The 230,686-nt window shown below is 72.0% G+C and carries 194 protein-coding genes, 1 tRNA gene, 1 pseudogene and 2 riboswitches (1 of these 198 only partly in view); of the genes and pseudogenes, 90 read left to right on the top strand and 106 right to left on the bottom strand.

Annotated elements, in window-relative coordinates:
* Window positions 1-30 precede the first annotated feature (30 nt).
* Together DVA86_RS18230 and DVA86_RS18225 are read right to left on the bottom strand one after the other, a co-directional pair.
* A complete protein-coding gene (locus DVA86_RS18230; RefSeq protein ID WP_208879697.1) occupies window positions 31-351 on the bottom strand; it encodes a DMT family transporter in 321 nt (106 codons plus the stop codon).
* Window positions 352-382: 31 nt separating this feature from the next.
* Window positions 383-448, bottom strand: a riboswitch (guanidine-III (ykkC-III) riboswitch).
* Window positions 449-510: 62 nt separating this feature from the next.
* Window positions 511-2,868 carry a transglycosylase domain-containing protein gene (locus DVA86_RS18225; protein WP_208879695.1) on the bottom strand — a complete coding sequence of 786 codons (2,358 nt, stop codon included), beginning with the start codon at window positions 2,866-2,868 and terminating at the stop codon, window positions 511-513.
* Between the two features lie 263 nt (window positions 2,869-3,131).
* Between DVA86_RS18225 and DVA86_RS18220 the strand changes: the two genes are divergently transcribed.
* Genes DVA86_RS18220 through DVA86_RS18210 form a run of 3 tightly spaced genes read left to right on the top strand, consistent with a single transcriptional unit; the run spans window position 3,132 to window position 5,833 of the window.
* Window positions 3,132-3,944: an ABC transporter permease gene (locus tag DVA86_RS18220; RefSeq protein ID WP_208879693.1), complete on the top strand. Its 813-nt coding sequence runs from the start codon at window positions 3,132-3,134 to the stop codon at window positions 3,942-3,944.
* Window positions 3,945-3,987: 43 nt separating this feature from the next.
* Entirely contained in the window at window positions 3,988-4,752 is a 765-nt protein-coding gene (locus DVA86_RS18215) for an ABC transporter permease (RefSeq protein WP_208884851.1), read from the top strand.
* Between the two features lie 16 nt (window positions 4,753-4,768).
* The gene (locus tag DVA86_RS18210; protein WP_208879691.1) at window positions 4,769-5,833 is read left to right on the top strand and encodes an ABC transporter ATP-binding protein; all 1,065 of its coding nucleotides are present in this window, start codon (window positions 4,769-4,771) and stop codon (window positions 5,831-5,833) included.
* Between the two features lie 29 nt (window positions 5,834-5,862).
* Here the strand turns inward: DVA86_RS18210 and DVA86_RS18205 are convergent, their stop codons facing one another.
* Entirely contained in the window at window positions 5,863-7,173 is a 1,311-nt protein-coding gene (locus DVA86_RS18205; RefSeq protein WP_245996751.1) for an SGNH/GDSL hydrolase family protein, read from the bottom strand.
* Between the two features lie 173 nt (window positions 7,174-7,346).
* On the opposite strand from DVA86_RS18205, the gene DVA86_RS18200 reads away from it, so the two are divergent.
* The 4 genes from DVA86_RS18200 (at window position 7,347) to DVA86_RS18185 (ending at window position 11,347) form a co-directional block, all read left to right on the top strand.
* A complete protein-coding gene (locus tag DVA86_RS18200; RefSeq protein WP_208879689.1) occupies window positions 7,347-8,819 on the top strand; it encodes a DUF445 domain-containing protein in 1,473 nt (490 codons plus the stop codon).
* Between the two features lie 161 nt (window positions 8,820-8,980).
* Window positions 8,981-9,382, top strand: coding sequence for a DUF6412 domain-containing protein (locus DVA86_RS18195; RefSeq protein ID WP_245996745.1), 402 nt, complete (start codon window positions 8,981-8,983; stop codon window positions 9,380-9,382).
* A gap of 204 nt (window positions 9,383-9,586) precedes the next feature.
* Window positions 9,587-10,372 carry a YidC/Oxa1 family membrane protein insertase gene (locus tag DVA86_RS18190; RefSeq protein ID WP_208879688.1) on the top strand — a complete coding sequence of 262 codons (786 nt, stop codon included), beginning with the start codon at window positions 9,587-9,589 and terminating at the stop codon, window positions 10,370-10,372.
* Window positions 10,373-10,489: 117 nt separating this feature from the next.
* Entirely contained in the window at window positions 10,490-11,347 is an 858-nt protein-coding gene (locus DVA86_RS18185; RefSeq protein WP_208879686.1) for a fumarylacetoacetate hydrolase family protein, read from the top strand.
* 30 nt (window positions 11,348-11,377) lie between these two features.
* Here the strand turns inward: DVA86_RS18185 and DVA86_RS18180 are convergent, their stop codons facing one another.
* Window positions 11,378-12,457 carry a Gfo/Idh/MocA family oxidoreductase gene (locus DVA86_RS18180; RefSeq protein WP_208879684.1) on the bottom strand — a complete coding sequence of 360 codons (1,080 nt, stop codon included), beginning with the start codon at window positions 12,455-12,457 and terminating at the stop codon, window positions 11,378-11,380.
* Window positions 12,458-12,662: 205 nt separating this feature from the next.
* On the opposite strand from DVA86_RS18180, the gene DVA86_RS18175 reads away from it, so the two are divergent.
* The 4 genes from DVA86_RS18175 to DVA86_RS18160 all read left to right on the top strand — a co-directional run bounded on the left by DVA86_RS18175 (window position 12,663) and on the right by DVA86_RS18160 (window position 16,285).
* Window positions 12,663-13,442, top strand: a complete 780-nt coding sequence (locus DVA86_RS18175) for an HAD-IIA family hydrolase (protein WP_208879682.1) — start codon at window positions 12,663-12,665, stop codon at window positions 13,440-13,442.
* Between the two features lie 123 nt (window positions 13,443-13,565).
* The gene (locus DVA86_RS18170) at window positions 13,566-14,327 is read left to right on the top strand and encodes a hypothetical protein (RefSeq protein WP_208879681.1); all 762 of its coding nucleotides are present in this window, start codon (window positions 13,566-13,568) and stop codon (window positions 14,325-14,327) included.
* A 6-nt stretch (window positions 14,328-14,333) separates the two neighbouring features.
* Complete coding sequence (locus DVA86_RS18165; protein WP_208879679.1) at window positions 14,334-15,092, top strand: class F sortase; 759 nt, start codon at window positions 14,334-14,336, stop codon at window positions 15,090-15,092.
* A gap of 119 nt (window positions 15,093-15,211) precedes the next feature.
* Entirely contained in the window at window positions 15,212-16,285 is a 1,074-nt protein-coding gene (locus DVA86_RS18160; protein WP_208879677.1) for a glycoside hydrolase family 6 protein, read from the top strand.
* 75 nt (window positions 16,286-16,360) lie between these two features.
* Here DVA86_RS18160 and glxA read toward each other — a convergent pair whose 3' ends face one another.
* From glxA to DVA86_RS18145, 3 genes are all read right to left on the bottom strand, one after another.
* Window positions 16,361-18,367 carry a radical copper oxidase GlxA gene (gene glxA / locus DVA86_RS18155; RefSeq protein ID WP_208879675.1) on the bottom strand — a complete coding sequence of 669 codons (2,007 nt, stop codon included), beginning with the start codon at window positions 18,365-18,367 and terminating at the stop codon, window positions 16,361-16,363.
* Window positions 18,364-20,412, bottom strand: a complete 2,049-nt coding sequence (locus DVA86_RS18150; protein WP_208879671.1) for a glycosyltransferase family 2 protein — start codon at window positions 20,410-20,412, stop codon at window positions 18,364-18,366. Before DVA86_RS18150 ends, glxA begins: the two co-directional genes overlap by 4 nt.
* Window positions 20,413-20,773: 361 nt before the next feature.
* Window positions 20,774-22,054: a sensor histidine kinase gene (locus DVA86_RS18145; protein ID WP_208879670.1), complete on the bottom strand. Its 1,281-nt coding sequence runs from the start codon at window positions 22,052-22,054 to the stop codon at window positions 20,774-20,776.
* A 279-nt stretch (window positions 22,055-22,333) separates the two neighbouring features.
* Between DVA86_RS18145 and DVA86_RS18140 the strand changes: the two genes are divergently transcribed.
* From DVA86_RS18140 to DVA86_RS18130, 3 genes are read left to right on the top strand one after another with little or no spacing between them, the layout of a single operon-like run.
* Complete coding sequence (locus DVA86_RS18140; RefSeq protein WP_208879668.1) at window positions 22,334-23,677, top strand: cation:proton antiporter; 1,344 nt, start codon at window positions 22,334-22,336, stop codon at window positions 23,675-23,677.
* Between the two features lie 35 nt (window positions 23,678-23,712).
* Complete coding sequence (locus DVA86_RS18135) at window positions 23,713-24,852, top strand: acyl-CoA dehydrogenase family protein (RefSeq protein WP_208879667.1); 1,140 nt, start codon at window positions 23,713-23,715, stop codon at window positions 24,850-24,852.
* A 17-nt stretch (window positions 24,853-24,869) separates the two neighbouring features.
* Entirely contained in the window at window positions 24,870-26,330 is a 1,461-nt protein-coding gene (locus tag DVA86_RS18130) for an amino acid adenylation domain-containing protein (protein WP_208884846.1), read from the top strand.
* Window positions 26,331-26,390: 60 nt separating this feature from the next.
* On the opposite strand, the gene DVA86_RS18125 is transcribed toward DVA86_RS18130, so the two are convergent.
* On the bottom strand, window positions 26,391-28,019 hold the full coding sequence (locus tag DVA86_RS18125) for an NAD(P)/FAD-dependent oxidoreductase (protein ID WP_245996744.1): 1,629 nt from the start codon (window positions 28,017-28,019) through the stop codon (window positions 26,391-26,393).
* A gap of 242 nt (window positions 28,020-28,261) precedes the next feature.
* On the opposite strand from DVA86_RS18125, the gene DVA86_RS18120 reads away from it, so the two are divergent.
* From DVA86_RS18120 to DVA86_RS18070, 11 genes are all read left to right on the top strand, one after another.
* Window positions 28,262-37,105, top strand: a complete 8,844-nt coding sequence (locus tag DVA86_RS18120) for a type I polyketide synthase (RefSeq protein ID WP_208879664.1) — start codon at window positions 28,262-28,264, stop codon at window positions 37,103-37,105.
* Window positions 37,102-41,454, top strand: coding sequence for a type I polyketide synthase (locus DVA86_RS18115; RefSeq protein ID WP_208879663.1), 4,353 nt, complete (start codon window positions 37,102-37,104; stop codon window positions 41,452-41,454). The genes DVA86_RS18120 and DVA86_RS18115 overlap by 4 nt, the downstream gene beginning before the upstream one ends.
* A gap of 53 nt (window positions 41,455-41,507) precedes the next feature.
* Window positions 41,508-43,238: an NAD(P)/FAD-dependent oxidoreductase gene (locus tag DVA86_RS18110; protein ID WP_245996743.1), complete on the top strand. Its 1,731-nt coding sequence runs from the start codon at window positions 41,508-41,510 to the stop codon at window positions 43,236-43,238.
* 83 nt (window positions 43,239-43,321) lie between these two features.
* Window positions 43,322-44,992, top strand: coding sequence for an NAD(P)/FAD-dependent oxidoreductase (locus DVA86_RS18105; protein ID WP_281279306.1), 1,671 nt, complete (start codon window positions 43,322-43,324; stop codon window positions 44,990-44,992).
* A 75-nt stretch (window positions 44,993-45,067) separates the two neighbouring features.
* Window positions 45,068-45,586, top strand: a complete 519-nt coding sequence (locus DVA86_RS18100) for a flavin reductase family protein (protein WP_245997659.1) — start codon at window positions 45,068-45,070, stop codon at window positions 45,584-45,586.
* 5 nt (window positions 45,587-45,591) lie between these two features.
* Complete coding sequence (locus tag DVA86_RS18095) at window positions 45,592-47,391, top strand: fatty acyl-AMP ligase (RefSeq protein WP_208879660.1); 1,800 nt, start codon at window positions 45,592-45,594, stop codon at window positions 47,389-47,391.
* A complete protein-coding gene (locus tag DVA86_RS18090) occupies window positions 47,388-48,389 on the top strand; it encodes a beta-ketoacyl-ACP synthase III (RefSeq protein ID WP_208879659.1) in 1,002 nt (333 codons plus the stop codon). The genes DVA86_RS18095 and DVA86_RS18090 overlap by 4 nt, the downstream gene beginning before the upstream one ends.
* A gap of 63 nt (window positions 48,390-48,452) precedes the next feature.
* The gene (locus DVA86_RS18085; protein ID WP_208879657.1) at window positions 48,453-50,033 is read left to right on the top strand and encodes an acyl-CoA carboxylase subunit beta; all 1,581 of its coding nucleotides are present in this window, start codon (window positions 48,453-48,455) and stop codon (window positions 50,031-50,033) included.
* Entirely contained in the window at window positions 50,030-50,287 is a 258-nt protein-coding gene (locus DVA86_RS18080; RefSeq protein WP_208879656.1) for an acyl-CoA carboxylase epsilon subunit, read from the top strand. The genes DVA86_RS18085 and DVA86_RS18080 overlap by 4 nt, the downstream gene beginning before the upstream one ends.
* A gap of 87 nt (window positions 50,288-50,374) precedes the next feature.
* Window positions 50,375-51,868 carry an FAD-dependent monooxygenase gene (locus DVA86_RS18075; RefSeq protein WP_208879655.1) on the top strand — a complete coding sequence of 498 codons (1,494 nt, stop codon included), beginning with the start codon at window positions 50,375-50,377 and terminating at the stop codon, window positions 51,866-51,868.
* 85 nt (window positions 51,869-51,953) lie between these two features.
* Window positions 51,954-52,835 carry an SAM-dependent methyltransferase gene (locus DVA86_RS18070; protein ID WP_208879653.1) on the top strand — a complete coding sequence of 294 codons (882 nt, stop codon included), beginning with the start codon at window positions 51,954-51,956 and terminating at the stop codon, window positions 52,833-52,835.
* A gap of 109 nt (window positions 52,836-52,944) precedes the next feature.
* On the opposite strand, the gene DVA86_RS18065 is transcribed toward DVA86_RS18070, so the two are convergent.
* Window positions 52,945-54,282 (bottom strand): AAA family ATPase, encoded by a 1,338-nt coding sequence (locus tag DVA86_RS18065; protein WP_208879651.1) that lies wholly within the window; start codon window positions 54,280-54,282, stop codon window positions 52,945-52,947.
* A gap of 102 nt (window positions 54,283-54,384) precedes the next feature.
* On the opposite strand from DVA86_RS18065, the gene DVA86_RS18060 reads away from it, so the two are divergent.
* Both DVA86_RS18060 and DVA86_RS18055 read left to right on the top strand, forming a co-directional pair.
* Window positions 54,385-55,098: a papain-like cysteine protease family protein gene (locus tag DVA86_RS18060; protein ID WP_245996736.1), complete on the top strand. Its 714-nt coding sequence runs from the start codon at window positions 54,385-54,387 to the stop codon at window positions 55,096-55,098.
* 5 nt (window positions 55,099-55,103) lie between these two features.
* Window positions 55,104-56,096 (top strand): hypothetical protein, encoded by a 993-nt coding sequence (locus DVA86_RS18055; RefSeq protein ID WP_208879650.1) that lies wholly within the window; start codon window positions 55,104-55,106, stop codon window positions 56,094-56,096.
* Window positions 56,097-56,162: 66 nt separating this feature from the next.
* On the opposite strand, the gene DVA86_RS18050 is transcribed toward DVA86_RS18055, so the two are convergent.
* Window positions 56,163-56,237, bottom strand: a tRNA-Val gene (locus tag DVA86_RS18050).
* A 206-nt stretch (window positions 56,238-56,443) separates the two neighbouring features.
* Here DVA86_RS18050 and DVA86_RS18045 point away from each other — a divergent pair.
* The 3 genes from DVA86_RS18045 to DVA86_RS18035 all read left to right on the top strand — a co-directional run bounded on the left by DVA86_RS18045 (window position 56,444) and on the right by DVA86_RS18035 (window position 58,704).
* A complete protein-coding gene (locus tag DVA86_RS18045) occupies window positions 56,444-57,739 on the top strand; it encodes a hypothetical protein (protein ID WP_208884839.1) in 1,296 nt (431 codons plus the stop codon).
* 31 nt (window positions 57,740-57,770) lie between these two features.
* Window positions 57,771-57,992, top strand: a complete 222-nt coding sequence (locus DVA86_RS18040; RefSeq protein WP_208879648.1) for an FmdB family zinc ribbon protein — start codon at window positions 57,771-57,773, stop codon at window positions 57,990-57,992.
* Between the two features lie 97 nt (window positions 57,993-58,089).
* A complete protein-coding gene (locus DVA86_RS18035) occupies window positions 58,090-58,704 on the top strand; it encodes a DUF4383 domain-containing protein (RefSeq protein ID WP_245996734.1) in 615 nt (204 codons plus the stop codon).
* Between the two features lie 9 nt (window positions 58,705-58,713).
* On the opposite strand, the gene DVA86_RS18030 is transcribed toward DVA86_RS18035, so the two are convergent.
* From DVA86_RS18030 to DVA86_RS18020, 3 genes are read right to left on the bottom strand one after another with little or no spacing between them, the layout of a single operon-like run.
* Window positions 58,714-59,535, bottom strand: a complete 822-nt coding sequence (locus DVA86_RS18030; protein ID WP_245996732.1) for an HAD family hydrolase — start codon at window positions 59,533-59,535, stop codon at window positions 58,714-58,716.
* The gene (locus tag DVA86_RS18025) at window positions 59,532-62,183 is read right to left on the bottom strand and encodes a phosphoribosyltransferase (RefSeq protein WP_425470857.1); all 2,652 of its coding nucleotides are present in this window, start codon (window positions 62,181-62,183) and stop codon (window positions 59,532-59,534) included. Before DVA86_RS18025 ends, DVA86_RS18030 begins: the two co-directional genes overlap by 4 nt.
* 23 nt (window positions 62,184-62,206) lie before the next feature.
* Window positions 62,207-63,421: an HpcH/HpaI aldolase/citrate lyase family protein gene (locus tag DVA86_RS18020; protein ID WP_208879646.1), complete on the bottom strand. Its 1,215-nt coding sequence runs from the start codon at window positions 63,419-63,421 to the stop codon at window positions 62,207-62,209.
* A 185-nt stretch (window positions 63,422-63,606) separates the two neighbouring features.
* On the opposite strand from DVA86_RS18020, the gene DVA86_RS18015 reads away from it, so the two are divergent.
* Window positions 63,607-64,617 (top strand): TerD family protein, encoded by a 1,011-nt coding sequence (locus tag DVA86_RS18015; protein WP_208879645.1) that lies wholly within the window; start codon window positions 63,607-63,609, stop codon window positions 64,615-64,617.
* Between the two features lie 82 nt (window positions 64,618-64,699).
* Here the strand turns inward: DVA86_RS18015 and DVA86_RS18010 are convergent, their stop codons facing one another.
* The 6 genes from DVA86_RS18010 to DVA86_RS17985 all read right to left on the bottom strand — a co-directional run bounded on the left by DVA86_RS18010 (window position 64,700) and on the right by DVA86_RS17985 (window position 69,268).
* Window positions 64,700-65,449: a Tellurium resistance gene (locus tag DVA86_RS18010; RefSeq protein ID WP_208879643.1), complete on the bottom strand. Its 750-nt coding sequence runs from the start codon at window positions 65,447-65,449 to the stop codon at window positions 64,700-64,702.
* A 126-nt stretch (window positions 65,450-65,575) separates the two neighbouring features.
* Complete coding sequence (locus tag DVA86_RS18005; protein WP_208879641.1) at window positions 65,576-66,775, bottom strand: DUF475 domain-containing protein; 1,200 nt, start codon at window positions 66,773-66,775, stop codon at window positions 65,576-65,578.
* 39 nt (window positions 66,776-66,814) lie between these two features.
* Entirely contained in the window at window positions 66,815-67,390 is a 576-nt protein-coding gene (locus DVA86_RS18000) for a TerD family protein (protein ID WP_208879640.1), read from the bottom strand.
* A gap of 145 nt (window positions 67,391-67,535) precedes the next feature.
* On the bottom strand, window positions 67,536-68,111 hold the full coding sequence (locus DVA86_RS17995; protein WP_208879639.1) for a TerD family protein: 576 nt from the start codon (window positions 68,109-68,111) through the stop codon (window positions 67,536-67,538).
* A gap of 117 nt (window positions 68,112-68,228) precedes the next feature.
* A complete protein-coding gene (locus DVA86_RS17990) occupies window positions 68,229-68,690 on the bottom strand; it encodes a peroxiredoxin (RefSeq protein WP_208879637.1) in 462 nt (153 codons plus the stop codon).
* Window positions 68,691-68,827: 137 nt separating this feature from the next.
* A complete protein-coding gene (locus DVA86_RS17985; RefSeq protein WP_208879636.1) occupies window positions 68,828-69,268 on the bottom strand; it encodes a DUF3052 domain-containing protein in 441 nt (146 codons plus the stop codon).
* Window positions 69,269-69,589: 321 nt separating this feature from the next.
* On the opposite strand from DVA86_RS17985, the gene aceE reads away from it, so the two are divergent.
* Entirely contained in the window at window positions 69,590-72,322 is a 2,733-nt protein-coding gene (gene aceE, locus DVA86_RS17980) for a pyruvate dehydrogenase (acetyl-transferring), homodimeric type (protein ID WP_208879634.1), read from the top strand.
* A gap of 149 nt (window positions 72,323-72,471) precedes the next feature.
* Here the strand turns inward: aceE and DVA86_RS17975 are convergent, their stop codons facing one another.
* Together DVA86_RS17975 and DVA86_RS17970 are read right to left on the bottom strand one after the other, a co-directional pair.
* Window positions 72,472-72,927 (bottom strand): peptidase inhibitor family I36 protein, encoded by a 456-nt coding sequence (locus tag DVA86_RS17975; protein ID WP_208879632.1) that lies wholly within the window; start codon window positions 72,925-72,927, stop codon window positions 72,472-72,474.
* Between the two features lie 239 nt (window positions 72,928-73,166).
* Complete coding sequence (locus tag DVA86_RS17970) at window positions 73,167-74,780, bottom strand: MFS transporter (RefSeq protein WP_208879630.1); 1,614 nt, start codon at window positions 74,778-74,780, stop codon at window positions 73,167-73,169.
* 109 nt (window positions 74,781-74,889) lie between these two features.
* Here DVA86_RS17970 and DVA86_RS17965 point away from each other — a divergent pair, with 109 nt between their 5' ends.
* The 3 genes from DVA86_RS17965 (at window position 74,890) to DVA86_RS17955 (ending at window position 77,860) form a co-directional block, all read left to right on the top strand.
* A complete protein-coding gene (locus tag DVA86_RS17965) occupies window positions 74,890-75,519 on the top strand; it encodes a TetR/AcrR family transcriptional regulator (RefSeq protein ID WP_245996731.1) in 630 nt (209 codons plus the stop codon).
* Window positions 75,520-75,635: 116 nt separating this feature from the next.
* Window positions 75,636-76,880: an alpha/beta hydrolase gene (locus tag DVA86_RS17960; protein ID WP_425470855.1), complete on the top strand. Its 1,245-nt coding sequence runs from the start codon at window positions 75,636-75,638 to the stop codon at window positions 76,878-76,880.
* A 56-nt stretch (window positions 76,881-76,936) separates the two neighbouring features.
* Window positions 76,937-77,860, top strand: coding sequence for a DUF4429 domain-containing protein (locus DVA86_RS17955; RefSeq protein ID WP_208879628.1), 924 nt, complete (start codon window positions 76,937-76,939; stop codon window positions 77,858-77,860).
* A gap of 85 nt (window positions 77,861-77,945) precedes the next feature.
* Here the strand turns inward: DVA86_RS17955 and DVA86_RS17950 are convergent, their stop codons facing one another.
* On the bottom strand, window positions 77,946-78,758 hold the full coding sequence (locus tag DVA86_RS17950) for a serine hydrolase domain-containing protein (protein ID WP_208879626.1): 813 nt from the start codon (window positions 78,756-78,758) through the stop codon (window positions 77,946-77,948).
* A gap of 79 nt (window positions 78,759-78,837) precedes the next feature.
* On the opposite strand from DVA86_RS17950, the gene DVA86_RS17945 reads away from it, so the two are divergent.
* Both DVA86_RS17945 and DVA86_RS17940 read left to right on the top strand, forming a co-directional pair.
* Window positions 78,838-79,308: a MerR family transcriptional regulator gene (locus tag DVA86_RS17945; RefSeq protein ID WP_208879625.1), complete on the top strand. Its 471-nt coding sequence runs from the start codon at window positions 78,838-78,840 to the stop codon at window positions 79,306-79,308.
* Between the two features lie 6 nt (window positions 79,309-79,314).
* Window positions 79,315-80,331, top strand: coding sequence for an aldo/keto reductase (locus DVA86_RS17940; RefSeq protein WP_208879624.1), 1,017 nt, complete (start codon window positions 79,315-79,317; stop codon window positions 80,329-80,331).
* 27 nt (window positions 80,332-80,358) lie between these two features.
* Here DVA86_RS17940 and DVA86_RS17935 read toward each other — a convergent pair whose 3' ends face one another.
* The 3 genes from DVA86_RS17935 to DVA86_RS17925 all read right to left on the bottom strand — a co-directional run bounded on the left by DVA86_RS17935 (window position 80,359) and on the right by DVA86_RS17925 (window position 83,271).
* On the bottom strand, window positions 80,359-81,051 hold the full coding sequence (locus DVA86_RS17935) for a response regulator (RefSeq protein ID WP_208879622.1): 693 nt from the start codon (window positions 81,049-81,051) through the stop codon (window positions 80,359-80,361).
* Complete coding sequence (locus tag DVA86_RS17930; protein ID WP_208879620.1) at window positions 81,048-82,424, bottom strand: sensor histidine kinase; 1,377 nt, start codon at window positions 82,422-82,424, stop codon at window positions 81,048-81,050. Before DVA86_RS17930 ends, DVA86_RS17935 begins: the two co-directional genes overlap by 4 nt.
* Before the next feature lie 127 nt (window positions 82,425-82,551).
* Window positions 82,552-83,271, bottom strand: coding sequence for a pirin family protein (locus DVA86_RS17925; protein ID WP_208879619.1), 720 nt, complete (start codon window positions 83,269-83,271; stop codon window positions 82,552-82,554).
* Window positions 83,272-83,332: 61 nt separating this feature from the next.
* Here DVA86_RS17925 and DVA86_RS17920 point away from each other — a divergent pair, with 61 nt between their 5' ends.
* From DVA86_RS17920 to DVA86_RS17900, 5 genes are all read left to right on the top strand, one after another.
* Window positions 83,333-84,541: a PucR family transcriptional regulator gene (locus DVA86_RS17920; RefSeq protein ID WP_208879617.1), complete on the top strand. Its 1,209-nt coding sequence runs from the start codon at window positions 83,333-83,335 to the stop codon at window positions 84,539-84,541.
* 100 nt (window positions 84,542-84,641) lie between these two features.
* Window positions 84,642-85,592 (top strand): ACP S-malonyltransferase, encoded by a 951-nt coding sequence (locus tag DVA86_RS17915; RefSeq protein ID WP_208884832.1) that lies wholly within the window; start codon window positions 84,642-84,644, stop codon window positions 85,590-85,592.
* A gap of 20 nt (window positions 85,593-85,612) precedes the next feature.
* Window positions 85,613-86,617: a ketoacyl-ACP synthase III gene (locus DVA86_RS17910; RefSeq protein ID WP_208879615.1), complete on the top strand. Its 1,005-nt coding sequence runs from the start codon at window positions 85,613-85,615 to the stop codon at window positions 86,615-86,617.
* A gap of 101 nt (window positions 86,618-86,718) precedes the next feature.
* Window positions 86,719-86,967: an acyl carrier protein gene (locus DVA86_RS17905; RefSeq protein WP_208879613.1), complete on the top strand. Its 249-nt coding sequence runs from the start codon at window positions 86,719-86,721 to the stop codon at window positions 86,965-86,967.
* Between the two features lie 73 nt (window positions 86,968-87,040).
* Window positions 87,041-88,327, top strand: coding sequence for a beta-ketoacyl-[acyl-carrier-protein] synthase family protein (locus tag DVA86_RS17900; RefSeq protein WP_208879612.1), 1,287 nt, complete (start codon window positions 87,041-87,043; stop codon window positions 88,325-88,327).
* A gap of 87 nt (window positions 88,328-88,414) precedes the next feature.
* On the opposite strand, the gene DVA86_RS17895 is transcribed toward DVA86_RS17900, so the two are convergent.
* Both DVA86_RS17895 and DVA86_RS17890 read right to left on the bottom strand, forming a co-directional pair.
* A complete protein-coding gene (locus DVA86_RS17895) occupies window positions 88,415-89,281 on the bottom strand; it encodes an NAD(P)-dependent oxidoreductase (protein WP_208879611.1) in 867 nt (288 codons plus the stop codon).
* Window positions 89,282-89,333: 52 nt separating this feature from the next.
* Window positions 89,334-89,828, bottom strand: coding sequence for a DUF3145 domain-containing protein (locus DVA86_RS17890; RefSeq protein WP_208879609.1), 495 nt, complete (start codon window positions 89,826-89,828; stop codon window positions 89,334-89,336).
* Window positions 89,829-90,149: 321 nt separating this feature from the next.
* On the opposite strand from DVA86_RS17890, the gene DVA86_RS17885 reads away from it, so the two are divergent.
* The 3 genes from DVA86_RS17885 to DVA86_RS17875 all read left to right on the top strand — a co-directional run bounded on the left by DVA86_RS17885 (window position 90,150) and on the right by DVA86_RS17875 (window position 92,820).
* Complete coding sequence (locus tag DVA86_RS17885; protein ID WP_425470854.1) at window positions 90,150-91,073, top strand: SGNH/GDSL hydrolase family protein; 924 nt, start codon at window positions 90,150-90,152, stop codon at window positions 91,071-91,073.
* A gap of 122 nt (window positions 91,074-91,195) precedes the next feature.
* The gene (locus tag DVA86_RS17880; protein WP_208879607.1) at window positions 91,196-91,969 is read left to right on the top strand and encodes an IclR family transcriptional regulator; all 774 of its coding nucleotides are present in this window, start codon (window positions 91,196-91,198) and stop codon (window positions 91,967-91,969) included.
* Complete coding sequence (locus tag DVA86_RS17875; RefSeq protein ID WP_208879605.1) at window positions 91,966-92,820, top strand: SMP-30/gluconolactonase/LRE family protein; 855 nt, start codon at window positions 91,966-91,968, stop codon at window positions 92,818-92,820. The genes DVA86_RS17880 and DVA86_RS17875 overlap by 4 nt, the downstream gene beginning before the upstream one ends.
* On the opposite strand, the gene DVA86_RS17870 is transcribed toward DVA86_RS17875, so the two are convergent.
* Window positions 92,799-93,317 (bottom strand): MarR family winged helix-turn-helix transcriptional regulator, encoded by a 519-nt coding sequence (locus tag DVA86_RS17870; protein ID WP_208879603.1) that lies wholly within the window; start codon window positions 93,315-93,317, stop codon window positions 92,799-92,801. The two genes, DVA86_RS17875 and DVA86_RS17870, sit on opposite strands and share 22 nt — an antisense overlap.
* Window positions 93,318-93,405: 88 nt before the next feature.
* Here DVA86_RS17870 and DVA86_RS17865 point away from each other — a divergent pair, with 88 nt between their 5' ends.
* Both DVA86_RS17865 and DVA86_RS17860 read left to right on the top strand, forming a co-directional pair.
* Window positions 93,406-94,458, top strand: a complete 1,053-nt coding sequence (locus DVA86_RS17865; protein ID WP_245996730.1) for an NADP-dependent oxidoreductase — start codon at window positions 93,406-93,408, stop codon at window positions 94,456-94,458.
* A 140-nt stretch (window positions 94,459-94,598) separates the two neighbouring features.
* The gene (locus DVA86_RS17860) at window positions 94,599-95,027 is read left to right on the top strand and encodes an organic hydroperoxide resistance protein (protein WP_208879601.1); all 429 of its coding nucleotides are present in this window, start codon (window positions 94,599-94,601) and stop codon (window positions 95,025-95,027) included.
* Window positions 95,028-95,141: 114 nt separating this feature from the next.
* On the opposite strand, the gene mmsB is transcribed toward DVA86_RS17860, so the two are convergent.
* The 8 genes from mmsB to DVA86_RS17820 all read right to left on the bottom strand — a co-directional run bounded on the left by mmsB (window position 95,142) and on the right by DVA86_RS17820 (window position 104,021).
* Entirely contained in the window at window positions 95,142-96,386 is a 1,245-nt protein-coding gene (mmsB, locus tag DVA86_RS17855; protein WP_208879599.1) for a multiple monosaccharide ABC transporter permease, read from the bottom strand.
* Window positions 96,387-96,390: 4 nt separating this feature from the next.
* A complete protein-coding gene (mmsA, locus tag DVA86_RS17850) occupies window positions 96,391-97,926 on the bottom strand; it encodes a multiple monosaccharide ABC transporter ATP-binding protein (RefSeq protein ID WP_208884829.1) in 1,536 nt (511 codons plus the stop codon).
* A 17-nt stretch (window positions 97,927-97,943) separates the two neighbouring features.
* Window positions 97,944-99,065, bottom strand: coding sequence for a multiple monosaccharide ABC transporter substrate-binding protein (chvE, locus tag DVA86_RS17845; protein WP_208879598.1), 1,122 nt, complete (start codon window positions 99,063-99,065; stop codon window positions 97,944-97,946).
* Between the two features lie 5 nt (window positions 99,066-99,070).
* Window positions 99,071-100,045: a hypothetical protein gene (locus DVA86_RS17840; protein ID WP_208879596.1), complete on the bottom strand. Its 975-nt coding sequence runs from the start codon at window positions 100,043-100,045 to the stop codon at window positions 99,071-99,073.
* A 177-nt stretch (window positions 100,046-100,222) separates the two neighbouring features.
* Complete coding sequence (locus DVA86_RS17835) at window positions 100,223-101,242, bottom strand: zinc-dependent alcohol dehydrogenase (protein WP_208879595.1); 1,020 nt, start codon at window positions 101,240-101,242, stop codon at window positions 100,223-100,225.
* Window positions 101,239-102,402 (bottom strand): mandelate racemase/muconate lactonizing enzyme family protein, encoded by a 1,164-nt coding sequence (locus tag DVA86_RS17830; protein WP_208879594.1) that lies wholly within the window; start codon window positions 102,400-102,402, stop codon window positions 101,239-101,241. Before DVA86_RS17830 ends, DVA86_RS17835 begins: the two co-directional genes overlap by 4 nt.
* Before the next feature lie 203 nt (window positions 102,403-102,605).
* Window positions 102,606-103,838 (bottom strand): PucR-like N-terminal domain-containing protein, encoded by a 1,233-nt coding sequence (locus DVA86_RS17825; RefSeq protein WP_208879592.1) that lies wholly within the window; start codon window positions 103,836-103,838, stop codon window positions 102,606-102,608.
* Between the two features lie 3 nt (window positions 103,839-103,841).
* The gene (locus DVA86_RS17820; protein WP_208879590.1) at window positions 103,842-104,021 is read right to left on the bottom strand and encodes a hypothetical protein; all 180 of its coding nucleotides are present in this window, start codon (window positions 104,019-104,021) and stop codon (window positions 103,842-103,844) included.
* A 197-nt stretch (window positions 104,022-104,218) separates the two neighbouring features.
* On the opposite strand from DVA86_RS17820, the gene pgfA reads away from it, so the two are divergent.
* From pgfA to DVA86_RS36110, 7 genes are all read left to right on the top strand, one after another.
* A complete protein-coding gene (gene pgfA, locus DVA86_RS17815) occupies window positions 104,219-105,196 on the top strand; it encodes a cell envelope lipid trafficking protein PgfA (RefSeq protein ID WP_208879589.1) in 978 nt (325 codons plus the stop codon).
* Window positions 105,197-105,379: 183 nt separating this feature from the next.
* Entirely contained in the window at window positions 105,380-106,705 is a 1,326-nt protein-coding gene (locus DVA86_RS17810; RefSeq protein WP_245996729.1) for a glycosyltransferase family 4 protein, read from the top strand.
* Between the two features lie 6 nt (window positions 106,706-106,711).
* Window positions 106,712-107,440, top strand: a complete 729-nt coding sequence (locus tag DVA86_RS17805) for a class I SAM-dependent methyltransferase (RefSeq protein WP_208879588.1) — start codon at window positions 106,712-106,714, stop codon at window positions 107,438-107,440.
* Window positions 107,437-111,942, top strand: coding sequence for an alpha-(1->3)-arabinofuranosyltransferase domain-containing protein (locus DVA86_RS17800; protein WP_208879587.1), 4,506 nt, complete (start codon window positions 107,437-107,439; stop codon window positions 111,940-111,942). Before DVA86_RS17805 ends, DVA86_RS17800 begins: the two co-directional genes overlap by 4 nt.
* Before the next feature lie 81 nt (window positions 111,943-112,023).
* Window positions 112,024-113,331: a condensation protein gene (locus DVA86_RS17795; protein ID WP_208879585.1), complete on the top strand. Its 1,308-nt coding sequence runs from the start codon at window positions 112,024-112,026 to the stop codon at window positions 113,329-113,331.
* Window positions 113,328-114,074 carry a class I SAM-dependent methyltransferase gene (locus DVA86_RS17790; RefSeq protein ID WP_208879584.1) on the top strand — a complete coding sequence of 249 codons (747 nt, stop codon included), beginning with the start codon at window positions 113,328-113,330 and terminating at the stop codon, window positions 114,072-114,074. Before DVA86_RS17795 ends, DVA86_RS17790 begins: the two co-directional genes overlap by 4 nt.
* Window positions 114,074-115,426 carry a DMT family transporter gene (locus tag DVA86_RS36110; protein ID WP_208879583.1) on the top strand — a complete coding sequence of 451 codons (1,353 nt, stop codon included), beginning with the start codon at window positions 114,074-114,076 and terminating at the stop codon, window positions 115,424-115,426. The genes DVA86_RS17790 and DVA86_RS36110 overlap by 1 nt, the downstream gene beginning before the upstream one ends.
* A gap of 81 nt (window positions 115,427-115,507) precedes the next feature.
* Here the strand turns inward: DVA86_RS36110 and DVA86_RS17780 are convergent, their stop codons facing one another.
* Window positions 115,508-116,203, bottom strand: coding sequence for a DNA-3-methyladenine glycosylase (locus tag DVA86_RS17780; RefSeq protein ID WP_208879582.1), 696 nt, complete (start codon window positions 116,201-116,203; stop codon window positions 115,508-115,510).
* 108 nt (window positions 116,204-116,311) lie between these two features.
* On the opposite strand from DVA86_RS17780, the gene DVA86_RS17775 reads away from it, so the two are divergent.
* Window positions 116,312-117,094, top strand: a complete 783-nt coding sequence (locus DVA86_RS17775) for a sporulation protein (protein ID WP_208879581.1) — start codon at window positions 116,312-116,314, stop codon at window positions 117,092-117,094.
* A 125-nt stretch (window positions 117,095-117,219) separates the two neighbouring features.
* On the opposite strand, the gene DVA86_RS17770 is transcribed toward DVA86_RS17775, so the two are convergent.
* Both DVA86_RS17770 and DVA86_RS36285 read right to left on the bottom strand, forming a co-directional pair.
* On the bottom strand, window positions 117,220-117,651 hold the full coding sequence (locus DVA86_RS17770; RefSeq protein ID WP_208879580.1) for a barstar family protein: 432 nt from the start codon (window positions 117,649-117,651) through the stop codon (window positions 117,220-117,222).
* Entirely contained in the window at window positions 117,648-117,806 is a 159-nt protein-coding gene (locus tag DVA86_RS36285; protein ID WP_425470991.1) for a ribonuclease domain-containing protein, read from the bottom strand. The genes DVA86_RS17770 and DVA86_RS36285 overlap by 4 nt, the downstream gene beginning before the upstream one ends.
* Before the next feature lie 123 nt (window positions 117,807-117,929).
* Between DVA86_RS36285 and DVA86_RS17760 the strand changes: the two genes are divergently transcribed.
* Together DVA86_RS17760 and DVA86_RS17755 are read left to right on the top strand one after the other, a co-directional pair.
* The gene (locus DVA86_RS17760) at window positions 117,930-118,469 is read left to right on the top strand and encodes a YbhB/YbcL family Raf kinase inhibitor-like protein (RefSeq protein ID WP_208879579.1); all 540 of its coding nucleotides are present in this window, start codon (window positions 117,930-117,932) and stop codon (window positions 118,467-118,469) included.
* Between the two features lie 411 nt (window positions 118,470-118,880).
* Window positions 118,881-119,450 carry an HNH endonuclease gene (locus tag DVA86_RS17755; RefSeq protein WP_208879578.1) on the top strand — a complete coding sequence of 190 codons (570 nt, stop codon included), beginning with the start codon at window positions 118,881-118,883 and terminating at the stop codon, window positions 119,448-119,450.
* Window positions 119,451-119,526: 76 nt separating this feature from the next.
* Here the strand turns inward: DVA86_RS17755 and DVA86_RS17750 are convergent, their stop codons facing one another.
* The 4 genes from DVA86_RS17750 to DVA86_RS17735 all read right to left on the bottom strand — a co-directional run bounded on the left by DVA86_RS17750 (window position 119,527) and on the right by DVA86_RS17735 (window position 122,735).
* On the bottom strand, window positions 119,527-120,294 hold the full coding sequence (locus DVA86_RS17750) for a sulfite exporter TauE/SafE family protein (protein ID WP_208879577.1): 768 nt from the start codon (window positions 120,292-120,294) through the stop codon (window positions 119,527-119,529).
* 169 nt (window positions 120,295-120,463) lie between these two features.
* Complete coding sequence (locus DVA86_RS17745) at window positions 120,464-121,402, bottom strand: SPFH domain-containing protein (RefSeq protein WP_208879575.1); 939 nt, start codon at window positions 121,400-121,402, stop codon at window positions 120,464-120,466.
* A gap of 97 nt (window positions 121,403-121,499) precedes the next feature.
* Entirely contained in the window at window positions 121,500-121,922 is a 423-nt protein-coding gene (locus DVA86_RS17740) for an NfeD family protein (RefSeq protein WP_208879574.1), read from the bottom strand.
* Window positions 121,923-121,943: 21 nt separating this feature from the next.
* Window positions 121,944-122,735, bottom strand: a complete 792-nt coding sequence (locus DVA86_RS17735; RefSeq protein WP_208879572.1) for an ABC transporter ATP-binding protein — start codon at window positions 122,733-122,735, stop codon at window positions 121,944-121,946.
* A gap of 120 nt (window positions 122,736-122,855) precedes the next feature.
* Between DVA86_RS17735 and DVA86_RS17730 the strand changes: the two genes are divergently transcribed.
* On the top strand, window positions 122,856-123,689 hold the full coding sequence (locus tag DVA86_RS17730) for a hypothetical protein (protein WP_208879571.1): 834 nt from the start codon (window positions 122,856-122,858) through the stop codon (window positions 123,687-123,689).
* Between the two features lie 126 nt (window positions 123,690-123,815).
* On the opposite strand, the gene DVA86_RS17725 is transcribed toward DVA86_RS17730, so the two are convergent.
* The 5 genes from DVA86_RS17725 to DVA86_RS17705 form a co-directional block, all read right to left on the bottom strand.
* Window positions 123,816-124,082: a chaplin gene (locus tag DVA86_RS17725; protein WP_208879570.1), complete on the bottom strand. Its 267-nt coding sequence runs from the start codon at window positions 124,080-124,082 to the stop codon at window positions 123,816-123,818.
* A 218-nt stretch (window positions 124,083-124,300) separates the two neighbouring features.
* Window positions 124,301-124,543, bottom strand: a complete 243-nt coding sequence (locus DVA86_RS17720) for a chaplin (protein ID WP_208884824.1) — start codon at window positions 124,541-124,543, stop codon at window positions 124,301-124,303.
* Between the two features lie 137 nt (window positions 124,544-124,680).
* Window positions 124,681-125,325 (bottom strand): response regulator, encoded by a 645-nt coding sequence (locus DVA86_RS17715; RefSeq protein ID WP_208879568.1) that lies wholly within the window; start codon window positions 125,323-125,325, stop codon window positions 124,681-124,683.
* Window positions 125,318-126,457 carry a GAF domain-containing sensor histidine kinase gene (locus DVA86_RS17710; RefSeq protein ID WP_425470851.1) on the bottom strand — a complete coding sequence of 380 codons (1,140 nt, stop codon included), beginning with the start codon at window positions 126,455-126,457 and terminating at the stop codon, window positions 125,318-125,320. Before DVA86_RS17710 ends, DVA86_RS17715 begins: the two co-directional genes overlap by 8 nt.
* A 294-nt stretch (window positions 126,458-126,751) precedes the next feature.
* Window positions 126,752-129,400, bottom strand: coding sequence for an ABC transporter ATP-binding protein/permease (locus tag DVA86_RS17705; protein WP_208879567.1), 2,649 nt, complete (start codon window positions 129,398-129,400; stop codon window positions 126,752-126,754).
* 320 nt (window positions 129,401-129,720) lie between these two features.
* On the opposite strand from DVA86_RS17705, the gene serB reads away from it, so the two are divergent.
* A complete protein-coding gene (gene serB / locus DVA86_RS17700; protein WP_208879565.1) occupies window positions 129,721-130,944 on the top strand; it encodes a phosphoserine phosphatase SerB in 1,224 nt (407 codons plus the stop codon).
* A 123-nt stretch (window positions 130,945-131,067) separates the two neighbouring features.
* Here the strand turns inward: serB and DVA86_RS17695 are convergent, their stop codons facing one another.
* From DVA86_RS17695 to DVA86_RS17685, 4 genes are all read right to left on the bottom strand, one after another.
* Window positions 131,068-131,586 (bottom strand): SixA phosphatase family protein, encoded by a 519-nt coding sequence (locus tag DVA86_RS17695; protein ID WP_208879564.1) that lies wholly within the window; start codon window positions 131,584-131,586, stop codon window positions 131,068-131,070.
* 288 nt (window positions 131,587-131,874) lie between these two features.
* Complete coding sequence (locus tag DVA86_RS17690; protein ID WP_208879562.1) at window positions 131,875-132,087, bottom strand: hypothetical protein; 213 nt, start codon at window positions 132,085-132,087, stop codon at window positions 131,875-131,877.
* 421 nt (window positions 132,088-132,508) lie between these two features.
* Entirely contained in the window at window positions 132,509-132,625 is a 117-nt protein-coding gene (locus tag DVA86_RS35960; protein ID WP_281279305.1) for an SGM_5486 family transporter-associated protein, read from the bottom strand.
* A 17-nt stretch (window positions 132,626-132,642) separates the two neighbouring features.
* Window positions 132,643-134,055, bottom strand: a complete 1,413-nt coding sequence (locus DVA86_RS17685) for a CynX/NimT family MFS transporter (RefSeq protein ID WP_425470990.1) — start codon at window positions 134,053-134,055, stop codon at window positions 132,643-132,645.
* A gap of 98 nt (window positions 134,056-134,153) precedes the next feature.
* Between DVA86_RS17685 and DVA86_RS17680 the strand changes: the two genes are divergently transcribed.
* Window positions 134,154-134,843: a FadR/GntR family transcriptional regulator gene (locus tag DVA86_RS17680; protein ID WP_208879559.1), complete on the top strand. Its 690-nt coding sequence runs from the start codon at window positions 134,154-134,156 to the stop codon at window positions 134,841-134,843.
* A 36-nt stretch (window positions 134,844-134,879) separates the two neighbouring features.
* On the opposite strand, the gene DVA86_RS17675 is transcribed toward DVA86_RS17680, so the two are convergent.
* From DVA86_RS17675 to DVA86_RS17655, 5 genes are all read right to left on the bottom strand, one after another.
* On the bottom strand, window positions 134,880-135,902 hold the full coding sequence (locus DVA86_RS17675; protein ID WP_208884822.1) for a Gfo/Idh/MocA family protein: 1,023 nt from the start codon (window positions 135,900-135,902) through the stop codon (window positions 134,880-134,882).
* A 79-nt stretch (window positions 135,903-135,981) separates the two neighbouring features.
* Window positions 135,982-136,743: an enoyl-ACP reductase FabI gene (fabI, locus tag DVA86_RS17670; protein ID WP_208879558.1), complete on the bottom strand. Its 762-nt coding sequence runs from the start codon at window positions 136,741-136,743 to the stop codon at window positions 135,982-135,984.
* Window positions 136,744-136,748: 5 nt separating this feature from the next.
* The gene (gene fabG, locus DVA86_RS17665) at window positions 136,749-137,468 is read right to left on the bottom strand and encodes a 3-oxoacyl-[acyl-carrier-protein] reductase (protein WP_208879557.1); all 720 of its coding nucleotides are present in this window, start codon (window positions 137,466-137,468) and stop codon (window positions 136,749-136,751) included.
* 264 nt (window positions 137,469-137,732) lie between these two features.
* The gene (locus DVA86_RS17660) at window positions 137,733-138,254 is read right to left on the bottom strand and encodes a DUF1203 domain-containing protein (RefSeq protein ID WP_208879556.1); all 522 of its coding nucleotides are present in this window, start codon (window positions 138,252-138,254) and stop codon (window positions 137,733-137,735) included.
* A 103-nt stretch (window positions 138,255-138,357) separates the two neighbouring features.
* Window positions 138,358-141,231 (bottom strand): ATP-binding protein, encoded by a 2,874-nt coding sequence (locus DVA86_RS17655; RefSeq protein ID WP_425470989.1) that lies wholly within the window; start codon window positions 141,229-141,231, stop codon window positions 138,358-138,360.
* Window positions 141,232-141,519: 288 nt separating this feature from the next.
* Here DVA86_RS17655 and DVA86_RS17650 point away from each other — a divergent pair, with 288 nt between their 5' ends.
* The 3 genes from DVA86_RS17650 (at window position 141,520) to DVA86_RS17640 (ending at window position 144,473) form a co-directional block, all read left to right on the top strand.
* Window positions 141,520-142,452 carry an MBL fold metallo-hydrolase gene (locus DVA86_RS17650; protein WP_208879553.1) on the top strand — a complete coding sequence of 311 codons (933 nt, stop codon included), beginning with the start codon at window positions 141,520-141,522 and terminating at the stop codon, window positions 142,450-142,452.
* Entirely contained in the window at window positions 142,449-143,954 is a 1,506-nt protein-coding gene (locus DVA86_RS17645) for a carboxylesterase/lipase family protein (protein WP_208879552.1), read from the top strand. Before DVA86_RS17650 ends, DVA86_RS17645 begins: the two co-directional genes overlap by 4 nt.
* Window positions 143,955-144,074: 120 nt before the next feature.
* Window positions 144,075-144,473 carry a PAS domain S-box protein gene (locus DVA86_RS17640; protein WP_222623329.1) on the top strand — a complete coding sequence of 133 codons (399 nt, stop codon included), beginning with the start codon at window positions 144,075-144,077 and terminating at the stop codon, window positions 144,471-144,473.
* A gap of 120 nt (window positions 144,474-144,593) precedes the next feature.
* Here the strand turns inward: DVA86_RS17640 and DVA86_RS17635 are convergent, their stop codons facing one another.
* Together DVA86_RS17635 and DVA86_RS17630 are read right to left on the bottom strand one after the other, a co-directional pair.
* The gene (locus DVA86_RS17635; protein WP_208879550.1) at window positions 144,594-145,085 is read right to left on the bottom strand and encodes an SRPBCC domain-containing protein; all 492 of its coding nucleotides are present in this window, start codon (window positions 145,083-145,085) and stop codon (window positions 144,594-144,596) included.
* A gap of 84 nt (window positions 145,086-145,169) precedes the next feature.
* Entirely contained in the window at window positions 145,170-145,835 is a 666-nt protein-coding gene (locus tag DVA86_RS17630) for a class I SAM-dependent methyltransferase (RefSeq protein WP_208879549.1), read from the bottom strand.
* A 231-nt stretch (window positions 145,836-146,066) separates the two neighbouring features.
* Here DVA86_RS17630 and DVA86_RS17625 point away from each other — a divergent pair, with 231 nt between their 5' ends.
* The 3 genes from DVA86_RS17625 (at window position 146,067) to tyrS (ending at window position 150,638) form a co-directional block, all read left to right on the top strand.
* Window positions 146,067-147,686: a TldD/PmbA family protein gene (locus DVA86_RS17625; RefSeq protein ID WP_208879548.1), complete on the top strand. Its 1,620-nt coding sequence runs from the start codon at window positions 146,067-146,069 to the stop codon at window positions 147,684-147,686.
* Complete coding sequence (locus DVA86_RS17620; protein ID WP_208879546.1) at window positions 147,683-149,065, top strand: metallopeptidase TldD-related protein; 1,383 nt, start codon at window positions 147,683-147,685, stop codon at window positions 149,063-149,065. The genes DVA86_RS17625 and DVA86_RS17620 overlap by 4 nt, the downstream gene beginning before the upstream one ends.
* A gap of 163 nt (window positions 149,066-149,228) precedes the next feature.
* Window positions 149,229-150,638, top strand: coding sequence for a tyrosine--tRNA ligase (gene tyrS / locus DVA86_RS17615; protein ID WP_208879544.1), 1,410 nt, complete (start codon window positions 149,229-149,231; stop codon window positions 150,636-150,638).
* Window positions 150,639-150,754: 116 nt separating this feature from the next.
* Here tyrS and DVA86_RS17610 read toward each other — a convergent pair whose 3' ends face one another.
* Entirely contained in the window at window positions 150,755-151,039 is a 285-nt protein-coding gene (locus DVA86_RS17610; RefSeq protein ID WP_208879542.1) for a GlsB/YeaQ/YmgE family stress response membrane protein, read from the bottom strand.
* A 238-nt stretch (window positions 151,040-151,277) separates the two neighbouring features.
* Between DVA86_RS17610 and DVA86_RS17605 the strand changes: the two genes are divergently transcribed.
* Both DVA86_RS17605 and DVA86_RS17600 read left to right on the top strand, forming a co-directional pair.
* On the top strand, window positions 151,278-151,679 hold the full coding sequence (locus DVA86_RS17605; protein WP_208879541.1) for a DUF3099 domain-containing protein: 402 nt from the start codon (window positions 151,278-151,280) through the stop codon (window positions 151,677-151,679).
* 184 nt (window positions 151,680-151,863) lie between these two features.
* On the top strand, window positions 151,864-152,103 hold the full coding sequence (locus tag DVA86_RS17600) for a hypothetical protein (protein ID WP_208879540.1): 240 nt from the start codon (window positions 151,864-151,866) through the stop codon (window positions 152,101-152,103).
* An 85-nt stretch (window positions 152,104-152,188) separates the two neighbouring features.
* Here DVA86_RS17600 and moaA read toward each other — a convergent pair whose 3' ends face one another.
* The 3 genes from moaA to DVA86_RS17585 form a co-directional block, all read right to left on the bottom strand.
* Window positions 152,189-153,178, bottom strand: coding sequence for a GTP 3',8-cyclase MoaA (gene moaA / locus DVA86_RS17595; RefSeq protein WP_208879539.1), 990 nt, complete (start codon window positions 153,176-153,178; stop codon window positions 152,189-152,191).
* Between the two features lie 194 nt (window positions 153,179-153,372).
* The gene (locus DVA86_RS17590; protein WP_208879537.1) at window positions 153,373-154,998 is read right to left on the bottom strand and encodes a solute symporter family protein; all 1,626 of its coding nucleotides are present in this window, start codon (window positions 154,996-154,998) and stop codon (window positions 153,373-153,375) included.
* A complete protein-coding gene (locus DVA86_RS17585; protein WP_208879536.1) occupies window positions 154,995-155,342 on the bottom strand; it encodes a DUF485 domain-containing protein in 348 nt (115 codons plus the stop codon). The genes DVA86_RS17590 and DVA86_RS17585 overlap by 4 nt, the downstream gene beginning before the upstream one ends.
* A 229-nt stretch (window positions 155,343-155,571) precedes the next feature.
* Between DVA86_RS17585 and DVA86_RS17580 the strand changes: the two genes are divergently transcribed.
* Entirely contained in the window at window positions 155,572-157,128 is a 1,557-nt protein-coding gene (locus DVA86_RS17580) for a S8 family peptidase (RefSeq protein ID WP_208879535.1), read from the top strand.
* Window positions 157,129-157,149: 21 nt separating this feature from the next.
* On the opposite strand, the gene DVA86_RS17575 is transcribed toward DVA86_RS17580, so the two are convergent.
* Window positions 157,150-158,100, bottom strand: coding sequence for a sterol desaturase family protein (locus tag DVA86_RS17575; RefSeq protein ID WP_208879533.1), 951 nt, complete (start codon window positions 158,098-158,100; stop codon window positions 157,150-157,152).
* A 268-nt stretch (window positions 158,101-158,368) separates the two neighbouring features.
* Here DVA86_RS17575 and DVA86_RS17570 point away from each other — a divergent pair, with 268 nt between their 5' ends.
* From DVA86_RS17570 to DVA86_RS17560, 3 genes are all read left to right on the top strand, one after another.
* On the top strand, window positions 158,369-159,361 hold the full coding sequence (locus DVA86_RS17570) for a DEDDh family exonuclease (RefSeq protein WP_208879532.1): 993 nt from the start codon (window positions 158,369-158,371) through the stop codon (window positions 159,359-159,361).
* A gap of 32 nt (window positions 159,362-159,393) precedes the next feature.
* Window positions 159,394-160,323, top strand: coding sequence for an SURF1 family cytochrome oxidase biogenesis protein (locus DVA86_RS17565; protein WP_208879530.1), 930 nt, complete (start codon window positions 159,394-159,396; stop codon window positions 160,321-160,323).
* 73 nt (window positions 160,324-160,396) lie between these two features.
* Window positions 160,397-161,152 carry an SDR family oxidoreductase gene (locus DVA86_RS17560; protein ID WP_208879529.1) on the top strand — a complete coding sequence of 252 codons (756 nt, stop codon included), beginning with the start codon at window positions 160,397-160,399 and terminating at the stop codon, window positions 161,150-161,152.
* A gap of 82 nt (window positions 161,153-161,234) precedes the next feature.
* Here the strand turns inward: DVA86_RS17560 and amaP are convergent, their stop codons facing one another.
* The 5 genes from amaP to DVA86_RS17535 are packed head-to-tail and all read right to left on the bottom strand — an operon-like array spanning window position 161,235 to window position 163,673.
* Window positions 161,235-161,831 carry an alkaline shock response membrane anchor protein AmaP gene (gene amaP / locus DVA86_RS17555; RefSeq protein WP_208879527.1) on the bottom strand — a complete coding sequence of 199 codons (597 nt, stop codon included), beginning with the start codon at window positions 161,829-161,831 and terminating at the stop codon, window positions 161,235-161,237.
* Between the two features lie 10 nt (window positions 161,832-161,841).
* Window positions 161,842-162,465, bottom strand: a complete 624-nt coding sequence (locus tag DVA86_RS17550; RefSeq protein ID WP_208884819.1) for a DUF6286 domain-containing protein — start codon at window positions 162,463-162,465, stop codon at window positions 161,842-161,844.
* Between the two features lie 47 nt (window positions 162,466-162,512).
* Window positions 162,513-162,932: an Asp23/Gls24 family envelope stress response protein gene (locus DVA86_RS17545; RefSeq protein WP_208879525.1), complete on the bottom strand. Its 420-nt coding sequence runs from the start codon at window positions 162,930-162,932 to the stop codon at window positions 162,513-162,515.
* 8 nt (window positions 162,933-162,940) lie between these two features.
* Window positions 162,941-163,144, bottom strand: coding sequence for a hypothetical protein (locus DVA86_RS17540; protein WP_208879524.1), 204 nt, complete (start codon window positions 163,142-163,144; stop codon window positions 162,941-162,943).
* Window positions 163,145-163,175: 31 nt separating this feature from the next.
* Window positions 163,176-163,673: an Asp23/Gls24 family envelope stress response protein gene (locus DVA86_RS17535; protein ID WP_208879522.1), complete on the bottom strand. Its 498-nt coding sequence runs from the start codon at window positions 163,671-163,673 to the stop codon at window positions 163,176-163,178.
* A gap of 207 nt (window positions 163,674-163,880) precedes the next feature.
* On the opposite strand from DVA86_RS17535, the gene DVA86_RS17530 reads away from it, so the two are divergent.
* Entirely contained in the window at window positions 163,881-164,660 is a 780-nt protein-coding gene (locus DVA86_RS17530) for a hypothetical protein (RefSeq protein WP_208879521.1), read from the top strand.
* Window positions 164,661-164,738: 78 nt separating this feature from the next.
* Here DVA86_RS17530 and DVA86_RS17525 read toward each other — a convergent pair whose 3' ends face one another.
* From DVA86_RS17525 to DVA86_RS17515, 3 genes are all read right to left on the bottom strand, one after another.
* Window positions 164,739-165,524, bottom strand: a complete 786-nt coding sequence (locus tag DVA86_RS17525) for an enoyl-CoA hydratase/isomerase family protein (RefSeq protein ID WP_208879520.1) — start codon at window positions 165,522-165,524, stop codon at window positions 164,739-164,741.
* 75 nt (window positions 165,525-165,599) lie between these two features.
* On the bottom strand, window positions 165,600-165,821 hold the full coding sequence (locus tag DVA86_RS17520) for a helix-turn-helix domain-containing protein (RefSeq protein WP_208879518.1): 222 nt from the start codon (window positions 165,819-165,821) through the stop codon (window positions 165,600-165,602).
* 364 nt (window positions 165,822-166,185) lie between these two features.
* Window positions 166,186-167,784 carry an ABC-F family ATP-binding cassette domain-containing protein gene (locus tag DVA86_RS17515; protein WP_208879517.1) on the bottom strand — a complete coding sequence of 533 codons (1,599 nt, stop codon included), beginning with the start codon at window positions 167,782-167,784 and terminating at the stop codon, window positions 166,186-166,188.
* A gap of 223 nt (window positions 167,785-168,007) precedes the next feature.
* Here DVA86_RS17515 and DVA86_RS17510 point away from each other — a divergent pair, with 223 nt between their 5' ends.
* Window positions 168,008-168,409: a VOC family protein gene (locus DVA86_RS17510; protein WP_208879515.1), complete on the top strand. Its 402-nt coding sequence runs from the start codon at window positions 168,008-168,010 to the stop codon at window positions 168,407-168,409.
* Window positions 168,410-168,460: 51 nt separating this feature from the next.
* Here the strand turns inward: DVA86_RS17510 and DVA86_RS17505 are convergent, their stop codons facing one another.
* The 3 genes from DVA86_RS17505 to DVA86_RS17495 form a co-directional block, all read right to left on the bottom strand.
* Window positions 168,461-169,900: a hypothetical protein gene (locus DVA86_RS17505; RefSeq protein WP_208884818.1), complete on the bottom strand. Its 1,440-nt coding sequence runs from the start codon at window positions 169,898-169,900 to the stop codon at window positions 168,461-168,463.
* Window positions 169,901-170,084: 184 nt separating this feature from the next.
* On the bottom strand, window positions 170,085-171,377 hold the full coding sequence (locus DVA86_RS17500) for an alpha/beta hydrolase (RefSeq protein ID WP_208879513.1): 1,293 nt from the start codon (window positions 171,375-171,377) through the stop codon (window positions 170,085-170,087).
* Between the two features lie 175 nt (window positions 171,378-171,552).
* Window positions 171,553-172,203 carry a class II aldolase/adducin family protein gene (locus DVA86_RS17495; protein WP_208879511.1) on the bottom strand — a complete coding sequence of 217 codons (651 nt, stop codon included), beginning with the start codon at window positions 172,201-172,203 and terminating at the stop codon, window positions 171,553-171,555.
* Window positions 172,204-172,386: 183 nt separating this feature from the next.
* Between DVA86_RS17495 and DVA86_RS17490 the strand changes: the two are divergent.
* The 6 genes and pseudogenes from DVA86_RS17490 to DVA86_RS17465 form a co-directional block, all read left to right on the top strand.
* A pseudogene (locus DVA86_RS17490) lies at window positions 172,387-173,583 on the top strand (anion permease); the annotation flags it as partial.
* A gap of 378 nt (window positions 173,584-173,961) precedes the next feature.
* Window positions 173,962-174,174 carry a hypothetical protein gene (locus DVA86_RS17485; protein ID WP_208879508.1) on the top strand — a complete coding sequence of 71 codons (213 nt, stop codon included), beginning with the start codon at window positions 173,962-173,964 and terminating at the stop codon, window positions 174,172-174,174.
* Window positions 174,175-174,350: 176 nt separating this feature from the next.
* Window positions 174,351-174,480, top strand: a riboswitch (cobalamin riboswitch).
* 185 nt (window positions 174,481-174,665) lie between these two features.
* Window positions 174,666-175,778, top strand: a complete 1,113-nt coding sequence (locus DVA86_RS17480; protein WP_208879506.1) for a cobalamin biosynthesis protein — start codon at window positions 174,666-174,668, stop codon at window positions 175,776-175,778.
* Complete coding sequence (locus DVA86_RS17475; RefSeq protein WP_208879504.1) at window positions 175,775-177,424, top strand: cobyric acid synthase; 1,650 nt, start codon at window positions 175,775-175,777, stop codon at window positions 177,422-177,424. Before DVA86_RS17480 ends, DVA86_RS17475 begins: the two co-directional genes overlap by 4 nt.
* Window positions 177,425-177,572: 148 nt before the next feature.
* Window positions 177,573-179,780 (top strand): hypothetical protein, encoded by a 2,208-nt coding sequence (locus DVA86_RS17470; protein ID WP_245996727.1) that lies wholly within the window; start codon window positions 177,573-177,575, stop codon window positions 179,778-179,780.
* A gap of 211 nt (window positions 179,781-179,991) precedes the next feature.
* The gene (locus DVA86_RS17465; RefSeq protein ID WP_222623328.1) at window positions 179,992-181,194 is read left to right on the top strand and encodes an alpha/beta fold hydrolase; all 1,203 of its coding nucleotides are present in this window, start codon (window positions 179,992-179,994) and stop codon (window positions 181,192-181,194) included.
* A gap of 2 nt (window positions 181,195-181,196) precedes the next feature.
* On the opposite strand, the gene DVA86_RS17460 is transcribed toward DVA86_RS17465, so the two are convergent.
* The gene (locus DVA86_RS17460; protein ID WP_208879503.1) at window positions 181,197-181,856 is read right to left on the bottom strand and encodes a TetR/AcrR family transcriptional regulator; all 660 of its coding nucleotides are present in this window, start codon (window positions 181,854-181,856) and stop codon (window positions 181,197-181,199) included.
* A gap of 115 nt (window positions 181,857-181,971) precedes the next feature.
* Between DVA86_RS17460 and DVA86_RS17455 the strand changes: the two genes are divergently transcribed.
* The 3 genes from DVA86_RS17455 to DVA86_RS17445 all read left to right on the top strand — a co-directional run bounded on the left by DVA86_RS17455 (window position 181,972) and on the right by DVA86_RS17445 (window position 184,408).
* Window positions 181,972-182,178: a ferredoxin gene (locus tag DVA86_RS17455; RefSeq protein WP_208879502.1), complete on the top strand. Its 207-nt coding sequence runs from the start codon at window positions 181,972-181,974 to the stop codon at window positions 182,176-182,178.
* Window positions 182,175-183,440 (top strand): cytochrome P450, encoded by a 1,266-nt coding sequence (locus DVA86_RS17450; RefSeq protein WP_208879500.1) that lies wholly within the window; start codon window positions 182,175-182,177, stop codon window positions 183,438-183,440. Before DVA86_RS17455 ends, DVA86_RS17450 begins: the two co-directional genes overlap by 4 nt.
* A 155-nt stretch (window positions 183,441-183,595) precedes the next feature.
* A complete protein-coding gene (locus tag DVA86_RS17445; RefSeq protein ID WP_245996726.1) occupies window positions 183,596-184,408 on the top strand; it encodes a maleylpyruvate isomerase family mycothiol-dependent enzyme in 813 nt (270 codons plus the stop codon).
* A 22-nt stretch (window positions 184,409-184,430) separates the two neighbouring features.
* On the opposite strand, the gene DVA86_RS17440 is transcribed toward DVA86_RS17445, so the two are convergent.
* The 3 genes from DVA86_RS17440 to DVA86_RS17430 all read right to left on the bottom strand — a co-directional run bounded on the left by DVA86_RS17440 (window position 184,431) and on the right by DVA86_RS17430 (window position 188,444).
* A complete protein-coding gene (locus DVA86_RS17440) occupies window positions 184,431-185,987 on the bottom strand; it encodes a serine/threonine-protein kinase (RefSeq protein ID WP_208879499.1) in 1,557 nt (518 codons plus the stop codon).
* A gap of 109 nt (window positions 185,988-186,096) precedes the next feature.
* Window positions 186,097-187,995 (bottom strand): serine/threonine-protein kinase, encoded by a 1,899-nt coding sequence (locus tag DVA86_RS17435; RefSeq protein ID WP_208879498.1) that lies wholly within the window; start codon window positions 187,993-187,995, stop codon window positions 186,097-186,099.
* 29 nt (window positions 187,996-188,024) lie between these two features.
* The gene (locus DVA86_RS17430; protein ID WP_245996725.1) at window positions 188,025-188,444 is read right to left on the bottom strand and encodes a MarR family winged helix-turn-helix transcriptional regulator; all 420 of its coding nucleotides are present in this window, start codon (window positions 188,442-188,444) and stop codon (window positions 188,025-188,027) included.
* 114 nt (window positions 188,445-188,558) lie between these two features.
* Between DVA86_RS17430 and DVA86_RS17425 the strand changes: the two genes are divergently transcribed.
* Window positions 188,559-189,488 carry an alpha/beta hydrolase gene (locus tag DVA86_RS17425; protein WP_208879497.1) on the top strand — a complete coding sequence of 310 codons (930 nt, stop codon included), beginning with the start codon at window positions 188,559-188,561 and terminating at the stop codon, window positions 189,486-189,488.
* A 7-nt stretch (window positions 189,489-189,495) separates the two neighbouring features.
* On the opposite strand, the gene DVA86_RS17420 is transcribed toward DVA86_RS17425, so the two are convergent.
* Complete coding sequence (locus DVA86_RS17420) at window positions 189,496-192,045, bottom strand: outer membrane protein assembly factor BamB family protein (RefSeq protein ID WP_208879495.1); 2,550 nt, start codon at window positions 192,043-192,045, stop codon at window positions 189,496-189,498.
* A 273-nt stretch (window positions 192,046-192,318) separates the two neighbouring features.
* Between DVA86_RS17420 and DVA86_RS17415 the strand changes: the two genes are divergently transcribed.
* Complete coding sequence (locus DVA86_RS17415) at window positions 192,319-192,516, top strand: hypothetical protein (protein ID WP_208879493.1); 198 nt, start codon at window positions 192,319-192,321, stop codon at window positions 192,514-192,516.
* Between the two features lie 189 nt (window positions 192,517-192,705).
* Here DVA86_RS17415 and DVA86_RS17410 read toward each other — a convergent pair whose 3' ends face one another.
* Together DVA86_RS17410 and DVA86_RS17405 are read right to left on the bottom strand one after the other, a co-directional pair.
* Window positions 192,706-192,969 carry a DUF397 domain-containing protein gene (locus DVA86_RS17410; protein WP_208879492.1) on the bottom strand — a complete coding sequence of 88 codons (264 nt, stop codon included), beginning with the start codon at window positions 192,967-192,969 and terminating at the stop codon, window positions 192,706-192,708.
* The gene (locus tag DVA86_RS17405; RefSeq protein WP_208879490.1) at window positions 192,935-193,783 is read right to left on the bottom strand and encodes a helix-turn-helix domain-containing protein; all 849 of its coding nucleotides are present in this window, start codon (window positions 193,781-193,783) and stop codon (window positions 192,935-192,937) included. The genes DVA86_RS17410 and DVA86_RS17405 overlap by 35 nt, the downstream gene beginning before the upstream one ends.
* Before the next feature lie 101 nt (window positions 193,784-193,884).
* Between DVA86_RS17405 and DVA86_RS17400 the strand changes: the two genes are divergently transcribed.
* Window positions 193,885-194,301 (top strand): ATP-binding protein, encoded by a 417-nt coding sequence (locus tag DVA86_RS17400; protein ID WP_208884812.1) that lies wholly within the window; start codon window positions 193,885-193,887, stop codon window positions 194,299-194,301.
* On the opposite strand, the gene DVA86_RS17395 is transcribed toward DVA86_RS17400, so the two are convergent.
* From DVA86_RS17395 to DVA86_RS17385, 3 genes are read right to left on the bottom strand one after another with little or no spacing between them, the layout of a single operon-like run.
* The gene (locus tag DVA86_RS17395; protein ID WP_208879489.1) at window positions 194,285-195,073 is read right to left on the bottom strand and encodes a PIG-L deacetylase family protein; all 789 of its coding nucleotides are present in this window, start codon (window positions 195,071-195,073) and stop codon (window positions 194,285-194,287) included. The two genes, DVA86_RS17400 and DVA86_RS17395, sit on opposite strands and share 17 nt — an antisense overlap.
* A gap of 13 nt (window positions 195,074-195,086) precedes the next feature.
* The gene (locus DVA86_RS17390; RefSeq protein WP_425470847.1) at window positions 195,087-196,124 is read right to left on the bottom strand and encodes a methyltransferase; all 1,038 of its coding nucleotides are present in this window, start codon (window positions 196,122-196,124) and stop codon (window positions 195,087-195,089) included.
* 45 nt (window positions 196,125-196,169) lie between these two features.
* On the bottom strand, window positions 196,170-197,486 hold the full coding sequence (locus tag DVA86_RS17385; protein WP_208879487.1) for a phosphatase PAP2 family protein: 1,317 nt from the start codon (window positions 197,484-197,486) through the stop codon (window positions 196,170-196,172).
* Window positions 197,487-197,752: 266 nt separating this feature from the next.
* On the opposite strand from DVA86_RS17385, the gene DVA86_RS17380 reads away from it, so the two are divergent.
* Window positions 197,753-198,232 carry a DUF6233 domain-containing protein gene (locus DVA86_RS17380; RefSeq protein ID WP_208879486.1) on the top strand — a complete coding sequence of 160 codons (480 nt, stop codon included), beginning with the start codon at window positions 197,753-197,755 and terminating at the stop codon, window positions 198,230-198,232.
* A gap of 140 nt (window positions 198,233-198,372) precedes the next feature.
* Window positions 198,373-199,101, top strand: coding sequence for a class I SAM-dependent methyltransferase (locus DVA86_RS17375; protein ID WP_208879484.1), 729 nt, complete (start codon window positions 198,373-198,375; stop codon window positions 199,099-199,101).
* 8 nt (window positions 199,102-199,109) lie between these two features.
* On the opposite strand, the gene obgE is transcribed toward DVA86_RS17375, so the two are convergent.
* The 17 genes from obgE to DVA86_RS17290 all read right to left on the bottom strand — a co-directional run bounded on the left by obgE (window position 199,110) and on the right by DVA86_RS17290 (window position 224,374).
* Window positions 199,110-200,552: a GTPase ObgE gene (gene obgE / locus DVA86_RS17370; RefSeq protein WP_208879483.1), complete on the bottom strand. Its 1,443-nt coding sequence runs from the start codon at window positions 200,550-200,552 to the stop codon at window positions 199,110-199,112.
* 205 nt (window positions 200,553-200,757) lie between these two features.
* Entirely contained in the window at window positions 200,758-201,015 is a 258-nt protein-coding gene (rpmA, locus tag DVA86_RS17365) for a 50S ribosomal protein L27 (protein ID WP_208879482.1), read from the bottom strand.
* Window positions 201,016-201,029: 14 nt separating this feature from the next.
* Window positions 201,030-201,353: a 50S ribosomal protein L21 gene (rplU, locus tag DVA86_RS17360; protein WP_208879480.1), complete on the bottom strand. Its 324-nt coding sequence runs from the start codon at window positions 201,351-201,353 to the stop codon at window positions 201,030-201,032.
* A gap of 320 nt (window positions 201,354-201,673) precedes the next feature.
* Entirely contained in the window at window positions 201,674-205,915 is a 4,242-nt protein-coding gene (locus DVA86_RS17355) for an Rne/Rng family ribonuclease (protein ID WP_425470846.1), read from the bottom strand.
* A 399-nt stretch (window positions 205,916-206,314) separates the two neighbouring features.
* A complete protein-coding gene (locus DVA86_RS17350; protein ID WP_208879476.1) occupies window positions 206,315-207,088 on the bottom strand; it encodes a TIGR03936 family radical SAM-associated protein in 774 nt (257 codons plus the stop codon).
* Window positions 207,089-207,291: 203 nt separating this feature from the next.
* Entirely contained in the window at window positions 207,292-208,509 is a 1,218-nt protein-coding gene (locus tag DVA86_RS17345; protein ID WP_245996723.1) for a hypothetical protein, read from the bottom strand.
* A gap of 60 nt (window positions 208,510-208,569) precedes the next feature.
* Window positions 208,570-210,495, bottom strand: a complete 1,926-nt coding sequence (locus DVA86_RS17340) for a TIGR03960 family B12-binding radical SAM protein (protein ID WP_208879474.1) — start codon at window positions 210,493-210,495, stop codon at window positions 208,570-208,572.
* A 143-nt stretch (window positions 210,496-210,638) separates the two neighbouring features.
* On the bottom strand, window positions 210,639-212,267 hold the full coding sequence (locus DVA86_RS17335) for a CYTH and CHAD domain-containing protein (protein WP_208879472.1): 1,629 nt from the start codon (window positions 212,265-212,267) through the stop codon (window positions 210,639-210,641).
* A gap of 226 nt (window positions 212,268-212,493) precedes the next feature.
* Window positions 212,494-213,693, bottom strand: a complete 1,200-nt coding sequence (gene rodA, locus DVA86_RS17330) for a rod shape-determining protein RodA (protein ID WP_208879470.1) — start codon at window positions 213,691-213,693, stop codon at window positions 212,494-212,496.
* Window positions 213,690-215,861 (bottom strand): penicillin-binding protein 2, encoded by a 2,172-nt coding sequence (gene mrdA, locus DVA86_RS17325; protein ID WP_208879469.1) that lies wholly within the window; start codon window positions 215,859-215,861, stop codon window positions 213,690-213,692. Before mrdA ends, rodA begins: the two co-directional genes overlap by 4 nt.
* Window positions 215,858-216,574, bottom strand: coding sequence for a rod shape-determining protein MreD (gene mreD / locus DVA86_RS17320; RefSeq protein ID WP_208879468.1), 717 nt, complete (start codon window positions 216,572-216,574; stop codon window positions 215,858-215,860). Before mreD ends, mrdA begins: the two co-directional genes overlap by 4 nt.
* Window positions 216,571-217,581, bottom strand: coding sequence for a rod shape-determining protein MreC (mreC, locus tag DVA86_RS17315; protein WP_208879466.1), 1,011 nt, complete (start codon window positions 217,579-217,581; stop codon window positions 216,571-216,573). Before mreC ends, mreD begins: the two co-directional genes overlap by 4 nt.
* Window positions 217,582-217,731: 150 nt before the next feature.
* The gene (locus DVA86_RS17310) at window positions 217,732-218,751 is read right to left on the bottom strand and encodes a rod shape-determining protein (RefSeq protein WP_208884808.1); all 1,020 of its coding nucleotides are present in this window, start codon (window positions 218,749-218,751) and stop codon (window positions 217,732-217,734) included.
* A 303-nt stretch (window positions 218,752-219,054) separates the two neighbouring features.
* A complete protein-coding gene (gene ndk / locus DVA86_RS17305) occupies window positions 219,055-219,468 on the bottom strand; it encodes a nucleoside-diphosphate kinase (protein ID WP_208879464.1) in 414 nt (137 codons plus the stop codon).
* Between the two features lie 91 nt (window positions 219,469-219,559).
* A complete protein-coding gene (locus DVA86_RS17300; protein ID WP_208879462.1) occupies window positions 219,560-219,913 on the bottom strand; it encodes a DUF4233 domain-containing protein in 354 nt (117 codons plus the stop codon).
* A complete protein-coding gene (gene folC / locus DVA86_RS17295; RefSeq protein ID WP_208879460.1) occupies window positions 219,913-221,463 on the bottom strand; it encodes a bifunctional tetrahydrofolate synthase/dihydrofolate synthase in 1,551 nt (516 codons plus the stop codon). The genes DVA86_RS17300 and folC overlap by 1 nt, the downstream gene beginning before the upstream one ends.
* Window positions 221,464-221,728: 265 nt before the next feature.
* On the bottom strand, window positions 221,729-224,374 hold the full coding sequence (locus DVA86_RS17290; protein WP_208879458.1) for a valine--tRNA ligase: 2,646 nt from the start codon (window positions 224,372-224,374) through the stop codon (window positions 221,729-221,731).
* 129 nt (window positions 224,375-224,503) lie between these two features.
* Between DVA86_RS17290 and DVA86_RS17285 the strand changes: the two genes are divergently transcribed.
* Together DVA86_RS17285 and DVA86_RS17280 are read left to right on the top strand one after the other, a co-directional pair.
* On the top strand, window positions 224,504-225,472 hold the full coding sequence (locus tag DVA86_RS17285) for a hypothetical protein (RefSeq protein WP_208879457.1): 969 nt from the start codon (window positions 224,504-224,506) through the stop codon (window positions 225,470-225,472).
* A 16-nt stretch (window positions 225,473-225,488) separates the two neighbouring features.
* The gene (locus DVA86_RS17280; RefSeq protein ID WP_208879455.1) at window positions 225,489-226,457 is read left to right on the top strand and encodes a hypothetical protein; all 969 of its coding nucleotides are present in this window, start codon (window positions 225,489-225,491) and stop codon (window positions 226,455-226,457) included.
* A 214-nt stretch (window positions 226,458-226,671) separates the two neighbouring features.
* On the opposite strand, the gene clpX is transcribed toward DVA86_RS17280, so the two are convergent.
* From clpX to tig, 4 genes are all read right to left on the bottom strand, one after another.
* Entirely contained in the window at window positions 226,672-227,958 is a 1,287-nt protein-coding gene (clpX, locus tag DVA86_RS17275; protein ID WP_208879453.1) for an ATP-dependent Clp protease ATP-binding subunit ClpX, read from the bottom strand.
* Window positions 227,959-228,120: 162 nt separating this feature from the next.
* Window positions 228,121-228,813 carry an ATP-dependent Clp protease proteolytic subunit gene (locus DVA86_RS17270; RefSeq protein WP_208879450.1) on the bottom strand — a complete coding sequence of 231 codons (693 nt, stop codon included), beginning with the start codon at window positions 228,811-228,813 and terminating at the stop codon, window positions 228,121-228,123.
* 77 nt (window positions 228,814-228,890) lie between these two features.
* Window positions 228,891-229,496: an ATP-dependent Clp protease proteolytic subunit gene (locus DVA86_RS17265; protein WP_208884807.1), complete on the bottom strand. Its 606-nt coding sequence runs from the start codon at window positions 229,494-229,496 to the stop codon at window positions 228,891-228,893.
* A gap of 478 nt (window positions 229,497-229,974) precedes the next feature.
* Window positions 229,975-230,686 carry the final stretch of a trigger factor gene (gene tig, locus DVA86_RS17260; protein WP_208879449.1) on the bottom strand. The gene runs 767 nt beyond the window's last position, so the window shows 712 of its 1,479 coding nt (coding positions 768-1,479); the start codon falls outside the window, past its right edge — the gene reads right to left on this strand; it ends in the stop codon at window positions 229,975-229,977.

Below are 230,686 nucleotides of genomic sequence, written 5' to 3'. Positions count from 1 at the left end.
CGGCGGCCTGGCCGCGGGCCCCGGCGTACGTCAGTGGCCCGAGGTGGCCTTGAGCCCGACCACCGAGACCAGCAGCAGGCACACGAAGAAGATCCGGGCCGCCGTCGCCGGCTCGCCCAGCACGGCCATCCCGATCACCGCCGCGCCTGCCGCGCCGATGCCGACCCACACGCCGTACGCGGTGCCGATGGGCAGCGTACGGGCGGCCTGTGCGAGCAGGAACATGCTGGCGGCGAAGCCGATGACGGTGCCGACGCTCGGCCAGAGACGGGTGAAGCCCTCCGTGAACTTCAGTCCGATCGACCAGCCGACCTCGAGCAGACCGGCGAGTGTGAGCAGAACCCAGGCCATGACGGCACCTCCGTGAATCGGTCTCTTACGGGGTGCGTCGTCTTTGCGTGACCCGGTACGGCGCGTCTCGTCGGGTTCCCTCACACCGTAGCAAATCCGGCGCGCGGCGGGCGTACGTGTGTGCGAGCGGGAGCTCGTACGCCTCCCCTCCCGCCCCGGTCAGCCCGGCCCGCCGCCCGTGCCCTGCGTGGTGCCGCCGTCGGGATCGCCCGTCGTACCGCCGCCCGGATCGCCGGTGGTGCCGCCGTCGGCGCCGCCCGCGCCGCCGGGGTCGCCACCGGTCGTTCCGCCGTCGGTCGTACCGCCCTCGAGGCCGCCCGTCGGCGGGATGCCCGGGCCGCTGGGGTCGTCCGGCGGGCTGGGGTCGTCCGGCGGGCTCGGCTCCTCAGGACCGTCGGTGGGCGGCCCGTCCGTGGGCGGTCCGGTGGGCTGGTCGCCGTCCGGCGGCCCGTCGGTGGGCGGGCCCTCGCTGGACGGCGGCACGGACGGCAGGTCGGTCTCGCCGTCGTCGGTCTCCAGGTCGAAGTCGGTGACGGGTCTGCCGTCGAGCGCGTCGGCCGTGTACGCGCCCCAGATCTCGGCGGGGAAGCCGCCGCCGTTGACGCGGGGGAGGCCGCCGGCGCCGTACAGCGGCTCGTGCCCGCCCTCCGGGTTCTGGCCCATCACGCTGATGACGGTGGCCAGTTCCGGCGTGTAGCCCGCGAACCAGGCCGCCCTGTCCTCCTCCGCCGTGCCCGTCTTGCCCGCCGCCGGGCGGCCGGCGGCCTGGGCGGCGGTGCCGGTGCCGCCCTCGACGACGCTCTGCAGGATCGACGTGGTGGAGTCGGCCGCCTCGCGGTCCACGGCCCGTTTGGCCTCACGGCCGGGCAGCTTGATCACCTCGCCGCCCCGGGTGGCCTTCTTCACCAGGCTGTGGTCGCGGTGCATGCCGTGCCGTACGTACGTGGAGTACGCCTCCGCCATGTCCAGCGTGGAGGCGGTGGAGACGCCGAGTGCGATGGAGCCGTCGGCCGGCATGTTCGGCGTCTCCTTGGGCAGCCCCAGATCGATCGCGGTGTCCTTGACCTCCTGCGGGCCGACGTCCACGCCCATCTGCGCGAAGACCGAGTTCACGGACTTGTCCATGGCCGTGGTCACCGGGATCTGGCCGTAGCTGCGGTCGTCCTCGTTGGCGGGCGCGTAGTCGGTGGGCCGGCCGTCGCTCATGACCTGGCGCTTGTTGGTGCCGTCGTAGACGGTGTCCGCGTGGATCGGCTCGCCGCTCTGGGTGGTGGACTCGTTCTGCACCGCGGAGGTGTAGATGAACGGCTTGAACGTGGAGCCCACCTGGTAGTCGCGGCGGGTGGCGTTGTTCACGTACTGCTTGACGAAGTCCTTGCCGCCGTACATCGCGACGACCTCGCCGGTCTTCGGGTCGATCGAGGTGCCGCCCGCGCGGACGTACTTGTCCACCTTCCGGTCGTCGCTCAGCTGCGACATCAGCTTCTCGTCCACCGCCTTGACCATCGACTCCTGCTTCTTCCGGTCGATGGTGGTGGTGATCCGGAAGCCGCCCGAGGCGAGCCGCCGCTCGTCGACGATGCCGTTGTCGATGAGGTAGTTCTTCACGGCCTCGACGAGGTAACCGCGCTGCCCGGACAGGGCGTTGGGCGGCTTGATCGGGCCGGGCTCGGGGAACTCCATGGCGTCCCGCTTGGACTGGCTGAGCCAGCCCTTCTCGACCATGCCGTCCAGCACGTAGTCCCAGCGGGCGAGGGCGCGCTTCTTGTTCTCCGGGTGCGCGCGGGTGTCGTACGCGCCGGGGGCGTTGACCAGCGCGGCCAGATAGGCGCTCTCGGCGGTGGTGAGGTCCACGGCGGACTTGCCGTAGTACGCGTGCGCCGCGGCCTGGATGCCGTACGCGTTCCGGCCGAAGTAGCTGGTGTTGAGATAGCCGAGCAGGATCTCGTCCTTGCTCACCTCGTTGTCCAGCTTCAGCGCGATGAAGAACTCCTTGGCCTTGCGGGTGAGGGTCTGTTCCTGCGTCAGGTAGTAGTTCTTCACGTACTGCTGGGTGATCGTGGAACCGGACTGCTTGCCGCCGCCGGTGACCATGTTCCAGCCGGCGCGGGCCATGGCCTTGAGGTCCACGGCCGACTCGTTGTAGAAGTTCCGGTCCTCGGCGGCGAGGACGGCGCGCTGGGCTGTCTTGGGGATCTGGGAGAGGGTGACGTTCTCCCGGTTGATCTCGCCGTCGCGGGCGATCTGGGTGCCGTCGGAGTAGAGGTACACGTTGTTCTGTGCCGCCGCCGCCTGGTTCGGCGCCGGGATGTCGACGAGGAGGTAGCCCGCGACCAGGCCGCCCGAGAGCAGGAGCACGATCAGCAGGGCGGAGCCCACGACCATCCGCCAGGTCGGGATCAGCCGCCGCCAGCCGGTACGGCGGCCCGCGCCCGCGCCGCCCGGAGCCGGGGCGTCCAGGCCCGGCTCGGGGCTCTCGGCACGGCCCTGCGCCGTGTCGTTCGGCTCGTCACTCATCTCTGCAGGCACTCCTCGTCCAGGGCCGGGCGATTCGTGTCGTACGCCCCGTAACCCACTGTCGCATCATCCGTGCCGATCACCGGCCAACGGCGGCACCCGAGACCTCCCCGCGCTGCGCTGGGCGGCGTACGGGTCTCACCCGGCCCGGCGAAAAAACCCTTGGCTGCCCGCGCACCCGGTCGTATAGGCTCAAGCGCTTTGGCGTCGCTTCGGTTTCGTACGGAAGTGCTACTCAGTAGACGGGGGAGGAGCGGAAAAGGATGCGTCGCGCGCGGCTCTATTTCACGGTCGCGGGCAGTAGTTTCCGCCGGTACGCGACATACCGCGTCGCCACCGTCGCCGGTGTGTTCACCAACACGGTCTTCGGCTTCATCGTCGCCTACACCTACACCGCCCTGTGGACGGCCCGCCCCCAGCTCGGCGGGTACGACCAGCCGCAGGCGCTGACGTTCGTCTGGACGGGCCAGGCCCTGCTCGCCGCGGTCGCGCTGATCGGCGGCGGCGCCCAGGACGAGATCCAGGACCGGATACGCACCGGCGACGTGTCGATCGACCTGTACCGCCCGGTGGACCTCCAGCTGTGGTGGCTGGCCTCCGAGATCGGCCGGGCGGCGTTCCACCTGCTCGGCCGCGGCATCGTACCGATGGCCGCCGGCGCGCTCGCCTTCGAACTGGCGCTGCCCTCCTCCCCGTTGACCTGGCTGATGTTCCTGGTCTCCACCTGGCTCGCGGTCGTCGTCGGCTTCGGCTTCCGCTACCTGCTGGCGCTGAGCGCGTTCTGGCTGCTGGACGGCAGCGGCCTGAGCACCCTCGGCACGCTGCTCAGCATGTTCTTCTCCGGCATGCTGCTGCCGCTCACCGTCTTCCCCGGCGCGTTCGGCGAGATCGCCCGCCAGCTGCCCTGGGCGGCGATGCTCCAGGTGCCCGCGGACGTCCTGCTGGAGGAACGGCAGGGCCTGGCCGGGCTGGCCGGCGCGCTCGGGTTCCAGGCCGGCTGGGCGCTGGTGCTGCTGCTGGCGGGGCGCGCGCTGCAGTCCGTCGCGACCACGAAGGTGGTGGTGCAGGGTGGTTGAGCGGCTGTGGTGGGGCACGCGGGCGTACGGGTTCATCGTCGCCATGTGGGTGCGCTCGACGATGACGTACCGCACCTCGTTCGTGCTGATGGTGCTGGGGAACTTCGTGACGACCGTGCTCGACTTCCTCGCCATCCTCATCATGTTCACGCACATCGACACGCTCGGCGGCTTCACGCTGCCGGAGGTGGCGTTCCTGTACGGCACGTCGAGCGCCGCGTTCGGGATCGCCGACCTGCTGCTCGGCTCGTTCGACCGGATCGGTACGCGCGTACGCGACGGCACCGTGGACACCCTGCTCGTACGCCCGGTTCCGGTGCTGGCCCAGGTGGCCGCCGACCGCTTCGCGCTGCGCAGGATGGGGCGGCTGCTGCAGGCGCTGCTGATGCTGGGCTGGGCGGTGACCGCGCTGGACATCGACTGGACGCCGGGGCGGCTGCTGCTGGTGCCGGTGATGCTGGTCAGCGGCGCGGCGATCTTCGGGTCGGTGTTCGTGCTGGGCGGCGCGTTCCAGTTCTGGGCGCGGGACGCGGCGGAGGTGCAGAACTCGTTCACGTACGGCGGCACGACCATGCTGCAGTACCCGCCGACGGTCTTCGCGAGCGAACTGCTGCGCGGGGTGACGTTCGTGGTGCCGCTGGCCTTCGTCAACTGGCTGCCCGCGCTCCACGTGCTGGGCCGGGACGACCCGCTGCGGCTGCCGGGCTGGGTGGACTTCGCGTCCCCGGCGGTCGCCGCGCTGTGCTGCGCGGTGGCGGGCCTGGTCTGGCGCGCGGGGCTGCGCGGCTACCAGAGCACGGGAAGCTGAGAGGGAGGGGACAGGGGTGCAGACGAGTTCTGAGGCCTGTATCGAGGCCGACGGTCTCGAGAAGGTGTTCCAGGTGCGCCGCCGGACCGGCGTGCTGCGGCGGGAGCGCCGGGAGGTGCGCGCCGTCGACGGCATCAGCTTCACGGTGCCGCGCGGCGAGATGGTCGGCTTCATCGGCCCCAACGGCGCCGGCAAGTCGACCACCATCAAGATGCTCACCGGCATCCTGACCCCGAGCGGCGGCCGGCTGCGGGTCGCCGGGATCGACCCGCCACGGGAACGTACGCGGCTGGCGCGCCGGATCGGCGTCGTCTTCGGGCAGCGCACCACGCTCTGGTGGGACCTGCCGCTGCGCGACTCGTACGCGCTGGTGCGGCGCATCTACCGGATCCCGGGTGAGCGGTACCGCGCGAACCTCGACCGGTGCATCGAACTCCTCGACCTGGGCGCACTGCTGGACGTGCCCGTACGGCAGCTCTCGCTCGGCCAGCGGATGCGCGCGGACATCGCGGCGGCGCTGCTGCACGACCCGGAGGTGCTGTATCTGGACGAGCCGACGATCGGTCTCGACGTGATCAGCAAGGCGCAGGTGCGGAGCTTCCTCCAGGACCTCAACGCCGAGCAGGGCACCACCGTGCTGCTGACCACCCACGATCTGACCGACATCGAGCAGCTGTGCAAGCGCGTGATCGTCATCGACCACGGGCATCTGATGTACGACGGCGCGCTCGCCGGCCTGCACGAGGTGGGGGAGAGCGAACGCACCCTGGTGGTGGACCTCGAGCGGGAACTGCCGCCCATCGAGGGAGTGCCGGGCGCGCGGACCGTACGTACGGAGGGGCCGCGGCAGTGGCTCGCGTTCGCGGCGGCGGCGAGCGCGGCGCCGATCGTGTCGCGGATCGCGGCGGACTACCCGCTGGTGGACCTGTCGCTGCGGGAGCCGGACATCGAGGACGTGATCGCCAGGATGTACGCGCAGCAAAGGCCGGACGCGGAGGCGGCGGCCGGGACCGGGGCTGAGGCCGGAACCGGGACCGGGACCGGAGCAGGAACCGGGTCCGGGGCCGGGACCGCGGGCTGAGCCCGTACGGCCCTCGTGGTCCCGGAGGGTCAGAGCTTCGCCGCGGTGGAGCTCTTGAGGAGCTTGAGGTCCACGGCCTCCGACATCGCGCGGTAGCCGTTGTCGCTCGGGTGCAGGTGGTCGCCCGAGTCGTACGCCGTCCGCAGCCGTTCGGGGTGCGCCGGGTCGCGGAGGGCGGCGTCGAAGTCGATCACCGCGTCGAAGACCTTGCCGGAGCGTATCTGCTCGTTCACCTGCTGCCGTACGGCGTCCACCCGCGGGTCGTAGCCCCGGTGCCGCCCGAACGGCGTGAGCGTGCCGCCGATCGCCCGTACGCCCTGCGCGTGCGCCTGCCGTACGAGCTCCCTGAGCCCCTGCACGATCCTGTCCGAGTCGAGCACGCGCGGCGTACGGAGCAGGTCGTTGAGGCCCAGCTCGATGATGACGGCCTTCACGCCCGTCTGGGACAGGGCGTCGCGCTTCATACGGCTCAGCCCGCTGGGGTTGTTCAGGGGCGGGCGCTTGCTGCCGCCGGTGAGGATGCGGTTGCCGCTGATGCCGCTGTTGAGCACGCTGTAGCGCGGCGCGTCCCGCTCGGTGCGGAGGCGTTCGGCGAGGAAGTCGGTCCAGCGGCGGTTCGCGCCGGGGCTGGAGGCGACGCCGTCGGTGAGGGAGTCGCCCATGACGACGACGGAGCCCTCGGCCTCGGTGCTCCAGACGTCGACGCCGGTGAGGTAGCGCCAGTACGGCACCTGCTCGGTGTACGCGTTCCCCGCGACGTCCGCGGCCTGGTCACCCTCCGAGGCGTAGCTGGTCTGGCGGGCGTACGAGTGGTGGGTCACGGGGCCGGCCGGCTCCGGCGTGTAGACGCTGACCAGGACGTCGGCCGCGGACGGCACGTTGAGGCGTACGGCGTCGCTGGTCACCTCGCCGCCCGGGGGGATCGTCACGGCGCGCTTCGCGCCGAACGTGAGGGTCCGCATGCTGCCCGCGGCGGCGGTCGGGTTGCTGGGGGCGGCGGCGAGGGCGAGGGTGGCGTGGGAGACCGTGAGCGGGCCGTTGCCGAAGAGGTTCGAGAGGCGGACACGGGCACGGGTGCCGCCGACGGAGGTGTGCACGACGTTCCGGACGGTGGTGTCGGCGCTGCCGGCCCGGCGGGTCTGCGGCTCGGCCCCGGTGGCGGGGGCTGCCCAGGTGCCGACCCAGGTGCCGGACCCGGCCGGGTCCGCGGGGTTGCGGGGCGGCGGCGCCGCGTCCGAACCGTCCTCGCCGCCGCCGACTCCGATGAATATCGCGGTCGAGACCAGCACCACAACGGCCGCCAGTCCGGCCAGCAGGGCATAACCCATGTTCCTGGTCATGCTCGGTGAATCCCCTCGGGCAGACGGAGCCCGGGGCTCCGAGTGATCGGCGTACATGATCCCACGGGTGGGGGAGTCGCCTCGCCCGCGAAGACGCAGGGAACCCGTCGTTCGTTCCCTCCGCAGAGCGGATTGGGACAATGGGGGAAGGGCGGCCCGGACAGGTGGAGCGGATGGAACGGTCAAAAGCCGGTGAAAGCACCGCGGATGAGCGCGGTCATGTGAGCGCGCTCACAAGCGGCTCGGGGCGCCCGGGTGCCGGCACGGACCGTGCTCCGGGCACGGGCACGGGCACGGGCGGGGGCGTTACGGGCAGTACGGGCGGTGGCGGCGGTGCGCGCGGGAGCGGTGGCGGTACGGGCGGGGGTCCGGGCGCCGGGAGCATCGGCGGGTTCACCGCGGCCGACCGGGAGAAGCAGCGCGGCGTGCGCCGTATGAAGGCCATCGCGGCCGGGGCGCTGGTGGCGATGGCGGTGGTGTTCGCGCTCGCCACCTGGGCGCGGAACGAGGGCGCGGGCGGCTGGGCCGGGTACGTGGCGGCGGCGGCCGAGGCCGGGATGGTCGGCGCGCTCGCCGACTGGTTCGCGGTCACGGCGCTGTTCCGGCGGCCGCTGGGGCTGCCGATCCCGCACACGGCGATCATCCCCACGAAGAAGGACCAACTGGGCCGCAGCCTGGGCGACTTCGTCGGCGAGAACTTCCTCTCGGGGCAGGTCGTACGCGACCGGCTGCGCGCCGTGGGCATCGGCAGCAGGCTGGGCGCCTGGCTCGCCGAACCGGACCACGCGGACCGGGTCACGGAGGAGCTCGCCACGGCGCTGCGGGGCGCGTTGACCGTGCTGCGCGACTCCGACGTGCAGGCCGTGGTGGGCGAGGCCATCACGCGCCGGGCGGACGCGCAGGAGATCGCGCCGGGACTCGGCACGATGCTGGAGAAGGTCGTCGCCGACGGCGGGCACCGCCGCGTCGTGGACCTGGTGTGCGTACGGGCCGCCGAATGGCTCGAACTGCACGGCGACTCGGTGATGGAGGCGGTCACGGGCGGCGCGCCCGGCTGGACGCCGCGCTTCGTGGACCGGAAGGTCGGCGAACGCGTCTACCGCGAACTGCTGCGCTTCGTCACCGAGATGCGCGACATGCCGGAGCATCCGGCGCGCGGCGCCGTCGACCGCTTCCTGTCGGACTTCGCCCAGGACCTGCGCGCCGACCCGGCCACGCGGGAGCGCGTGGAGCGGCTGAAGCGCGAGGTCCTCGGGCGCGGCGAGGTGCAGGAACTGATCGCCTCGGCCTGGTCCTCGGTGCGCGCGATGATCGTCGCGGCGGCGGAGGACGAGCGGAGCGAACTGCGCGTACGGGCACGGGCGTCGCTGCTGTCGCTGGGGCGGCGGATGGCCGAGGACGGCCGGCTGCAGGGCAAGGTGGACGGCTGGGTCGAGGGCGCCGCGGAGTACGTGGTGACGACCTACCGGAAGGAGATCACCTCGCTCATCACGGAGACCGTCGCGGGCTGGGACGCGGAGCACACGTCCCGCAAGATCGAGGCGCACATCGGGCGGGACCTGCAGTTCATCCGGATCAACGGCACGGTGGTGGGCGCGCTGGCGGGCCTGACGATCCACGCGGTGGCGCACCTGCTGGGGGCGTGAGGCGCGGGGGCGCGGCGCCGGGGCCGGTGAGCGGCCGGGTGAGCGGCCGGGTGAACGGGCCGGTAAGCGGCCGGGTGAACGGGTCGGGGAACGCGGGGACTTCGGCGGGAACCGGCGCGCGCGGCCGGGCGTTGTCACGGGTGAGAGGGGAGGGCAGCGACATGACCGCAAGGGCCGGGGCCGCGACGACGGCGGCCGTGCGGGCCGCGGCTGCGAGCGCCGCGTCCGGCGCGCGGACCGCGTCCGGGCGTTTCGGTGCCGTGCACGCGGTGCTGACCGGGCTGCTCCTCCTGTGCGCTGAATTCCTCCTCGGGCAGACCGGGTTGGCGGCACCGCTCGCGCTCGCCACGGCGACGGCGGCCACCGCCGCGCTCGCTCTGACCCTCACCGTCTGCGCGCTGACCGCGCGGACCGGGCTGGTGCGTTCCGCGCCGCCCGGACGAATACGCACGGCACTGCGGGACAGGCAGCTCCGTACGGCCTTCATGCCGCAGCGCGACCCCGACGCCGCCGGGCGCCCCAGGCCCCGGGCACCGGGCCGTCCGATCCGGACGGCCGCGTAGGCGCACGCACGCCGCTGCGACACGGACACCCGTACCTCCGGGCCACCGAGCCCGGAGTACCCGAGCCCGGAGGCCCGAGCACCGAGGACCCGAGCCCCGAGGGCACGGGACCGGCAGCGCAGACACCCGTACGTGAGCCCGCGTGGCTCGTCACGCCGCATTCGTATCTGCCGGCACTGACGAGACCCCGTGGAGGGCTCCCGTATGTCTGTCTTCTCCGCTTCCGCTTCCCTTGTGACCTCGCTCGCGGACCTGCTCACCCCCGTGTTCCACTCGTCCGCCACGGCGGCGGCGATCGTCGTGTTCACCGTCCTCGTGCGGTTGGCGCTGCATCCGCTCGCGCGGGCGGCCGCGCGCGGTGAGCGCGTACGGAGCGAACTGGCGCCGCCACTGGCCGAGTTGCGGCAGAAGCACGGCCGGAATCCGGAACGGCTGCAGAGGGAGGCGGCGAAGCTGTACGCGGGGCGCGGGGCCTCGCCGCTGGCCGGCTGTCTCCCGATGCTGCTGCAACTGCCGGTGTTCTTCGTGATGTACCACCTGTTCACGACGGAGGAGGCCCTGCTCGGCGAGTCGCTGCTCGGTGCACAGCTCGGCGACCGGTGGGCGGACGCGCTGAGCGCGGGCGGCCCGTTCGGCGCCGAAGGGCTGGTGTACGGCGGTCTGTTCGCGGTGATCGCGGTGGTCGCGAGCTGGACGTACTGGCGGGCACGCCGGTCGGCGGCGGACGCGCAGCCGGGCGCGGCGGGCGGCGCGGGTGTGGGTGCCTCCGGTGCTCGTGCCGGAACCGGAACGTCCGGTGCGGGCGCGGGTGCTCCGGGGGCCGCGCTGCTCCGGTTCCTGCCGCTGCTGTCGTTCGGCACCCTGGTCACGGCGGCGGTCGTACCGCTCGCGGCCGGGCTCTACCTCGTCACCACGACCACCTGGAGCGCCGTCGAACGGGCGCTGCTCGTGCCCCTGCGCCGTCCCGCGACACGTCGTCCCACAAGGTGAACACGGGGTTGCGCACCTGAACGTGCTCTTGGAGGATCGACCAACTCATCTCGATGGCCGTCCCCATCCCGCCCACCGCACGTCCGACGACGTGCCCACGACCACGGGAGTGTCACCTTGAAGCTGCTGCGAGTCGGAACGACCGGGGCCGAACGCCCCGCGCTGCTGGACGACGCCGGGGTTCTGCGTGACCTCTCCGGGGTGGTGCCGGACATCGACGGAGCGCTGCTCGCGGACGGCGCCGCGCTGGGGCGCGTACGGGACGCGGCGGGCGCCGGCGAACTGCCCGCGCTCGACGCGAACGGCCTGCGGATCGGCCCGCCCGTAGCCCGTGTCGGCAAGGCCGTCTGCATCGGCCTCAACTACCACGACCACGCGCGCGAGACGGGGGCCCCGATCCCCGAGGAGCCGATCATCTTCATGAAGGCCGCGGACACGGTCGTCGGCCCGGACGACACCGTGCTCGTGCCGCGCGGCAGCGAGAAGACGGACTGGGAGGTCGAGCTGGCGGTCGTCATCGGCCGCACCGCGCGCTATCTGGTCACGCACGAGGAGGCGTTGGCGGCGGTCGCCGGGTACGCCGTCGCGCACGACGTCTCGGAGCGGGAGTTCCAGATCGAGCGCGGCGGGCAGTGGGACAAGGGGAAGAACTGCGAGACGTTCAACCCGCTCGGCCCCTGGCTGGTGACGGCCGACGAGGTGCCCGACCCGCAGGCACTCGGCCTGCGGCTGTGGGTCAACGGCGAGCTGAAGCAGAACGGGACCACGGCGGAGCAGATCTTCCCGGTGGCGGAAGTCGTGCGCTATGTCAGCCGGTTCATGACGCTGTACCCGGGCGACATCATCAACACGGGCACCCCGGCGGGCGTGGCCATGGGCTGCCCGGACCCCAAGCCGTACCTGCGTCCGGGCGACGTCGTGGAGCTGGAGATCGACGGCCTGGGCCGCCAGCGCCAGCAGCTGAAGGCGGCCTAGGCGCCAGGGGGCGGTCCACGAAACGCGTCGTCAGGACGACGCGAGGGAGACCGTGCGGCCCTCGGCCGCCGAGGTGCGGGCCGCCTCCAGCACCCGCAGGGCCGCCGCGGCCTCCCGCGCCGTGACGGGCGGCGCCGCGCCGTCGCGCAGCGCGGCGGCGATGCCCGCGTAGTACGCGGGGTAGTCGCCGGGGAGCGTCCGTACGCGCTCGGTCTCGTCGAGCGCGCCCAGCGTGCCCCACGCCGACTCCGGTTCGGCTCCCCACACCGCTTCGCCGTCGCCCGGCCGGGCACCCGCGCGCAGCGCCGCCTCCTGCGGGTCGAGGCCGTGCTTCACGTACGCGGACGAGCTGCCCAGCACCCGGAAGCGCGGCCCGAGTTGGGCGGCGGTCGCGCTCATCCAGAGGTGCGAGCGGACGCCGTTGCGGTGCGTGAGGGCGACGAACGTGTCGTCGTCCGCCGCGGCCCCCGCGCGGCGCACGTCCGCCTCGGCGTACACGGACACCGCCGGGCCGAACAGCGTCAGCGCCTGGTCGACCAGGTGGCTCCCCAGGTCGTACAGCAGCCCGCCCACCTCGGCCGGGTCGCCGGACTCGCGCCAGCCGCCCTTGAGTTGCGGCCGCCACCGCTCGTACCGCGACTCGAAGCGCAGCACCTCGCCGAGTGCGCCGTCGTCGAGGAGGGCGCGCACGGTGCGGAAGTCGTTGTCCCAGCGCCGGTTCTGGAAGACGGAGAGAAGCAGCCCGCGCGCGTCGGCGAGGCCGGCGAGCTCGTCCGCCTCCGCCGCCGTGGCGGCCAGCGGCTTGTCCACGACGACCGGCAGGCCCGCTTCGAGCGCCTGCCGGGCGAGCGGCACGTGCGTACGGTTCGGGGACGCGATCACGACGAGGTCCAGCGCGTCGGCGCGCGCGAACAGTTCGTCCGGGTGCGCCGCCGTACGGACGCCGGGACCGTACGCGGCGCGCACCTCCTGCTGCCGCTCCGGGTTCGAGGTGACGACCGTGCCGAGGGCGAGCCCTTGCGCCGCGGCGATCAGCGGGGCGTGGAAGACGGAGCCTGCCAGGCCGTAGCCGATGAGGCCGACCTGCAGGTCAGTGGTGGCGGCGTGCATGCGGCCAACCCTTACACACGGCACGGGCCGGGAGAGCACCGGTACCGGTGCGCGGGCGGCCCCGGCACGGGCACCACGAGCAGCCGACCGACCGGTTGTCGCGGCGGGGTCCGCGGTTAGGCTGAAAGCGGTAGCCGGCCGGTTCCGGCCTGGCCGGAACCGGTACCGCCGGTCCACCACCACAACACCTGGCAGGAGCCGTCACGTGGCAGAGCGCAAGCCGATCGAGTCCTGGCTCACCGACATGGACGGTGTGCTGATGCACGAGGGCATCCCGGTGCCCGGGGCGGAGGCGTTCATCAAGCGCCTGAAGGAGTCCGGGCGGCCCTTTCTGGTGCTGACCAACAACTCGATCTACACCCCGCGTGACCTGCACGCCCGGCTGGCCAGGATCGGGCTGGAGGTGCCGATCGAGAACATCTGGACGTCCGCGCTGGCCACCGCGCAGTTCCTGGACGACCAGCGGCCCGGCGGCACCTCGTACGTCATCGGCGAGGCGGGCCTGACCACCGCGCTGCACGACATCGGGTACGTGCTGACCGACCACGCCCCGGACTACGTCGTCCTCGGGGAGACCCGTACGTACAGCTTCGAGGCGCTCACCAAGGCGATCCGGCTCATCAACGACGGCGCGCGGTTCATCGCCACCAACCCGGACCAGACCGGGCCCTCCGCCGAGGGCGCGCTGCCCGCCACCGGGTCCGTCGCGGCGCTGATCACCAAGGCGACGGGCCGCGAGCCGTACTTCGTCGGCAAGCCCAACCCGCTGATGATGCGGGCCGGACTCAACGCGATCGGGGCGCACTCGGAGACCAGCGCCATGATCGGGGACCGGATGGACACCGACGTGCTGGCCGGGCTGGAGGCGGGGATGGAGACGTTCCTCGTCCTGACAGGGCTGACGAAGCCGGACGAGATCGACCGGTACCCGTTCCGGCCCTCGACGGTCGTCGACTCGATCGCGGACCTCGTCGACCGGATCTGACGGCCGGGGCCGTTCCGGTCCGCCGCTGCCGTCCCCTGCCTGAATGGAGCAGTACGCGGCCCTCCCGGCGTGCGGGACGGGCCGCGCGGGTGGATGTTCGGGAACAGCGATCCGGAGGTTCCCATGTCCAGGACACCACCCGAGCACGCCCTACGGCGCTCACTCTCCGCCACCGCGCGGCTCGGCGCCGTGCCGGTCGCCGCGGTGCTCGCCGTACTCGTCTCCGCGCCGGTCGCCGCCCCGTACGCTCCCGCCGCCCCCGCGCGGCCCGGTGGCGGCGACGTCGAGGTGACGCCGGGCAAGGCGCGGCCCGGCGAGTGGGTCGATCTGCGGGCCGGCCTCTGCCGCAAGGGGGAGACGGCGCTGGCCGCCTCGGACGCCTTCCAGCGCGATGTCGAACTGGAGCCCGCAGCCGCCGGCGACGTCGCGGGCTCGGCACAGCTCCGGCGGAACGCCGGACCCGGCCGCTACGGGATCACCGTGGACTGCCAGGAGTCCGGCCGTACGGCCGCGGGCAAGGGCGCCGTCACCGTCCTCCGGCGGGAGCAGGCACCGCAGAAGCCCGCCGGACACAACGAGCGGAACGAGAACCCGCGGAACGAGAACCCGCGGAACCAGAACGAGCGGCGCAAGCCGAACGAGCCCGAACCCCCGGCACCCGACCGGCCCGAGGAGCCCGCCGTACACCACCCGCAGGGGCACGCGTCGCCCGTCGCGCCCGTACGCGCCGGAGGCGGCGCCACGGCCGGCGGCCCGGACACCGCCGACGGCCTCGGCGCAAGCGGCACGGCCGGACTGGGCCTGGCGGCCGGCGCCGTGGTGGTGGGCGCGGTGGCGCACGCCGTACGGCGGCGGCGCACGGACCGTACGCCGACCGGACGCTGAGCCCGTATGCCCACGCACGACAGGACGGCACCGCCCCCCGGCGACACGGCACAGCCCGGCCAGGACAGCACGGCGCAGCCCGGCAAGGCGTCCGGCAAGGCGCCGCCCGAGCGCGCCGACCGAGGCCGCTTCCTCACCGGCACCGTCTGGGCGGTGCTGCTGCTCGGCCTGTGGCTGTGGGGCCGCGACCTCACGGAGAGCGGTTCGGGCGGCGCCGCCTTCGGCGACGTCTCCGCCGCCGGCCGCCAACTGGCGGGCGAACGCCCGCTGCCCGCCGCACACGACCCCGTGGACGGCACGGCCCGGCCGGTGCGCATCGACATCGGCGCGCTCGGCGTGCACGCCCGCGTCATCCCCCGCGCCCTGGAGCGGAACGGGGCGGTCGCACCGCCGCCGTACGCCGCTCCCGGTGTGGTCGGCTGGTACGGCGGCGGGCCGACGCCGGGCGCGCGCGGCGCGGCGATCGTCGTCGGGCACGTGGACACGGACCGGAGCCGGGCCGTGTTCTATCCGCTGAGCAGCGTCAAGCGCGGTACCAAGGTGGAGGTGACGCGCGCGGACGGGCTCGTGACGGAGTTCACCGTCGAGTCGACGGACGTGGTCACGCGCGGCCGCTTCGACGCCGCGGAGGTGTACGGGCCGCGCGAGGACGACCGCGCCGAGCTCCGACTCCTCACCTGCGGCGGTACGTTCGACCGCGAGCGGCGCGCGTACACCTCCAATGTCGTCGTATCCGCCTACCTCACAGGGACCCGTAGAGCATGAGCGTGTCAAGAGTCCGGACCGCGCACGGAGTAACAGCTCGTCGACAACTTTTCCGGCCCGTGGTGCGGCTGTGCAACGATGGTCGCGACCGGTCCCTGGTCGTCTCCAAGGGGGAGTGGATGTACGGCACCAACGCCGGCCGCACCAGCGCCGGCCGCGCGCACCGACCCGCACGCGCGCACCGAGCGGCTCGCGCCCGACTCGTCACGAGCGGCGTCCTGGCGGGGGCGATGCTGCTCCTCGCGGGCTGCTCGTCCTCCGACGGCGGCTCGTCCGAAGACGACGGCGCGTCGAAGCAGCCGCCCAAGTCCCAGGCGCCCTACTGGGTCAACCCGAAGGGCAGCGCGGCCCAGCAGGTCACCGCGTACCGGAACAAGGACGACGGCAAGAACGCCGGCCTGATCGAGAAGATCGCCAGCCAGCCGGTCGCCGAGTGGATCGGCGTGGAGGACCCCGAGGGCGAGACGCGCGGGTTCACCGAGGCCGCCGCGAAGGCGGACCGCAGCGCCCTGCTGGTGCTCTACAACCTGCCGCACCGCGACTGCGGGCAGTACTCCGAGGGCGGCGCCGCCGGCGGCGACGACTACCGCGCCTGGCTGGACAAGGTGATCAAGGGCATCGGCGACCGCAAGGCCACGGTCATCGTGGAGCCGGACGCGCTGCCGCACCTGCTCCAGGAGGGCTGCACGCCGCAGCAGTTCCACGAGGAGCGGTACGCGCTGCTCAAGGAGGCCGTCGACAAGCTCAAGGCGCAGCCGAACACCAAGGTCTATCTGGACGCGGGCAACCCGGACTGGGTCCGCGACCCGGGCGGGCTGGTGGAGCCGCTGCAGCGCGCGGGCATCGACAAGGCGGACGGCTTCGCGCTGAACGTCTCCAACTACCAGACGACCGAGTCGAACATCGCGTACGGCAAGAAGCTGTCGCCGATGATCGGCAACAAGCCGTTCGTGATCGACACCAGCCGGAACGGCAACGGCCCGGCCGAGGGCCACGACGAGGAATCCTGGTGCAACCCGCCGGGCCGCGCGCTCGGCGAGGCGCCGACGACCAAGACGGGCGAGGACCTCGTCGACGCGTACCTGTGGATCAAGCGTCCCGGCGAGTCGGACGGCCCGTGCAAGGGCGGCCCGAAGGCGGGCGAGTGGTACCCGGAGTACGCGCTGGAGCTCGCGCGCAACGCCAAGCGGTAGGCCGTACGGCCGCACGCCAAGTGGCCCGGTGCTCCCCTCGGGGAGCACCGGGCCACTTGCGTGAAAGCGGGAGGCCTACGCCCCCGGGGTGACCGGCGGGGACTCCGCCGTCGTCTCGTGGGTCTCCGCCGAGGCGGAGACGGGGACCTTCACCCAGGTGGACTCGGACGGGACGCCGTCGGCGTTGACCGCGTTCACCATGTACCAGCCCGGCGGCACCAGCGACGGGTCCTTCGGCAGGGTGACCCGCAGGCCGTTCGCCGTCTTCTTGAAGTCCAGCGCGATCGAGCGCTGCTCGACGTTGGTGACGTGGGTGAACGCGCCCGGCCGGATCAGCCGCATCTTCTCGACGGACGCCGCGTCCTTGCTCTTGAACTCCACCGAGCCGCCCAGCCGTACGGTCTTGCGCGGCTTTCCGGCGTCCTTCAGCTCGGGCCGCTCGCCGTCCTGGTGCAGATACGGCGGCGTGTAGATCTCGATCCGCTGCTCGAACTCGCCCGGCTTGGTGTTGGCCTTGTCGGAGAACAGCGAGTCGGAGCCGAACGTCATGACCCGGCCGTCGGGCAGCAGCAGCCCGCCGGAGTGGTAGTTGCGGCCCACCAGCGGGTCGGCGACGTCGCGGAACTCCTTCTTCTCCGGGTCGTAGATCGACGCCTTCAGCACGTTGCTGTCGCTGCGGCCCCGATAGTCGTCGGAGCCGTTGGTGGTGAGCACCGTGTCGTCGGGCAGGATCACGCTGGACGGGTAGCGGGCCTTCTCGTACAGGTCGGGGCCGTCCACGAAGCGCGGGTTGTCCTTGGTGAGGTCGGCGATCCGGGTCTTCGCGGTCGACTTGCCGCTCTCGCCGACGCCGCCGCCGCCGAGCACCATGTACTGCTGCTTCTGCGCGGGCGGCAGCAGCACGGACATCGAGGTCTCCAGGATGTCCGGGTCGCTCATGCCGGGCACCTTGCGGAACTCGTTCGTGCTGAGGTCCCATACGCCCGGGACGCGGCCCTTGTCGGCGGGGCCGTAGCCGGCGTTGGAGCCGGTGTAGAACACCTTGCCGTCGCGGGCCAGGAACAGCGCGGGGTAGGTGGGGAAGAAGCGGGTCTTGGGCAGGTACTCCCACTTCTTGGTGTCCGGGTCGTAGATCTCGTTCTTGCCCGGGACGACCTGGCCGATCTCGTCCAGCCCGGAGACCGACAGGACCGAGCCGTCCTCGAGAGTGGTCAGCGTCGGGTACCAGCGGGCCTCGCCCATCGGGTCGACGGTGATGTAGCGCTCGGCGACGGGGTCGAACTCGTAGGCGTCCTTGATGCCCTGGAAGTCCTTCTTGTCGAAGGAGAGCTTCTGCGCGATGCCGTAGATGTTCTTGCGGTCGCCGCCCTTGAGTCCTTCGACGACGTACTGGTCCTGGGTGCCGGTCTGGTGCTGCTTGCCCTTCTTCGGGGACTCGACGTAGACGCGGGCGCTCTTGGGTGTGACGGTGACCTTGCCGGTCGCCGGGTCCGTCTTCTTCTCGGCGCGAGGCACGAGGATGTTGGCGTTGGAGACGAACGTCTTGCCGTTCTCGCGGCCGGTGAAGCGGGTGCCCTTCTTCAGGGTCATCGCCTTGTCCGGGCTCTCGTTGTAGACGATCATCAGGCCGCCGGCCTTGTCGACGTCGCCCTCCAGCGACTCGTAGCGCTGCGTGCCACCCGCCACCAGCAGTTTGCCGTCCGGCAGTTGGGTGTGGCCGGCGCAGAAGAGGTCGGCGGGGGTGGGGATGTTCTTGAACGTGTTCTTCACCGGGTCCCACAGCGTGGTGCGGAACGTGCCGGCGTCGAACTGCTTGGCGTCGTTCCCGGAGCCGGCCACCAGCAGCACCTTGCCGGTCTGCAGGAGGGCCGCGTGGATCGTGTTGATCCGGTACTTCTCCGGGATGTCGACGATCTTCCAATGCCCGTTCTCCGCCTTGTACTCGGGCTGGTTGATCTTGTAGTTGTGGTACTTCTCCGAGGCGAAGTTGTACAGCGCTGGGCCGTTGAAACCCGCCAGCACGAGCACGGCCGCCGCGCCGATCGCCAGGCGACGGGTGCGGCGGCTCGGGCGGTAGTTCATCGTTCACGTCCCCCAAGGGCGATTTGCATTGTCTCGTCGGAAGTGGCGGACCAGCTCGGGCGGGCCGGGCCCGCTGCGCCGGGTGGCGGAGGCCCGCCGGGCGGGGGCCCCTGTCCGTCCTGGTCCTGATCGCTGCTCCGGCCGTCCGGCGGTCCGGTCCGTCCATGTTTGCGCTTTTTGCGCTCCGCGCGGAGGGTGACGCGCCAGCCGATGATGGGCGCCGCGGTGATCAGCAGGGCCAGCGTGGCCCAGGTGAGCATCGCGGGGTGGTCGTGCCCCAGGTAGAACGAGCCGCCCAGCGACCCGCCGAAGATGAGGATGAAGAAGAGGTGCACCCGGAACGTGCCGAAGAACGTGTCCGGGCTGGCCGAGTCGCCCTTCGGGGTGACCACGAACTTGCTCTTGCGGCGCAGGACCGTGTCGAAGAGCGAGCGCGCGTAGATCGGGGCCGAGAGCGCGGACATCAGCATGCCGGCCAGGCCGCCGGAGCCCTCGGGCTCGTGCGGCGAGACGTTGTGCCGCCGGTTCCAGATGTAGAGGCCGATCTGGAGCGCGGAGGCGTTGCCGTAGAGCATCATCCAGATCGTCGGGTCGATCTGCACACCGGACGCCCCGAGGCCCAGGAAGAGGGCGCAGCTGAGGGCGGCCAGTATCCAGTTCAGCGCCGAGATCGGGTAGAAGATCATCAGCATCGTGTAGTTGAACAGCTTGCCCGGACCCAGCGTGAACAGCCCGCGCCAGTACTGCTTGAGTATCGTCTCGTACGTGCCGCGGGACCAGCGGAGCTGCTGCGTGAAAAAGTCCGTCCAGGCGTTCGGGCCCTCGCCGACGGCGAGCACGTCCGGCGTGTAGACCGAACGCCACCGCTTGCCCGTCTCCGGGTTCTTCGCGCGGTGCATCTCGAAGCCGGTGGCCATGTCCTCCGTGATGGAGTCGTACAGCCCGCCGATGCCCTTCAGTGCCTTGATCCGTACGGCGTTGCTGGTGCCGACGAACATCGGCGCCTCATAGGCGTTGCCCGCCCGCTGGATCAGGGCGTGGAAGAGGAACTGCTGGCTCTCGGCGGCCTTGGTGACGAAGTTGTCGTAGTTGCCGTACACCTGCGGGCCGATGACGAAGCCGACGTCCGGGTCGCGGAAGTAGCCCAGCATCCGCTCCAGGTAGTTCGGCAGCGGCACGTGGTCGGTGTCGACGGAGGCGAAGTAGTCGTAGTCGCCGCCGTGCGCGTCGAGCCAGGCGTTGTAGTTGCCGTGCTTGGTCTTGGCGCGGTGCGGGCCCTTGGCCTGGTTCCAGCGGTCCACGCCCTTGCGGCTGAAGTGGCGGACGCCCAGCCGGCGGCAGACCTCCTTCACCTCCGGGTCGTCGCCCTCGTCCAGCAGCCAGACGTGCATCGTCCCGCGGTGCCGGATCTTCACGGCCGCCTCGAGGGTCTTGGTGACCATCTCCAGCGGTTCCTTGCCGGGCACGAACGAGGTCAGGAACGCGACACGGGTGCCCGACTCCGGCACCACGGGGATGGGATCCCGGGCGACGAGGGTGGCATGCGCGTTCGAGAGGACGTTCAGGGTCCGGAACAGCTCGATGAGGCCGATCGCGACGAGCATCACGATGTCGAGCTTCAGTACCAGGTCGGAGACCTCGCCGCCGTCGCGCTCCGTCCAGTGCTGAGGCTGCATCAGCCAGAACAGCAGCCCCGCGGAGAGCAGCGGGGCGAGGCAGAGGAGGAAGGCGGCCCGTATCCGGTGCGGCTCGTCGGCGAGCAGACTGCGGTACTTGACGCGGTACGGCTTGTCCCGGTCGGGCTGCGAGAGCGGGCCGGCGAGCCGGCTGTAGTGCTCGTAGTCGTAGCGGGGCAGGGCCTTGCGCGGCCAGCGCAGGCCGCGCCCGAGGGTCGGGTTGGAGCCGGTGCTGCCGGTGCTGCCGCTGCGGTGGTGGCGCGGCAGGCGCAGCCGGGCGGTCTGGGCCGGGTCGGGCGCGGGCCGCGGCGGCGCGGGGTTCTCGGCAGGCCGCTGTGGCTGCCTGGAGCCGTCGGGTGTCGACGTCATGAAACCTTCCCCCCACACGCGCGTCCGCCGCGCTCGTTGTTCTCGCCCCCGCGTCCGTGGTCCCCCTTGCCACGGGCGCGGCAGAATCCGGCCGCTATCCGCTGAGACTAGGGACGTACATGCTCCGGTTCCATGCCGCACACACTTGTTTGCGGGGGTGGGGAGTGCCGCTGCCCTCGGTCGAGTCTCCTCGGGACCGATGACTCTACGGCAGGCTCCCGTGAGAAGTCGCCCGAGCGCAACAGCGATTTGCCGTTTTTGTCCGCTGTGCTGCCATTTCATGGAGCCAGATGTGACGGAAGTGTCGATGGCCTGTGCAGGCCGGGTGGCTTCCGGATGCCGACTCACATGGCCTGGGCACTCACATGGCCTGGGACTCACCCGGCCGTTGCGGCACAGGCTGCCTGTCGGGCTGCTGCAGCGGCGCCTCGGCGACGAGGGTGAAGCGCTCGTCGTGCATCTCGGTGCTGACCTTGCCCCCGACCGCGCGGAACCGGGCACGCAGGTTCTCTATCCCGCAGCCCTCGGACCGCGGGGCGGGGGTGCGGTTCGTCCCGTACGCCCCGTCGTTGACCATGGTGAGCCGAACGCCCTCGGCCTCGTGCGCCACTCTCACCGCACACATTCGCGCGTTGCTGTGCCGCAGAACGTTGGTCACCCCTTCGCGCAGCGTGGTCGCCAGCAGCGTGTCCATGGCGGATGAGAGAGGGCTGCACGTGGAGATGTCGATATCGAGATCGATGTCGGCGGCGGCCAGTATGGCGGAGGCCGAGGACGCCTCGTTCGCGAGTGACATCTGCCGGTAGTTGCGGGAAACCTGCCGCATGTCCGCGAGAGCCTGCCGGGAGATCTCCATCAGGGAAAGGATCTCCGCGCGGGCCCGCTCGGGATCGCAGGTGATGAGTCTGCTGCTCAGTTCGCCCTTGAGCGTGATCGCCGAAATGCTGTAGCCGAGCAGATCATGCAGATCGCGGGCGAAGCGCAAGCGTTCCTGGTGGACCGAAAGGTGGGTGAGGGACTGGGCCGCGAGCAACTCGTAGGTGAGATCGGTGAGTCGGGTGAGCCCGAATACGACGAGCGCGGTGAGCGCACAGGCGAGCGTCTGGGATCCGGCGAGCACCAGCGGGAGGCCGCAGAAGAGGGAGAAACCCAGCATGCTCGTCATGACGACGCAGTAGAGCGGCCAGGCGAGCGAGGCCGGCAGTACCAGCAGTGTGGAGCCCGCGAACGGCCCCACCATGCTGATCCATTCCGGACCGAACCAGACCAGCGGAACGAGCGCGACCGTTCCCTGGGCCCCCAGCAGCCAGAGCTGCCTGCGGCTGTCCGTGTGCTGCAGGCCCGCCGAGCACTGGAGGGCCTGCAGCGCGAAGACGCCCAGCACGAGGGCGACGCAGGCGGCCTCCGCCCACGGTCGGTGACTTTCGGATCCCACGCGCAGCACGGTGGTCAGGCCGACAAGGCCGATGACCGTCTTGGTGATGCCACGGGACAGGTTGGGGGCCAGGGCTCTGCGTTGCCGGAGGAGTCTCGTGGTGCCGGGGGCGTGGAAGTACGGGTCCGTGCTGGGCGTAGAGGGCTGGACTTGCTTACGGCTGACGTCGGGGCGTTCGTGGCGCGGATTCCACGGACTGCCTGTCATGGCGGGCAAGCTCCTCACTGAAAATCACATGCCTGCTTGGAAATTACCCCTCGCCCAACAGATTAACGACGCCGGCGAACCCTGTCCGGCGATCCCGCCCGCGGTGCACCGCGGGCCACGTCTGCCGGTCAGCGCCGTCCGCGCGTGTACGGCGGGCGACCGGGCGGAACGCTGTCCGGACACCGTATACAGCGTTGCTTGACCGCGACTCAAGCTCCGTTCTCAATGCTCGTCCACGACGCATGAGCCTCTGCTCCGGAAGATTCGTGGAGATCCTGGATGAAGAACGTTGAGCATGCGGAGTGGATTACCATCACGGCTCTCGGCGGAATCGCGTTGGTCCTGGCCCTCGCCGTCCTGTTCACCGCTCTCGCGCGCCGTCTGCGCCAGCCCGCGGTCATCGGCGAAATCATGGCCGGAATCTGCCTCGGCCCGAGCCTTCTCGGTCTCTTCCCGGGCGACCTGCCCGCACGTCTCTTCCCCGGTGAAGTCCGGTCCCATCTCGAATTGGTGGCACAGATCGGACTGCTTCTCTTCATGTTCATCCTCGGGTGGGACTTCGACTATGCGGAGCTTCGCGGTGATCGCCGTACCCTCGGCACCGTTTGGTTCGGTGCCTGGCTGTTCCCCATGGCCCTCGGCGTGCTCCTGGCCTGGCTGCTGTACTTCCACTCCGATATCGCCGGCGGCCGGGAGGGCCCCGGATTCGGGGTGTTCGCGCTGTTCCTCGGTACGGCGCTGGCCATCGCGGCGTTCCCCGTGCTGGGCCGCATCATCACCGAGCGGGGCCTGCAGCACACCAGGACCGGCGCGCTCGCACTGGCGCTGGCCGCTCTCGACGACATCCTGGCGTGGAGTCTGCTGGCCGTCGTCGTGGCCTGGGCGCAGGCGTCCGGCATCGGCTCGTTCCTCGGCACCATGGGCTGGGGCGCGGTCTACGTCGCGGTGATGCTCGTGGTCGTACGGCCCGTGCTCGAGCGGCTGGCCCGCTTCGCGCGGCACGGCGCCCCGTACGCGGCCATGATCGTGGCGGCCGGAGCGCTCGGGTCCGCTCACGTCACCGGGAAGCTGGGCCTGCACGTCATCCTCGGCGCCTTCCTGTTCGGCCTCATCATGCCCCGGCACACGGAACCCGCGGTCCTGCGGACCGCCGCCAGGGAGCCGCTGGAGCGGATCAGCAGGCTGCTGCTGCCGCTCCTGTTCGTGGTGACCGGGCTGTCTCTGGACCTCACGGCGCTGAGCGCCACCGGGGCGGCGTACGCGCTGCTCGTCGTCGTCGTGGCCTGCGCCGGCAAGTTCGGCGGTGTGCTGCTCTCCGCGCGTATGACGGGAATGGGCTGGCACCAGGCCACGACCCTCGGCGTGCTCATGAACACCCGAGGGCTGACCCAGCTGGTGATCCTGAACGCGGGACTCGGCCTCGGCCTCCTCAGCAGCGAACTCTTCACCGTCATGGTCGTCATGGCGCTCTGCACCACCGTGATGACCGCGCCGCTGCTGAGCCTTCTGCTGCGGCGCGGGGCGCCCGCGGAAGCAGGAGGCCCCGCCGGTGCGGAAGAGACCGGGCTCGTGGCCGCCGGTGACGGCCACGCAGACGCCGTGCCCGCCGCCCCGCGGGCGTGACTCGCCCCGTTACCGACGAAACGAGATGAGGAAGCGTGGAGTTCGACTGGACGAGTGAGCAGCGGTCCCGTTACGCCGAGACGCTGGCCTCCGTACGCGAGGTGTTTCCGCCTGACGAGGCGCCCGCCACCGGCCACTACGACCGGAAGCGGTGGCAGCAGCTGGGCGAACGCGGCCTGCTCGGGCTGTCCGTGCCCGTCCCGTACGGCGGCCGCGGGCTGGGCGCGCTGGACACCGCCCGGCTGACGGAGGCGCTCGGCTACGGATGCGCGGAGACGGGGCTGGTGTTCGGCGCCAGCGCCCATCTCTTCGCCTGCGCCATGCCCATCGCGCACTTCGGCACGGAGGACACGCGGAGGCACGTACTGCCCGGCATGTGCGCCGGGCAGCTCGTGGCGGGCAACGCGATGACGGAGGCCGAAGCGGGCTCCGACGTCTCGCGGCTCACGACCACCGCGCAGCGGGTGCCGGGCGGCTGGCGGCTGAACGGCGAGAAGACCTTCGTCAGCAACGGGCCCGCGGCCGACGTGTTCGTCACCTACGCCTGTACGGACGCCAAGGCCGGGCCGTTCGCGAACACCGGCTTCGTCGTGGACCGTTCGGCCGCGGGACTCAGTGTGGGAGAGCCGTTCGGGAAGATGGGCCTGTCGCAGTGCCCGGCGGGCACGGTCCGGTTCGACGACTGCTTCGTCCCGGACGACCGGGTGCTGGGCGAGGAGGGGCAGGGCGGCACGATCTTCCAGCACTCGATGGACTGGGAGCGCACGTGTCTCTTCGCCGGGTATCTCGGCCTTGCCGACCGGCTGATCGAGAAGTGCGTCGCGCACGTGCGCGGCCGGCGCCAGTCCGGCCGCCGGCTGTCCGGATTCCAGGCCGTCTCGCACCGGATCGCGGAGATGAAGCTGCGCACCGAGAGCGCCCGGCTGCTGCTGTACCGCGCCTGCTGGGAGATCGACAGAGGGCTGCCCTCGGCGCTGTCGGTGTCACTGTCGAAGCTCGCGGTCTCCGAGGGCGTCCTGCAGAGCGCCCTGGACGCCGTACGGATCTTCGGCGGGCGCGGTTACCAGAGCGCGGAGGGGATCGAGGCGGCGCTGCGGGACGCCGTTCCGTCCGTGCTGTTCTCCGGAACCTCGGAAATTCAGCGGGAACTCGTCGCAAGGGAGCTCGGGTTGTGAGGCTGCATCAGCTGCTCATGGAAACGGCGCGTGAACACCCCGGCGCCATCGCCGTCCACGGACCGGAAGGCCCCGTCACCTACCGGAAGCTCGACCGCATGGCCGACCGGTACGCGGCGGCGCTGCGGGACAGAGGCGTACGGCCCGGCGACCGGGTGCTGATCTGGAGCCACAAGAGCGTGGCCGCGGTCGCCGTGATGCAGGCCGTGCTCCGGGTCGGCGGCGTGTACGTCCCGGTCACCGGCTCGAACCCCCTCGCGCGGCTCTCCCTCGTCGTCGAGAACGCCGGCCCCGCCCTGGTGGTGGCCGATGAGGAAGCGGTCAAGCAGGCGTACGACGCTGACGACGCCGAGTGGACGAAGCGTCTGGTGAGCTTCGGCGGACTGTGGGACGGAGCGGCGGACTCCGCCCCGCCGGAGCCGCACCGGAGCGCACCGGACGAGCCGGCGTACATCCTCTACACCTCCGGCTCGACCGGGGCGCCGAAGGGCGTGTGCATCAGCCATCGCAACGCCCTCGCGTTCGTCGAATGGGCCGTCGCCGAGCTGGCGATCGGTCCGGCCGACCGGCTGTCCAACCACGCGCCCTTCAACTTCGACCTGTCGGTCTTCGACCTCTACGCCGCCTTCATGACGGGCGCCTCGCTGCACCTCGTGCCGCAGGAACTGGCCTACGCCCCCGTGCAGCTGGTGGAGTTCCTGCGGGAACGCTGCATCACCGTCTGGTACTCGGTGCCGTCGGCGCTGAGCCTCATGCTCCGCGACGGCGGGCTGCTCGACGCGGCACCGGAACCGCTGCGCGCCTGCCTGTTCGCCGGCGAGCCCTTCGCGCTCCAGCATGTCAAGGAACTCCGCCGCGCCTGGCCGGGCGTACGGCTGCTGAACTGGTACGGGCCGACGGAGACCAATGTCTGCACCTCGTACGAAGTCACGGACGCCGACCTGGAACGGGACACTCCGCTGCCTGTCGGCCGCGCCTGCTCGGGCGACACCGTCACGCTCCGGCACACCGACGGGAGCGCCGGCGACGAGGGCGAGGTGGTGGTGACGGGGCCGACCGTGATGCTCGGCTACTGGGGCCGGGAGCCGCAGCAAGGGCCGTACCACACCGGGGATCTCGCCCGGCGCGACGAGGACGGCGACCTGCACTACGTGGGGCGCCGCGACCAGATGGTCAAGATACGGGGCCACCGCGTCGAGCTGGGCGAGGTCGAGACGGCCCTCATGACGCTCGACTCGGTCTTCGAGGCCGCCGTCGTCGTGACCGGTTCCGGACTCGCCGCCCGGCTGCACGCGGTGGTGATTCCCGCGGAGGGGGCACGGCCGTCGCTGCTCGCGGTCAAGCGGCGCTGCGCCGAGCGGCTGCCGACATACATGATCGTGGACAGGCTGTCGGTGCGGGACGATCTTCCCCGGACGCAGAACGGCAAGCTCGACCGGCGAAGGCTGGCGGCGCTCGCCGAGGCCGGCGAGCTGTAGCGGACGGGACGAGCGGTGGCCGGCGCGGAGCCGGCCACGCGCCTGTCCCCGGCCCCGCGACTACTCCTCCCCGTCCGCGGCCGGCGGCTTCGTGGTCATCACGTTCTCCCGCGTGAGCAGCCTGCGGAAGTCGTCCGACGCCTGGAATTTGAGCCAGAACAACATGCGGATGCGCTGCGGCCACGAATAGAGATACACCCGCGTGCGGGCCGACTTGAGAATCTTCAGCGGCGGAATGAACGGCGCCTCGCGCAGCTTGCCGAATATCTGGTCCGCGGCGGTCGCGGGCGTGACACGACCGGTCCGTACGGAATCGATGATCCGCAACGAGTCGCTGATGATGTCGCGGAGCCCGGACGGCGCATCGAACCACATCCCGCCCAGCTCGTATTTCTCCACAGCCGACCAGTCGCGCCCTTCGGACGCCTCGCCCTCCGCCCTTGCCCGGCGCAGCGCGAGATGCGCGATCTGCTGCCACACCAGCCAGATCCGGCAGTACGCATTCCACAGCCGGAAATCAGTGCACGCGGTACGCGCCGCGTGCAGCAAAGCGTCATTCCAGCGCGACAGTTCCTGCTGGAACTCCGCGATACGGGCGAACCTCTCCGGGCTGAAGTCGTCCTCGCGTACCGCTGCCACCAAGGCGGCGGCCAGCGCGCACACGGATTCCATGCCCATCGTGATGTCACGCGCGAGAAACATGTCGTTGCGTACCGCGGAGCGCCCCAGCAGGAACCAGCCCGTACCGTATGTGCGGCCGGCCGTGCGCTGCCACTGCCCTGCCGCCGTCCACGGGCGCACCGGGGTGGCATCCTGGAACTGCCGCTCGATGTCCGGGTAGTTCCGGATCACCTCCGCGAACACCTTGTCCGGGTCATCCGGCAGGTCCGGGAAGGCGTCGGGGGCGAGGCTGAGCGTGACGCTCGTGAGGGGGTTGCCGCTCTCCTCGTGGTTTCCGAAGGCGGCCAGTTGCAGCCAGCCACCGTCGAACAGGTGGTTTACGGTGCCCTGCGACCACGGCGCCATGTGCCGGTAGCGCCGCATGGCCACCAGCTCCTCGAACGGCGTCACATCCCGCATGACCGCGGCGTATACGCGCGAGGTGTGCTTCAGCCGGGGCGTCATGTCGTCCCCGCCGTTGCGGCGGGCCAGCGGTGAACCGGCGCCCACCGCGTCCACGAGGAAGCGGGCGCGGTACGTCGTGCCGCCCGTCACCCGTACCCGCGCGGTGTGGTCGTCTTCGGTCCAGGCGTCCTCGACCTCGGTGGTGTCCGGTGTCGTCAGCGCGCCGTACTTCCGCGCAAGTTCGCGGGCGTAACGGTCCACATCGGGCCGGTACGGGTGCCACTCGCCGTGCTCTCCGGGCACGACGAACTGCACGCACTCGTCTGGGTGCTGGGGTTTTCCCGGACGGTGGTAGAGATACCCGAGGCTCTTGTTGAGTCCGCTGCCGGCGCGTATCCGGTCGGGCAGATGCGGAAACAGTCCGAACGCCGCCGCCTCGGGCACATCGAACCGCCGCGCGAGCAGATTGAACACCTCCGCGGTATACGGGACGGTGGTTTCACCGGCGGGTGCGGAGGAATCTTCCGAAGCACCTGCGAGCAGCACCCGTACGCCCTGCCGGGCGAGTGCCGCGGCCAGCAGGCCTGTTTCCAGATGACTGCCGAGAATGGCCACGTCATACATTTCGGAGGGGTCCGGAATTTCCGCGGCCCCGTGTTCCGCCTGCGGAACGTGCGGTGGAGTATTCATGTGCCGGACCATAGCGGACCGGTTGGCCCCAGTCAGTGCCGCGCACTATCCGTATCCGCCGTCTCCACTCGCCTTCAAGGGCGCTTCGAGTGCCTGCTCACACACTGTGTACAAGCGTCATGCTGCGCGAATTACCGGTCGAAGCGCACACCGTCGTCGGTCGACAAGGAGGAATAATGGTCTCCAGTGACGGAGAGGCCGTCGCCATCGTTGGCGCGGGATGCCGTTACCCCGGCGGTGGTGAAGGCGTTGACGGATTCTGGCAGTTGCTCCGCGATGGCACCGACGTGATTTCCGAGGTGCCCAGGAGCCGCTGGGACCTGGACCGTTACTACGACGCGGACCCGGACGCGCCGGGCGCCATGTACACGCGGTGGGGCGGCTTCCTTCCCGACATCGAGCGGTTCGACGCGGAGTTCTTCGGCATCGCGCCCCGCGAGGCGCGGCAGATGGACCCCCAGCAGCGGCTGCTGCTCGAGGTCGCCTGGGAGGCGCTCGCCGACGCCGGCATCGTGCCCGGCACGCTGGCCGGCAGCCGTACGTCCGTGTTCACCGGCGGCCTCGGCGTGGACTACTTCCTGCGGCACGCCCGGGACGCGGGCATCGGCTTGATCGACCCCTGGTACGCGACCGGCAAGGAGACCAGCTTCGTATCCGGGCGGCTGTCGTACCTGCTGGGAGCGCACGGCCCGAGCCTCTCCCTGAACACGGCCTGCTCCTCCTCGCTCGTCGCCGTCCACCTGGCCCGGCAGTCGCTGCTGACCGGTGAGTCGGACGTCTCGCTCGTCGGCGGGGTCAACCTGCTGCTGTCGCCCGAGCTGACCGTGTTCATGTGCAAGGCCGACGCGATGTCACGGGACGGCCGGTGCAAGGTCTTCGACGCGTCCGCCGACGGCATCGTCCGCAGCGACGGGTGCGCCGTCCTCGTGCTCAAGCGGCTCGGCGACGCGCTCGCCGACGGCGACGACGTGCTCGCCGTGATCCGCGGCTCCGCCGTCAACCACGACGGGCACAGCGCCGGCCTGACCGTGCCCAACGCGCTCGCGCAGCAGAGCCTGCTGCGCGAGGCCCTGGAGCAGGCGGGGACCGCCCCGCACGAGGTGGGCTACGTGGAGGCCCACGGCACGGGCACGCCCCTGGGCGACCCGATCGAGGTCTACGCGCTCGGGGAGGTGCTGGGCAAGGGCCGCCCGGCCGGTGCGCCGCTCGTCGTCGGCTCGGTGAAGACCAATCTCGGTCACACCGACGCGGCCGCGGGGCTGACCGGACTGCTCAAGGCGGCCCTGGTCGTACGGTACGGACTGGTCCCCCCGCACCTGCATCTCACCGAGCCCAACGCGAACATCGACTGGGACGGTGCCGGCATCCGCCCGGCGCCCGCCACGGGCCTGCTGCCCTGGCCCGGAGCCGCCGACCGCGCGCGCGTCGCGGGCGTGAGCGCGTTCGGCCTCAGCGGCTCGAACGCCCACGTGATCGTGGAGTCCTCGCCGGACCCCGAGCCCGTCGCGGCCGGGGAGGGCGCCTGCCCGCCCCGGCAGCTGCTGCTGCCGGTGTCCGCCCGGACCGGCAGTGCCCTGCGCGAGCTCGTACGCGCTCACCGCGACCGGCTGCGCGCACTGGACGGTGACCCGGAGGCGGACCTGCCGCTGTACGCCGCCACCGCGGCGGCCCGGCGTACGCACCACGACGGGGCGCGGTTCGCGGTGACGGGCACCACCGCCGTCGAACTCGCCGACGCGCTCGACGGCGCTCTGGAGGACGGCGGCCTGGCGGGCGACGACGAGGGAGCCGCGGACGGCTCCCGGCGGTCCGTGTGCTTCGTCTTCTCGGGCCAGGGCGGCCAATGGCCGGGCATGGGCCGGGTGCTGTACGAGGACGAGCCCGTCTTCCGGGCGGCGCTGGAGGAGTGCGACGAGCTCGTCCGCGCGGAGGCGGGCTGGTCCGTCCTCGCCGAACTGGAGGCGTCCGAGGACGACTCGAGGCTGGCCGAGACCGAACGCGCCCAGCCCGTCGTCTACGCGGTCCAGGTCGCGCTCGCCGCACTGTGGCGGTCGTGGGGCATCGAGCCGTCGGCCGTGGTCGGGCACAGCATGGGCGAGATCGCGGCGGCCCGCGTCGCCGGGGCGCTCACGCCCGAGGACGCGGTACGGATCATCGTGCGGCGCGGCCGGCTGCTCCAGGCGGCGGCGGGCCGCGGGCTGATGGCCTCGGTGGCGCTGCCCGAGGACGAGGTGTCCGCGCTGGTGGCGCCGTACGGGCAGGCACTGTGCGTGGGCGCCGTCAACGGTCCCCGCTCGACCGTCGTGTCCGGTGACCCGGACGCCGTGGAGGAGTTCGTCACGGGACTGCGCGAGCGTGGCGTCAACTGCACCACGGTGCCCGGCGAGTACGCGTTCCACAGCCCGCAGATGGCACCGTACGGCGCCGAACTCGCCGCGTGCCTCGCCGGCATACGTCCCCGCACCCCCGAAGTGCCGCTGTTCACCACCACGCCGGGCCGGTCAGGGGCGCGCGCGCCGGGCCCGGTGGCGGTCACGGACGCGGAGCACTGGGCGCGGAACGTGACGGAGCCGGTCCGGTTCTCCGACGCCGTCGGACAGCTGCTGGAGGCCGGGCACCGCACGTTCGTGGAGATCGGGCCGCATCCGGTGCTGGCCCTGCCGCTGACCCAGCAGCTGGAGGAGGCGGAACTGGCCGGAGTCGTCGTGCCGTCGCTGCGCCGCGGAGCGGACGACGCCCAGACGACCCGCTCGTCGCTGGGCGTCCTCTACGCGCACGGGTTCGACGTGCGCTGGGACGCCGTCTGCCCGGCACCGAAGGGCGTCAGCAAGGCCCTGCCCCGCTATCCGTGGCAGGGCGAGAGGCTCTGGTTCGAGACGGCCGGGCCGGGGGAGAGGCCCGCCGGACTCGACGGCATAGTCGACGCCGGCGGGGTGACCGGGGAGCTGCGCTTCTTCGACGAGTCGGGACGGCTCGTCGCCCAGGCCGCCGGGCTGCGGCTGTCCAGGGCGGCGGACGGGGTGCCGGCCGTCGCCGACGGGAGCAACGGGGCCGCAGCGACGGCCGCGTACGCCGGTCAGGGCACAGGGATCGGCCAGGCGAACGGCGGCTCACCGAACGGCAGTGCCGGTAACGGCAGTTCACCGAACGGCAGCGCCGGTAACGGCAGCCCCGGTGACTGCGGTCCGGCGACCGCGGCCCCTGCACCCGCACCCGCACCCGCACCCGGCCGCGCGGAGTTGGCCTCCCGTACGGCCGACGCCGTCGCACGCGTGCTGGGCTTCGCCGGCGGGAGCGCGGTGAAGCGCGGCCAGGGCTTCGCCGAACTCGGCATGGACAGCCTCGGGGCCGTGGAACTGGCGAAGACCCTGGAGCGGGCCTTCGGGATCAAGCTGGCCAAGACAGTGGCGTTCGACCACCCCACGGTGGACCAACTCGCCGCGCACCTCGAAAGGTGTCTGCCGGCCGTGCCCGCGCCGGACACCGCGGAGCAGCCGGCTCAGCCGTCGGCGGACCCGCCCGTAGAGGCCGCCGGACAGCCCGCGCGCGGCGGCACGGACCGTGCGGGCTTCGAGCCCATAGCGGTGGTCGGCGTGGGCTGCCGGTTCCCCGGCGGCGTACACGGACCCGGCAGCTACTGGCAGTTGCTGCGCGACGGTGTGGACGCCATCGGTCCGGCGCCCGCGGAGCGGTTCCCCGGCAACGCGGTGTGGCACGGCGGGTTCATCGAGGACGTGGACCGCTTCGACGCGCCGTTCTTCCGGCTCTCGCCGCGCGAGGCGAAGGTCACCGACCCGCAGCAGCGGCTCTTCCTGGAGGTCGCCTGGGAGGCGCTGGAGCACGCCGGCCAGCCGCCGTCCGCGCTGGCGGGAACCCGTACCGGGGTGTTCCTCGGCATGAACTCCACCGACTACGCGCAGATCGTCACCAGCCACCCCGACAACGTCGACGCCTTCTACGGCACCGGCAACTCCTTCACGGCCGCCGCCGGCCGCTTCTCCTACCTGCTGGGGCTGCACGGCCCGAGCCTTGCCGTGGACACCGCCTGCTCCTCGTCGCTGGTGGCAGTGCACCTGGCGGTCGCCAGCCTGCGGTCCGGCGAGAGCGACATCGCCCTCGCCGGCGGCGTCAACCTCATCCTCAGGGACACCATCCACCGCGCGTCCAGCGCCTCGGGAGCGCTCGCGGCCGACGGCCGGTGCAAGACGTTCGACGCCTCCGCCGACGGCTACACCCGCGGCGAGGGCTGCGGCGTGGTCGTGCTCAAGCCCCTGTCGCGTGCCGTGGCCGACGGTGACGACGTGCTGGCCCTGGTGCTCGGCTCCGCGGTCAACCAGGACGGGCCCAGCAGCGGCCTCACCGTTCCGTACGGCCCGGCGCAGGAGGAACTGCTGCGCACCGCCCTGGCCGACTCCCGCGTCGGGCCGGGTGACATCGGCTACGTGGAGGCGCACGGCACGGGCACGCCCCTGGGCGACCCGATCGAACTCCAGGCGCTGGGCAGCGTGCTGGCGGAGCGGGGCGAGGCCGCCTCCTGCCTGGTGGGGTCGGTGAAGACCAACATCGGCCATCTGGAGGCCGCTTCCGGGATAGCCGGAATGATCAAGACCGTACTGGCCCTGCGGCACCGTGAGGTACCGCCGCACCTGCACTTCGACGAGCCGAGCCCTGACATCCCGTGGACGGAGCTGCCCTTCGAGGTGCCCGTACGGCCGACGGAGTGGAAGGCGGACGGCACCCGGAGGGTCGCCGGGGTGAGTGCCTTCGGCTTCAGCGGCACCAACGCACACGTGGTGCTCGCCGAGGCGCCCGAAGGCCCGCCGGCGCCCGGTGAAACGGCGCCCGGTGAACCGGCGGACGAGCGGACCGCCGGGCCGGTGGGAGAGGCGTACGTGCTGCCCGTCTCGGCCGCCACCGGGGCCGCGCTGAAGGACCAGGCCCGCGCCTACCGCGAACTGCTCAACGGGCCCGGCCCCGACGGCTCACCCCTGGACCTGGGAGGGCTCACGTACACCGCCGCGCTGCGCCGCAGCCACCTCGACCACCGGCTCGTGGTGACCGGCGGGGACCGTCACCAACTGGTGGAGCGGCTCGACGACTTCGTGGCGGGACGGGAAGGGCCGGGCCTCGCAAGCGGTCACGCGAGCGGCGGCCGGCGGCGCGGGCCCGTGTTCGTCTTCTCCGGGCACGGCTCCTACTGGCCCGGGGTCGGCAGGCGGCTCGTGACGGCCGAACCCGTGTTCCGCGAGGCGGTCGAGCGCTGCGACGCGGAGCTGAGCGCCCACCTGGACTGGTCCGCGGCGGCCGTGCTGGCCGAAGGGAAGGAGCCCGCGAACGAACTCGACCAGCAGATCCTGCAGTTCGCCCTCCAGTACGCCCTGACGGAACTCTGGCGCGCGCAGGGCCTCGAACCCGCCGCCGTGGTCGGGCACAGCATGGGCGAGGTTTCGGCGGCGCTCTGCGCGGGCGCGCTGGATCTGCCGCAGGCGGCGGCCGTGATGCTGCAGCGCACCCGGCTGCTCGAGGACCTCAAGGGCAAGGGCGGCATGGCCGTTGTCGGGCTGGACGCCGAGCAGACCGAAGCGGAACTGCTGGAGTTCGCGGACCGGCTGTACGTCTCCGTCGTCAACAGCTACCGCTCGACGGTGATTTCCGGCGACTCGGCCGCGCTGGAGGAGTTCGGGAGCCGGATGAAGGCGCGGAACATCTTCTTCCGCGAGGTGGCGGCGGGCGGCCCCGCGCACAGCCCGGCCGTCGAACCGCTGCGCCGGCGGCTGGTCGAGGAACTGGCGCCGCTGGTACCGGCGGCGCCGCGGCTGCCGTTCCACTCCTCGGTCACCGGTGCGGTCCTCGACGTACCGGCGGACGCCGAGTACTGGGGGCGCAACCTGCGGCAGCCCGTACGGTTCGCCGCCGCCGTACGGTCCCTCATCGCCGAGGGCCACGACACCTTCGTCGAACTGTCGCCGCACCCCCTCCAGCTCACCCCCATCGGGCACGAGCTGGAGGCGGCCGGTGTCACGGACGGCGTCCTGGTGCCCTCCCTGCTCCGGGACACGGACCCCGTGCTCGCCGTGACGACCGCCTTCGGGGCGCTGCACGCCGCCGGCTTCCCCGTCGACTGGCACCGGCGGCACCCGGGCGGCGGGCGGCTCACGGCAACGCCCCGGTACGCGTGGCAGCACAAGCGGTACTGGGTCGACCAGGAGGACGGCGCCGCGGAGGCGAGGCCGGCGGGCCGTCACCCCCTGCTCGCCCGCGAGTTCCGCACCGCGGGCGGCGCGTCCCGGCGGGTCGTCGAGGCGGACCTGGACGCGGAACTGGCTCGCGCGCTCGGCGTCGTACCGAACGCCGAAGGGGGCGGTGACCCGGCCTGCGGCGGTCTGAGGCTGCCGTCCGCGGCGTGGCTGGAGATGGCGCTCGCCGCGGTCTCCGACGGGGGCCGCCCGTACGGGCTCCAGGAGGTACGGTTCGCCCGCCCCCACGTCATGGCGCCGGAGACGCGCGGCGTCGCCCAGCTCAGCCTCGCGCCGGAGCCGTGCGGCGCGTTCGGATTCGAGGTGCACGCGCGTGACGGCGCGGCGGACGCGCCGTTCCGCGAGATCGGCTCCGGCCGGGCGACGCCGGTCTCCGCACGTCCGCGCGGCGACGGCCCTCCGCCCGCGGCGGCCGGGCCCGGCGGGGACGGCGCCGCCCCGCACGGCCACGAGGAGGCCGGCGCCGCCGTCGAGGAGTGGGTGGCGGCGATCTCGCCGACGCTCCGTGCGGCCTCCGTACGCCGGGGGCCGGACACCGTCGAGGTGGACGTCGACTGCGGCCCGCCGGGCCTGCGCTGGCGGCTGCGTCCCGACCTGCTGGAGGCCGCGCTGCGGCTGCCGGAGCTGCTCCCGGACGCCACGGGTGCCGCAGAGGGCGCAACGCCCCTGATGCCGGGGCGGATCGGGGCGGTCACGGTGTACGGCGAGCCCGGCGACCGGGTACGGATCACCGCCCGCCGAGCCGCGGACACACCCGGCGACCTGTGCGCGGACGTCTGGCTGTCCGCACCGGACGGCACGCTCCTCGCCGAACTGCGGGGCACGGTTCTGACGCCCGCCCCCGGGCGGGTGCCCGGCGCGGAGGAGCGGCAGCAGGTGGCCGACAGCCTCTACCGGATCATGTGGCAGGAGAGCCCGCGGCCCGTACCGGAGGCCGTGCCGGAGACCGCGCGGGACGGCGAGTCCCGGGCCGGGCAGGGCGGCGGCGCCGACGGCGCGTCGGGGGGCTGGCTGCTGCTGGCCGACCGCGGCGGCGTGGCCGAGGCGCTCGCGGAGGAGCTGCGGGCGCGCGGCGGAACCGTACGGCTGCTCACGGCCGACGACGGTCACTCCCGCGACCGGATCACCGAGGAACTCGCCGCGCTGCACCGGGCGGAGGGCTGCAGGGGCGTGCTCCACCTGACCGCGCTCGACCTGCCGGACGGAACACCCGTGGAGGCCGACCTGGCCGCCACCGCCGCCGTCACCGCCTCCGTACCGGAAGTCGCCGCCGCGACGGCCGCCGCGGGCGGCCCGGTCCGGGTGTGGTACGCCACCCGGGCCGCGACGACCGTGGGGCCGGAGGAGGCGTCGGCGCCGCTGCGGGCGCCCGTGTACCGCATGGCCGGAGTGACGGGAGTGGAGCAGCCGGCCGCATGGGGCGGCGTACTGGACCTGGATCCGTACTCCTCCGGGCCCGGCGAGGACGCCGCCGCGATCCTGGACGAACTGCTCGCCGACGACGGCGAGGACCACGTGGCGCGCCGTGGCGACCGCCGCCTCACCGCCCGTGTCGCCCGCTGCGCCGCTCCGGCGCCGGTCCTGGAGCCGGTGGCGCTGCGCGCCGACCGTACCTACGTGGTGGCGGGCACGGACAGCGAACTCGCCGGCACGGTCGTCGAGTGGCTGACGGCACGCGGCGCGGGACGGGTGGAGGTGGTCGGAGCCCTCGACGGCCCGGCCCTCACCGTCTCGGGCGCCGTGACGCGGACCGTCAAGGATGCCGCGGAGCGCGGCACTCCGGTGGCCGGGGTGGTCTGGCTGGGCGTCGACTGGGACCTGGACCCGCCCGACGCGCCGGCCCCGGACCCCGAGCGGACCGCCGCGTTGCTGGCGGGCCGAGGCCTGGGCGGCTGGCTGCTGCACGACATCTGCGCCCAACAGGGGGTGCGGCTGGACCACTTCCTGATCTTCACCTCCGTCGCCGCCCAGTGGGGCGCGGCCGGAGCGGCGCGGCAGGCGGCCGCCGACGGCCTGCTCGGCGCGCTGGCCGAGCACCGGCGTGCCCTGGGCCTCCCGGTGGCCCACATCGCCTGGGCGCCGTGGGACGGGGTGGGGGAGTTGAGCGAGGAGAGCCGCGCCCTGCTCGTACGGAGCGGGCTGCAGCCGGTCGTTCCGGAGACGGGACTGCTGCTGCTGGACCACGTCACGGCCGGGGCCGACCCGGTGGTGGCCGCCGCGCAGGTGGACTGGAGCCTGCTGCTGCCGCTCTACCAGCAGGCGCGGCCCTGGCCGCTGTTCGCCGGGATGGCCGCGGCGGACGGCGCGGCACAGGGCGACGCCGAGCAACTCCTCGTGCGGCTACGCTCGCTGGACGCCGACGCGCGCGGCCACCTCCTGCTGGAGTGCGTGCTGACGGAGGCGTCGGTCGTACTCGGCATGGACGGTCCGGACGACCTGGAGCCGCAGCAGGGCTTCTTCGAGACCGGCATGAGCTCCGTTACCTCGCTCGAGCTGAAGGTACGGCTGGAACGCCGGTTCGGCTGCGAGCTGCCGGCCACGCTCGCCTTCGAGCAGCCGACCAGTGAAGCCGTGGCCCGCTATCTGGCCGCGGAGGTGCTGGACCTGGCCGACGCAGACGCAGGCGCAGGCACTGACGCAGGCGGTGCGGTCACGGCCCCGGCCACGGCTCCGGGCGCGGACGCCGGGGACGACGAACTCCTCGCACTTCTGGACCGAGAGATCACCGCAGCCAACAACCTGATCGACGGGAGCCCGTCATGACGTCGCCGGTACCCAGCGAGGAGACGCCCGACTACCGGACCAAGCTCGTACAGGCGCTGGGGACGATCTCCAGCCTGCGTGCGGAGCTGGAGAGCCGCAAGGACACGGCGAACGAGCCGATCGCGCTCATCGGAGTCGGCTGCCGCTTCCCGGGCGGTGCGGAGACCCCGGACGGGATGTGGCGGGTCCTGCGGGACGGCATCGACACGGTCGGGCCGTTCCCGGCGGAGCGCTGGGACGCGGCCCCCTACTACGACCCCGATCCGGAGGCCCCGGGCAAGGCGTACGTCCTCGACGGCGGGTTCGTCGGGGATGTGGACTCCTTCGACGCGCAGCTTTTCGGCATCCCGCCCGGCGAGGCACTGGGGATGGATCCGCAGCAGCGGGTGGCGCTCGAAGTGGCGTGGGAGGCACTGGAACGCGCGGGCATCCCGCCGGACTCGCTGGAGGGCAGCAGCACCGGCGTGTACCTGGGCGCCAGCACCAACGACTACGTGCGGATGCGCCAGCAGTTCGGGGCGCGGGAGGCCGTCGACGCGTACCAGCTGATGGGCGAGGCCAGCTTCATCGCGGGCCGCATCTCGTACACCTTCGGCCTGCGGGGCCCGGCCCAGATGCTCGACACCGCCTGCTCCTCCTCCCTGGTGGCGGTGCACCAGGCGTGCCGGTCGCTGCGCGCGGGCGAGACGGACCTGGCGCTGGCGGGCGGCGTGAACCTCATCCTCTCGCCCTTCGGCTACGTGCTGGTCAGCAAGGCGTCCGCGGTCGCACCTGACGGCCGCTGCAAGGCGTTCGACGCGTCCGCCAACGGCTACGGCAGAGGCGAGGGCTGTGGCATCGTCGTCCTCAAGCGGCTGCGGGACGCCGTCGCGGACGGCGACGACATCACGGCCGTCATCCGCGGCTCCGCCCTCAACCACGACGGCCGTGCCAGCGGCATCACGGTGCCCAGCGGAACGGCGCAGCAGGAGGTCATACGGGCGGCGCTGCGGGACGCCCGCATGGAGCCCTCCCGTATCGGCTACATCGAGGCGCACGGCACCGGCACCTCGCTCGGTGACCCCATCGAACTGCGGGCGCTCGACGCGGTGCTCGGCACGGATCGCGAGCCCGGCGACCCCCTGTACGTGGGCTCCGTGAAGACCAACATCGGTCATCTGGAGGCCGCGGCCGGCATCGCGGGCCTGGTCAAGACCGCCCTCGCGCTGCGCGCCGGGGAAATACCGCCCAGCCTGCACTTCCGCGACCCGAATCCGAACGTCGACTGGGACCGGATCGCCCTGCGCGTCCCCACCGCCCGTACGCCCTGGCCCGCCGGCGAGGAGCCGCGCGCCGCCGGCCTCAGCTCCTTCGGAGCCAGCGGAACCAACGCCCACCTGGTGCTGGAGGAGGCGCCGGCGCGGCCGTCCGGCGTGGACCGCACCGCCGAACGCCCTGTCCAGCTGGTGACGTTGACGGCGCGCAGCGAGACCGCGCTGCGCGCGCTGGCGCGGCGCTGGTCGGACCACCTGGACGAGCGGGCCGGAGGGGACGGCGAGCCGGACCTCACCGCCGTCGCGCACACCGCGAACACCCGCCGCAGCCGCCAGCCCAGCCGGACCGCCGTGGTGGCGGCGACCGGTGCCGAACTGGCCGAGCGGCTCGGGCAGGTGGCGGCGGGCGGCGGCCCGCGCGTGCACCGGGCGCTGCCCCGGCACCGGGCGAAGGTCGCGTTCCTCTTCAGCGGTCAGGGCACGCAGTACGCCGGAATGGGACGCGAGCTCTACGACGCGAGGCCGGTCTTCCGTGACGCGCTCGACCGGTGTACGGAGTCGCTGCGGCCGCACCTGGAACGGCCCCTCACCGACGTCCTGTTCGCGTCCGGCGGCGCCGACGGGGAACTGCTGCACCAGACGGCCTACACCCAGCCCGCCCTGTTCGCCGTCGAGTTCGCGCTGTCCGAGCTGTGGCAGTCCTGGGGCGTGCGGCCCGCCGCCGTCATGGGGCACAGCGTCGGCGAGTACGTGGCCGCCTGCGTCGCAGGTGTGCTGGACCCGGAGGACGCGTTGCGGCTGATCGCGGTGCGCTCGCAGCTCATGCAGAGCGTGTCCGAGCCGGGGACGATGATCTCTGTGCCGCTGGACGAGGCGAGCGCGCGGGCGTACCTCGAGGGGCACGCGGAACACGTCTCCGTCGCGGCGGTCAACGGCGTCCGGAACACCGTGCTGTCCGGTGCTTCCGGCGTGGTGGAGGACATCCTCACCCGGCTCGCGGCGGCCGGTGTCGAGGCCAAGCGGCTCAACGTCTCACACGCTTTCCACTCACCGCTGCTCGACCCGGTCCTCGCCGGCCTCGACGAGGCGGCTGCGGACGTACGCTGCCGGCCGCCGCGCGTACCCCTCGTCTCCAACGTCACGGGAGAGCTCGCCGACGACGCCCTGCTCGCGGACGGCGGCTACTGGTCCCGCCACGCGCGGGCGGCCGTACGGTTCCACGACGGCATGCTCAGCCTGCACGAGCTGGGGATCACCGCGTATCTGGAGGTCGGCCCCGGGCGCACACTGCTGGGCCTGGGCTCGGACAGCCTGCCGCAGCCCGAGCTGAACTGGCTCGCCTCGCTGCGCCGCGGCACCGGGGAGGCGGCCCAGACCCTGGACAGCCTCGGCCAGTTGTACGCCCACGGCTGCGCCGTGGACTGGGCACGGGTGGACGGGACGGGGTTCGACGGCCGGCCCGCGCCGTCCGTACAGCCGCTGCCGACGTACCCGTTCCAGCGGAAGACGTTCCTCTTCCCGGTCGCCGCCGGGGAGACCGCCCTGCTCGGGAACCGGCGGGGCCCGGCTGCGGAGGCTGCCGAGCCCGAGCCCGAGCCGGCGCGAGTGTACGAGGAGCTGCGCGGGCTGGAGAAGGAGGAGCGGAACTCCCGGCTCACCGCGTATCTGCGCACCCTGCTCGCCGCGGCGCTGGGCATGGACGAGCAGGAGATCACACCGGACGAGGACGTGATGTCCCTGGCGGTGGATTCGCTGCTGGTGATGGACATCGTCAAGTCGTGCAAGCGGGACCTGGGCGTGGTGGTGTTCGCGGCGCAGTTCTTCGAGCGCCCGACGCTGAACGACTGGGCCCAGCTGCTGGGCCGCCTCCTGGACGGCGAGTCCGGGGAAGGGGAGGAGACCACGCCGATGGCCGTCCCGGCCAACATCAAGCTCGACGTGGACCTCGACGAGAGCATCCGCCCGGAAGGGCCGCACGGCGAGGGCTACCAGGACCCGGAGCACGTACTGCTCACCGGAGCCACCGGCTTCGTGGGCACGTACATGCTGGCGGACCTGCTGCGTACCACCCGCGCCACCGTGCACTGCCTCGTGCGGTGCACGGACGAGGCGAACGGGCTGGACAGACTGCGCGGCAACATGGAGCAGTATCTGCCGTGGCCCGAGGATGAGGCCGACCGCGTACGCGTGGTCCCCGGCGATCTGGGGCGGCCGCTGCTGGGGCTGACGCCGGAGCGGTTCGACGAACTCGCGCACCAGGTCGACTCCGTCTACCACGCGGGCGCGTGGGTGAACTTCAACCACACCTACGAGCAGTTGCGCGCGGCGAACCTGACGGGCACTCAGGAAATACTGCGGCTGGCCTGCCGCGGCCCGCTCACGCCGGTCCACCACGTGTCCAGCTACGGCGTCTGGGGCATGCCCGAGGACGGCCGGCTCGTGATCCGCGAGGACGACGACATCGACGGCGCGGGAAAGCTCGTCAACGGCTATGTGCAGACGAAATGGGCGGCCGAACGGCTCGTACTGCTCGCACGCGAACGCGGCATACCCGTGGACATCCACCGGCCGGGGCGCGTACTCGGCGACTCGCGGACCGGTGCCTGCCTCACGACGCATTTCACGACCCGGATCATCAAGGGCTGTCTTCAGCTCGGCAAGGCGCCCCGGCTCGACATGAAGGTCGAGATGACGCCTGTGGACTACGTCAGTGAGGCGCTCGTCGCCTGCTCCCTGCGGCCGCACGAGTTCGGGGAGACCTATCACCTCGTCAACAGCACCAAGCTGCCGTTCGAGGAGCTGTGCGCGGCGCTGGCCGCCTACGGATACGAGTTCACCGTCGTCGCCATCGAGGAATGGTGGCAGGCGCTCCGGGACAGCTACGCCGAAGAGGAGAACGTGCTGCACCCGCTGATGGACCTGCTCGAGGAGTTCGTCGCCGGCGGTGGTGAAGAGGCGATCGACTACGACCCGACCCACACCCAAGCAGCCCTGCACGGCACCGGAATAGCGTGCCGACCACTGGATGACGATCTGCTGCGCCTCTACTTCGACTGGATGGTGCAGGACGGGTATCTGCCCGAGCCCAAGAGCTGAATGTTCTCGCACACGGCGCCGGCCCCGAGTTCAGGTAACCGATGGAGGCGAAAATGACAGGCAAGACTCCGCAGTACGACGTGGCCATCCTGGGCGCGGGGCTGACGGGTGCGGCGCTGGCCGGCTGTCTGGCGCGCAATGGCGCGAAGGTGCTGATCCTGGATTCCGGTACGCATCCCAGGTTTTCCACCGGGGAGTCCGTGACGCCGTACGCTGCCGTGCTGCTGCGAATTCTCAGCGAACGGTACGGGGTGCCGGAGCTCAGCCTGCTCAGCAATTTCGAGAGCACCCAGGAACGCGTTTCCTCGCACTGCGGCCTCAACCGGACTTCGGGCTACCTCTACCACCGGCCGGGAATGCGGCAGAACCCGGTGGAGAGCGCGCAGTTCTCGCCCGGCAGCCTGTTCCAAGACGGCAGCCACTTCTTCCGCCAGGACACCGACTCCTGGCTGGTGAACACGGCCGTCGCGTACGGAGCCGACATCAGGCAGCAGCAGCGGATCACCGATGTCGCCGTCGGCGAGGACGGCGTCACGCTGTCCACCGGTGACGGGAAGGGCCCCGTGTTCCGGGCCCGGTTCGTGGTGGACACCAGCGGCCCCGCCTCCCCGCTGGCCGACCGTCTCGAGCTGCGCGAGGAGCCCACCCGGCTGCGCCACCGGTCGCGGTCGCTCTACAACCACATGCTCGGCGTGCGGCCGTACGAGGAGACGGTGGCCGCCGGCGACCAACGCGCCCGGGTGCCGTGGAGCCAGGGCACCCTGCACCACCTGTTCGAGGGTGGCTGGATGTGGGTCATCCCCTTCGACAACCACCCCCGCGCCACCAACCCGCTGTGCAGCGTGGGGCTGGTGCTGGACCCGGAGGTGCACCCGGAGCCCGGGTGCTCTCCGGAGGAGGAGTTCCGGTCGTTCGTCGCCCGGTACCCGGACCTCGCGCCGCAGTTCAGGGACGCGCGGCCGGCCCGGGAGTGGACGCGTACCGGCACGCAGCAGTACTCGTCCAAGCAGACCGTGGGCTACCGCTGGTGTGTGACGGGCGCCGCGGCGGGCTACGTCGACGAGCTCCACTCCTGCGGCCTGACGGCGTCCCTGCAGACCGTGGGCGCCCTGGGCTGGCGGCTGCTCGACGCCCTGCGCGCCGACGACTTCGCGGTCGAGCGGTTCAGCGACGTGCAGGAGCTGGAACAGAGCCTGCTGGACTTCAACGACAGCCTGGTGGCCGCGGCGTTCACCTCCACCGCCGACTGGGAGCTGTGGGACAGCTGGTTCCAGGTGTGGTCGCTCGGTCAGCTGCTGGGGCTGCTCGACGCGCGCCTGGCCTTGTCGAAGTACGCGGAGAACCACCGCGCGGAGGAACTGGCCGGACTCGAGCGCTGCGCCCCGGCCGGCGGCATGCCCGACTACCCGCCGCTGCGGGAGCTGTTCACGCGGGCGGAGAGGCTCGTCAGGGACGTACGGACGGGTGACCGCGACCCGCGTGAGAGCGGCCTCGAGCTGATGCGCGTGCTGCGCTCCGCCGACTTCACGCCCCCGGGCTACGGGTTCGGCGAGCCCGGCCGGCGCCACCACGGGATGTCACCGGCGCAGACACTCACAACGCTGCGCTGGGCGAGGAGTTCCCGTGTCCCCGGCGAGATCGGGGCGCTCACCTACGAGGGGCTCACCGCGCTGCTGCGGGACCGCGTCTCGCGGAAGGACGTGGCGCTCAAGGACCAGCTCACCCACGCCGTCGCCGGGCTGCCCCTCGTCGGCCGGCCGCTGCGGGTGTCGGGACCGAAGTGACAGGCCCTCAGCGCGGAGCCCGGAGCGCGGGCCCCGCGGTGACCGTACCGGACCTCCGACTGCCCAACACCGAGGAGTGACCTGTGGACGAAACGCGTGAAACGGACAAGACGATCTACGATGTCGCAATCATGGGCTCGGGCATCGCGGGCTCGATGCTGGGCGCGATCCTGGCCCGCAACAAGGTGAAGGTGCTGCTCATCGACGCGGCCGCACATCCGAAGTTCGCCATCGGCGAGTCCACGATCCCGTACACGCTGGTGGCGCTGCGGACCCTCGCCGACCGCTACGACGTACCCGAGATCAAGACGCTGGCCACGTTCACCAACAGCACCAAGGTGCTGGGCCGCAAGTACGGCATCAAGCGGCACTTCGGCTACCTGCTGCACCACGAGGGCCGCCCCCAGGACCCCAGGGAGGTCAACCAGTTCAACACGCCCCCGTCGCTGCTGCACGAGGCCAGCCACCTCTACCGGCAGGACACGGACGCCTACATGTTCCACACGGCGATCAAGTACGGGGCGGCGAGCAGGCAGCACTTCCGGGTCAGCGACATCGACTTCGACGACAGCGGCGTCACCCTGAGCAGCGCGGAAGGCGAGCAGTACCGCGCCCGCTACGTGGTGGACGCCAGCGGCTACCGCTCCCCCCTGGCGGACAAGTTCGAACTCCGCGAAGAACCCTGCCGCTTCAAGCACCACTCCCGGTCGATCTGGAACCACATGGTCGGAGTGCCCAGGACGGACGACCTCTTCCGGCACTCGGCCAAGGACACCCCGCCGGTGCCCTGGTACGAGGGCACGGTGCACCACATGTTCGAGCGCGGCTGGTTCTGGGTGATCGGCTTCGACAACCACCGCGACTCGCGCAACCCGCTGTGCAGTGTTGGCCTCACGCTCGACCCGCGCCGCTATCCCAAGCCGGCGGACATGACTCCCGAGGAGGAGTTCTACCATCACGCCGCCCGCTTCCCGGACATTCAGCGGCAGTTCGAGGGCGCACGGCCGGTACGCGAGTGGGTCTCCACCGGCCGGCTGCAGTATTCCTCCAAGCGGTGTGCGGGCGACCGCTGGTTCCTGCTGGCTCACGCGGGCGGATTCCTCGACCCGTTGTTCTCCCGGGGGCTGTCCAACACCGCCGAGGCGCTCAACTGCCTCTCCTGGCGGCTGATCGACGCCGCACGGGACGGCGACTGGTCGCAGGAGCGCTTCGAGTACGTCGACCGCCTGCAGCAGGGACTCTTCGACTACAACGACACGCTGGTGAACTCGGCGTTCATCTCCTGGGACGACTACGACCTCTGGACCGCGGTCTTCCGTATCTGGGCCTGGGGCGCGAACACCGGCACGTCCTATCTGCACAACGCCCTCGCCAAATTCCACAAGGACGGCAACGACCAGCATTTCAAGGACCTGGAGGACCCGCCCTACCCCGGTCTCTACTGGCCCAACCACGACGGTTTCAAGAGCCTCTACGACGAAATGGTCGAGCAGTGCGAGGCCTACGAACTGGGCAAGGTGACGGCTCGGGAGGCGGCGGACACGATCTACGCCCATCTGGAACGCGCCAGCTACGTGCCCAATTACTTCGGATTCGCGGAGCGTAAGCAGCGCTTTCTGCACCCCGACCTGAAGTCCATTTCCAAGCTCGTCTACTGGGTGCTGACCGAAGCGGACCCGGCACTCAAGAAGATCATGCTCGAGCACAACAAGGAGACGATGAAGGCGAAGGCGGTCGGCAAAAAGCTCTTCTAGGCCGCCCGTCGGCTTCGGGACCCATCGCAACCGACCGGATGCCCGGTCTCCCGACAGGGGGTATGACAAGTGGACATGGCCAAGGCTGGTCCATCGATGAAGCAGAGCGCGATCCCGCCGGACCCCACTCGTATGCGACAGGTCTGCGGATTATTCACCACCGGGGTCACGGTGGTCACCAGCAACGGCCCGACATGCTGGGCCGGTGCCACCGTGAATTCCTTCACTTCCGTTTCGCTCACACCGCCCCGTGTGCTGTTCTGCCTGCGGCACGATTCGAGTCTGCTGTCCGCCGTGCGCCATTCCGGCAGCTTCGCCGTCAGCATACTGAGCCGGGGGCAGGGCGATATCGCACGCCATTTCGCGGCCCCGGGCCGGGTCGACTTCACCCGTGTCAGCTGCCGTCCGGGTACGGGCGGCGCGCCGCTGGTGGACGGCGCCCTGGGATTTCTGGAATGCGCGGTGACGGACGAGGTTTCGGGCGGAGACCACCAGATCGTCATGGGCGCGGTCACCGGCCTCGGTACGGAGGACAAGCTGGCACCCCTCGCTTTCTACCGTGGTGCGCTCACCGAGCTCGCTGCAGAGAGTTGAGCACGATGACGACTATCAGCGACGCTTTCGTAGCGGGTGCCACGGGACAGCTGTCGAGTCTTCCCGCGGTGCTGCGCGCCCGTGCGGTGAACCAGCCGGACGACACGGCCCATGTGTTCCTGGAGAACGGCGAGCGGCCACGCGACACCGCGACCTACCGGGAACTGCACGAGGCGGCCGGGCGCCGGGCCGCGCACCTGGTCTCCGCGGGCCTCGACGGCGGCACCGCCGTCCTGATGTATCCGGCGGGGCTGGAGTTCGTACGCACCCTCCTCGGCTGCATGTACGCCCGGGTCACCGGAGCGCCCGTACCCGTCCCCAACCGGGAACGCAGCCTGGAGCGCGTGCGCCGGATCGCCGACGACGCGGACACCCTGGTGGTCCTCACCACATCCGAGGTACGCGACGACCTGACGCAGCGGTTCGGGAACTCGCCGCTGCTGGCGGGGCTCACCCTGGTCGCCACGGACACGCTGCCCGCCCGCGGTCCCATGGTGGAGCCCGGGGTGGCGGGCGCACCTGCGCCGGAACCCTCGGACATCGCCCTCCTGCAGTACACCTCCGGGTCCACGGGCTCGCCCAAGGGCGTCATGGTCAGCCACGCCAACTTCCTGGGCAACGTGCACGAGACCGACGCCCTGTGGCCGTGCCGGCCGGACGACGTGTTCATCTCCTGGCTGCCGCACTTCCACGACATGGGCATGCTGTTCGGCATCGTCATGCCGCTGTGGTCCGGCCGCCCCGCGTACCTGATGGCGCCGGAGGCGTTCATCCGGCGCCCGAGCCGGTGGCTGGAGGCGATCTCCCGGTTCCGCGGCACCCACTCGGCGGCTCCGAGTTTCGCCTACGAGCTCTGCGTGCGGGAGGCCGAACGCGGCGAGGTGAGCGGGGAGCTGGAGCTGAGCGCCTGGCGCGTCGCCGCGAACGGCGCCGAACCGGTGCGCTGGGGAGTCATCCAGGACTTCGTACGTGCCTTCGCGCCCCGCGGATTCCGTCCTGAGGCCATGTGCCCCGGCTACGGTCTGGCCGAGAACACGCTGAAGGCCAGCGGCAGCCCGGAGACCACCGAGCCCGCGGCCCTGTGGGTCTCCGCCGAGGCGCTGTACGAGAACCGCGTCGAGCTGCGGCCCGCGCCCGAGCGGCCGGGCGCCGGCTCCGAGGGGGTACTGCCGCTTGTCGGCTGCGGCATCAGCGTCATGGACACCCGGCTGTGCATCGTCGACCCGGCGACGCGGCTGCCGGCCCCGCCGGGGACCGTCGGCGAGATCTGGATCAACGGGCCGTGCGTCGCGGCCGGTTACCGGGGCAGACCCGACGAGAGCCGGGAGACCTTCCGCGCCCGTGTCGCGGGCGACAGCACCGGGAGGACCTTCCTGCGCACCGGTGACCTCGGATTCCTGCACCACGGCGAGCTGTACGTCACCGGCCGTCTCAAGGACGTCATCATCCGCAAGGGCCGCAACTTCTACCCGCAGGACATCGAGCTGTCGGTCGAGAGGTCCGACGCCGGGCTGCGGCCCAACTGCTCCGCGGCCTTCTCGGTGGACGACGGCATGGCCGAGCTGCTGGTCGTGGTCGTGGAGGCGGACGGCCGGGTGCTGCGGAAGCCCGGACCCGAGGTGCTCGCGCAGCGCGTCCGCGCCGCCGTCTACGAGAGCCAGCGGCTGACCGTGGACGACGTGGTGGTCGTACGGCGCGGCTCGCTGCCGAAGACCTCCAGCGGAAAGGTGCAGCGCCGCGCCTGCCGCGACCGCTACGCGAAGGGTGCCCTCAGCGTCGCCGCGCCCGCGGGGAGGGACGGGTGAGCGCCCGGTGGGGCGCCGCGCGCGGTACCGCCGGGGCCCGCATCCTCGGGATCGGTGCGTACCGGCCGGCCCGGTTGGTGGACAACCACGCGCTCAGCGCCCGCATCGACTCGTCCGACGAGTGGATCCGCAAGCGCAGCGGCATCGAGAGCCGGCGCTTCGCCGGCCCCGACGAGACCGTCGTCAGCATGGCCGGAGAGGCCGCCGTGAAGGCGCTCGCGCAGGCCGGGGTCACACCGGACCGGGTGGACGCGGTGCTGGTCGCCTCCATGTCGCACCTCGAGCAAGTGCCCCCGGCCGCCCCTCGCGTGGCCGGGCTGATCGGGGCCCGCGGCGCCGGGGCGATGGACGTCGGAGCGGCCTGCGCCGGCTTCTGCTACGTACTGGCGCTGGGCGACGCCCTGATCCGCGCCGGGACGGCCGAACACGTCGTGGCGGTGGGCGCGGAGAAGATGAGCGACCTCGTCTCCCCGGACGACCGCAGCACCGCGTTCCTGTTCGGCGACGGGGCGGGGGCCGTCGTACTGGGGCCGGACGCGCGCCCGCGTATCGGCCCCGCCGTGTGGGGCGCGGAGGGCGAACGGCACCGGCTGATCGCGTACGACCGGTCCTGGCTCGCGGCGCGGGAGGAGCCGGAGCCGTGGCCGGTGCTGCGGCTGGCCGGGCCGGAGGTCTTCCGCTGGGCGGTGAACACCGTTCCGCGGATCGCACAACGGGCCCTGGACGCCGCCGGGCTCGCGGCCGGCGACCTGGCCGCGTTCATACCGCACCAGGCGAACTCGCGGATCGTCGACACTGCCGCCCGCGAACTGGGGCTGCCGCCCCATGTCGTGATCGCCCGTGACGTCGTCACGTCCGCGAACACCTCGGCGGCGTCCATCCCGCTGGCCATGGACGCCCTCGGCACACGGGGCGAGCTGCCGAGCGGTGGCAAGGCCCTGCTCGTCGGTTTCGGCGCCGGGCTGACCTACGCGGCGCAGGTTGTGGAGCTGCCGTGAGCAAGTGCCGGCGCACGCCCGCCGGGACGGCCGGCCGCGAGGAATGACAGGAGGAGTGGAACAGTGACAGCCACCGAGAACGCCGACGGACGCACCCGGCGCAGGCTGGACGAACTGGCCCGGCGCAGGGCCGAGTTGGCGGCCCAGGCCACGGAGCGCGGCGCGGGGCGCCAGCACGCCAAGGGGAAGCTGACGGCGCGGGAGCGCATCGACCTCCTGCTGGACCCCGATTCGTTCACGGAGCTCGACGCGCTGGCTCGTCACCGGTGCCACAACTACGGCATGGAGGAGCAGCGTCCGTACGGCGACGGGGTCGTGACGGGGTACGGAACCATCGACGGCCGGAAAGTCTGCGTCTACGCCCAGGACTTCACCGTCCTGGGCGGCAGCCTGGGCGAGGTGTTCGGCGAGAAGATCATCAAGGTGCTGGACCTGGCGATCCGCACCGGCTGCCCCGTCATCGGGATCAACGACTCCGGAGGTGCCCGCATCCAGGAGGGAGTGGTCTCGCTCGCCTACTACGCGGAACTGGTCAAGCGCCACGTGGCCGCCTCCGGCGTGATCCCGCAGATCTCGCTCATCATCGGTCCGTGCGCGGGCGGCGCCGTGTACGCTCCCGCCACCACCGACCTGGTGGTCATGGTCGAGGACATTTCCCACATGTTCGTGACCGGTCCCGATGTGCTGCAGGCGGTCACCGGCCAGACCGTCGGCATGGAGGAGCTGGGCGGCGCCCACCGGCACAACGCCGTGAGCGGTGCCGCGCACTACATGGCGGCGGACGAGAAGGACGCCTTCGACTACGTACGCATGGTGCTGGGCCACCTGCCGTCCAACAACATGGGTGACACGCCCGTGTTCGCCCCGACCGCCGCCCGTGAGCTCACCGAGGCAGACCGCGCGCTGGACACGCTGATCCCGGACCGCACCGCCGAGTCGTACGACATGATGCGGGTGGTGAACGCCGTCATCGACGACGGCGAACTCACCCAGTTCCACCAGCTGTTCGCCCCGAACGTCATCTGCGGTCTCGCCCGTGTCGAGGGCCACAGCGTCGGGGTCGTCGCCAACCAGCCGACGCACCTGGCCGGCGCGCTGGACATCGACGCCAGCGAGAAGGCGGCGCGGTTCATCCGGTTCTGCGACGCCTTCCACGTGCCCGTGCTCACCTTCGTCGACGTGCCCGGCTTCCTCACCTCCATGGAGCAGGAACGGGACGGGATCATCCGGCGCGGCGCGAAGCTGATCTACGCCTACTGCGAGGCCACCGTGCCGATGGTCACGGTCATCACCCGCAAGGCGTACGGCGGCGGATACGGGGTGATGGGCTCCAAGCATCTCGGGATCGACGTCAACCTCGCCTGGCCGACGGCCGAGATCGCAGTCATGGGCGGCGAGAGCGCCGTACGCATCATCCACCGCCAGGACATCCGGCAGGCGGAGGACCCGGAGGAGACCCGCGAGCGGCTGGTGTCCGAGTACACGGAGACGATGTGCACGCCGTACGTCGCCGCCGAGCGCGGCTACGTGGACGCCGTGATCATGCCGCACGAGACCCGTGCGCAGGTGGCGACAGCCCTGGACACCCTGCGGGACAAACGGATGACCAGGCTGCCCCGCAAGCACGGCAACATCCCGCTGTGAACGCGCCCCCGTCCCCCGCGGGCACTTGCGGCCCGCAGCCGGGCGACGTCATCGCCGTACGCGGGAATCCGGCCGACGAGGAACTGGTCGCCGCCGTGATCGCCGTCATCGCCCGCCTCACGGCCGCACGGGACAGCGATGGCCCGCGGAGACCGGCGCCGCGCCGGCCGGACTGGGGCCGTGCCGCGGCCCGGGTCACGCCGGCCCCCGCCCGTCCGGGCTCCATGTCCTGGGCGCGCAGCGGCTGGTGCTGACCCGCGGGCGGCCGGCGACGTGGCGGCGGCCGGCCCGGCGGCGCAGGTGAGCCGTGCCATGAACCATTCGATCAGGAAGGCGTATCCGTGAGTGTCATCGTCGTAGGGTCCGGGCCCACCGGGCTCCTGCTGGCCGGAGATCTCGCAAGGGACGGTGTCCCGGTCAAGATCCTCGAGCGGCGTGCCGAAGAGTCCAACCTGACGCGGGCGTTCGCCTGCCACGCCCGGATGATGGAGCTGCTCGACATGCGGGGGCTGGCGGACGAACTGAGGTCCGAGGGGCACTGGATCCCCGGCGCGCGGCCCCGGATGACGCCGGGCTCGCACATCCCCATCCGGCTGGACATGGACCATCCGGAGAGCCGGTACTCCGGCGTCACCATCGTCCACCAGGCGCGTACCGAGGTACTGCTCGAGCGTCGCGCCCGGGAGCTGGGCGTGGAGATCGTACGCGGCGCCGAGGTCACCGCTCTGGAACAGGACGCCGGGGAAGTGCGGCTCACCGTGAACGGCGGCCGGACCGAGACCGCGGACTGGGTCGTCGGCTGCGACGGGGCGCACAGCACCGTACGGGAGCAGCTGTCGGTCGAGTTCACCGGGCGCAGCTACGACACCCGCATCCTGCTCGCGGACGTGCAGTTCACCACGGAGCTGCCGGAGGCCGTCAACGCCTTCCTCGGCCCCGACGGGGCCATGCTCGTCGTGCCCTACGGGGACGGCTGGTACCGGATGATCGCCTGGAACCGCAGCGGCCAGGGCGCCCCGCTCGACCGCCCGGTGACCACGGAGGAGCTGACCGGCGCCATCCAGGGCATCACAGACGTCGACCTGGTCATCTCGAAGGTCAGCTGGACCACGCGGTTCCTCAGCGAGCGGCGCCAGGCCGACCGTTACCGCGTGGGCCGCGTGCTGCTCGCCGGCGACGCCGCACACGTGCACTCGCCGCTGGGCGGGATGGGCATGAGCACCGGCATCCAGGACGCCGCGAACCTGTCCTGGAAGCTCACCGGCGAGCACGAGGGCTGGGCACCGCTGTGGCTGCTCGACACCTACGACACCGAGCGCCGACCGGCGGGACACACGACCCTGCGGCTGACCGACACCATCCAGAAGCTGTCCGTGGCACCCGCGCCGGTGCGGCTCGTACGGCCGTACTTCGCGCGGTTCATCCAGCGCATGCCGTGGTCGCTGCGCAAGGTGCCGGGCACGTACCACTGGGTGCGGCTGATGATGTCGGGCCTCGGCATCAGCTACCCCGCGCCGCCCGGAGTGGAGAGAACGGCCGGCGTGGGCGAGCGCGTCCCCGACTTCGACATCCTCTCCGAGAAGGGGCCGACGAGGCTCTACGAGGTGGCACGGGGCGGGCGCTTCGTCCTGCTCGACGCCTCCTCGGACGGCGTGGCCGCCACGGCGGCGGCCGACTGGCGGGACCGGGTCGACATCGTGCGCGGAGACGTACCCGCGCTGCGGAAACTCACGACGCTGCTCATCCGGCCGGACGGATATCTGGCCTGGGGAGGCAGGCAGCCCACCGCCGAGGCGGTCGCCGCGGCGGTGCGGCAGTGGTGCGGCCCGGCCTGAGGGCGCGGCGGACACCGCACCGGGAAGCCGCGATCCGTAGAGCTGCGGGAGCGGGAAGAGCATGCACAGAACAGGGATGACCCGTATGGAGAATACGAAAGAGCTCCTCGAGAAGATGGGCGCCATCGCCAAGTCGGCACTGGGGTCCGCGGCGATCCGGGCACAGGAATCCCGGCGCGAGGACCGGCTGTTCGAGGACAGCCTGGCGCAGGCGTTCGTCGAGGAGTCCGGAGTCGACCCGCTGACGCGTACGGCGGTGCCGGAGTCGACCGGACTCGGACTCCACCAGCTGGTGGGCGAGTTCATGATCCTGCGCACCCGGTTCCACGACGATCAGCTGCTGGCCGCGGCCCGCGGCGGCCGTACCCAGGTCGTGCTGCTGGGCTGCGGCCTGGACTCCCGCGCGTTCCGGCTGGACTGGCCCGGCGGTACGCGGGTCTTCGAGAACGATCTGGCGGAAGTGCTCGAGTTCAAGGACGCCGCCCTCGCCGCGCGCGGGGCCAAGCCCGCCTGCGAGCGCGTCGTGTGCGCGATGGACCTGCGGAACGACTGGCTGGCCGCGCTGCGCGACTCCGGGTTCGACCCGGAGCGCCCCACCGTGTGGCTGGCGGAAGGCATCCTGCACATACTCCCGCCCGCGGCGGCCGACCTGCTGCTGGACCGCGTCACGAGCGTGTCGGCGGCGGGCAGCGTGATGTCGGTGGACCGCATCGAGGACTCCGGACTGCTCCGCACCGCGCGGATGGCACATCTCGACGCGTCGTCACCGGGCAGCGACGACCCGTGGGGCGGCGGTCCGGGCGCGGGACTGGAGGAGTGGTTCCGGGGCCGGGGCTGGGATCCGTCCGTACGGCATGTCAACGCGGTCGCGGAGGAGTTCGGGCGGCCCGGACCGGTCGCCTTCGACCCGTCGACCGAGGGGGCCGGCGACTGCTGGCTGGCGACCGCCACGCTCGGCGGCGCCTGACCCGTACGCCGTGGCCCGGCCGTCGACCCGCAGCCGCGGTCGACGGCCGGGCCCAGCCGTCCGGTCCCGGCAGCCGGCCGACGCTAGTCTTCTGAGTCGGGAATTCCGTTCAGATGTGTAGGGTTGCCTGGTGGCGCGTATTGGGCGGCCGAAGGCCGAGTTGATTCTGTCGGAGGAGGAGCGGGCGGCACTGGAGGGGTGGGTGCGGCGCCGTTCCACGCCGCAGGCATGGGCACCGTACCGACCCCGGCGCGCCGGGGGTTGGAGCGCCGGGGTCCGTACGCGGTGTGGGGTCCGTACGCGCGCCGGGGTCGGTACGGTCCCCCTGCTCCGTACGTCCCGTGCGTGCCGCCGCGCTGTGCCGCAGCAGCCCCAGCGTCGGCTGGGCGGCCGTCGCCGCCAGCAGGAGGACCCAGCGGGTGGCCGGGTCGAGCCGGTCGAGGCGGTCCGCGACCGCCTCCCGCAACCGGCGGGTGAGCGGCAGCGGTTCGGCGCGGTCGGGCGGGCCGCCCCGGTGGTCGATCGCGCGGGCGATCTCCAGCGCGAACATCGGATTGCCGCCGCTGGCCTCGTACACCCGCTGGGTCAGCCAGTGGGGCAGCTCCGGGCGGCCGCGCCCGGCCAGCAGCGCGGCCACCTCGGGCTGCGTCAGCGGCGGCAGCGCGATCTCGAGCGCGCCGCCCGTACACAGCGCGGGCGCGTACGCCGGGGCGCCGCCGGGCTCGGTGTTCTCGGTCACCACGGCGTGTACACGGGCCGGGTCGAGGCGCCGCGCGACGAACGCGAGCACCTCGGTGCTCGGCCGGTCCACCCACTGCGCCGAGTCGATGACGAGCAGTACGGCTGAGGCGGCGGCCAGTCGGCCGAGCGCGCCGAGCACGGCGAGCCGCAGGGCGAGCGTGTCGAGGCCGCCGGGCGGCAGCGGCTCGCGGCGCAGCACCGCGCGCAGGGCGCGCTGCTGCGGCGCGGGCAGCGCGGCCAGCGCGGCGTCGTCCACGGTGCGCAGCAGGTCGGCGAGCGCGCAGTACGGGAGGGGCTGTTCGGCGCGCGCCGGCGCGGTCCACAGGGTGAGTTCGCCGCGCTCGCGGCGGGCGTCGGCGAGGGCGGTCGCGGCGTACGTCTTGCCGATGCCGTGCGGCCCGTGCAGGACGACGCTGCCGCGGCCGGCGAGCCGGTCCTGCGCGCGCCGCAGCCACTCGTGGCGCTCCTGGTTCTCGTGGCGCTCGTGGCTCTCGTGGCTCTCGTACGGGGAGGTGCTCGCCATGCGCGTCCTCATGCCCACCCGCCGGGGGTCGTCGACGTCCGGCACCGGCGACCCCTCCGTCGTACGGGGCTGAGCCGTACGGTCCGTGCCGAGCCGCAGCATCGTCGCCCCGGCCCGTACGGCTGTCAAGACCGCGCCCGCCGCGCCGAGTACGGGTGACCGCGGGGGAACCCCTGCGTCCACACGGCGGGTTCCGGCGGTCGCGGCGGAAACCTACGTTCCAGTCGTCACCCACCCCTCCCCCACTGTTCGCCGCGCCCGCAAGGCGAGCGACAAGGAGTCACGATGATGCTGCGAAAGCGCGGGACGTCCGACGGCGTCCCGCACGAACTCGCCGCCCGCCGGCGGCCGAGGCGCAGACGGCGGCTCGTGGCCGCGGCCGCCTGCGCGGCGGCCGCCGCCGGCACGCTGGTGCCGCTGTCCGGCAGCGCCACGGGCGCGGTCCCGGCGGCCTCCGCCGCGTCGGCCGCGTCCGCCGCCAACGGCGGTGCCGGGAGCGGCGCTTCCGCCGCCCGCACCACCGGCGAGCTCGACTTCACCGAACAGGCCCAGGTCCAGACGCAGTGGTGCTGGGCCGCCACCGGGCTGTCCATCGCGCAGTTCCTCGGCTACGGCCGGAACGCCGACCAGAACACCTTCTGCAACTACGCCCGCGGCCTCCCACCCGGCCAGCGCTGCCCCAACCAGCCCGCGTACCTCGAGGACGTACAGGCGGGCTGGCGCGGCGTCGGCATGACCGATGTGGGCCAGGTCACCGGGACGCTCAGCTTCGCCGCCGTCTCCCAGGCCATCGACCAGGGCTCGCCCGTCGAGGTCGGCATCTACTGGACCTCGGGCGGCGGCCACGCCAACGTCCTGTACGGCTACAACGCGAGCAGCCAGACGCTGATGTACGCCGACCCGTGGCCGTCGAGCCGGCGCTACGGCGAGATGGCGTACCGCAGCTACACCAGCAACGCACAGTTCCGCTGGGCCGAGTCGCTGTACGGGGAGAGCTGAGGACCATGACCACCGACGACATGACCGCCCGCCGCGCCCGGCTGCTCTGGATACCGGCCGCCGCCGGCCCCGTACTGGCCCTGGCCCTCACCGCCGCCCCGGCCCAGGCCCAGGCCGCACCGCAGAGCGCGCCGCTCTCGGCGCCACTGTCCGCACCGCTCTCCGCGCCGCTCTCCGCGCCGCTCTCCGCGCCACTGTCCGCACGGCTCTCCGCGCCACTGTCCGCACCGCTCTCCGCACCGCTGGCCGACCCGCACGGGCCGCCGCCCGTCCCCTCCCGCGCCGACCTCGCCGAGGCGGCGGACGCCGCGGCCGAAGGCGCCAACACCGCACGCGTCGCCGGGTTCTTCGAGCGGATGGAGGCCCGCGAGAACGGCCGGAAGGGCCTCGTACGGGACGCCGAGGACCCGAAGGGCGCGGCGGCCCGTACGCCGGAGTTCGCCTCCGCCGCACAGCCCGTGTACTTCCTCAACCCCGCCTTCGTGAAAGGCGGTCCGTCCGCATCCGTCGCCACGTACGCCTTCGCGGCGGTCGAGGCCACCTCGCCCGGCGGCGCGTCCGCCAGCGTATGGCTGACCGGGGACCGTGACCGCGGCTGGGACGTCGTGAACGTGATGTCCGGCGCGGACGAGGCCGCGTACCCGCGCGAGGGCGGCGGCGACCTGGTCTTCAAGGAGCCGCAGATCGCCGCCTGGTACAAGGTCCACGACGGCACCGTCCTCCCGCTGAACGGCGAGGCACGGAAGACGGTCGGCGCGGACGGCGCGTCCGTGTCCGAGTACCGGAAGATCGTCCACGGCCGCTACGGCGACAAGCTGCCGGGCTCCGCGTACCAGAAGTCCGGCAAGCTCGGCGGCTTTCCCGCGACGGCCAACACCCGGCCGCAGCGCTCCAGCACCACCGGCAGCGCCCCGCTCGCGGCAACGGCCACCGGCGCCGCCGCCCTCGCCACCACGCTCTTCCTCCTGCGCCGCCACCGCCGCCGCACCGCCACCTGACGGCCCGGCGCCCCGGCTCCCGACGCGGAAGACCCCCAGCCGTGCGTCGGCTGGGGGTCTTCCGTGTGGTGGGCGCAACAGGGATCGAACCTGTGACATCTGCCTTGTAAGGGCAGCGCTCTACCGCTGAGCTATGCGCCCGCAGGGGATTGAGGAGACAGACTACCCTGTCGCCGTGCAGCGGGCGAAAACGGTGGCCGTGCCGCGCGCGAACGCCCCGTACCGCGCGCCGTGCCGGGGCGTCGGCGGGGACCGTGAACGGAACGACCCGTGTGTTCGTTGTCCCCGGGTGGGAGAATGAGCACTGATCCACCGGCTGCGGCACACGGGGAGAGGATTACGTGACGATGAACGGCGGCGGCACCCGCCGATGGGGTTGGGGTGGCAGCGGCCGTGCCGAGAGCATGCGGGCCGATGCCCAGGCGGCGAAGGACGCGGCCGCGGCGGCCTTCTACGAACTCGACACCGCCCAGCGTGATCTGCGGATCTCCATCGAGACGATCACCGCCGTCGAGGACTCCCCGGCGGGCCGCAAGGCCGTGAGCGACTTCGCGGCGCTCGGGACCCGTATCGACCAGGTGAGCCACGAGTACATCACCGTCGTCGACGCGCACGACCTCGACCGCGACGACCTCGACTCCGCGACGGCCGCCCGCGCACGCGAGGAGCTGACCCGTACCAAGCAGGACCTCGAGCGCGCCAAGGCCGAGCTGGACCGCTTCGAGCGCGGCCTCGGCCGCCTGCTCGAGCAGGCCGAGACACAGCTCGCGCGGCTCGCGCCCGCGGTCGAGCGGGCCCGGCAGGGGCTGCTCGCCGCCTCCAACGCGCTGGACGCCGCCCGTGCTTCGGGCCTCTCCGCCGACAATCTCGCGGCGCGGCTGGCCGGGCTCTCCCCCGATCTGACCAAGCTGAACGAGGGCGCCGGGCAGCACGGCGTCCGCGAGACGCTGCAGCGCGCGGACCGGGTCGCGCGGGAGGCCGAGGCGATCCGCGGCGAGGCGGAGCGGCTGCCGGAGACGGCGGCCGAGACGGACAAGCGGCTGAGCTCGCTGCGGACCCGCGCGCAGGCGCTGCACACCCGCGCGGGCAAGGTCGAGCCGGTGCTGAGCGAGCTGCGCCGGCGGTTCAGCGTCGAGTGCTGGCAGGACCTGCAGGGGGTGCCGGACGAGGCGGTACGGACCGTACGGCAGGCGGAGGAGAAGCTGCGGGAGGCGCAGAAGGCGCGCGACGAGCAGCGCTGGCCGGACGCCACGTCGCTGCTGTCGACCGTACGCGCCCTGCTGAACACCACGGACGAGGCCGTGAAGGCCGCGGGCGACCGGCTGCAGCGGCTCAACGAGGTGAGCTTCGACCACAAGCCGGAGGTGGAGCGTACGCGCTTCGCGATCCGCGACGCGCAGCGGCTGGCGATGGCCGGCCGCACCACCCCCGACCCCCGGCACGCGCGCCCGCTGGACGACTCGGTGGTACGGGTGGACCGGGCGGTGGAGGGCCTCACCGGGCGGCACCCGGACTACTGGCACTTCCTGACGGAGCTGGACGCGGTCAAGGAGACCGTGCAGCGGGTGGTGGAGCAGATCCGGCAGGAGATGGGCGCGGGCTCCGGGCCGGCGGCCGGGAACGGGCCGGGTTCCGGGCGCTGAGCTGCGTTTACGGGGCGGCTATGCTTCCGGCATGCCGCGATACGAGTACCGCTGCCGCGAGTGCGGAGACGACTTCGAGCTCAGCAGGCCGATGGCCGAGGCGAGCGCGCCCGCGAGCTGCCCGTACGGCCACGACGACACCGTCAAGCTGCTCTCCACCGTCTCCGTGGGCGGCGCCGCACCGGCACCGGCCGGTGGCGCGGGCGGTGGCGGCGCGGGCGGAGGCTGCTGCGGGGGCGGCTGCTGCGGCTGAGCGCACCGTAGGGCTCCGCCGCGGTTGAGCTCCGCGGTTGAGCGCGGACGCGGCCTGGGCGGATGCTGGAGGGGAACCTTCCGGTGAGGAGGGCCCCATGGCCGCACACGACGCCGTACGACGCCACCGCATGGTGCTCGACGAGCACCTGCCCGTGGACCACAGACTGAGCCAGGTGTACCGGGTCGGAGCCGGGCTGGTGGGCCTGCTCCTGCTGGCCTTCGGCATCCTCGGCCTGACCGACAACATCGGGTTTTTCGACACGGGCGGCGACGAGGTCGCCGGGCTGAACACCAACGGCGCGCTCAGCGTGCTGTCTGTCGTCGTCGGACTGCTGCTCTTCTACGGGATGGTGCGCGGCGGCAACTTCGCCTCCACCCTCAACACCCTGCTGGCGGTGGCCTTCCTGCTCAGCGGCTTCGCCAACCTGGCGCTGCTGGAGACGGACTACAACTTCCTCGCGTTCGAGCTGCAGAACGTCCTGTTCAGCTTTGTCGTGGGGCTGCTGCTGCTCGTCTTCGGCATGTACGGGCGGGTCAGCGGCGGGCTGCCGCACGACAACCCGTACTGGCGCGCCCGCCACCCCGACCAGGCGGAGCGCGAGGCGCGTGCCCGCGAGCGGGCGCTCACCCGCGGTCCGGGCACGGGCCGGTACGGGCGTCCGCCCGCGCACGGTGGCCCGCCCCCGCGCGGCCCCCGCGCCGTGCGCTAGCGCGCGGCACTACCGCGCCCGCCGCAGCGCCTCCCGCAGGATGCGCTCCCCCGCGGCGACGCCGCGCTCCTCGAGCGCCGTGATGTGCGCGGCGTCCCAGCCGCTGTCGGCGAGTTCGCCGTGCCCGGGGCGCCAGCCGTGGTCGGCGGCGAGCAGCAGGTCGGAGTCGAGGAGCGAGTCCCCGGCGGCGTACGTGACGGGGGCGCCGGTGCGGCGCGCGATCTCCGCGACGGCGGCGCTCTTGGTGAGCGGGCGCGGCACCGCGTAGATCTTGCGGCCCTGGAGCGAGACGGTCCAGCCGCGCGGCCCGGCCCAGTCGCCGAGTTCCTTCACGTACGTGTCGGGCAGCCGGTCGCGGTCCACCACCAGGTACGCGAACAGCTCCTCCGCCACCCGCTCCTTGAGCAGCCAGCCGGGATCGGCGGTGTGCCGCAGATGGGCGCGCATCTCGTCCAGGGGCGCGCAGTCGGTGAGTTCACGCCGTACGTGCGCCTGCCACACCGGGTCGGACTCGCCGTCCACGAGCAGGTGGCCGCCGTTGGCGCACACCGCGTACGCCGCGGGCGGGCCGGGCAGCCGCACGCGCTGGTACTGCTCGCGGGTCCGCGTGGTGGCCGGTACGAAGACGGCACGCGCGGCCAGTTCGGCCAGGAGTCCGGCGGCGGTCTCGGTCATGTACGACAGCGGCCGGTGCTCGTACGTCTCCACGCACAGCAGCCGCGGAGCGTCCCGGTCCGGCATGGTCAGGCCGAGGGCCGCGGCCGAGTAGATCAGCGTGCGGTCGAGGTCGCTGGCGACGAGCACCGCGCCCGCCGTTTCCGTACCGGTCACTGGACCGCCTTCCCGTCCGCGCCGGTGGCGCCCCTGGTGAACCGTGGATGGATCAGCCCGACGCAGCTGTACGGCAGCCCGTCGACCTCCTCGACCGGCACGCCGCGCTGCTCGGCGAGCAGCCGTACGTGGTCCAGGTCCGGGCCCGCGTCCCGGCGCGCGAGCACCCGCCAGGGCACGCGGCGCAGCAGCACACGGGTCGTCTCACCGACGCCCGGTTTGACCAGGTTCACGTCGTTGATCCCGTACTCCTCGCTGATCCGCTCCACCGCGCGCCAGCCCTCCCAGGTCGGCGTACGGTCGGCCGCGAGCAGCGCGCGTACGTCACCGGCGACCGCCTCGCGCACCTCGTCGAAGCGGGCCGCGACCGTGTCCAGGAAGTGCCGCGAGACATCGGCGTCCGCCAGCTCGCGGTAGAACTTGCCGCCGTGGAAGTCGTACGGGCCCACCAGGTCGGCACGGAGCACGGTGCGCGAAACCAGCCCGGACACCGTGGAGTTGAGGCAGGCCGACGGGATCAGGAAGTCCTCCCGCGTGCCGTACGTGCGCACGCAGCCGCCCGGGTCTGCGAGCACCGCGATCTCCGGGTCGAAGCCCTCGTACGGCGCGACGGCCTCGGCGAGCTCGCGGGTGATCGCGCCCTTGCCGGTCCAGCCGTCGACGAAGACGACATCGCCGGGGTCGTGGTGGGCGGCGAGATAGCGCAGGGCGGTCGTGTCGATGCCGCGGCCGCGCACGATGGACACCGCGTAGTGCGGCAGCTCCACGCCGTGCACGTGCCGCGCCCAGCGGCGCATCAGCACGCCGACCGGGGTGCCGGCGCGGGCGAGCGAGGCCAGTACGGGGCGGGGGCCGCGTTCGGCCAGCACGGTGTCCGTCACGGCGCCGACGGCACGGGCGATACGGGCGGCGGAGTGCTCCAGCGCGCTGTGGAAGAGGCGCTGGTAGTCGGCGCTGGGCTGGTACTCGACCGGCAGCGACTCGGCGTAGTGCGCGCCGCCGCGCTGGATCGCCTCCTCGCGCTCCTCGGTCGGCGCCTCCAGCCGCACGCCGGACACGTCCTGGAGCAGCCAGCCGACCTCGTCCGGCGCGTACGAGGAGAAGGCCGGGCCGCGCAGCGGGCGCGGCAGCGGCGCGTACGAGGGCAGCACGGCGAGCAGTACGGCGCCGGTGTGCGGGGCGAGGCTCGCGAGGAGCCCGTCGGGGGCGTGCAGGGCGGGGGTGTCCGCGGCGGAGTCGACGACGGTGACGACGGCGTCGAAGCGGCGGGCGGGGTCGGCACCGGGGGCGACGTTGTACGCGTAGCGCCGGGGCGCGGGCTCCTCCGGGGGCCGGTGGCCGTCGTGCGGGGCGGTGTGCGGGGGCGTGTCGTGCGGGGCCGTGTCGTGCGGGGCCGTGTCGTGGGCGGGGAAGGCGAGGCGGGTGCGGATCGCGTACGCGGGCTCGTCCACGGCGAGGACCGGCGAGCGGGTCGTGGTGGAGAAGCGGACCTCGACGGCGTCGCCCACGGCCTCCTCCAGCGTGTGGGCGAGGCGCAGGGGCGCGTACATCAGCTCCTCGCACCCGAGCACGAGCACGCGCGCCCTGCGGGCCCGAGAGCCGCCCTCCGCGCCCGCAGCCGTGTCCGCATTCGTGTCCGTGCCCGCCGGGACGCCCGCCGCCCGCAGTGCGTCGGCGAGCCGGGCGGCCATGCCCGGCAGGGCGGCCTCCAGCCGGGCGCGGTGGGCTGCGGTGAAGCCGTGCCGGGCGCCGTCGGGCAGGCCGACGGGCCACCCGAGATCGACGCGTACGGCCTCCGGCGCCGAAACGGCGGAGGCAGACGGCGCGGCGGCTGCGGCGGGCGCCCCCTCCGCACCGTGCCGCGCCACCAGCGCCTCACCGCGCGCCAGGGCGTCCGCCGGGAGCCGTACGCCCCCGGAGGCCAGGGCCACCACGTCCACCCGCGCGCCCAGCTCCGCGGCGCACTTCTCCAGCGCCGCGGCGTCCGCCGAGGACCGCATGTCGACCAGCGCGACCACCACGTACCGCTCGCGCGGGAAACGCCGGTGCAGGGCCGTGATCGTGTTCCGTACGGTGCGGCCTGTCGAGAACTCGTCGTCGACGAGCACGAGCGGCCCGTCCCCGGCCAGCAGCTCCGGGTCCTCGGGGAGCAGCAGGTGCGAGGTGGCGTGCGAGTGTTCCTCCTCGAAGCCGCCCACCGCACGTACGCCGCGTACGGCGCGCCGCGTGGAGTGCAGGTACGTCACCGCGCCGGCACCGTCCGCAGCACCGGAGGCGCCGCCCTCGCTCATGCCGTCCGCGACGCTGTGCCCGAGCGCGGTGGCCGTCTCCGCGTACCCCAGCACCACCGCCCGTTCCGTCGCCGCGTCGCCCAGCAGGTCGCGTACGCGCCGCCCCAGCCCGACGCCGGTGCCGTACACCACGCCGGGCCGCTGCGGCACGTGCTTGCCGAGCACCTGGGAGACCAGCAGGTGCGCGCGCTTGGGGTTGCGGCGCAGGGCCAGACCCACCAAGTCGCGTACGTCCCCGGTCAGTTCGACGCCGAGCCGCTCGGCAACCCACTCGCCGGGCCACGCCGCCGCACCGCGCTCCGGTTCCGGCGCGCGCTCCGGCTCCCGCCCGTGCTCCCGTTCCCGCTCCAACGCCACGCGTCCACGCTCTCCGTCGCCGTTCACTTGACCCCCGCCGCGAGCAGGTCCACGAATCCCACGCCTTCCCGCGCGACTCCGAAGACCTCGCCGCGCAGCAGGGTGCGTTCGGCCCAGGCGCGGTGGGGCTTCACTTCGTTCATCTTGTTCGTGTACGCGGAACGCAGCACTCCGCCGCCGCCACGCTCCGGCCGCAGCACGTCCGTCGCGTCGCTGTACTCCTCGTGCGAGACCACCGACAGCGCGTGCACGGGCGCGACGTGCGACGGGTGGATGCAGGTCTTGCCCAGCAGCCCGTTGGCGCGGTCCATCTCGATCTCGCGCAGCAGCCCGTCCATGTCGTGCGCGATGAGCGCCGTACGCAGCTCCTCCGCCCGCCCGCTCAGGAACGGACTCTGGCGCAGCTGTGGCTTGAACATCCGCTCCTGCAACCGGAAGTACTCCCACACCGGCCCCGTCACCGTGAACCCGGTGCCGTCTGCCCGGCCCAGCACGTTGACCACGTCGCCGATGACGGATGCGACGAGCTGCACGTCGTACGCGGTCATCTCGGGCGTCCTGCGCAGCCCGTACGCCGCGCAGAAGTCGGTCACGCCGAGGCGCAGCGCCAGCACCCGCTCCCGGTGCTTCTCCACCGCGCGGGCGATCCCGGCCAGCGTGCCCGCCCGGCTCTCCAGGTGCATCAGCTCGGGCGACTCCAGCACGGGCATCGCGAAGAACCGCTGCCCGCCCGCCGCCTCGGCGCCCGTCATCGCCTCCAGGAACGGGACGCCGGTCTCGGCGGTGAACTTCGGCAGCACGAACCCGGACAGCAGCCGTACGGCCGGACCGAGCCGCTTCACCAGATCCGGGATCTGGTCGGGGTGGCGCACCCGGATGAACAGCAGCAACGGACCGTCGGTGCCGAAGCCGTCCGCACCGCCGCCCGCCGCGTCCCCGTCCAGCGCTCCCCCGGTCAGCACGTCCAGCCGCGCGAACTGGCGTACGAGGTTCTCCTCGGCCTCCGACACCTCGCTGTCGTCGATGGAGTCCTCCAGGCACAGCACCATCGACACGACGCCGCTCCGCGCCTGCTTCAGCACATCCTCGGCGAGCCGTGGACGGGTCGCCGGGCTGTAGAGGGTGGCACCCAGCGCTGCGCCGAGCGTGCGCAGCGGAGAGGCCGGACCGAACTCGGCCGGCTCCTGGTGGAAGAGCGTGCGCCGGACGTCAGGCGCGAGATGCCTGAAATGCCGCATGGAATCCCGTCTCCCCGTGTCACCGTGACCTGCTCCCGCGCCGCGGAGGGGCGAGATCTGGCCACTCATCGTACGTTCGAGTGAGGGGCAGGGGTTCCCCGGACAGATGAAGAACGCGTTACCGGCAAGTACGGGCGGTCGCCCCGCGTTGTCCGCGGCGGTGGCCGGAAGGCAGGATTGAGCGTATGACCCACACGATGGTGAAGGGCTCGAACATTCAGCTGAGCGCCCGGGCGGTACGCGCCGTGCTGCGCTGGACGCCGGGAGCGGGCGTGCCGGATGTCGACGCCTCGGCCCTGGTGCTGGGTGAGGAAGGCCGGGTGCGCTCGGACGACGACTTCGTGTTCTACAACCAGCCGCGGCACCCCTCCGGCCTCGTACGGCACCGCCCGAAGGCGCGCGACGCGGACGGCCTGACGGACACGGTCGAGGCGGATCTCGCGTCCCTGGACAGCGGCGTCCAGTGCGTGATGCTCGCCGCCTCGGCGGACGGCGGGTCGTTCGCGGACGTACGCGACCTGCGGCTCACCCTGCACGACGCGGGCGACGACGAGCCGCTGGCGACGTTCCGGATAGAGCCGGAGACAGGCTCCGAAACCGCCTTGATCTGCGGGGAGTTGTATCGGCGCGAGTCCGCATGGAAGTTCCGCGCACTGGGCCAGGGCTACGACACCGGGCTGATCGGCCTCGCCACGGAGTTCGGCATCTCGGTGGACGAGGGCGGCCCCGACGCCGGGGAACGCCCGGCGCAGCCGAGCGGCACCATGCCGGAACCGCCCTCGGAACCGGACATTCCCGAGCCGCAGCCCGTACCCGAACCCCGGCCCGAGCCGCATCCGGAACCGGAACCGCCGCCCCGGCCGCCGGGCCCGCCGCCCGGCCCCGGGCCGGAACCGGGACCGGGACCGGGACCCGGCCCCGGGCCGCTGCCGGAACCGCCCGCTCCGGACCCGCACCCGCAGCCCGCCGGTGCACACCCCGCGGCGGCCGCCTTCACGGTGCCGGACGACCAGGCGACGCAGCCGGCGTACGGCTATCCGCAGCCGCCGCAGCACCCGCCTGCCGCCCAGCCCGCGTACGGCTATCCGCAGCCCGTCTACGGCTACCCGCACCAGCCGGACCCGGCCGCCGGGCGCCCGCCCGGCCCGGAGACGGCCGATCTGCCGCCGCAGGGCCCGCAGTTCCTGAACCGCTGAGGCCGCCGGAGCCGCGCCCGTGCCGGCACCCGCGGGAGTGCGGGCGCCGGTTCCGGTTCCGGTCCGGCGCGGACCGTCTTCCTCAGACGGTCTTCGCCTTGTAGCCGCGGCCCCACTGCAGACCCCAGCCGTACAGGCGGTCCAGCTCCGACTGAAAGCCGTAGACATAGCGCACCTCGCGGCGTACGACCAGGTCCTCCTTGTCGTGCTCCATCAGCAGCACGGCGCACGAACGGGCCTGCGGGGCGTGCTGGTCGACGGCGACCTCGACCCGCATGCCGTTGCCCGGGATGAGTGTGAGCAGGGCGTTCGCGCGGTCGAACGCCGGGGTGTTGTCGTATATGTAGACGAAGAACAGCATCCGCTTGATCTCGTCCTTGTGGTCGAGATTGACGTAGACCGTCTCGCCCGACGGGGAGCCGAATCGGTCGTCACCGCTCAGCTTGACGAACGGCGGGCCGTGGAAGTCGCCGAAAAGCTTGCCGAGCGGCTGCACCACGCCCTTGCTGCCGTCCACCAGCTCGTACATGCAGGCCAGGTCGAGGTCGACGCTGACCACCCCCTGGGTGTGCGCCTGCACCACCTGCGGCTTGAACGCGCGCAGCGGGTGCCGCAGCGAACCGCCGGAGTTCTGGCGGCCGGTGATGTCGGAACTCCGCATCCGCCAGGAGAGGTTGACCTGAAGACTTCCGGTGTCGGCCCCCTGCTTGGTCAGTGAGAGAACCGAATTGCGCTTCGTCAGCTCGACGGCGTACGTGGACGGGCCGCCCACCGTGTCGAACTTCGGCCACTTCCCCATGCCCTGCCGCCAGTTCTCCCAGAGGGAGACCATCACGCACCCCCACACCCACTCGGTCGTACCGCCAACTGCCGCGGGGCGGCGTCGAGTCGGACTCGGCGCCGCCCCGCAGAGAGCGTTCCGCATTCGGGCCGCGATGACACACCCGCGGCCGGACGATCACACTCCGGACGGTACCTCCGGCTTGGCCTCGCTGTCGTCGCCGCCGTCGCCGGCGTCGTCGTCACCGTCGTCGCCGCCACCTCCGCCGCCGCCGTCGTCGCCTCCGGCAGCGATCGCGCGGTTACGGCGCACCGAGGACCAGAAGGACGCGGCGATCAGGCCGACGCCGAGGAGACCGGTGATCACCTCGGAGATCTGGTACTTGATGGTGATCAGGAGGAGCGCGGCCAGCGCGCCGATGGCGTAGTGAGCGCCGTGCTCCAGGTAGACGTAGTCGTCCAGGGTGCCCTGACGGACCAGGTAGACCGTGAGCGAACGGACGTACATGGCGCCGATGCCGAGGCCGAGCGCCATCCAGAAGATGTGGTTGGTGATGGCGAAGGCACCGATGACACCGTCGAACGAGAAGGACGCGTCCAGCACCTCGAGGTAGAGGAACATGAAGAAAGCGGCCTTGCCCGCCAGGCCGACCATCGTCGGGTCCTTGCCCGCCCGCTTGGCCGCTTCCTCCTCCTCGTGCTCGCGCTCTTCTTCCTCCTCCAGCTTGTTCTCGAAGTGCCCTGAGAGACCGGCGACCATCAGATAGGTGATCAGGCCGAGGATGCCTGCCGTCAGCACCGTGGCCGACTTGTCGACGTGTGCGCCGCCGTGCTGGTGAGCGCCGGTGGCGAGGGTCACCGCAGTCACGAACAGCACGATCAAGGCGATGCAGACGGACAGCATGTCCACCTTGCCCAGCCGCGCCAGCGGGCGCTCCAGCCAGCCGATCCACTTGTGCTCGTGGTCGTCGAAGATGAAGTTGAGGAAGATCATGAGCAGGAACATCCCGCCGAACGCCGCGATCGACGGGTGCGCGTCGGTGACGAGCTGCTCGTAGCGGTCAGGCTCGTCGAGCGCGAGCTGCACCGCCTCCACCGGGCCGATCGAGGCGCTGATGGCGACGATGACGACCGGGAAGACCAGCCGCATCCCGAAGACCGCGATGAGGATGCCGATGGTCAGGAAGATCTTCTGCCAGAAGGCGTTCATCTTCTTCAGGACACCGGCGTTCACCACCGCGTTGTCGAACGACAACGAGATCTCCAGGATCGAGAGGATCGCCACGACGGCGAAGCCCTCCCACCCCCAGAAGTACGCGGCCAGGGCCAGACCCGCGGCAGTGACGCCGAAGGACCAGCCGAAGGTTTTCAGAATCACTGGCTACCCAATCGTCTGTATCTCTTGCTGAGACGCGCTTTACGAAACGTTGACCCCGAAGTCTAGGGCGATGCCCCGCAGCCCTGACGCGTACCCCTGGCCGACTGCACGGAACTTCCACTCCCCGCTATGGCGGTAGAGCTCGCCGAAGATCATCGCGGTCTCCGAGGACGCGTCCTCCGTGAGGTCGTACCGGGCGAGCTCCTGCCCGTCATCCTGGTTGATCACACGGATGTAGGCGTCGGTGACCTGTCCGAAGGTCTGGTGCCGGGCTTCGGCTTCGTAGATGGACACCGCGAAGACGACCTTGTCGATCTGCGCGGGTACCTGGGAGAGGTCGACCAGAACCGTTTCGTCGTCGCCTCCGGAGCCGCCGACCAGCTCGTCACCGGTGTGCTCGACCGAGCCGTCCGGGCTCTTGAGGTTGTTGTAGAAGATGAAGTACTCGTCCCCCAGGACGCGGCTGTTCGCGCACAGCAGCGCACTGGCGTCGAGGTCGAAGTCCACACCGGTGGTGGAACGTGCCTTCCACCCCAGGCCGATCTGGACCTTGGTCAGGTTCGGTGCGGCCTTGGAGAGGGAGACATTGCCCCCCTTGGCGAGTGTGACACCCATGTTGTTATTCCTCTCCCCTGTGATGCGCCCAGTGTGCTGAAGAGATCGGCGCCGCACACTTCCCCGACCGGGAAGTGTGCGGCGCCGTACCTTTGCCGAGATCAGGTGGACCCGTCGACGGTCGGGCCGCCGGACATGGCGTACGTCAGACGTTGACGCCGAAGTCCTGAGCGATACCCCGCAGACCCGAGGCGTACCCCTGGCCCACGGCGCGGAACTTCCACTCGGCGCCGTGCCGGTAGAGCTCACCGAAGACCATGGCGGTCTCGGTCGAGGCGTCCTCGGTCAGGTCGTAACGGGCGAGCTCGTTGTTGTCAGCCTGGTTCACCACGCGGATGTACGCGTTGCGGACCTGGCCGAAGCTCTGCTGACGGGCCTCGGCCTCGTAGACGGAGACCGGGAAGACGACCTTGTCGACGTCTGCCGGCACTCCCGCGAGGTTGACCTTGACGACCTCGTCGTCACCCTCGCCCTCACCGGTGAGGTTGTCACCGGTGTGCTCCACGGAGCCGTCGGGGCTCTTGAGGTTGTTGAAGAACACGAAGTTCTGGTCGTTGGTGACCTTCCCCTCCGCGTTCACCAGAAGCGCGCTGGCGTCGAGGTCGAAGTCCGCGCCTGTGGTGCTGCGTGCGTCCCAGCCCAGACCGACGATCACGGCGGTCAGGCCCGGGGCTTCCTTGGTCAGCGAGACGTTGCCGCCCTTGCTGAGGCTGACTCCCACGAGTCCTCCTGAGAATTGTTCGTGAGGAGCACTGCGTGCCCCCGTGTTTATTACAGATGCCGATGGATCAACGAGTCGATCCTAGTGAGCGGTTCCCATCGCTCCCAGGGGAACCGCTCAGAGAGTTTCGACGGCCTTGATGTACTCGTTCAAGTCGCGGGCGTCGGGCAGACCGTTGACCACGGTCCAGCGCACAACACCCTCCTTGTCGATGACGAACGTACCGCGCACCGCGCAGCCCTTGTCCTCGTCGAAGACGCCGTAGGCGCGCGAGGTCTCGCCGTGCGGCCAGAAATCCGAGAGCAGCGGGTACTCGAGGCCCTCCTGCTCGGCGAAGACGCGCAGGGAGAACGGAGAGTCGTTGGAGACGGCGAGCAGCTGGACGTCGTCGTTGACGAAGTGCGGCAGCTCGTCACGGAGGGCGCACAGCTCCCCCGTGCACACGCCGGTGAACGCGAAGGGGTAGAAGAGCAGGACGACGTTCTTCCGACCCTTGAAGTCGGAGAGCGAAACGGTCTCGCCGTGCTGGTTCTTCAGGGCGAAGTCCGGGGCCTTGGTGCCGACCTCGAGAGCCTTCATGGGTTCGATTCCCCTCGGTAAGCGGTGAGTGACGCGGCCCAGCCTACGCACTCCGCCACCGCACGTCCCCGGCAGCCGTCGACTGCCGGGGCGCACTGGTCAGGGGCCGCCCGCACGGCTGCCACCCGGGGAACCGGCTACCGCTTGCCGGACTTCGCCGCCTTCGGCGTGACCAGCCGGGAGCCGGTCCAGTCCTTGCCCGCGTTGACGTTGCTCGTCTGGGCGAGACCCGCGGTCTGTGCGGCCTCGCCGATCTCGCTCGCCTCGACATAGCCGGGACGGCCGGTCTTCGGCGTCAGCAGCCAGACAGGGGCGCCTTCGTCGATCATCGTGGTGGCGTCCACCAGCGCATCCGTCAGATCGCCGTCCTCCTCGCGGAACCACAGCACCACGGCATCGGCCACATCGTCGTGATCTTCGTCGACGAGCTCCGTGCCCGTGACGGCCTCGATTCCCTCACGGAGTGCCTGCTCGGCGTCGTCGTCGTAACCGAGCTCCTGGACCACCTGCCCGGGCTGGAAACCCAGCCTTGCGGCGGGGTTGGTCCGCTCCTCCGCGTGGTCCGCGGTCGCGCTCACGGATTGCCTCCTGTCTCTTCCGGTATTAGATCTCGCGCCTCACACATACGCGAGGCATGAGCCGTAGTCCACACGGGCGGGACCGATCGCGCAAGTACCCGGCCGTCCATCCCGCACAAACGTTGACGTGTCATCCCACAATGCATGATCCGGAGGGCTTCGCACCAGATCGTTCCATCCAGCGGATGCCCGGATTGCCCCAGGTGGTCCTGGCGAGCCTGGATGGTTACTCAGCGGTAGAGATGACGTTTCCCCGGCAGCAGTACACGATGGAGTCGGCGCGATACCAGGCACTACACGACCGAACAGCGAAGGAACAGCGTGGCTTCCGGATCCGATCGCAACCCGATCATCATTGGCGGCCTTCCCAGCCAGGTCCCGGATTTCGATCCCGAGGAGACCCAGGAGTGGCTCGACTCGCTCGACGCGGCTGTCGACGAGCGCGGCCGGGAACGGGCCCGTTATCTCATGCTCCGGCTCATAGAGCGCGCCCGCGAGAAGCGCGTGGCGGTACCGGAGATGCGCAGCACGGACTACGTCAACACCATTCCCACCAAGGCCGAGCCGTTCTTCCCCGGCAACGAGGAGATCGAGCGCAAGATCCTCAACGCGACGCGCTGGAACGCGGCCGTCATGGTCTCCCGGGCTCAACGTCCCGGCATCGGGGTGGGCGGCCACATCGCCACCTTCGCTTCCTCCGCCTCGCTGTACGACGTGGGCTTCAACCACTTCTTCCGCGGCAAGGACGACGGCAAGGGCGGTGACCAGGTCTTCTTCCAGGGGCACGCCTCGCCCGGCATCTATGCCCGCGCGTTCCTTCTGGACCGCCTCACCGAAGCGCAGTTGGACGGCTTCCGGCAGGAGAAGTCGCGGCAGCCCAACGGTCTCTCCAGCTACCCGCACCCGCGGTCGATGCCCGACTTCTGGGAGTTCCCGACCGTCTCCATGGGGCTGGGCCCGATCGGCGCGATCTACCAGGCCCGGATGAACCGCTATATGGAGGCCCGCGGCATCGCCGACACCTCCGCCTCTCATGTGTGGGCGTTCCTGGGCGACGGCGAGATGGACGAGCCGGAGTCCCTCGGGCAGCTGTCCATCGCCGCCCGCGAGGGCCTGGACAACCTGACCTTTGTGGTCAACTGCAACCTCCAGCGCCTGGACGGCCCGGTCCGCGGCAACGGGAAGATCATCCAGGAGCTGGAGTCGTCCTTCCGCGGCGCGGGCTGGAACGTCATCAAGCTGGTCTGGGACCGCTCCTGGGACCCGCTGCTGGCACAGGACCGCGACGGCGTGCTCGTGAACAAGCTCAACACCACGCCCGACGGCCAGTTCCAGACGTACGCCACGGAGTCGGGCGCCTATATCCGCGACCACTTCTTCGGCGGCGACCAGCGGCTGCGGACCATGGTCGAGGGCATGACCGACGACCAGATCCTGCACCTGGGCCGCGGCGGGCACGACCACCGCAAGGTCTATGCGGCGTACAAGGCGGCCAAGGAGCACAAGGGCCAGCCGACGGTCATCCTGGCGCAGACGGTCAAGGGCTGGACCCTCGGCCCGAACTTCGAGGGCCGCAACGCGACCCACCAGATGAAGAAGCTGACGGTCGAGGACCTCAAGCGCTTCCGTGACCGGCTGCACCTGCCGATCCAGGACGAGGAGCTGGAGTCCGGCCTGCCGCCGTACTACCACCCCGGCCGGGACTCGGAGGAGATCCAGTACATGCACGACCGCCGCCAGGAGTGCGGTGGTTACGTGCCGACCCGGCTTGTCCGCGCGAAGCCGCTGGAGCTGCCGCCGGACAAGACCTACGCCGCGGTCAAGAAGGGCTCGGGCCAGCAGCAGATCGCCACCACGATGGCGTTCGTCCGGCTGCTGAAGGACCTGATGCGGGACAAGGAGATCGGCAAGCGCTTCGTGCTGATCGCCCCCGACGAGTACCGCACGTTCGGAATGGACTCCTTCTTCCCGTCGGCGAAGATCTACAACCCGCTCGGGCAGACCTACGAGTCCGTCGACCGGGAGCTGCTGCTCGCGTACAAGGAGAGCCCCAACGGGCAGATGCTGCACGACGGGATCTCGGAGGCGGGCTGCACCGCGTCGCTCATCGCGGCCGGCTCCGCCTACGCCACGCACAACGAGCCGCTGATCCCGATCTATGTCTTCTACTCGATGTTCGGCTTCCAGCGCACCGGTGACCAGTTCTGGCAGATGGCGGACCAGCTGGCCCGCGGCTTCGTGCTGGGCGCCACCGCGGGCCGTACGACGCTGACCGGCGAGGGCCTCCAGCACGCGGACGGCCACTCGCAGCTGCTGGCGTCCACGAACCCGGCGGCCGTGGCGTACGACCCGGCGTTCGGCTTCGAGATCGCCCACATCGTGCAGGACGGGCTCCGCAGGATGTACGGCGAGAACAGCGAGGACGTCTTCTACTACCTCACCGTCTACAACGAGCCGATCCAGCAGCCCGCGGAGCCCGAGGACGTGGACGTCGAGGGCATCCTGAAGGGCCTCTACCGCTACCGGGCGGGCGAGCAGGGCACCCACGCCGCGCAGATCCTCGCCTCCGGCGTTGCCCTGGCCTGGGCGCTGGAGGCGCAGCAGATCCTGGCCGAGGAGTGGAACGTCAAGGCCGACGTCTGGTCCGCGACCTCGTGGAACGAGCTGCGCCGCGACGCCGTGGCGGCGGAGGAGCACAACCTGCTGCACCCCGAGGAGGAGCAGCGCGTCCCCTATGTCACGCGGAAGCTGCAGGGCGCCGACGGCCCGAAGGTGGCGGTGTCGGACTGGATGCGCGCGGTGCCGGACCAGATCGCGCGCTGGGTGCCGGGCACGTACCAGTCGCTCGGCGCTGACGGCTTCGGCTTCGCGGACACGCGGGGCGCGGCACGGCGCTTCTTCCACATCGACGCGCAGTCGATCGTGCTGGGTGTGATCACCGAGCTCGCCCAGGAAGGCAAGATCGACCGCTCGGCGCTGAAGCAGGCCATCGATCGCTACCAGCTGCTCGACGCGTCCGCGGCCGACCCCGGTGCGGCGGGCGGCGACGCGTAAGCACCCGCGGTGCGGTGAGGGTCCGGCCGTCGGCCGGGCCCTCACCGCTTTCCGCGGCGATTGGCAGGGATGCCGCGGATGCCACCGGCGCCGGAGCGCCGCCCACGCCCTCGGCAGCACTGCCCAGGACAGCAGCGCGCCCGGATTCATCAGCGCTCCCAGATCTTGAAGGCCCGGACCTGATAGGCGGATTCGGGCGTGTAGGAGCCACCGGGATGGGTGTGGAACTCCCCCGTCTCCGCGCACTCCGCGCTCTGGTACACCGTCACCGGCCTGCCCGTGCGGTTGGCGTACGCCTCCGCCGCGAAGCCGTCCGGCAGCACGACGCAGCTCTCGGTGTCGGTGCCGGCCAGCTCGTACGTCTGCCGCTTCCCCTCGAACTGCGGCTGCTCCCAGAGGCACAGCTGCCCCGCGCCGCAGTCGCCGAGCTCGCCCGCGGCGGCTCGGGGGTCCTGCGGCGCCGCCGCGGCCTGCGCCGGCGCCAGGACCGCGGTGGCCAGCGCGACGGCGGCAGCGGCGGTGAGGACCGTGGCCGCGGTGCCGGCAGGGCGGCCGGACGGAACGCGCGACGGACATCCGGCAGCCGATGCGTGGTGGCTGTTCATGGCGATCACTCCCCGTTCGGGGCCGGGCGGCTCTCCGCCCGGCGGTGTGATCAGCCTTCCGGTCCCGCTCGCCGACTGCCAAGCGTCAACGGCCCAATTCACCAGTACTGATGGCCGAGTTGTCCACAACTTGCCGGTAGTCCACAGGCCGGAACGGGAAACGCGACGGAGGGGTACGGTTCCACAGATCCGTACCCCTCCGTGTGCCTACGAGCACGCAGAGCGCATGCCCGGCGACGTCAGATGTGCACGGACGGCCCCGCGTCGTTCTGACCGCTCTTGGTGAAGACGGCCACGCCGGCCGCCAGCACCGCGACGATCCCCGCGCAGGTGAAGGCCAGCCCCATACCGGAGATGAACGACCCGTGCACGACATCCGTCATCGCGTCCGCGATCTGCTCCGGCGCGCCCTTGGGCGCCGGAGGCGCGACCCCCACCTCTGCGGCGCTCTTCAGCTGGTCTTCCTGGCCCTCCTTGAGGGGCGGAAGCTTGGCCTCCGACCACTTCTCCGGCAGCGTCGTGTCCACCCGCGAGGCCATCACGGCGCCCAGCACGGCCGTGCCGAGGCTGCCGCCGACCTGCATGCCCGCCTGCTGGAGACCGCCGGCGACACCGGCGTGCTCAAGAGGCGCGTTGCCGACGATGACCTCCGTGGCTCCGACCATGACCGGTCCGAGGCCCAGCCCGAGCAGGGCGAACCAGAGGGAGGTGGCCAGCGTGCCGCTCCCGGCGTCCAGCGTCGACATGCCGAACATCGCGACGCTGGTCAGCAGCATCGCGGTGACCAGCGGGACACGCGGCCCGAACTTGGTGATCAGCGAGCCCGCCAGCGGCGAGGAGACGATCATCATCGCGGTCAGCGGCAGCAGATGCAGACCGCTCTCCACCGGCGTCATCCCGTGCACGTTCTGCAGGTAGAACGTCACGAAGAAGATGCCGCCCATGAAGCCGAAGGCCATCAGCACCATCAGCACGGTGCCCGCGGACAGCGGCACCGAGCGGAACATCGTCAGTGGCAGCAGCGGCTCACTGACCTTCGTCTCCCAGATGGTGAACACCACGAAGCAGGCGAGCGAGGCGAGCAGGAAGACGATCGTGGCGCCGTCCGCCCAGCCCCATTCCGGGGCCTTGATGAGCGCCCAGATGAGGCAGAACATCGCGCCCGACAGCAGCGCAATGCCCGGGATGTCGAACGAGCGGGGCCGGTTCTCGGCGCGGTGGTCCAGCAGGATCACCAGGCCCATCGCCAGCGCGACGGCCCCGACCGGGACGTTGATGAAGAACACCGACTCCCAGTTGACGTGCTCGACGAGCAGCCCGCCGACGATGGGCCCGGCGGCGGTCGAGGCGCCGATGACCGCGCCCCAGATCCCGATGGCCGTGTTGAGCTTCTCCGCGGGGAACGAGGCCCGCAGCAGGCCGAGGGCGGCGGGCATCAGCAGCGCGCCGAAGAGGCCCTGGAGCACGCGGAACGCGATCACGAGAGACACGCTGCCGCCGAAGCCGATGGCGGCGGAGGCGATGGCGAATCCGACGACGCCGATCAGAAAGGTCTGCCGGTGACCGAAGCGGTCGCCGATCTTGCCCGCCGTGATGAGCGCCACGGCGAGCGCCAGCAGATAGCCGTTGGTGATCCACTGCACATCGGCGAGGCTCGCGCCGAGGTCCTGCTGGATCGCCGGGTTGGCGATGGCGACGATCGTGCCGTCGAGGGCGACCATCGTGACGCCCAGCGCGACGGTGAGAAGGGTCAACCAGGGGTGCCCGCGCACTCCGTTACGTGCGGCCTCTGACTTCCCGGGCTCTGGTGGCTCCGGCCCGTCCTTCGTGACGGTGGGGGTCTGGGAACTCATAGGATGAGATTAGTGTCAGCCGCTGACAATTGACAAACCAATCAATGAGTCGGTAAGTGTCAAATAGCTCACCATCACCGTGGGCAGCGAGGACTGGAGGTGCCGGACAGTGACCGGCCTGCGTGAGCGCAAGAAGCAGCGCACCCGGGATGCCCTTATCCGAGTGGCGCACGAGCTGTTCGTCAGCAAGGGCTACGACGAGACCACCGTCGACGAGATCACCGACGCGGTCGACGTCTCCCAGCGCACCTTCTTCCGGTACTTCGCGAGCAAGGAGGCCGTCGCCTTCGCGCTCCAGGAGGAGATCGAGTCCCGGTTCTACGAGGCCGTGGTGGCACGTCCGCCGCACGAGTCGCCCATGCGGGCCCTGCGCAACGCCCTCGACGCCAACTGGGCGGGCATCGGCGACGCGATCCAGGAGGTCGTCCCGATCAGCGTGCACATGCGGATGTGGCAGATCATCGAGACCACGCCGTCGCTGCTCGCTGTCCACATGCGGCGCTCCACGGAGCTTGAGGACCGGCTCGTCGCCGTCCTCGCCGCCCGGGAGGGCCTCGACCCGCGCGAGGACCTGCGTCCACGCGTCCTGGTCGCGCTGTTCCACGGCGTGATGCGGGCGGCCGGACGCCAGTGGGGCACCGGCGAGGACATCACGGTGGCGGGCCAGCAGGAGGTGGTGGAGCGCTGCCTGGACCTGATGGGGCCGGTGCTGAGCGACGACTGGTCGAGCCACACCTGAGCGCGTGACCGCTCGCGCTGATGGCACCCGTTCCGCCGCCTGCTGTCCGCCAAGAGGCGTGAATTAGGTCACGGGATGTGCGTCCGCGACGGTGCTTCTCCTAGGGTTGCGCCCTAGTGATTTCGTTCTCCGCTCTCAGCTCCCCCCTGTCCGGATCCGGGTTCCCCGCCACCGAGGCACCGGACGCCACTGCCTGGCGCGCCCTGCTGACGCTGGCGGTGGTGTTCGTGCTGCTGGCCACGACCGGCTGGACCGCCGTCAAGGGCCACGAGGCCACCCCGGGACCACGGGCCGCGGCCCTGATGGCCTGGGACAAGGGCACCGTCGCGGGCCGTCAGCTGCCCGACGCCGAGGGGGCGTCGCCGCGCAAGGTCAGCGGCTTCTTCGGCTCTCTGACCGAGCGTCAGCGAGAACGGCTGGCGGACCGCTATCCCCTTGTCGTGGGCAACCTCAACGGCGCCCCCGCGGAGCTCCGCTACCGCGCCAACCACGCCGCCCTCGTCGACGCCCGCGATACCGAACGCAAACGCATGCACAGCTCCGAACTCACCGAAGAGGGCCGCCACATGGCGGGCCGTCGCATGCACCGCTTCGAGTCCATGGTCGCCGGGGACCGGCAGATCCTCGCCTTCGACCCGACCGGCTACGGCCGCGCCGCCGAGGTGTTCGGCGACCTGGACCGCGCCGACCGCGTCTCGGTGATCGTGCCCGGAGTCGACACCGAGCTGCTGACCTTCGAGAAGACCGAACGCAGGCACACCGCCCCCGTCGGCATGGCCAAAGCGCTCCAGCGGAAGCAGCACGCGGCCGCGCCCAGCGTCCGTACGGCCACCGTCGCCTGGGCCGACTACACCGCCCCGCGCGGCCTGGGCGTGGACGCCGCCTCCGTGACGCTCGCGCAGGACGGCGCGGACCGGCTCGTGGACTTCGTACGCGGCGGCCTGCCCGGCGGCTCCCAGGTGTCCCTCTTCTGCCACAGCTACGGTTCGGTGACCTGCGGTGTCGCCGCCGACGAGCTGCCCTCCCGGGTCTCCGACATAGCGGTTTCGGGCAGCCCTGGCATGCGGGCCGACAGCGTGGCGGAGCTGCACAGCAAGGCCCGGGTGTGGGCGATGCGGGACGGCGACGACTGGATCGCGGACGTGCCGCACATGGAGTTCGGCGGGCTCGGGCACGGCGCCGACCCGCTCTCCCCCGGTTTCGGCGCCCGCCGGCTGTCCGCCGACGGCGCGTCAGGCCACGCGGGATACTTCGCTCCGGGCACCAGCAGCCTCGCCAACCAGGCCGCCGTCGGCACCGGGCAGACCTACACGATCGACTGCGCGGACGGCGCCGAGAACTGCGCGGCGGGCACGGATTAACGCGCGTAGCGCGGCAGAGGGGGACGTGCGGGCAACCGCCGCATACGATGGCCCACATGGGTGACGTACTGGCTGGAATTCACTCCACCTGGGAGTTCGACACGGACTCCGTGCTCATCCGCTTCGAACGGGGGATCCGCACACCGAAGCTGTTCCATGTGCTCGCGGAGCGGCGGATTCCGTACGAGGCCCTGAGCACGGTCGAGCTGGCGCCGGGCGGCAAGCGCGGCACTGTCGTGCTGCGCATGGTGCCGCGGGAGGGCGCCGATCCGCTGCTGGAGGCTGCCGACGGGCAGCTGAAGGAGGCCAGCGATCCGTATCGGCTTGTGCTCCCCGCCGAACGCGAGCTGCTGGCCGACTACTACGCCACTGAGCTCCGCTCCGCCCTCGGCCCGGAGGCCGCCGAGCCCGCCGAGCGCCACCTCGTCGAGGCGCCGGCGCCGCCGCTCAACTTCAAGGCGTACGACGGCAAGGCGTCCTTCGACGGCAAGGCGGTCACGTTCCGCTGGTTCTGGACGGGTGCGTCGTCCGCCAAGTGGAGAGCGGGCGACCAGTCGTTCAACGTGGACGAGCTGGAGGGCCTCGAGTGGCGTTCGCCCGAAGTCTTCAACGGGCATCTGCGGCTGCGGCGGCGCAGCAGTGACGGTTCTCCAGCGCCGGGCGGCGACGGCGTGGAGACCGCGGCGGACCAGGATCCGGCGGCGGTGGTGTTCGGGCTGGGCTACGGGCTGGTGTACGAGTCGCTGCCGTTCGCCGCGTCCGTGCTGGCCGCCCTGCGCGCGGCCGAGCCCGCCATGGCGCTGGAGACCGCGGGCCCCGGCCCGCACCACCACCGGGCCGCCCGTACGGAGGGGATGGAACGGGCGGATCCCGCGGACATCGCGGAACGCATCCGGCACCTCGGCGAGCTGCACGAGGCGGGGCTGCTGACGGACGACGAGTTCTCGGCGAAGAAGGCCGACCTCCTCGCGGAGCTCTGAGCCGGATCGCGGGTCACGGGTCGCGTCACGGGCCGGCAAGCCCGGTTCACCGGCTCCGGGCCCCGCGCACGCGCCTGAGCCCCGCTCAGAGCGCCGCGAGCACCGCGTCCGTGAAAGCGGGCCACGCCTCGACCGCCCACGGCCCGAACGCACGGTCCGTGAGCACGACGCAGGCGGCCCCGGCGTCCGGGTCCACCCACAGGAATGTACCCGACTGACCGAAATGCCCGAATGTGCGCGGTGACGAGGAACTCCCCGTCCAGTGCGGCGACTTGCCGTCCCGGACCTCGAAGCCGAGCCCCCAGTCGTTCGGCGACTGGTGCCCGTAACCGGGCAGGACGCCCTTGAGGCCCGGATACACGACCTCGGTGGCCTGCTCGACGGTGACCCGGGCGAGCAGCCGCGGCGCCTGCAGCTCCGCGGCGAAGCGGGCGAGGTCGTCGACGGTCGAGACGCCGTCCTTGGCCGGCGAACCGGGCAGTTCGGTGCCGGTCATGCCCAGCGGCGCGAGCACCGCGTCCCGCAGGTACGACGGGAAGGGGATGTCCGTGGCCTTGGCGATGTGGTCGCCGAGCACCTCGAAGCCGGAGTTGGAGTAGAGCCTGCGGGTGCCGGGCGGCGCCATCACGCGGTGCTCGTCGAACGCGAGCCCCGAGGTGTGTGCGAGCAGGTGGCGGACGGTGGACCCGTCCGGCCCGGCCGGTTCGTCCAGCTCGATCGCGCCCTCTTCGACGGCGACGAGCGCGGCGTACGCGGCCAGCGGTTTCGTGACCGAGGCGAGGTGGAACGGGCGCCCCGTGGGCCCGTACGCTCCGGCGAGGCTGCCGTCCGCCCGTACGACGGCCGCCGCGGCGGCCGGCACCGGCCAGTTCTCGATCGTCCGCAGTGCGCTCTCCATGGCCCGAAGCCTAACGCGGCGGATTTTGCTCCCCGTTTCCGCTTGCTTGGAGTGCACTCCAAGTCCGTAGCGTTCACTTATGACCGTGATGGAGACGGAGACAGCGGAAGAGATCACCGAGCCTGACGCCTGTGTCGCCCACGGGCAGGTGACGCACCCGCGCCCGGAGGGCAAGGACGCGTACACCATCAGCGAGGTCGCCGCCTGTACGGGTCTCAGCGCGCACACCCTGCGCTGGTACGAACGGATCGGGCTGATGCCGCACGTGGACCGCTCGCACACCGGTCAGCGCCGCTTCACCAACCGCGACCTGGACTGGCTCGACCTGGTGAACAAGCTGCGGCTGACCGGCATGCCGGTGGCCGACATGGTGCGGTACGCCGAGCTCGTACGGGCCGGGGAGCACACGTTCGGCGAACGCCTGGAGCTGTTCGAGGCCACGCGCCGGGACGTGCAGCGGCGGATCGCGGAGCTCCAGGAGACCCTCGCGGTCCTCAACTACAAGATCGACATCTATTCGAGCGCCCAGCGGGCGCCGGAGAGGGCTTGAGAGTTCATGAGCACGGAGAAGATCCCCACCGCGCGGCTCGGCAACGGCGGACCCGAGGTCGGCGTACAGGGCCTGGGCTGCATGGGGATGAGTTTCGCCTACGGCCCGACCGACGCCGACGAGGCACGCGCCACCCTCGAACGGGCCCTGGAGCTGGGCGTCACGTTCTACGACACCGCGGACGCGTACGGCTCCGGTGACAACGAGGAGTTCCTCTCCCCCTTCGTACGGGCGCACCGCGACGAGGTGGTCATCGCCACCAAGTTCGCCCTCGGCATCCCCGCCGACGACCCGACGAAGCGGATCATCCGGAACGACCGGCCCTATCTGCGCGAGTGCGTCGAGGCCAGCCTGCGGCGGCTCGGCGTCGACGAGATCGACCTCTACTACATGCACCGCAAGGCCCCGAACGTGCCGATCGAGGACACGGTCGGCGCCATGGCCGAGCTCGTTCAGGAGGGCAAGGTCAAGCACCTGGGCCTGAGCGAGGTCACCGGCAGCGAGCTGCGCGCGGCGCAGGCGGTGCATCCGATCGCGGCGCTGCAGTCGGAGTGGTCGGTGTTCAGCCGGGACATCGAGGAGAACGTCGTCGGCGCGGCACGGGAGCTGGGCGTCGCCCTCGTCCCGTACTCGCCGCTCGGCCGCGGCTTCCTCACCGGCGCCTTCGCGGACGCGGAGAAGGACCTGAGCAGCGACGACTTCCGGCGCCAGCACCCCCGCTTCACCGGCGGCAACGCGGCGAAGAACGCCTCGCTGCTGGACCCCGTACGCAAGATCGCCGAGGCGCATGGCGCGACGCCCGGACAGATCGCGCTGGCCTGGGCGCAGCAGCGGGCGGCCGTGCACGGGCTGCCAGTGGTGCCGATCCCGGGCACCCGCAAGCGGAGCCGCGTCGAGGAGAACACCGGGGCAATCCGCATCGAGCTGTCGGACAGCGCGCTGGCGCTGCTCGAGCCCATCGCGGCGCAGGTCGCCGGGCCGCGCTACGCCGACATGTCGTTCACGTCCGCGGGGCGGGACTGACGTACGCCCCCCGCGTACGGGGCGTGCTCAGCCGATGTCGCCCGGGGCGACCAGCCCCGACTCGTACGCGAAGATCACCGCTTGGGCGCGGTCGCGCAGGTCCAGCTTGGTGAAGATGCGGCTGACGTGTGTCTTCACCGTCTGTACGGCGAGGACGAGCGACTCGGCGATCTCGCTGTTGGACTCGCCCCGCGCGATGCGTTCGAGCACCTCGGTCTCGCGCTCGGTGAGTCCCCTCAGCCGGGGCGCCGCCGGCGCCCCGCGCGGGGGCGCCGGCGGCCGGGCCGTGAAGTCCGCGATGAGCCGCCGGGTGACCGAGGGGGCGAGCAGCGCCTCGCCCTCGGCCACCACGCGTACGGCCCCGATCAGGTCGGCCGGCGGCGCGTCCTTGAGCAGGAAGCCGCTGGCTCCGGCGCGGAGGGCCTCGTAGACGTAGTCGTCGACGTCGAAGGTGGTCAGCATCAGCACCTTCGGGCGGTGCTCCGCGGGGGCCTCGGGCCCGAGCAGCCGCCGGGCCGCCTCGAGCCCGTCCATCTCCGGCATGCGTACGTCCATCAGCACCACGTCGGGGTGCGTGCTGTGGCAGAGGGCGACGCCCTCGGCCCCGTCGGCTGCCTCACCCGCCACCTCTATGTCGCTCTGCGCGGCGAGCAGCGCGGCGAATCCGGCCCGGACCATGGCCTGGTCGTCGACGATGAGCACGCGGATGTACGGCTTCATGCGCTGCTGGGTTCCTTCCCCTCGGGCCCCTCGGGCGGTGTCAGTGGGAGCCTCGCCGCGACCCGGAAGCCGGCGTCGGGCAGCGGTCCGGTGTCCAGGGTGCCCCCGACGAGTCGCACGCGTTCCCGCATCCCGACCAGCCCGTGACCGGTGCCGGAGGTCTCCAGCGGCGGCCCGTGGGGAGTGGGCGAGGGCCCGTTGACGACGAGGACCATGAGGTGCGTACGGTCGCCGGTCACCGTGACCCGCGTGCCGGCGCCGGGGGCGTGCCGCACCACGTTGGCCAGGGCTTCCTGTACGACGCGGTACGCGGACAGCTCCACCGCCTGCGGGATGCCCCGCGCGTGCGCCGCGTCCGCCTCCAGGGACAGCTCGACGGGCACCCCGGCCCGTACGGTCGCCTGCACCAGCTGCGGCACCCGGTCGAGGCCGGGCTGCGGCGCGCGTTCGCCCCGCGTCTCCTCGCTGCGCAGGACGCCGAGCAGCCGGCGCATCTCGGCGAGCGACTCGCGGGCGGTGGCCGCGATGGTGTCGAACTCCTCCCGGGCCGCGCCGGGGAGGCCGTCAATACGGTACGGGGCACTGTCGGCCTGCACGGTGATCACGGACATGTGGTGGGCGACGACGTCGTGCAGCTCGCGTGCGATGCGGTTGCGTTCCTCGAGCAGCGTGCGCTGGGCGCGTTCGGCCTCGCTGATGGTCTCCTGCTCGGCGAGACGGCGCTGCGCGTCGCCCCGTTCGCGCACCATGGCGCCGACGAGCAGGGCGACCGCGCTGAGGACGATCAGCAGGACGTTGCTGCCCTCGCTGCGCTCCTCGTCGACGAAGCCGAGGGCGAGCGAGGCGACGGTCGTGACCAGCCAGACGCCGACGAGGGTGCGGCGGTTCTCGCGCAGGGCGAGCGCCAGGCAGAGCATCAGATAGCCGATGATCACCGGGGGCGGCCAGGGCCACGGGGCGAGTGGGTCGGGCGGCGTCTTCAGCAGCGCGAGGGCGCACACCACATCGGCCGTGATCACCACCCACCAGGCGTGCAGCGGCCTGGTGACCGCCAGCAGCAGCGGCGCGCCCTGCGCCACGGCCAGCGCGCCCGCCCAGGCGCCGGGCAGGTCGTAGTCCTGGGCGAGGACGGTGGCGCCGCTGGGGATCAGGATGAGCGCGAAGACGAAGGCGACGCCGTACGGCAGCCGCCGCATCCATGTCCGCGGAGCGTGCGCCATCAAGGGCGCGGTGGAGCTCGCGGGGGTGGTGAGGGCCTGCCCCAGGGCGTGCAGCTGCGCGAGCACGCCGTGCGGCGGCGGTAGGTCGCCGTGCGACTGTTCCGCCGAGCGGGGCGCGCCGGGGCCGACGTCGGGGGGTGGTGAGGTGGACATGGCGCGACCAGCGTAGATGTGGCGCGGCGGGTGAACGTCACCCTCGGGTCGCGCGTTCACCCCCTACCCGGGTAGGGGGTGAACGCGCGAACCGCCCCTGGCCCGCCGCGCCGCCAACGGCCGCGGGTCAGCCGTAGACCGGCTCCGCGTGCATCTCCCAGACCAGCAGCTCCGCGTCGTCCACCGCCCGCGCGTCCAGGTCCCGCGCGTCCGTGACGCGTGCCGCGTCCCCCGCGCCCAGCCGCTCCCCGCCGATCTCCACCGCGCCCCGGACCACGTGCACGTACACCCACGCCGCGTCGGGCACGGCCGTACGCGCACCGTCCGCCAGCCGCCGTACGTGCAGCACCGCGTCCGTACGCGGCATCGCGTACGGGGTGCCGTCGGCGATGCCGCGCACCACCTCGTACTCGGGCTGGGCCCACGGGTGCGCCCGCCTGTCGCGCCCGCCGCCGCCCGCGGGTTCGGCCTCACGGGGGCCCGGAACGAGCCACATCTGTACGAAGCGCAGCTCGCCCTCGCCCGCGTTCCGCTCCGCGTGCCGCACCCCGTCACCGGCGCTCAGCCGCTGCACGTCTCCGGGGCGTACGACCGTCGCGTGGCCCGTGGAGTCCTCGTGCGACAGGAGCCCCTCGGCGACCCAGGTGACGATCTCGACGTCGCGGTGCGGGTGCGTGCCGAAGCCCGCGCCCGGGGCCAGCCGCTCCTCGTTGCAGGCCACCAGCAGGCCGAAGCCGGCGTTGTCCGGGTCGTAGAAGCCGGAGAACGAGAAGGCGTGCCGGGTGTCTATCCCGGCGGCCGTGTCCCCGCCCTGATAACGGTCGCCCGCGCGCCACACCTGAAGCATGCGCCCAACGGTAATCCGCCCCCGCACCCGCGCACCCCGCCCGATGAGGCAGGCTGGTCACGTGCCTGAACCAACAGAGCCTGCCGAACCGCCGTCGAGCCGACGGCCGGAACACCCGCACACCGCCACGCTGAAACGGCTGGAGCAGTCCTCCGGCAAGCTCGCCGCGGCCGCCATCGCACGCATGGACGAGCAGCTGCCGTGGTACCGCGCGATGCCGCCGGAGAACCGCTCCTGGATCGGACTGGTCGCACAGGCGGGCATCGCGGCGTTCACCGAGTGGTTCCGCCACCCGGAGACGCCGCAGGCCATCAGCACGGACGTGTTCGGCACCGCCCCCCGCGAGCTGACCCGTGCCATCACGCTGCGCCAGACCGTGGAGATGGTGCGCACCACGATCGAGGTTGTCGAGACGGCCATCGACGAGGTCGCCGCCCCGGGCGACGAGTCCGTGCTGCGCGAAGCCCTGCTCGTCTACGCACGCGAGATCGCCTTCGCCACCGCGCAGGTGTACGCCCAGGCCGCCGAGGCGCGCGGCGCCTGGGACGCGCGCCTCGAATCGCTGGTCGTGAACGCCGTGCTGTCCGGCGAGGCCGACGAGGGCGCCGTGTCACGTGCGGCCGCACTGGGCTGGAACTCCCCCGAGCACGTCGCCGTCGTCCTGGGCACCGCTCCCGACGGCGACAGCGAGTTGACCGTCGAGGCCATCCGGCGCGCCGCCCGGCACGCCAAACTGCAGGTGCTGACGGGGGTGCTGGGCAACCGGCTGGTGGTCATCGCCGGCGGGTCCAACGACCCGCTGCGCGCCGCGAAGTCGCTGATCGGCCCGTACGCCCCCGGCCCCGTCGTGGCCGGTCCGGTGGTCGGCGACCTGCTCTCGGCGACCCGTTCCGCACAGGCCGCCGCGGCCGGTCTGAAAGCGTGCGCGGCCTGGCCGGACGCGCCCCGTCCGGTGCTCGCGGACGACCTGCTGCCGGAGCGCGCGATGGCGGGAGATCCTGCCGCGCGCCAGCTGTTGGTGGAGGAGATCTACAGACCGCTGGAGGCCGCCGGCTCCGCCCTGCTGGAAACCCTGAGTGTCTATCTCGAGCAGGCCACGAGTCTGGAAGGCGCCGCGCGCATGCTGTTTGTGCACCCCAACACCGTGCGCTACCGGCTGCGACGTGTGACTGATGTCACCGGATGGCTTCCCTCCGACGTACGTTCCGCCTTCACGCTGCGTGTCGCCCTTATCCTGGGGCGGCTGGCCGACGGAGAGCCCCAGCATTAGGTCTGGACCCGGTCTTTGTCGGGGACCGACAATTCCTCCGACAGTTCTTCGTATCGGTCCTCACGGGCGGTAACCCGTGTCCACAAGAGAGAGTGTGAGAGTGCTCGTACTCGTCGCTCCCGGCCAAGGCGCTCAGAAGCCTGGCTTTCTGACTCCCTGGCTCGACCTTCCCGGCGTCACCGAACGTCTGCGGGACTGGTCGGCCGCCATTGACCTGGATCTGATCCACTACGGCACCGAAGCCGACGCCGAGGAGATCCTCGACACCGCCGTCGCCCAGCCCTTGCTGGTCGCCGCGGCGCTGGTCTCCACGACAGTCCTGCTGGAGGGCCACGACCCGGCCGCCGTCCTCGGCGCCACCAGCGGGCACAGCGTCGGCGAACTGGCCGCTTCGGTCACGGCGGGCGTGCTGTCCGCCGAGACCGCGATGTCCCTCGTACGCACCCGGGCGACCGCCATGGCCGAGGCCGCGGCGGTCACCGAGACCGGCATGTCCGCCGTGCTGGGCGGCGAACCGGAGGTTGTCACCGCGCACTTGGAGAAGCTCGGCCTCACTCCGGCCAACATGAACGGCGGCGGCCAGATCGTCGCCGCCGGCACCACCGAGCAGTTGGCGGCGCTCACGGAGGAACCTCCGGAGGGCGCCAAGGTGCGCGCCCTCAAGGTCGCGGGCGCCTTCCACACCACGCACATGGCACCAGCGGTCGCGGCCCTGGAGGCCGCGGTCAAGGACGTATCCGTGAGCGACCCGGTACTCCCGTACGTCTCCAACAAGGACGGCCGGGTGGTCACTTCCGGTGCCGAGGCCGTCCGGCACCTGGTCGGCCAGGTCGCCAACCCGGTCCGCTGGGACCTGTGCATGGAGACATTCGGCGAACTGGGCGCCACCACACTGATCGAGGTCTGCCCCGGTGGCACGCTCACCGGCCTGGCCAGACGGGGGATGCCCGGCGTACGGAGGCTGGCGCTGAAGTCCCCCGACGATCTCGAAAAGGCCCGCGAGCTGGTCAGCGAGCACGCAGCCGCAGCCGCGGCCGGCACGGCCGAATAGCCGAAGAGGAGCCCGAGAGCATGACCGCCAAGATCAGGCCCGCCAAGGGCTCTCCCCACGCACGCATCCACGGCGTCGGCGGCTACCGCCCGACGCGGGTGGTGCCGAACGAGGAGATCCTGAAGCACATCGACTCCTCGGACGAGTGGATCCGTTCCCGCTCGGGCATCGTCACCCGGCACTGGGCCGGTCCGGACGAGACCGTCGCCGAGATGACGCTGGAGGCTGCGGGCAAGGCCATCGCGGACGCGGGAATCACCGCGCAGCAGGTCAGCGGCGTCATCATCTCCACGGTCTCGCACTTCAAGCAGACCCCCTCGATCGCCACCGAGATCACCCACCGGCTCGGCGCGGGCCGGGCCGCGGCGTTCGACATCTCCGCCGCCTGCGCGGGGTTCGGGTACGGGCTCACCATCGCCAAGGGCCTGGTCGTCGACGGCAGCGCGGACTACGTGCTGGTCGTCGGCGTCGAGCGGCTGTCCGACCTGACGGACCTCACCGACCGTTCCACCGCCTTCCTGTTCGGCGACGGAGCGGGCGCGGCCATCGTCGGGCCGGCCACGGAGCCGGGCATCGGCCCGACCATCTGGGGCTCCGAGGGTGACAAGCACGACGTCATCGCCCAGACCGTGCCGTGGGACGCGTACCGTGACCAGGAGGTGGAGAAGTTCCCGGCGCTCCGCCAGGAGGGCCAGACGGTCTTCCGCTGGGCGGTGTTCGAGATGGCCAAGGTCGCCCAGGAAGCGCTGGACGCGGCCGGGGTCACGGCAGAGGACCTGGATGTCTTCATCCCGCACCAGGCCAACATGCGGATCATCGACTCGATGGTGAAGACACTCAAGCTGCCGGACCACGTCACCGTGGCCCGTGACGTGGAGACGACCGGCAACACCTCGGCCGCCTCCATCCCTCTCGCGATGGAGCGGCTGTTGGCGACCGGGCAGGCGAAGAGCGGCGACACGGCGCTCCTCATCGGCTTCGGGGCGGGTCTGGTCTACGCCGCGACGGTCGTTACCCTCCCCTAGGCAAGATCCCGTTCGGACGCCGGCAACCGCCGGCGGAGAGCAAAAGAACCACAGAGCAAGCTCACAGCAAGCCAGGAACGAATCCAGAAGGAGCGCCGCACATGGCCGCCACGCAGGAAGAGATCATCGCCGGTCTCGCGGAGATCGTGAACGAGATCGCCGGCATCCCCACCGAAGACGTCCAGGAGGACAAGTCCTTCACCGACGACCTGGACGTGGACTCGCTGTCGATGGTCGAGGTGGTCGTCGCCGCCGAGGAGCGCTTCAACGTGAAGATCCCCGACGACGACGTCAAGAACCTCAAGACGGTCGGCGACGCCACCAAGTACATCCTCGACCACCAAGGCTGAGCCGGACTGTCGCCGCCCTGCGGTGGCGCCGGCTCGTCACCGCGAACACCTCAACCGTGGAGAAAGTATCCCGATGAACGCGACCCACCAATCCGTGGTCGTCACCGGTATCGGCGCAACCACACCGCTGGGTGGCGACAGTACGTCGACCTGGGAGGCACTGGTCGCCGGCCGGTCCGGAGTCGCCCTGATCGACGAGGAGTGGGCGGCGGATCTGCCCGTGCGCATCGCCGCGCGGATCGCCGTCGACCCCGCCGGAATCATCCCCCGGCCGCAGGCCCGAAAGCTGGACCGATCGGCGCAGTTCGCCCTGCTGGCGGCGCGCGAGGCGTGGGCCGACGCGGGCTACACCGGCAAGGCGGGCGAGGTGGCCTTCGGCGATGAGACTCCGGGGGCCGCTGTGGACCCGGACCGGCTGGGCACCGTCATCGCCTCCGGCATCGGCGGCGTCACGACGCTGCTCGAGCAGTACGACGTGCTGCGGGAGAAGGGCGTACGCCGCGTCTCCCCGCACACCGTGCCGATGCTGATGCCGAACGGCCCCTCGGCCAACGTCGGTCTGGAGGTCAACGCGCGCGCCGGAGTGCACACCCCGGTCAGCGCCTGCGCCTCCGGGACGGAGGCGATCGGCTACGCCATCGAGATGATCCGCTCCGGTCGCGCGGACGTCGTCGTCGCGGGCGGCACCGAGGCGGCGATTCACCCGCTGCCGATTGCGGCGTTCGGCAACATGATGGCGATGTCGAAGGCCAACGAGGACCCGCAGGGCGCCTCGCGTCCGTTCGACGTCGACCGCAACGGCTTCGTCCTCGGCGAGGGCGCCGGGGTGATCGTGCTGGAGTCGGCCGAGCACGCGGCCGCCCGCGGCGCGCGGGTGTACGCGGAGGCCGTCGGCCAGGGCATCTCGGCCGACAGCCACCACATCACCCAGCCGGAGCCCAGCGGCAACGGCATCGCGCACGCCCTGCAGAACCTGGTGGACGGCACGGACCTGAAGCCCGCCGAGGTCGCGCACGTCAACGCGCACGCGACGTCGACGCCGCAGGGCGACATCGCCGAGCTCAAGGCGATGCGGAAGGTGTTCGGGGACGACGTCGACCACATGGCGGTCTCCGCCACCAAGTCGATGACCGGTCATCTGCTGGGCGGCGCGGGCGGTATCGAGACGGTGGCGACGGTGCAGGCGCTGTACCACCGCACGGCACCGCCGACGATCAACATCGCCAGCCTCGACCCCGAGGCGGACGCCGACGTTGTCCGCGGCGAGGCACGGACGCTGCCCGAGGGCAGGATCGCGGCGATCAACAACTCGTTCGGCTTCGGCGGGCACAACGTGGTGCTCGCTTTCCGTACGGTCTGACTCCCCGGGTGGTTCCGTGCCGCAGGGCGCGGAACCACCCGTCGTACGTCCTGGCCCCGGCCGTGCCGACCGGCCGGCCGGCGGCCGTTACTCGAAGCTCGCGTAGTACGACGCGGCCATGTCCTCGCCGCCGTGTCCCCGCGCGGACGCGCGCCGGAAGCGTTCGGCTCCGGCGGCGGTGACGTCCAGCCGTACGCCCGCCGACTCCCCCGCCTCGACGATCAGCCGGGCGTCCTTCTCCGCGGTGTCGACGGCGAAGCTCGGTTCGAACCGGCCGGCCCTGATGGCATCCGACTTCACCCGCAGATAGCCCATGTCCAGCGGGCCGCCCGCGACCGCGTCCAGGAAGCCCGCCGGATCGACGCCGAGCCCCTCGGCCAGTGCCACGGCCTCCGCCACTCCGTGCGTGACGGTGAGCACCCAGCTGTTGCAGACGAGTTTGAGCCGGGTCGCGTCACCGGGGTCGCCGCTCACCCAGACCGTACGCGCGGCCACCGCGTCGAGCACCCCGCCGAGCGCCGCACGCGCCGGCTCGGGGCCGGCGGCGAGCACCGTCAACTGCCCCTTCTCGGCGGGCTCCCGGGTTCCCAGCACGGGCGCGTCGACGAAGGTGAGCTGCTGTTCGGCGGCGAACTCGGCGAGCGGACGCAGCCCGTCCAGACCCGCCGTACTGCTCTGCATCCACACCGTGCCGGGGCGCAGCGCGGGCGCGGCGGCGCGCACGGCCTCCAGGCTGGCGGGGCCGTCGTGGAGCACGGTGAGCACGATGTCCGCGGCCTCGACGGCCTCCGCGGGGGTGCCGGCGATCAGGGCGCCGTCGGCGGCCAGCGGTTCGGCCTTGGCACGCGTACGGTTCCACACCCGGACGTCGTGTCCGGCACGGCAGAGGTTGCGCGCCATCGCGGCGCCCATGATTCCGGTGCCGAGCACGGCAACTGAACTGTTCTCAGACATGGGAGCACGCTAGAGCTTCGAGTCCGCTCCAGGACAGAACACGCTCGGAGGCTCAGACGACCTGGTGCAGCCAGCGCACCGGTGCGCCCTCGCCGGCGTGCCGGAACGACTCCAACTCGTCGTCCCACGGCTTGCCGAGCAGCTTGGAGATCTCCGCTTCCAGGTCGCTCTCGCCGCGCGAGGCGCGGGCGGCGGCGGCGCGCAGCCGGTCCTCCGGAATGAGGATGTCGCCGTGCACCCCGGTGACGGCGTGGAAGATGCCCAGCTCGGGCGTGGAGCTGTAGCGCTCCCCCTCGGCCGTCGCGCACGGCTCGGCGGTCACCTCGAAGCGCAGCAGGTGCCAGCCGCGGAGCGCGGAGGCGAGCTTCGAGGCGGTGCCGGGATCGCCCTGCCAGGAGAACTCGGCGCGCCAGGTGCCGGGAGAGGCCGGCTGTCTGATCCAGTCGAGACTCACGCGTGCGCCGAGGACGCCAGCCACGGCCCACTCGACATGCGGGCACAGCGCGCGGGGCGCGGAGTGCACGAACAGAACTCCACGTGTCATCACCGGGACCTCCAGTGCGGTTCGAGGGTCGCCTTCCCCAGCGGCCTCGAGTACCTACCGGTCATGCGCCGGTTCAGCGCCTGACATTCTGCACCACCGGTCACTTGACTACCAGCTCCCGAGGTTACGAACAGTAAACACCATTGCGGTCAATTATCCCCGAAAGGGACATGAAGTGACGCGATGTAATCTTCAGTTGCGGCTTGTCCTCCGCACCCTCCCTGCTAGGGAAAAGCTACCGCGCGGCGGGCCAAGGCGAGTGACGTACCGTCGGATGGGACCGGGAATCAGCCGGAACGGACACGGAGTACACGGGGGGAACGGATGCGGGGCGCGATAGGGCACGGGGTGACGCGTACGCGTGCGATGACGGCCGCCGCGGCGGCCGGCGCGCTGCTCGTCGGCGGACTGGTGTTCAGCGCGTGTGACGGCGGGTCGGCAGACGACGGCGACGGCGCGTCGCCGGACGCCCGGCGCGCCTCCGAGGCCGCGGCGCCCAAGCAGCAGGCACGCGGCTGGAATCCGCGGCCCGACTCGATCGCGGCCGTCGGCGACTCCATCACCCGCGGTTTCGACGCCTGTTCGGTGCTGTCCGACTGCCCCGAGGTGTCCTGGGCGACAGGGACCGATCCGGTCACCAAGAGCCTTGCCGGCCGGCTCCTGGACAAGCCGGCAGGCAACAGCTGGAACCTCGCCGAGACCGGCGCCCTGACATCCGACCTGCCCGCCCAGATGAAACGGGCCGCCGCGCACGAACCGGAGCTGGTCACCGTCATGACCGGGGCGAACGACGCCTGCCGGCCGACCGTGGGCGAGATGACGCCGGTCGACGACTTCCGCGCCGACCTGGAACGCGGGATGCGCACGCTCCGCGAGGAACAGCCCCGCGCGCAGGTCTACATGGTGAGCGTGCCGGACCTGAAGCGGCTGTGGTCGCAGGGGCGGAAGAACCCGGTGGGCACGCAGGTCTGGAAGCTCGGCATCTGCCAGTCGATGCTGCGCGACCCCGATGCGATGGACAAGGCGGCCGTGCAGCGCCGGGAGCAGGTCTACGACCGGGTGGTGGCGTACAACTCGGTGCTCGAGGACGTCTGCTCGAAGGACCGGCGCTGCCGCTACGACGGCGGGGCGGTCTTCGAGTACCGGTTCACGGGCGACGAGCTGAGCGAGTGGGACTGGTTCCACCCGAGCAAGCAGGGACAGCGGACGCTGGCGCAGCTCGCGTACCGTCGGATCACCGCGCCCTGAACGGGGCGACGCCCGTACATTGCCCGGCCGCGGGGCGCTCGGTTAAGCTCTGTTCGCTATCTCGGTCATGATTCGATATCTCGAACTCCACCACTGCGCCACGCAGGGAGAGGCGGGCATCCATGGGACGTCTCGTACCGGCCGTGACGAGGGCGCTGGACATCCTCGAGCTCTTCCTCGACAGCGAGGGACCTCTCACCGCGCCCGACATCACCCGCAGACTGCAGCTGCCCCGCACGACCGTGCACGAGCTGGTCACCACCCTGTCCGCACGCGGCTATCTGGTGCCCGTACCCGACCAGCCGGGACGCTACCGGCTGGGCGTGCGCACCTACCAGCTCGGCAGCCGGTACGCGGAGCAGCTCGACCTGGCCGCGGAGGGCCGGCAGGTGGCCCGCAGCGTGGCCGAGACCTGCGACGAGACGGTGCACGTCGCGATCCTGGAAGACATGGACGTCATCTACATCGCGAAGGTCGACAGCACCCACGCCGTCCGCATGGTCTCCGCGGCGGGCCGGAAGCTGCCCGCGCACTGCACCTCGGTCGGAAAGATGCTGCTCGCCTCGCTGCCGGAGAACGAGCTGGACGCACGTCTGGCGGCGAGCGGCCCGCTGGCCGCCATGACGCCGAACTCGATCACGGAGCCCGACGCGTTGCGCGGCGCGCTCACCGAGGTGCGGGCCCGCGGGGTCGCCGTCGAGCAGCGCGAGTCCAATCCGGACGTCAGCTGCGTGGCCGCGCCCGTACGGGACTCGGGCGGGCGGGTCGTCGCGGCCATGAGCATCTCGGTGCCGATGATCCGCTGGAGCGACGAGCGGCAGGACGAGCTGGAGGCACTGGCCGTGAAGGGCGCCGCGGAGCTCTCCGGGCGGCTCGGCCACCGGGGCCGCGCGTGAGCGGGCAGCGGCCGGAGGTGGCCGTACGGGCGCAGGCCGCACTCGGCGAGGGGCCGACCTGGGACGACCGGCGGCAGCGGCTGATCTGGGTGGACATCCTGTCCGCGCGGGTGCACACCTACGACCCGGCCGACGGGAGGCGGACGGTGCTCGCCACCGAGCAGCACGTGGGCGCGGCGAAGCCGCGGGCCGGCGGCGGGCTGGTGGTCAACCTCCGTGACGGCGTGGGCTGTTACGCACCGGACGGCCGCTTCTCGTGGCTGCACCGGGAGGCGGTGCCCGGGCGGCGCGGGAACGACGCGGCCGTGGCACCCGACGGCGCGCTGTGGGCGGGCACGATGCGCTACGACGAGCGTACGGACGGGGGCTCGCTCGTCCGGGTCGCCCCCGACGGGTCCGCGGTGACGGTGCTGGACCGGGTCACGGTCAGCAACGGCACCGGATGGAGCCCGGACGGCCGGCTGATGTACTACGCCGACACCCCCACCGGCCGCATCGACGTCTTCGACGTGGACGGCGCGGACATCGTCGGACGCAGGACGCTCGCGGAACTCGAACCGGGCGCGGGACTGCCGGACGGCCTGACCGTGGACGCCGACGGATGCGTCTGGGTCGCCCTCTGGGAGGGCGGCGCGGTCCGCCGCTATACGCCGCGGGGCGCGCTGGACCGTACGGTCCGGATGCCGGCCTCGCGGGTCACCTCCTGCGCCTTCGGCGGCGCGGGGCTGACCGATCTGTACGTGACGACGGCGCGCACCGGAACGGACCCCGGCACGGAGCCGCTGGCGGGCTCGCTGCTGGTGCTGCCGGACGCGGGGCGCGGGCTGGCTCAGCCCTTCTTCGCGGGCTGATCCGCGGCGGGCCCGGCTGCTTCCGCCGGGTCCGCGGATTCCGCCGGGTCCGCGGATTCCGCCGGTTCGCCGCCCAGCATGCGCTGGAGCAGGTCGCGGAGCATTCTGCGCTCCAGCGACGTGAGCCCGGCCAGCGGCTCGCGGGCGAAGTCCAGGGCGTCCCGCAGCACGCTCACGGTGGCGCGCCCCTCTTCCGTGACGGCGGCGACCTTGACCCGCCGGTCGGACGGGTCGGGGCGCCGCTCGACGAGGCCGCGAGCTTCGAGCCGGTCCACTATGCCGGTCACATTCGACGGCTCGCACTTCAGCTGTCTCGCGATCTGGCGCATGGGCGCCGGCTCGCGCGCGAGCAGCGCGAGGACCCGCGCCTGGGCGCCGGTCAACGAGTGCCGGGCGGCGGCCAGTTCGTACTCCTCGTGATACCGCGCGACGACTGTGCCGATGAGGTCGATGACTTCGAGGGTGAGCGGGTCGGACCGACGGGTTGTGGCTGCCATGGGAATCACTCTACAGCATTACTTGACAACATGAAATATTCAGGTCATGGTTGTTTCAGTACCTGAAACACATTTGGAGGCCAGTTCCGTGACCCCGCCCCAGCCCTCCCCCGGCTCCTCTTCCGAACCGCTGCCCACGACCGGCCGTGAGTGGCACCTGACCGCCCGTCCCGAAGGCTGGCCGACCCCGGACGGCTTCGCGCTGCGCGAGGCCAGTGTCGCCGCACCCGGCGAGGGCCAGATCCTCGTGCGCAATCTGTATCTGTCGGTGGACCCGTACATGCGGGGGCGGATGAACGACGTGAAGTCGTATGTCCCGCCGTTCAAGCTCGACCGGCCCATGGACGGCGGCGCCGTGGGCGTCGTGCTGGCCTCGGAGGCCGAGGGCTTCGCACCCGGCGACCACGTGCTGCACGGCCTCGGCTGGCGGGAGTTCGCCACGTTCGACGCCCGGCACGCGGTCCGGGTGTCGGCGGAGCTGGCCCCGCTGAGCGCCTATCTCGGTGCGCTGGGCACGACGGGCCTGACCGCGTACGCGGGGCTGCTGGACATCGCCTCGTTCAAGGAGGGCGACGCGGTCTTCGTCTCGGGAGCCGCCGGCGCCGTCGGCAGCCAGGCGGGGCAGATCGCACGGATCAAGGGTGCCTCGCGGGTCGTCGGCAGCGCGGGGTCGGACGAGAAGGTCCGGCTGCTCACCGAGGAGTACGGCTTCGACGCCGCGTTCAACTACAAGAACGGCCCGGTGGCCGCCCAGCTCAAGGAGGCCGCCCCGGACGGCATCGACGTCTATTTCGACAACGTCGGCGGCGAGCACCTCGAGGCCGCTCTCAGCTCGCTCAAGGTATACGGCCGGGTCACGGTCTGCGGCATGATCGCGCAGTACAACGAGACCCAGGCGCCGCCGGCGCCGCGCAATCTCGCCCTGATCATCGGCAAGCGGCTGCGGCTCCAGGGCATGATCGTCACAGACCACACCGACATCCAGGACCGGTTCGCGGAAGAGGTCTCCGGCTGGCTGCGCTCCGGCGAGCTGAAGTACCGGGAGACGTTCGTCGACGGGATCGAGAACACTCTTGACGCGTTCCTCGGCGTGCTGAAGGGCGAGAACGTCGGAAAGATGGTGGTCCGCCTGGACAGCTGACGTGCGGCGGGCCGCCCGCCGGCCGTCCGGCCGCGGCGGCCCGCGGACGCTCCCGTCAACTCACTCATCTAGGCTCGGTGCCGGGACCTGCGGGTCGTGGGCGCGAGCCCCCAGGTCACACACCACTCAGGAGGAATTCCATGTCCATCCAGCCGATTGACGTCAAGTACACCGCGGTCGCCACGGCCGAGAACGGCCGCGACGGCCGGGTCGCCACCGACGACGGCAAGCTCGACGTCGTCGTCAACCCGCCCAAGGAGATGGGTGGCAGCGGCGCGGGCACCAACCCCGAGCAGCTGTTCGCCGCGGGCTACAGCGCCTGCTTCCAGGGCGCGCTGGGCGTCGTCGCCCGCAAGGAGAAGGCCGACATCTCCGGCTCCACCGTGACGGCCCAGGTCGGCATCGGCAGCACGCCGGAGGGCGGCTTCGGGCTGAAGGTGGCCCTGTCCGCCACGATTCCCAACGTGGACGAGGCCACCGCCAAGGATCTGCTCGAGAAGGCCCACCAGGTCTGCCCGTACTCCAACGCGACCCGCGGCAACATAGAGGTCACCCTCACCGTCAACTGACCGGGACGCCGGACGCCACGCGTCCGCCGTGCCTGCCCCGCGCCGCGCCCTGCGGGGCGGGGCAGGCCCCCGCGGTACCGGTCGGCTGACCGGGAACGCTCCGACCGGACGTCGCTACGAACCCGCTCTGCGCTTGTTCCAGACATCGAAGCCGACCGCGGCCAGCAGCACCAGGCCCTTGATGACCTGCTGGTAGTCGGTGCCGATTCCCACCAGTGACATCCCGTTGTTGAGCACGCCGAGCACCAGGCCGCCGATGACGGCGCCCAGCACGGTGCCGACGCCGCCGCTCATCGAGGCGCCGCCGATGAACGCCGCCGCGATGGCCTCGAGTTCGAACATCGTCCCCGCCTGCGGTGTCGCCGCGTTGAGACGTGCCGCGTAGACACAGCCCGCGAGGGCGGCGAGTACGCCCATGTTGACGAAGACAAGGAAGGTGACTCGCTTGTCCTTGACGCCGGACAGCTTCGCCGCGGCCTTGTTCCCGCCCAGCGCGTAGACGTGGCGGCCGATGACGGCGTTGCGCATCACGAAGCCCATGCCGATCAGGAGACCGCACATGATGAGCAGAACCACGGGCACGCCCCGGTAGCTGGCGAGCGTCATGGCGAACGCCGCGACCGCCGCGACGATGGCCACGCACTTGAGCACCCACAGGTTGAACGGCAGCACGTCCAGCTCGTACGCGAGCTGCCGACGCCGGTCGCGCCACTCCTGGAAGAGGACGAAGGCGGCCACGACCACCGCTATCAGCACGGTCAGATCATGGTAGTTGGCCAGCGGACCGCCCTCGGGGAGGAATCCCTGGCTGATCTTCTGGAAGCCCTGCGGGAAGGGCGAGATGGACTGCCCTTCCAGCACGATCTGGGTGGCGCCCCGGAAGAGCAGCATGCCCGCGAGCGTCACGATGAAGGAGGGAATCCCGATGTAGGCGATCCAGAAGCCCTGCCAGGCGCCGGCGAGGGCGCCGATGAGGAGCGAGATCACCAGGGCGAGCGGCCAGGGGAAATCGTGCTTGACCATCATCACGGCCGAGAGGGCGCCGACGAAGGCGACCACCGAGCCGACCGACAGGTCGATATGGCCGGCGATGATGACGAGCATCATCCCCATCGCCAGGATCAGGATGTAGCTGTTCTGCTGGATGATGTTGGAGACGTTGACCGGTTGCAGCAGCGTGCCCTCGGTCCAGATCTGGAACAGCACGACGATCAGGGCGAGCGCGATCAGCATGCCGTACTGCCGCATGTTGGTGCGTATGGTCCCCTGCAGCGCCTCGATCAAGCCGTGCCGGGAGCTGCCGGGCCCGGAGCCTGGAGCTGGGGCCGCTGGCTGTTTCTGGGTGGTGCCCGTGCTCATCTCTCTACCCTCTGTCCATGGTCATGTGGCGCATCAGCACTTCCTGGCTGGCTTCCGCACGAGGGATGTCGCCGGTCAGGCGTCCCGCGGCCATCGTGTAGATCCGGTCGCACATCCCCAGCAGTTCCGGAAGTTCGGAGGAGATAAAGATGACGGCCTTCCCCCGGGCCGCGAGCCGGTCGATGACCGTGTAGATCTCGTACTTCGCTCCAACGTCGATGCCGCGCGTCGGCTCGTCGAGGATCAGCACGTCGGGGTCGGCGTGGATCCACTTGCTGAGCACGACCTTCTGCTGGTTCCCGCCGCTGAGGCGGCCGACCTTCTCGAAGACCGTGGGCGCCTTGATGTTCATCGACGTGCGGTACCGCTCGGCGACCCGGCGCTCCTCGTGCTCGTCGACGACGCCGCGGCGTGCGAGCTTCGGCAGGGAGGCCAGCGAGATGTTGCGGCTGATGTCGTCGATGAGGTTGAGGCCGAACTGCTTGCGGTCCTCGGTGACATAGGCGATGCCGTGCTCCACCGCCTCGGGCACCGTACGGGTGCGGATCTCGCGACCGCCGAGGGTGACGGTGCCGCCCGCGTACTGCCCGTAGCTCCGGCCGAAGACGCTCATCGCCAGTTCGGTGCGGCCCGCGCCCATCAGCCCGGCGACACCGACGATCTCCCCGCGGCGCACCTCGAGGGAGACGTCGTCGACCACCTTGCGGTGGTGGTCGATATGGTGCCGCACCGTCCAGCCGTTGATGCGGAGCGCCGTCTCCCCCGCGTCCTCGCCGGTGTAGTGGGTGCGTTCGGGGAAGCGGTGGTCCAGGTCGCGGCCCACCATGCCCCGGATGATGCGGTCCTCGGAGACCTCGGGCTCGGCCGTCGGGCCGTCCCGCACGGTGAGCGTCTCCACGGTCCGCCCGTCGCGCAGGATCGTGACCGAGTCGGCGACCCTGCGTATCTCACCGAGCTTGTGGGAGATGACGATGCAGGTGATGCCCTGGTCGCGCAGTTCGCGGATCAGCTCGAGCAGCGTCTCGCTGTCCTCGTCGTTGAGCGCCGCGGTCGGCTCGTCCAGGATCAGCAGCTTCACCTCCTTGGACAACGCCTTGGCGATCTCGACCAGTTGCTGCCGGCCGACCCCGAGATCGGCGATGCGTGTCTGCGGCTTCTCCGGCAGCCCGACCCGTTCGAGCAGCCGGGTCGCCTCGCGCATCGTCTCGTTCCAGCTGATGACCCCTTTGGAGGCGTACTCGTTGCCGAGAAAGATGTTCTCCGCGATGGAGAGGAAGGGCACCAGGGCGAGTTCCTGGTGGATGATGACGATGCCGCGCCGCTCGCTCGCGCCGATGTCCTTGAACCGGCACGGCTCGCCCTCGAAGTGGATCTCCCCTTCGTAGCTGCCGTGCGGGTGCACTCCGCTGAGCACCTTCATCAGGGTGGACTTGCCCGCGCCGTTCTCGCCGCAGATGGCGTGGATCTCGCCCTGGCGCACCTCCAGCTCGACACCGGAGAGCGCCTTGACCCCGGGAAAGGTCTTGGTGATCGAGCGCATTTCCAGGATCGGCCGTGTCACTTGAGCTGCCCGGCCTTGTAGTAGCCCTGGTCGACGAGCATCTGGGTGTTGGACTTGTCGACGCTCACCGGGTCCAGCAGGTAGGAGGGGACGACCTTCTTCCCGTTGTCGTAGCTCTTGGTGTCGTTGACCTTGGGCTTCTTGTCGTTGAGCACGGCGTCGGTCATCGCGACGGTCTGCTTGGCGAGTTCGCGGGTGTCCTTGAAGACCGTCTGCGTCTGCTGGCCGCGGAGGATGGACTTCACGGAGGCGAGTTCGGCGTCCTGCCCGGTGATGACGGGGTACGGCTTGGACTCCGTGCCGTAACCGGTGCTCTTGAGCGCGGAGATGACGCCGATGGAGATCCCGTCGTAGGGCGAGAGCACCGCGTCGACGCGGGCGGACCCGTAGTTCTTGGACAGCAGGTCGTCCATGCGCTTCTGCGCCGTGCCGCCGTCCCAGCGCAACGTGGTGACCTGGCTCATCTTCGTCTGCCCGCTGCGTACGGTCAGCTGCTTGCGCTCGATGTACGGCTTGAGGGCGCTCATCGCGCCGTCCCAGAAGTACTTGGTGTTGTTGTCGTCGGGCGATCCGGCGAAGAGCTCGACGTTGAACTTCTCGTCGCGGGCCTTCTCCAGCTCCAGCTTGTCGACGATGTACTGCCCCTGGAGCTTGCCGACCCGCTCGTTGTCGAAGCTGGCGTAGTAGTCGACGTTCTCGGTGCCGGTGATGAGGCGGTCGTAGGAGATGACGGGGATGTCCCGGTCCTTGGCCTGGCTCAGCACGTTGGTCAGCGCGCTGCCGTCGATCGCCGCGATCACCAGGGCGTCGTGCCCCTTGGAGATCATGTTCTCGATCTGCGCGACCTGGTTCTCGACCTTGTCGTCGCCGTACTGGAGGTCGGTCTCGTAGCCCTTGGCCTCGAACTGCTTCACCATGTTCTTGCCGTCGGCTATCCAGCGTTCCGAGGACTTGGTGGGCATGGCGATGCCGATGGTCGCGTCCTCGGCACTGCCCTTCTTCTCGTCGCTGCCGCCCTCGCTCTGCTGACCGCAGGCGGTCGCCGCGAGGGACAGGGCGAGCAGGGTTCCGGCGGCGGTGGTGGCGCGCCGTGCGTACGGGCTTCTCGAGCTGCGCATGACTGTCAGTTCCCTTCGTTGGCGGGGGCGGGGAAGCGGTCGAGCGGTCCGGGCAGTCGTGAGCCCGGTGGTGACATCCCGGTGTCGGCGCCGAGCCGGGCGAGCAGGTCGAGGGCGAGGCGCCCGCGGCGTACGCGCTCGCGCGCGGTGTCGAGCGTGATGTCGCGCAGGTGGGCGCCGTACGGGTAGATGCCGGGCGCCTTGCTGAGGCCGAACTTGAGGTACACGGGCGCCGCACGGCGGATCAGCTCGGCGACGTCGTACATCCGCACGTAGCCGCCGAGGTCGTCGGGGGACTCGACGTAGAGGTCCGCGGGCGCGCGGCTCACGCGGCGGATCTCCGTGAGGTGCTCCAGGGTGAGGTCGGAGGGGATGTTCACGGAGTCGGCGCCGAGCCGCTCGTGGACCGCGTACGAGGCGGGGTTCACGGGCCCGGTCAGCGCCGACACCTTGAGGGTGGTGTCGGCGGGCAGCAGCCCGGTCGTACGCATCCGGTGCAGCGTCCACAGCACGCCCTCGTCGGCCACCAGCAGGCAGCGGACGCCGAGTTGGGTGGCGCGGACCGCGTCCTCGACGCATCCGGCGAGTCCGTCGTGACCGCGGGTGCGGAGCCCGGCGCCGCCGGAGGGGGTACGGGTCGCGGCGCCGATGTCCCAGGTGCCGCGCGGGCCGGTGAACAGGCAGAGTTCGGCGCGGTGTTCGGCGCAGGCGGCGACCATCTCGGAGATCTCCGCGTCGGTCAGCATCCACACGCCGCTGCCCTGGCTGATGCGGTGCACCGGGACGTCGAGGTGGTTGGCCTCCTTGAGGACGGCCTCCAGCGCCTCGGGCCCTTCGACGGACGGGATCTCGGTACGCCAGGCGCCGCCGTCGGGGAAGCGGTGGGGCGAGGTGTCGGCGGGGTCGGGCGCCGGGGCCGGGAGGCCCAGGGTGGTGAGCGCGGGTTCGCCGGGGCGGCGGCCGGTGGGAGGGGTCGTCACGGCACTCCAGGTGTCGGGCAGTTGGGCGGATGGGTTCGGGGAGTGGGTTCGAGGAGTGGCTTGGGGAGTGGCTTCGGGAGGCTCGGAGGCGGGATCGAACAGGGGACGCGTTCGGTATTTCGGACATCGTTCGCGACATGGCGCGCAGAAAGGCACCGGCGCGTGCCGGCCGTACGTCTAGGGCGTGAGCAGCACCTTCCCGACCGCCGGGTCACCGCTCCCGACGAGGCCGATCGCCTCGCCGAAGCCGGTCAGCGGCAGTTCGTGGGTGATCAGCGGCGCGGGGTCGAGCAGCCCGGCGGCCAGCGCCCGTACGGCGAAGGACCAGGCGGACGACGGTGCGCCGAACACGGACCGAATCGTGAGCTGGCTGACCGCGAGATGGACCGGATCGATCCCCTCCGCGCCTGGCTCGAACATGCCGGTGAGCACCGTACGTCCGCCCCGCCGCGCGAGCAGGCACGCGTCCTGCGCGGTGCTGGGCGCGCCCGCCGTCTCGACCACGAGGTCGAAGCGGCCGCGTACGGCGCGGCTCTCCTCCGGCGTACGGATCCGGTCGGCGCCCATGGCCAGCGCCTGTTCGGCGCGGCTCACGCGCGGGTCCACGACCAGCAGTTCGCCCGGCGAGTACGCCGCGAGCAGCTGTACGGCGAGCAGCCCGAGCGTGCCCGCGCCGACCACCGCGACCCGGTCACCGATCCGCGGCTCCCCCGCGAGCACCGCGGCGGCGCTCACGGCGGCCGGCTCCAGCAGCGCCGCGGCGCGCAGATCGGTGTCGTCCGGCAGCGGGTGCAGCAGCCGGGCCGGGGCGAGCAGGAAGTCGGCGAAGGCGCCCGGGCGCGTGAAGCCCGTCTCGTCGTACGCGCTGGTGCACAGGCTCGTCGTCCCCTCCCGGCACCGGTCGCAGGCCAGGCAGGGGCGGATGCCCTCGCCGACCGTCTTGCGGCCGACCAGCGCGGGCGCGACGCCCTCGCCCACCGCGTCGACGGTGCCGGACCACTCGTGGCCGGGGGTGACGGGGTAGCGGACGTACTCCGGCTGCCGCGTGCCGTCGTACACCTCGCGGTCACTGCCGCAGATCCCGGCCGCGTGTACGGCGATCCGCGCCTCGCCGGGCCCGGGTTCCGGCCGCGGGCCGGTGAGCAGGCGGTGCTCGCCTGGCCTGTCGATGACGATCGCTCGGGCGGGTGGAGTCACTTCTGGCCTGCCTTGTCGGGGTCACGTTTCTCCCAGCCTTCGGCCCACAGGTCGAACCGGGCCTGCTGCTGGGGGAATTCTGCCGCCGCGTCGGTGTCCAGTTCGACCCCGAGGCCGGGTGCGTCGGGCAGGGTGAAGTAGCCGTCCACGACCTGGGGCGCGCCCTTGACGACGTTCTTGATCTCGGCGTCCGCGAAGTCGTTGAAGTGCTCCAGGATCTTGAAGTTGGGGGTGCAGGCCGCGAGTTGGAGGGAGGCGGCGGTGAGCACGGAGCCGCCGACGTTGTGCGGGGCGATCAGCATGTAGTGGGTCTCGGCGGTGGCGGCGAGCTTGCGTGCCTCGAGGATGCCGCCGATGTGGCCCAGGTCGGGCTGGATGATGTCGGCGGCGCCGGACGCGAAGAGTTCGCGGAACTCGATACGGTCGTGGATGCGTTCACCGGTGGCGATGGGCTGGTCGACCTTGGCGGCGACCTTCGCGAGCGCGGCGAGGTTCTCCGGCGGCACCGGCTCCTCCAGCCAGGCGGGTGCGTACGGCGCCATCTCCTTGGCCAGCCGTACGGCCGTGGCGGGGCTGAACCGGCCGTGCATCTCCAGCATCAGTTCGCACTCGGGCCCGATGGCGTCGCGTACGGCCTCGATGAGCGCGACGGCCTGGACGGTCTCCTGGTGGCCGAGTTCGAGGTGGCCGGTGCCGAACGGGTCGATCTTCAGGGCGCGGTAGCCGCGGGCGGTCACGGCGCGGGCGGCCTCGTGGTACGCCTCCGGGGTGCGCTCGGTGGTGTACCAGCCGTTGGCGTACGCCTTCACGCGGTCGTGGACCTTGCCGCCGAGCAGCTGCCAGACGGGTACGCCGAGCGCCTTGCCCTTGATGTCCCAGCAGGCCATCTCCACACAGGCGATGCCGGACATCACGATCTCCCCGGCGCGCCCGAAGTCGCCGTACTTCATGCGGCGCACCAGGTCCTCGGTCGCGAACGGGTCGGAGCCCTCGACGTGGTGGGGCACCGCCTCGCGCAGATAGCCGAGGAGGGCATCGGTGTGGCCCGTCATCCGGGTCTCGCCGACGCCGGTGAGACCTTCGTCCGTGTGCACCTGGACGTAGGTGAGATTGCGCCAGGGCGTTCCGACGACATGAGTGCTGATACCGGTGATACGCACGGCAGGCGGCCCCTCCGTTATGTGTTTCCGCTGTCTACGCTGCTCCCGCAGTGTTGTTCGCAGTTTCGAACGTCGTTCGAAATGCTGACGTGAACGTAGAACGCGCGGTGCGCGACCGTCAATGGTCCGGACAACACGGGAAGGTCACGCCCCGGGCGACGCCCCGGGTGACACCCCGGCGTACGTTCCCCGGGACGCGCGGTTCAGCCCTGCCGGGCGGGGCCGAACTCGCCCTTCAGGCGCATCGTGCGGAGCGCCAGCTCCAGTTCGAAGCGGCTGTCGGGATCGTCGATGTCCGCGCCCCACAGCTCGCGTATCTGGCGCAGCCGGTAGCGCACGGTCTGCGGGTGTACGCCGAGCCGGCTCGCCACCTCGGGGGCGCCGCCGCGTGTTTCCAGCCACGCGAGCAGCGTCTCGGCCAGCCGCCGGCCGTGTGTCGGCCCGCAGGAGAGGAGGGGTGCGAGCCGGCGGCGGGCGAGATCGCCGATCAGTTCCTGGGGCGGCAGCAGCACCAGCGCCTCGGTGTGCTCGGTGCACTGCAGGAGGCCGCCGCTGGGCAGCAGTCCGCGTTCCATCAGCCCGACCGCGGCCTGCGCCCAGTACAGCGACTTGGCCGCCTCCATCAGCGGCACCTGCGGGCCCATGGCCCCCGTCCAGCCCGCCGTGGCCCGCCGCAGCAGCTCCGCGCGCCCGGCCTCGTCGGGCTCGGGCACGACCATGCGCGGCTGGTCGTAGTCCATGTCGAGCAGGACCTCGTCGCTGACGGCGGGCGGTACGGCGGAACGCGCGGGGCGTACGAGCACGGCCACGCCGACCGTACGCGGCACCGTCCAGCCGATCCGCGCCGCGCGGTCGGCGAGGAGTTCGGTCAGGTCACCGGGCGCCCGGTGGTGTTCGGAGAGCAGCAGGTCGAGCAGCCGCCGCTGGAGCCGCAGCCGCTCGCCCGCGCGCCGGGCCGCGGCCTCGGCGTAGCCGCGTACGGACTCGGCCACCAGGCCGTCGAGGAACTGGAAGCCCGCGTCGCCGATCTCGTGCATCGCGGGCGCCGGGATCTCCATCCGCGTGCCGAGGTCCGCGAGGCGGCGCCAGGACATGCGGATGCCGAGCCGGTAGATGGCCTGCAGCGAGTCGAGGCTGCGGCCCTGGAGCGCCTCACCCCGGCCGAACTCCTGGAAGACCTGCGGCGGCACCCGCGGGGCGTCGAGCCCCTTGTCGAGGTGCTCCACGAAGTGTTCGAGGGCGCGGCGGATGCCGATGAGGGCCAGCGGCTCGCCGGACTCGTCGAGCACCAGCGGAAGCTCGGGGTACTCGCGCTTGATCTCGCTGAGGATGTCCTCGGCAAGCCCCGGCACCTCGGCGAGCGCACGCTCGGCGAACTGCCGTACGCGCAGTTGCGGCACGTCCTGCCAGGCAGAACGCACCGTGGTGGCCGGCACCGATCACTCCCCCGGCCCGGTCTCTGCGGGATCGGGCCCGGAGGGCGACGAGCCGAAGTGCACCAGCGGAACGTTGGGCTGCTCCGGCGTGGCATTGAGCGCGGCAACGATGCCGAGTGCTGCGCCGACCGCGAGTGCCGCGGCAACGACGCAGGTCAGGGCGGCTGCGATAAGTCTGTGCATGGCGCGGCAAACCTCTTTCCGTGAATGCGCACCGCCCCCGCCCCAGGGGCTGCTGGCTTAAGTTACTCGAGTGTCAAAGAAGCATTGACGCCGTGTCAAGGCGTCGCTTACGTTTCCGGCTCATACGAAGCCTTCACGGCCTCTTCCGAACGCGCACCGTTCCCCCGCAGCATCGCCTGACCTCCGGAGACCTCGCCATGCGTCGTTCTTGTTCACCGCTTTCGCTGGTCCTGCTGGGGCTCGGCGTCTTTCTGCTGGTGCTCGCGCCGATGCTGGCGTGGTACGTCGAGCCGCGTGCCAAACGCACGCCCATCGACATCAACTCCACGACGGTGCTCGCCGGCACGGGCAGCTACTTCGACCAGGAGGCGGTGGCCACCAAGAACGGCCAGAAGCTCACCGTGACCCGCCGGGTACTGGGCAACGTCGCGGAGAGCGAGAAGCACGACGTCGCCGTCTGGGACGTGTCGCAGACCATCGACAACCCCAAGACGCTCAAGCTCAACGACCCGCGCAAGTCGTTCCAGTGGACGACCGAGCGGTGGGTGACCGACCGGAAGACCAACCGCCCGGTGCACTGCTGCGACGAGGCGCCGACGCGCTTCGCCGGCGACGCGTACCTGAAGTTCCCCTTCGACATGGAGGAGCGCGGCTACACCTGGTGGGACGCCACCCTCGGGGACACCGTGCCGCTGAGCTACAAGGGCCGCCAGAAGGTCGCGGGCTACGAGGGCCTGCGCTACACCGGAGCGGTGAAGGAGCAGGTCAAGGTGGGTGCGCGACAGGTACCCGGCGTCCTCGTGGGCGAGAAGGACCGCGGCCAGGTGAACGCCGAGGAGTGGTACTCCAACGAGAAGATCGACATCACCGTCGACGAGCGCACCGGCCGCATCCTGCGCGTCAGCATCGCCCCGCGGATGGTCCTGCGGGCGCCCGGCGGCGAGCGGGACAAGGTGACCCTGCTCCAGAGTGACAAACTCGAGTTCACCAAGAAGACCCAGCGCGAGCAGGTCGATCTGGCCAGGGCCGACAGCGACAAGCTGGAACTGGTCGGCGAAACCGCCCCGGTGGGGAGCGCCGCCGCCGGCGGACTGCTGGCCGTCGGGGGTGGGTTCCTCGTCGTACGTGGCCGGAACCGGCCGGTCGGACAGGGCGCGGGCGGGAGCGCAATGTGATGAAGACTCAGCCCTGCCGGTGCCGGAAATTATCACTCCGGTGAGTAGCCCCGTTCATGGGGTGAGCGAACACTGAGCTATCCACAGCGCATCCCGCCCCGGATCCGCCCCCTGTACGAGCCCGACGCACCCCCCGCGCACGAGCCCCGTTCGAACCGCACTCTCAGACGAGTTGGAGCGCAGATGCCCCAGCACGTACGACCGTCGCTGGTCCCCCCACGCAGCGCGACCCCCCACGCGCCCGCCGCCGACGCCACCGCCGCCGCCACCCCCACAAGCGGCACCGTCACGACGGGCAACACCGTCAACACAGCCATCGCAACCCACACCGGCACCACCGGGACCACCAGCACCACCAGCACCACCAGCACCACCAGCAGCAGCGCCGCGCGTGCGTGGCGCAGTACGGAACCGGAGCCTCCAAGACGCATCGTGTTCCTGGCCCGGCGCGACCTCGGCAACCCGGCCGCGGGCGGCTCCGAGCTGCTCGTCGACCGGATAGCCGACGGGCTGACCGCACAGGGCCACCAGGTCACCCTGCTGTGCGGCGGCCCGGCCGCGTACCGCGACTACCGTGTCGTCTCCGCCGGCGGCGACGCCGACCACTTCCTGCGGGCCCGCCGCGCGTTCGCCCGCCAGGTCGGCGACTGCGACCTGCTGGTCGAGGTCTCCAACGGCATGCCGTATCTCGCCCCGCTCTGGCACCGCGGCCCGACCGTGTGCCTGGTCAACCACGTGCACACGGACCTGTGGGGCATGCGCTACCCGGCGCCCGCCGCACGCCTCGGCCGCCGCCTGGAGCACTGGGCGCTCGCCAGCAACCACCGCAGCAACCTCAAGATCGCCGTGTCCGGCTCCACCGCCGAGGCGCTGGCCGGGCTCGGGGTGCCGCGGGACGAGATACGCATCGTCTACAACGGCGTCGAGGACCCCGGGCCGCTCGTGCCCAAGGCACCCGAGCCGCTGTTCCTCGCGATGGGCAGGCTCGTCGAGTACAAGCGCATCGACCTGCTGCTGCGGCTCTGGGAACGCGTACGTCCCGTCACCGGCGGCCGGCTCGTCATCGTCGGCGACGGCCCCGAGCGGGCCCGCCTGGAGGCGATGGCCGGTCCCGGCGTGGTCTTCACCGGGCACGTCAGCGAGGCCGAGAAGCACCGGCTGCTCTGCCAGGCGTGGCTGCTGCTGCACCCGTCGATGGTCGAGGGGTGGGGCCTGGTCGTCACGGAGGCCGCCGCCCGCGGCACGCCCGCCGTCGGCTTCGACATACCCGGCCTGCGCGACTCCGTGGAGGACGGCCGTACGGGCCTGCTGGCGCGCGGCGAGAGCTCGTTCGCCGCGCACTGGTGCTCCGTGGCGCTGTCCGCGCAGCGCCGCGAGGCGCTGGGCCGCGCCGCCGAACTGCGGGCCAGACGCTTCCGGTGGGCCAACACCGTACGCAGCTTCCGTGCGGTCGCGACCGAGGCGTACGCACGTGCGGCCACCCCCGCCCTGAGCCGGAAGCGAGGCTGACACGGCGTGCGCGACCCCTCGTTCAGAAGATCCCTCGCTCTCTTCCGGGCCTTCATGCGGGAGCAGACCGAGCCCGAGCAGTGCTACGGACTGCTCGCCCGGGACGCCGCCCAGCAGGTCGAGCAGTACCAGCCGCTGAAGGGAACGACCGTCGTCGACATCGGCGGCGGAAGCGGGCACTTCACCGAGGAGTTCCGCCGCCGCGGCGCCCAGAGCTTCCTCTTCGAACCCGACATGAGCGAGCTGCTGGCGGGCGGCCGGCGGCCCGAGGGCGCGGTCCTCGCCGACGGCTACCTGCTGCCGCTCGCCGACGGCACGGCCGACGTGTGCTTCTCCTCCAACGTGCTGGAGCACGTCGCCGACCCGCAGACCTTCCTCTCCGAGATGGTCCGCGTCACCCGCCCCGGCGGGCTGATCTACGTGTCGTTCACCAACTGGTACTCGCCCTGGGGCGGTCACGAGACCGCCCCCTGGCACTACTTCGGTGCCGAGCGCGCCCGCGCCCGCTACCGCAGGCGCACAGGCCGCGAGGCCAAGCACACCCTCGGCGAGAACCTCTTCGCCGTGCACATCGGCCCCACACTCCGCCAGGTACGCGCCCGCGACGACGTGGAGGTCCTCTCCGCGCGCTCGCGCTACTGGCCGTTCCTGCCAGGTGCGATCACCCGCGTGCCGGGCCTCCGCGAATTCGCCACCTGGAACCTCCTCCTCATCCTCCGGCGGTGCCCACAATGACCACGAGCGCAATCAGCCCGCCCGCCCCGGCGGGCCCGGGAAGGCCACAGCACGCCAGGACGGCAGCGCTGCCTCCCCCGGACGACCGGCCGCGCGGCAGGCGCTGGCTGCTCGCCGCCTGGCTGACCGTGCTCGTCGGCTTCCTCGCGTCCTCGCCGGGCAAGATGACGTTCGAGACGAAGCTCGGGGTCGCCACCGACCCCTGGCGCTTCCTCGGCGATCTCGGCGAGCTCTGGCACAACCAGGCGGGCTTCGGCGGCATCGCCGACCAGTACATCGGCTACGCCTTCCCGATGCTGCCGTACTACGCGCTGACCGACCTGCTCCAGATCCCCACCTGGCTCGCCGAACGGCTGTGGCTGTCCCTCGTCGTGACGGCCGCGTTCTGGGGCGCGCTGCGGCTGGCGGAGCGGTTCGGCATCGGCACCTCCCGCTCCCGGCTGCTCGGCGCCGCCGTGTACGCGCTGTGGCCGACGTTCACCATCGTCATCGGCTCCACCTCGGCCGCCGCCCTGCCGGGCGCCGTACTGCCGTGGGTGATCCTGCCGTTGACGTCCGTCACGGCGTCGCCGCGTGTGGCGGCCGCCCGTTCGGCGCTGATCATCCCGTTCATGGGCGGCGTGAACGCGGCGTCGACGCTGGCGTCGCTGCTGACCGTCGGGCTGTACGTGCTCAGCCGTACGGGCCGCAGGCGCCGTACGCTCATCGCCTGGTGGACCCCGGGCGTCATCCTGGCGACCCTCTGGTGGGTCGTACCGCTGCTGCTGCTCGGCATCTACGGCGAGGACTTCATGCCGTACGTCGAGCAGGCCGACACCACCACCGGCACCATGTCCGCCACCGAGATGCTGCGCGGCGCCGGCAACTGGACCGCGTACCTCAACTACGGCGAGCCCTGGCTGCCCGCCGGCTGGGCGCTGGCCACCGGGGTGCTGGCCATCCTCGCCAGCTGCGCCGCCGCGGCCGTCGGGCTGGCCGGGCTGGCGCGCCGCGACCTGCCCGAGCGGCGCTGGCTGGTGCTGACCGCCGTGACCGTCACCGCGATCATGCTGGCGGGGTACGCGGGCGGGCTGGGCGGCCCGTTCGCCGGCACGGTGCAGGACTGGCTGGACGGCTCGCTGCGGCCGTTCCGCAACATCTACAAGTTCCAGCCGGGGCTGGCGCTCGCGCTCGCCTTCGGCCTGTGCCACGTCGTCGGGCGGCTGGCGACGGCGGAGCGCACGCGTACGTTCCGCGGCCGGCGGTACATACCGGTGGTGGCCGCCGTGCTGCTGCTGCCGGGGCTGGCGGTGCCGTACCTCAAGGGCGACATCATGCAGCCCGGCGCGTTCGAGAAGCTGCCCAGGCACTGGGAGCAGACGGCGGACTGGCTGGAGAAGAACTCCCCCGACACCCGGGCGTACGTCACTCCCTCCACCGCCCACGGCATCTACACCTGGGGCTCCCCGATCGACCAGCCGCTCGACGTGCTCGCCGAATCACCGTGGGCGCAGCGGGACTTCGTGCCCTTCGGCACGCCCGGCAACCGCCGCGCGCTGGACGCCGTGGAGCAGGCGCTGAAGTCCGGCGGCGAAGTGCCGGGCCTGTCCGACTTCCTGGCCCGCTCGGGGCTGTACAACGTGGTCGTACGGAACGACCTGGACCCCGGCGAGGTCGGCTACGTGCCGCCGGAGACGGTGAAGCGCACCCTGGAGGCGTCCGGCTACCGCAAGGTGGAAGGCTTCGGGCCGAAGATCACCGGCGGCACCATCCCGGCGAACACCCCCGTCGACGTGGTGGGGCTGTACCCGCAGCCGCAGGCCGTGGAGATCTACGAGCCCGCGGACACCGAGCGCCCCGGGCAGGTGACCGCGAAGGCGGCCGCCGACACGGCCGTGGTCAGCGGCGGCCCCGAGTCGCTGCTCCCGCTCGCCGCCGATCCCCGGCTGGCGGGCCGGCCCACCGTGCTGGCCGGCGACAAGCACCCGGGCATCACCAGCCCGGCCCTCAAGGTGCAGGCCGACGGGCTGCGCCGGGCGGACACCCGCTTCGGGCTGCTCACCAACAACACCTCCGCGACGTACGGGGCGAAGGAGCGGAACCACCCGGACAGCGTGCAGGACCCGGGTGAGGAACCGAAGCAGATCCTCCCGACCGAGGGCACCGAGCACCAGACGACCGCCACGCTGCGCGGAGCGAAGTCGGTGACGGCGTCCAGCAGCGGCAACTGGCTGTTCCACCTGCCGCAGTTCGAGCCGGTCAACGCCTTCGACGGCAACCCGGACACCGGCTGGGCCGAGGGCAGCGCCGGTGAACCGGACGGGCAGTGGCTGCGTATCGCCTTCGACAACCCGACCGACATCCCGGAGAAGCTGAACGTCACGCCGCTCCCCGGTGACCAGGTACGGGCGGTACCGACCGAGGTGCGCGTCGAGACCGACCAGGGCAGCGCGCGGAGCCCGCTGCAGCCGAACGGCTCGCAGCAGGAGATCAAGGCGCCCAAGGGCGTGGCGAAGTGGCTGAAGGTCACCATCACCGGGACCGAGAGCGCGCAGCCGGGCCTGACCGGGGCGGGCTTCTCGGAGATCTCCATTCCGGACGTGCAGGTCACCAAGCTGCTGAAGCTCCCGGAGGACGGGGCAGCCGGCCGGGAAGGCGGCGAGGGCGGCAGCGAACTGGTGTCGTTGCACCGCGAGAGCGACCCGGGCGGCCTCATGTCGACGTCCTCGGAGGTGGGGCTGCACCGGCAGTTCGACACCACCGGCTCGGACGACTTCGCGGTGACCGGGCAGGCGCTGCCGGTGCCCGGCGACGAACTGGACGACGTACTCGACAAGGTGGCCCCCGGCTCCCGTGACCGGCTGGTCGCGACCGCCGACTCCACGAGCCGGTTCGGCGTCGAGACCAGTCCGCGCAGCCTCGTCGACAAGAACCTGACCACCTCGTGGATCGCGGGCAACGCGCCCACCGTCCATCTGAGCTGGCCGGAGAAGCGGAAGATCAGCGAGGTCGTACTGGCCGGGGCGGGCGGCATCACGGCGGCCCCCACCGAGGTGCGGATCAGCTCCGACGACGGCGCCGTGACGACGGCCGTCGACCAGAACGGCTGGGCGCGCTTCGAGGAGATGGAGACCGACTCGCTCGACATCACCATCACCGACACCGAACAGAAGACGGTGCACAACCCGTTCGCCGACAAGGCCCTGCAACTCCCGGCCGGGCTCAGCGAGATCCATATCCCGGAGCTGGACGACCTGCGGGCGCCGGCCGCCGACCCGGACGAGGAGTTCACGCTGCCCTGCGGCCAGGGCCCGGTGCTCGCGGTCGACGGCAAGCTGCACGCCACGAAGGCGTCCGGCAAGGTCAGGGACCTCACCGAACGGCGCCCCGTCGACGTCGAACTGTGCGCGGGCGACGAGAAGGACGGCACGCTGGCACTCAACAGCGGCCGCCACTCGGTGGAGGCGGGCGACGAAGGCCCGCTGGCGATCACCGACCTCACGCTGGCCCGCGGTGAGAACGCGGCGCCGGGCGGCTCGTCCGGCGCCGCCTCCGCGGCGCCGTCCGCCGGCGACGCCCGCGAGGTCTCGCCCGAGGACTGGCTCGGCGACCGCCGCTCGGTGCGCGTCGGCGACGGCGAGGCGGCGTACCTCCAGACGTACGAGAACGTCAACGACGGCTGGAAGGCCACCCTCGACGGCAAGGAGCTGACGCCGCTGCGGATCGACGGCTGGCAGCAGGGCTTCCTCGTGCCGGAGGGCGCGAGTGGCGTCGTCGAGCTCGAGTACGAGCCCGCGCGCTGGTACGAGGGCGGGCTGATCGCCGGGGGCGTCGGCATCCTGGCGCTCCTCGGACTCGCGTTCGTACGCCGCCGCGCGGGCACACCGCTCGGCACCGACGACGGTGAAGTCCCGGCGCCGGGCTGGGTGCTGGGCGTGCTCGCCCTGACGCTGGTCGTGGCGTTCGTCGCGGGACCGTACGCGCTGGTCGTGCCGGCGCTCGCGGTGCTGGCACGCGTACGGCCCGGACTGCTCGTGCCGACCGCGCTGCTGGCCATGGCGGCCGCGGGCGTCGCCGCCGCCATCGGGGCGGGCACGGGCAGCGGAATCGGCGAGGGCGAGGGCGCGTTCGGGCGCGTGGCACAGGCGCTGGCGCTGCTCGCGCTGTCGGCCGCGCTGGTCACGCTGCCGGGCAGGACGGAAGAGCCGGAGTCCGAGCCGGACACGGGGACGTACGGGCCCCGGCCGCCGGAGTTCGACGATCCGGCGCAGCCCCGGCCGGTGGTCGGACCCGTACTGTCAGGACGGGGCCCGGCCGGGCCCGTCGGGCCGCCCGGACAGCCCGGACAGCCCGGACAGCCCGGACAGGGCACAGCGCCGACGGACCCGCCGACGCAGCAACTGCCGTCGCTGCCGCAGCGGCACGGGGGCCCGCCGCCGGGACCGCCCGGGGCGCAGCAGCCCGGCCCGTCCGGGCAGTCCGGGCAGGAGCCGCCGGAGAAGGGGGAGGAAGCCGGTCGATGACGGCACCACAGAAGGGTTTCGACGGCACGGCCCCGGCGGGCGACCGCCCGCCGGGTGACGGCGCCGTGGCAGCCACCGACGGTGCGGGGCCGCACCACCCCGAAGCGGCCCCCGCCGCGGACACCACCTCCGCCGGCACCGCCACACTCAGCGCCGGCGGGCCGGACGGCACAGGCGCGGGAACAGGCGCGGGAGCGGACGCGGGCGCGGGAGCAGGCGCCGACCCGCTGGTGGCACCGGCGGTACGAGTGGGAGCTGACCGACGGGCCGGACACCGACCCCGTCTCGTACCCCGGCGGCACGCTGGAGGAGGGCCGCCGGCGCGCGCTCGCCGAGTGCCCGCCGCTGGACACCTCGCCGCCCATCCGGATCGAGGTCGTCGAGCACGACGACGGCAGCGGCGCGTGGGTGCTGCTCGTCACGATCAACCACACCGCGCTGGACGGCCCCGCCTGCCTGCGGGTGCTGGCCACGGCCGCCGAACTGTACGGCGGCGCCGACAACTCCCCCGCGCCCCCGCCCGTACGCACCGGCGCCGGCGTCCCGGACGCGCCGCCGCCCAGCCCCGCCACCTCGCCCTGGACGCGCCCCGCGCGCATCGCCGCCGACACCCGGCACCCGGGCGCGCCCGGCAACGGCATGCTCATCGCCGACCTGCCCGTGCCCGCCCGGCCGCCGCGGACCGGCGGCGTCGCCCCGTACACCGTCAACGACCAGCTGCTGGTGGCCACCTGGATCATGTCCGCCCGCTGGAACCGGATGCACGAGCAGGCGCCCAGGCCCGTACGGATCACCATGCCGGTGGACGACCGGCCGCGCACCGCGGACATGCCGATCGGCAACGGCACGCGCCTGGTCGAGGTCACCTTCGGCAGCGAGGAACGCGAGCTGCACGACACGCTCACCGCGCCGGGCGCACCCGACAAGGACGCGGTCGCCCGGCTGCTGCGCGTCACCGCCGCCCGTACGCGCGCGCTGAAGCAGGCCGACCGGCCGCAACTCGGCTTCAGCGGCGACCTGCTGACCACGCCCTGGCTGCCCGTCGGGCTGCGCGCGGCGTACACGCGGGCGCTGCGGGACGGCGCCGGGCCGTGGGCGTCGACGACGCTGCTGTCCAACATCGGCCGTGTCCCGTACCCGCTGGACTTCGGTGACGCGGGCCGCGCCACGGCCGTCTGGTTCTCGGCGCCCGGCCGTTCGCCGCGCGGCCTCTCCGTGACCACCGTGTCCACGGGCGGCCGGCTGCAGCTCGCGCTGCGCTGGTCGCACGCGCGGCTGGACGACGCGGCGGGGCACCTGCTGGGCGAACTGTTCACCCGCGCGCTGGAGTCCACCTCGTACGAACCGGAAGCGGACGCGGGAGCGGGAGCGGGAGGTGCGGACGGATGACGCGTACGACGACGGGCGCGGGCGCCGGGGCCGGCAAGCGCCCCGCGCAGCTGCGCGACCTGTACGAGGACCCGGACACCCCCGTCGCCTCCGGCCCCGACCGCAGCCGGCGCCAGGCGGCGATCCTGGCGCGCGCCCTGGGCTCCGTGCCGCAGACCGTGCTCGACGTCGGCTGCGGCGACGGATCGGCGGCGGCCACCGCGGCGGAGACCCTGTCGCAGCACCGGATGATCGGCGTCGACTGGTCGCAGGACGCGCTGCGGCGCGCCAACCGGCACCTGACGGCCGTACGCGGTGAACTCACCGACCCCGGGCTGCCGTTCGCCGACGGCGTCGCCGACGCCGTCCTCTTCAGCGAGGTCATCGAGCACCTGGTGGACCCCGACTCCGCCCTCGACGAGCTGCACCGCGTGCTGCGCCCCGGCGGGCACCTGCTGCTCTCCACACCCAACCTCGCCGCCTGGTACAACCGCGGGCTGATCCTCGCCGGCGTCCAGCCGGTCTTCTCCGAGGTCAGCCTGCGGGGCATCCACGGCAGGCCCGGCTCCCAAGTGGTGGGCCACCTGCGGCTGTACACCGCGCGGGCACTGCGCTCGCTGCTGCCCGCCGCGGGCTTCGAGGTCGTACGGATCACGGGCGCGCCGTACCACGACGTGCCCCGCCCGCTGCGCCCGCTGGACCGGCTCGCCTGCCGGGCGCCCTCCCTGGCCTCGATCCTGCTCGTCCACGCCCGGCGGCTCTGATGGTGTGGGGCGTCGCGGCGGCTCTGCTGGCCAACGTCCTCTTCAGCGCGGGCTTCGTGATCGAGAAGCGGGCGCTCTCCTCGCTGCCCCCGCTGTCCGCCGGGCGCCCGGCGGAGGTCGTGTTCGCGCTGCTGCGCAGCCCGCTGTGGATCGTGGGCGCCGCCTCCCTGCTGCTCGGCTTCGCCGCGCAGCTCGCCGTCTACCGCACGCTGCCGCTCATCGCGGCGCAGGGGCTGTTCGTCACCGGGCTCGTGATGCTCCTGCTGCTCTCCGCGTACTTCCTCGGGGAGAAGCCCACCGGACGCGAACGCCAGAGCATGGTGGCGATCGTGATCGCCCTGGTGATGATCGTGTTCTCGCTGCGCGGCAGCACGGAGCAGATCAGCAGGCTGGCGCCCGCGCCCGTCATGCTGCTGATCTGCGTGCCGTCGCTGGCGGTGGGCCTGGGCACGTTCTTCGCGGCGGAGCGCCGCTCGAAGCGGCGGCACAGGCTGCCGACGGCGGGCGTCCCGTACGGCGTCGCGGTGGGCTTCCTGTACGGCGTCAGCTCCCTGGCCATCAAGGGCGTTGCCGGGCTGCTCGACCTCGGTGACCTCGGCGGGACCGCGGGCGCCATCCTGACCTCGCCGTACCCGTACCTGCTGATGGTCACCGGCTCGACGGGCCTCGTCCTGTCCCAGACGGCGCTCCAGCGCTGCCGCGCGTCGCTGATCGTGCCGGTGTGCACGACGGTGACGTTCCTGTACACGGTGGTGAGCGGCACGGTCGCGTTCAGCGAGCCGCTGCCGGACGAGCCGCTGCGGTTCGCGCTGCGGGTGGGCGGAGCGGCGCTGGCCGTCTCGGTGCTGCTTGCGCTGCCGCGCCACGACGAGCAGACGGGCACGGAAGGCGCGGAGGGCCCGGCAGAGGCGACCGACACAGCGGAGGCGGCCAACACCGGGGCGGACGCGCCGCGGGAGCCCGAGGCAGCCACCCCCGGCACCCCCGACACCTCCGGTGCCCCGGCCGCCTCCGACGCGGACCCCGAGGCCGGGCCCCGCATCGTCGGCCGCCCCCTCTCGGCGGCGGGCCCGACCGCGCCCGCGCTCCTCGCTGTGTGTTGTTCTTCAAAGGAACCCATACCCCCCACAAAAACAGGGGGCGGGGTATCAACATATCTGGCGTTGACTTTTAGCACGCTGTTGAGTTCTCAAAGAACGGACGCTTCCATCGGGCCCGTTTCACCGGGACCCTCCGGGCGCTCCCCTTCGTGTTTCCACTACGTTAACCGCTTCCCCGCCCGATTCAAAATCGAGTTTCTCGGGGAGATTTTTCGGCATGCCGAAAAGCCCCCGGCTGGGATTCGTCGATAGTGGTTGGCCGCTCTGGGCTGGTCTCACGCGGCCTTGCGGCCAGCGTGACGATCCGCCCACTTTCCAGCGGCTCGGTCAACGTTAGGCCTCGGCCCGGCCGGAGTCAAGTCCCGCCTTCCGACGCCTGGGTTGGTGTGGCCGGTAAGGGCTCACCGTCGGGTCGCCGTCGAGCCAGTAGCGCCACGGGTTGGCCGCGCCCTCGCCGCCGACACCCGTGCGCGGGCCCGTCCGTATCGTCCCCGTGACCACCGGGTGACCTGTGAGGACGCGCAGCTCCCCGGTGCCCTCCGGCCCGCACACTTCCGCGCCGTCCAGGGCGCGGTCCACGCCCAGGGCCGTGGCGAGGCGGGCAGGCCCCTTGGCCAGTTCTGTGTCCTTGCGCGCCTTCGGGCGGCGCTCCCGCGCGAGCTCCGCGCCCTTGAGGATCTCGCCGCCGCGCAGCAGCACACCGCTCGCGTGGCCCTCGGACCCGCAGACGAGGTTGAGGTTCCACCACATCCCGTAGATGAAGTAGACGTACGCGTGCCCCGGCGGCCCGAACATCGACGCGTTGCGCCGCGTCCTGCCGCGGAACGCGTGCGAGCCGGGGTCGATCTCCCCCGCGTACGCCTCGACTTCCGTGAGCCGCAGCTCGATCGGGCCGTCGGCCGTCATCCGTACGAGTACGCGCCCGAGGAGGTCCGGAGCGACCTCGAGGACGGGGCGGTCGAAGAAGGAGTGCGGCAGCGGGATACGGCTATCGTCATTGCCGCGCGTACGGTCTCGGCCATCGATCATGCCGTCGGAGCCTAGTGGAACGGTGGAACCGCGGGCGGGGCTGTGGCGTTTGTTACGGGCAAGGTGTCACCGCAGGGCGATACAGGGCCGATCCTGGAGAGGAAGAGCATGGGCTTCAAGAAGCTGCTTGCGAGCGTGGGCGCCGGGGGCGCTTCGGTCGAGACGGTGCTGACCGAGCCGAACGTGGTTCCGGGCGGCGTCGTGCAGGGCGAGGTGCGGATCCAGGGCGGGTCCGTCGCTCAGCAGATCGAAGGACTGTCCGTGGGTCTCCAGGCACAGGTCGAGGTGGAGAGCCAGGACAACGAGTTCAAGCAGAACATCGTCTTCAACAAGCAGCAGCTGGGCGGTGCCTTCGAGGTGCAGCCGGGCGCCGTGCACGCGGTGCAGTTCGGCCTGGAGATCCCGTGGGAGACGCCGATCACGTCGTTCATGGGGCGGCAGCTCACGGGGATGAACATCGGGGTGGTGACGGAGCTCGAGATCGCCCGTGCCGTGGACTCCGGTGACCTCGACCCGGTGAACGTGCACCCGCTGCCCGCGCAGCAGGCGCTGCTCGACGCGTTCGGGGCGCTCGGCTTCCGCTTCAAGAGCGCGGACATGGAGAAGGGGCACATCCGCGGCACGCGGCAGCGGCTCCCCTTCTACCAGGAGATCGAGTTCTTTGCGCCCGAGCAGTACCGCGGGCTGAACGCCGTGGAGCTGAGCTTCGTCGCGGACGACCGGGAGATGGACGTCGTCCTGGAGATGGACAAGAAGCCGGGGCTGTTCAGCGAGGGCAGCGACTCGTACCGCTCGTTCACCATGGGCCTCAACACCTTCCAGGACACCGACTGGGCGGCCTACCTCAACCAGTGGCTGGCGGAGGTCGGCGGCAAGCGCAACTGGTTCTGAGCGCGGCCGGCCCGCCGCCGGGGCATGTGGCGTACGTACGACGGACGGGGTCCGCTTCTTCTGGGAGCGGGCCCCGTCCGTCGTTGCGCGGTACGCGGTCGGGCGCGGTACGCGGTCGGGCGCGGTCAGCCGAGGAGCGTGGCAAGCGGCGCGTCCCGGACCGCCCAGTACCCGACCGCCGCCGCGAAGACACCGGCCGCGTGCTCGGCGGCCTCGGGTGCGGCACGCTCGAAGTCCGGCCAGCCGCTGGTGAGCACCAGATAGCCGTTCGGCTCGCCCCACCAGGAGAGGTCGGTGAGGCAGTCGGCAAGGGCGTCCCAGTTGCGTCCGAACCAGTCCGGGAGCTCGAGGCCGGAGGCGCAGGCGTCGAGGAACCCCGCCTTGTCGGTGACGCCGCCCAGATCCAGTACGGCCGCCTGCCAGTTCTCTGCCTGGGCCTGGAGCAGGGCTTCCGGTCCCACCGAAGGCACCCGGTAGACGCCGGGCGGCACCGTGCCGTCGAAGATGCCGCTCAGGCCGTCGTCGGGGAGTTCTGGCAGTTGCACAGGGCTGGTCACGATTGCACCACCGCTTTGAAGGTCTCGTAGTGGTCACTGAGGTAAGAGCGTTCGTCGCATCCGCCGCCTTCGCCGGCGACGTGCCGTCCGGTGCCGCGGCTGTCGGAGCCCGGGGCGGTGACGGCGTACTCCCGGTAATACCCGCGGTTCCGCAGCGGCAGCCGCCGTTGCGGGTGCGGGCAGTGTCTTGCCTAGCACTCAGCCATGCTGTCAGCCCGGCGCTGCGACGCTCGTTAGGCTGGCCGGTGCAGCGATTCGCACGACGAGGAGGACCCGACGTGACCGAGCAGAAGCGGCGCCCGCTCCCGCACGACTTCCACCCGGAGGTGCCCGCGTTCACCGTGGTGAGCGACGATGTGACGGAGGGCCGGGAGCTGCCGTCCGCCCAGGTGTACGCGGAGGGGAACACCTCTCCGCACCTCCGCTGGGAGGGGTTCCCGGCGGAGACGAAAAGCTTTGCGGTGACGTGCTTCGACCCGGACGCGCCGACCGGCTCCGGCTTCTGGCACTGGTCGGTGTTCGACATCCCGGCCGGCGTGACGGAGCTGCCCGCGGGTGCGGGCTCGGGCGACATGAAGGGCCTGCCCGAGGGTGCCGTGCACGTACGGAACGACTTCGGCACCCGTGACTTCGGCGGCGCCGCGCCGCCGCCCGGGGACGGCCCGCACCGCTACGTGTTCACCGTGTACGCGGTGGACGCCGACACGCTCGGGCCGGACGCGGACGCGTCTCCCGCTGTCGTCGGGTTCAATCTGCGCTTCAAGACGCTGGCGCGTGCGCAGCTGATCGGCGAGTACGAGGTGCGGGCCGAGGGCTGAGCCACCCGGCGGGCGGTGCGTGCCGTACGGGAGGTGCGTTCCGTACGGGCGGCGCGGGCGGGCGTACAAATTCCGTTGCGCCGCCCGTGGCGCCCCGCGCATGGTGTGCGTCGGGCAGTCGGCACCGCTGACGCGGGGACGGCGAGGGCGCTCGTGTCTGCGCCCCCTGTCCGCCGGAGTCCGGCCGGGGGTCGGACGGCCGCGCCGACTGCCCTTCGCGTTCTCTCCCTCTCCCTTTCGCGCCTCTTTCCTTTCCTGCTTCGCGCACTCTTCATTCCGCTGCCGTACGGCGGTTCCGCGGCTGTCACGTGCCGTACGGCAGGGGGAAATTGCGTTGTCCACCTGATCAGGCGGCGGCACAGTGGAGCCACCTCGTCAGCCGGACGGGGACGGACCGGGGAGGTGGAGGGGATGCGCGAGACGCTCGTCCTCAACGCGAGCTTTGAGCCGCTGTCGACGGTGTCGCTGCGGCGCGCGGTGGTGCTTGTCATGCAGGACAAGGCCGTCGTCGAGCACGCACACTCCGGGCTGCGGGTGCGGGCCGCGAGCATCGACCTTCCGGTGCCGCTCGTGATCAGACTCTGCAGATTCGTGAGGGTGCCGTTCCGACAACGCGCGCCGTGGTCGCGGCGCGGTGTCCTCATACGGGACCAGCACCGGTGCGCGTACTGCGGGCGCCGGGCGACCACGGTGGACCATGTCGTTCCGCGTTCGCACGGCGGCGGCGACACGTGGCTGAACACGGTCGCGGCCTGTGCGTCGGACAACCACCGCAAGGCGGACCGTACGCCCGCGCAGGCGGGGATGCGGCTGCTGACCCGGCCGTTCGAGCCGACGCCGGCCGACGCGCTGCTGCTGGCGCTGCGGCTGCGGGACGGGGCCCGCGGGGACGGCCGCGACAGCGGGAGCGGCGCGGAGCCGCTGCCGGAGTGGCTGACGGTGACGGCGCCGAAGGCGTCCGCACCGGCGCCGGCGGCGTGAGCCGTACGGCGTGACCAGAGCAGCGTGACCAGGGCGGCGGGGGCGGGTGGCCCCCGCCGCTTCCTGCGTCAGCGCGTCAGCGCATCAGCAGCTGGACGATCGCGGCGATGCCGACGGCGACGATGACGGCCCGCAGCACGGTCGGCGGCAGCTTCCGCCCTATCTTGGCGCCGACCACGCCGCCGACCGCCGAGCCGGACGCGATCAGCAGTACGGCCGTCCAGTCGAACTCGGCGACGAACAGGAAGAAGACGGCGGCGGCTCCGTTGACGACCGCGCCGAGGATGTTCTTGACGGCGTTGATGCGCTGCAGGTCCTCGTGCAGCAGGAGGCCCATGAGGGCGATGTAGATGACGCCCTGGGCCGCGCCGAAGTAGCCGCCGTACGCGCTGGACAGGGCGATGCCTCCGAGCAGCACCGGGCCGCCGTGCGGGCGGGGCGTGCTGCCGTTCCGTTCGCGCCGGTTCTGCACCGCCTTGGCCAGCCGGGGCTGGACGATGACGAGGATCAGCGCGAGGCCGATCAGCACCGGAACGATCAGATCGAACGCGCTGGACGGCAGCGTGACCAGCAGCGCGGCGCCGGCCATCCCCCCGCACAGCGCGACGCCGCCGAGCCGCAGCACGCGGCCGCGCTGCCCGGCGAGTTCGCGGCGGTAGCCGATGGCGCCGCTGACGGAGCCGGGGACGAGCCCGAGCGCGTTGGAGACGTTCGCGGTGACGGGCGGCAGTCCCACCGCGAGCAGCACCGGGAAGGTGATCAGGGTCCCGGAGCCCACGATGGTGTTCATCCCGCCTGCGACGATGCCCGCCGCGCAAACGGCCACGGCCTCCCAGATGCCCACGCGTCAACGCCCCTCGGATGGTTCGGTGCCCAATGCAGCGAATCATGCCCGAGGGGCGTACGGGACGCGCAGCCGGGGGCCCGGCCCTGGTCTGTCCGCGCTGGTCAGCCGGTTGTGTCAGCCTGCTCTGTCAGTCGGCGGTGTCAGTCGGCGGTGTCAGCGCGATGTGTCAGTCCGCCTTGGTGAGGCCGCCGCCGCTGTTGCCGCCCGCGCTGTTGCCGCCACCGCCGCCGCCCGGCCGGAAGCCGTCGAGGGCGCCGCCGAGGCCCTTGAGCGCGTCGCCGATCTCGCTGGGCACGATCCAGAGCTTGTTGGCGTCGCCCTCGGCGATCTTCGGCAGCATCTGCAGGTACTGGTACGACAGGAGCTTCTGGTCCGGGTCCCCCGCGTGGATGGACTCGAAGACCGTACGGATCGCCTGCGCCTCGCCCTCGGCGCGCAGCGCGGCCGACTTGGACTCGCCCTCGGCCCGCAGGATCGCGGACTGCTTCTCGCCCTCGGCGGTCAGGATGGCGGACTGCCGGACGCCCTCGGCCTGGAGGATCGCGGCGCGCTTGTCGCGGTCGGCGCGCATCTGCTTCTCCATCGAGTCCTGGATGGAGGTCGGCGGCTCGATGGCCTTCAGCTCGACGCGGTTGACGCGGATGCCCCACTTGCCGGTGGCCTCGTCGAGGACGCCGCGCAGGGCTGCGTTGATCTCCTCGCGGGAGGTCAGGGTCCGCTCGAGGTCCATGCCGCCGATGATGTTGCGCAGGGTGGTGACGGTGAGCTGCTCGATCGCCTGGATGTAGCTGGCGACCTCGTACGTGGCGGCGCGGGCGTCGGTCACCTGGTAGTAGATGACCGTGTCGATGTTCACGACCAGGTTGTCCTGCGTGATCACCGGCTGCGGCGGGAACGGCACGACCTGCTCGCGGAGGTCCACGCGGTTCCGGATGGTGTCGATGAACGGCACGACGATGTTCAGGCCGGCGTTCAGCGTCCGCGTGTAGCGCCCGAAGCGTTCGACGATGGCGGCGCTCGCCTGCGGGATGACCTGGATCGTCTTGATGAGTGCGACGAATACCAGCGCCACCAGGATGATCAGAACAATGATGATGGCGTCCATGGCCAAGCCCCCTGCAGGTGGATGAAGCTTCGTTGTGGCGGTTCGCTGCGTGCGGCCGCTGCGCAAGAACCCTGTGTTGTCCGGCCGTTACCGGCTATCACATCACGACAGCCGTCGCACCGTCGATCTCGGCTACGTCGACCTTGCTGCCCGGCTCGTAGGCCACTTCGGGATCGAGTGACCGCGCCGACCAGACCTCGCCGGCCAGCTTGATCCGGCCGCCCTGACCGTCCACCCGCTCCAGGACGGTCGCCTGCCGTCCCTGCAGCGCGTCGACGCCGCTGCGCATCTGGGGCAGTTGGGCGGCCGAGCGCTTGGCCAGCGGCCGTACGACGAGGATGAGCGCGGTCGAGACGATCGCGAAGACGGCGACCTGGACGACCGGCCCGCCACCGAGTCCGGCCGTGCCCGCCGCTGCGACGGCGCCCACCGCGAACATGCCGAATTCGGGCATGGCGGTGAGTACGAGAGGGATTCCCAGCCCTGCGGCGGCGACCAGCCACCAGACCCATGCGTCCACGCCTCCATGGTAGGCGCGAGATCAGCTCAGCGGCAGACCCTGAGCGGACCAGCGGTCGCCTCTCTGCTCCACAACCAGCGGCAGGCCAAAGCAGAGTGAGAGATTCCGCGAGGTCAGCTCGGTCTCCACGGGCCCGGCCGCGAGCACCTTGCCCTGCCGGATCATCAGCACGTGTGTGAAGCCCGGCGGGATCTCCTCGACGTGGTGCGTCACCATCACCATCGAGGGCGCGTACGGGTCGCGGGCGAGCCGCCCCAGCCGCCGCACGAGGTCCTCCCGGCCGCCCAGATCCAGGCCGGCCGCCGGCTCGTCCAGGAGCAGCAGTTCGGGGTCGGTCATCATGGCGCGTGCGATCAGCGTCCGCTTGCGCTCGCCCTCGGAGAGGGTGCCGAACTTCCGCTCCAGGTACTCGCTCATGCCCAGCCGGTCGAGGAACGCGAGGGCGCGGTCCTCGTCCACGGCGTCGTAACTCTCGTGCCAGTGCGCGGTCATGCCGTACGCGGCGGTGAGCACCGTCTCCAGTACGGACTGGCTGCGCGGCAGCTTGTCGGCGAGCGCCACGCCGGCCATGCCGATACGCGGGCGGAGTTCGAAGACGTCGACGCTGCCGAGCCGGTCGCCGAGGATGGTGGCGGTGCCGGTGCTGGGAAACAGATAACTGGACGCGATGTTGAGGAGGGTGGTCTTGCCGGCCCCGTTCGGGCCGAGGATCACCCACCGCTCACCCTCCTTGACCGACCAGGAGACGTCGTCCACCAGAGCACGGCCCTCGCGGACCACGGATACGTCCACCAGCTCCAGTACATCGCTCATGAGCGCGCGTCTCCCATTGCAGTCGCTGCCGTCGTCTGTGCCTGACGGCACAGTCCCCAGGGAAAACCTACGCCACAAGGTCGGCAGCGCGTTCCCTAGGCTGTTCCTTAGGCTGGGGTCATGCTGGAGGAACCACGTTCGGGGCGGCTGGCCGCCTGGGGAAACGCCCTGTTCGCCGGAGAGGTCTCACCCGACGAGGCGGCGGAACGGATCGTCGGTGACGACGACGTGCACCGGGTGGCAGGGCTGCCCGACGGCGAGGGCCGGGAAGAACCGCCCGCCGGGCTGACGCTGGCGCTCGGGCGGCTGCGCACGCTGGGCGCGCGCGGGCTGCGGGTGGCGCTGCCCGCGCCGGGGCATCCGCTGGGGCTGAGCGGGCCGCCGGAGTTCAACTCGTGGGCGCTGGAGGCGGGTGAGGCCGTGCTCGCGGCCGGGACCGCGCTCGGCTTCGTACCGGAGACGCACGAGGCGGGTCCGGGCGGCGACGGCGTGCACCCGGACGACGTGCACACCGAGGTGGTGTGGCGCTGCCTGCCGATACGGGAGGCACCGCCCGCGGACGTGCCGTCGCTCGCCGAGGCGGAACGCGAGCTGGCGGAGGCGATGCGGGACACCACGGAGGTGCTGAACCGGCTGGACGTGGCCGGTTCGGGGCCTGTGGCCGACGCGGCGCTGGCGGCGTACCGGGCGCGGATGGAGGCGGGCCGCCGGCTGCTGGCACCGGGCTACCCGGCGCGGGCGGTGCGGGTGCTGGAACTGGCGCAGCGGGTCGGGGCGTTGGTCGCGATCGCGTACGACCGCGGCGGTGACGGGCGTGAGCACGGCGCGGCGGTGAGCGCGTCGGAGATCGCCGTACGGCAGGAGGCGCTGCGCCCGCTGGAGCGTACGGCGCGGCGGGCACAGGTGGCGGCGTACAACGCGTACGCGGAGGAGCTGGAGCGGGGGCTGCCGTAGCGGCGTACGGGCGCGTGCGGGGGCGTACGGGGGCCGTACGGGCCCGGACATGCAGGAGCCCCGCGGCCGGGTGGCCGCGGGGCCCGTCTGTCAGGGGATCTCGGTGAGATCAGAGCCTCGGTGAGATCAGAGGTTCGCGCACTGGTTCCCGAAGGTCGGGTTCAGCAGGCCGACCACGTCCACCGTGTTGGAGCACAGGTTCACCGGGATGTGCACCGGAACCTGCACCAGGTTGCCGGAGATCAGACCGGGCGAGCCCGCGGCGATGCCCTTCGCGTTGGCGCCGTCGATGCCGTGGCCGTGGCCGCCGGTGGCGAGAGCGGAGCCGGCCGAGGCACCAGCGGCGACACCAGCGGCGGCGAGGACCAGGACGGCCTTCTTCGCAGTCTTCATCGGGTTGTTCCTCCTGTGTGGTCAGCGGCTCCAGCAGCGGAGTCGCATGCTGAGCAACGTCCGACCGGCCGCCGCGGCACGGGCAGCGGTACGGATGCCCTCGTTCGGCGCACAGGAAGCGGGCACGCGGAGCCGTTTCACGGAGGCCCCGGCCCCGGCGGGGGGCGCCGGGGCCGGGGCGTCGGCTCACGCGGCGGGGCCGCCGCGTACCGCCGCCGTCAGTGGTTGACGCAGTTGTTGCCCCAGGCCGGGTTGAGCAGCCCGATCACGCTGACGGAGTTGCCGCAGGCGTTGACCGGCACGTGCACGGGCAGCTGCACGACGTTGCCCGAGGCGATGCCCGGCGAGTTCAGGGCGGTGCCCCGCGCGTTGGCGGAGGGTGCGTCGCTCGCGAGCGCCGAACCGGCGCCCGCGAGGATCAGCCCTCCGGTCGCGATCGTGACGGCGGCGATCTTCTTCATCTTCTGCACTTCTCAAACCCTCCTTGTGAGCAGCCGCGGCCTGTTCACCGCGGCACGCAGACAAGAACGTGATCACCGCCGTCGGGGATACGCCACGTGGGTGACATCCACCCGACAGAATGAATAGCTGGCCGGAGTCAACCGGTCAGACCGTGCCGTACGGCCCAAAGCGCCGCCTGCGTACGGTCCGCGAGGTCGAGCTTCATCAGGATGTTCGACACGTGCGTCTTGACGGTCTTCTCCGACAGCACCAGTGACCTGGCGATCTCCCGGTTCGAGCGGCCGTCCGCGATCAGCCCCAGCACCTCCCGTTCGCGGTCGGTGAGCGCCGGGCCGCGGCCCGTGCCGCCGCCGTCGCTGTCCGACAGGAGGGCGCCCGCCACCTCGGGCTGGAGCAGTACGTGTCCGGCGTGCACGGAGCGGATGGCGCCCGCGAGGGCGTCCGGGTCGACGTCCTTGTAGACGTAGCCGGCGGCGCCCGCCCGCAGCGCGGGGACGACCGTACGCTGCTCGGTGAAGCTGGTGACGACCAGGACGCGGGCGGGGTTCTCCAGCTCGCGCAGCCGCCGCAGCGCCTCGATGCCGTCGGTGCCGGGCATCTTGACGTCCATCAGGACCACGTCCGGGCGCAGCTCCTCGGCGCGGGCCACGCCCTCGTCGCCGTCGGACGCCTCCCCCACGACGGCGATGTCGTCCTGGATCTCGAGGAAGGTGCGCAGCCCGCGCCGCACCACCTGGTGGTCGTCCACCAGCAGAACCCTGATCGGCCCTGGCTCAGCCACCGGGCACCTCCATCTCGATCGCGGTGCCCTTGCCGGGCGCCGAGTCCACCGTCATACGGCCGCCGACGCCGCTCGCCCTGTCCCGCATCGACACCAGCCCCAGATGCCGCCCGGCCCGGCGCACCACCGACGGGTCGAACCCCGCGCCGTCGTCTGCCACCCGCAGGACGGCGCCCGTGCCCCGGCGCGTGAGCGTGACCTCGACGGAGCTCGCGGAGGCGTGCCTCAGCGCGTTGTGCAGCGCCTCCTGGGCCACCCGCAGCAGCGCCTCCTCCTGGGCGGACGGAAGGGCGCGTACGCCCTCGCAGACGAACGTCACGCGGGCCGCGTGCGCGCGGTCCAGCACCTGCGCCTGCGAGCGCAGGGCGGCGACCAGCCCGTCGTCGTCGAGCGCGGCGGGGCGTAGCTCCACGACGGCGGCGCGCAGCTCGTCGGAGGCCTCGGCGGCCAGCCGGGCGACCTCGTGCAGCTCGGTCTTGGCGCGGGCGGGATCGCGGTCCACGAGCGCGGTGGCGGCCTGGGCCGTGAGCCGCAGGGAGAACAGTTTCTGGGACACGGCGTCGTGCAGTTCGTGCGCGATACGGGCGCGCTCGCCGGCGATGGTCAGCTCGCGGCTGCGCTCGTACAGGCGGGCGTTGGTGAGGGCGATGGCGGCGTGCTCGGCGAGTACGTACAGCAGCTCCTCGTCGTCCTCGGTGAACCCGCACTCGCCGGACGGCTTCGCGCAGCGCTTGTTCGCGAGGAACAGCGCGCCGAGGATCTCGCCGTCGGCGGAGATCGGCATGCCCAGGAAGTCCGCCAGCTGCGGGTGGCTGGCGGGCCAGCCCTCGAAGCGCGGGTCGTCGCGTACGTCCGCGAGCCGCTGCGGGGTGCCCTCGTGCAGCATCGCGGCGAGGATCCCGTGCTGGCGGGGCAGCGGGCCGATGGCGCGCCACTGCGCGTCGCTCACGCCGTCCACGACGAACTGCGCGAAGCCGCCGTGGTCGTCGGGCACGCCGAGGGCCGCGTACTCGGCGTCGAGGAGCTGGCGCGCGGAGGCGACGATCGTCTGCAGCACGTCGCGCACCTGGAGGTGGCGGTTCATGGCGAGCAGGGCCGCGCTGACGGCGGCCAGCCCGGTGCGGGGGGCCATGCCGATCACGGTACCGGCGGGGGCGCGGCGGCGGATCGGGCCGGCGCCGCGCGGGGGCGGGACGGGGGACGTAGGTCTGCGGGCCGAATGTTGCTCGGCTCGCCTCCGGGCGTACCCGTCCCCTAGGGCTTCGCCCTGGGGAGGCCCCATGTCGACGCTCCTCGACGCTGCGCTCGTCCCTCGCTTGGTCTCATCGCTTTCGACACCGGCGCGCCCTTTGGCTCGCTCGCTAGAGCGGTGGGCGGGCCGTCCCCTTCAGGACGGCCCGCCCGCCGGTGCGAACGTTCGCGGGTGCTACTTCCGCATGACCTCCGGCTCGTGCCGCCGCAGCAGCTTGATCACGAGGAAGAGGCAGGCGATGCCGATCAGGATCAGCATGATCATGTCCAGCATGTAGACCCCCGAGCTGTGCTCCCACAGCGGGTCCAGCTCGTCCCTCTTCTTCGGGTCCCAGGGCGGCATCACGTGCGCCAGGTCGATGGACGCGCCGGCCGCGCCGACCGCCCAGCGGGACGGCATGAGGTACGCGACCTGCTCCACACCCGGCGAGTTGAACAGCTGGAACAGCGTGCCCGTGAACACGACCTGCACGATCGCGAACATCACCAGCAGCGGCATCGTCTTCTCGGCGGTCTTCACCAGCGCGGAGATGACCAGCCCGAACGCCATGGACGTGAAGCCGAGCGCGATGACCGCGATGCCCATCTCCAAGGCGGGCGGCATGAACAGGCCCTCTTCCGGCATCTCACGCGGGTAGAAGCCGATGCCGCAGATGATCAGGCCCTGGAAGGCGGTGATCACGCTGAGGACGATGACCTTCGACATCAGATACGCGGACCGCGACAAGCCGGTTGCCCGTTCGCGTTCGTAGATGACGCGTTCCTTGATCAACTCTCGTACGGAGTTGGCCGCCGCCGAGAAGCACATGCCGACGGCGATGATCATCAGGATGGGCCCGGCCGCCGAGTTGAACTGCGTCGGGTCCTTCGCGTGCAGCTCGCTTTCCTTGAACCCGTAGTCCGACGGCATGAGCGTACTGACCACGCCGAGGACCACGGGCAGCAACACCGTCAGCAGCAAGAAGCCCTTGTCGGACGCGATGACGGAGACGTACCGGCGTATGAGCGTCCAGAGTTGGGAGCCCCAGCTCTGCGGTTTCTGCATACGGCTCGGCACCTGCGGCATGAACTGCTGCGCCTGCGGCTCGACGGCGTCGATGTCCGCCGCGTACATCTGGTAGTGCTGCGAGCCCTGCCAGCGGCCCATCCAGTCGTAGTCGCGGTAGTTCTCGAAGGCCGAGAAGACGTCGGCCCAGGTGTCGTAGCCGAAGAAGTTGAGCGCCTCCTCCGGCGGGCCGAAGTACGAGACGCCGCCGCCCGGCGCCATCACCAGGAGCTTGTCGCACAGCTGGAGTTCGGCGACGGAGTGCGTGACCACGAGGACCGTACGGCCGTCGTCGGCCAGTCCGCGCAGCAGCTGCATGACGTCGCGGTCCATGCCCGGGTCGAGGCCGGAGGTCGGCTCGTCCAGGAAGATCAGCGACGGCTTGGTGAGCAGCTCCAGGGCGACGGAGACGCGCTTGCGCTGGCCGCCGGAGAGGGAGGTGATCTTCTTCGTGGCGTGGATGTCGAGCTTGAGCTCGGCGAGCACCTCTTCGATACGGGCGTTGCGCTCGGCCTCCGCGACGTCGCCGGGGAAGCGGAGCCGGGCCGCGAAGCGGAGCGCGGTGCGGACGGTCAGCTCCTTGTGCAGGATGTCGTCCTGCGGCACGAGGCCGATGCGCTGACGCAGCTCGGCGAAGTGCTTGTACAAGTTCCGGTTGTCGTAGAGGACTTCGCCGATGTCGGCCGGGCGGTAGCCGGTGAGCGCGCGCAGCAGCGTCGACTTGCCGGAGCCGGACGGGCCGATGACGGCGACCAGCGACTTCTCGGGGAGGCCGAAGGTGACGTTGTTGAGGATCACCTTGCCGTTGTCGACCTTGACGGTCAGATGGCGGGCCGAGAAGGAGACCTCACCGGTGTCGACGAATTCCTCGAGCCGGTCGCCCACGAGCCGGAACGTGGAGTGGCCGACGCTGACCGTGTCCTGCGGCGTGATGACCGCGGAGCCGGCCTTCGGGAGCGGCATCCCGTTGACGTAGGTGCCGTTGTGGCTGCCGAGGTCGTGGATCTCGAAGCGGCCGTCGGGCGAGGCCCGGAACTCCGCGTGGTGCCGGGAGACCTGCAGGTCGGAGACGACCAGCTCGTTCTCCAGCGCACGGCCGATCCGCATCACGCGGCCCAGCGACAGCTGGTGGAACGTGGTCGGGCTGCGGTGGTCCGCGCCGTGCACCGGCTGCTGGGGCGGCGCCCCCTGCATCTGCGGCTGCTGTTGCTGCGGGGGCATGTGGTGCTGGGGTGGCATCCCTTGCTGCGGCGTCTGCTGGGGCGGCACCTGCTGCGGCGGGGCCTGCTGCGCCATCTGCGGCTGCTGCTGCCAGCCGCCCTGCTGCGGCTGCATGGGCTGCTGCACCGGCGGCTGCTGGGGCGCCTGCTGCCCCCAGCCGGGACCGCCGCCCTGCGGCACCTGCTGCGGCGGGGCCTGCTGCGGTGTCGGTGCCTGCTGCGTCGGTCCGGCCTGCGCGCTGTACGCGGCGGCGCCCGCACCCCCCGCCGTGCCGGAGAGGCTCACCCGGGGCCCGTCGGTGGCGTTGCCAAGATGCACGTTCATCCCGGGGGCCAGCTCCATCTGCTGGATGCGCTGGCCCTGCACGTACGTGCCGTTGGTGCTGCCGTGATCCTCAATGAGCCAGGACTGCCCGCCCCAACGCACCGTGGCGTGCCGCCAGGAGACCCTGGCGTCCTCTATCACCACGTCGCCCTGCGGGTCACGCCCCAGGTTGTACGCCCTGGACGGATCGAGCGTCCAGGTCTGTCCATTCAATTCCAGTACGAGTTCCGGCACTCCATGCCCCACAAAGTAGTCCCCCGAGCTACCCCCTGCGAAGGGAGTCTAGGGATGGTTGAACATCGTGGGGAACTATTCCAGGCTCCCCGCTCCGGCAGGAACCCGACCCGGGGAAAGTGCCCTCGTCAGACCCGCTGAAATCGACCAAACCCCCGTGGAGGCCGCAAGACTCCGCCCCCTCCGCACGGCAGCCATCGGTACGGACGGCGAACGATACGGATCCCCGGGCACCGCCGTCCAGCGTTCGGCCCCGGGCCCGGTCCAGCATGCGGCCCCCGCATGAACCCGCGCGGCCGCAGCGATACCTTTAACACACCATGACCTCACCACAGGCCATCCCCGGCGGACTCCGACCCGATACTCCGACCGTCCTCGTCAAGATCTTCGGCAAGGACCGGCCCGGCATCACCGCCGGGCTCTTCGAGACCCTCGCGCCGTACGGCGTGGACGTGATCGACATCGAGCAGCTCGTGACCCGTGGCCGCATCACACTGTGCGCTCTGGTCAGTGCTCCGTCCCGCGGCGGCGACGAGGGCGAGATGCGCGCCACCGTCCACGCGTGGGCGGAGTCGATGCGGCTGGAAGCGGAGATCATCTCCGGCAAGGGCGACAACCGGCCGCGCGGCACGGGCCGCTCGCACGTCACCGTCCTCGGACACCCGCTCACCGCCGAGTCGACCGCCGCCATAGCGGCCGCCATCACGTCGAACGACGGGAACATCGACCGTATCTTCCGGCTCGCCAAGTACCCGGTCACCGCCGTCGAGTTCGACGTCTCGGGCACGGCCACCGCGCAGCTGCGCACCTCGCTCGCGCTGGAGGCCGCCCGGCACCGCATCGACGTGGCCGTGGTCTCCTCCGGGCTGCAGCGCCGCGCGCAGCGGCTCGTGGTGATGGACGTGGACTCCACGCTCATCCAGGACGAGGTGATCGAGCTGTTCGCCGCGCACGCCGGGTGCGAGGCGGAGGTCGCCGAGATCACCGCGCGGGCGATGCGCGGGGAGCTGGACTTCGAGCAGTCCCTGCACGCCCGCGTCGACCTGCTCGCGGGGCTGGACGCCTCGGTCGTCGACAAGGTGCGCAAGGAGATCCGGCTCACGCCGGGCGCCCGTACGCTCGTCCGCACGCTGAAGCGGCTCGGCTACCAGGTCGGCGTCGTGTCCGGCGGGTTCACGCAGGTCACCGACGCGCTCCAGGAGAGCCTCGGGCTGGACTTCGCCTCCGCCAACACCCTGGAGATCGCGGACGGAAAGCTCACCGGCCGCGTCGTCGGCGAGATCGTGGACCGCGCGGGCAAGGCGCGGCTGCTGCGCCGGTTCGCCGACGAGGCCGGGGTGCCGCTGGCGCAGACGGTGGCGATCGGCGACGGCGCCAACGACCTCGACATGCTCAACGCCGCCGGCCTCGGCGTCGCCTTCAACGCCAAGCCCGTCGTACGGGAGGCCGCGCACACCGCCGTCACGGTGCCGTTCCTGGACACGGTGCTGTATCTGCTGGGGGTCACGCGGGAAGAGGTGGAAGCGGCGGAGACCGCCGACTAGGGGCGCCCGGGGCGTAGAGAGACGTACGGGGCGTACGGAGGGGCCGGCGCGCGAGCTCCGTGGCCCGCGTGCCGGCCCCTGCCGGTGTCCGTTGCCTGTCGTTGCTTTGTTGCTGCCTGTGGCCTACTCGTGCGGCGCCCGGTACGCGGCGAGGGTGCCCGCCCCCGGCTCGACGGACTTCCACGGCCCGACGAAACGGATCACCGCGAGGGCCGAAGTGGGAAAGCCGCCGCGGGACATGCGCTCCAGCGCGTCGCCTTCGGCGCTGCCCGACAGGGTGTCCGCGACGGACTGCACGCCGGGGTTGTGCGCAACGACGAGCACGTCCCGGACGTCGTTGGGGACTTCGTTGAGCACCGTGATGATTTCGCCGGTGGACGCTTCGTACAGCCGCTCTTCGTAGACCGTGCGGGGCCGCTCGGGGAGCTTGGGGACGAGGAGCTTCCAGGTCTCGCGGGTGCGGGCCGCGGTGGAGCAGAGGGTGAGTTGGGGAGTGATGCCGTGCGCAGCGAGCCACTCGCCGACAGCCGGGGCGTCCTTGCGGCCTCGGTCCGCGAGCGGGCGGTCATGGTCGGCCACGTCGGGCCAGTCTGCCTTGGCATGCCGGAGAAGGACGATACTGCGGGGCACGTCGACGCTCATGCATCCCAGCTTCGCACGAAACGTGCCACCGGGCGCGGGCGGTTGGGAATGCTCCCCACCACGGGGGGGGACGGCCGCGTGCGGCGGCCGCGGGGCCGGGCCGGTGCCGCGGGGTGGGCGCCGTGAGCAGCGGCTACGGGCGACGGCGGGCGTTGGCCGCCTCCGTGCGCCCAGTCGTACGGGGTCCGCGGGCCGTGCGCGGTCGTACGGGTCGTGGGGTCGCGGGGGTCGTACGGGTCGCGGGGGTCGTACGGGTCGCGGGGTCGCGGGGGTCGTACGGGTCGCGGGTCAGCCCGGCAGAATCTGGGCGGCCGTCCGCAGCAGCTGCGCGACGGACTCGCCGTCCTTCGCCGCACCCGCGTCACCGCCGCTCACGATCAGCATGAGCAGCAGCGTGAAGGCGACGGCGGGAAGCGCGACGGCCCACCACGGAAGGCGCGCGCCGGCGCCGTGGAAAGCCGAACGCTGGCGGGGCCTGGTGGTGTTCGCAAGTGCCGCCATGGGACTCGCCTCCGTAGTCACGTGGATCTTCGAGCGGTGTACTACGAAGTTACGGCGGAGAGCGGGGTGTTCCCATCCGGTGACCCACCCACTTACCCCTGAGCCCAACCCCCTAAGGGATGGTGGTGCTAGCACCACCCCCGCCCGGCAGCGGGCCGGAAGAGCCCGGTCCGCCGGCGGCTGCCCCCACCCCACCGAGCCCGTCCGGCGATTGAGGACGGCCGCCGACCACGGTGCATGCGAACCGTGCCACGAGGCTGTCGGGCCACCCGCGGCCGGGCCGTCCCCACCCGGGAATGCGACCCTCCGCGGGCAGTGGCCGCCCCGGTCCGTCCTCCAACGCCGGACGGGCTGGAGTCGGGGGCGATACGGGCGCGGACCCGGTGCTGCGCGGGGCGCTGCCGGTGCGGAGGGCGTGCGCCTACGGGGCGGCGATGGTGGCGATGATGCCGATGACGACGAGGATGCCGAGGATCGCGCCGAAGACCAGCAGCAGCTTCTTCTGGCCGTTCTGCGGATGGGGGTCGAGTACGGGCATGCTCACCAGTCTCGCACTCAGCGCCCGTCCTCCACGCACCGGTCCCGGCCTGCCACGATCCCCACGCAGATCTGCGCGAGCATCAGCCCGGTCATCAGCAGCAGCGGCGCGTGCCAGCCCCCGGTGTGCTGCTGCAGGGCGCCCACGAGCAGCGGCCCGGGGATGGCCAGCAGATAGCCGGTGCTCTGGGCGAACGCGGACAGCTTGACGACGCCCGCGCTGCTCCGCGACCGCATCCCGATCATGGTGAGGACCAGCGGGAAGGCGCAGTTGGAGACGCCCAGCAGCACCGCCCAGGCCCACGCGCCGGCGGCCGGTGCGAACCACAGCCCGGCGTAGCCGGACAGCCCGCACAGTCCGAGCGCCACCACCAGCGGGCCCTGGTGGCTCATCCGGGCGGCCACCCTCGGGAGCACGAACGCCAGCGGGATGCCCATGCCCATCGTGACGGCGAGCATCACACCCGCCGTGGACGCGGAGACGCCCGCGTCGCGGAAGATCTGCGGCAGCCAGCCCATCGTGATGTAGGCGGCCGACGCCTGGAGCCCGAAGAACACCCCGAGCGCCCAGGCGGTGGGCGACCTGGTGATGCGGAGCGCGGCGGGCTCCGTACGGGCGGCAGAAGCGGCCTCCGTACGGTGCGCGGCGGCATCCGTACGGTGTGCGTTCGCGGATCCGTCCGCGTCCCCGCCCGCGGGTGTCGCCGAACCGCCCCCGGGCGCCGTACGGACCTGGTTGCCGTCCCCGTCCCGCTCCTGTCCGCGCTGGTCCCGGAACACCAGGGCCCAGGGCACGATCGCGACGACGCCGACCAGCGCCCAGGCTCCGAGGCCCACGCGCCAGCTGCCGCCCAGCGCCTCGGTCATGGGCACGGTCACGGCGGCCGCGCCGGCGGTGCCGAGGGAGAGGCCCATCGAGTACAGGCCGGTCATCGAGCCGACCCGGTCCGGGAACCAGTGCTTGACGACGACCGGCATCAGGACGTTGCTCACCGCGATACCGGCCAGCGCGACGGCGCTCGCCACCAGGAACAGCACGGTGCCGTTCGCGAAGGACCGGGCCGCGAGGCCGAGCGTGACGGCTGCCATGCCCGCCAGGACCACCGCGGCCGGGCCCCAGCGGCGGGCCAGCCGGGGCGCCTGGCTGCCGAAGACGGCGAAGCACAGGGAGGGCACGGAGGTGAGCAGTCCGGCGACGGTGCCGCTCATCCCGAGGCCGTGCTGGACCTCCTCCAGCAGCGGGCCGAGCCCGGATATCGCGGGCCGCAGGTTGAGCGCGGCGAGCAGCAGCCCGGCCACGACCAGCCGCCGGGTCCACCGGGACACGTCCCGTGTGCCGCCCGTACCGGCCGGGCCGGGGCCGGAAGTATCGCTGGTGCGGCCAGAAACGGAGGACGATACGGAGCGGGTTGTCACGTCATCCTCTGCCATAGCCATGCCGCCCATCATAGAATCATGGGACGAATGAACGCCAACCCGTTCCGCCCCGTCCCGACTGCCGTACGCCACCGGCTCCCACCTGGAGTGCCATGCCCCTCACCTCGCCCCACCGCTCCGCCCTCGCGGATCAGGTGATCAACTCGCTGCGGGCCCAGATCACCTCCGGCGACTGGCCGGTCGGCTCCCGCATCCCGACCGAGCCGGAGCTGGTCGAGCAGCTCGGCGTGGCACGGAACACCGTCCGCGAGGCGGTGCGCGCGCTGGCGCACAACGGGCTGCTGGACATCCGGCAGGGCTCGGGCACGTACGTCGTGGCGACCAGCGAGCTGGCCGGGGTGATGCAGCGCCGCTTCGCGGGGGCGGACCTGCGGCACGTCGCCGAGCTGCGTACGACGCTGGAGAGCTCCGGGGCGCGGCTGGCGGCCCTGCGCCGCAGCGACGCGGACATGGCGCAGCTGGACACGCTGCTCGAACGGCGGGAAGCCGCCTGGGAGTCGGGCAATGCGGAACGGTTCGTGGAAGCGGACGTCAACCTTCATCTGGCTGTCGTCGCGGCCTCGCACAACGAGGTGCTGACCACCCTCTACGCCGACCTCGGCCAGGTCCTGCGCGACTTCCTGCTGACCGACGTCGGCGAACGCCTGCGCCCCGAGAACCACATGGACCACTCGCGGATGGTGGAGGCGATCCGCGCGGGCGACGCGGAGGCGGCGGCGCGCGAGGCGGGCTCGTACACCGGGGAGCGGGGGTGCGGCGTCAGACCGTCCGCCACGGTGTGACCGCGGCTCAGCCGCACCCGCTCAGCCGCGCCCGGTTCAGCCGCGCTGCCCCGCCCGTACGTCCGCCACCGCCACCGGCTCCCCCGTACGCCGCGACAGGTCGCACGCCTCCGCCACGTACAGCGCCTCCAGCGCGTCCCCTACGGTGCACGGGCTCTCCGTACGGCCCGCCGCGACCTCCACGAAGGCGCCCAACTCGGCCGCGTACGCGTCACGGAAGCGCTCCATGAACGTGTCGTACGGCTCCGCCCGCCGCCACGACAGCCCCTCCTCCGCCGTCGGCAGCGGCGCGTGGTCGTCCAGCCCCACGACCCGCGTCCCCTCGGAGCCGCAGACCTCCAGCCGTACGTCGTGGCCCGCGCCGTTGTAGCGGGTCGCGGTGACGGTGGCCAGCACGCCGTCGTCGAAGCGGAGCAGCGCGGCGCACGTGTCGACGTCGTCGCCGTCCCGGAAGAACTCGTCGCCGCGGTTCGCACCCATCGCGTAGACGGTCTCGACCTCGCGGCCGGTCAGCCAGCGCAGGATGTCGAAGTCGTGGATGCCGCAGTCCCGGAACAGCCCGCCGGACGTCGGGATGTACGCGGCGGGCGGCGGCGTACGGTCCGAGGTGCACGCCCGCAGGGTGTGCAGCCAGCCCAGCTCGCCGGCGCGGAGCGCGGCGCGCGCGGCGCGGTAACCGCGGTCGAAGCGGCGCTGGAAGCCGACCTGTACGGGCACCGCGCCCGGCGCCGCGGCCCGTTCGGCGACGCTGAGCGTGCCGGGCACGTCCAGGGCCACCGGCTTCTCGCAGAACACCGGCACTCCGGCGTCCAGCGCGCGGTGCAGCAGGACGGCGTGCGCGCTGGTCGCCGCGGCGATCACGACTCCGTCGGGCCCGGCCGCGTACATGTCCTCGACTCCGGGCGCCGCCACGAGCCCGGCGCCCGGCCGCTCCGCGAGCTCGTGCGCGCGGCGCGTGTCGGCGTCGGCGACGACCACCTCGTCGACGCCGGGCAGCGCCCGCAGCGTCTCCGCGTGGAGCGCGCCGATGCGCCCGGTGCCGATCAGGCCGATCCGCAAGGTCACGCTCCCCTCAGGCCCCCGTGCCGCCGGCGGCGGTCTCCGTGCCGCCGCCGGCGCAGGCCACCGTACGGCGGGTTCAGGCCCCCATCATGTGCACGCCGCCGTCGACGTGCACCACCTCGCCCGTCGTCTTCGGGAAGAAGTCCGACAGCAGGGCGACGACGCCGCGTCCGGGCGGCTCCGGGTCGGCCAGGTCCCAGCCGATCGGCGCGCGGTTGTTCCACACGTCCGCCAGCTCCTCGAAGCCGGGGATGGACTTGGCGGCCATCGACTTGACGGGGCCCGCCGAGACCAGGTTGCACCGTACGTTCCGGGCGCCGAGGTCGCGCGCGAGGTAGCGGCTCGTGGACTCCAGCGCCGCCTTCGCGACGCCCATCCAGTCGTACTTCGGCCAGGCGTACTGCGCGTCGAAGGTCAGCCCGACCACCGAGCCGCCGCGCGGCATCAGCGGCAGGCAGGCGGTGGTGAGGGACTTCAGCGAGTACGCCGAGACCTCCACCGCCGTGGCGACGTCCTCCCACTCGGCCTCCAGGAAGTTGAAGGCGCCCTGCGGGCCGAAGGCGATGGAGTGGACGACGCCCTCGAGGCCGTCGACGTGCTCGCGCACCTTGTCGCCGAGCCCCTCCAGCTGCTCCTTGTTCGTGACGTCCAGCTCGATGACGGGGGCGGGCTTGGGCAGCCGCCTGGCGATCCGCTCGACCAGGCTGAGCCGGCCGAAGCCGGTGAGGACCACCTCGGCGCCCTCGTTCTGGGCGACCTTCGCGGTCTGGAAGGCGATGGACTGCTCGGTGAGGACACCCGTGACCAGGATGCGTTTGCCGGCGAGGATTCCGCTCATGACGTTCAGTGACCCATGCCCAATCCGCCGTCTACGGGGATGACGGCTCCAGTGATGTACGCGGCTTCGTCGGAAGCCAGGAAACGGACCGAGGCGGCGACCTCCTCGGGCTGCGCGTAGCGGCCCAGCGGGACCTGCTTGACGATGCCCTCGCGCTGATCGTCGCTGAGGACCTTCGTCATGTCCGTGTCGACGAAGCCCGGCGCGACGACGTTGCACGTGATGCTCCGGGAGCCCAGTTCGCGCGCGACGGAACGGGCGAAGCCCACCAGCCCGGCCTTGGACGCGGCGTAGTTGGCCTGCCCGGCCGAGCCCAGCAGCCCGACGACGGACGAGATCAGCACGACCCGGCCCTTGCGTGCACGCAGCATCGCCCGCGTCGCGCGCTTCACGACGCGGAAGGTGCCGGTGAGGTTCGTGTCCAGGACCGAGGTGAAGTCCTCCTCGGACATGCGCAGCAGCAACTGGTCGCGGGTGACACCGGCGTTGGCGACCAGCACCTCGACGGCGCCGTGCTTCTCCTCGACCTCCTTGAAGCACCGCTCCACCTGCTCGGCCTCGGTGATGTCGCACTTCACGGCGAGGCAGCCGAGCTTCGCCAGCTCCTCGGGCGGTTCACCGGTGCGGTAGGTGACGGCGACCTTGTCGCCTGCGTCGGCGAAGGCGCGGGCGATGGCGAGGCCGATGCCGCGGTTTCCTCCGGTGACGAGTACCGAGCGACTCAAGGCGGGACCACCTTCTTTCGTAGGAGACGCACCCTGTGCAAGGTGCACTGGCGGGCTGCTGCCGTGCGACCCGCGGCCGGCGGCTACTGCCGTACGAAAACTACCGGGTGACCGGCCGCTTCGGGGAATGGGGCACGGACAGCACCCCGCGACGGTCCCTGTGGGGTTTCCACAGCGCGGCCGGCCGGCCCGCCTGCTCCTGCGCCACGTCAGGGGCGCGTGTCCCGCGTCAGGGCCGGTGCCCGGCCTGTGCCGTGTCCCGCGTCAGGGCCTGCGCACCTCGAAGTGCAAGCAGCCGTACTCGACGGCGCGTACGTGCACCAGCGCGACCTCCGGGTCCGCGAACGCCTCGTCCAGCGCCGCGTCGTACGCCGCGCACGTGTCGAACGGCAGCTCGGCCATCCGGCCGCCGGCGATACGGCCGCGCGCGTCGTAGCGGCGGAACGCGCGGAGGGCGCCGGGGCGGGCGAAGGGGTACACGGTGGCGGTTCCGGCGCCGTCCGGTCCGGCGCCGTCCGGTCCGGCGCATTCGTCGGCGTGGATGAAGACGGGGCCCTGCTCGTCGTACGCGCCGGGGTCCGCGCCCGTACGCGCGGCCCAGCGCCGCAGGGGCGCGTACGACACGAGCGCGATCCGCTCCCCCTGCGTGCTGAGCCGCAGGCAGCAGCGCAGCACCTCGCCGTCGGCGCCGGACGCGTAGGGGCGGAGGGGCCGTCCGGCGTCGTCGGTGTCCCGCAGTTCCTTGAGTGCGGCCGGGTCGATGGGCCGCGCGCGATAGGTGGTCATGCGGCGAGTATTGCCGCGCAAATCCCCGTAGCCCGGCGGAATTCGGACTCCGCGTTCGGCGGCGTGCTCCCCCGGCGTACGTCCTCAGGGCGCGCCGGAAGGTTCACGAGCGGGCGCGTACGGGCGTACGGGCGGGCGGGCCTGGTTCGACGAGGTCGCGGAGCTGGGCCCGGCCGGTGACGCCCAGCTTGGGGAAGCTGCGGTAGAGGTGCGAACTGACCGTGCGCGGCGACAGGTACAGCTTCTCGCCGATCTCCCGGTTGGTCAGCCCGCGGGCGGCGAGCGCGATGATCTCCCGCTGCTGCGGGGAGAGAACGGCCAGCGCGTCCGGGCGCGCGTCCGCCAGGTCGAGGCCGGCGGCACGCGACTCCGCGCGGGCGCGTTCCGCCCAGGGGCGCGCCCCCAGGCGTACGAACGTCTCCAGCGCCGCGGTGAGCAGCGGCCGCGCCTCGGTGATGCGACGGCGGCGGCGCAGCCACTCGGCGTAGTCCAGCTGAGTCTGGGCGTGCTCGAACGGACGGCGTTCCAGGGCGGGTTCGGACAGCGCCGTACGGAAGTGGGTTTCGGCGTCCTCCGGTGCCGCGAGCAGTGCGCGTGCGCGGGCGATCAGTGCGCGCAGCCGGGGTGAGGCTCCGTCGCCGAGCCGGCGGGCGGCGCGTTCGACGATGGAAACCGCCTCCGTACGGTGCGCGTCGTGGCCGCTGTGGACGGCGGCGGCCGCGAGTTCGGCGAGGGCCGGGTGGGACACGTGGTAGTGCGCGGGCTCGCCGTCGGCGGTGAACACCGTACGGAGCTGGTCGTACGCGGTCTCGTACGCCCCTTCCGCTGCCGCCGCCGCGGCGAGCGCCCGTCGCACGTAAACGGCCACCGTACGGCTCTCGGCCGGGTCGATCAGCGCGAGCGCGTCGTCGGCCCGCGCACGGGCGGCCGCCGTCTCGCCGCGGAACGCCAGGACCACCGCGTCCACCGAGGCCGCGCACGCCACCGCGTGGTCGAGGCCGGCCAGCGCGGCGCCGGCGGTGACCTGGCGGCAGACCTCCCGTGCCTGTTCCCACCGGCCGTGCTCCACGTACGCCCAGGCGGCGGCGCCGCCCAGCCCCTCCGGCAGCGCTCCGCGCGCCCGCCAGTGCGCGTCGGCCTCGTCGAAGGCGCGGACGGCCTGCGGGGTCTCGTCCAGGAGCCAGGCCAGGACGGCGAGGCTGGTGAGGCGCTCGGGGCGGCGCTCCGCCCCGGCGAGCAACCGCGGGAGCAGGGCGGCGCGTTCGGCCCGGTCCTCGTACGGGTCCGCCAGTGCCCGGATCCAGAGGTGCGGCCAGGCGTACGGCCCGTCCCCGGGCAGTCGCTCCAGCAGGCGGCGGATCTGCTGCCGTTGGGCGTCCTCGCCGGAGTAGAAGCAGACGACGGCGGCCGCGGCGAGCAGGTCCAGCGCGGCGGAGGGCTGGGTCGCGGCCCACTGTTCGGCGGCGCGGGTGAGGCGCGCGAAGACGACGGTGTGGCGCGCGGTGAAGGCCGCGAGCCGGCCCGCGTACAGGGTGGCGGCGGCCAGCAGCGGGGCATCGTCGGTGCGTTCGCACGCGGTGGCGACCAGCTCGTCGACCCAGGGGAGGTCGCCGGTGAGGACGGCGTCGGCGGCCGCGGCGACGAGCAGCCGCGCGCTGTCCGCGCGCTCCGGCGCGAGCTCCGCCGCGCGCTGGAGCGCCTGTGCGGCCGCGGCGTGGCCGCCGCGCCGGCGCGCCCGGTCGGCGGTCCGCTCGAGGGCGGCCGCGACGTCCGCGTCCGGCCCGTACGCGGCGGCCGCGAGGTGCCAGGCGCGGCGGTCCGGCTCGTCGTGGAGCGTCTCGGCGAGCGCGAGGTGGGCCGTGCGCCGGGCGGCGGCGGGCGCGGCGTGGTAGGCGGCGGACCGCATGAGCGGGTGCCGGAACCGGATGCCGCGGCCCGTCGCGCGTACGAGCCCCGCCTCCTCGGCCGGCCGCCACGCGGGGTCGTCGGTGCCGGGCAGCCCGGCCCGTACGACGGCCTCCGCGTCGGCCGTGTCCACGGCCGCCAGGAGCAGCAGCGCCCGCGTGGTGGGTCCGGGGAGCCCGGCGAGGCGGGCGGCGAAGACCCGCTCCAGGTGGTCGGTGAGGGGCAGCGGCCCGGCGCCCGTGGCGCCGACGGGCGCGTACGGTCCGGCGGTTGCGCCGTCGGCGTCGGTCGCGGCGCGGGCGAGTACGGCGAGCGCCAGCGGGTTGCCCTGGGCCTGGTCGAGGACGCGCGTACGGGCGCGCCCGGTGGGCCGCCGCGGCTGGAGGTCGAGCAGCCGCCCCGCGGCGGCGGCGTCCAGCGGCCCGAGGACGAGCGGCGGCCAGTGCGCGCCGAAGCCCGGCAGGGGCTCGCCCGCGCGCACTCCGGCGAGCAGCGTGACGGGCTCGGCGTCCAGCCGGCGGGCGGCGAAGGCCAGGGCGTCCAGTGAGGCCCGGTCGAGCCACTGTGCGTCGTCCAGGACGAGGAGCAGCGGGCCCCGTTCGCCCAGGTCGGACAGGAGGGTCAGGACGGCGAGGCCGGTGAGCATGCGGTCGGGGGCGCCGGCCTGGGCGCCGGTGTCCGGGCCCGGGGCCGGGTCCGTACCCGGGTCCGGGTTCCGCGTGGTCTCCAGGCCGAACGCCCCGGAGAGCGCCGCGCGTTGCCGGTCCGGCAGCCGTTCCAGCCCGTCCAGGACCGGCCGCAGCAGCTGGTGCAGTCCGGAGAACGCGAGCCGCGCCTCCGGCTCGCTCCCCTCGGCGCGCAGCACCCGCACGCCGCGCGTGCGTGCCCGCCGTACGGCGGCGTCCAGGAGGGCGGTCTTGCCCGTGCCCGCGTCGCCCGCGAGCACCAGCACCTGGTCGGCCGACGGCTCCCGGTCCACCGTACGGAAGAGGCGGTCCAGCTCCGCGTCACGCCCCACGAGCGCGTCCCCGTCGGGCGTACGGGGATCGTCCACCGTACGGGGATCGTCCACCGTACGGAGAGCATCCACCGCACGGAGATCGGCCTCCGTACCGAGATCGGCCTCCCTACGGTGGCCCGCCGCGTGCTCGTCCACGGAATCTCCAGCCCTCCAGATCGCCGGGAAGCGGTCCCCCTGAAGGCGCACTCGCCCTCGCTCTCCCGCCAGGCTACCGGCGCGCTCGTACGAGCCCCTGGCCTGCGCCGCGCGAGTGCAGTCACGTGACGGATACCCCGGCTCCCCCGCCCCCGCCTACGTTTCGGGAACCGCCGCAATTCCGCGACTGCTGAGGAACACGCAATGGACGAGATCACACTCGGAGACGTCACGGTCACCCGGGTCCGGGAGTTCTACGGCTCCACCGAAATCGCTCCCGAGACGTTCTTCCCGGACATCCGGCAGGAAGAATGGGACGAGAACGCCGACTGGATGGTGCCGCACTTCGTCGATTCCCGTACCCACACCGTCAATGCCGCGATCCAGACCTGGCTGCTGCGCAGCGAGGGCAAGAACATCCTGGTGGACACCGGGGTCGGGAACCACAAGGACCGCCCGTACGCGCCCGTCTGGAGCCGGCTGGAAACGGACTTCCTCGCCAACCTCGCCCGTGCCGGCGTCCGTCCGGAGGACGTCGACATCGTGGTCAACACCCATCTCCACGTGGACCACGTCGGCTGGAACACCTTTCTGGACGGGCGGACCTGGGTGCCGACCTTCCCCAACGCCACATATCTCATCCCGAAGGACGACTTCGAATTCTGGAACCCGGAGAACGGACACAAGCCGGTGCTCGGCCGCGGCAATCAGAACGTCTTCGAGGACAGCGTCGCCCCCGTCCACGCGGCCGGACAGACACTGCTGTGGGAGGAGGGCCACCGCATCGACGGCAACCTGCGTCTGGACCCCGCCCCCGGGCACACTCCCGGCTCCTCTGTGCTGACGCTCGACTCCGGTGGGGACCGCGCCGTGTTCGTCGGCGACATGCTGCACACACCGGCGCAGATCCTCGCGCCGGACGCCAACAGCTGCTTCTGCGAGGACCCGGCCGAGTCCCGCGCCACCCGCCGCAGGATCCTGGGCTGGGCCGCCGACCGGAACGCGCTGCTGGTCCCCGCGCATCTCGGCGGCCACGGCGCGGCCGAAGTGGAGCGCACAGGGGGCGCGTTCGCCATCAAGGGCTGGGCCCCCTTCACCCCGTACGCGGAAGCACGCCCGGAAGGAGCGGTCAAGTGAACCGGCCCGGCCCTCTCGTCAGCACAGCGCAGGGCGCGGTACGCGGTCTGCGCCGGGACGGCACCGCCGTCTTCCTGAACATCCCCTACGCCGCCCCGCCCGCCGGCCCCGGCCGGTTCGCGCCGCCGCGCCCGCACGCCCCCTGGGACGGCGTACGGGACGCCACCGCCCCCGGGCCGAACGCGCCGCAGGCCGCGCGCAGCCTCGGCAGTGTCGACATGTCCCCGTACTTCGGCGCCGGCTGGAGCCGCGGCGACGACTACCTCACCGTCAACGTCTGGGCGCCGGGGAACGCGGACGGCGGCCTGCCCGTCATGGTGTTCGCGCACGGCGGCGGCTTCGTGGCCGGTTCGACGCGGGCACCGCTCTACGACGGCGGCGCCTTCGCGCGCGACGGCGTGGTCCTGGTGACCCTCAACTACCGGCTGGGCATCGCCGGTTTCCTCGACGTCCCCGGCGCGCCCGCCAACCGGGGCCTCCTCGACGTGGTCGCCGCGCTGCGCTGGGTGCGCGAGAACATCGCCGCGTTCGGCGGCGACCCGGCCAACGTGACGCTCTTCGGCCAGTCCGCCGGGGCCACCATCGTCAGCGGCGTGCTCGCCACGCCGGAGGCCGCGGGACTGTTCCGGCGGGCGATCGTGCAGAGCGGCAGCGGTCTGGGCGCGTTCACGCCGGAGCAGGCGGCGCGGGTCACCAGGGCCGCGGCCGTGGAGCTGGGCATCGGGCCCGAACGCACGCCCCGCGTCGAGGACTTCGCGGAGCTCCCGGACGAGCGGCTGGTCGAGGCCGCGGCGCGGCTCGCGGGCATCGACCTGCGGACGGAGACGCACACTGACCCGCTGGTGGGGCTCAGCCCGTTCAGCCTCGTGCTCGGCACGCAGCCCGCGGAGACCGCCGGCGTCGGCGCCGGGGTGGACCTGCTGCTCGGCACCAACGCCGAGGAGGGCAACCTGTATCTGGCACCCGCCGGGAAGTACGCCGGCTCGACCGAGGCGGACGTCGCCGAAGCCGCCGCCCGCTCGCACCCCGACCCGGCACGGCTCGTGGCGGCGTACCGTACGGCGCGCCCCGACGCCTCGTACGGTGCCCTGCGCGCGGCGATCATGGGCGACGCGCTGTTCGGCGCGGGGACGTGGGCCCTGGCCTCCGCGCACGCGGCGCACGGGACGCGTACGCCCGCGAGGACCTTCCGGTACGAGTTCGCGTGGCGCTCCGAGGCCCTGGGCGGCGAGCTCGGCGCCACCCACGCGGTGGAGCTCCCGTTCGTCTTCGACCTCGCTCAGCTCCCGGAACTGAACGGGCCGCAGGCGATGCTCGGCCCGGACAAGCCGCCCGGTGAGCTGGCCGCACGGGTCCACGAGACCTGGGTCCGGTTCGCGGGGACGGGCGATCCGGGCTGGGCGCCGTACGAGGACGGGCGCCGCGCGACGATGCGTATCGCGGCGGAGTGGGCGCTGCTCGACGATCCGCACAGCGGGGAGCGGCAGGCATGGGCGCGGTGACCCCGCGGCCCATGTGACCGCGGCCCATGTGACCGCGGCCCGTGTGACCGGCGCCCGCTGAGCCGGGCCCGGCTGGTGCCCCGGCTGGCGGGGCGGCGGCGCGGGGCGCACGATGACGACGTGCGCGAACAGCCCGCGAGCAGCGGCGTGAGGGTGCCGGTGGAAGGCCACGACGCGACGCACGCCGTCGTCGTCGCCGACACCGGCGGCACGATCACGCAGTGGAACGCGGGTGCCGAGGCCATGTTCGGCTACGCCGCCGCCGACGCCGTCGGCCGGAGCCTAGACCTGATCGTGCCGCGGCACCTGCGCGAGGCGCACTGGCGCGGATTCCACCGGGCGATGGCGGACCCGAAGGTCCGGGATCTCGCCGCCGACCTGCCGGTGCGGTGTGCCGACGGCGAGATCCGTTCGTTCGCGGGGCGGCTGCTGGTGCTCAGTGACGGACTGGGCACCGCTCTCGGTGCGCTGGCGGTCTACGCCCGTGCAGGAAGCACCGGAGTACGGCCGTTCGACTGACGGCCTGACCGGCCGCGGCGGCCGGTGGCCGACAGCCGTGACCGGCGGCCGGTGGCCGACAGCCGGTGGCCGGAGAACGCCGACCGGGCAGCCGCCCGGAAGAGACGAACCGAGCGGACGTCAGCCGAGCTTGGCCGCCAGCTCCGCGAGCCGGTCGAACTGCTCGATGACGCCCTGCGCCATGCCGTACTCGACCGCGGTGTCCAGCACCTCGGCCGACGGGAACTGGACCTCGTACTTCAGCGTGGTCTTGCCGCCGGCCTCGGCGAGAACGAAGGTCTCGACCGCGGGCGTGCCGCTCGGGTCGGCGTCGGAGCCGGAGGTGCGGACGAAGCGCTCGCCCTCCACGACCTCCTTGAACTCACCGCTGAACGTGATCGTGCCGCCCTGCTCCGCAGCCGGCGTGACGGCCCACTTGCCGCCGGCCTTCACGTCCATCTCGCCGACCTTGGCGGTGGTGCCGCGCGGGCCCCACCAGCCCGGGATGTGCTCGGCGGAGGTGAGCGCGTCCCAGACCACCGAAGCGGCAGCGTCGTACGACCGCTCCATCTTCAGGTCGGCCCCCTCGGCGGTCATGGTGGTGGTCTCGTCGCCGAGGTTACGTATCGTCATCGGCCTTGCTCCTTCTGACTTGTTGGGTATTCCGATGGGAAGGCCCCCAGTCTCACCGGCAAAGCCCAGGTCATCCCCTAAATGTCAGGGCGTCAGACGGCGCACCTTGACCGTGTTGTCCGTACGCGTGCCGGTCTGACCGTCGGGGGTCTGCTGGATCCGCTCGTGCTCCTCGCAGCGGAGCACCTCCCAGTCCCCGTCGGCGAGTCGGAGTCCGGCGAGCACTTCCTCCGGTGTGGGGAAGTGGACGCCGGGGTGCGGGTTCTCCTGCCAGGACGGCCAGCCCGAGTGCCCGACGATGAGGAGGACCCCGCCGGGCGCGACGGCAGCGGCGGCGGACCGCATGATCCGTTCGCCCGGCATGTCGTCGTACGAGTGCAGGAAGTGCGCGGAGACGAGGTCGTACGTGCCGTCCGGGAACGTCTCGCCGAGGTCGTGCCGCTGCCAGTCGATACGGTCTTCCGCCACCCCGGCCTCCGCCGCGTGCGCGGCGGCGCGGTCGAGGGCGACCTGCGAGATGTCGGTGGCGGTGACGCGCCAGCCCCGCCGCGCCAGCCAGATCGCGTCGCCGCCCTCGCCGCACCCCAGGTCGAGGGCGCGCCCGGGCTCCAGCCCGTCGGTCTCCTTGACGAGTACGGCGTTGGGTTCGCCGCTCCAGATGCGGTCGCTCTCGCGGTAGCGGGCGTCCCAGTACGCCGCGCCCGTCAGCTCGTCGTGCTCTCCGTGGTCCCCGTCGTGTCCGTGGCTCATCCGCCTGCCCCTGTCCCTGTCCCGCGCATACGTGCCGTACACACCTCTGCCTGCCGTACGTATCGTCCGCCGGGGCGGATCGGAGCGACAAACTTCGTTGCCGGACCGGCAAAGGACGCGTCGCGGAAAACCGCCCGTCACGGCCGCGGGCGGTATGGGATCATCCGGGCCCGGGCCCCCGGGCAGCGCACGCCTCCGGGACGGCCGCCGCTCCGAGACAGGGAGGCGCCCATGGCGCAGACGCAAGGTCATCCGCAGACGCAAGGGCACACGCCACCGCACGCGCACGAGATCGATCCGGCCTTCCTCGCCCTCCCCCTGCGCGCCCTCGCCGACGCCGCGCTCGCGCGCGCAAAGGCGCTCGGGTCGGACCACGCGGACTTCCGGTTCGAGCGCGTACGGGACGCCTCGTGGCGGCTGCGGGACGCGCGCGTCGCCGGTGCGTGGGACGTCACCGACGCGGGGTACGCCGTACGCGTCGTGCACGGCGGCGCCTGGGGCTTCGCGTCCGGCGTGGACCTGACGATGGACGCGGCGGCGCGGGTCGCCACGCAGGCCGTGGAGATGGCGAAGCTGTCGGCGAAGGTGATCGCGGCGGCCAAAATCGACACGACGGCGCGAAGCGCCTCCGGCGAAGGGTGGCGGTGGGCGACGGGCGGGCGCGTGGAGCTCGCCGACGAGCCGTCGCACGGCGAGCAGACGTGGGTGTCGTCGTACGAGATCAACCCGTTCGACATCCCCGACAGCGAGAAGACCGGCCTGCTGACGGAGTGGAGCGAACGCCTCCTGCGTGCCGACGGCGTGTCCCACGTGGACGCGACGCTGATGACCGTTCAGGAGAACAAGTTCTACGCCGACACCGCCGGCACCGTCACCACGCAGCAGCGCGTACGCCTCCAGCCCCAGGTCACCGCCGTCTCCGTCGCCGACGACGGCGACTTCGACTCGATGCGCACGCTCGCGCCGCCCGTCGGCCGCGGCTGGGAGTACCTGCGCGGCACGGGCTGGGACTGGGACGGCGAACTGGCGGCCCTCCCCGGCCATCTCGCCGAGAAGATGCGCGCGCCGAGCGTCGAGCCGGGCACGTACGACCTGGTGGTGGAGCCGTCGAACCTGTGGCTGACCATCCACGAGTCGATCGGCCACGCCACCGAGCTGGACCGCGCGCTGGGCTACGAGGCGGCGTACGCGGGGACGTCGTTCGCCACGTTCGACAAGCTGGGCACGCTCGAGTACGGCTCCCCGATCATGAACGTGACCGGTGACCGCACCGCCGAGCACGGCCTCGCCACCATCGGCTACGACGACGAGGGCGTGCAGGCCCAGTCCTGGGACCTGGTGAAGGACGGCACCCTGGTCGGCTACCAGCTGGACCGCCGTATCGCCAAGCTCACCGGCCTCGGCCGCTCCAACGGCTGCGCCTTCGCGGACTCCCCCGGCCACGTGCCGGTGCAGCGCATGGCGAACGTGTCGCTGCGGCCCGCGCCCGAGGGCGGCCCGTCCGTCGAGGACCTGATCGGCGGCGTGGAGAACGGGATCTACGTGGCTGGCGACCGCTCGTGGTCCATCGACATGCAGCGGTACAACTTCCAGTTCACCGGACAGCGCTTCTTCCGGATCGAGAACGGCAGGCTCGCCGGACAGCTCCGCGACGTCGCGTACCAGGCGACCACCACCGACTTCTGGGGCTCGATGGACGCGGTGGGCGGCCCGCAGACGTACGTGCTGGGCGGCGCGTTCAACTGCGGCAAGGCCCAGCCCGGCCAGGTCGCCGCCGTCTCGCACGGCTGCCCTGCGGCCCGGTTCCGCGGCGTCAACATCCTCAACACCACTCAGGAGGCCGGTCGATGAGCAAGCCGCACGAGATCGTCGAGCGGGCACTGGAGCTGTCCCGCGCGGACGGCTGCGTGGTGATCGCGGACGAGCGGTCGACGGCCAACCTGCGCTGGGCGGGCAACGCACTGACCACGAACGGCGTCACGCGGGGCCGCAGCCTCACCGTGATCGCCACGGTGGCGGGCCGCGAGGGCACCGCGTCCGGGGTGGTGTCGCGGTCGGCGGTGACGCAGGACGAGCTGGAGCCGCTCGTACGGGCGGCGGAGGAGGCGGCCCGTACGGCGGGACCCGCCGAGGACGCGCAGCCACTGGTCGAGGGGGTGCCCGCGGCGGCGGACTTCACGGACGCCCCCGCGGAGACGTCCCCCGACGTGTACGCCGCGTTCGCGCCGGCGCTCGGCGAGTGCTTCGCGCGGGCGCACGCGGGCGGCCGTGAACTGTTCGGGTTCGCGAACCACGAGGTGGTCTCCAGCTACGTCGGCACCTCCGCCGGGCTGCGGCTGCGGCACGACCAGCCGACCGGAACCGTGGAGGTCAACGCCAAGTCACGGGACCGTACGAAGTCGGCCTGGGCCGGCCGCCACACGCGGGACTTCACCGACATCGACCCGGCCGCCCTGGACGCGGAGCTGGCGCAGCGGCTCGGCTGGGCCGAGCGGCAGCTGGAGCTGCCCGCCGGGCGGTACGAGACGCTGCTGCCGCCGACGGCCGTCGCGGACCTGCTGATCTACCAGCTGTGGTCGTCGGGCGCGCGGGACGCGGCGGAGGGCCGGACGGTGTTCAGCAAGCCGGGCGGGCGGACCCGGGTCGGCGAGCGGCTGTCCGAGCTGCCGCTGACACTGCGCAGCGACCCGGCGGCGCCAGGGCTGGAGTGCGCGCCGTTCCTGGTGGCGCACGCGTCGGGCGACGACGCCTCCGTGTTCGACAACGGGCTGCCGCTCGCCCCCACCGAGTGGGTACGCGACGGCGAGCTGTCCCACCTGGTCACGACCCGGCACAGCGCCGCACTGACGGGCCTGCCCGTGACGCCGCCGGTGGACAACCTGATCCTGGACGCGGGCGGCACCGCCTCGCTGGACGAGATGGTCGCGAACACCGGCCGCGGCCTGCTGCTGACCTGCCTCTGGTACATCCGCGAGGTCGACCCGGCGACGCTGCTGCTGACCGGGCTGACCCGGGACGGCGTGTATCTCGTGGAGAACGGCGAGGTGACGGGCGCGGTGAACAACTTCCGCTTCAACGAGTCGCCCGTCGGCCTCCTCGGGCGCGCCTCGGAAGCGGGCCGCACGGGCCGTACGCTCCCCCGCGAGTGGTCGGACTACTTCACGCGCGCCTCGATGCCCGCGCTGCGCGTCCCCGACTTCAACATGAGCTCGGTGAGCCAGGGCGTCTGAGCCCGTACGCCGTGACCCGCGGGCCCGCGCCGTGACCCGCGGACCCGTGTCCCGGCCGTCCCGCGCCGGGGCGGCCGGGGCACACAGGCCCGCCCGCGGTGGTGACCACCGCGAATAGACTCTCCTCACAGTCCATCCACCCTTCGATCCCAGGACGACAGACGTGACACGCCTCGGCGACTCCGTACAGCGCGCCAGCGACCTGCTGGCGCAGGACCTCTCCTCCGACAAGACCGTCGAGCTGCTGCTCGCGGAGACCGGGTCGCGGCGCTATCTCGATCTGAGCGACCTCCCGGCGAAGGAGCAGGCCGCGCTGATCGCGGCGCGCGCCGTGGACGTGCTGCCGTCCGAGGAGAAGCTCGCCGAGGAGATCGACGCGCGGCGCGCGGAGGGCAAGGGCCTGCACGTCAAGCTGGGCATCGACCCGACCGGCGCGGAGGTGCACCTCGGCCACGCGGTGCCGGTGATCATCCTCAGCCGCTTCCAGCGGATGGGGCACGACGTCACGCTGATCATCGGCGACATCACCGCCAAGATCGGCGACCCCTCGGGCCGTACGGCCGAGCGCCCGCCGCTGACCGACGAGGACATCGCCGCGAACCTCGCGGGCTACCGCGACCAGGTCAAGCCGTTCTTCGACTTCGAGAAGGTGCGCTTCCGGCACAACAGCGAGTGGCTGGCCGGGCTCACCTTCCCGCGGCTGATCGGCATCCTCGCCCAGGTGCCCGCGTCGCAGCTGCTCCAGCGCGACGACTTCCGCAACCGGCTCGCGGACGGCTCCGGGCTGACCATGTCCGAGCTGATCTACCCCGTCGCGATGGCCGTCGACTCCGCGGAGATCGAGGCGGGCCTCGAGCTGGGCGGCGTCGACCAACTGCTGAACATGCAGATGGGCCGCAGGGTCATGGAGATCTACGGGCAGAAGCCGCAGCTCATCGCGACCAACCCGCTGATCGAGGGCACCGACGGGTCCGGCGCCAAGATGTCCAAGTCGAAGGGGAACTACGTCGCGCTGAACGCGACCCCCGAGGACGTCTTCGGGAAGATCATGTCGATTCCGGACCGGCTGATGGCGCCGTACCTGCGGGCCTGGACCGAGTGGACCGACCCGGAGATCGACGCGGCCCTCGCCCGCGTCGAGGCGAAGACGCTGCACCCGATGGACCTGAAGCGGATTCTCGCGGGCGACGTCGTGACGGCCCTGCACGGCCTGGAGGCGGCGATGGCGGCGCGCGCGGGCTTCGCGGCGCAGTTCTCCCGCAAGTCCTTCGGCGACGTCGGCACGCTGCCGTCGGTGGATCTGGCCGAGCACGGCGCGGAGGGCATCGCGGCGCTGCTCAGCAAGGTGCTGGAGTTCGCGCCGAGCGCCTCGGCCGCCCGCCGCGTCGCCAAGCAGAACGGGCTGCGGCTGGTCGTCGAGACGGACAGCGGCCAGCAGGCGCTGATCCTGGCGGAGGCGGACGCGCTGCGCCCGCTCGGCGAGGTGGTGCCGGAGAAGCTGGCCGAGGCGGGCGTGAGCGGGACGGTGTACCTCAAGGCGGGCCGCAAGGTGGCCGAGATCCGCGGGCTCTGACCGTACGGCGTACGGCGGGCACGCGCCCGTACACACGCCCCGTACACACACGCCCCGTACGCACACGGGACGGCGCCGGCCGCGGCCGGCGCCGTCCCGCCGCACGTGGGGCCGGGTCAGGCCCGTCGTTCGCGTTTGCCCTTCCCTCTGATCATCGCCCACAGGGGCGCGCCGACGCCGACCACCACCACGGCTCCGGCCAGCTGGAGCAGGTGCCGGATCCAGTCGATGCCCTTGGTGTCCTCGACGCCCACCCAGCCGGCCACGGCATTGCCCAGGATGCTGCCCAGGATGCCGAAGATCGCCGTCAGCCAGATCGGGATGTCCTGCTTCCCCGGCAGGATGGCCCGGGCGAGGATGCCCAGCACCAGTCCCACCACGATCGCCCACAACCAGTTCATGTCTCGCCTCCGAGTTCCGGCGGGCTTCACGCGCACCCACGGCGTACGTGCGCATCCACCGTCAGTGTCGTACGAACACCGCTACGTCGCATGGCGGAGCTCCGCATACGCTGCCGCGCGCAGCTGTGTCAGGCCCAGGTACGGTCCCACCCGGTGGCCGCTGCGACGTGCCCGCGGCGTACCGTGGAAGTGTCCGGCGACGTGCTGTGACCGGCGCTCAAGCGGGTGGTGGAACGCGATGCGGAAGCAGAAGGGTCCCGAGGTCTTCCGGATCACCGGAGCCCGGCAGGGACTGGCCGACGACGTCCGCGCCCGGCAGCGCCGCTACGTCGTCTCGATGCTGGTCCGCACCGCGGCCGTGATCGCGACGGTGCTGCTGTGGAACGTCCAGCGCCCGCTCGCCGTGGTGACGCTGGTGCTCGGCGCGGGGCTGCCGTACGTGGCGGTGGTGATCGCCAACGCCGGACGTGAGAACGCTCCCTCACCGCCCTCGGCCTTCGTACCCGAGCCGGGCCGCCCGATGCTGGACGGGGCCGCGCACGGAGCGGAACCGGCGCCCGGAGCGCCCGCGCAGTCGCAAGCGGAGCGCGCGGACGCGGAGCGTGACGAGCCCAACACCCCCTCGAATGACCGGGGTTGAGCTGCGGCGTCGCGCAAAGCTCAGGAAAAGCTCAGAGTAATAGTGCAGTTCCGGTGCACTGTGCAGGGTCTCGCATGCCATACTTCTGGGGCGCTCCGCATCCCCCGTCGGAGCGACGGACCGACGCCGGGCGGCTCCCCCCGTGGCTGCCCGGCGTCGCCATGTGTACGGCCCGGGGTGTTGGATGGGTGCTGTGATCCCCGCTCAAGACCCCGAATCCCCGATCTGTTCCGCCAAGGGCTGCCGCGCGCCTGCCGTATGGGTGCTCGCCTGGAACAACCCCAAGCTGCACACGCCGGACCGGCGCAAGACCTGGGTCGCGTGCGACGAGCACCGCGAGCATCTGTCGTCGTTCCTCGGGATGCGCGGCTTCCTGAAGGATGTCGTGCCGCTCGCCGACTGGGAGGCGCCGGACGGCGAGTGAGACCGCCCCGGCCGTCGGAGCGGCCGGGGGGCAGCCGTCGGAGCGGCCGAAGCGGCGGGCGTAACGCGGGAGTTGGCGCGTGCGCTCAGCCGCCGATGGCCGACATCGGCCGGTCCGGCTGGACGAACGACGGGTCGTCGATGCCCGCGCCCGCCTTCTTCCCCCACATCGCGACCTTCCAGAGCCGGGCCAGCTCGGCGTCCGTAGCGCCCTCCCGCATCGCGCCCCGCAGGTCGGACTCCTCGCGGGCGAAGAGGCAGGTGCGCACCTGCCCGTCGGCGGTGAGCCGGGTGCGGTCGCAGGCGGCGCAGAACGGGCGGGTGACGGACGCGATGACGCCGACGCGGTGCGGTCCGCCGTCCACGATCCAGCGCTCGGCGGGCGCGGAGCCGCGCTCCTGCGAGCCCTCGGGCGTGAGCGTGAAGCGGGTGCGCAGGGACTCCAGGATGTCCCCGGCGGTGACCATGCCGTCGCGCTGCCAGCCGTGCTGGGCGTCGAGCGGCATCTGCTCGATGAACCGCAGCTCGTAGTCGTTCTCGACGGCCCAGGCGAGCAGGTCGGGGGCCTCGTCGTCGTTGAGGCCGGGCATCAGCACGGCGTTGACCTTGACAGGCGTCAGCCCCGCCGCGCGGCCCGCCGCGAGGCCGCGCAGGACGTCGCCGTGCCGCTTGCGGCGGGTCATCCGCTGGAAGACCTCGGGGCGCAGGGTGTCGAGCGAGACGTTCACCCGGTCGAGCCCGGCGTCGCGCAGGGCCTCGGCCGTACGCTCCAGGCCGATGCCGTTCGTCGTCAGGGACATCTGCGGGCGCGGCTCCAGCTGTGCGCAGCGCTCGACGATGCCGGCGAGGCCGGGCCGCAGCAGCGGCTCACCGCCGGTGAAGCGGATCTCCTCGATGCCCAGCTCCGTCACGGCGATGCGTACGAGCCGGACGATCTCGTCGTCTGTCAGCAGCTCCGGCTTGGCCAGCCACTGGAGACCCTCCTCCGGCATGCAGTACGTGCAGCGCAGATTGCAGCGATCGGTGAGCGACACGCGCAAGTCGGTGGCGACGCGGCCGTAAGTGTCGAGCAGCATGCTGGCGGCCTTCCCACGGTTGCCTCAATTGTCTCGCAGCGTACGCGACGGCTGTGACATTCAACAGTCTGTTGAATCCCCACCCCCGCCACGGCACCCGGGGACACAGCGCGAGGGGGCGCACGGCGGGAGGAGAATCCCGCCCGTGCACCCCCTCGCTGCGGTCCGGCGTCCGGGGTACCGGTGCGCGGGCGCTAGTGCGCGCCCTTCCCGGTCAGGGACCTGACCTCCAGTTCCGCGAACTTCGTGCCGTCCGGGTCCTCGTCCTTGGTCAGGATCGTGCCCAGCCAGCCGAGCAGGAAGCCGAGCGGGATCGAGATGAGCCCGGGGTTGCTCAGCGGGAACCACTGGAAGTCCACGCCCGAGAACATCGCGTCCGGGCTGCCGGACACGACCGGCGAGAAGAACACCAGGAACACGGACGAGAACAGCCCGCCGTAGATCGACCAGAGCGACCCCTGCGTGTTGAACCGCTTCCAGAAGAGGCTGTAGAGGATCGTCGGCAGGTTCGCCGACGCGGCGACCGCGAAGGCCAGCGCCACCAGGAAGGCGACGTTGAGCTTCCCGGCGAAGATGCCCAGTACGACGGCGACGGCGCCGATCGCCACCGCCGCGATACGGGCGGCCGCGACTTCCTCCTTCTCCGTCGCCTTGCCCTTCCGGATGACGTTCGCGTAGAGATCGTGCGCGAAGGACGACGACGACGCGAGCGTCAGCCCCGCGACCACCGCCAGGATGGTGGCGAACGCGACCGCGGAGATCAGTGCGAGCAGCGTCGCGCCTCCGGCCGAGTCGGCGCCGCCGCCGATCTCCTGGGCGAGCAGGGGCGCCGCGGTGTTGCCCGCCGCGTCCGAGTCGGTGATCTCCTTCTGGGACAGCAGCGCGGCGGCACCGAAGCCGAGCGCGATGGTCATCAGGTAGAAGACGCCGATGATGCCGATGGCCCAGTTCACGGACTTACGGGCGACCTTGGCCGTCGGCACCGTGTAGAAGCGCACGAGGATGTGCGGCAGTCCGGCGGTGCCGAGGACCAGCGCCATGCCCAGCGAGATGAAGTCGATCTTCGACGTGGTGCTGACGCCGTACTTCAGCCCAGGCTCGAGGAACGCCGCGCCCTTGCCGCTGTTGTCCGCGGCGGCGCCGAGCAGGGTCGAGATGTTGAAGTTGTACTTCGCCATCACCAGTATCGTGATCAGCAGGGTGCCCGCGATCAGCAGGCACGCCTTGATCATCTGCACCCAGGTGGTGCCCTTCATCCCGCCGATGGTGACGTACAGGATCATCACGATGCCGACGATCGCCACGATGACGTTCTTGCCGACGTCCCCGGAGACTCCGAGGAGCAGGGCGACGAGCGCTCCCGCGCCGACCATCTGCGCCAGCAGGTAGAAGATGGACACGACGATGGTGGACGTGCCGGCCGCCGTACGCACCGGGCGCTGGCGCATGCGGTACGCGAGCACGTCGCCCATGGTGAAGCGCCCGGAGTTGCGGAGCGGTTCGGCGACCAGCAGCAGGGCGACGAGCCAGGCGACGAGGAAGCCGATGGAGTAGAGGAAGCCGTCGTATCCCGCGAGAGCGATGAGTCCGGCGATGCCCAGGAAGGACGCCGCGGACATGTAGTCGCCGGAGATGGCAAGGCCGTTCTGGAAACCGGTGAACGAACGGCCGCCCGCGTAGAAGTCGGTGGCGTCCTTCGTACGCCGTCCGGCCCATACGGTGACGCCGAGCGTCGCGGCGACGAAGACCGAGAACAGCGTGATGATCAGGGTGCGGTGCTCGCCGGCGTCTTCAGCGGCGAGCTGTACGAAGGAGTTCACGCCTCGTCCTCCAGACGCTTCTTGATGGCCTCGGCCTTCGGGTCGATCTTCTCCTCGGCGTGCCGGGAGTACCACCAGGCGATCAGGAAGGTGCTCACAAACTGGGCGATACCGAACACGAAGGCGATGTTGACATTGCCGAACACCTTGGTGCCCATGAAGTCGCCCGCATAGTTGGAAAGCAGGACGTAGAGGAGATACCAGACAGTGAATCCGACGGTTACGGGGAAGGCGAACGAGCGGTGCGCCCGGCGCAGTTCACCGAACTCGGCGCTCTGTTGCACCTCCGTGAAACTCCGGCCGGCAGGCGGACCGGAACTCGCTTCCTGTGGTGCGGTGCCCACGGCGACTCCAGACAGACATATGGGGGCGAGCAGTATGGCGTGGATCACATTCAGCCACACCGTTCGCGCATCGTAGAGGGACGACAGTCCGTAGAACAGAGGGTGGTAGTTGAAAACCGGATGAGCATGGGTGGTTCACCCGCGTTTGCCGGACTCCCATTGCTGACCAGTACACATCAGGGTTAACTTCCGTCGTCTGCAGGCACATCCGAACAGGCATGGAGACCCCATGGATTCACAGCCCCTCAGACGACGGCGCGCGCTGGTGCTGCCGCTCGGACTGGCGCTCACGGCGAGCCTCGCCGTACTGCCCGGTGTGAGCTCGGCACTCGCGCAGGACTCGTCGGACAGCAAGAGCGGCGAGAAGCTCAGCTACGTCGTCAACACCGGCACGGACGCCGCGACCCTCAAGCGGGTGCAGAAGGCGGTCACCGAGGCCGACGGCAGTGTCGTCACGACACACAAGAAGATCGGCGTCATCGTCGCCCACTCCGCGAACCCGGAGTTCGGCGAGACGCTGCGCGCGGTCGACGGTGTCGACTCGGCGGGCGCCACCCGTACGGCGCCTCTCGCGTCCTCGGCCCGTACGGACGTGGGCAAGCCCGAGTACATCAAGGACCCCAAGGCGATGGCCGCCAAGCTGGCCGAGAAAAACGGCCCGACGGTGCGCGAAGGCGCCGCCGCGGGGAAGACGGAACCGCTGGAGTCACTCCAGTGGGACATCCCGGCCATCAAGGCCGACAAGGCGCACCGGGTCAGCCAGGGCAGCGACAAGGTCACCGTCGCCGTCATCGACACCGGCGTGGACGACACCCACCCGGACCTGAAGCCCAACTTCGCCGCGGGCCAGTCCGCGAACTGCGTCGGCGGCACTCCCGACACCAGCCCCGGCGCCTGGCGCCCGTACGAGGAAGGCGGCAGCTACCACGGCACGCACGTCGCGGGCACCGTCGCGGCACCCCGTAACGACGTGGGCATCGCGGGCGTCGCCCCGGGCGCCCAGGTGGCCTCCATCAAGGTGTCCGAACAGGGCAGCAGCCTGTTCTACGCGGAGGCCGTGGTCTGCGCGTTCGCCTTCGCCGCCGAGAAGGGCGTCGAGGTCACCAACAACAGCTACTACGTGGACCCGTGGCTGTACAACTGCCCGGACCAGGCGGACCAGGCCGCGATAGCGGAGGCCGTCGGGCGCGCCGCCGAGTACGCGGAGGACAAGGGCGTGCTCAACGTCGCGTCGGCCGGCAACTCGAGCCACGACCTCGCCGCCGACGAGATCGTCGACGACACCAGCCCCAACGACTCCACCCCCGCCGAGCGCACCATCGACCCGGCGGAGTGCCTGGACGTGCCTGCCCAGCTGCCGGGTGTGGTGACCGTGTCGGCGACCGGAGCGGACCCGCTGAAGTCGTACTACTCCAACTACGGCGAGGGCGTCATCGACGTCGCCGCACCGGGCGGCGACAAGTACCAGGTGCCGGGCGGCGACGCCAAGAACGGCGGCATCCTCTCCACGATGCCCGACGGGGACTACGCGTACCTGCAGGGCACTTCGATGGCCGCGCCGCACGTCTCGGGTGTGGCCGCGCTCGTCAAGAGCAAGCACCCGAAGGCCACTCCGCAGGAGATCCAGTGGCGCCTGAAGGCGTGGTCGGACAATCCGGGCTGCCCGACGGAGCCGTACGACCCGGACGGCGACGGCGACGTGGACGCGGAGTGCGCGGGCCACGACAAGGTCAACAGCTTCTACGGCTACGGCATCGTGGACGCGCTGGACGCCGTACGGAAGTGACGGCCTGACCGTACGGGGACCCTACGGCGTCTCCGCGGCGGCCGGTACGCCCGCCTTCCCGGCGGGGGTGCCGGCCGCCGCTTCTGTCTCCGGTCCGGCGGCCGGTCCGGCCGCGTGTACGGCCGTTGCCTCTGCCTCTCCCGCCGGCTGCCAGCCGGGTCCGCGCAGGACGCGGCCGGCGCGTTCGGACCAGCTCCGCGCGGCACGCAGGTCGCGGCCGATCGCCGCGTACTCGTGCGTGGCCACCCGCAGCGGGTTGTACGTCTCGATGTTCTTGGTCAGCCCGAACTCGCAGCTCTCCGTCTCCGGCACGAACGACCCGAAGAGCCGGTCCCACACGATCAGGATGCCGCCGAAGTTCCGGTCCAGATAGCCGCCTTGGGACGCGTGGTGCACGCGGTGGTGCGACGGGGTGTTGAAGACGAACTCGAACGCCGGGTGCAGCTTCCCGATCCGCTCGGTGTGGATCCAGAACTGGTAGACGAGGTTCACGGAGGACAGGAACGCGAGCGCCGCCGGGTGCACCCCGAGGGCGATCAGCGGAAGGTAGAACGGCCACACGGTGAGGCTCGTCCAGGGCTGCCGCAGCGCCGTCGTGAGGTTGAACTTCCGGCTGGAGTGGTGCACAACGTGGCAGGCCCACAGGATGCGGATGACGTGGTGCCCGCGGTGCGACCAGTAGTAGCAGAAGTCCTGCGCGAGCAGCATCAGCAGCAGCGTCCACCACAGCACCGGGACCTCAAGGGGCGTCAGTTCGTAGACGGCCGCGTAGATCGCCACGATGGGGATCTTCCAGAGCGTGTCGAAGACCAGGCTGCCGAGGCCCATGGTGACGCTGGTGGCGGCGTCCTTGGTCTCGTACCCGGCGGAGTCCTCGTCCGGATGGATGCGGTAGCTGACCATTTCGACCACGCTGAGCAGTACGAAGGCGGGGATCGACCACAGCACGACATCGGGCAGGTTAACCGTCATGACAGCAAGGTAAGCGCGTGAACGGCCCGGGAACAGGGGTTGTTACCGACAAGTAAGAAGTCGATCAGGCGGGCGCCCGCAGGGGCGCGTACGGGCTTCCCGCGCGCGTGCCGCACCGGCGGGGCGCCACCGGCGCCTCCGCCCCCGTCTGAACGCCCCTGGGCGCCCCCGCAGTTGCCCCTCACGCCGTCCGCGGGCCGGGCCTCCGGCACGCCGCGAGCAGCCGCGCGTCCGGCACTGTCAGTGGTGGCCCGTATCCTTCTGGACCATGCTCGAAGACCAGACGGCACGTCCGGACGAGAGGGCGGCGGGAGCGCGTATTCCCGTGCAGCCGTCCACTGTTGACGCCGACGAACCCACCCGTGCCCCCTGGCCGTCGGGCTGGCCGGAGGGATATCCCGACGGCTATGCCGTGGTCGACGTCGAGACCACCGGGCTCGCGCGGGACGACCGGATAGTCTCCGCCGCGGTCTACCGCCTGGACGCCAGAGGCGATGTCGAGGACCACTGGTACACACCCGTCAACCCGCTGCGCGACCCCGGCCCGACCTGGATCCACGGCCTCACGTCCGAAGTGCTCGCCGACGCGCCACTGTTCACGGAGATCGCCGACGACTTCGCGGAACGGCTGCGCGGCCGCGTCCTCGTCGCGCACAACGCCCTCTTCGACTGGTCGATGATCGCCCGGGAGTACGCACGCGTGCAGCGCACCGCTCCCGTACGGCAGCGGCTGTGCACCATCGCGCTCTCCAAGGAGCTGGCGCTGCCGCTGCCCAACCACAAGCTGGAGTCGCTCGCCGCGCACTACGGCGTGGTGCAGCGCCGCGCGCACCACGCGCTGGACGACGCGCGGGTGCTGGCCGAGACGTTCCGGCCGAGCCTGCACCTGGCGGCGCAGGGCGGCGTACGGCTCCCGCTGCTGGCCTGCCAGCACGCGCACGGCGGCTGGCACCCGTCGCGCAAGCGGCCGCCGTGCCCGTACCCGAACCCGGGGCGGTACGAGCCGGGCGGGCCGCTCGTCCAGGGCATGCGGGTGGCGATCTCCGGCGACACCTCGGTGGAGCGCGAGGAGCTGGAGGACCAGGCGATCGAGGCCGGGCTGCACATCGCCACGAGCGTGTCCAGACTCACCAGCCTCGTGGTCACCAACGACCCGGACGCGATCACGTCCAAGATCATAAAGGCGCGCGCGTACGGCACGCCGGTGCTCGACGAGGCCGCGTTCACCCACCTCCTGCGGGACGTGGCCCCCGCGGCCTAGGCGCGGGGGCGCGCGGGGTACCGTCGATAGCCGTGTACCGCTTCCTGTTGACCCGGCAGTGGGTGTGCCTCACCCTGCTCGCCGTCGCGCTCGTTCCCGCGATGGTCAAGCTGGGCTTCTGGCAGCTCCACCGGCACGAGGCGAAGGTCGCGCACAACGACCTGATCGCCGAGAGCCTCGCCGCCCCCGCCGTCCCGGTCTCCGAGCTCACGAGCACCGGCCGCGGCCCCGACGACGACGTGCGGTTCCGTACGGTGACGGCGAAGGGCACGTACGACACGGAGCACGAGGTCGTGGTCCGCCAGCGCACCGCGTCCGACGAGCAGACCATCGGGTACTTCGTGCTCACCCCGCTCGTCCAGCGAGACGGCACGGCCGTCCTGGTCAACCGCGGCTGGATCGCCGCGGGCGGCGACCTCACCCGCTTCCCGAAGGTGCCCGCCGCGCCCGAGGGCCAGGTCACCGTCACCGGCCGGATGATGGCGGACGAGACGACGGCGAGCAGCGGCATCAAGGACAAGCCCGGGCTGCCGCCGCGCCAGGTCATGCTGATCAACAGCGAGCAGCAGTCGAAGTCCCTGCACAAGCCGGTGCTCCGCGGATACGTACAGCTGACGCAGACCGCGCCGAAGCCGTCCGGCAAGCAGCCGGAACGGCTGCCCGAGCCGGACCACGGCAGCATCGGCCCGCACATGGCGTACGCCGTGCAGTGGTGGCTGTTCGCCGCGGCGGTCCCCGTCGGCTGGGTGATTCTGGTCCGCCGCGAACGCCGGGACCGCGCGGCGCTCGCGGACGGCGGCGGGGGCGCGGGCGGAGACTCGCCGAGTACGGACACGAGCACGAGCAGGGGCAGAGACACGGACACCAGCAAGGACACGAGCACGGACACGGACACGGGCGCCGCGGAACCGGAGGCGGAACCCGTACCGGAGACCCGCGACCGTACGGCCGTCGGAGACTGAGGCCGGACAGCACACCGGACGCACACGCGGACACCCGCACACAAGCGCACGCACGACGAGGAATGGGGCCCAGATGGATCTCGGCTTGAAGGACCGCGTCTACGTCATCACCGGCGCCACCCGCGGGCTCGGCTTCGCCGCCGCCCAGGCGCTGACCGGCGACGGCGCCAAGGTGGTGCTCACCGGCCGTACGGAGGAGTCCGCGTCCGCCGCCGCCGGCCGGCTCGGCGCGAACGCGGCCGGGGTGGCCGCCGACAACGCCGACCCCGGCACCGCAGCCCGCGTCATCGAGACGGCACGCAGCCGCTTCGGCCGCTTCGACGGCGTCCTGATCAGCGTCGGCGGCCCGCCCGCCGGCGCGAACGAGGCGATGACCGACGAGCAGTGGCAGTCCGCCTTCGAGTCGGTGTTCCTCGGCGCCGTACGGCTCTCCCGCGCGGCCGCCGCCGAACTCGGCGAGGGCGGCGTGATCGGCCTCGTCCTCTCCGCCTCCGTGCACGAGCCGATCCCCGGGCTGGCCGTCTCCAACGGCCTGCGCCCCGGCCTGGCGGGCTTCGCCAAGACCCTGGCCAACGAGGTCGGGCCGCGCGGCATCCGCGTGGTGGGCCTGCTGCCCTCCCGTATCGACACGGACCGCGTACGCGAGCTGGACGCGCTCTCCGGCGACCCGGAGAGCGCGCGCGAGCGGAACAGCGCGGCGATCCCGCTGCGGCGCTACGGCACGCCGGACGAGTTCGGGCGTACGGCCGCGTTCCTGCTCTCGCCCGCCGCCTCGTATCTCACCGGAGTGATGCTCCCGGTCGACGGCGGCGCCCGGCACGGCTTCTGACGCGCACGCTTCCGAAGCACGCACGTTCAGGCACGACCGCAGGCCCGGACCGTCCCGGACGCGGTACGGGCTCGATCGCGCGTCAGCTCACCCGCTCCGGACGGTGCCGTACGCACCGCAGCCGGACCTCCGCCGGGAGTTCGGCCAGGCCCGCCGAGTTACGGGCGTGCTCCAGCGCCTCCGTACGGAGCCGGTGCAGCGCCGTCGCCGGTTCCGCGTGTGCGGCCAGGACCAGGGTCACGCGCGCCCGCGGCTCCGTACGCCGCCCGCGCAGCGCCGCCCGCGCCCGGTCGACACCGGTCAGGGACTCCGCCTCGGCGGCCAGGGCGCCCTCCAGCGCGCGGCCGCGCAGCAGCGCGCCCTCGCCGTCGCCGCTGTCCACCAGGACCTCGCTCAGCCTGCGCCGCCGCAGCTGGGCGAGGATCCACCACAGCAGCAGCACCAGCAGCAGGCCCAGCGCGGCGAAGACGACCGGCCACCACCAGCCCTCGTCGCGCCACCTGGTGCGGTCGGCGTCCGTCAGCAGCACGTCGCCGGAGGCGGCCCACGGCCAGCCGGAGCCCAGGCTGTAGCCCCAGCGGCGCTGGAGGTCCAGGCCGCCCGCGAGGACCGCGAGGCCCAGCAGGAGGAGGAGCAGTCCGGCCAGTCCGACCAGCACCCGGTTCACGATCCGCAGCACGGGGCTCACCTCATCTCTTCGCCGGGCGCCGGACCTGCACCGACAGCGCGGGCTGACGCGCCAGCCCCAGCTCCCGGATGCCGTCCTCCAGCGCCAGGTCCAGGTCGCCGCGCACCTCGTCCAGGTCGCGGAAGTGCGCCTGCGCCGACGCCCTGACGCGGCGGCGGCCCACCTTGACCCGTACGGACCGCACCCCGGCGACCTCCATCGCCCGGTCCCGCAGCACCAGCGCGGCCGCGGCGCGCTCCAGCCCGGCCCGTACGGGCGCGTCCGTACGCATCGTCAGCAGGGCGCGCAGGCCCGGGGTCGCGGCCAGGACGAGCAGCCACAGCCCGACGAGGACGGCGGCGCCCGCGCCGACCCGTACCCAGACGTCGTCGAGCGGCCGGGTGGCCAGCTCGTCCGCGAGCGTGCGGCGCCAGGCCATGGCGGGCCGGTCGGCGCGTACGGATGCCAGGTCGTACAGCAGCAGCCCGGTGGCCGCGAGCAGCACGAGGGCGAGCAGCCCGGCGGGCACGCGGCGCGTGGACCAGAAGCGGTCCGGACGGGCACCGCGCCGCCGGGTGGTGTCGTACGCCGCGGTGGACGCGGACTGCTCCAGGGAGTCGTCCGGGCCGTGTGCCTTCTCCAGCATGGGTGCGCGCTGGGTGTTGTCGCTGCCGTGGTCGCTGCCGTGGTCGCTCACCGGAGCCTCCCGAGAGCCTCGCCGTCCAGGTGCGGGGAGTGCAGCCGCTCGACGCCCACGGCCACTTCCGGCACTTCCATGCCGACCAATTCCCTTACCCGCAAAGCGACATGTCGACGCACGGCGCCGCACTGGGCGCCGATGTCCGAGGGATAGCCGAGTGCGACGGACACCCGGATTCTGGCGGCGCTCTGCCGTACGGCGACCGACGCGGACGGTGCGGCGTTGCGGCCGCGCGGCAGCTTGTCCGCTTCCGGACCGGCGCGCAGCGCCTCACGCGCCGCCTGCGCGGCGACCTTCGCGACCACCTTGTCCGCGATGCGGAGCCCGCCCCGCTCCCCCGCGGGCACCTGCTCGGCGCCGCCGGTGCCCGTACGGGCGGGGCCGTCGGACCCTGGCCCGGTGCCGGCGGACACGGTCTCGGTCACCGCGGCCGGCGGCGGCCGTCGCCGTTGCCGCCGCGCGGCCGGAAGAAGTCCCCGATCTCGAGGTCTCCCTCCAGCAGCCGCCCCGCGACGAAGCCGACGGCGCCCAGCGCCGCCACCAGCAAGAAGGCTCCGAAACCGCCGAAGTACCCGGCGAAGCCCAGCGCCATCCCTACGATCAAGCCGACCACGGCCATGCTCATCGTGCGCTCCTCCACTCGCTGGGCTCCGACGCTACTGCAGGCGCGGTCTGTCCGACTCGTCTTCCTCGTCCTCCTCGTCGGGCAGCTTCACGTCGCTCACCGCGACGTTGACCTCGACGACCTCCAGGCCCGTCATGCGCTCGGTCGCGTCGATCACGTTCTCGCGCACGGAGCGGGTGACGTCGAGGATGGAGACGCCGTACTCGACCACGATCTCCAGATCGAGCGCCGTCTGGACCTCACCGACCTCCGCCTTGACGCCCCGCGCGACCGCCTTGGTGCCACCCGGCACCCGGTCACGCATCGCGCCGAACGTGCGGGCGAAGCCGCTGCCCATCGCGTGCACGCCGACGACGTCGCGCGCGGCCAGTCCCGCGATCTTCTCCACGACGCCGTCCGCGATGGTGGTGCGGCCGCGGTCGGCCGGTGCCGCCGAACGCCCGGGGCCGCTGAGGGTCTTCTGTGTGCTCGCGCTCGGGGCCTCTGCGGCGGAGCTCTCCGGGGCTTTGCGCTGTGCTGTCTCGGACATCGGCGTCACCTCTCTCGGAGGACGGAGCGGCCTGCCGCTCCGCAGCCCACAGTAAACGTGCCCGCTGACACGCGCCCGGCACACGTTCCGCCGTACGGGTGAAAGCGCCCGCCGCCGCGGCTCGTATGCGACAGGCTGCGGGTGAGCACGGAGAAGTCCGGGACCCGGAGTGGCCGGGGCCCGGAGCAACCCGGTGAGAGGAGCGCCATGGCCGCCGACCCGCTGGCCGACGCCGTACGCCGCCAGCTCCGCCACGGCAGGCTGCTGCCGCTGGGCGGCCCGGACGACGGGGCGTGGATCACCGAGCATGCGGCCGTCGGAGTGCTGAGGCGGGCCGCCGCCGGTGTCCACGGCGTACGCCCCGGCGCGTTCCGGCTGGCGCTCGCCGACGCGGCCGCCGCCGTGCGCCCGGCGGTGCCGGCGCCGCCGAGCGCGCTGCCGTACGGGCCGCTGCGGCTGGAGGCGGAGTTCGCGGCGGCCGCGTACGAGCCGCTGCCGGGGCTGGCCGAGCGGGTGCGTACGGCGCTGGACCGGGCGGCGGACGAACGGCTCGGGCTGGCCGTACGCGTGGTGGACCTGCGGGTCAGCGCGCTGCTGGACGACGACGCGGCGGAGAGCGGGGACGCGGGCTCCGGCGGCGAGTACGCGGGCACGAGCGCCGCGGGCGGCAAGGCGGGCTCCAAGGCGGGCGGCGGCGCCGTCGCAGACGCGGTGACCGCCGTGCCGGGGGTCGCGGGCCTCGCACCGGCGCTGGCGCCGGGCGGCGTACGCGTCACCGACCGGGACGGCGACGGCGACGACGACGGCGGCACCGAGAGCGGCGTGCCGGCCGGGCGGCACGTCCAGGTGGAGATCGCGACCGCCGCAGGCCACCGCGCCCTGGACGTCGCCCGCGCGGCCCGCGCCGCGGCCGAGGCTGCCGCGGCCGGGCCCGGCGGCCCTCCGGTGACGGCCGCCGTGCTGGTCACCGCGGTCGGCGCGGGCTGACCGCCACCGGCCGCCGGAACCGGACGGCCGGCGGCCGGACGGGCGAGCGGCCAGGCAGGGGACCGGCCAGACGGCCGGCTAGTCGGACAGCCCCGCGAGGTCGCGCAGCCGCCGCCCCTGCGCCTCGCGCTCGGCCGCGTGCTGCTCCTCCTCCGTACGGGAGGCGGCGCCCGCGAGCAGCGCCTTGGTCTCGATCACGGCGTCGCGCGGGGCGGCGAGGATCGCGGCGGTGAGATCGGAGACGGCCTCGTCCAGTTCGGTGCCCTTGACGACGAGGTTGGCCAGGCCGGTGCGCTCCGCCTCGGCGGCGTGGACGAACCGGCCGGTCGCGCAGATCTCCAGCGCGCGTGCGTAGCCGACGAGGCCGACCAGCGGCTTGGTGCCGGTGAGGTCCGGCACGAGGCCGAGGCTGGTCTCGCGCATCGCGAACTGCACGTCGTCCGCGCACACCCGCAGGTCGCAGGCGAGCGCGAGCTGGAACCCGGCACCGATGGCGTGGCCCTGCACGGCCGCGATGGTGACGACGTCGGGGCGCCGCCACCAGGTGAACGCGCGCTGGTACTCCGCGATGAGCGCGTCGAGTTCGGCGTCGGAGCCGTGCGCCATGGCCAGGAACGACGGCTCGCCGTCGAAGCCCTCGGGGGTGAACGCCTGCCGGTCCAGGCCCGCGGAGAACGAGGTGCCCTCCCCGCGCAGCACGACGACCCGTACGTCACCCGGCAGGATCCGCCCGGCCTCGTCCAGTGCCCGCCACATCGCGGGGGTCTGGGCATTGCGCTTGGCGGGGTTGGCGAGCGTGACCGTGGCCACGGCGCCGTCCACAGCGAGCAGCACGCCGTCCTTGTCGAGCAGCGGCTCGGTCATCGGGCATCCTCCGGTGGTTACTCAGCAGTTAGTAAACTGAAGAGTAACCACCGGCACGGACGCCCGGAAGCCCCGTCAGGACGAGGCGGCTTTCTTGCCCCGCGTGGCTCCGCCGCGGCCCCGCAGGACGACGCCGGATTCGCTGAGCATCCGGTGGACGAAGCCGTATGAGCGGCCGGTCTCTTCGGCCAGCGCCCGGATGCTCGCACCGGAGTCGTACTTCTTCTTGAGGTCTGCCGCGAGCTTCTCGCGCGCAGCGCCGGTCACCCGGCTGCCCTTCTTCAGAGTCTCGGCCACCCGTGCCTCCTCATGGGAAGTGCGCTCTGTGACTCTCATGATCACCCCTCCACCCACATCTGGCCACCCATTCGGCAAGGTCGGTGCAACTCGACTGGACGCCCGGCGGCTCCGGGGAGGCGGCGGCGCAGGGTGACCGGCGTGGCCGTAAATCTGCGGCCGCCCGCGGTCCTCTTGCGAAACACCAGGTCAGCGGCGTACGGCCGAGCGCGCCCGGCGGCGGCCCGTACGGCTGCCACAGCGGCACGCGTACGGAGAGTGGCCGCGCCGGGGTACGAGCCGGTCTCACTCAGATGAAGGATCACCGGTCGGCCGAATGATCCAGAAGAGATTGATCAAGCGCCGACGGGCGGCTCCGGCGGGGTCAGGCGAGCGCCACCAGGTCCGCGTAGTCCTGGCCCCACAGGTCCTCGACGCCGTCCGGCAGCAGAATGATCCGCTCCGGCTCGAGCGCGTCGACCGCGCCCTCGTCGTGGGTGACCAGCACGACCGCGCCGGTGAACGTGTGCAGCGCGCCGAGGATCTCCTCGCGGCTGGCCGGGTCGAGGTTGTTCGTGGGCTCGTCGAGGAGCAGCACGTTCGCGGACGAGACGACCAGGGTGGCCAGCGCCAGCCGCGTCTTCTCGCCGCCGGACAGCACCCGGGCGGGCTTCTCCACGTCGTCGCCGGAGAACAGGAACGAGCCCAGCGTCTTCCGGATGGCCACCAGGTCCATGTCGGGCGCCGCCGACCGCATGTTCTCCAGCACCGTACGGTCCGGGTCCAGCGTCTCGTGCTCCTGCGCGTAGTAGCCCAGCTTGAGGCCGTGGCCGGGCTCGACCTTGCCGGTGTCCGGCTCCTCGATTCCGGCGAGCAGCCGGAGCAGCGTCGTCTTGCCCGCGCCGTTCAGGCCCAGGATCACGACGCGGGAGCCGCGGTCGATGGCCAGGCTGACGTCCGTGAAGATCTCCAGCGAGCCGTACGACTTGGACAGCCCCTCCGCCATCAGCGGCGTCTTGCCGCACGGCGCCGGGTCGGGGAAGCGCAGCTTGGCCACCTTGTCCTGGCGGCGCTCGGCCTCCAGTCCGGACAGCAGCTTCTCGGCGCGGCGCGCCATGTTCTGCGCGGCCACGGCCTTGGTCGCCTTGGCGCGCATCTTGTCGGCCTGCTGGTTCAGCGAGGCGGCCTTCTTCTCGGCGTTGGCGCGCTCGCGCTTGCGCCGCCGCTCGTCGGCCTCGCGCTGGTCGATGTACTGCTTCCACCCCATGTTGTAGACGTCGATCTGGGACCGGTTGGCGTCGAGGTAGAAGACGCGGTTGACGACCGTCTCGACCAGGTCCTCGTCGTGGGAGATCACGACGAGGCCGCCGCGGTACGTGCGCAGGAAGTCCCGCAGCCAGACGACGGAGTCGGCGTCGAGGTGGTTGGTCGGCTCGTCCAGCAGCAGGGTGTCGGCGTCCGAGAACAGGATGCGGGCCAGCTCCACGCGCCGCCGCTGGCCGCCGGAGAGGGTGTGCAGCGGCTGCTCGAGCACCCGGTCGGGCAGGCCGAGGCTGGCGGCGATGGTGGCGGCCTCCGCCTCGGCGGCGTACCCGCCCTTGGTGAGGAACTCGGCCTCCAGGCGCTCGTACTTGCGCATGGCGCGCTCGCGGGTGGCGCCCTGGCCGTTGGCCATCCGGTCCTCGTTCTCCCGCATCTTGCGGATCACGGTGTCGAGGCCGCGGGCGGACAGGATGCGGTCGCGGGCGAGCACGTCGAGGTCGCCGGTCCGCGGGTCCTGGGGCAGATAGCCGACCTCGCCGCTGCGGGCGACGTGCCCGGCGGCGGGCACCGCCTCGCCGGCGAGGCACTTGGTGAGGGTGGTCTTGCCGGCGCCGTTCCGGCCGACCAGCCCGACGCGGTCGCCGGGGGCGACACGGAAGGTGGCGGTCTCGATGAGGACACGGGCGCCGGCGCGCAGCTCAAGGCTGGAGGCGGTGATCACGGTCAGGGCTCCAAGGCAGGGGTGAGTGGCGTACGTACGACAGATCGGGCAGGCGAAGACGTACGAACGCCTAATGCACGAGGAGATGAGCCATGCCCATCAGTCTACCGGCGGCGCGCAAGTCGATTTCCGCCAGGCGCCCGCCGGGCCCGGCTGCCAGACTGCGTAGCAGGTGGCTCGTGGCGGGGGCTGTGGCAGATGGCTCGTGGCAGGGGTGAGTGAGATGGCTGAGATTCCGACCGTGTACCCGACACTGCTCTACCGCGACGCGAAGGCGGCGGTACGCCAGCTCTGCAGCGCCTTCGGCTTCACCGAGGACGTCGTGTACGCGGGCGAGGACGGCACCGTCCTGCACGCGGAACTCTCGCACGGGAACGGCACCGTGATGCTCGGCTCGAAGGGCAGCGGAGGCGTCTTCGACACGGCGATGGCGAGCGCGGGACCGGCCGCCGTCTACGTGGTCGTGGCGGACGCGGACGAGCACTTCCGGCGGGCGCGCGAGGCGGGCGCGGAGATCCTGATGGAGCCCACGGACCAGGAGTACGGCTCGCGGGACTACATGGCGCGGGACGCCGAGGGCAACGTCTGGAGCTTCGGCACGTACGCACCGGGGCAGGGCGGCTGACACCCGGGAGCCGCGCGGCGGCTGCGGGGCGGAGCGCGGCGCCTACGCGCGTCACACGTCGCCGGTGTGCACCTGGAACGCCGCCCGGCGCACCGCCTTGGCCAGCGCCGGGTCGGGGTGCGCGGCGGCGAGCGCCACCAGGACCTGCACCGTACGGGGGTGGCCCGCGGCCCGTACCTCGTCCAGCAGGTCCGGTACGGAGCCCTGTACGGCGGTGTCGAGGTGGTCGACCAGCAGCCGCCCCTCGCCGTGGTCGGTGACGGCCGCCGCCGTGTCCACCCACAGCCAGGTGGCCTCCTCGCGGGTGAGCACGCCGGACGCGCCGCCGGCCAGCTCCTCCGGGTCGGCGCCGTCCAGTTCGGCCAGCCAGAGCAGCGCGTACGGGCGGAGCGTCGGCTCGTCGGCCGCCGCCCGTACGTCGGGTTCGGCCGGGGCGCCGACGACCCGCAGCGCCTCGAAGGCGAGCCCGCGGATCAGGGCGTCCTCGCCGCGGGCGGCCTCGAGCAGTTCGGTGACGGCGGGGCCGGTGGGCCGGGCGGCGAGCCAGGCGCGGCACTCGGCGCGGGACGGGCCGGGCGTGAGCTGGGCGCAGCCGCGCAGCATGTCCTCGGCGGACTGCTCGATGTTCCCGGCGGGGCTCTGGGCGGCCACGCAGATCTGTTCCAGCTTGGTCCAGACGGCCCAGTTCCCGAGCGGGGTGAGCGCGGCGGTGGGGGTCGTACGGGCAGCGGGCTCGCGTGCGTCGCGGGCCTCGCCGGGGTCGCGGGCGTCGCAGCGGGTCAGGGCGCCGACCGAGGCGAGCCCGTCGAGGGCCCAGCCGAGCAGGGCGGGCAGCGACGGGTCGGGGGTGTCGGGCAGGTCCACGCCCGACTCGCGTTCGCTGCGCAGCTCGGTGATGCGCTGGGCCAGCAGGTCGTGCAGCGCGGGGAGCGTGACGGGGCCCGCGGAGAGGTGCAGCAGCGAGAGGAGCTGCGGCATGGCGACGACGACCTCCCCGACCAGTACGGGGTCGGCGGCGTCGGCGGGAGTCGGGCGGGCGAGCGACCAGGCGTCGAACAGCGCGACCCAGCCGCGCAGGACGGCGCTGTCGTCGCGCTCCCAGGCGCGCAGCCGCCAGCCCGGCCGTGCCGTGTCGCCGTGCACCTCGACGAGCCCGGCGAGCCGGGCCCGGTCCCAGTCGCCGCGCACCTGTGCCGGGGTGCGGCGGAGTTCGGCGGCGGCACGTTCGAAGGCCTCGGGCGTGGGCACGCCGCTGGTGGGCGGCTCGTCGGCGACCCAGCGGGCCATGCGCTCGGCGCTGCCGAGCACGGCCCTGGCGTGCCGCGCCAGCGCGGCGGGCGAGGGGGTGCCCTCGGGCGGCCTGGGCGCGGACGATCCGTGCGCGGGCCAGGCCCGGCTGCGGGCGGCCGCGGTCACGCTACGGCGCGCGGCGGCGATGGGCCGTCGGGGGACGAGGCGCAGGCGGGTGTCTCGCGGTGTACGGGACGTCACAGGAGCAGTCTTCATGGTGCGAGGCGAAAATCCCAAACGGGGGTCGCGCTGGCGCACTTGAGCGGGGCACCACCGGAGTCACGGGGTGCTCCGCCACGTGCGTGTGCGCGCTCCCCCGCCTGCGCGCGGCCGCGTGCGCGACGGGCTGCGCGGCCCGTACGCCAGACGCCGTAGGGACGTCGCGTCACATGACGGAGGTGAGGAAGCGGCGCAGCGCCTCCTCGTACGCGGCGGGGTCGGCGTTCCACATCGCCGCGTGCCGGGCGTGCGGCACGGTGTGCGCGGAGACCAGGTGCGGATGGCGGCTCGCCAGTTCGCGGGAGTACGCCCAGGGGGCGATGGTGTCGTCCGGGCCGTGGAAGAGGAGGGTGGGCACGGCCGGCCGCTCGGGACCGGTGTGCGTCTCCTGGCCGTGGTACGGAGGGAGTTCACCGGGCTGCTCGCCGGGCTGCCGTTCCGACCGCAGGCCGACGCGGCCCTCCGCAGCCCGTACGGCCAGCGGCAGCAGCGCGCGCGGTGTGCCGCGGGCGACGGCCAGCGCGCGGAGTGTGGCGCGGCGGTCGAGCACCGGCGAGTCCAGTACGAGGCCGCTGACGTGCTGGCGGAGCGCCGAGTTGGCGGCGGCGCGCAGCGCCATGTACGCGCCGGTGGACCAGCCGTACAGGACGATGCGGTCGGCGCCGTAGCGCACGGCGTAGCGGAGGGCGGCGTCCACGTCGCGCCACTCGGAGTCGCCGAGGTGCCCGACGCCGTTGGAGGGGCTGGGCGCGCCGAGGTCGCCGCGATAGGAGAGGGCGAGCACGGGCAGCTGCTGCCCGTGCAGGAACGGCAGCACGTTCAGCGCCTGGTCGAGGGTGGCGCCGAGCCCGTGCACGGTGATGACCCACGTGTCGCGGTGACCGGGCACGAACCAGCCGGGAAGGGCGCCGCTTTCACCGGGGATGTCCACTTCGACGTGGTCGATGCCCAGCGCCTCGTGCGGATCGCCCACGTGGACGAGCGGCGTGAGCCGCACCCTCGTACCGGGCTTCAGGTCGCCGTACGTGATGCGGTCCAGCCGCCGTACGGCCGTGTCCGCCGCTGTGTCCTCGGGCGGCTCGTCCAGCACCGGTCCGACGACGGCGTGGCAGCCGCGCCCGGACAGCCCGTACGTGCCGGGGAGCTGTGCGGTGAACGAGCGGGTGAGCGCGATGTGCCCGGTGTCGCCCGCGCGTCCGGCGTCGCCCGCGTGCCCGGGGCCGGGGTTGCCCTCGGGGGCGTCGCCGCCCGCCTCTTCGGCCGTGCCCGGCGACCAGTGGGTGAACGAGTGCACGGTGAGCGGCGGACCCGCGAAGCCCGCCGGCACCGGCGGGCGGCCACGGCGTGTCCGTGCGGGCCGCAGGGCGGCGTTGGCGGCGTACCGTCCGGCCGCCGCCGCGGCGGCCACGGCACCCAGCGCGGTGGTGGCGGCCACGGCCGCCGTCGTCTGCAGGCGCATCCTGCACAGTGTCGGCCCCAAGCGGCGCCGCGACCAGTGGCGAACGGTGGTCGGGTGATGCGCGGCGCGTACGGACGGCGGCGGTGAAGCCCGTACGGACGCCGATCTCAGTCCCTGCGGACGGCGGACTGACTCCGTACGGAGCCCGCGTTCACCCCCGTACGGATGGCGCCGTTCAGTCCCCCCGCTGCCCGTATCCGCGCAGTTTGACGCCCACGCGGTCGAGCTCCTCCGGTGACAGCAGGCTGGGCGTGCGTCCGGGCACCGACGCGGCGGTGAGCCAGACGCGGCACATCCACTCCAGTTGGGCGGTGCGGTCGTACGCCTGGTCGAGGCCGGCGCCGTACGTGATGGTGCCGTGGTTCTGCAGCAGGCAGCCGCTGCGTCCGCGGAGGGCACGGAGCATCTGCGCGGCGAGTTCGTCGCTGCCGTAGGTGGCGTACGGCGCGACGCGCACGGGGCCGCCGAGTGCGGCCGTCATGTAGTGGACGGCGGGGAGTTCGTCGACGAGCGCGGACACGGCGGTGGCGTGCACCGCGTGGGTGTGCACCACGGCGGTCGCGTCCGAGGCGCGGTAGACGGCGAGGTGCATGGGCAGCTCGCTCGTCGGGCGCAACTTCCCGGCCACCGAACGGCCTTCGAGGTCCACGGCGCACAGGTCGCCGGGGCCGAGACGGTGGTACGGGACACCCGTCGGGGTCACCAGGACGACGTCTCCGACACGCACCGAGACGTTGCCCGAAGTGCCCACCACGAGGCCCTCGTCGACCGTCCTCCGGGCGGTGTCCACCAACTGCTGCCAGGCCTCCGCCTGTTCCTCGTGCATACGCACCTCCGGCCTCGCACTGTAGCCCGAACCACTGGAACAGCAGCTGTTACAGTACGTAGTCGCGTGCTCACAAGAGGACTCGTGGAGTGACACCCCGATGCCTGCCTCAGTTCATCTCCCGTTCACCCACGATCTTTACGTTCACCACGTCACTTACCTTCGAACTGATTGCCTGGGTGAATGGAACACATCACGCTTCTCATCGGGATCGTGATCGTCACGGCCTTGGTGTTCGACTTTACGAACGGCTTCCACGACACGGCCAACGCCATGGCCACCACCATCTCCACCGGGGCACTCAGACCCAAGACAGCGGTGGCGATGTCGGCGGTCCTCAACCTCATCGGCGCGTTCGTGTCGGTCGAGGTCGCCAAGACCATCTCCTCCGGACTCATCGACGAAGGTTCGGGCATCAAACCCGAAGTGATCTTCGCCGCCCTGGTCGGCGCGATCCTCTGGAACATGCTGACGTGGCTGGCGGGCCTCCCCTCCAGTTCGTCGCACGCCCTGATGGGCGGTCTCCTCGGCGCCACCGTCGCCTCGGTGGGCTTCGGCGCCGTCAACGGCGAAGTCGTCGTCATGAAGGTGCTCATCCCGGCGCTCGCCGCCCCGCTCGTGGCCGGTGTGGCCGCGCTCTTCGCGACCCGGCTGTCGTACCGCATGACGCGCAACGCCGACGAGCAGCAGACCGCGAAGGGTTACCGCGCCGGGCAGATCACCTCCGCCGCGCTGGTCTCCCTCGCGCACGGCACGAACGACGCGCAGAAGACCATGGGCGTCATCACCCTCGCCCTGATCTCCGGCGGCGCGCTCGGCGCGGACGCCGATCCGCCGCTCTGGGTCGTCGTCTCGGCCGGTGTCGCCATCGCGCTCGGCACCTACCTCGGCGGCTGGCGGATCATCCGCACGATGGGCAAGGGCATCACCGACATCCAGCCGCCGCAGGGCTTCGCCGCACAGACCAGCGCCGCCGCGACGATCCTGGCGTCCTCGCACATCGGCTTCTCCCTCTCCACCACGCACGTCTGCTCCGGCGCCGTCATGGGCTCCGGGCTCGGCCGCAAGGGCGGCATCGTGCGCTGGTCGACGGCGGGCCGCATGGTGGCCGGCTGGGGGCTGACCATCCCGGCCGCCGGGCTGGTTGCCGCCTTCTCCACGGTCGTGGCCGAGCAGGGTGACTGGGGCGTGACGGCGGTCGCCGTGGCCGCGGTCGTCGCCTGCGGCGCCATCTGGCTCGCGTCGCGGCGCGAACCGGTCGATCACACCAACGTCAACGAGGTGCCCACCGCCGCGCCGCAGAGCGACGCCGCGGCCGAACCGGCCGGCATCGTCACCGCGGCCCTGCGGTCCGTCGCGCCGCCGCCCCCGGTGGCCGCGCGTACGGACGGACGGCAGGCGGACGGTGCGCACGCGGAGGAGCGTGCCGAGGTGTCCGCGGAAGATCCCGCGGAGGGCCGTACGGAAGCGCGTGCGGACGCCGGTACGGACGCCGGTGCGGACGAGCCCTCGGGGCACGCCGCCGACGGACACGCGGTGGCGATGGCCGAGAGCGGCGCGGCCGACGACGACGAGGACATAGCCGCAGCGGCGACCTCGGGAGCAGCGCCGTCCGGCGCCGCCGATGGCGGCATCCCCCGGCAGCAGGCATCCAGTTCCACTTCCGGTTCCGGTTCCGCTTCGCAGCCGGCCGGTTCACCGGCCGCCAGCCGCACCTGACCGCTACGCCCCTCCCCGCCTCTCTCGAAGGACTCAGCTATGGACATCGACTGGGCCGCTCTCGGCCAGGTCTTCGGCGTCAGCCTGGGGGCGACGGTCGCCCTGGTGGGAGTGTTCACGCTCGGCATCCTCGGCTCCTCCGCGGACAAGTCGGGCGGCGGCAGCACCGTGCTGGCCCGCACCGGCGCGTACGCCTGCTTCGGTCTGTGCGCCGCGGCGGTGGCGTACGGCATCTACCTCATCGCGGCCTAGACGGCCTGGGCCGCACCGCCCGCGGGGCGGTCCGAACGGCGCGCACACGCGGCACGGGCGGCGGCCCGTGCCGCTGTCCGTGTGTCTGCTCACACTCTCCCGTCGCAGGTCAAGGCCGAGTTGACGGTCGATAGCGCACGTGGTGGACTGCCCAACGTTGCCAAACGGCGGCAGGAGAGGAAGCCGGTGCGAATCCGGCGCGGTCCCGCCACTGTCACCGGGGAGCGCTCCCCCAACCCAGTTGTCACGGCCCACAGTTCGGGCTGGAAGGCCGGGGGAGGCGCCGATCCGGGAGCCAGGAGACTCTCGCCGCCGGTCACGTCGAGCCAGGGCGAGGACCCTGAGTGAGGACATACGCCATGCGTGGCTTTTCCGGTCCTGATTCCGCTACCTCTCGCGGCACGAGCCGCCTCCGCCGCCGTGCCGCTCCGCGCGTCCGACGCGGCGCGGCGCCGCCCGGGTCCCGTCCCGCCACCACCGTGCGCTGAGCGGTGCGGACTGCACGCGCCCACACGTACGGCGCGGTCCTCGGCTATCTCACCGACCTGCTGCTCGCCGACCCGCGGCGCGGCCACCCCGTCGCGGCCTTCGGCCGGGCCGCGGGGCGGGTCGAACGCGCGCTGTGGCGCGACCACCGCGGCGCCGGAGCGCTGCACACGGCGCTGTGCGTCGGCGGCGTCACCGCGGCGGCAGCGGCCGCGACCGCGCTCGTACGGGGCGGCGTGCGGGCGGGCGTACGTGCGGACGGACGGCCGGACGCCCACCCGCCGCACGCCTGCGGCGGGTGGGCGGACGCCACGGACGCGCCCGCCCAGTCCTCCCCGCACGCCCCGCACTCCGCCCCGCACGCCGTCCTGACCGCCGCCGTCACCTGGGCCGTACTCGGCGGAACGTCGCTGGCCCGCGAGGCCGCCGCCGTGGGCGCCGCACTCGAGGCGGGCGACCTCGACGAAGCCCGCCGCCGCCTGCCCCGCCTGTGCGGCCGTGACCCGTACGCGCTGGACGCCGACGGACTCGCGCGCGCGGTGGTCGAATCCGTCGCGGAGAACACCTCGGACGCCGTCGTGGGCGCCCTCGTCTGGGGCGCCGTCGCCGGAGTGCCGGGGATGGCCGCGTTCCGTGCGGCGAACACGCTGGACGCGATGGTCGGCCACAAGTCGCCCGCGTACCGGCGGTTCGGCTGGGCCGCCGCCCGGCTGGACGACGTGCTCGGCTGGCCGGGCTCCCGGCTGACGGCGGCCCTCGCCACGCTGGCCGGGCCGGACCCGCGCGGCGCGGCACTTGCCTGGCGTACGGACGCCCGCGCGCATCCGAGCCCCAACGCGGGCCCGGTGGAAGCCGCGTTCGCGGGTGCGCTGGGCGTACGGCTGGGCGGAACGCTCTCGTACGGAGGCCGAATCGAGCACCGTCCGGTGCTCAACGCTCCCGGGCGCACGCCCGTACCGGGCGACATCGCGCGCGCCGTACGGCTGTCCCGGCGCGTCAGCGCGTGCGCGCTCGCCGTCACCCTTGCCGCGCGTACGACGCCCGCTGCCGGCGGGGCCGCCTCGGCAGGCGGACCACACCGGAAGACCGGACCACACCAGAGGAGGGGGCACCGATGACCGGAGGGCTGCTCGTCGCGGGCACCACGTCCGACGCGGGCAAGAGCGTGGTCACGGCCGGGATCTGCCGCTGGCTGGCGCGGCAGGGTGTGAAGGTCGCGCCGTTCAAGGCGCAGAACATGTCGCTCAACTCGTACGTCACCCGGGACGGTGCCGAGATCGGCCGCGCCCAGGCCATGCAGGCCGCGGCGGCGCGCGTCGAGCCGAGCGCGCTGATGAATCCCGTACTGCTGAAGCCCGGCGGCGACCGCACCAGTCAGGTGGTGCTCATGGGCAAGGCGGTCGGCGAGCTGAGCGCCCGCGGCTACTTCGGCGCGGGTGACGGCGGCACTCGAGCCGACACCGGCACCGGCGCGGGCACGGACAGCGGCAGCACGGGCAGCGGCGAGGAAATCGACGCCGCGCGCGCGTACGACGGCCACCGCCGCGCCCTGCTGGAGACGGTGACCGGCTGCCTCGACGAACTCCGCGCCACCCACGACGCGGTGATCTGCGAGGGCGCGGGCAGCCCGGCCGAGATCAACCTGCGCCGTACGGACATTGTGAACATGGGCCTCGCGCGCGCGGCGCGCCTTCCGGTCGTCGTCGTGGGCGACATCGACCGCGGCGGCGTCTTCGCCTCCTTCTTCGGCACCACCGCGCTGCTCGCCGCCGCGGACCAGGCGCTGGTAGCGGGCTATCTGGTGAACAAGTTCCGCGGCGACGTCTCCCTCCTCCAACCCGGCCTGGACACGCTGGAGAAGCTCACCGGGCGTCCGTCGCTGGGCGTGCTGCCGTACGCGCACGGGCTGGGCATCGACGAGGAGGACGGGCTGCGCCTGTCGCTGCGCGGCACCGTACGGGAGAGCGCCGGCGGCGCACCGTACGGAGCGGACGTGCTGCGCGTGGCCGTCCTGCCCGTGCCGCTCATGTCGAACTTCACGGACGTGGACGCGCTCGCCGCCGAGCCGGGCGTCGCCGTACGGTTCACCGACCGGCCGGAGGAACTGGCCGACGCCGACCTGGTGGTGCTGCCCGGCACCCGCGGCACCGTGCGCGCGCTGGAGTGGCTGCGCGAGCGCGGCCTCGCCGCGGCGATCGCCCGGCGGGCGGCCGAGGGCCGTCCCGTCCTGGGCATCTGCGGCGGCTTCCAGGTGCTGGGCGAACGGATCGAGGACGAGGTCGAGTCGCGCGCGGGCGTGGTTTCGGGCCTCGGCCTGCTGCCCGTACGCGTACGGTTCGCCGCGGCGAAGACCCTCGCACGCCCCGTCGGTACGGCGCTGGGCGAACGCGTCGAGGGGTACGAGATCCACCACGGCGTCGCCGAAGTCCTCGGCGGGGAACCGTTCTTCGAGGGCGAGTCGCCGGACGGCGAGGGCGCACGCCACCACCTGGACGGCTGCCGTTCCGGGTCGGTGTGGGGCACGCACTGGCACGGTTCGCTGGAGAGCGACGGCTTCCGCCGCGCGTTCCTGCGCCGGGTGGCCGCGGACGCCGGGCGCGCCTTCGAGCCGGCCCCGGACACGGCCTTCGCGGCGTTGCGTGAGCAACAGCTGGAGCGGCTCGGCGACCTGATCGAGGAGCACGCGGACACGGACGCGCTGCTGCGGCTCATCGAGCACGGCGCGCCGCCGGACTTGCCGTTCGTCCCGCCGGGGGCGCCGTGACTGCCCCGCCCGTCCTACTCCTGTCCTTTATACACATCTGACGCTGCCGACCAACCCCTACCTCCACACCCCCGTCGAGGGCTTGTAGTTAGAAAAAAAAGACGTTGGAGGCAACTCGTTTACCCTCCCCCCGCCAGGAGCCCAGCCCGTGCCCTCTGCCGGACTCTCCCCTCGACGCGCTGTCCAGCTGGCGGCGCTGCTCGCCCTGCTGCTGCTGTACTCGCTCCAGCTCGCGGGCGCCCTGCTGCCGAACGTTCCCGTCTTCGTGGCCGCCTCGGCCCTCGGCCTCGTGCTCGACCTCTACCTCCAGCACCAGCAGCCCGGACTGCTGGCCCTGCTGGGGAAGGTCCGCTTCGACGTCGTGACGCGGCAGCTGCTGCGCGACATGCTCATCGTCGTCGGCCTGGTGCGGCTGCCCGACGTCGAGCCGGTGGAGGAGATGGGCGTCGTCCCGCTCCTCCTCGGCTGCTACGCCGCGCACTTCTTCTGCCAGGGCGTCGCCGTCCTCGTACGCCGCAGCCGTACGCTCCCCATCGTCACGCGCAACATCGACACCTCCGGCCTGCGGCTGTCCCCCGCGCCCCCCCGCCTGCTGCTCCGGCAGCCCAGCCGCAGGCTGCTGCGCTTCATGAGCCCGGCGACCGCCGGTCTGCTCGTGACCGCCGTCACCTCGGCCAAGGGCTGGGCCCTGGCCGGACTGTGCGTCTCGCTGGCGCTGTCGATCGTCAGCGCCGGCTATCTCGGCACCTGGCTGCTGCCCGGCAAGCGGCTGCCGAACGAGGAGCGGGTGCTCGCCTGGCTGGACGGCTGGCTGGCCGACTACCGGCCGACGGTCGGCATGTACTTCTCCGGCGGCGCCACCTCCGCCTACCAGGCCAACATGTGGCTCAGCACACTCGCCGCGCTGGACGGCCGGCCGCTCATCGTGCTCCGCGAGCGCTTCATGGTGCAGAAGATCGACGCGACGGACGTGCCGATCGTCTGCATCCCCAAGGTCGCGCACCTGATGCACCTGGAGCACTCCACGCTCAAGGTGCTGCTGCACCCGGCGAACTCCGGGAAGACCTCGCAGGTGCTGCGCATCCCCACCGTCAAGCACGCGTTCACGAACCACGGCGAGAGCGACAAGCTGTCGTCCTGCAACCCGTACGCCAAGGCGTACGACGAGGTCTGGGTCGCCGGCCCCGCCGCACGCGAGCGCTACCAGCTGGCCGACATCGGCGTCGACGACAAGGACGTCGTGGAGGTCGGCAGACCGCAGCTGGCGCCGATCCTGCCGTACGCCGGGCCGCCGGCGCGCGACGGCTACACGACCGTGCTGTACGCCCCCACCTGGGAGGGCTGGACGGACGACCCGGGCAACACCTCGGTCATCCTGGCCGGCGAGAACATCGTCCGCGAACTGCTCGCCGACCCCGCCGTACGGCTCCTCTACAAGCCGCACCCGATGACCGGCTCTGTCGACCCGCGCGCGGGCGTGGCCAACCGGCGCATCCAGGCGATGATCAACGAGGCGAACGCCGCGCGCTCGGGCGCCCGCCCGGGCCCGGAGGCGGCGGCCGAACTCCAGCGCCGCACCGCCGAACTGGACGAGCTCACCAGCACCGCGTTCCGCAAGAGCGTCGACGAGCCGGAGCGGATGATGCTCCAGTCACGCCCGGACAGCGAGCGCGCCGCCGTCGTCACCGCGGCGCGTGAGGCGTGGGAGGAGGCGTACTGGGCGTCGTTCCCCGAGTGGGAGCACCAGATCATCACCGGCGCCCGGCCCGCCATCTACACCTGCTTCAACCAGGCCGACCTGCTCATCAGCGACGTCTCCAGCGTCGTCTCGGACTACCTCAGCAGCGAGAAGCCGTACGCGGTCGCCAACACCAGCGGCCTGAGCGAGGACGACTTCAGGACGGGCTTCCCGACCGTACGGGCGGCGACGATCCTGTCGCCGGACGCGTCCGAGGTGCCGCGACTGCTGGAGTCCGTACGCGACCCGGCCAAGGACACCCTCTCGGCGGCCCGCGCCGAGCTGAAGGTCCACCTGCTCGGCCCCTCGGACCCGCCGTCGCTGGCGCGCTTCAACCGCGCCGCGCTCGACCTGTGCGCGGCGGCGGACTCCCGCAACACCCGCGCGGCAGCCCGTACGGCCGCCGAGATCCCCGGTCAGCGGGAGAAGGCGGACGCGGCGGAAGAGATCGAACTCGACCCCGCCGCCCGCCCCTTGCCGGCACCGGACGGGCGGCGGGACGGTTCGAAGGCCGGGCGCCGTACGGACCGCGAGGAGCGTACGGACCGCGCGGACCGCGCCGACGACGAGAAGCCGGACGCGACGAGCGACGCGGAGGACCCGGTCATCTCCGCCTGATCTGCGGGCTGTTCACCCGTCCCGGCCCGCCCGGCACCGTCCTCCCCTGGACGGCCCGGGGGGGCCGTTCGCGTGCCCGGGGTGCTCGGCGTGCCCGGCGTGCGCGCTACTCCCCGGCGCGTAGCCGCGGTGCCTCCCGGCGGCGGATGCCCGTCCGCACCGGTGCGGGACATCCTGCCGTCACCGGACCACACGGAGAGGCAGACCGGACATGCCGAAGCAGCACCAACGGACCGCCCAACGGATCACCCGACGGAACCTGATCGCGGCCGGAGCGGCCGGGCTCGGCACGGCCGCCCTCGCCGCACCACCGGCCGCCGCAAACACCGCGAACACCGCGAGCACTGCCCCGTACGGGCCGCGCCGCCGCGCCGCCCGTACGCCGACGCCGCACCATGTGCGCCACGACATTCGGCACCGCACCGTCCGCACCAACGGCATCCGCATGCACGTCGCCGAGGCGGGTGACGAGCACGCCCCGACCGTCGTCCTCGTGCACGGCTTCCCCGAACTCGCGTACTCCTGGCGCCATCAGCTCCCCGCCCTCGCCGCCGCCGGCTACCACGCCGTCGCCCCCGACGTACGCGGCTACGGCCGCACCGACGCCCCCCGCGACATCACCGGCTACAGCCTCCGCGGCAACATCGCCGACCTGAACGGCCTCCTCGATGCCCTCGGCGCCCGTACGGCCGCCCTCGTCGGCCACGACCAGGGCGCGGGCATCACCTGGGCCGCCGCCGAACTCCGGCCGGAGCGCTTCCCGGCCGTCGCCGGGCTCGGCGTGGGCCACGGGCCGCGGTTGCCCAAGCCGATGACGGAGTACATCCGGGAGAACAACCCCGGCAGGTTCAACGTCGTCCTGTACTTCCAGGAACCCGGCGTCGCCGAGGCCGAGTTGGACGCCGACCCGGACCGTACGCTCCGCATGACGCTCTACGCGCTGTCCGGCCAGGCCCCGTACGACCTCGTGCCGCGCTGGCTGACCGGCACCCCCGAGGGCGCCGACTTCCTCGACCCGCTGCCCGACCCGGGCCGCCCGTCGCGCTGGTCCGGCTGGTGTACGGACGCGGAGTTCGCCTGCTACGTACGGGAGTTCCGCCGTACGGGCTTCGCCGGGGCGGTCCGGCGCTACCGCACCTTCGACCACGACTGGCACGACCTGCCGCAGGTCGGCACGCACAAGATCCACCAGCCCGCGCTGTACGTCACCGGGGAGCTCGACTCCGCGTACCGCTTCGGCGCCCTCGGCCCCCTGCGCGAGTGGGTGCCGGGCCTGCGGGGCGTCCACGTCATGCCCGGCGTCGGTCACTGGACCCAGCAGGAGAGCCCCGACGAGGTGAACGCCCACCTCATCGACTTCCTGCACGCCGACTACCCGCCCCGGCGCCGCACCCGCCGCCCCGCACCCGACTAGTCTCAGGTGCGGCCGAAGAGGGCCAGCAGGAGCCCGTCCCGGGCCCTGTCGAGGAGGTACCCCGGCTCGTAGGTCAGGCTCCAGCCCAGCCCGAACTGGCCGTGCAGGCCGGTCCAGAGCAGCCGCGTCACGTCGTCGCCGCTCAGCAGCCCGGTGCCGCACGCCCCGGCCGGTGTCACCGCCGGATCGGCCAGATACGCCTCGACGACCTCGTTCCAGGCCCTCGCGACGTGCTTGTGCGGGTACTCCTCGAACGCCGGCGGGTCGGACAGCACGGGCCCGATGAGGAATATCAGTTGGTAGCGCTGCCGCTGCCGGGTGGCGAAGAGGCAGTACGCGTCGACGGTGGCACGCAGGGCCGCCCACGAGTCGCCGGGCGGCGCCGACTTCGCTGCCGCCCGCATCGTTTCGGCCAAGTCGTCGTAAACACCGTCTAAGAGTGTCCACATGAGCTGTGACTTGTCCCTGAAGTGCTTGTAGACCGACGGGGCGGCGATTCCGGCCTCCCGTGCGATGGCCCGCAGCGAGACCTCCTCGGGGTTGCGGGCCTGGCCCAGCAGCCGGTCGGCCGCCTCCAGGATCTCCTCGCGCAGCCGCCGGCCTTCGCCCCAGCGGTTGCGGACACGCATCCCGTCGGCCGGCTCCGTCTGGCCTGTACTCATCGGGTGTCCTTTCACCAACTTCCGCGTCAGTTTACGGTGTTCACCAACTCCGCTAACAGTGTTAGCCGACTATCGGGGGCTCGGAACGGAACACGTACGGAACAGGAGTTGCCCCATGAAAGTGGACATCGAGCAGGAGAGGTGCGTCGGCGCCGGACAGTGCGTCCTGATCTCACCCGAAGTCTTCGACCAGAGCGACGACGACGGCCTCGTGAAGCTGCGGGACGCGTCCCCCGCACCGGAGTTGTACGGACGGATACGCGAAGCGGTCATGTCCTGCCCGGCCGGTGTCATCCGCCTCGTGGAAGCGGAGGCGACATGAGCGCGCACACGGCGTCCACCGGATCCACCGGATCCACCGCCTCCACCGGATCCACCACCGCACCCGCCGTTCCCGACTTCCCCCTGGAGCGTTCCGGCCGCTGCCCGTTCGACCCGCCCGGAGAGCACCGGGACTGGCAGCGGGCGCCGGGACTGCAGCAGGTACGCCTCTGGGACGGCACCCGCATCTGGGCGGTGACCCGCCACGAGGAAGTACGCGCGGGCCTGCGCGACCCCCGTATCAGCGCCGACGGCCTGCACCCGGGGCTGCCCTCACTGGCGGCGAGCCGGAAGATGGCCCCCGAAGAGGTCGTCTTCCCCCGCATGGACGACCCGCAGCACGCGGAGCAGCGCCGGATGCTGACCGGCGCGTTCACCGTCCGGCAGACCGAGGCCATGCGCCCGCGCATCCAGGAGGTGGTCGACGACGCCCTCGAAGGGATGATCGCCGGCGGCAGGCCGGCCGACCTGGTCACCAAGTTCGCACTGCCCGTGCCCTCCCGGATCATCGCGGTCCTGCTGGGTGTCCCGTACGAGGACCACGACCTCTTCGAGGACAGCTCGAAGCTGCTGCTCGACCTGAGCGCCGACGTCGAGCGGGTCCAGGCGGCCAAGCAGTGGCTCTACACCTACCTCCTCGACCTCGTACGCCGCAGGGAGCGCGAGCCGGGCGACGACCTCCTCAGCAGGCTGGTCGCCGAACGGGTCACCTCCGGTGAACTCACCCGCCGGCAGGCCGTCTACATCGCACGCGCACTGCTCGTGGCCGGGCACGAGACCACCGCCAACATGATCACTCTCAGCACCCTGACCCTCCTCCGGCACCCGGAGGAGCTCGCGCGGGTCCGCGACACCGACGACCCGCGCACCGTCGCCGACGCGGTCGAGGAGCTGCTGCGCTACCAGACGATCGCCGAGAACGCGGTCGTACGCGTCGCGCTGGAGGACATCACGATCGGCGGACAGCCGGTACGCGCCGGGGAAGGGCTGATCTTCTGCCTTCCGGTGGCGAACCGGGACGGCGGGCTCCTGGACGACCCCGACAGCTTCAGCATCGACCACCAGGCGCGCGGGCACGTCGCGTTCGGCTACGGCATCCACCAGTGCCTGGGGCAGAACCTGGCCCGTGCGGAACTCCAGATCGCCCTGCCGACGCTGCTGCGCCGGCTGCCGGGGCTGCGGCTCGCGGTGCCGTTCGAGGAGATCGAGTTCCACGGGAAGAGGGTCACCTTCGGAGCGGCCCGGCTGCCGGTCACCTGGTGACCGCCCGGTCCACGGTGCGGTCCGCGGGGCGGGCCGCACCGTGGACCGGCCACGGACCGGCTCCGGACCGGCTCCGGACCGGCCACGGACCGGCCACGGACCGGCCACGGCAAAACCGGCTGAACCGCGCCGTGCCGGTCGCCTACCGTGCCGTCATGACCAGCCTGACCAGCCTGCCGTACGACCGCCTCTGCACCGAGATCGTCGCCCAGACCGACCAGTTGAGGGCGGCCGTCAGAGACGCCGACCTGACCACCCCCGTACCCTCCTGCCCCGGCTGGCACCTCGGCGAGCTGCTCCGCCACCTCGGCGGGGCCCAGCGCTGGACCGAGACGGTCGTACGGACGCGGGCCACCGGTCCCGTCTCCGACGACCAGGTCAACGACGTGTCCGGCGCCGACACCGACCCCGCCGCGGTCGACGCCTGGCTCGCGGACGGCGCGGCGCGGCTGGCGGCCGTGCTGCGCGAGGCCGGACCGGACGCGCCGGTGTGGACGGTGGCGCCGGGCGGGACACCGGCGTTCTGGGCCCGCCGTATGACGTACGAGGCCGTCGTCCACCGGTGGGACGCCACGGCGGCGCTGGGCGCGGAGTACGTCCTCGCGCCGGAGGTCGCGGTCGAGGGTCTCGACGAGTGGATGGAGATGAGCGCGCTCCCGCAGGCGTACGCGTCCGAGCCCCTCCGCCGCGAACTCGCCGGCCCCGGCCGCACCCTGCACTTCCACCCGACCGACACCGGCGCCGCGCCGCTGGAGGGCGCGGAGTGGCTGGTCGACCTCACCGGCGACACGTTCGTCTGGCGCCACGCGCACGAGGAGGCGGCGGCGACCGTACGCGGTCCGCTGACGAGCCTGCTCCTGCTGATGTACGACCGCCCGTCGCCGCGCGGCGCGGACATCGAAGTCCTGGGCGACGCGGCCCTGTTCGAGACCTGGCGGGAGCGTTGCAGCGACTGGCTGCGGAGGTAGTCCGGCGTCTCGCGGGAGGCTGTTACGACGTCGGCGGATGCTCCGGCGTGCTCGGGGCCGGGAACCGGACCGTGCTGAGGATCAGCGCCGCGCAGCCGACCGCGTAGAGCAGCGCCCCCGGGCCGAAGGAGCTGAAGTCGCCTTCCTCGGAGTAGTTCACGAAGGCGAGCGCCACGAACACGGCGGTACTGAGCGCGGCAATGAGCCCGTGGAGGCCCCGGGCCCAGAGCCGGGCGGTGGAGTCGGGGTCGCGGCGGCGCCCGGACCACGCTCCGGCGCTGGTCGCCGCGCTGAGCAGGGCGGCGACGAGGAACGGCCAACTGCCGTCCGCCAGCCCTTCGTTGACGCTCTCCCCGTCGACGGCGGGCAGGAACATCGCGAGCGCCATCGTCCCCAAGGCGACCAGGAGCGAAACGCCGCCACGGTGCCGTGCGGAGGACCGTACGGGACCGTCGGTGCGGTCCGTACGGTCACGACTGTCCGTACGATCGGCGGGGCCTGTGCGGCCGGACCGTTCAGGGCCGCCGGTGGCCTCCCGCTGGTCCGGTACGGAGGCGGGCGGGCCGACAGGGGACGACGGCCGCGGCTCGCGCCGCGCTGCCGAACGGGGCGCGGGCGGCGGAGGTTCAGGCGGTGCGGGCCGGGCGGCCCGTACGGGTGGCCGCTGCGCGGCGGCGGTGACGGTGGGTTCGGCGTTCACGGGCAGGGCGCGGGCGACCGGGCCCGGGATCCAGCCCGCGGTCTCCGGGGCGGTCGCGGCGGGTGCGTAGTCGTCGGCGGCGGCCGCCGGGGCGAGTTCCTCGACGAGTGCGCTGACGGCGGGGCGCTCGGCGGGCTCCTTGGCCAGGCAGTCGGCGATGATCTCCAGGCCGGGCGGCAGCCCGGACAGGTCCGGTTCCTCGTACGCGATACGGAAGTTGAGTGACTGCGCGGAACCGGTCCCGAAGGGCCCGGTGCCCGTGGCCGCGTACGTCAGCACCGCGCCGAGCGCGAACACGTCGCAGGCCGGTGTGACGGACTTGCCGGTGAGCTGTTCGGGCGCCATGAAGCCGGGCGTGCCCACGATCACCCCGGTACGGGTGAGGGCGGTGGCCTCGATCGCCACGGAGATCCCGAAGTCGACGACGCGCGGGCCGTCGGGGGCGATCAGCACATTGGAGGGCTTCAAGTCCCGGTGCACCAGCCCGGCTTCGTGGACGGCCTCCAGCGCCTCGGCCAGGCCCGCGCCCAGCACCCGTACGGAATCCGCGGGCCAGTGCCCGTACGCCGCGACGGCCTCGTCCAGCGGCATGCCCGGCACGTACGCGGTGGCCAGCCACGGCGGTGAACCGTCGGGGTCGGCGTCGACCACGGCGGCCGTGAAGAAGCCGGTGACCTTACGGGCCGCCGCCACCTCCCGGGCGAACCTGCGGCGGAAACCGGGGTCCTCGGCCAGCTCCGGCCGTACGACCTTCACCGCCACGAGCCGCCCGCTGGGCGAACGCCCCAGGAACACCCGGCCCATCCCGCCGGCCCCCAGCCGGCCCGTGATCCGGTACCGCCCCACCCGCCGCGGATCACCCGGCTCCAGCGCCTCCACCCGGCACTCCCCCGTTCACGATGCGGTCATGTCCAGCGCAATTACACACCGCCGCGACCGCGCGGCGCATCCGCATCGGTATCTGCTCACGCGATGCCCGCGCGCGCCATCAGGTCGCCTCGTAGCGGTCGGTGATCTTGCCCTTCGGGTTGGCGGACACGCTCCCGCTGGTGCTGTAGTCGCCCGAGACGTAGAGGCGCATCTGCGGCCCGTCGGTCGAGTCGTGCGACAGGAGGAGGTACATGCTGTCCCGTTTCGGGTTCCGCACCCCCAGTTCGGTCTCCGCGACACGGATCAGCCGGGGCACGGCGTCCCAGTTGAAGTCGTCCAGGTCCATGGTCGGGCGGCCTTCCATCAGCGCGCCCGCCCCCTCGTGTTCCGCCTTGCCGTCCCGGTACCCGTAGTTGTCGTACACGTCTTTCCCCTTGACCGGGGCGGCGGCGCTCGCATGTTCCGGGTACACGTCGAAGTTGATGACCTCCGTGCCGCCCATGACCGGCTCCATCTCGTCGATGACCTTGCGGATGCCGGACGGCGTCAGGAGGTTGCCGTCCTCGACGCCCTTCTCGTCTGCGGAGGGTTCCGCCGAGGGTTCTTCCGAGGCGTCCGGCGACGGACCGGTGGCGGACGGATTCGCGGACGGCCTGTCTCCTTCACCGTCGCCGATGCCCAACGACGGCTTGAACTGCCAGGCCAGCGCCCCTACGGCGACGGCCAGCAGCGCCGGGAGCACGCGCCAGCGGCGCATTCGGCCGCTCAGGGGCCGCCGGGGCGCGGGCGTACGGCCGGTCTCGGCGTCGCCGGGCTGCGGCGGGCCGCCGCCCGGGGGCCGGGTGTCGGGCTCCGGTACGGCGGGCTCCGCGTCGTCCGGTTTCGCGGGCTCCGGTGCTACGGGGGCGGGTTTCGCAGCACTTGTCTCCGGTGCGTCCGCGCCCGCCTCTGCGTCCGCGCCCACCTCCGCGCCCGCTTCCGTTCCCGCTTCCGCTTCCGCCGGTTCGGGCTCAGCGGCAGGCGGGCCCTCGGAGGCTGCCTCCGCGGGTGCCTCCGCCGGGCCCGCGGTGAGCGCGCTGCGCGGGTCCGGCGGCGCCGTCTCCGTAACGGGCGGAGAGGCCGTAACGGGCGGAGCCTGAGCCGCCGGAGCCGCGCCCGCGGAGAGCACCGTCACGGCACGTTCCCCCGCGGCCTCCGCCAACAGCCGGTCCAGTTCCTCCGCTTCGGGCCGCGCCGCGATGTCCTTGGTCAGTACGGCCCTGAGCACCGGCCCGAGCCGTCCGGCCTGCCGCGGGTCCGGCACCTCCTCCTCCAGGATCGCCGCCAGGGTGGCCAGCGTGGAGGCGCGCTGCATCGGGTGGTAGCCCTCGACGGCGACGTACAGCATCATCGCCAGTGACCACAGGTCGGACGACGGGTCGTCGTCGCGCCCGCGGAGCCGTTCGGGCGCCATGTAGTCGGGGGAGCCGATGAGTTCGCCGGTGTTGGTCAGGTTCGTGGACTCCCGTACGGCGGCGATGCCGAAGTCCGTCAGTACGGCGGTCCCGTCCGCGCGCAGCAGTACGTTCCCGGGCTTCACGTCGCGGTGCAGGATGCCCTCCGCGTGCGCGGCACGGAGCGCGGCGAGCACGCCCCGGCCCAGCTGTGCCGCCTCCGTCGGGGTGCACGGTGACCGGTCCAGCCGGTCCGCGAACGACCCTCCCGGCACCAACTCCATGACCAGCCACGGGTGTTCCATCGCCGCCGAGTCCACGATGTGGTAGATCGTCACGACGTTGGGGTGGCTGATCCGGGCCAGCGAGACGGCTTCGCGCATGACGCGCTTGCGCAGCATCTCCGCCGCGTCGGGACGCAGCCGCAGCAACTCCGGGTCGGGCGGCCGCACTTCCTTCAGCGCGACCTCACGGTGCAGCGCGAGGTCGCGCGCCCGCCACACCAGCCCCATTCCCCCGCCGCCGAGCCGCTCCAGCAGTTCGAAGCGCTCGTCGACCACCCGTCCGTCGGATCTCCCAGTCATGGCGGAAGATTACTCCGACGAATGCGCTCTCATTCCGGCGACTTGAGCATCTCCAGCAGGATGCGCCGCAGATCGGCGCGGTCCTGCGGGGTGATCCTCGCCAGCCTGCGGTCGTACTCCGCCGCGAGCGCCGAGAGCGCGCGGTCCCGCGCCGCCTCGCCCTCGGAGGTCAGGATGAGCCGATGCCGCCGCAGGTCCTCGTCGTCGATCTCGCGCCGCATGAAGCCCTTTGCGACGAGGTTGCGGACGTAGACCGTCACGCTCGCCTTGGGGATCATCAGCGCCGCCGCGAGTTCGGCGGGAAACGGCGAGGCGGCCACCTCGGCGAGCACGAAGAACTCCTTCGTCTCCAGCCCGAGTTCGGCCAGTTCGCCGCTGCACGCGTCCATCACAGCACTCAGCAGACGCTGGTTCAGCGTCCACAGCTGCGCCCCGTCGACCGCCGCCACGCGAGTCCCTCCATCCGTACGGGTGGTACAGTTCTGAACTAGTTCCAAATTGTACCAGCGCAGTTTCGTACTGGACAGCCATGGAACTGACACCTACGCGGAAGGCGCCATCAGATGCTTCAGCACATCACGATCCCGCGCGGACCGATCGACCTCTCAGCCGACCTCCACCTGCCCGACGACACCGACCTCGACAGCCCCGGCGACGCGGCGCCGCTGCGCGCCGTGGTGCTCTCCACGCCCGGCAGCAGCGTGAAGGAGCAGATCGGCGCGGCCTACGCGTCCCGCCTCGCCTCACGCGGCATCGCGGCCCTCGTGTTCGACCCCGCCCACCAAGGCCGGAGCGGCGGCGAGCCCCGCGACCTCGAAGACCCCTACCGCCGCGGCGAGGACATCTCGTACGCGATAGACGCGCTCAGCACGGTCCCCGGCATCGCCCCGGAGCGCATCGGCGTCCTCGGCATCTGCGCCGGCGGCGGCTACGCGGTGCACACCGCCCGTACGGACCACCGCATCAAGGCGGTCGGCACGGTCGTTCCGGGCAACATGGGCACGTCGTTCCGGAGCTTCCAGCCGGACGGCGCGGCGGCGGCGCTCGACACCATGGCCGACGCACGCGCCGAAGAGACCCGCACCGGCGAACTGACCCGCGTCAACTGGCTGCCCGACACCCTGGAAGAAGCCGCGGCGGCCGGACTGACCGACATCGACACGACCCAGGCCGTCACGTACTACCGCACCGAGCGGGGCAGGCACGAACGCTCCACCAACCGCCGCCTCTCACGCGGCGACTCGCTGCTGCTGGGCTACGACGCGTACCACCTGGTCGACCAGCTCATGACCCAGCCGCTGCAGGTCATCCTCGCCGGACGCCTCGGCAACACCGGCTCCTACGAGTCCGGCATGCGGTTGTGGAAGCTGGCACCCAACCCGGTCGACCTCACGGTGATCGACGGCGCCGGGCACTACGAGATGTACGACGAGCCCGAGTACGTCGACGCCGCCGTCGACCGGCTCGTCAGCTTCTACCTGGACCACCTGTAGCGGACGGCTAGACGGCCACGGCGTACATGCGGCCGCCGCCGCCGAAGTAGGCAGTGTCATTGGCCACCACCGGTTCGGTGAGCTCGCCGGGCGTGGGGAAGTCCCATTGCGTCTTGCCGGTTTCGGCGTCCAGAGCGTGGAGAACTGCTTTGTGAGCGACCAGGACACTCCCGCGAACGACGAGGACTCTCCGGCGAACGCTGAAACCCTCGCCGCTATTGAGCGGGTGCACCCATTTCTCTTCACCCGTACCCGCGTCCAAGGCCCTCAGCCCGCCGTGGAAGTGGAGGTACACCGTGCCCTCCGCAAACGTCGCATGGCCGCCGGCCTCCTCCACAGGCCTGCTCCACTTCTTCTCACCGGACTCCGCGTTCACCGCCTGCACCGTGCCCTTGTCGCTGCCGCCGGCGTACACCACCCCGTCGGTCACGGAAAAGACCTCCGCCCAGGACCCTTTGCTGCCGGCATAATTCCAACGGCGTTCGCCGGACTTCCCGTCGACGGCGTGCAGAACGTTGTCGACGGGGATGTAGACGACGTCACCGGCCGCGTACGGCTCGCCCCACTTGCCCCCGCCTCCCAGCGGGTACTCCCAGAGCCGTTCCGATGTTTTCGCGTCAACGGCGTGGAGCTTGTCGACTATGCGCATGAAAACCGTGTCTCCGGCCACGACCGGGGAGATGGTGCCCTCGGCGAAGTCCTGCTGCCACCTCTGCTGACCACTCTGGACATCCAGCGCGGTGAGGATTTCGCTGTCCCCCACACACAGGTGCTCGCCCTGCAGCGCCGATCTGAAGACACCGGTCTTGCTGGAGTAACGCCACTTCTCGGCACCGCTGTTCGCGTCAAACGCGACCAGGGTATGGTCGCTGGCCACAAGGAGGCGACCCGCTGACACTCCCAGGATGGTCTTGTTCCCGGTAATACTCCGGCGCCATTTCCTGGCACCTCCGTCGGCCGTTACGGCGTACACGTACGCGTCGTCGGCAAAGGAGAGCATGCCCTCGGGGGCCGCGGATTCCAGGGCGAAGTGGTAGGGGCCGCCGTTGAAATCGCCGACGTCGACGCTCCAGAGTTCTTCGCCGGACGTCTTGGGCTTGGCGGACGGCGTTCCGCCGCCCTCGTTCGTGCCGTCGCCCCCGTTCGTGCCGTCGTCTCCGCCGTCGGTCAACTTCCACGCGGCGACGCCGAGTCCGGCGGTCGCCGTGGCCCCGAGGACCCCGGAGAGAAGGCGACGGCGGGTGAGCCCGCCGCCGTCGTGGTGGTCACCGGCCCTGTCCGGGGAGGGGGCCCGGGTTACGGGCTCGGGTTCCGGTACGGGGCCGGGCGCCGGTGCCCGTACGGCTTCCGGCTCGGGGTCCGGCCCCGGCGCGGGCTCCGGCGCGAGCCCCGGGTCCGGTACGGGCTCGGGTACCCATACGGCTCCGGGCTGCGGTTCCGGGTCCGGCTCGCGCACAGGCCCAGGCTCCGGCTCCGGCGCGGGCTCCGGTACGGGGTCCGGTACGGGTGCCCGTACGGCTTCCGGTTGCGGCTCCGGTTCCGGCTCCCGCGCTGGGTCCCGTACGGGCTCCGGAGCCGGGTCCGGCTCGGGGTCGCGCGCAGGGTCAGGCCCAGGAACAGGCACAGGCGCCGCCGCAGGCGCGCCCCCGCCGTTGCCCCCGCGCAGCGCCTCCTTCACCCGTTCCGGCAGCCAGCCGCCACCGGCCAGGTCGTCGACCACGCCACCGCTCGCGTCGCCGCCGCTCACCGCCTCCGCGAAGCGGTCCGTCAACTCCCCGACCGTCGGCCGCCGTTCGGCGTCCTTCGCCAGGCAGGCCGCCACCACGTCGCGCAGGGCGGGCGGCAGCGCGCCCAGGTCGGGCTCCTCGTAGACCGCCCGGTAGTACAGCGCGTGCAGCGCCACGTCGCCGAACGGGCCGACACCCGTCGCCGCGTACGTCAGCACCGCACCGAGGCAGAACACGTCACTCGCCGGGCCGATCTCGCTCTGCACCAGTTGCTCGGGCGACAGGAAGCCCGCCGAGCCGACCACCGCGCCCGTCTGCGTCAGGGTGCTGGCCCCGCTGACGGCGAGCGAGACGCCGAAGTCGATGACGCGGGGCCCGTCCTGCGCGAGCAGGATGTTCGAGGGCTTGAGGTCGCGGTGCACCACGTCCACCGCGTGGATCGCCTCCAGCGCCTCGGACAGGGCCGCCCCGAGCGCCATCACCGCGTGCTCGGGCCACGGCCCGTACTCCGCGACGGCGTAGCCGAGCGACAGGCCCGGCACGTAGACCGTCGCCAGCCACGGTTCCGGCGCCTCCGGGTCGGCGTCGATGACGCCCGCGGTGAAGGCGCCGTTCACACGCCGCGCGGCGGCCACTTCGCGTACGAAGCGCCGCCGGAACCGCGCGTCCTCGCCGAACTCCGGGCGTACGACCTTGACGGCCACGGCGCGTCCCCCGCGCGACCGCCCGAGGTACACGGTCCCCATACCGCCCGAACCCAGCCGCGCCACGATGCGGTACGGCCCGACCTGTCCGGGGTCCCCCGCACGTAACGGCTTGAACGCCTCCACCCTCTGCCTCCCCGTCGATACCGGATCGTTATACAAGCAAGGGGAGAAGCCTCTCACAGCCCCAACCGCGCGCACCGACGGGGAGGGGCCATGCCAAACCTCTACTCCCGTTCCCCACACCGGAGTTGACGACGAGCGCCGGGTGTCGTGGCGACGGGGAGGGCTGAGCAGCGTGCGGGGGACGGCAGTCTGTACCTGGTCATGGAGTACGCACCGGACGCGCTCTCGCCACGGTGCCGGAGGCGGAGGGCCTGCCGTCGACAGCGGCGGCCGTTGACTGGGGGGCGCTGGACGCCGTGGCGCGTCGGCGGCATCGCGGCGGTGCTGGTCGTCGGCGGCCTCGTCGTGGCCCGCATGCTCGTGCTCCAGCGCCGCCGTTCCCCCGCCCCGGACCCGGCTCCGGGCCCGGACCCCTACCTCGGCGGCTGGCTGAACTCTGCCCGCGCGCCGCCCCTGCGTCGTCACCGGTAGCACTTTCCGCAGTGGCACGTCCCGAAGGTGTACGGCGAACACTCCGGTCGGGACTCGTCCATGGCTCTGTCCCGGAACCGCCGTGCAGGCCTGTGCTGTTGGCGTTGCCTGGTCCGCTGGCGCTGTCTGACATGCCCGCTGCCGGACTCCCGTACCAACCGGCCCGGGGCGGCGGCACAGAGGTTCGCGTTACGCCGTGGCGGCGCTCCGTACGAAGGCGGCGAACGCCTCGGTGGAGACCGTCAGGTGGGGACCGTCGGGGTTCTTCGAGTCCCGCACGGCTATCGCGGCGGGCAGCGCGGCGACCTCCACGCACTCCCCGCCCGTGTCACTGCTGTGGCTGGACTTGCGCCAGGCGGCAGCGCCGAGCGCGGCGCACTCGACGCAAGAGCCACCGTCGTCACCGCTGTAGCTGGACTTACGCCACATCGTCGTCGGGATCTGGTTGCGCATAACGCTCCTTCATCACGCGGGCGATCAACTTCGCCGACTCCGCCGGGGACAGAGCGGCGGCACGCAGCAGATCGTAACGGAGCGATCGGTCCCTGACGTCCTTCGAATAAGCCGTCGCCCAGCCCTCGTGGTAGCCCTCCGAGTAGGCCACCGTCGCCTGCTTCTCGAAGGAGTGGAGGGTGAAGGAGCCTGGCATCCCCGTATGCGCACCCGCCGTGAACGGCAGCACCTGCACCTGTACGTCGTCCACCGGCTCGTAGCTCAACAGGTGCGCCAGCTGCCCGCGCATGACCTCCTTGCCGCCGACCTCCCGGTACAGCACGGACTCGTCCAGCACGACCCACAACACCGGGGGCGTGTCCTGGTCGAGGATGCGCTGCCGGTCCATCCGGGCCTCGACCTTCACGTCGAGCTCGCCGTCCGTCTGGTACATGACGCTGAGCACGGCCCGCGCGTACGCCTCCGTCTGGAGCAGCCCGTGCACCAACTGCGCCTGGAAGACGCGGATCTCCTCGGCCGTACGCTCCAGGTGCGCGGCCTTCTGGTACCAGGAAGGCAGCCGGTGCCGCTTGGCCAGCTCCCACGCGCGGATGAGCGCGCCGTCCGCGACGAGTGCCGCGTCGAGGCGGGGGACGTGGTCCTCGCGGGGAATGCGCACGGCTGTCTCGATCTGGCCGATCATCGAGCCCGTCAGGAACACGATGCCGCCGAGCTGTTCCAGCGTCAGCGAGGCCGCTTCGCGCAGGCGGCGCAGCTCGGCGCCGAAGTAGTGGAGGGGCGAGGCCCCGGGGTCGAGTCGCTTGATGTTGGCCACGGGGACTCCCTCGTGCGACGGGCTGCTCAGCTGCGCGCCCGGTTGCTTTCACGCCATAGCACAGAGTATTCGGCCCGTTACAGCCTTGTCCCGTGAATGCAATGGAAGAAGGGCCACTGCCCTACCCACCCCGCCAGTACCGCATCGCCCTCACGGTCGGCGACCACTCGCCGCGCCACCTGCGCCGGATCGCCCGCGCGTATCTGCACCTCTGGGAGCTCGACCCGCTCGCCGACGCCGTGGAACTGGCGCTGACCGAGCTGACGACGAACGTGTACCGGCACACCCGCGACCGCTGGTGCGACGCGACGCTGCTGCGTACGGATGCGGGCATCCGCATCGAGGTCTACGACCGCTGCCCGCTCGTACCGCCGCTACGGCCGGGCCCCCGCCCGTCCGACGAACTCTCCGAGAACGGCCGCGGCCTGCCACTCCTCGCACTGCTCTCCGACAAGTGGGGCGTGGACCTCCACGCCGTCGGCAAGACGGTCTGGTGCGAACTCAACGCGGCGGCATAGGCGTTGCCCCGGCCGCGGTGCGGCGCCGCTCCACATACCACTCGCGGCCGAGCAGCAGCCCGAAGACCCAGGGCGGGAGCCGTACGCCCAGGCGCATCGCGGCGGCGAGGCGGCCCGTGCCCGTGAGCGCCGAGTGGTGCGCCGCGATCGCGCGCTGCTTCGCGCGGGCGTACGGGCGTACGTCGATGGCGTGCGTGATGGCCGCGCGCGGGCTGTACGCGGTGGGGAGCGCGTCGGCGTCGTAGGGGAACGGGATGCGGAGCAGGTGTACGAGGCGCACCAGGCGTACGACGGCCTCGCGCGGGAGCGTGGCCTCCAGCACGCGCGGCGTACCGGCGAGTTCGGCGGCGCGGGCGCCGACCTCGTGGACGCGGATGTGGTCGCGGTGGCCGTAGCCGCCGCTGGGGTCGTAGCTGAGGAGGACGTCCGCGGACTCCTCGCGGAGGATCGCGGCGAGCCGTTCGGCGGCCTCCTCCAGATCCGCGCGTACGAAGCGGGCGCGGTCGGGCGGGTCGGCGTAGAGGAGCGGGCCGTGGCCGCTGTCGGCGTAGCCGAGGGTCTCGACGCGGGCCGCGCCCAACGCCTCGCCGCCGGCGCGCAGTTCGCGCAGGCGCGGGGGCTCGGAGCCGTCGGCGGGACGCGCGTCCATGAGGCCGTCGGTGCCGGTGACGATCACCACACGGTGCCCCTCGGCGGCGGCGCGCGCGAGGGTGCCGCCGGTCAGCAGGGCCTCGTCGTCGGGGTGGGCGTGGAACGCGAGGAGGGTGGCCATGGCGGCCAGCCTTTCACTCCGCGGGCCGCTCCGGCACGGCCTCCGGCTCCGGCATGGTCTCCGGCGACCGGTCCGGCGACCGCAGGCGCGCGCCGATGACCACCGTCGCGTACAGCTCCTCGGAGCGCTTCACGCGTACGCCGAGCCCGCCCGCCCGCATCACCTCGACCGCCTCCGCCGCCTGCCGTTCGCTCGTCTCGACCAGCAGGCAGCCGCCCGGCGCCAGCCACTGCGCCGCCTCCGCGGCGACGCGGCGCAGCACGTCGAGGCCGTCGGCGCCGCCGTCGAGCGCCGTACGGGGCTCGTGCTCGCGGGCCTCGGAGGGCAGGAGGGCGACCTCGTCGGTGGGGACGTACGGCACATTGGCGGCGAGGATGTCGACGCGGCCGCGGAGGGTGGCGGGGAGCGGGGCGTAGAGGTCGCCCTCGTAGACGGCGTACGGCTTGTGCGGGGGGCGCGGCGCGTACGCCTCGGGTGCCTTCAACGCCTCGTACGTGTCGCCCGGTGCGTACGTCTCGGGCACCTCGTACGGGCCGTACGTGCCGCTCCCCCGCCCGTTGCGGAGGGCGGCGGCGAGGTTGCGGCGGGCGCACCGTACGGCGACGGGATCGACGTCGGCGGCGTGCAGCTCGACGCGTTCCAGCGCGACGGCCAGCGCGGCGCCGACCGCGCCCGAGCCGCAGCACAGGTCCACGACGACCGGCGTACGGTCCTCCTCGGCCTGGTGCCCGAGCGCCAGGGCCTGCCGTACGAGAAACTCGGTGCGGCGGCGCGGCACGAACACCCCGGGCTCCAGCGTGATCCGCAGGCCGCGGAACTCGGCCCAGCCCAGCACGTGTTCGAGGGGTTCACCGGCGGCGCGGCGGCCGATCAACGCGTCCAGCGCGGTGGCCGTGGGGGCCGCCGCGATCAGCAGCTCCGCCTCGTCCTCCGCGAACACGCACCCCGCGGCACGCAGCCTGTCGACGACGGCGGAGCGGTCCGGCGAGTCCGGCGAATCCGGCGAGGAGGGCGAGTACGGGGAAGAGGGCGAGGAGGGCATGGACGACATGAGGGCCTTTCGTTGACGCCGGCGGATCGGTGCCGCCGACGGGGCTCACACCAGTGCCGGTTGCGGTTCCGGTTGCGGCGCCGGTGTGCTCTTCGATCCCCACAGTCTGGTGGTCCGCACGTACAGGTGGACAACCGAGATCATCACGAGGAGGAGAAGCGGCCCGCACACCCACGGCTGCCGGGCCATCTCCATCGGCAGATAACGGTACGACGCCAGGAGCGCGGCGAAGGCCGTCGTCCCGTAGACGACCAGCAGGACCGCCGGCCGGTCCCAGCCCCGGTGGTGCGCGCGCAGCGCCGCCTCGATCGTGACGGCGAACACCACTCCGGCCACGATGTCGACGCCGTAGTGGTAGCCGAACCCGAGGGTCGCGCCGAGCGTGGCCACCAGCCAGAACGTGCCGAGGTACCGGATGAGGCGCGGGCCCGTACGGGAGTGGATGAAGATGACGACTGTCCACGCCGTGTGCAGGCTGGGCATGCAGTTGCGCGGGGTGATCTCGTCGTGCGGTATGGGATGCGGGGGGCTGATCGCAGGCGGTGTGTTCGGCCACAGGTGGGCCAGCGCCCACTGGCCGCCCTCGGCGCCGTACGCGTAGACCGGGCCGACGACCGGGAAGATCATGTAGATGCCCGGCCCGAGAAGACCGATCAGCAGGAAGGTGCGCACCAGGTGGTGGCCGGGGAACCGGCCCTCGGACGCGACGTTGCGCAGCTGGTAGATGGCGATGACGACCGCGGGTATCGCGAGCTGGACGTAGACCCAGTCGATGATGCCGGTGCCGATCGGACCGGTGGCCTCGACGATCCGGCCCGCCAGCCAGGACGGGCTGCCGAGCGCGTGGTCGGCGACCGCCACGTACTGGTCGAGCACCATCGGGCGGGTGGTCGACGTGATGAGCAGCCAGGTCTCGCCGGTCTTGCGGCCGGCCAGCAGGAGCAGGCCCAGCCCGACGCCCTTGAGCAGCAGGGCTCGTTCGCGGCCGGTGCGGTGCGTGAAGGCGATGACCGCGTAGCCGAGGAGGACCCACAGCGCGCCGTTGCCGAAGTACATCTTGGCGTCGAACGCCCAGCGCACAGGCAGATAGGCGATGTCGATGCCGACGGCGACGGCGGCCGCGATGAACCGCTCCCGCCAGGGCAGCACCACCATCATCAGCGCCAGCGTGGCGTACAGCAGCGGCCCCGACCTCGGGGTGAGTATCACCTCGCGCGCCTGAGTGGCCACGGGTCCGGGCAGGCCGTAGTGGTACGCGGCGAACTCCAGGGCGGCGAGGAAGCCGAGGGCCGCCACGCCTGCCAGGGTCCACAGCACCGCCCGTGGTCGGCGCCACGCGGCGAGCTGCGCGCCGCTGCTCATGCGCGCGGAAATGCGCGATGCGATCGATTTCAATTACTTCAGCCGTTTTGTTATGTTCCGGTCAATAGTCAGCACTTGGTGTTCCACCGCGTGATTTTCCAGTGACGCTCCGGTGTCTCGGGGATGACCAGCAGATGTCAGTCCCGACGACTGGCGGGCGTCGGGAGGTTCACCGGCGGTCCTGTGGTCCTGGCCACAGTCGGGGACGCGGCCGGGGCGGGCGGGGCGGCGCGGGCCCGCCGTAAATCGAACTAGTATCGAACACCATGGTGGCGGAGCACGACTGGCGGGAGAGCGCGGGCCCGTGGGCGCGCGTGACCCTACCTGATGGCCAGGAGCTGGACGTCATCGTGACCGCGCGTGAACGTACGCCGGACGGCGAGTGGTGGTTCGCGTGCGAGGCGCTGCTGCCGGACCGGTACCAGGACGCGCAGGGGCAGACCCGGGAGACGGCGGCGCCGACGGCGATCACCGTGCACGCGGACCACATCGTGCCGATCCCGGGCGAGCGGTACGACGCCGTGCCGACCAACGGGGCGGTCGCCGGGCGGCAGTGGGTGCTCGTACGCGTACGGATGCCGGTGGAGGACGGCCCGACGTGGCGCGTGCACCGGCGGGACTGCTGGCAGATCTCCGGTGAGACGCGGCGGGCCACGACGGCGGAGGCCGTCGAGCGGTACCGGTCGCGGGAGGCCGCGCCGTGCGACGTGTGCCGGCCGGACCGCGTGCTGGGGCGGGGGCGGTAACGGGGCGGGTCCAACGGGCGCGCCTGTTGTGCCGGTTCGGCCGGGGCGTCAGGGCGGTCTGGTCGGCCGGGGCGTCGGGTCGGCCGGGGCGTCGGACGTGCGGTCCGCGATTGTCAGTGGCGGCTGCGACGATCGCAGACATGACCGACGACACCGCCGCCGCTGCGGGCGCAGACCCGGCCGCTGCCTCGACCACCGCCTCGACCACCACCGCCTCGATCGCCGCGTACTGGGACGCCGCTGCCGCCGCCTTCGACGACGAGCCGGACCACGGACTGCGGGCGGACCGTACGCGCGACGCGTGGGCGCGGCGCCTGCGCTCCTGGGTGCCGTACGAAGGGGCGGACGTCCTCGACGTGGGCTGCGGCACCGGCTCGCTGTCCCTGCTGCTGGCCGAGGCGGGGCACCGTACGACCGGCGTCGATCTGGCGCCGCGCATGGTGGAGCAGGCGCGCGCCAAGCTGGCGGCGGCGGGCCTCCCGGGCCGGTTCCTGGTCGGGGACGCGGCGGCGCCGCCGACCGGCGGCGAGCGCTTCGACGTGCTGCTGTCGCGGCACCTGGTGTGGACGCTGCCCGACCCCGAGGAGGCGCTGCGCGAGTGGATACGCCGCCTGCGGCCCGGCGGCCGGCTGGTGCTGGTCGAGGGCCGGTGGCGCGAGGCGGGGCAGAGCGGCGCGCCGTACGTGCCCGGGGCCGGGTCGCTGCCGTGGGACGGCGGCATCGGCGCGGACGCCCTGGCGCAGGCGGTCCGCCCGCTCGTCGCGGACCTGCGCGTCGAACAGCTCAGCGGCGACCCGGACCTGTGGGGCGGCCCGGTGAACGACGAGCGGTACGCCCTGACAGCCGAAGTACCGGCGGCGGCAGGCTGACCACGCCGTTACGCGAACGGGTCGAAGTCGTCGTACGCCCGCTGCGTCTCGTCCCGTTCCGCGTCGCGGTCGCGGCGGCGCTGCGCGGCCGGGCGGGGTGCCTCCATACGGTGGTCCTCGCCACGCCGTCCGAGCATCTCGCCGCCGGACATGACGGAGGGCTCCCAGTCGAAGACGACCGCGTTGTCCTCGGGGCCGATCGCGACCCCGTCGCCCTCGCGGGCGCCCGCCTTGACCAACTGCTCCTCGACACCGAGGCGGTTGAGCCGGTCGCCGAGATAGCCGACGGCCTCGTCGTTGTTGAAGTCGGTCTGCCGCACCCACCGTTCGGGCTTCTCGCCGCGGACCCGGAACAGGCCGTCCTCCTCCCGGGTGACCGTGAAGCCCGCGTCGTCCACGGCCTTGGGCCGGATGACGACGCGGGTGGCCTCCTGCGGCGGCCGGGCGGCGCGCGCCTCCTCGATGATCCCGCCGAGCGCGTACGACAGCTCCTTGAGGCCGAGCCGCGAGACGGCCGAGACCTCCAGCACCCGGTATCCGCGCGCCTCCAGATCGGGGCGGATGATGTCGGCGAGGTCCTTGCCGTCGGGGATGTCGACCTTGTTGAGCGCGACGAGCCGGGGCCGGTCCTGGAGGCCGGCGCCGTACTCCGCCAACTCCCGTTCGATGACGTCCAGGTCGGACACGGGGTCGCGGTCGGACTCCAGCGTCGCGCAGTCCAGCACGTGCACGAGGACCGAGCAGCGCTCGACGTGCCGCAGGAACTCCAGGCCCAGGCCCTTGCCTTCGCTCGCGCCCGGGATGAGGCCGGGGACGTCGGCGACCGTGTAGACGGTGGAACCGGCCGTCACCACGCCGAGGTTGGGCACCAGCGTGGTGAAGGGGTAGTCGGCGATCTTCGGCTTGGCGGCCGAGAGGACGGAGATCAGCGAGGACTTGCCCGCCGAGGGGTAGCCGACGAGGGCCACGTCCGCGACCGTCTTCAGCTCCAGCACCAGGTCCCGCGTCGTGCCCGGCTCGCCGAGCAGCGCGAAGCCGGGCGCCTTGCGGCGGGGGGACGCGAGCGCGGCGTTGCCGAGGCCGCCGCGGCCGCCCTGCCCGGCGATGAAGGTGGTGCCCTGCCCGACCATGTCGGCCAGCACCTCGCCGTGCGCGTCGAGGACGACGGTGCCGTCCGGGACGGGCAGGACCAGGTCGGTGCCGTCCTTGCCGGAGCGGTGGTCACCTTCGCCGGGGCGGCCGTTGGTGGCCCTGCGGTGCGGGTGGTGGTGGTAGTCGAGGAGCGTCGTGACGTCCTGGTCGACGACCAGGATCACGTCGCCGCCACGGCCGCCGTTGCCCCCGTCGGGGCCGCCCAGCGGCTTGAACTTCTCACGATGGACGGAGGCGCAGCCGTGGCCCCCGCTACCCGCGGCGACATGCAGCTCGACGCGGTCCACGAAGGTGGTCATGACGGTGCCTCCTGGTGATGTACGGCTGGGTGGTGCGGTGTTGCGGTGGTGCATGGTGCCCGTGTTGCGGTGGTGCGCTGCTACGGCGGCGCGTGGTCCGACGGCGCGGGCCGGACGCCGTAACGGACCGAGGGCGGCGCCGCTCCCCAGCGGGGAGAGGCGGTCCGCCCTCGGAAGGTATTCGGTGCTGTGCTGCGCCGGCTGGTTACTCGCCGGCCGGCACGACGGTCACGACCTTGCGGCCGCGGCTCGTGCCGAACTTCACCGCGCCCGCGTCCAGCGCGAACAGCGTGTCGTCGCCGCCGCGGCCCACGCCCGTGCCCGGGTGGAAGTGGGTGCCGCGCTGGCGGACCAGGATCTCGCCCGCCTTGACGACCTGGCCGCCGAAGCGCTTGACGCCGAGGTACTGCGCGTTGGAGTCGCGGCCGTTCCGAGTGGACGACGCGCCCTTTTTGTGTGCCATGTCTTGTCAGTCCCTTACTTCGCAGCCGGGGCGGGGATGTCCGTGATCTTCAGCGCGGTGTGCAGCTGGCGGTGACCGATCCGCTTCTTGTACCCGGTCTTGTTCTTGTACTTCTGGATGCGGATCTTGGCGCCCTTGTGGTGGTCCACGACCTCGGCCTGGACCTTCACACCCGCCAGCACCCACGGGTCGCTGGTGACGGCCTCGCCGTCCACCACGAGCAGGGTCGAGAGCTCGACGCTGTCGCCGACCTTGCTTTCGGACCTACGGTCAACCTCGATGACGTCGCCCACAGAAACCTTCTGCTGGCGACCGCCGGTGCGCACGATCGCGTACACGCGGAACTCTCTCTCGCTCGGTTCGGGGCCCCTGATGCCAGCCACCCGCGCGGGACAGGACCCACGGCTGATCCGGTGCGGATTGAGCGGCCTCTCCCGGCGTACGTACCTGCTGCTCGTACGCGCCGCCTGGGAGGGAATTGCTCAGGAGCGTGGCGCATCTGTCCAGACACGCCGACGGTCAAGGTTACGGGGCCTTGACACCGCTGGTCAAACCAGGCCCCGGGGGCGGCAGGGCCACGCGCGGACGCGCCGCCTGCCCCCGTTCCCGCCGCTCGCCGCCGGAGAACCGGCGGCGGGCGGCGGGCTCGTACGGGCTGTCAGTCGCCGGTCTGTGCCGAGACGGACGGAGCGGGCTGCGCCTCGGCGGCGGCGGTCTTCCGGGACGCCTTTCCGGCGGCCGGCTGCTCCGCCGTGTCCGCGTCGCCGGCGGTGTCCGCGCCGTCCGCGCCGTCCGCGCCCGCCTTCTTCGCCGTCTTCTTGGCCGTGGACTTCTTGGCTGCCGCCTTCTTGGTGGTGGCCTTCGCCGCCGCCTTCTTCGCGGGCGCCTTCTTCGCCGCCTTCTTCGCGGTGGACGCCTTGGCCGCCTTCTTGCCCGCGGCCTTGCCGGAGTCCGCGGAGTCAGCGGCCTCGTCGCCCGCCGGACCGGCCTCGCCGTCACCGGCGCCGGGCGCCGGAGTGATCACCGTCGAGGCTGCCTCGTCGGCCTCCGGGGGCGAACCCGCCGGAGCCGAGACCGTACGCGTCACGCGGCGCCTCGGCCGCGCGGGCGGCGCCGCGGAAGCGGACGACGCGGGCGCGGCCGGCTGGGCCGCCTCGGGCACGGGCTTGACCGGCCCGTGCTCGTCGCCCGCCGGAGCGGACACCGGAGCGTGCTCCTCGGGCGCGACCACGATCGCGGCCGCCTCGTCCGTCGCCTTCGGCGAACCGGCCGGAGCGGTCACCTTCCTGGTGGCCCGCCGCCTGCGGCCGCGCGCCGGCGCCTCGTCCGCGCTCACGCCGTTGCCGTTCGTGTCGACAGCCGGTGCGGCCGATACGGCCGATACGGCCGATACGGCCGGTGCGGCCGGTGCGGCCGGCACCTCGGAGCCCGTGGCACCCGCGGAGCCCGGAGTCCCGGAGGACCCCGACCCGTTCGCGTCCGCCGGTACGACCGTCACCGCCGCGTCGTCCGCCGCCTTCGGCGTACCCGCGGGCGCGCTGGCCTTGCGGCTCGCGCGGCGGCGCGTACGCGGCTGCGGCGCGGCGGCCGTGTCGGCCCCCGCCTCGCCCGCGGGCGCACCCGCCTGACGGCCGGCCCGCCGCCGCGAACGTCCGCCGCGGCTGCCCGCCGCGGCCTCCGCCTCGGCGACGCTGCTGTACAGGTCCTCGTCGGCGACGAACTCCGGTTCCGGCAGCGCCTTCGGCTCCGCGACCTCCGCGGCGACCTCCGCCGCCGACTCCGTGTCGGCCTCGGTCTCCGCCTCGTCCGGTCCGCCGTCCGCGCCCGCAGCCGCGGGCTGCGGTGCGGCCTGCGCCGCCGCCTTCTGCTTCCGCTTGCTCTTGCGGCCGCCGCCGGCACCGCCGCCGCCGAGGGACTGCGGCTGCTCCATGTGCACGATCACGCCGCGGCCGTTGCAGTGCACGCAGGACTCGGAGAACGACTCCAGCAGCCCCTGCCCGACCCGCTTGCGGGTCATCTGCACCAGGCCGAGCGAGGTGACCTCCGCCACCTGGTGCTTCGTACGGTCTCTGCCCAGGCTCTCCAGCAGCCGCCGGAGGACGAGATCGCGGTTGGACTCCAGCACCATGTCGATGAAGTCGATGACGATGATGCCGCCGAGGTCGCGCAGCCGCAGCTGGCGCACGATCTCCTCGGCCGCCTCCAGGTTGTTCCTGGTGACGGTCTCCTCGAGGTTGCCGCCCTGCCCGGTGAACTTGCCGGTGTTGACGTCGACCACGACCATCGCCTCGGTCCGGTCGATCACCAGCGAACCGCCGCTGGGCAGCCAGACCTTCCGGTCCAGCGCCTTCATCAGCTGCTCGTCGATGCGGTACGTGGCGAAGACGTCGACGTCGGAGGTCCACTGCTGGAGCCGCTCGACGAGGTCGGGCGCCACGTGCGAGACGTAGCCGCTGATCGTCTCCCAGGCCTGCTCACCGCTGACGATGACCTTGGAGAAGTCCTCGTTGAAGATGTCGCGGACGACGCGGACGGTCATGTCGGGCTCACCGTAGAGCAGCGTCGGGGCGTTGCCCTTCTGCGCCTTGCGCTGGATGTCCTCCCACTGCGCGTGCAGCCGTTCCACGTCGCGGCGCAGCTCGTCCTCGCTGGCGCCCTCCGCCGCGGTGCGCACGATGACGCCCGCGTCCTCGGGCACGACCTTCTTGAGGATCTGCTTGAGCCGGGACCGCTCGGTGTCCGGGAGCTTGCGGCTGATGCCGGTCATGGAGCCCTCGGGCACGTACACGAGGTACCGGCCCGGCAGCGACACCTGGCTCGTCAGCCGCGCGCCCTTGTGCCCCATCGGGTCCTTGGTGACCTGCACCAGCACGGACTGGCCGGACTTGAGCGCGGTCTCGATGCGGCGCGGGCCGTTGGCGAGGCCGAGGGCCTCGAAGTTCACCTCGCCCGCGTAGAGGACGGCGTTCCGGCCCTTGCCGATGTCGACGAAGGCTGCCTCCATCGACGGCAGGACGTTCTGCACCTTGCCGAGGTAGACGTTGCCGACGTACGAGGTCGACTGCTCCTTGTTCACGAAGTGCTCGACGAGGACGTCGTCCTCCAGCACCCCGATCTGCGTACGGTCGCCGGACTGCCGGACCACCATGACCCGTTCGACGGCCTCGCGGCGCGCCAGGAACTCGGCCTCGGTGATGATCGGCACCCGCCTGCGGCCCTGCTCGCGGCCCTCGCGGCGGCGCTGCTTCTTGGCCTCCAGCCGGGTCGAGCCCTTGATGGACTGCACCTCGTCGGAGGGCTCGGTGTCCTTCTTCTTGCGCGGCTCGCGGATCTTGACGACCGTACGCTCCGGGTCGTCCTGCTCGGCCGGAGCGGCCCCGTCCGAGTCGCCGCTGCGGCGGCGACGGCGGCGGCGACGGCGCGAGCTGCTGCTCGAACCGCCGGAGTCGCCGGCCGCGGAGTCGTCGGAGTCGTTCTCGTCGCCGTCGTCGGAGCGGTCCGCGCCGTCGGCGGACGCGTCGGAGCCGGACGCGGACTCGTCCGCGCCGTCCTCCCCGCCGTCCGCGGCGTCACCGCGGCGGCGGCGCCGGCCGCCCCTGCGGCGGCGGCGTGCGGGACGGTCTCCGCCGTCCTCGTCGGAGGCGTCGGACTCGTCGCCCCCGCGCGGTTCGTCGGCCTCGGCGTCGGCGTCCGCGCCGGACGCGTCTCCGCCGCGGCCGCCCTCACGGTCGTCGCGGCCCTCGTCACCGTCGGCCGCGCGCCGGCGGCGGCGCCGCCGGGCGGGGGCCGCCGGGGCGGCCTCCGGCTCTTCCTGCTCGTCCTCTTCGTCGTCCAGCTCCGCCTCGGTCGCGCTGCTCGCGGCCTCCTCGGCGGCGCTCAGCGGCGTCTGGAACATCGGCTCGGTGAACACCGGCGCCTGGAACACCGCCATCGGCGGGATGCTCCTCGTGCCCGACCCGGGAGCGCCCGGACCGGAACCGGAGCCCTTGCGGGTGGGCGCGGCGGGCTCCTCGGCGGCCGCGCCGCTCTCGGCGGCGGGTGTCTCGGCGGCGGTCTCGGTCTCGGCGGCCTTGCGGGAGGAGGAGCGGCGGCGCGTACGGCCACCGGTCTCGCCCTCGTCCTGGCCCTCACCGGCGGCAGCGGCAGCGGCTGCGGCGCCTGCGGCGGGGGCCTCTTCCGGGGCAACGGTCTTGGCGGCCGTACGGCGTCGGGTACGGCCCTTCGGCGCGGCGGCCGGCTCATCGGCGGCAGGCTCGGGCTGGGCGGCGCTCTCGGCGGCCGGCTCCGTCGTGGCCGCGGGCGCGGCCTCGGCGGCGGCGCTCTCGCTGCCCGTCCCCGAGGCCTCCTCCGGCGTACCGGCAGGCGCCGACGCGCGGCGCCGCGTACGGGTCAGGGACGCCACCTCGGGGGCGGCCTCTTCCCCGGCGCCCGCGGAGGCGGCGGTGGCGCGGCGGCGCGCACGGCCGCTCCGCGCCGGCTCGGCCGGGGTGTCCTCGGCAGCGGCGGCCTCGCCGCTGTCCGTCTCCGCGCCCGGCTGCGGCGCACCGGCGGGTGCGGAGGCGCGGCGGCGCGTACGGCGCTGGGGTGCGGCCGTCTCGTCGGTGCCGCTCTGCGCGGCGGAAGCGGCGGGCGTAACCGCGGCGTCCGGCGTACCCGCGGCGTCCGGCGTGCCGGCCGCGGCGGAGGCGCCCTCCGGCGCGTTCCCGGCCGACGCGGCACGCGCGCCGGGCAGGTCACCGGACGTACCGGACGCACCGGCCGTGGTGGTCGTACCGGCAGCGCCGGCCGTCGCCTCCACGGGTGCGTCGGCGGCCGGTGTTGTCGCGGACGGCGGACCGGCCGGGCGCGAGGCCGCACGGCGGCGGCGCGGCGGGAGGGTGTCGCTGGGCCCGTCGCTCACGACGGATTCCCCGAGTCCGGCGGACCCGGCGGTTCCAGCGGGCCCGGCGGTTCCGGCAGGCGGTGCGCTCCCCGCCGGAGCGGCCGGCGGCTGTGTCGCAGGGGGGTTGTTCTCGGTACTTGTACTCTCCGCGGGTGCGGATTCGTTGGGCTCGAGCATGCGGGCGGTTCTCCCGTCACGCTCCCGGGCGCCGCGCCTGAATCCGGTCGCGGTCCGCGCGCTGCGCGGGACCGCGCCCGGGGCGAAGGCGCCGCACGGGAGCTGTTGTCTAGCTCGCCGGTTCCGTCCCTTCGGGCTCGGCTACGGCGAAAGTCTTCTGGTCAGTGCACTCGCCTGCCGGACAGCGGCCCGGGTGGCTCCCTGGCGCGTGCGTCGGCGGCGGCGCGTTCGACGGCGCTCCTACGCGGTGACTGCCCCTGCTGCTTCCGGGGCGACCCCACTCGGCGCCGTCGCAACGGGGGTTGCGTCGCGGTCGGGCGCGAACGGATCGTTCACCGTGCCGGTCTCCTCATCGAGCGGCCCCTGCGCCAGCCTGGTCACCGCTGCGGGGACCGGCGGCGCCAGGTCGGCCGTAGCTCGGAGGCCGGACAGGACGTCGTCAGGTCGTACGGCAGGTGTCAGGTGCCGTACCACCAGGCGCAGTATCGCACAGGCTCCCGCCCCCGTCCTATCGTCCGGAGCCCGCACGGCCTCCAGCGAGGCCACGGCGGCACGCGCGTCGAAGGTGCGCATGCCCTTCTTCGTCTGCCGTGTGACCTCGATGGATTCGGCCGCGAGGAACGCCGCGGCGGCCTGCTCGGCCGTCTCCGGCGGCACTCCGTCCAGCCGCAGCTCCCATGCCGAGGCCTGGAGGCGGTCGGCGAAGTCGGGTGTACGCGCCTCGACCGCGTCGATGAGGTCGAGGCCGGTCGGCATGCACTCGTCGAGCAGGGCGCGGAGCTGTTCGGGCTCGCGGTGCTCGGTGAGGGCGATCTCCAGGTACTCGGCCTCGCTGCCCGTGCCGGTGGGGGCGGCGTTCGCGTACGAGACCTTGGGGTGCGGGGTGAATCCCGCCGAGTACGCCATGGGCACCCCGGCCCGGCGCAGCGCTCTCTCGAAGGCGCGCTGAAAATCACGATGGCTGGTGAACCGGAGGCGGCCGCGCTTGGTGTAGCGCAGTCGGATGCGCTGCACCGCGGGTGCGGGCGGCGGGCCTTCGGGCTGTCGCTTGCCCAGTGGTTCTCTCCTTGGTGCAGGGCGGCCCTCGTGGGGGGCGGCCGCCCTTGGTGTACGGGTTTCCGTTCAAAGGGGGCGGAATCCCGCACTCCGCAGCCGGGTGCCGAGGGCGCCTCAGTGGTGCGTTGTGCGGATCATCCTTCTGGCCAGGGTACGCCGCGTCACCGCGAGAGGGGATCGCGCGGCTCTTTCCGGGGCGCGCCGAACAGTGCCCGCCGCAGCTCAGCGCGGGTCTGACGGGCGGACGCGCGCGCCGCGGCGAGCGCTCCGCGCACGGCGCGCCCCGCCTCCCGTACGGCTCCGGCCGCCGGGCGCCATACGTGATCGCGCAGCCCGCGCCCGGCGGGCCGTACTACATGCCGCCACACCTGGACGACGGGCGCGACGAAGATCCACTTCAGCAGCCGACCGAGGAACCCGAAGACGGCCCGCGAGATCCGCCCGGCCGCGGACCAGGCCATCACGAACGCGTCCCGGATCTCCCGTCCGACGACGGCGAGGGCGCGTCCGAGCGGGGTGAGCAGCCAGCGGTACGTCCACTGGGCGGGCCACACGAACAGCGCCCGCAGCAGCCACACGAACCCCGTCCACAACGCCACCACCGGCACCACCAGCCCGTACCGCACCAGCCACACCACCGCCGCGCCGATCCCGCGCGCCGCCGCGCGGAGCCCGTGTCCGAGCGGGGTGAGCACGTGCGCGTACGTCCAGACCGCGGGCAGCACCAACAGCGTCCGCCACAGCCAGGACAGCCCGTGCCCGGCGGGGGTGAGCAGTCGGCGGTACATCCACTGCGCGGGCCACACGAACAGCACCCGCAGCAGCCACACGAACCCCGTCCACAACGCCACCACCGGCACCACCAGCCCGTACCGCACCAGCCACACCACCGCCGCGCCGACCCCGCGCGCCGCCGCGCGGAGCCCGTGTCCGAGCGGGGTGAGCACGTGCCGCCACAGCGCGACCCACGGCCACACGAAGAGGGCCTTGCCCAACCACACCAGCGCCACGCCGACACCGCGGCCCACCGGTGCCAGCACCCACCGCCACAGCCGGCCCGCGGGCACGGCGACGAACGTGTGCGCCAGCCACCCCAGCCCGCGTACGAGCGGCTGCCACAGCACCCGCCGCAGCACCCGGCCGCAGGCGACGAGGGCGTCCCAGGCCATCCGTACGGGGACGACGAGCAGCAGCACGACGACCCGTACGGGCCACCGCACCGCCACCGCGAGGCACCCCTCCGCCTCGGGCGGCGCCGCCGGACGGGGCGCGACCGTCACGTCCCCGTCCTTCCGGAGGGAAACGGGAGGCGCGTGCGGCGGCTGGTCGGGGCTCATGTGCGGGGTGACGCCGGGGAGTTCACGCCCGGTTGCGGTCACTCCATCACGGTCGCTTCACAACCGGGCCGCACGGCCGCGCACCGGCCGCGCACCGCCTCGTCACTTCACGACGGACAGCGGGAGGAGCTTCTTCCCGGTGGGGCCGATCTGAATGTCGAGGTCGAGCTGCGGGCAGACCCCGCAGTCGAAGCACGGCGTCCAGCGGCAGTCCTCGACCTCGGTCTCGTCGAGGGCGTCCTGCCAGTCCTCCCAGAGCCAGTCCTTGTCCAGGCCGGAGTCCAGGTGGTCCCAGGGCAGCACTTCCTCGTACGCGCGCTCCCGCGTCGTGTACCAGTCGACGTCCACGCCCTGCGGCGGCAGCGCCTGCGCGGCGGACTCCATCCACAGGTCGTAGCTGAAGTACTCGCGCCAGCCGTCGAAGCGGCCGCCGCGCGCGTACACCTCGCGGATCACCGCGCCGACGCGGCGGTCACCGCGGGACAGCAGGCCCTCCACGATGCCGGGCTTGCCGTCGTGGTACCGGAAGCCGATCGAGCGGCCGTACTTCTTGTCGCCGCGGATCGCGTCCCGCAGCTTGCCCAGCCGCGCGTCGGTGTCCTCCGCGGACAGCTGCGGCGCCCACTGGAACGGCGTGTGCGGCTTGGGCACGAAGCCGCCGACGGACACCGTGCAGCGGATGTCGTTGGAGCCGGCGACCTCGCGGCCCTTCGCGATGACGCGGGTCGCCATGTCGGCGATCTGCAGCACGTCCTCGTCGGTCTCGGTGGGCAGCCCGCACATGAAGTACAGCTTCACCTGCCGCCAGCCGTTGCCGTACGCGGTGGCGACGGTGCGGATCAGGTCCTCCTCCGAGACCATCTTGTTGATGACCTTGCGGATGCGCTCGCTGCCGCCCTCGGGGGCGAAGGTGAGGCCGGAGCGGCGGCCGTTCCGGGTCAGCTCGTTGGCGAGGTCGATGTTGAACGCGTCGACGCGGGTGGACGGCAGCGACAGGCCGATCTTGTCTTCCTCGTACCGGTCGGCGAGGCCCTTCGCGATGTCGCCGATCTCGCTGTGGTCGGCGGACGACAGCGACAGCAGCCCGACCTCCTCGAAGCCGGTGTTCTTCAGGCCCTTGTCCACCATGTCGCCGATCCCGGTGATGCTCCGCTCCCGCACCGGCCGCGTGATCATGCCGGCCTGGCAGAAGCGGCAGCCGCGCGTGCAGCCGCGGAAGATCTCCACGGACATCCGCTCGTGCACGGTCTCGGCGAGCGGCACCAGCGGCTGCTTCGGGTACGGCCACTCGTCCAGGTCCATCACCGTGTGCTTGGACACGCGCCACGGGACGCCGGAGCGGTTGGGCACGACGCGGGCGATACGGGCGTCCGGCAGGTACTCCACGTCGTAGAACTTCGGCACGTACACCGTGCCCGTACGCGCCAGGCGCAGCAGCAACTCGTCGCGGCCGCCGGGGCCGCCCGCCGCCTTCCACTCCCGGATGATCTCGGTGACCTCCAGCACGGCCTGCTCGCCGTCGCCGACGATCGCGCAGTCCAGGAAGTCCGCGACCGGCTCCGGGTTGAACGCGGCGTGCCCGCCCGCGATCACCAGCGGGTGGTCCTCCGTACGGTCCTTCGCCTCCAGCGGGATGCCGGACAGCTCGAGTGCGGTGAGCAGGTTGGTGTAGCCGAGCTCGGTGGCAAAGGAGACACCGAGCACGTCGAAGGCGCCGACGGGGCGGTGCCCGTCCACCGTGAACTGCGGGACGCCGTGCTCCCGCATCAGCTTCTCCAGGTCGGGCCACACGCTGTAGGTGCGCTCGGCGAGGACGCGGTCGCGCTCGTTCAGCACCTCGTACAGGATCATGACGCCCTGGTTGGGCAGCCCCACCTCGTACGCGTCCGGGTACATCAGCGCCCAGCGGACATCGGCGGCGTCCCAGTCCTTGACGGTGGAGTTCAGCTCTCCGCCGACGTACTGGATCGGCTTCTGGACGTGCGGGAGGAGGGCCTCCAGGCGCGGGAAGACCGACTCGACTGGCATGGGTGGTGTCCTCGGCTCAGGGGTCTGTCGTACGGATCTGCCGTACGGAGGTGACCATCCAGCGTAACGCGGCCCCGGCGCCCGCCCGCAGGCCCGCCCTCACGGCCCCGGCGGCGGGGCTCAGAGCGGGGACGCCGCGGCGCTCAGAGCGGGGACGCCGCCGCGACCGACCGCCACAGGCCGGGCAGCTCGCGCTCGCACTCGGCGGCGCGGGCGCGCTCACGCTCGTACAGCAGCCCGTACGTGAACGACTCCTCCCCCGCCGCGTGCGCCTCCCGCGCCATGTCCGCCAGGGCGTCGCGCGCGACGACGCTGTCCTGGTGCTCGCCCAGCAGCTCCTGCACCTCGGTCATCCGCTTCGCCTGCCGCCGCGCCCGCTTGCCGAGCGCGGGACACGCGGCCTCCGCCGCGTACCGGGCGCGCTTCGCCGCCTTGCGCGCCTCGTGCAGCGCCAGATCGCGCTCGGGCCCGGCGGATACGGCGAGGGCGTGCCCGACGCGGGCGGCGAGCCGGTCGAAGTCGCGGGTGACCGCCGAGGCGGTGACCTCCTCCGCGGGGGCGGCCGCCTTGCGCCGCAGGGGGTGTTCGCGCAGGAGGGCGTCGAGGGCGTCCAGCAGCGCGAGATGGCGGGCGCTGTCCAGGGTGGCGGTGAGCGTGGCACCGGTCCTGTGCGAGGCGAGGGCGTGTTTCGCGGCGCCGTGCGTCGCGGGGACGCGGCGCGTGGCGGCGTACGCGTGCAGGCGGGCGCGTACGGGCGCCAGCCGTACGGGGCCGGGCTGGAGTCCGTCCGGCAGCTCGGCGAGCCGCCGGGTCAGACGCGCGGTGAGCACCTCCTGGTCCCGGTCGATGCCCAACTCGGCGGCGAGCCACTTCAGTTCGTCGCGCATCGGGTCGGTGACGGCCGGGTCGAGCACCTGCCGGTAGGAGCGCAAGCAGCTGCGCAGCCGCCGGGTGGCGACGCGCATGCGGTGCACGGAGTCGGGCACGCCGCGGCGTACGGCGGGGTCGAGCGCCACGAGCGCGTCGCGCTGGGCGCGTACGTAGTGCAGCACGTGCTCGCCGGCGGTCGGTCCGGGCGACCCGTCGGGCACGGGTGCCTCGTCGCTGTCCGGTTCGCCGGTCGACGCCAGCGCACGCTCCAGCTTCGAGGCCGCCGAGGTGCGCCGCAGGCCCACCGCGGTCAGCCGCTTCTCGATCCGGTCCAGCAGCCGGGGCGCGCCCGCGCCCGCCTCGCCCAACTCCGTCTCGATCTCGGTCCAGTCGGCCGTGCCGCCCTCCGGCAGCCGCTGGGCGTGCACGCGGTCCACGGCCACCTCGGCGAGCAACCCGCCCGCGTCGTCCAGCAGATGCAGCACGCGCCGCTCGGAGCGGAGCCGCATCACGGGTATGTGCGGACGGTCCCGCACCCGGGAGCGTACGAGCGCGGCGAGAGCGGGCGGCACTCCGGCGGCAGCGGTCGCGGCGTCCGCGGCCTCGGCACCGGCCTCCTCGGCGTCCGCCTGCTCGTCGCCCAGCGGCTCCCGGATCTCGTCCCGTACGCCGGGCTCGACGGGCAGCTTCAGATGCCAGCCCGCGTCGCCCCCGCCCGTACGCCGCCGCAGTGTGATGCCGTCGGCGGCCAGGCGTCCGTCCGCGGTGTCGAAGTACGTGGCGTCGAGGTGCACGGTGCCGCGCTCGACGGCGGAGGCCACCCCCCGTACACGCAGGTCGGGGAGGGCCGTGTCGTCGGTGGCCGCGTACTTGCGCTCGATTTCCCGCACCACATCCGCCATGTCGCGAAAGTAATCTCGGGTCCGCCGCTCCGCAATGCACCCGCCCACCAATCCAAGCCCGTCCGGCGTTTGAGGACGCCCTCGGCCACGAAGCACCCAGCGTCGGCCACGCACACGGACCCACCACAGGCCGTGGCCGCTCCGGTCCGTCCTCAAACGCCGGACGGGCTGATGTGGCTGAGGGCCGCCCGCAGCACAGGGGCAGGGGACAGGAGCAGAGCACGGGCTAGGCAGAGACCGGTCTCTGGACCTTGATCGACTGAAGCAGACCCACCGCGATCCACACCGCGAACATCGAGGTCCCGCCGTACGACACGAACGGCAGCGGCAGCCCCGCGACCGGCATGATGCCCAGCGTCATCCCGATGTTCTCGAAGGTCTGGAACGCGAGCCAGGCGATGACACCGGCCGCCACGATCGTCCCGTACAGCTCGGTCGTCTCCCGTGCGATACGGCACGCGCGCCACAGCACCACGCCCATCAGCGCGATGATCAGGCCGCCGCCGACGAAACCCAGCTCCTCACCGGCGACGGTGAAGATGAAGTCCGTCTGCTGCTCGGGCACGAACTGCCCGGTCGTCTGCGTGCCCTCGAACAGGCCCTTGCCGCCGAGCCCGCCCGAACCGATGGCGATACGCGCCTGGTTGGTGTTGTAGCCGACGCCGGCCGGGTCCAGCGCGGGGTTGGCGAAGGCGGCGAAGCGGTTGATCTGGTACTCGTCGAGGACCCCCAGCATCCACACCGCGACGGCGCCGCCCGCGCCCGCCGTGACCAGGCCGACGATCCAGCGGTTGGAGGCGCCGGAGGCGAGCAGCACCCCGAGCACGATCACGACCAGCACCATCACCGAACCCAGGTCGGGCATCAGCATGATCACGGCGATCGGCCCGGCGGCCATGCCCAGCCCCTGCATTACGGTCCGGTGGTCCGGGTAGTCGCGGTCGCCGGCGTCCACGCGGGCCGCCAGCAGCATGGCCATCCCCAGGATCACCGTGATCTTGATGAACTCGGCGGGCTGGATGGAGAAGCCCGCGCCGAGCTGGATCCAGGCGCGCTGGCCGTTGATGGTCGCACCCAGCGGGGTCAGCACCAGCAGCGCGAGCAGCACCGAGACGCCGTACAGCACCGGGACCGCGCCGCGCAGCCTCCGGTGCCCGAGCCAGATGGTGCCGCCCATCAGGGCGAGGCCGATGGCGAAGAACAGGATGTGCCGCAGCAGGAAGTACTGCGGGTCGCCCTGGTTGATCTCCGTACGGTTCCGGGTGGCCGACCACACCAGCAGCCCGCCGATGGCGGACAGGGCGGAGGCGGCGAGCAGCATCGGCCAGTCGAGCCGCCACGCCACCGAGCCGCGGGCGGTCAGCCGGTGCCAGGCGGAGCGCTGCTGCGGGCCGTACCGGCCGAGGGGGTAGGAGTGGGTGCTCACTCGTCGCCCCCGTCTCCCCCGTCGCCGCCCTCACCGGACGCCTTCTCGGCCTGCTTCTTCGCCCGCGCCTCGAACTTCTCGTCCCGCTGCGCCTGGATCTGTCCGTCGCTGTCGATCTTCGGCAGGGCCGTCTCCGGCTTCGGGAGCAGCGCCTTGCTCTTGTCGATCTTTCCCTTGGCGTCCACGCCGTACAGCGCGTTGTAGATGTTGCGCACGGCCGGGCCGGAGGCGCCGGAGCCGGTGCCGCCCTGGGAGATCGTCATCACGACCGTGTAGTCCTCGGTGTACGTGGCGAACCACGAGGTGGTCTGCTTGCCCGCGACCTCGGCCGTACCCGTCTTGGCGTGCATCGGGATCTTCTTCTGCGGCCAGCCGCCGAACCGCCAGGCGGCGGTGCCGCGGGTGGCCACCCCGGCGAGCGCCTTGTCCATCTCCTTCAGCTGGGCCTTGCTGACGGGCAGCTTGCCGTGCGCCTTCGGCTTGATCTCGTCGATCCTGGTGCCCTCGGGATTGATGATCGCCTTGCCGACGGTCGGGTCGTACATCGTGCCGCCGTTGCTGATCGCGGAGTAGATGGTCGCCATCTGGATGGGGGTGACGAGAGTGTCGCCCTGTCCGATGGAGTAGTTGACGGAGTCACCGGCGCGCATCTTCATGCCGGAGACGCAGTTCTCCTTGGCGATCTTCTCGGCGTACGTCTTCGGGTCCTTGACCTTGCACCAGGTGTCCTTGTTGGCGTCCCAGTAGTCCTTCTTCCACTGGCGGTCCGGGACGCGGCCGCTGACCTCGTTCGGGACGTCGATCCCGGTCTCCTTGCCGAGGCCGAAGTCCCGCGCCATCTTGTAGAACCAGTCGTTCGCGCCCTTCTTCGGCGTCATCCCGCCGTCCTTCTTCCACTGCTCGTGCGCGATGCGGTAGAAGACGGTGTCGCAGGAGACCTCGAGGGCGCGGCCCAGGTTGATCGAGCCGTAACTCTGCGACTCGTAGTTCTTGAAGACCTGGCCGCCGATGTTGTACGAGGACGAGCAGTCGAAGGTGTCGTTGAAGGTGTGCCCCGCCTTGAGGGCCGCGGCCGTCGAGATGACCTTGAAGATCGAGCCGGGCGCGGCCTGCCCCTGTATCGCGCGGTTGATCAGCGGGTAGTTGGACTCCTTGCCGGTGAGCCGCTTGTACTCCTTGGCGTCGATGCCGCCGACCCAGTCGTTGGGGTCGTACTCGGGGTTGGACGCCATCGACACGACCCGGCCCGTCTTGGACTCCAGCACCACGACGGCGCCCGCGTCCGCCTCGTAGTTGCGGCCGGTGTTGTCGTCGTGCTGCTTGCGCGCCTCCACCATGGCCTTCTGGAGTTCCTTCTCGGCCACGGCCTGCACCCGCGAGTCGATGCTGGTGACAAGGCTGGAGCCGGGCTCGGCCTGCTCGCTCTCGGTGCGGCCCATGACCCGGCCGAGCTTGTCGACCTCGTAGCGGTCGACGCCGGCGTCGCCGCGCAGCGCCTTGTTGTAGCTGCGCTCGATGCCGGAGCGGCCGATCTGGTCGGAGGAGAGGAACGGCGAGTCGGAGTCCTTGGCCTTCTCGATCTCCTCGTCGGTGACCGGCGAGAGGTAGCCGAGCACCTGGGAGGTGCTGGAGCCGTACGGCGCCGGGTACCGCCGTACGGCCGTGGGCTCCGCGTTGATGCCCGGGAAGTCCTCGGCCCGCTCCCGGATCTGCATGGCCTGCTGCGCGCTGGCCTCGTCGGTGACCGGGATCGGCTGGTACGGCGAGCCGTTCCAGCAGGGCTGCGGTGTCTCGGCGTCGCACAGCCGGACCCGCAGCTTGATCTCCTCGGGCTTCATCTTCAGTACGCCCGCGAGGCGTTCGAGGACGGCGGCGCCGTCGTCCGGCTGCTTCATCAGCTCGGTGCGGGACGCGGTCACCACGAGCCGGGTCTCGTTGTCGGCGATGGGCACGCCGCGCGCGTCGAGGATGGAGCCGCGGACGGCGGGCTGCACGACCTGCTGGACGTGGTTCCCGGCGGCCTCCTCCTGGTACTCGTCGCCGTTGCGGATCTGGAGGTACCACAGCCGGCCGCCCAGGGTGAGCAGCAGTGAGAACACCAGGATCTGGATCGCCACCAGCCGGATGGTGACCCTTGGCGTGCGTCCGGTCTCCGGGATGTTGCTCACAGCCGTTTGACCCCCTTGATCCGTGCCGCCTTGTTCTTCGCGGAACGTCCGCCCAGGAGCACGCTCCGCTGCCCTCCGATACGGGCGGGCTTGCCGCCGTTGCGGCCGTTCCGCGCCGCCTTCCCGTTCGTACGCACTCCGGTGCCCGCGATCAGCCAGCCGTACGAGCCCTCGCCGCTCGCGGTGCCGGAGGCGTCGGCGGCGAGCGGATCGCGTTCCAGCCGCCTCGCCGCCGCCATGATCAGCGGGACCGTGAACGGCGCGAGCAGCAGGTCGTACAGCGTGGCCGTGAACAGTAGGCTGCCGAGGCCCACTTGGCGTGCCGCGGTGTCACCGACGAGGGCGCCCACACCCGCGTACAGCAGCGTGGAGCTGATCGCCGCGCTGGCCACCACCAGCATGGGAACGGTCGCCGAACGGTGCTGGCCGGTGTCCGGCTTGGTGAGCCCGGCGGCGTAGCCGACGACGCAGAGGACCAGCGCGTAGCGGCCCACGGCGTGGTCGGCCGGCGGCGCGATGTCGGCGAGGAGGCCGGCGGTGAAGCCGACGAGGGCGCCGCCCGTGTGGCCGTAGACCATCGCCAGCCCGAGCACCGTGAGCAGCAGCAGGTCCGGGACGGCGCCGGGCAGTTGGAGCCGCGCGAGCACGCTCACCTGCACGAGCAGGGCGAGGACGACGAGCGCCGCCGAGAGGAGGATCCGGTTGACTCTCATTCCTCATCTCCTGGGGCCGCGTTTTCCCCGGCGCCTTGCTCCGCCTCGTTGCCCTGGCCGGCCTCGTCCTCGGCGCCGGGTGGCGCCTCGCCGTTCGCGCCGGGGGTGGCGGTGACGGTGACCGTCGGGGTGGGCTTGGGCTTCTCCGGGTCTGGTCTGAGCACCTTGTCCCGCGGGTCCGTGCGCGGCGGCTCCACGACCACACCGACGATGTCGAGCTTGGTGAAGCCGACGTACGGCCGCACGCGCAGGGTCCGCGTCAGATCTCCACCCTGCCTCTCCACCTTCGTCACCTCGCCGACCGGCACGCCGGGGACGAAGGGTTTGCCGGCCTGCGAGCCGAAGGTGACCAGCCGGTCGCCGGACTTGACCTTCGCCTTGCCGTTCAGCAGCTGCACGGTGAGCGCGTTGCCGCCGCGGCCGGTGGCGAAGCCCAGCTCGCGGTTGCCCTCGATACGGGTGCCCACGGTGAAGTCGGGGTCGTTGGCGAGCAGCACGGTCGAGGTGGAGGGGCCCGCGGTGGTGACGCGCCCGACGAGGCCGTCCCCGTTGAGCACCGTCATGTCCCGCTTGAGCCCGTCCTCGGTGCCCGCGTCGATGGTGACGGTCCAGGAGAAGCCCTGCGTGGCCCCTATGGCGATGACCTCGGCGGGCTTGACGCCGTACCCGCCCGCGCCGGCCGTCTTGAGGAGCTTGTCCAGCTCGCGGGCGCGGGCGCGGTTGCCGTCGGCGGAGCCCGCCTCCCGCTTGAGCGTCATGATCTCCTGCTCGAGCTCCTTTATGCGGTCGTGCCGTGCGTCCGAGTCGCGTACGGCCGCGACGGCGTTGCCGACCGGGTCGACCGCGGACGCCACCCCCTCCTGCACGGGTCCGAATACGGACGCGGCTCCCTGCCGCGCACCGTCGAGCGGAGACTGCTCGCCCCCTCTGATGTCCACCGTGATCAGTGCGAACGCGATGGCGACCAGCAGGACGAGCAGCAGCCGGCTTTCTCGTGTGTCCCTCACGTGCGGCGGCCGTGCCTTTCTCAGTCGGACCGGGTCGTGCGTGTCATCTCGCTGTGGGTGCCGGGCCGCCGCGCGGACCGGCGGCGGGACCGTTGTCCGTGCCGGCCGGCGGCCGGACCGGAGCGGCCCGTGCCGGCCGGCGGGCCGGCGTCAGCGCCTCGGCTGCGCGTCGAGGACCTGCTGCAGTGCTTCGAACTCCTCCACACACTTGCCGGAGCCCAGCGCGACCGAGTCGAGCGGGTCCTCGGCGATGTGGATCGGCATCCCCGTCTCGTGCCGCAACCGCTCGTCGAGGCCGCGCAGCAGAGCGCCGCCACCCGTGAGAACGATGCCGCGGTCCATGACGTCACCGGACAGCTCGGGCGGGCACTTGTCGAGGGTGGTCTTGACCGCGTCCACGATCGCGTTGACCGGCTCCTCGATGGCCTTGCGGACCTCCGCGGCCGAGATCACCACCGTCTTGGGCAGGCCGCTGACCAGGTCGCGGCCGCGGATCTCGGTGTGCTCGTCCTTGTCCAGATTGAACGCCGAACCGATGGTGATCTTGATGCTCTCGGCGGTGCGCTCGCCGAGCAGCAGGCTGTACTCCTTCTTGATGTGCTGGATGATCGCGTTGTCCAGCTCGTCTCCCGCGACGCGGATGGACTGCGCCGTCACGATGCCGCCCAGCGAGATGACCGCGACCTCGGTGGTGCCGCCGCCGATGTCCACGACCATGTTCCCCGTCGCCTCGTGGACCGGCAGCCCGGACCCGATGGCGGCGGCCATCGGCTCCTCGATGATGTGCACCTGGCGCGCGCCCGCCTGGGTGGACGCCTCGATGACCGCGCGGCGTTCCACACCCGTGATGCCGGAGGGGACACAGACGACGACGCGGGGGCGGGCCAGATATCGGCGTTTGTGGATCTTCAGGATGAAATAGCGGAGCATCCGCTCGGTGATCTCGAAGTCGGCGATCACGCCGTCCTTCAGGGGACGTACGGCCACGATGTTGCCGGGGGTACGGCCGATCATCTTCTTCGCCTCGGCTCCGACCGCGAGGATGCCACCGGTGTTGGTGTTGATGGCGACGACGGACGGCTCGTTGAGGACGATCCCGCGACCCCTGACGTACACCAGCGTGTTGGCGGTCCCGAGGTCGACAGCCATATCACGGCCGATGAACGACATGTTGTTCGCCATGAGGATACGTCTGGCCTTCCAACTGGAGCGATTTTGTGTGGGAGGACGGCAGGAGTTGTGTACGCGCCGCGCAGCGGGATGCGAAGGTCCATCGTAAACGCGGTCACCGGGACACGTTGCAAGGGTTCCTCCGCCATTGTCGGCGGAACGCCGGTCGTCCTCCGTAATGGTGACGTCGTGTCCGAGTGATGCGTTCCCCCGAACGGCCGCGCATATGCCAAAGGGCGACCAAAATAATGTGGCCGCCCCAGGTCAACGGGGCTAATATCGTGACACCCCGTCAGTAATACGTCAGGTGAAATCCGGGAAAAAAATCTTCAGTTCTCGCTCCGCGGACTCCTCCGAGTCCGAGGCGTGGATGAGGTTCTCCCGCACGATCGTGCCGAAGTCCCCGCGAATCGACCCCGGAGCGGCGGCGATCGGGTCCGTCGGCCCCGCCAGCGCCCGTACGCCCTCGATGACCCGCTCGCCCTCGACCACCAGCACCACCGACGGGCCGGACGCCATGAACTCCATCAGCGGATCGTAGAACGGACGGCCCTCGTGCTCCGCGTAGTGCTGCTCCAGGGTCACCCGGTCGAGATCGCGCAGTTCGAGGGCGCGGATGGTCCACCCCGCCTTGCTCTCGATCCGGCCGATGATCTCGCCGATCAGACCCCGGCGTACGGCGTCGGGCTTGAGCAGGACGAGCGTGCGCTGGCTCATGGTGCGGGCTCCTTGGATACAGCGGCTGCGCGGGACAGCGGTACGACGATGAGCGAGTGCTCAGAGGCTACACCGGCGCGGGAGCCCGCCGTCACGCAGCGTCAGGCTCCGCCGCCGAGGCCGCCGCGCGCGCCGCCTTCGCCTCGTCCACCTTCCGCCCGTAGTGCACCGAGGCCCACCACAGTGCCGCGAAGAGGACACCCAGGAAGAACATCGTCGGAACGGCGAAACCGCTCGCGATCAGGCCCGCCTGCAGCAGCCAGCCCAGCGCCAGGCCGCCCGGCCGGGTCAGCACGCCGCACAGCAGCAGACACAGCGCCATGGCGATGCCACTGACCGTCCAGACCGTGCCGGTGGACAGGTCGGTCGTCCGCATCGCCACCAGGCCCGCGAAGCCGATCACGAAGAACTCGCCGAGCAGGGTGCCCGCGCAGAGGGTGCGCACTAGCGGCCCCTTCCCAGCAGCAGCCGCGCCTCGCCGACCGTGATGACGGAGCCGGTGACCAGCACGCCGGCCGCGGCGTACTCGCCCTCCTCCTCCGCCAGCGTGATCGCCGCCTCCACCGCGTCGTCCAGCCGCGGCTCCACCTGCACCCGGTCCTCCCCGAACACCTCGACGGCGAGCGCCGCGAGCTCGTCCACGTCCATCGCGCGGTGCGTGGTGTTCCGGGTGACCACGACCTCCGTGAACACCGGCTCGAACGCCTCCAGCAGCCCCCGTACGTCCTTGTCCCCGCTCGGCCCGACCACCCCGATCAGCCTGCTGAAGCCGAACGCCTCCGTCACCGCCGCCGCCGTCGCCTGCGCGCCCGCCGGGTTGTGCGCGGCGTCCAGCAGAACGGACGGCGAGGACCGTACGAGCTCCAGCCGGCCCGGAGTGGCCGCCGCCGCGAACGCCTGCCGGATGGTGTCGATGTCGAGCGTGCGGGCGGGCTCCGAGCCGATGCCGAAGAACGCCTCGACGGCGGCGAGCGCGACCGAGGCGTTGTGCGCCATGTGCGCGCCGTGCATCGGCAGGAAGATGTCCGGATACTCGCCGCCCAGGCCGCGCAGCGTCAGCAGCTGCCCGCCGACCGCGACCTCACGCGAGACCACCCCGAACTCCATGCCCTCGCGGGCCACCGTGGCGTCCACCTCGACGGCCTTCTTGAGCACCACGGACGCGGCCTCCACGGGCTGCTGCGCGAGCACCACCGTCGCGTCCCGCTTCACGATCCCGGCCTTCTCCCCCGCGATCTCCTCCGGGGTGTCGCCGAGCCGGTCGGTGTGGTCCAGGGAGATGGGGGTCAGGACGGCGACGGACGCGTCCATGACGTTCGTCGCGTCCCAGGTGCCGCCCATGCCGACCTCGACCACGGCGACGTCGACCGGGGCGTCGGCGAACGCGGCGAAGGCCATGCCGGTGAGCACCTCGAAGAACGACAGCCGGTACGACTGCTGGGCGTCGACCATCTCCACGAACGGCTTGATGTCGTCGTACGTTTCGACGAAGCGCTCGGCGGAGAGCGGGGCACCGTCGACGCTGATCCGCTCGGTGATCGACTGCACGTGCGGGCTGCTGTACCGGCCGGTGCGCAGCTCGAAGCCGGCGAGCAGCACCTCGATCATGCGGGCGGTGCTGGTCTTGCCGTTGGTGCCGGTGATGTGGATCGACGGGTACGTGCGCTGCGGCTCGCCCAGGACGTCCAGCAGCGCGGTGATCCGCACCCGGGACGGCTCGAGCTTGGTCTCGGCCCAGCGGGTGGCGAGCTCCTCCTCCACGGCGCGCAGCGCCCGGTCCGCCTCCGGGTCCTCCGGGCGCCCCGGAGCGAGCCCGGTCGGCGGGGGGCCCGCCTGCGCGCGGAGGGTACGGCTGCCGGCCTCGATCACGGCGAGATCGGGGTCGCGAAGGGTTTCCGCGTCCACGATCTCCTCGAACTCGTCGGGGGCATCGCCGGTCGCCTCACCGGAGGCGTCGTCAGGCTCGGGCTCGGGTTCCTGGGGCTGCTCGCTCACAGGGGTCAGTCTACGGACCCGGTCCGTCCGACGTTCGAGGACGGCCCCGGCCAACCCCAGCCCGTCCGGCGTTTGAGGACGGCCCTCAGCCACAGACGTGGGGCAGCCGCCGGTGGGCGGTCACCGCCTCGTACGCACGCGACGGCCCGGGAACGGGCCGGGGTTCGTCCTCAATCGCCGGACGGGCTTGATCTGGCTGAGCTCTCTGGACCAGCAGATCCTGTCTGGGGGGTGCCGGACGGGCTTGATGTGGCTGGGCTGGGTGTCAGGGCTGCGGCAGGCGCGAGAGCTGGTCGCGGATGCGGGCGATGTCCGCCGTCGCCTGATCGCGGCGCGCACGGATCTTCGCCACCACCTCGTCCGGCGCCTTCGCCAGGAACCCCTCGTTCCCCAGCTTCGCCGTCGTCTGCTTCAGTTCCTTCTCCGCGAGCCCCAGGTCCTTCGTCAGCCGCTTCCGTTCGGCCTCGAAGTCGATCGCCCCGGACAGGTCCAGTGCCACCGTGACCCCCGCGACCGGCAGCGACGCGGTCGCCGTGAAGCCCTCGTCCGCGGGCTGCAGCCGCAGCAGCGCGCGGATCGCGTCCTCGTGGGCGGCCAGCGGCGTGCCGTCCAGGGTCAGCCGGGCCGGGACGCGCTGGCCCGGCTGCAGGCCCTGGTCCGCGCGGAACCGGCGGACCTCCGTGATCACTTGCTGCAGCGTGCCGATCTCGCGTTCGGCCGCCGCGTCGCGGAAGCCGGAGTCGGCGGGCCAGGCGGCGACGACCACCGACTCGCGTCCGGTGAGCGTCGTCCACAGCGTCTCGGTGACGAACGGGACGACCGGGTGCAGCAGCCGCAGCAGTACGTCGAGGACCTCGCCGAGGACGCGGCCCGAGACCTCCGCCGGGCGTCCGCCCTTCTGGAACGTGGTCTTGGTCAGCTCGACGTACCAGTCGAAGACCTCGTCCCACGCGAAGTGGTAGAGGGCGTCGCTGAGTTTGGCGAACTGGTAGTCGTCGTAGAACGCGTCGGCCTCGGCGACAACCGCGCCCAGCCGGGAGAGGATCCAGCGGTCCTCCGCCGTCATCTCCTCCGGGGAAGGAAGCGGCCCCTCCACCGTGGCGCCGTTCATGAGCGCGAACCGCGTGGCGTTCCAGATCTTGTTGGCGAAGTTGCGGGACGCCTTGACCCAGTCCTCGCCGATCGGCACGTCCGTGCCCGGGTTGGCGCCGCTGGCCAGAGTGAAGCGGAGGGCGTCGGAGCCGTACGCGTCCATCCAGTCGAGCGGGTCGACGACGTTCCCGAAGGACTTCGACATCTTCTTGCCGTGCTCGTCGCGCACCAGCCCGGTCAGCGCGATGGTGTGGAACGGCGGGGTGCCGTCCATCGCGTACAGGCCGAACATCATCATCCGGGCGACCCAGAAGAAGATGATGTCGTACCCGGTGAGCAGCACGTCCGTGGCGTAGAACTTCTCGAGGTCCGGGGTCCGTTCGGGCCAGCCCAGGGTGGAGAACGGCCACAGCCCCGAGGAGAACCAGGTGTCCAGAACGTCGTCGTCCTGCCGCCAGCCCTCGCCCGACGGGGGCTCCTCGTCCGGTCCGAGGCAGAGGACCTCGCCGTCCGGGCCGTACCAGACCGGAATGCGGTGCCCCCACCACAGCTGGCGCGAGATGCACCAGTCGTGCATGTTGTCGACCCACTCGAAGTACCGGCTCGACATGTCCGCCGGGTGGATCCGCACGCGGCCGTCACGGACCGCGTCGCCCGCGGCCTGCGCGAGCGGGCCGACCTTGACCCACCACTGGAGCGACAGCCGCGGCTCGATCGTCGTCTTACAGCGCGAGCAGTGCCCGACCGAGTGCACGTACGGCCGCTTTTCGGCCACGATGCGGCCCTGTCCGCGCAGCGCCGCGACGATCGCCGACCGGGCCTCGAACCGGTCCAGGCCCTGGAACGGGCCGTGTGCGGTGATCGTGCCGCGCTCGTCCATGACGGTCAGCGTGGGCAGATCGTGCCGCTGCCCGATCGCGAAGTCATTGGGGTCGTGCGCCGGGGTCACCTTGACCGCGCCGGTGCCGAACTCCGGGTCGACGTGGGTGTCCGGGACGACCGGGATCGTACGGTCGGTCAGCGGCAGCTTGATGCGCTTGCCGATCAGCGCCGCGTACCGCTCGTCGTCCGGGTGGACGGCCACGGCGGTGTCGCCCAGCATCGTCTCGGCGCGCGTGGTCGCGACGACGACGCTCTCGTCGCCCTCGCCGTACCGGATGGAGACGAGCTCGCCGTCGTCGTCCTGGTAGTCGACCTCGATGTCCGAGATGGCGGTGAGGCAGCGCGGGCACCAGTTGATGATGCGCTCGGCCTGGTAGATCAGCCCGTCGTCGTACATCCGCTTGAAGACGGTCTGCACCGCGCGGGACAGCCCGTCGTCCATCGTGAAGCGCTCGCGCGACCAGTCGACGCCGTCGCCGAGGCGCCGCATCTGGCCGAGGATCTTGCCGCCGTACTCTTCCTTCCACTGCCAGACGCGCTCGGTGAACGCCTCCCGGCCCAGGTCCTGGCGGGACTTGCCCTCGTCCTCGGCGAGCTGCTGCTCCACCTTGTTCTGGGTGGCGATGCCCGCGTGGTCCATGCCGGGCAGCCACAGCGACTCGTAACCCTGCATCCGCTTACGGCGGGTGAGGGCGTCCATCAGCGTGTGCTGGAAGGCGTGGCCCAGGTGGAGGGAGCCGGTGACGTTCGGCGGCGGGATCACGATGGTGTACGGCGGCTTGTCGCTCTTGGCGTCCGCCTCGAAGTAACCGCGCTCTACCCAGCGCTCGTACAGCGGCCCCTCTACGTCAGCCGGCACATACTGTGTCGGCAGATCGGCGGGGGCGGCTGCATCGGGCCCGTGGCTGCTCGGGGCCTGCTGAGAGTTCTCGGTCACGGCGCTCAGTGTAGGCGCGCCAATGTCATGGTCTCGAATCGGTTTGTGCCCCGGTGCAGCGCGCCGGCTTGTGTTCCGTCAATATGAGCGGTGCGCATTCATGCACAGTCCACGGAGGGGAAGCGCACCATGAGCCACAACCAGCCGCCACCGGGGCCGGGGCCGTACGGCCAACAGCCGGGCCAGTCCGGACAACCGGGGCAACCGGGACCCTATGGTGCTCCTCCGCAGCAACCTCAGGGCGCACCCAACCCGTACGGCCAGGGCGGCGGAGCGCCCGGACAGCCCGGTTACGGGTATCCGCAGCAGCCGAACCCGTACGGGCAGCCGCAGCCGTACGGGCAGCCGACCATGCCGGGCGCCCCGGTGCCGCCGCAGGGCGGCGGCAAGGGGAAGACGATCGGCATCGTCGTCGGGGCGCTGGTCGTCGTGGGGGCGCTCATCGGGGGCTTCTTCCTCCTGTCCGGCGGTGACGACGACAGCGGGGACAACAAGGCCGACAAGTCGAAGCAGAAGGACCAGAAGCCGAGCAAGGTCGCGCCGTACAAGATCGTGCCGCCGAAGTCGCTGCTCGACGGCAAGTACACCTCGACCGGCAGCAGCAGTTCCGAGGACCTGGCCGACGACGCGAAGGCGAAGAGGGTCGGCGTCGAGAACGGCACGGGCGCGTCGGACGACTACAAGTCCGGCGAGCTGGAGCAGCTCCAGCTCGCCGGGGTCTACGGCAAGGTCGCCGACCCGGACAAGGCGGCCGACGGCATGTTCGGCATCGTGCACGACAACCAGGCCAAGGGCGCCCAGGTGATCGACAACTACAAGGTCGAGACGACCGAGGGCCCCAAGGACTACACCCCGGCGGGCTTCGACGGCACCGTCATCCGGTGCGAGACCCGGAAGCAGACCGGTCAGATCAGTGGCAAGCCGGTCGAGTTGGAGTTCCCCACCTGTGTGTGGGCTGACAACGCCGCAGTCGGCGTGGTGTCCCAGACCGGCGCGGCCCCCACCAGCGGCACCGGCGTTTACGGTAAGTCGATGACCCAGGACGCGCTCGCGGAGGCCACGGCCAAGATCCGCGAGGACGCGCGGGAAAAGATCTAGGAGAAGTGACGGCTCGATGAGTTACAACCAGCCGCCCCCTGGCCCGTACGGCCAGCAGCCCCCACAGCAGCCCAACCCGTACGGGCAGCAGCCGCAGCAGCCCGGTTACGGCTACCCGCCGCAGCAGCAGCCGGGCTACGGCTACCCGCAGCAGCCGCCCGCCGGCGCCCCGCCGCAGGGCGGGCAGCCGCAGTACGGCTACCCGCAGCAGCCCGGCCAGCCCACCCCGTACGGGCAGCCGGGCATGCCCGGCCCGCCGGTGCCGCCGCAGGGCGGCGGCAAGGGCAAGACGATCGGACTGGTCGTCGGCGCCCTGGTGGTCGTGGGCGCGATCGTCGGCGGCTTCGTCCTGTTCTCGGGCGGCGACGATGACGACGGCGGCAGCGGGGGCAACGGCGGCACCAACGAGGTCGCCGACGACGGCAAGAAGTACAAGCTGGACACGCCCCCCACCGTGCTCACCGACTACAAGCGGATGGGCAACGCGGACACCACGACCGGCGACGAGTTCAGCGCCGCCGAGCAGAAGCGGATCGGGATCAGCAACGGCACCGGCGTCCAGGGCGCGTACTCCACGACGGACTTCGGCGGCGACGGAAGCGGCGCGACGCCCGACCCCGCGGAGATCGCGTCGGCGAAGATGCTCCGCATGATGGGCGCATACGGCGAAGTGGCGGACCCGGAGAAGTCCGTGGACACCTTCTTCACGTACATGCAGGGCGAGTTGACCAAGGACGGGGAAGCCGAGGTGGTCGGCAGCCCGGAGCAGCAGTCGCCGAACGGCTTCGAGAACGGCATCATGAAGTGCCAGGTCATCAAGGACAGTTCGCCGGAGGCCGGTCAGCCCTCCGAGATTCCGATGTGCGTGTGGGGCGACAAGAGCACCATCGCCGCGGTCATGCCGATCCAGGCCACGGCGCCGTCCCTGCAGGAGGCCGCGCAGACGACGGCCGACCTGCGCAAGGAGGTCCGCGTGGCGCTGTAAGCGCCAGCGACTCCCGCTGCCACGCGGAAGCGAGTGAGCCAAAGGGCGCGCCGGTGTCGAAAGCGAGGAGACCAAGCGAGGAACGAGCGCAGGGTTGAGGAGCGTCGACACCGGGTCCAGCGCCCGGAGGCGAACCGAGCACAGAAGGCAGAAGGGGCGCCCGTTTCGAACGGGCGCCCCTTCTCTGTGCGTTCTCGCGCCTTACGGCGGTGTCCTACGCGCTCTTCTCGTGCCGCTCCTGGTCGTTGCCGCGCGTGCGGGGCACCAGGGTCGGGTTCACGTTCGAGTGGACGACGTCCTCCGTGATGACGACGCGCTCCACGTCCTTGCGGGACGGCACCTCGTACATCACCGACATCAGGACCTCCTCCATGATGGCGCGCAGCCCGCGCGCCCCCGTGCCGCGGAGGATCGCCTGGTCGGCGATGGCCTCGAGCGCCGGGCGGTCGAAGTCCAGCTCCACGCCGTCGAGTTCGAAGAGCCGCTGGTACTGCTTGACGAGCGCGTTACGGGGCTCCATCAGGATCTGGAGCAGCGCCTCGCGGTCGAGGTTGTGCACGCTCGTGATGACCGGCAGCCGCCCGATGAACTCCGGGATCATCCCGAACTTCACCAGGTCCTCGGGCATGATCTCCTCGAACTGGTTGCTCTCCTCGATCTCCCGCTTCGACCGGATGTTCGCGCCGAAGCCGATGCCCTTCGCGCCGGCACGGGACTCGATGATCTTCTCCAGTCCGGCGAACGCGCCGCCCACGATGAACAGCACGTTCGTCGTGTCGATCTGGATGAACTCCTGGTGCGGGTGCTTCCGTCCGCCCTGCGGCGGCACCGAGGCCGTGGAGCCCTCGAGGATCTTCAGCAGCGCCTGCTGCACGCCCTCGCCGGAGACGTCCCGGGTGATCGACGGGTTCTCGCTCTTGCGGGCGACCTTGTCGATCTCGTCGATGTAGATGATCCCGGTCTCGGCCTTCTTGACGTCGTAGTCCGCCGCCTGGATCAGCTTCAGCAGGATGTTCTCGACGTCCTCGCCGACGTAACCCGCCTCGGTCAGCGCGGTGGCGTCGGCGATGGCGAACGGCACGTTCAGCATGCGGGCCAGGGTCTGCGCCAGCAGCGTCTTGCCGGAGCCCGTGGGACCGAGCAGCAGGATGTTGGACTTGGAGAGCTCGATGCCGTCGTCGCGGCCCTGCGTGCCCGCCTTCTCCTCCGCCTGCACCCGCTTGTAGTGGTTGTAGACGGCGACGGAGAGCGCCTTCTTGGCGGCCTCCTGGCCGACGACGTACCCCTCCAGGAACTCGTAGATCTCGCGTGGCTTGGGCAGCTCGTCCCAGCGCACTTCGGAGGTCTCCGCGAGCTCCTCCTCGATGATCTCGTTACACAGGTCGATGCACTCGTCGCAGATGTAGACACCTGGACCCGCGATGAGCTTCTTCACCTGCTTCTGGCTCTTGCCGCAGAACGAGCACTTGAGCAGATCGCCGCCATCACCGATGCGTGCCACGAGGTGCTTCCCCTTCGCCTGGGATCCGTCCGCTCCGACGGACCGAGGTACGTGCACTCCGACGGTACCTTGCCGGACCGCCGAATTGGGCCCCCCTTGGACGGACTCGGTGCAGCCGTTCCGCGGCCGCGCGCCGGCCCGCTCCAAGGAGGGCTCGGGACTTCAGACCTCGACCGAACTCTTGCGGGTCGAGACGATCTGATCGATCAGACCGTACTCCAACGACTCCTCGGCCGTAAGGATCTTGTCGCGCTCGATGTCGTCGCGGATCGTCTCGATGTCCTTCGTCGAGTGCGTGGCGAGCAGCTCCTCCAGCTGCGCGCGCATCCGCTGCACCTCACGGGCGGCGATCTCCAGGTCGGACACCTGACCGCGGCCGGTCTCGGTGTACGGCTGGTGGATCAGGATGCGGGCGTTCGGCAGCGCCATCCGCTTGCCGGGCGTGCCCGCCGCGAGCAGCACGGCCGCGGCGGAGGCCGCCTGCCCCATGCACACGGTCTGGATGTCCGGCTTCACGAACTGCATCGTGTCGTAGATGGCCGTCAGCGCCGTGAAGGAGCCGCCGGGGCTGTTGATGTAGACCGAGATGTCGCGGTCCGGGTCCATCGACTCCAGGCACAGCAGCTGCGCCATGACGTCGTTGGCGGAGGCGTCGTCGATCTGCACGCCGAGGAAGATCACGCGCTCCTCGAACAGCTTCGCGTACGGGTCGTACTCGCGCACGCCCTGTGACGTGCGCTCCACGAAGCGCGGGATCACGTAACGCGCCTCGGGGGTGGGCCCGGTGTAGCGGGACTGAGGGCCGGAGGGACCGGGGGAACCGGAGGAACCGGAGGAACCAAAAGAGGGGGTCATCGGAGCGTTCTCCTGGTGGTGGGCTGGCTGCGGTAGGCGGGCGCTGGCTGCCGTGCGGGCTGCGTGCTGGACGGGGCTCACGCGCCCGTACCGCCGCCGCCCGGGAGCTGGGCCGCGTGTCCGTACACCTCGTCGATCAGGCCGTAGTCCTTGGCCTCCTGCGCGGAGAACCAGCGGTCGCGGTCGGCGTCCCGGGTCCACTGCTCGACGGTCTGACCGGTGTGCAGGGCCGACAGCTCGGCCATCTTCTTCTTGGTGCGCAGCAGCTGCTCGGCGTGGATCTTGATGTCCGAGGCGGAGCCGGCCAGCCCGGCGGAGGGCTGATGGATGAGCACCTCGGCGTTGGGCAGCGCGAAGCGCTTGCCGTGGGTGCCCGCACTGAGCAGGAACTGCCCCATGGAGGCGGCGAGGCCCATGGCGATCGTCACCACGTCGTTCTTGATGTACTGCATGGTGTCGTAGATCGCCATGCCGGCCGTGATCGAGCCGCCGGGGCTGTTGATGTAGAGGTAGATGTCCTTGTCCGGGTCGGCGGCAAGGAGCAGCAGCTGTGCGGTGATCTTGTTGGCGATATCGTCGTCGACTGCCTGGCCGAGAAAGATGATCCGCTCGTTGAGCAGTCGATTGTAGACCTGGTCGCCGAGGCCGCCACCGAAGTTGGGCTCAGCGGCGGCAGAAGGCATCGGAAGCGTCACGTGTCCACCTGCTCGTATCCGGACGGCTGCGACTCGGCGTGGCCGTCACTGGCGTCGTCTGTACGGGCGCGGGGCGGTCCGGCGGCCCTTGCCGGGCCCGTCGGTGAACACCCCTGCCCTCCGTATCTATGGACCCTAACGCGCTGGTCGGCGGGCGCCATCCCGCACCCGGAACTGTTCGCTGTGAGCGCAGGTTGACCGGCCTCCGCACCTGAGCCCGTCCGGCGCTTGAGGACGGCCCTCAGCCCGCGTCTCGCGGCAGCCGCCCACCCGGCCCGTCGGGGCACCAACCCAGCCCGTCCGGCGCTTGAGGCTCCCCCAGCCGACGCCGGGGCGGCAGCCGCCGGTGGGCGGGCACCGCCTCGTACGCGGGCGGCGGCCCGGGAACGGGCCGGGGTTCGTCCTCAATCGCCGGACGGGCTTGATGTGGCTGGGCTCTCCCGACCAGCCGACCCCGACTGTGGCGTCAGGCCTTGTCGGACTTCTCGGCGTCCTCGTCGGCGGACTCCGCGGACGCCTCAGCCGCGGGCTCCGCGGCCTCGTCGGCGGACGACGAGGCATCCGGCTTCGCGGCGTCCTCAGACGCCTCGTCGTCGGACGACGACTCCGCGTCCACCGTCTCCGCCGTCTCGTCCTCGTCGTCGAGGTCCACGACCTCGCCGTTCGAGTCCTTCACCGTCGCGGCCTCGACCACCACCGCGAGCGCCTTGCCACGGGCGACCTCGCCCACGAGCATCGGCACCTGGCCGCCCTCGACGACGGCCTGGGCGAACTGGTCCGGGCTCATGCCGGAGGACTGCGCGCGGCGCATGAGGTGCTCGGTGAGCTCCTCCTGGCTGACGTTCAGCTTCTCCTTGTTGACGAGCTCGTCGAGCACGAACTGCGTCCTGATGCCCTTCTCCGCCTGCTCCCTGAGCTCGGCGTCGAACTCCTCCTCCGTCTTGTCCTGCATCCGCAGGTACGACGCGAGGTCCAGGCCCATCTGCCCGAGCTGGTGGTTGACCAGGTTGTGCTTACGGGTGTTGATCTCGTCCTCGAGCAGCTTCTCCGGGACGGGGATCTCGACGAGCTCGATGAGCGCGTCGAGGACCTTCTCCTGCGCCTCGGTGGCCTGCTCGTACTTCTTCGACTGGCCCAGCCGCTTGCGGCTGTCCTCGCGGAGCTCCTCGAGGGTGTCG

Origin of the sequence: Streptomyces armeniacus, from assembly GCF_003355155.1 — a bacterium.
Classification (GTDB): Bacteria; Actinomycetota; Actinomycetes; order Streptomycetales; family Streptomycetaceae; genus Streptomyces; species Streptomyces armeniacus.
Note: the sequence above shows the minus strand (reverse complement) of the source record. Positions and strands in the feature narration are given on the sequence as shown.

Bases quoted from the DNA above. Each gene is read 5' to 3' on its own strand.
- DVA86_RS18230 (WP_208879697.1), bottom strand. From the start codon at position 351: ATGGCCTGGGTTCTGCTCACACTCGCCGGTCTGCTCGAGGTCGGCTGG.
- DVA86_RS18225 (WP_208879695.1), bottom strand. From the start codon at position 2,868: ATGAGTGACGAGCCGAACGACACGGCGCAGGGCCGTGCCGAGAGCCCC.
- DVA86_RS18220 (WP_208879693.1), top strand. From the start codon at position 3,132: ATGCGTCGCGCGCGGCTCTATTTCACGGTCGCGGGCAGTAGTTTCCGC.
- DVA86_RS18215 (WP_208884851.1), top strand. From the start codon at position 3,988: ATGTGGGTGCGCTCGACGATGACGTACCGCACCTCGTTCGTGCTGATG.
- DVA86_RS18205 (WP_245996751.1), bottom strand. From the start codon at position 7,173: ATGACCAGGAACATGGGTTATGCCCTGCTGGCCGGACTGGCGGCCGTT.
- DVA86_RS18200 (WP_208879689.1), top strand. From the start codon at position 7,347: ATGGAACGGTCAAAAGCCGGTGAAAGCACCGCGGATGAGCGCGGTCAT.
- DVA86_RS18195 (WP_245996745.1), top strand. From the start codon at position 8,981: ATGACCGCAAGGGCCGGGGCCGCGACGACGGCGGCCGTGCGGGCCGCG.
- DVA86_RS18190 (WP_208879688.1), top strand. From the start codon at position 9,587: ATGTCTGTCTTCTCCGCTTCCGCTTCCCTTGTGACCTCGCTCGCGGAC.
- DVA86_RS18180 (WP_208879684.1), bottom strand. From the start codon at position 12,457: ATGCACGCCGCCACCACTGACCTGCAGGTCGGCCTCATCGGCTACGGC.
- DVA86_RS18170 (WP_208879681.1), top strand. From the start codon at position 13,566: ATGTCCAGGACACCACCCGAGCACGCCCTACGGCGCTCACTCTCCGCC.
- DVA86_RS18165 (WP_208879679.1), top strand. From the start codon at position 14,334: ATGCCCACGCACGACAGGACGGCACCGCCCCCCGGCGACACGGCACAG.
- DVA86_RS18160 (WP_208879677.1), top strand. From the start codon at position 15,212: ATGTACGGCACCAACGCCGGCCGCACCAGCGCCGGCCGCGCGCACCGA.
- glxA (WP_208879675.1), bottom strand. From the start codon at position 18,367: ATGAACTACCGCCCGAGCCGCCGCACCCGTCGCCTGGCGATCGGCGCG.
- DVA86_RS18150 (WP_208879671.1), bottom strand. From the start codon at position 20,412: ATGACGTCGACACCCGACGGCTCCAGGCAGCCACAGCGGCCTGCCGAG.
- DVA86_RS18145 (WP_208879670.1), bottom strand. From the start codon at position 22,054: ATGACAGGCAGTCCGTGGAATCCGCGCCACGAACGCCCCGACGTCAGC.
- DVA86_RS18140 (WP_208879668.1), top strand. From the start codon at position 22,334: ATGAAGAACGTTGAGCATGCGGAGTGGATTACCATCACGGCTCTCGGC.
- DVA86_RS18130 (WP_208884846.1), top strand. From the start codon at position 24,870: ATGGAAACGGCGCGTGAACACCCCGGCGCCATCGCCGTCCACGGACCG.
- DVA86_RS18125 (WP_245996744.1), bottom strand. From the start codon at position 28,019: ATGTATGACGTGGCCATTCTCGGCAGTCATCTGGAAACAGGCCTGCTG.
- DVA86_RS18120 (WP_208879664.1), top strand. From the start codon at position 28,262: ATGGTCTCCAGTGACGGAGAGGCCGTCGCCATCGTTGGCGCGGGATGC.
- DVA86_RS18115 (WP_208879663.1), top strand. From the start codon at position 37,102: ATGACGTCGCCGGTACCCAGCGAGGAGACGCCCGACTACCGGACCAAG.
- DVA86_RS18110 (WP_245996743.1), top strand. From the start codon at position 41,508: ATGACAGGCAAGACTCCGCAGTACGACGTGGCCATCCTGGGCGCGGGG.
- DVA86_RS18100 (WP_245997659.1), top strand. From the start codon at position 45,068: ATGGCCAAGGCTGGTCCATCGATGAAGCAGAGCGCGATCCCGCCGGAC.
- DVA86_RS18095 (WP_208879660.1), top strand. From the start codon at position 45,592: ATGACGACTATCAGCGACGCTTTCGTAGCGGGTGCCACGGGACAGCTG.
- DVA86_RS18070 (WP_208879653.1), top strand. From the start codon at position 51,954: ATGGAGAATACGAAAGAGCTCCTCGAGAAGATGGGCGCCATCGCCAAG.
- DVA86_RS18060 (WP_245996736.1), top strand. From the start codon at position 54,385: ATGATGCTGCGAAAGCGCGGGACGTCCGACGGCGTCCCGCACGAACTC.
- DVA86_RS18055 (WP_208879650.1), top strand. From the start codon at position 55,104: ATGACCACCGACGACATGACCGCCCGCCGCGCCCGGCTGCTCTGGATA.
- DVA86_RS18045 (WP_208884839.1), top strand. From the start codon at position 56,444: ATGAACGGCGGCGGCACCCGCCGATGGGGTTGGGGTGGCAGCGGCCGT.
- DVA86_RS18040 (WP_208879648.1), top strand. From the start codon at position 57,771: ATGCCGCGATACGAGTACCGCTGCCGCGAGTGCGGAGACGACTTCGAG.
- DVA86_RS18035 (WP_245996734.1), top strand. From the start codon at position 58,090: ATGGCCGCACACGACGCCGTACGACGCCACCGCATGGTGCTCGACGAG.
- DVA86_RS18020 (WP_208879646.1), bottom strand. From the start codon at position 63,421: ATGCGGCATTTCAGGCATCTCGCGCCTGACGTCCGGCGCACGCTCTTC.
- DVA86_RS18015 (WP_208879645.1), top strand. From the start codon at position 63,607: ATGACCCACACGATGGTGAAGGGCTCGAACATTCAGCTGAGCGCCCGG.
- DVA86_RS18010 (WP_208879643.1), bottom strand. From the start codon at position 65,449: ATGGTCTCCCTCTGGGAGAACTGGCGGCAGGGCATGGGGAAGTGGCCG.
- DVA86_RS18000 (WP_208879640.1), bottom strand. From the start codon at position 67,390: ATGGGTGTCACACTCGCCAAGGGGGGCAATGTCTCCCTCTCCAAGGCC.
- DVA86_RS17990 (WP_208879637.1), bottom strand. From the start codon at position 68,690: ATGAAGGCTCTCGAGGTCGGCACCAAGGCCCCGGACTTCGCCCTGAAG.
- DVA86_RS17975 (WP_208879632.1), bottom strand. From the start codon at position 72,927: ATGAACAGCCACCACGCATCGGCTGCCGGATGTCCGTCGCGCGTTCCG.
- DVA86_RS17970 (WP_208879630.1), bottom strand. From the start codon at position 74,780: ATGAGTTCCCAGACCCCCACCGTCACGAAGGACGGGCCGGAGCCACCA.
- DVA86_RS17955 (WP_208879628.1), top strand. From the start codon at position 76,937: ATGGGTGACGTACTGGCTGGAATTCACTCCACCTGGGAGTTCGACACG.
- DVA86_RS17950 (WP_208879626.1), bottom strand. From the start codon at position 78,758: ATGGAGAGCGCACTGCGGACGATCGAGAACTGGCCGGTGCCGGCCGCC.
- DVA86_RS17945 (WP_208879625.1), top strand. From the start codon at position 78,838: ATGACCGTGATGGAGACGGAGACAGCGGAAGAGATCACCGAGCCTGAC.
- DVA86_RS17940 (WP_208879624.1), top strand. From the start codon at position 79,315: ATGAGCACGGAGAAGATCCCCACCGCGCGGCTCGGCAACGGCGGACCC.
- DVA86_RS17935 (WP_208879622.1), bottom strand. From the start codon at position 81,051: ATGAAGCCGTACATCCGCGTGCTCATCGTCGACGACCAGGCCATGGTC.
- DVA86_RS17930 (WP_208879620.1), bottom strand. From the start codon at position 82,424: ATGTCCACCTCACCACCCCCCGACGTCGGCCCCGGCGCGCCCCGCTCG.
- DVA86_RS17925 (WP_208879619.1), bottom strand. From the start codon at position 83,271: ATGCTTCAGGTGTGGCGCGCGGGCGACCGTTATCAGGGCGGGGACACG.
- DVA86_RS17910 (WP_208879615.1), top strand. From the start codon at position 85,613: ATGACCGCCAAGATCAGGCCCGCCAAGGGCTCTCCCCACGCACGCATC.
- DVA86_RS17905 (WP_208879613.1), top strand. From the start codon at position 86,719: ATGGCCGCCACGCAGGAAGAGATCATCGCCGGTCTCGCGGAGATCGTG.
- DVA86_RS17900 (WP_208879612.1), top strand. From the start codon at position 87,041: ATGAACGCGACCCACCAATCCGTGGTCGTCACCGGTATCGGCGCAACC.
- DVA86_RS17895 (WP_208879611.1), bottom strand. From the start codon at position 89,281: ATGTCTGAGAACAGTTCAGTTGCCGTGCTCGGCACCGGAATCATGGGC.
- DVA86_RS17885 (WP_425470854.1), top strand. From the start codon at position 90,150: ATGCGGGGCGCGATAGGGCACGGGGTGACGCGTACGCGTGCGATGACG.
- DVA86_RS17880 (WP_208879607.1), top strand. From the start codon at position 91,196: ATGGGACGTCTCGTACCGGCCGTGACGAGGGCGCTGGACATCCTCGAG.
- DVA86_RS17870 (WP_208879603.1), bottom strand. From the start codon at position 93,317: ATGGCAGCCACAACCCGTCGGTCCGACCCGCTCACCCTCGAAGTCATC.
- DVA86_RS17860 (WP_208879601.1), top strand. From the start codon at position 94,599: ATGTCCATCCAGCCGATTGACGTCAAGTACACCGCGGTCGCCACGGCC.
- mmsB (WP_208879599.1), bottom strand. From the start codon at position 96,386: ATGAGCACGGGCACCACCCAGAAACAGCCAGCGGCCCCAGCTCCAGGC.
- mmsA (WP_208884829.1), bottom strand. From the start codon at position 97,926: ATGCGCTCGATCACCAAGACCTTTCCCGGGGTCAAGGCGCTCTCCGGT.
- chvE (WP_208879598.1), bottom strand. From the start codon at position 99,065: ATGCGCAGCTCGAGAAGCCCGTACGCACGGCGCGCCACCACCGCCGCC.
- DVA86_RS17820 (WP_208879590.1), bottom strand. From the start codon at position 104,021: ATGCACAGACTTATCGCAGCCGCCCTGACCTGCGTCGTTGCCGCGGCA.
- pgfA (WP_208879589.1), top strand. From the start codon at position 104,219: ATGCGTCGTTCTTGTTCACCGCTTTCGCTGGTCCTGCTGGGGCTCGGC.
- DVA86_RS17810 (WP_245996729.1), top strand. From the start codon at position 105,380: ATGCCCCAGCACGTACGACCGTCGCTGGTCCCCCCACGCAGCGCGACC.
- DVA86_RS17800 (WP_208879587.1), top strand. From the start codon at position 107,437: ATGACCACGAGCGCAATCAGCCCGCCCGCCCCGGCGGGCCCGGGAAGG.
- DVA86_RS17790 (WP_208879584.1), top strand. From the start codon at position 113,328: ATGACGCGTACGACGACGGGCGCGGGCGCCGGGGCCGGCAAGCGCCCC.
- DVA86_RS36110 (WP_208879583.1), top strand. From the start codon at position 114,074: ATGGTGTGGGGCGTCGCGGCGGCTCTGCTGGCCAACGTCCTCTTCAGC.
- DVA86_RS17780 (WP_208879582.1), bottom strand. From the start codon at position 116,203: ATGATCGATGGCCGAGACCGTACGCGCGGCAATGACGATAGCCGTATC.
- DVA86_RS17775 (WP_208879581.1), top strand. From the start codon at position 116,312: ATGGGCTTCAAGAAGCTGCTTGCGAGCGTGGGCGCCGGGGGCGCTTCG.
- DVA86_RS17755 (WP_208879578.1), top strand. From the start codon at position 118,881: ATGCGCGAGACGCTCGTCCTCAACGCGAGCTTTGAGCCGCTGTCGACG.
- DVA86_RS17745 (WP_208879575.1), bottom strand. From the start codon at position 121,402: ATGGACGCCATCATCATTGTTCTGATCATCCTGGTGGCGCTGGTATTC.
- DVA86_RS17735 (WP_208879572.1), bottom strand. From the start codon at position 122,735: ATGAGCGATGTACTGGAGCTGGTGGACGTATCCGTGGTCCGCGAGGGC.
- DVA86_RS17730 (WP_208879571.1), top strand. From the start codon at position 122,856: ATGCTGGAGGAACCACGTTCGGGGCGGCTGGCCGCCTGGGGAAACGCC.
- DVA86_RS17725 (WP_208879570.1), bottom strand. From the start codon at position 124,082: ATGAAGACTGCGAAGAAGGCCGTCCTGGTCCTCGCCGCCGCTGGTGTC.
- DVA86_RS17720 (WP_208884824.1), bottom strand. From the start codon at position 124,543: ATGAAGAAGATCGCCGCCGTCACGATCGCGACCGGAGGGCTGATCCTC.
- DVA86_RS17710 (WP_425470851.1), bottom strand. From the start codon at position 126,457: ATGGCCCCCCGCACCGGGCTGGCCGCCGTCAGCGCGGCCCTGCTCGCC.
- serB (WP_208879565.1), top strand. From the start codon at position 129,721: ATGACCTCACCACAGGCCATCCCCGGCGGACTCCGACCCGATACTCCG.
- DVA86_RS17695 (WP_208879564.1), bottom strand. From the start codon at position 131,586: ATGAGCGTCGACGTGCCCCGCAGTATCGTCCTTCTCCGGCATGCCAAG.
- DVA86_RS17690 (WP_208879562.1), bottom strand. From the start codon at position 132,087: ATGGCGGCACTTGCGAACACCACCAGGCCCCGCCAGCGTTCGGCTTTC.
- DVA86_RS35960 (WP_281279305.1), bottom strand. From the start codon at position 132,625: ATGCCCGTACTCGACCCCCATCCGCAGAACGGCCAGAAGAAGCTGCTG.
- DVA86_RS17685 (WP_425470990.1), bottom strand. From the start codon at position 134,055: ATGGCAGAGGATGACGTGACAACCCGCTCCGTATCGTCCTCCGTTTCT.
- DVA86_RS17680 (WP_208879559.1), top strand. From the start codon at position 134,154: ATGCCCCTCACCTCGCCCCACCGCTCCGCCCTCGCGGATCAGGTGATC.
- fabI (WP_208879558.1), bottom strand. From the start codon at position 136,743: ATGAGCGGAATCCTCGCCGGCAAACGCATCCTGGTCACGGGTGTCCTC.
- DVA86_RS17660 (WP_208879556.1), bottom strand. From the start codon at position 138,254: ATGACCACCTATCGCGCGCGGCCCATCGACCCGGCCGCACTCAAGGAA.
- DVA86_RS17650 (WP_208879553.1), top strand. From the start codon at position 141,520: ATGGACGAGATCACACTCGGAGACGTCACGGTCACCCGGGTCCGGGAG.
- DVA86_RS17635 (WP_208879550.1), bottom strand. From the start codon at position 145,085: ATGACGATACGTAACCTCGGCGACGAGACCACCACCATGACCGCCGAG.
- DVA86_RS17630 (WP_208879549.1), bottom strand. From the start codon at position 145,835: ATGAGCCACGGACACGACGGGGACCACGGAGAGCACGACGAGCTGACG.
- DVA86_RS17625 (WP_208879548.1), top strand. From the start codon at position 146,067: ATGGCGCAGACGCAAGGTCATCCGCAGACGCAAGGGCACACGCCACCG.
- DVA86_RS17620 (WP_208879546.1), top strand. From the start codon at position 147,683: ATGAGCAAGCCGCACGAGATCGTCGAGCGGGCACTGGAGCTGTCCCGC.
- DVA86_RS17610 (WP_208879542.1), bottom strand. From the start codon at position 151,039: ATGAACTGGTTGTGGGCGATCGTGGTGGGACTGGTGCTGGGCATCCTC.
- DVA86_RS17605 (WP_208879541.1), top strand. From the start codon at position 151,278: ATGCGGAAGCAGAAGGGTCCCGAGGTCTTCCGGATCACCGGAGCCCGG.
- DVA86_RS17600 (WP_208879540.1), top strand. From the start codon at position 151,864: ATGGGTGCTGTGATCCCCGCTCAAGACCCCGAATCCCCGATCTGTTCC.
- moaA (WP_208879539.1), bottom strand. From the start codon at position 153,178: ATGCTGCTCGACACTTACGGCCGCGTCGCCACCGACTTGCGCGTGTCG.
- DVA86_RS17580 (WP_208879535.1), top strand. From the start codon at position 155,572: ATGGATTCACAGCCCCTCAGACGACGGCGCGCGCTGGTGCTGCCGCTC.
- DVA86_RS17575 (WP_208879533.1), bottom strand. From the start codon at position 158,100: ATGACGGTTAACCTGCCCGATGTCGTGCTGTGGTCGATCCCCGCCTTC.
- DVA86_RS17570 (WP_208879532.1), top strand. From the start codon at position 158,369: ATGCTCGAAGACCAGACGGCACGTCCGGACGAGAGGGCGGCGGGAGCG.
- DVA86_RS17560 (WP_208879529.1), top strand. From the start codon at position 160,397: ATGGATCTCGGCTTGAAGGACCGCGTCTACGTCATCACCGGCGCCACC.
- DVA86_RS17550 (WP_208884819.1), bottom strand. From the start codon at position 162,465: ATGCTGGAGAAGGCACACGGCCCGGACGACTCCCTGGAGCAGTCCGCG.
- DVA86_RS17540 (WP_208879524.1), bottom strand. From the start codon at position 163,144: ATGAGCATGGCCGTGGTCGGCTTGATCGTAGGGATGGCGCTGGGCTTC.
- DVA86_RS17535 (WP_208879522.1), bottom strand. From the start codon at position 163,673: ATGTCCGAGACAGCACAGCGCAAAGCCCCGGAGAGCTCCGCCGCAGAG.
- DVA86_RS17530 (WP_208879521.1), top strand. From the start codon at position 163,881: ATGGCCGCCGACCCGCTGGCCGACGCCGTACGCCGCCAGCTCCGCCAC.
- DVA86_RS17525 (WP_208879520.1), bottom strand. From the start codon at position 165,524: ATGACCGAGCCGCTGCTCGACAAGGACGGCGTGCTGCTCGCTGTGGAC.
- DVA86_RS17510 (WP_208879515.1), top strand. From the start codon at position 168,008: ATGGCTGAGATTCCGACCGTGTACCCGACACTGCTCTACCGCGACGCG.
- DVA86_RS17500 (WP_208879513.1), bottom strand. From the start codon at position 171,377: ATGCGCCTGCAGACGACGGCGGCCGTGGCCGCCACCACCGCGCTGGGT.
- DVA86_RS17495 (WP_208879511.1), bottom strand. From the start codon at position 172,203: ATGCACGAGGAACAGGCGGAGGCCTGGCAGCAGTTGGTGGACACCGCC.
- DVA86_RS17485 (WP_208879508.1), top strand. From the start codon at position 173,962: ATGGACATCGACTGGGCCGCTCTCGGCCAGGTCTTCGGCGTCAGCCTG.
- DVA86_RS17475 (WP_208879504.1), top strand. From the start codon at position 175,775: ATGACCGGAGGGCTGCTCGTCGCGGGCACCACGTCCGACGCGGGCAAG.
- DVA86_RS17465 (WP_222623328.1), top strand. From the start codon at position 179,992: ATGCCGAAGCAGCACCAACGGACCGCCCAACGGATCACCCGACGGAAC.
- DVA86_RS17460 (WP_208879503.1), bottom strand. From the start codon at position 181,856: ATGAGTACAGGCCAGACGGAGCCGGCCGACGGGATGCGTGTCCGCAAC.
- DVA86_RS17455 (WP_208879502.1), top strand. From the start codon at position 181,972: ATGAAAGTGGACATCGAGCAGGAGAGGTGCGTCGGCGCCGGACAGTGC.
- DVA86_RS17450 (WP_208879500.1), top strand. From the start codon at position 182,175: ATGAGCGCGCACACGGCGTCCACCGGATCCACCGGATCCACCGCCTCC.
- DVA86_RS17445 (WP_245996726.1), top strand. From the start codon at position 183,596: ATGACCAGCCTGACCAGCCTGCCGTACGACCGCCTCTGCACCGAGATC.
- DVA86_RS17435 (WP_208879498.1), bottom strand. From the start codon at position 187,995: ATGACTGGGAGATCCGACGGACGGGTGGTCGACGAGCGCTTCGAACTG.
- DVA86_RS17425 (WP_208879497.1), top strand. From the start codon at position 188,559: ATGCTTCAGCACATCACGATCCCGCGCGGACCGATCGACCTCTCAGCC.
- DVA86_RS17410 (WP_208879492.1), bottom strand. From the start codon at position 192,969: ATGCGCAACCAGATCCCGACGACGATGTGGCGTAAGTCCAGCTACAGC.
- DVA86_RS17400 (WP_208884812.1), top strand. From the start codon at position 193,885: ATGGAAGAAGGGCCACTGCCCTACCCACCCCGCCAGTACCGCATCGCC.
- DVA86_RS17395 (WP_208879489.1), bottom strand. From the start codon at position 195,073: ATGGCCACCCTCCTCGCGTTCCACGCCCACCCCGACGACGAGGCCCTG.
- DVA86_RS17390 (WP_425470847.1), bottom strand. From the start codon at position 196,124: ATGTCGTCCATGCCCTCCTCGCCCTCTTCCCCGTACTCGCCCTCCTCG.
- DVA86_RS17385 (WP_208879487.1), bottom strand. From the start codon at position 197,486: ATGAGCAGCGGCGCGCAGCTCGCCGCGTGGCGCCGACCACGGGCGGTG.
- DVA86_RS17380 (WP_208879486.1), top strand. From the start codon at position 197,753: ATGGTGGCGGAGCACGACTGGCGGGAGAGCGCGGGCCCGTGGGCGCGC.
- DVA86_RS17375 (WP_208879484.1), top strand. From the start codon at position 198,373: ATGACCGACGACACCGCCGCCGCTGCGGGCGCAGACCCGGCCGCTGCC.
- obgE (WP_208879483.1), bottom strand. From the start codon at position 200,552: ATGACCACCTTCGTGGACCGCGTCGAGCTGCATGTCGCCGCGGGTAGC.
- rpmA (WP_208879482.1), bottom strand. From the start codon at position 201,015: ATGGCACACAAAAAGGGCGCGTCGTCCACTCGGAACGGCCGCGACTCC.
- DVA86_RS17340 (WP_208879474.1), bottom strand. From the start codon at position 210,495: ATGCCAGTCGAGTCGGTCTTCCCGCGCCTGGAGGCCCTCCTCCCGCAC.
- DVA86_RS17335 (WP_208879472.1), bottom strand. From the start codon at position 212,267: ATGGCGGATGTGGTGCGGGAAATCGAGCGCAAGTACGCGGCCACCGAC.
- mreD (WP_208879468.1), bottom strand. From the start codon at position 216,574: ATGAGAGTCAACCGGATCCTCCTCTCGGCGGCGCTCGTCGTCCTCGCC.
- DVA86_RS17310 (WP_208884808.1), bottom strand. From the start codon at position 218,751: ATGTCGTTCATCGGCCGTGATATGGCTGTCGACCTCGGGACCGCCAAC.
- ndk (WP_208879464.1), bottom strand. From the start codon at position 219,468: ATGAGCCAGCGCACGCTCGTCCTGCTCAAGCCCGACGCCGTACGCCGG.
- DVA86_RS17285 (WP_208879457.1), top strand. From the start codon at position 224,504: ATGAGCCACAACCAGCCGCCACCGGGGCCGGGGCCGTACGGCCAACAG.
- DVA86_RS17280 (WP_208879455.1), top strand. From the start codon at position 225,489: ATGAGTTACAACCAGCCGCCCCCTGGCCCGTACGGCCAGCAGCCCCCA.
- DVA86_RS17270 (WP_208879450.1), bottom strand. From the start codon at position 228,813: ATGACCCCCTCTTTTGGTTCCTCCGGTTCCTCCGGTTCCCCCGGTCCC.
- DVA86_RS17265 (WP_208884807.1), bottom strand. From the start codon at position 229,496: ATGCCTTCTGCCGCCGCTGAGCCCAACTTCGGTGGCGGCCTCGGCGAC.